Source organism: Paenibacillus cremeus (assembly GCF_007786445.1).
Classification (GTDB): Bacteria; Bacillota; Bacilli; order Paenibacillales; family NBRC-103111; genus Paenibacillus_G; species Paenibacillus_G cremeus.
Window position 1 is genome coordinate 1 of sequence record NZ_VNJI01000005.1, and the last position, 225,114, is coordinate 225,114.

The following is a 225,114-nucleotide window of genomic DNA, read 5'->3' on the forward strand; positions in this document are numbered from 1 at the left end:
TCCCATATCCTGTGCCTGATGATATTCGTGTTCCTCGGGTCGGAAGTTTGCCTCCAGCTTCCTTCAGATTCCACCTTGCAATGGACACCCTTGCTCTTGGCTAGTGGTTGGCAACTACAAGCCTCCACAGCGGACTTTCACCGCCTAGTTAATCGCCATGCGTGGCGCACATAAAAAAGACCTGTTCATCGCTGAACAGGTCGATCATTTTTAAGTTTGGAGAAGGGATTTGGAGCTAAGTGTTATTCCGCTGGTTCTGAGGCTTCCGACTCGCTGGCCGGTTCTTCGTCCGGAGCTTCTTCATCTTCTTCCTCTTCTTCGGCTTCGTCTACAGGTTCATCCTCTGCATCGGCTTCGGGTTCATCCGTGGCTTCTTCAACGATCTCTTCTACTTCCTCTTCAGGCGATTCGCTTGCGACAATTTCTTCTTCGACCAACAATTCGTCTTTTTCAAATTCTTCTCCCATAGCAATCCCTCCAATTTACACTTAGTTATTCTAAGTGTGATACTAATTTATGATCGCTGGAGCGCAATTAGTATCGCTGTGGGACGAGCATGCTCACTATTTTTTATGGAGGAATGAGCGCGCCAAAAAGCACGTCGACTACCGACATCGGAATCATCCGCTGTAACGGCTGCGACAGCGAATCGCCTGTGAACCTACGAATCTATCAATGCCGCGCAGATCGCATTATGGAAGAGCGCCCGTAAGCGAACGACCGATTTTTCCCTGCCTAGATGCACCCGATTCGTCAGCAGCACGACCGTCAGCCGGTGGAGCGGATCGATATAAAGACTGGTTCCGGTGAACCCGGTATGCCCGTAGCTGGTTTGGGACAAGAGATCGCCGGAGGCATCGAACTTGTCGCCCTTCAGCACCCAGCCGAGCCCCCGCTTGCCGCTGGCGAATCCCGGAGTTTGCAACGAGGTCGCAAGCTGAACGGATGCTGCGGACAGCAGTCTGCGCCCTTTGAGCTTGCCGCCGCCCAGCCATAAGGCCGCATAACGCGACAAATCGCGAGCAGTCGAGAACAGGCCGGCGTGGCCGCAGACGCCTCCCATCGCATGAGCGTTCTCATCGTGGACGATGCCCCAGCGGGGGCCGCTCTCGCTTGGATACCGCTCCGTGGCTGCGATTCGCGGCTTCAGCGCAGTCGGCGGGCAGAACCTGCTGTCGATCATCCCTAGCGGCTCAAACACCCTGCTCCTGGCTGCCTCCTCCAGCGGTTCATCAAACAGGAGCGCCGCCAGATGCCCTAGCACGATATAGCCCAAGTCACTGTAGACCACCTGGGTTTCTGGCTCGTAGTCCAGCGGTTTGCGGAGGATGGCATCCAGCATCTGCTCCTTGCTCCACCCTCGCGAATGCAGCTGAGGGATTGAAATTAATCCTGACGTATGGCTGAGTAAGTGGCGAATGGAAACGGATGCTTTGCCTTGCTCGGCGAATTCCGGAAGAAAGTGGTGGACGTGATCGTCCAGGCGCAAGCGCCCTTCTTCAAGCAGCATCAAAATGAGCGGCAGCGTGACGACGACCTTAGTCAGCGATGCGCAGTCGTAGATCGTGTCCGGCGCCGCTGGATGGGGATCCTTCTCACCGAGAACCGCTTCACCCACGGCATGCTCGAACCATGCGCCATTGCGTCCCACGGATACGACAGCCCCAGGGATTTCGCCGGTCTTCACTTCCCGTGCCACGACCTCCAGCGCCAAGCGAAGCCGGTCGGCATCCATCCCCATTTGCGAAGCGGCTTCCTCCATCTCCGTTGACATCGCTAATTAGCCCCCTTGCCGGTTCAACCATTGAAACGGCGTCGTATCGAAGAACAGATTCGGGTTCGCCGGTATATTGTTGGCCCAGAACGTAAAGTGCAGATGCGGGCCTGTGGAAAATCCGGTTGTACCCACTAAACCGATGATATCGCCCTTTTTCACCCGATCTCCCGTCTTCACACGAAGCTCCGACAGATGCGCATATTGGGAGAACAAGCCCATGCCATGATCGATATAAATCGAGTTGCCCGTCAAGTACAGACTATCCGCAAGCGCCACCACCCCGTCATTCGTCGCCTTAATCGGCGTCCCTTCCTTGGCCGCCAAATCGAGCGCCAAATGCGAGCTGTCGAACTTGCCGTTCACATACCGGGTATACCCGTACGGTGTTGTTAGAATGCCTTGGATCGGGGCGATAAACGCGGATTGGAATAGAAACTCCGGCTCCGGCTTGCTGCGCGCGGCATCGATCCGGACCTGATCGGCTTGAATGCGCTTCGTATCCTGCTTCATGGCTTCCATCTGCTGCGTCACCTGGAGATATTGGGTTTCGAACTTCTTGCTCTGAATCTTCAGTGTCTGATCGCCGATCGGATAGTTTCCGGGCTTCACCCCAAGCGAGATCGGAAGGTAGGCAAAATACCCTGCGCCAAACGGCTTCAGCGGATACGACTGTCCCTGCCAAGTCACCTCGCCCGGCTGGTCATGACGCACCAGAACCACATCCCCAGGGCTAGCCGTCGCCGGAAATAAAGTCCAATGGGCCGCCATCACCGCTTTGGCCGCATCCGCCGACGCGTAGAAGCCCGCTTCCTTCTTCACCTGCGCTTGCCGTTGCTTCGCTTCCTGCAGCGCTTGCATGACACTTGCAGTCACTTCCGCCTGCCAAGTGCGTCCGCCATCCACCGTTACCACTAAGGGACTGCCCAGCTCCGCGCCGCCCTCCAAGCTCGCCCACCCGATCCGATCCGTGAGAAATTGCCACTGCTTCACTGGGTATTCCTTGACTCCGACTTGGACCCGATAGCTTTCCTTATCCTCGCGCGTCGTTCCGCCCCACGTTTCAATGTCCGAACCTCGCTCCTCCGTAGTGGTTCCACTGGACGATGCCGCCTCCTGCCAATGTGCACCGCCGTCAGTCGTCACCAGCATGCCGTCCGCATACCGAATCCTGCCGTGATCGAAATCGGTCATCCGAAAATCTAGTAGCTCCCGAGGGGCCGGGGCCGCAACCGTTACCGCCTGTGCCTGCACTGGTGGCCGCACCACTGACGCTGCTTGCTCCTGCCGCTGTTCATAGAGGATGATACCAAGGCATACCGCGGCCAGCACCGACCCGCCGAGGATATAGCTTAACCGTTTGGCCCATCTGCGCGGCATCTGTTGCGAGTCCATCTTCCAGCCCTCCAGTAAGGGTGATTGTTTTTCTAACGTACGATTGCTTTACGCCTCAGCCACATGCTCCTGGCAGAACGCATTCACCATGGCCAGCTCCTCGTCCTCCAGCTCAAAGTCCAAGTAGCGATCCGCCTGTTTATCGAAAATCTCATATTTTACAATCCCTTGACGGCTTTCCTCCACGCCATACACTACCCGGATATACAGCCCAGTCTCCGAAAATAATTCATCGTCCTCCGGCACTTCAATATCCAGCAGCAGCTCGTAACGCTTCCCCGGGATGATCCCGAACGGGTCCTTCACCAGTTCAACGCTATACTCGGTAATATTCATTATGTACTCATCCTTTCAGCCTCTCTGTGCTTTATTATACAAAAAAATGCGAGGTATCCAAACACCTGCGCACTTGATATTTTCGTATGGCCTAACTCCGAGTGGGATAAAATAGAATCGGTTCAAGTTGGAACTGATATCGGAGAAGCCACGTTAGCAGTTCCAACAAAGTTGACAACTTGTATCGATGAAGCCTAAGATAGCAGTTCAGCAATTTTTAGAGCTACGATATCAGTTGCAACAGGGAGGTGTATCCAATGAGTGTACAACAAGACGAAGCCATCAAGCCGGAGGTAAAGCCCACCGTCATTTGGAAGTGTAAGGACGCGGAATGCAAAGCATGGGTCCGCGAGGAGTATGCGACGAACGAGTACCCGGAGTGCCCGCTCTGCAAAGGTCCGACGATTCGCAGCTTCAAGCATTTGCCCGCTGTCCCCAAAGCGAAAAAACCGCCTCGAACCAAAAAAAAATGATGCCAAGCCGGACTGTCTTTGGCAGTCTGGCGCTTCAATGAATTTCCTCCGGCGAACGGAGAAACGTCTATCATATTTTCGCTTCCGAACGATATACTTAAATTACTCTCAAAATTCGGAGGTGTCTTGGTGATGAAACTGCGTATCAGCAATCTCCATTTGAACCGAAAAAAAAGTGAACGGATTCTGCAGAGACTCTTCATAAGCGGCACGAATCCGAGGTGGGGACGTTCGCGCTGTATGCATCAAAAACCGAAAGCGATTACATAAATTCCATCCTACTCCTGAGCGATCGGCAGCCTCGATGGAATAAAGATGTACGCGCACTTCATATACATTTCAGCTGGCGTCCCGCCTCCATTGAAGCGGGTGAACGCCAGCCTTTTTTTGACTTTTATTCGAGCTCAAGCTTCGCAAATTTCCGTTTGCCGAGCTGGATAATATCGCCCTGGCTCAGCGTAACCCGCGCGTTCGGATCGGTTATTTTCTGCTCGTTCAGCTTCACCGCTCCCTGAGCGATACTGCGTCTCGCCTCTCCGTTGGAAGCCTGAAAGCCGATGGCCACGAGCAGCTTGATCAACGGAATCGTTCCGTCGTCCTGCAGTTCGCCGCGCCCCATCCTCACGGCTTGGATCGTATCCGGCAGCGCGCGTTTTTGGAACACATCGACAAAATACTGCTCCGCCGCAACTGCCGCCTCCTCCCCATGGTACATGCGGACGTAGACTCTGGCGAGATTCATTTTGGCATCGCGCGGATGCACTGTCCCTGCCGTCAGCCCCCGCTCCAGCTCCTGCAGCTCCTCCGTCGTAATCAGAGTGGTCAGCTCGTAGTATTTGAGCATCAGGTGGTCGGGGATCGACATCGTTTTGCCAAATATCTCATTCGGGGCTTCGTCAATGCCGATGTAGTTGCCCAGGCTCTTGCTCATCTTATTCGTGCCGTCGAGCCCTTCCAAGAGCGGCAGAAGCATGGCTACCTGCCCGTCTTCAGTGCCATACGAGCCTTGCAACGTGCGCCCCATCAAAATGTTGAACGTTTGATCCGTGCCGCCCAGCTCAATGTCGCTGGCCAGCTCCACCGAATCGTATCCCTGCATGAGCGGGTAAAAAAATTCATGAATATGAATCGGCTGGCCTCCCGCATACCGCTTGGCAAAATCGTCCCGCTCCAGCATGCGTGCCACCGTCAGCTTCCCCGCGAGCTGCAGCACATCGCTGAAGTTCATGCGGTTTAGCCAAGTGGAGTTAAAGAAAAATCGCGTCCGCTGAGGATCCAGCACCTTGTACAGCTGTCTCTGGTAGGTTTCGGCATTGCGCCGCACATCCTCCTCGGTCAGCTGCTTTCGCGTCTCCGATTTACCTGTCGGGTCGCCGATGCGTCCGGTAAAATCGCCGATAATCAGCTGCACCTCATGGCCCAAGTCCTGGAATTGACGCAGCTTTTGCAGCACTACCGTATGCCCGATATGGATATCCGGCGCGGACGGATCCAGGCCCAGCTTCACTTTGAGCGGCGTTCCGGTGGCGACGGAATACGCCAGCTTGCCCCTCAATGCATCCGCCGGTACAATTTGCGCTGTGCCCCGGCAGACGATGCTCATTTGACGTTCCACCTCGCGCTGCTGCTGTTCATTTAGTTCTTCCCATCGCACCATCTTTTTTACCTCCTTGTTGCAACTTTTATGGGGGTGCAATTAGACCATAAAAGTTGTCAACTGTTGGAAAATGTATTGAAATGCAAAAAAACAACCCACTCAGCCCCCGGAAAGGGACGAGAAGGTTGTCTCGCGGTACCACCCTAATTAAAGAAAGTCGCTGCAAGTCCATTTGGGTGGACTCGAGCCTTTCTTTCACTTCTTTGCATAACGGCTCCGATCGGATGCCGGGCTCAGATTGGGCTGAGCCTGCTCAGGACTGTACTTCGGGCGAAATGCCTGCACCGGTTCGCACCACCCACCGGCTCTCTGTTTGTGCACATCGGCATTTCCCTTACTGCGGCTTCAAGATCAAGGAGCTTGAGCCATGTCCATCATCGCTTGGTCGATATAAATTTAAAGATGATTAAACCATAGTCTTAATTATCTGTCAATTCCCAAAAAAAGCTCAGGCGCCGCGTCACCAAGCTGACTGTGCACGAAACATGGCGGCATAAGCGCCCTCGGCATGCAATAGGCTGTCGTGCGTGCCTTCTTCGGCAATCGCTCCGTCCTGCAGCACCACGATGCGATCCGCGAACCGCGCCCAGCCCAGCGCCACCGCCAGCACGATCAACGGGCGCCGTTCCAGCTGAAACAAGATCCTCGCCGCCCCAATGAAACCTTTGAAATAGCTGACGATCGTCCATCCTCCTCCCAACACACATCTCATTTGCCTCATCCAACCTCCCCCAAACGAAAAACCCCCAGCGCTGCCATTGGCATACACCGGGGTGTAAACCAATCGCAACGGCTGAGGGCGGATGATTCGCCGAGCCTATACTTTTGCCTTATGGAATATAAATCGTAGTTACCGTAGAACCGCTGAGCGTCAAGACCACTTGCTGGTTCGCCACCAGTTTCGACACATCTCCATAAATCGTTACGCTGCTCGAAACGCTGTAGGAAGCCAGCTGAGTACCGCCGCCCGAGATCACTTGATTGAGGTTGATCGTGGCGATTTTGCCTTGGTTGTTCAGCGCGAGGCTGCTGATGGTGCCGGAAACCGTGCCGTTTTGGTTCGTGTTTGTGCTCGTCACTTCAATGAAAATCACGCTGCCATTGTAGGAGCGAATGTTAAGCACGTCTCCCGGTTGCAGCGAAGCAAGGTTAGACTGTGCACCGTAGCGGAAAACAAACGCATTGGCATTCAGCGTCAGCGTCTGCACCTGATTGCCGCTCAAGATCGACAAGGTGTTGCTGTTCGTCGTGGAGAGGAAGCTGCCACTCGTTTGCGTAATCGCTGGAAGCGGAGAACCGCCGCCACCGGCCAGCTGCGTTACTTCACCGTAGAGCACCGCATTGTTGTAATAATGCAGCGTAACCACATCGCCGACCTGCAGCGCAGCTGCTCCGGTCTGTACGCCGCCACGGTAGATGAACGCGTTCGGGTTCAGCGTCAAGCTGACATTTTGGCTGCCGTTGTTGATTACTACAGTGTTGCCATTGGCCAGCGACGCTACGGTCCCTGTAATATCGCCAGTCGCTGTGGTAGGCGTGGTAGCCATTTGCGTAACCTCAGCCACGGCGACGGTGTTGTTATACGCATATACCGTCATCACATCGCCGACCTGGAGGGACGATGCGCTTACTTGAACGCCACCGCGGTAAATAAAGGCGTTGCTGTTCAGCGACAAGCTGACCAGCTGTCCACCGGATGTCAATGTCATCGCACCGCCGCTGATCGGAGTAGTTAACGTGCCCGTTACTTGTCGGCTAAACGTAGGCTGTGTTCCCGTGGTGCCAGCCGGCTGCGTTACCTCTACATAAACGATCGCGTTGTTGTACGCACGAGTGCTGATCACATCGCCCACTTGCAATGCGGAAGCGTTAATTTGACCGCCGTTGCGGTAAATGAGTGCGTTCGAAGCGAGCGGCAGGCTGAGCGATTGACCATTGCTGCTGATTGCCAGCGTACTGCTTGTCACTGGGGAGATTAATACACCCGTGTTCACAGTGGACGGCAGTGTAGGCGTTGGATTGGTCGGATACGTAGGCGTACCGTTGTAGGACGTCACTTCAGCATACAGAACCTCATTGTTGTAAGTACGGAGCTTCACGACATCGCCGGTTTGCAATGCCGTTGGGCTTACTCGGGCCCCTCCCCGGAATACAAAGACATCTGGATCGAGCGCATAGCTGATCGTTTGTCCGCCTTGGCTAACCGTCAGCGTATTGTTCACCACCGGGCCTGTAACGGTACCTGTGATCAAGAAATCACTGCTGTTGCCCAGCTGATCCCCAGCTCGGTCTAACAACGCTGCGATTTGAGCGCGAGTCACCGGTTGATTCGGCCGGAACGTATTGTCCTCGAAGCCGTTGATCAGCCCTTTTTGCGTGGCAACGGCGACGTAGCCTACAGCACCGGCAGGGATTTTACTGCTATCCGCGAACGTAAGCTTGGCGTTCATTTGTGCTTCGGCCTCGTTTTGCAGCTTGAGCGCCTTCACCAGGAGCGTCGTCGCCCACAGGCGGTCGGCCGGTGTGTTCGGGTTGACCATGGTCTCGGATTCACCGAACAGATCGTTTTTCAGTGCAATGGAGACATAGCCAACCGCCCAAGAAGGCACTTGATTGGCATCTTTAAAATTTAACTGCGTTTGCATTTCCGTAGTGGATTCCGCTTGGTCCCGGAGTCCCATGAGACGTACGGCTGCCGTGATCGCTTCGATCCGGGTGACGGTGTTCTGCGGACGGAACGAGCCGTCGGAGTACCCTTCAAAAATACGTCTGGAAGCGAGGTCAGCGATATACCGCAATGCCCATTCCATATCTTTGCTCTGTATATCCCGGTAGTTAAACTGAATCTTCTGGCCATGCCAGCCGTTATTTCCGTTTTTGCCATTGTTGCTGTGCGACTCTTTTCGGTCATCGTTCCGGTCGTTGTCCTTGGCGAACGCGCTTGTGCCAGCACCCAGCATCATAGCTAAGGCGAGACTGGATACCAATACTTTTTTGGGCAAATGTTTCATGCGGAAACTCCCCCTACACGAGTATGAATTATTAAGATGAATAACTGCTAACTATAAACAATAAATACATTCGCGGCCAGACCAAAATTTGGGGGGGAGGAAAAAAAATAAAAAAATAGCCCGTCCGCCAACCGGCAGTCAGACTATGGCGCAGCTTGTCCACCTTTGTCCTATTATCTGAAGTCCCGTCTATACAGTCCAAGCGGTGAAGCTGTTCCAGCTGCTCTTCGAGCCTTATTTTTGCTTCCAAAACGGCTCACCTTCCGTTATGATGATGAAAAAAAGGAGGCTTCGCGAACGATGGAGATTCGATTGCGCGGACATCATTTACTGTGCCTGCTCGGCTTTCGGGGCATGGGCTATTCGGCCGCTTTTTCAGCGAATATGACGCGGGTGTACAACGAACTGCGCGAGTCGCCGGAAACGACGATTGCCTTGGTCCAAGGCCCGGACGATTTATGTACCTGTTTCCCCGCGGATGGGCAGTATCACTGCGAGAACCGATCGGTTGCGAAGCATGACGAAGAGGTGATCCGGCGGCTCGGCTTGGAGACGGGCACGCGAGTGCCGTGGTCGACGGTGCTGGAGAGAGTCCGTGCGGCGATCGCACCGGAGGATATCAACGTGCTTTGTGTGACGTGTCAGTGGCGCTCCTACGGTGTGTGTGAGGCCGGGGTTCGCACCATCCGGCAAGGAGAAGGGCTTCCCCCTCTCCCCTAGCCTTCCAGCCAAGCAAGCCTTATTCAAACAGCTCCGGCAAGTTCAGCTCCGCCCTGCTGCATATTCCTTCCTGCAGGGCCTGCTGGCGAAGCACCAAATACAGCTCGGCTTTTGTCGAATACACGTACGGCAGGACAAACAAAATTCCGATCCCAAGCGCTAACGCACCTAGTAAGTACCAGCCGATGAAGGACAGATCCAGCACAAACATCCGCCACTTATGACCACGCGTCATCCGGTTGCTCAGCTCAACGGCGCGCTTTGTTCCAATCCCGGGATTTTCCGCCAAAATGAAGGGTACCATGCTGTATGCGTAATATTTGACGTACCCTGGGATAATGAGCAGCAGGAACCACAAGAAGTTCAGAAAGTCCTTCCAAATCATTCCCTTGACGACTGCTTTGTAATGTCCTCGGGCGAAGCCGTGCCCCAAATGGTTCATGTTCACGTCTTCCTGAGCGGCCTGCTTGAAATACTGCTGACCTCCCACCGCCAGCGGACTGAGCACAAAAATGCGAAAGGCCACCACCGCCAGAGCAACCACAATCCCCACGAAGATAGCCACAGCCGCAATAGCGATCATTGCCGGACCCCAATCCCCGCTCCATTCGTGCCCGAGCCCAGGCGTAGAGATCGTAGCTCCGCTGTGCTGCCTCCCATTGCTTGAATTCAAGGCACAGCTCGGAAGCCCCTCGCCTGTAATCGCAAGCAGCAGGCTCACCAGAAACGCCTTCCAATACGAGGTGCTTAGCACCGACTTGGCTCTTGCTTTTAGTTCCGCACGCGTCCACATCTTGAATGATAATCCCCTTTTTCACTTGAAAATGTCACTTTTCTTCCAACCGTATGCCAAAATATTGCCGTAAAGCCTCATGAAACGCTTCTTTCGACTCCGGCGTGAAAGCTTGCACCCCCGCGGGAGAGAAGATCCGGACTTCATCTCCGGCGATCGAGTTGCGGCCTTCCGCCGTACGAATCGCTACCATAGGTCTACGCGTAAAAATCGAATCGGTTGCATTCTCGCACCAATAAGTAGCCATGATATAATCCTTCGGCAGCTGCGGCTCCTCGGTGAACGAATAGATTCGGCTCCATTCGCCGTGCTTCAGCTCACACAGCAGCCAGCCGAAATACGGATCGCGCTCCATCCGGTAGCGTTCCTCCCCTTGCTGGACCTCCTCCAGCTCCACCAGCGGAATCGGGCGGCGTGGAACAATGCCTCCCACCCCTACATCACAAAGGTAGCTCCCTCCCTCTGCTTCCACCTTCAGCACCTGATGGCGGCGCTTCGGAGGCGTATTCTGCTCATCTCGCCAAAATCTGGCCATATAATCCGTGACCGAGTAACCCAGCTCGCGCAGCAGCCACCCGAACAAGGCGTTCAGCTCAAAGCAGTAGCCTCCACGGCGCCTGGTGACGATTTTATTGAGAAGGTCCGGGATCTCCAGCGACAGCGGGATGCGCTCCAGAATGTCCAAATTCTCATAAGGGACGGAGTGAAGATGGCGTTCCTGCAAATCGGCTAGCAAGCGGGCGCTGCCATCGAGCGGGCCGGCGTATCCGATCCGGTCGAGATACGCGCGTACTTCAGGCTTGACTTGAACGGTGCTGCTGTCCATTATGCTATCGACTCCTTTTTCGCTCATACGTGATTTCACTATTTCAAGTTTATTCGTGACTCCACTCCTTTTTCCCTCCCGTTGGCAGAGACTTTAATGCGTCCGTATTAGGCACCTGCCCTCTCGAATCTATAATTGATTGCGCTTACTTCTAAAAATGAGTACGGTGTCCTAATGCACTTTGGCACGCCGATTCATATGATATAGTACAAAACCTCCAAGGGGGTGAGATAAATGACTTTCACGCTTACGGGTTGGATGCTTTACTCGATGCTGATCATGCTTGGCCTTATGGGACTTGATATGCTGTTCAGCTTGTTCAAATCCCTTAAATCCGGATCTTTCTCCTTCAGCTTTATGCTTGGCTACCTGCAAGATATGCTCTTTTACTTCTTCCCAATGTTCCTGATCTCTAACATGATGTCCCTTGATCCGACAGGTTGGTTCATGATGATTTTCTACTACCTCGGTGCACTAGGAGTTGCTCTCAAATATTTGTCCGATTTGAAAAATAAAATGTAATCGAATTCGAAGTCGCCTCCTGGAGTTCACCATCCGAGCTCAGGGGGCGATTTTTTATGTTGTTTTTCGTCTATTAATAGAAGCCCGGTTGTCCCATCTAAAAGCGGTATTAATTTATACCTTAAGCCTACATAAATTTTTACTGAAGACTAGACTTACCTCATTAACAAAATCCCATCAGATTGCGAGTGATGCAAAATGGCGGTGAAGGTTTGTGCCAATTGTAATGAGAAAGTCGATGAGAACGCTTTTATTTGTAAATTTTGCGGGGCTGTCCATCGTGGAACAGGTGAAGAGCTGGCGGTAACGGCAAACGAAAAGCATTCCAGAAAGGGCGAAATTTCGTTTATCGTCGCATTAATTGTGCTTGTGATCCTAGCCATCGTGCTCATGATCAAGCAATAGCGGGCCTCTATCCGTCTTGACATTGCAGCCTTGTCAGGTATAATAATTAGAAAATTGCAATAATTGGATCGATGATTGGGACAGTAATTTTTGGCAAAAGTCGCAGCGAGCCGGGACAGTGCAAGCCGGTACGGAGTCAAGAATGAAGCGGACCCAGGAGATGGCCTTCCGAATTTGCCATTGGCATTGTAGGGAGTCCCGGTGAAAGCCGTTAACCTTACGAGTGGTTAAACTTCGGTTTAACAACAAGAGTGGTACCGCGAATGCATAAGCCTTCGTCTCTTTTTTAAGGAGACGGGGGCTTTTTTATTTTTTCAGAGGAGGAATTCCAATGTTAAGTCAATGGTTAGTAAAGCATATTCAAAATGCGGTACAAAGCTTGCTGGACGAGCTCGGTGCTGCGGAGGCCCCCGCCTTGAAAGTCCGCGTGGAGCAGCCGGCCCTTATGGCGCATGGCGATTATTCCGCCAGTATTGCTATGCAGCTGGCTAAGGTGCTTCGTAAACCGCCGCAGATGATTGCCGGGCAGCTGATGGCGAAGCTGGAGGAAAATGAAGCGGTCAAGCAGCTCGTTCTGCGGATGGAGGTCGCTCCTCCGGGCTACATCAATTTGTTTATCGACTGGACTCGCTGGGCACAGGGGGCGTTTGACGCCGATGCTGCTGATGATGCTGATGCTGGACAAGCGTCTACTCGCGCCAAGGTCGTAATCGAGCATACCTCCATCAACCCGAACAAATCGGCCCATATCGGGCATTTAAGAAACTCCTGCATTGGTGACGCCTTGGTACGCATAATGAAGCGCACCGGTTATTCCGTCGAGGTCCACAATTACATTGACGACTTGGGCAATCAATTGGCGGATACGGTGGTCGGGATGCTGCATAATCCGATACAGGAGACGCATATGCGCTTTGGTGATTTTTGCTGGGATGTTTATGCGGCGATCAATCGGGCCTACGAGTCGGAGCCGAAGCTGGTAGAGCATCGGACTGAAGTACTGCATGCGCTGGAGGAAGGACATTCGAATCTTGCGTGGATGGGCACGCTGGTTGCCGAGCGGATTGTGCGGGAGCATGTGGAGGAAATGAAGCAGTTCGGCATCGACTATGATTTGCTTGTCTGGGAGAGCAACATTGTCCGCGAGGGCTTCTGGGCGTCAGCTTTTGAGTTGCTGCGTCAGACTCCCCTGTTCACCCTGGAAACCGAGGGAAAATTGGCCGGCTGCTGGGTGCTGAAGCAGCGTATGGAACCGCAGGAGCCGGGCACCGATTCGGAGGAAGCTCCAGCTGAGCATAGTGCAGATAAGGTGCTGGTCCGTTCCAATGGCATTTTAACGTATACGGCCAAGGATATCGCATACCACCTTTGGAAATTCGGACTGCTGGACAAAGACTTTCTCTACGCTCCGTTCAGCGATGGAATATGGACCTCGAAGGCGCAGGGGACGAGGCAGGCTTTCGGCCGCGCCGATGTCGTCATCAACGTCATCGACTATCGGCAGCAGTACCCGCAAGCGATGGTGAAGCAGGCGCTGGAGGCGCTGGGCTTTGAGAAGCAAGCGGAGCAGCTGCGCCATGTGAGCTACGGCGTCGTCTCGCTAAGTCCGGCCGCCGCCCGTGAGCTCGGGATCGATACCTCCGACGGCAAGGCGTCGTACGCGATGTCCGGCCGTCAAGGGATCGGCATCAAGGTTTCGCAATTGCTCGACCTGATGGAGGGTGTCATTGAACAGAAGCGTTCGGATAAAAGCGGGCTGTCCAGCCGCAGCATAGCTGCCGCCGCGATCCGTTACTACCTGCTGCGCTTCAACTTGCAGACTGAAGTGGTGTTCGATCTGCAGCAGGCCACGGAAATTTCCGGCAATACAGGGGTCTATTTGCTCTATGCTTATGCCCGAACGGTCAGTCTGCTGCAAAAGGCGGAGCGCGAGCTGGGCCTGGTTCCGGCTATTCCAGAGCAGCTGCCTGCGATGGAAGCGCCCGAATATGCGCTGCTGAGGCATATCGCCAATTGGCCGGATGTGCTGGATGCCGCCGCGCAAGACCTGGCTCCTAGCGTCATTTGCAGCTATGCTTATGAGCTGGCTACGCTGTTTAGCAATTTTTATGCCGCCTGCCCAATCCTGAAGGCCGAGGATGAGACGAAGCAAGCGTTCCGGATCTGGCTTTCTGCTAAGATGAATGCTGCGCTTGGCGACGCGCTTCAGGTGCTGGGGCTGCCTACGCCACAGCGGATGTAGCTTCGATATTGGCTTTGGCTTTGCGCGCCAAGGCATGATAAAATGACGGAATGTCGGTTGTCGACAATTAGCATACGCTACTTTCATAGGCAGGAGATACGACGAATGGCTTTGAACCGCAGGCTGGTAACCGATCAAGACTTTCAAGAAGCGATGGACCGACAGCTCAGTGTACGGGTCTTTCAAGATGATCATATCGTCGATTCCGGCGGGATCATCATCCGCTTTACCGATGACCTCATTGTCGTGCAATCGAGGGTCAGCGACGTTGCGTATCATCAGCGGAACGCATGCGAATTTTTCGAGATGAAAAAGCAGCGATAACATGAAGCAGCTCCCCATATTCCGGGTCGATCGTCCGGTGCTGGGGAGCTGCTTCGTTTATTTGAACAAGGCGACGAATACGTCGATTTCGTTGTTCGCCTGCTCCGGCTTGTACCGCTCGTCCCATATCTCGAAGTCAAAACCATCCGGACAGCGCTCGCTCTGCTGCATCCATGGGCCGTACAACAGGTCATAGGTGCGTCCGAGCTCGGATTCGAGTCCGCTATGCGTCATCTTTACATACTGCTTCTCGGGGAGCGTTCGGGCAGACATCCCCTCCGGCGGCGTTGTCCCCTCCGGCACCACGTACCCGATGACCTGCGTAAAAGCATCCACGTGCGGGTTGAAGCCTTTCTTCTTCGGGTACACCTGGATCAAGTAGACGTGATCGTTCAAGCGAGACGGAAGCTCGCCGGTGCGATCTTGCAGCGTACGATGGGCGCTTTTGCCCAGCTGCTGCTCGATGATTTCGTTCAGGTTCGCTTCATAGCTAATGCCAACGACAGTGAAGGAAGGCAGCGTTACGACCATAGGTTGAATAGTGGCAGACATGAGGATTCCTCCTAAAAGTATGGATGATTGACGAAACAGCAAAGGCCGCCGGTTAGGCAGCCTTGACTTTATGAACAGTACCAATTTTGGAAAGTCCACCCATATTTTATTTTAACGCGACATGCAGCACCCTGTAAATTAAAACCTCACCCATGAAACGATTTCCAGAATCCCCCATCGACGGCGATCATATTCATAATTTCAGTAAACGGAATCGTAAACGTCGGGAAGCCTGCGGCATACGGCGCAATATCATACGGGGCAAAATAAAGATGCAGCGCATGCTCCGTCACATAAAACGGCTGATCCGGCTTAATCCCCTTATAGGTATCCGGAAAAACGTAGGAATACTGCGGATCCGTCTTAATTTGCTTGCCCACAATCTCGCTGAGCACCGCCACATAATTGCTGCCAGGCTTAAACAAGTCCTTCAGCTCATAAAAGCGGCCGTCCACCAAATCCACATGCGCGTATACCTTGCTAGGCATCCCATGCGCAGCGCCAAACGGGAAATTGTAGCCGGTCATCTGCAGGACGAGCAGCTCCTTTTTAAAAAAGCTCACCTCAAAATCGCCGTTGTAGCTATAGCTGAGCTGCACATTGCCCGGAATCGGTTTGACCTGGGACAGCTCTTTGAGCCTCGAGTTGACTCTTTGCTGCGCCGCCAGATCCCGCATCCCCTCCACCTGCGGAAAATAAACCAAATAATCCTTGTTCGGCTTATATTTATCTTCCTTCACGCGATACTGGGCATTCAGCGGAATGACCGTGTTCTGCTGCCAGACGATGGCGCCGTTGCGGGTCAAATAGGACTGCCGCATATCGACATTGGCTTGAATGAGCGAATCCTGCAGAGTTAGCGTGCCGTTGCCGTTCACTCGCGGATACCCTGGGGCCGGCTGGCCGCTGAGGTCGATGAAAAACGTCTGCCGCTGGTCGCTGGCGGAAGCGAGCCCTTTTTTATATTCGGAGACGTCGTGATATTTAAAATCAGTCAGCAGCTTCCCGTCCAAATCCGCGATAGCAAACATGGAGCCCATCCACGGCTGCTCTTCATTGATCGCTTTGCCGATCGCTAGCCGCTTCTCTCCGAGCTGCCGGATGTCGTTGTACTCCGGCTTCACAATGGTTTTGCCCAGCGCGTCAATGACGCCATATTGGGCTTTAAAGCCGTCGGACGTATTCACCACGGCCCGCCCCTCTTGAAATGGCAGCGCGAACACATAGGCCGGCTGAATCACGATTTTGCCCTGTTCATCGATGTAGCCGTACTTGCCGTTAGGCTCCTGCTGGAAGGACAGCCTACCGTCACTTAGCGGGCCAACGCTCGCATAGGGATACGAAGCCAGCCGCTGGCCGTCTGGTCCGATGAGCGCATAGTCGCGATCTTTGATTTTGACGACCGCCTTCTCGTGGTTGAAGTCAGCTGCCTCCTCAAACTGTGCCGGGATGACCTCTCTGCCCTGCGCGTCCAGATAGCCGTATAGGCTCTTGCCACCCGTACCCTGGACATTGAACATCGCCCGGCCATCATGCATGGACGAAATGTAGCTGTAGGCCTTCCTTGTCACGATGCGCCCCGCTTCATCCATCAGCTTAAAGCCCTCATGATCCGACACGACCGCACGGCCTTCCGAGAACGGATTGATCGACTCATAGATCGGCTGCACAGCGTACCGCCCGGCGGAATTGATCAGCCCGTTACGACCATGAGCAACAACTACGGCCAGCCCATTCTCTTGAAAATCAAACGCATACTCGTACTGCGGGTGAATCGTCAGCATCCCTTTATTGTTGATATAGCCCCACTCCACACCGTTCGTCGTTTTGACCGAAGCAGGGAATGCCTCAACGACACGGTGTGCCAGCGGCGAGAACAGCGGATGCACCGCACCGGCTGATCTAAAGCTCCCGTCCCGCCACTGCAGCACCTCCACGCGGTACGTCCCCGGTGACTCCTGCCTCCACAGCGCCAGCTCCGCCTGACTTTCGTCGCCTCTCCGTTCCGTTGCATGCATCACCTCGAGGTAGCTGAACGGCATCAGCTCCTCGGGCGCAACATCTCGAAAGCCTTCCATCGTCAGATCGTAGACCGACAGCCTGGAGCTCAGAGAGCCCTGCTGCCAGCCCGCGATGAGGCTGCTTCGACCGCCGGTGACCACCGGAGCCGCTGTCAATACATGGATATTAACGCTATCAGGAGGCGCCTCCCCATCGAACACGGGTGCCCAGCCGTACCCATGATACTTCAGCACAAAAAACCGCAGATTCTCTCCTAAACGATACACTGCGGACAGCTCCTGCACGCCGTCACCATCCAAATCCGCCGCACAAATCGCCGCATACTCCCGATTCGATTGATGAAGCGGCTCCAGCTGCCCCCCATACGGTAAATGCGCTAAGATTAGCTGGACAATTTGCTCTTCGTTCGCCATAGCTCATTCCCACCCCTAACAAAAAAATGACCGCCGTCCCCGCCGGCAGTCGCAGTCCTTATTGTTTGCCTTCCGCGGCTAGCAGCAGCTGTTTGCGCCGATCCGCAATGACACCGAGCAGTACGACAATGAACGCGAGGCCCGCCGGTACGATATAGTGCCCTGCCGGGAAGACCTCCTCCATCCAATCCCCCAACGCTTGATCGCCGGTCAGCATTTCCCCCGACGTATACCCCAGCAGCCCGGATCCCAGCGTAATAATAATGGGAAACCGGTTCATGAGACGCATCAGCAGCTGACTGCCCCAAATGATGAGCGGAATGCTAATGGCAAGCCCCAGCACGATAAGCGACAGCTTCCCGTTTGCCGCACCGGCCATCGCCAGCACATTGTCCAGACTCATGATCAGATCGGCAAAAATGATCGTCTTCAGCGCATCGAGCATGCTCGTTCCGGATGGCACATGCTCCTCTTTCCCGTTGCCCTTCAGCAGCTTGATCGCAATGTAAAATAGCAGCACCCCGCCGGCCGCCTGCACAAATGGAATTTGCAATAAGGACACGGCGATGAAGGTGAGAACAACCCGAAGGCCGATCGCGCCAAAGCTTCCCCAGAAAACGGCTCTTTTCTGCTGCTGAACAGGCAAATTCCGGCACGCCAGAGCAATGACAATCGCGTTATCGCCGCTGAGCACCAGATTGATCAGGATCAGCTTCATTAAGCCGATGAACAGCTCCCCTGCCACGCGCACTCACCCCTTCAATACCATCAATATATTAGGCGAATAACGCTTTCATACCATTTTCGATTAGAGACAAGAAAAAGCCGCGGAAGCCGCAGCTAACAATTCAGCGTTTGGACGGATGCCGAGCATTCATTTTTCATGTACAATAGAGGTATAGAGAGTTAAGCGAGCATTCGAGGTGACATGAAATGGACCGGGAGATCACGACCACCCCTGTAGAATTGACCACAGCCCAGCCTTCTGCGCCTACTGCGCCGATCGTTGGAATTGAAGAATCGCTCCCGCAGCAGCTCAAGGTATGCGCCTACTGCTTGGAGCCAAGACCGCTGACCGAATTCATCCGCCGAACGGGGAGGAAAGCCGGCAAAGCGTCGCGCCGCGGGGCATGCCGAACCTGCCGCAAGCTGCGGAAGGAAGCGTCCATCATGAATGGCGCCGATGGCGCATCTTCGGAAGACGAATCGGTGACGGCTGAGCCTGCCGCCTTACTGCCCATTGCTGGGGCCCGGTGTGTACGAAGAATACCAAGACCGATTCCTGCTCCGCCTCCCCCGCCCAAGGGATTGGATTTATCGGAGCTAAAGGCGACTCGCCAAGGCATCGTCCGGATGCGCGGCCGCACGGACAAAGGCCGTAGGTGGCTGCAGGAGACGGACCTCGAGACCGCAGCTACGCTTGTCCGGGAGTTCGCTGCTGTTGTCGTCAATCGGCACACGATCCGCCGCATTTACAGCAATAAGATGTTTAAACAGTACATTTTGAGTCGGGATGAGTACACTTGTTATTTTTGCGGCGAATATGGCGATACGATCGATCATTTGCTGCCCCGCGCCAAAGGCGGCCACACGACACCTCTTAATTGCGTGTGCGCCTGCAGCCTGTGCAATCAGAGCAAAGCGGATCGCAGCCTGGAGGAATTTATGATTTCGAAGAAGGATTAACAGCCGAGGCGGGGTCAAACTTCCAGTTTGCGCATGATCTCCGCCATCTTGAGCTCAATATAATATTGCGGATCGAATACCTTAATAAACCCATACTGCAGCTCCTGCCGCTTCGTTTCCGCGAGCATCACGCAGACTCTGGCCAGACCTTCAATGAGGCTCATCTGCTGAGGATGATCGTTATGATGCTTTAAGGTGAACTCGATGATCTGCTCGCATTGTTTATCCAGTGCTTGAAGAAACTCGGCATCGTACCCTTTGGATTTCATCGTCATCGATCTCCTTTGATGGGACATGGATTTGATTACAGCATATTCACGTTCGAAGCAATTCATGAAAATACCAGCTTTTCCAGAATTGTAACCGCTTCCGAAGTCGGCCCGGAGTATGCTATCCTATGGGGAGAAGCTAGATGAAGGGTTGTGCAAGCACATGGGGGAGAAGCTCTCTTTTATGGAGCGATACAAAAAGGATCATCAACACCCAGTCAACAAATTTACACATGCCATCGGCATTCCAATGATCGTGCTCTCGCTGCCGCTCCTGATTTGGAGCTGGAGGTGGGCGCTCTTTTTGTTTGTTCTCGGGTGGATTTTCCAGTTCATCGGTCATTATTTTGAGGGGAACCCGCCATCGTTTCTGAAAAATCCGGTGTTCCTGCTCATCGGTCCTTGGTGGATCGTAAAAAGGCTGTGGTCTGCGCTCAGCGGCAAGCCGATGAGTTAGCGTTAGCTTTCATCGCCTGCTGCCATACTTGCCATTTGCTGTAGTGCTGTTGGAGGCGGCCCCTCCTCCAGTCGCTGGCGAATCAAGTCGGCACTGGCTTCCGGAGGGAGCACCGAGGTATCAACCTCCAAATCATAAATGCCGGGCTGGTGGACAAGCTCCTGCCACAAACGGACCGGCTTCGGTACCTCGCCCTCCGCAGTATAGCCTGCCTGCCAAGTAGCCAATCGCCGTTCCATAACGACATCCAGGGGGCACCGTACGCCCACAAATAAACCAGGCAAGCCACTCAATAAATCGATCCACGCCTAAGTACATCCATACCCCATCGAACCGATTTTGAATCGCCTCCGCAATGCTGGACTTCCCCGATCTAGGTGTACCGTTGAGAATGACGATTTTTCCAATCTGCTTTGCTTCCTGCAGCCGCTTTCTCCTTTGCTAGCACAATTTCGCATATTTTCTCACCAATGTATATCTATGATACCTCATCTGTTATAAAATGGTAGTGGTTACTTTTAACGGTGGATCTCAACCGGAAAGGAGCAGGTCATGCACTTCGTCACGCGGGAAAAACCGTCTCCGGGCAGACCGTGGCTGCGTTTTTGGGCGCGGGCCATCGATGGAGCGCTCTGGGGCGTGCTGTTAACCCTCCTCCTCAGCAGCTTGTCTTTTGGCTCCGGGGATACGAATCAGACGCTCTTATTTAATGTTCTGCTGCTTGCGACTTGGATTTTCATCGAGGCCGGACTGCTGTCCACCGTAGGGACGACGCTTGGGAAATTTGTGCTGGGCATTGAAGTCACGAGCGCTCTCGGGCAAAAGTTAACGTACCGACAAGCGCTGAGGCGAAGCTTGCAGGTGTGGTGGCTGGGACAAGCCCTTGGCATCCCAATCATCATGTATGTGACGAATCTGGCAGCGTATCGGAAGCTGAGCCGTGACGGGGAAACCCGCTGGGATGCGCAGCTAGGGCTTCAGGTAACGCACCGACCGATTCGAGTAGTTGGCACGTCCGGCATTGTGCTCACTTTTGTTGCACTGTTTGTGTTCCGCATGGTAATCCACAACCATTAACCTTTGAAAAAGGAGGCTGCAGCACTTGAGCGCAATATCATTAGGCAACGTAACGGCTAGAGAAATGCGTCCCGAAGAATTGGAGCAGGGACTATCGATTCGCAACAGCATCTTCTCACCCATCACTGCGGAGGATTGGAAAATCGATGGCGATGTCAAGACGGCGGCCATTGCTTTTGACGGCGAGGAAGTGATCGGGTTCATCCCGCTGTACTTTAGGAACTTCCAGCTGGTGCCCGGCGTCCATGTAACCGCTGCCTTCGAAAATGCCGTGGGAACAAGCGAAGCTTGCCGCGGGCGCGGCGTCGGCAGCCAAATGATTGAAGCGGCCTGCCGGTTTCTGCCGAACCAGGCCGATGCCTTGTTTCTATATCGCGGCGATGAGCGGAGTGCCGGCTATCGGTTTTACACGAATACAGGACACTCCGATTTGCATTATGTTCGCAATTATACACGAGCAAATGATCTCCATGAGGCCGGTGGCGCACGGCTGGCTATGCCTCCGAATGTAATCATTTCAGAAGACACAGACACGATCCTTGCACGCCAAGATGAGCTTCTGCCGTTGTTTGAGGACACCTACGCCGCATTTGGCGGATTTCCTCAGCGCAGGCCCGGCTATTGGGCGCACGCGCTGCGTTCCACGATCTACGTCGCGCATCCGACGGAGTTTCACCTCGTGCAGCTCCAGGAGCAGGGCCGGCTGATCGGCTACGCCATCGTCGGGCGCAAACAGCGCGACGGCGAGCAGGGCCCGCTGCACGTGCTGGAGATCGCCGCGCTCGGCGGCAGCCTAGATCATGCTTCGCGTGTGCTCCAAGGCGTATGCGCCTTCTCAGAGCAGCGCGGCTCCGTCAGCACGATCATGCCGATCGGCTATGCGCATCCGTTCGCCCGGCTGCTGCCCGAGCTCGGGTTTCAAACCCAGCGCCGCTTCCACCAGGTCATGGCGCAGCTTTTCGATCCGCGTCAGCTGTTTGAGCGCGCCTGGCGTGACCGGCTCCGGCTGCCCGGCATCCGGCTGAACGTCTGGACGCCGAAGCGCGAGCTCACGCTGCTGGATGGCGAAGGTGAGGCACCGCAGACCGTGACGCTGGAGATGAAGGAAGACACGCTGACCGCCTGGCTGCTCGGCCGCATTGACCTGCTTGCGCGAATCCGGGAAGGGACGATCACGGTCTTGATCCAACCTCCTGCGAACCCTTCGGGGCTCGACGGCATCGACCGGATCTTGAGCGAAATCGCCCGCGCCATTCCCCATGCGGATTGGGTGTACCACCACTTGGACTATATTTGAGGGCTCGCATTCTTTTTTCAAACCGTAAACAAGCCTTCCCCGGTACAACATGCCGGAGAAGGCTTCTTTGCATCCTTTTTAATACTGCTCCTAGAGCAAGTTCGCCACTTTATTGTTCGACTTCGAATGGTACATCTGGTTGTCCGCTGATTGAAAGAGCGCTTCCAATGTTCTTCCGTCATTCGGATAAACCGCTTGTCCTATGGACAATGAAATATCAATCTTGATTTTCTGCGAGGTATGGTGCAGGTCCCGTTCAATCAGCTCCGGCAAAATGTAAGCATACATCTCATCCACAGCTGGAGCCACGACGATAAATTCGTCACCGCCCCAGCGGACAACGAGATCCTGCTTTCGGCTGTTATTCTTCAGTGCCTCCGCCACAAGCTGAATAATGCAATCGCCGGTTTCATGACCGTACGCATCGTTAATGCCTTTAAAATCATCGATATCGATCACAAAGAGGATCAGCTTGTCCGCTTTGCGATCCATCTTCTCCATCAGCGCCGGAAACCGTGTGTATATAAACCGTCGGTTATATACACCGGTCAGCACATCTTGTTCGGCATGAACCTTAGCTTCGTCGTACTTGCTTCCCAACCACCAAAAGATCGCTCCCAGCACGAGGATCGCCATCAGATCGATCAGCGTCATGCTTATTGTTGATGCCAAAGAATGAAAATACCATAGGAGCACATTGAACATGGCCATGGCCAGTCCGAGGAGTCTGCCTCTGCAACCCTTCATAACGATCATCTCTCGTTTCGCCGTTAGGATGTAGAAATAAAAAAGCTGCTGTTCCATGTCAGAACGCAGCCACTCCAATTACGTACCTCATCTGTGGCAACCCGGCGATCATAATTGTTCCCAATCTTAGACCCGTGGCTTTGCGTCACCATCTTTCGATGGATTTGCCTTTATCAATTTGTAGGTCGAATCTACCATTACTAAATACCTATTATATCATCATTTGGACATAATTTTAAGTTCTAAAAATAATTTAGTATATATACCAATTTTTGTCGATTTTCGTCGTCAGCCCCCGAACGCACAAAAAGAGCCGTCTCTCAAGTAGATGACCTACTTAAGGGACAGCCCCGTAAACTAATGTGGATTTATTCGGTTACTAACCCTACGGCTACTTCCTGGTGTGCGAACAGCTGCTCCAGTGCCTCCGCTGCGAGCGGTTTGCTGAATAAATAGCCCTGTGCTTCATCGCATTTGCGCTGCTGCAGAAACTTCAGCTGCTCCTTCGTTTCCACGCCCTCGGCAATCACCTGCAGCTTCATGCTCTGAGCCATGGCAATGATGGTCGAGGTAATCTCCTCATTGTCGGAATCATTTTTGATATCGAACAAGAATGACTTATCAATCTTGAGCGTATTGATCGGCAGCTTCTTGATATAGCTGAGCGACGAATATCCGGTGCCGAAGTCATCGATCGCGATGCGAATCCCTAAGCTTCTTAAGGCATTCAGCTTAGCAATAACATACTCCTCGTTATGCATCGCAATGCTCTCGGTAATTTCCAGCTCCAGCAAGGTCGGATCCAGACCCGTCTCTTTCAAAATCAATTGCACATTCTCAATAAAGTTTTTCTGCAAAAATTGGCGTGCCGACAGATTGACCGATACCTTCATCGGGTAATGTCCCTGTTTCTGCCATGTTACATTCTGCTCGCACGCTCTGCGCAGCACCCACTCGCCGATCGGAACGATCATGCCCGTCTCTTCGGCGATCGGAATAAACTCCATCGGAGAAATTAAGCCCATCTCCGGCTGATTCCAGCGCACCAGCGCCTCGTTCCCGGTAATCCGGCCCGTTCTCAGATCTATCTGAGGCTGATAGTGAAGCAAGATCTCGTTATTATCGAGCGCTGTACGCAGGCGTTTCTCCAGCTTCACACGCTTGGAAATCACTTCGTTCATTTCATAGGCAAAGAACTGGTAGTTGTTGCGCCCTTGCTCCTTCGCCCGGTACATGGCAATGTCCGCATTGTTGACCAGCGTTTCAGCAGCCTTCCCGTGCTCAGGGAATAAGCTGATGCCTAGCGATGGCGTAACGAACAGCTCGTTGCCTTCGCAAATAAACGGCTTGGACAATTTGGTCAAAATATTTTGTGCTACCTGTGCGACATCTTCTCTTGTCTGATGCAAAATTTCCAAAATAAACTCGTCGCCGCCGGTCCGCGACACGGTGCCATGGCCGGCAATTTCCTCCGAGATGCGCTCCGCCACCGCCTTGAGCAGCAGATCCCCTACGGAATGCCCGAACGTATCGTTCACGAACTTGAATCGATCCAAGTCTACAAAGATGACCGCGAAGCGGCTGGAGCCGTCATTGGATTCCAATCGGTCTTGAAGACTTGTAATAAACGAACGGCGATTCGGCAGCCCTGTAAGATAGTCGTGGTAAGCGTGATATTCGATTTCGGCATTTTTGTTCTTCAGCTCGGTCGTGTAGCTCTCCAGGTTATGTGACATGATGTTCACCTGGTTAGCCAGGAGGCCGAACTCGTCATTGCGGTTAATGCTGACCTTGGCGCCGAAATTGCCGTTCGCAATTTCGCCCACCTTCCTCAAAATCAAGTTCAGCGGTCGAACAATATACGTGGCGAGCACGAAACTGATCAAGAGCACCACCGTAATGACGATGAGGGAAATGATTAAATTGTTGTACAGCTGCTTGTTCAGCACGTTCTGTATAATGTTGTAATCATTCACAATGCCGATGACATACGGGGTTTCGCTGTTGATCGAGATAAAGCTTTTGAGCACCTTCTTGTTGTTCACCGTTGCGATATAGCTCACCAGCTTGCCGGTCTCCATCGCCTCGGTAATGCTGGCTAAATCCCGGTTTTTATCCTGGAATGTATATTTGCCGAATTGAATCTCTTGATTGACGTAATCGATGTACTTGACGCCTTCGATCTCCGTATAGATCGGCGGTTTGCCGAACGTCTTCGGGTTGAAACCGGTAATTTCCAGAATCGTGTCGTTATTCTTCTTGGTCTGCTCCAGGATGGACTCCGCACCGACTTGGTTTTTAAAGTTGATGATTTGTTCGTCACGCACATATGGGTTGATGATATAGTTGGTCGTTCCGTCGTAATAGTAGCCCCACTTATCGACATGATTAGGGTCGGTATAGGAGGTGTTCATCGGTCCGGACCAGTAATTTTTCAGCTTCTGCCCTTCCGAAATGCTCACGTTTCCTTTATCCAGCAGCTGGTTGAACGCGGTAAACCAATATTTCCAGTCCTTCGTGCTCATGTCGCGTTCTTTCGGATCTGACGATTTGACCCCTTTAATATCGTCACCCACCCGCGTCATCAAGGTGATGTGCGATACTCCGATCTTGTTGGCGACCTCCACCAAATCATCATTGGACACTTTGTTAATGTCCGGATCGAGCGCATATTGGGCCACAATGGCCGCTACGCGCAGCTTCTCCCCGATCAAGTCTTCGACATATTGGGCGCCGTATTGCGAGCGCTCAATCGAGGTGCCAATAATTTTGGCTAACACCTCGGTCTGCTTTTCCTGGTCCGTTCGCAGCAAATTTTCCGTAAAGTAATAGTTGACCACGTTGTTGACGATTAAGATCACAGTTACAACGAAGGAAAAGATTATCGATAATTTCTTTTTCAGGGACAAATAGATCATTCCTTTAGGGGTATAAATAGGATTGGATTGAAGCCGAGTTAAGCGAAGTATTCAAAAAAGTTTTTTTGCGTTTCCCATAATCCGATCTTGTGCAGCTTTGGCAGCGCAGGCTTCAGCATATCGCAAATGACCATCGCCATGACCTCCCCCGTAGGGTTGAGCTCTTTGAATTCCTCGGTGTCGAGATTCAGATGCTTGTGGTCAAACTTCGATATGACCAGCTCGTCCACAATCCGATCCAGCTCAGTCAAGCTCATCACAAGTCCGGTCACCGGATCAGGCTCCCCGGAAACGGTTACATCTATATAGTAGTTATGTCCGTGCCCATGGGGGTTATTGCATTTCCCAAATAATGCCTTATTTTCCTCCTCCGTAAGGTGATCGCTATGTAATCGATGCGCTGCGCAAAAATGATATTTACGTGTTAAGAACACCACGGAATCTCTCCCCTTCTCGGCTTGTAGCCAATGATCCTCCTGCACCCGAATCCGAAACAATTCACAGTTCTTCACTTGATGGTCCAGGCGGTTCCAAAAAAAGGACACCAAATTTTCGGCTGTGGGAACGTAATCCAAGAAATAGGGATGCTCTTTATTTAAAAATTTTCCGTCGATGTCATTCATCACTTGCTTGGTGGCATGATCAATATCTAGCACATTAATGACCACCCCGGACTTCGGGTCGATGTCACCGCGGATCGTGAGCTCTAAAGTATAGTCGTGCCCATGGCCGTTCGGATTGCTGCGGCTCGCGCCAAACACACGCTGATGCTCTTCTTCGCTCCAGCCTCGAACCTGGTAAGAACGCGCTGCTGAAAAGTGTATTTTTCGCGTAAGATACGCTTGTGCCATCTCCATCACCTTTCTGAAATCACATCATTTAGCAGCCGCTTTGCTCGATGCATCCGCATAATTCCACAATATATTACAAAGTAGAAATTGACAATATTAAAAACCTCAAGAATAGCTAAAGATAGGCCTTTGTGAGCAGGTCGTCTGTAACTTTTTTCCTATGTTAACAATTCTATCATCGACACTATTCAACGGTCAATTGAAAGAAATGGTAGTTTCATAGCGAAAAAAAGAAACCTCAGCGCACCGATTCGTGCCCGAGGTTTCCTTCATATCCTATTTATCGATGACAGCCAACACAGCGTCACTTACTTGAGTCAGCTCACTCACCTCAGCCGGTGTGAGGGATACTTTTGCGGCGTCCGCATTTTCCTTGAGGTGGGTCGGACTTTGCGTGCCTACGATCGCCGATGTCATCGCATCCCGGTGAAGCAGCCATGCAATCGCCAGCTGGGTCATCGTGCAGTCCTTCTGCTCTGCGATCTTCCTCATCAGGTCAATCAGCTGGGTTTCCGCTTCCAGGTGCTCCGGTAAGAACAATCTCCGCGTTTTTCGGAAATCGTCTTCCGCCAGCTTCTTGCCGCCAAAATGATAAGCGCCAGTCAAGATGCCTTTGGCAATGGAGCTGTAGCTCATGATCCCAATCTGGTTCTCCAGGCAGTAAGGCACAAGCTCCTTCTCAATCTCCCGGTGAAGCAGGCTGTACTCCGGCTGTATCACATCGATCTGTGCATATTGCGACGCTTCTTTCAGCTGCTCGAGTGAAAAATTCGATGCGCCGATTGCGCGGATTTTGCCTTCCTCTTTCAGCCGGTTGAACTCGCCCAGCGTCTCAGACACCGGAATTTCGTAGCTTGGCCAGTGGATGTAGTAAATATCGATATAGTCGGTCTTCAGGCGCTTCAAGCTGTTCTCCGCCGATTGGCGCACATCCGCCGGAGCGAGGTTCGCCCGGCTTACTTTCGTCGCGATCACGCAATCGCTGCGGCGTCCTGCGAGCGCTTGCCCAACAATCTCTTCGGAATGGCCGGAGCCATAGCCCTCAGCCGTATCGAACGTCGTGATGCCTTCGCTCAATGCCGCTTGCAGCGTACCGATGTTGTTGTCATCACTAGTGAATTCCCAGGGTCCCCCGCCAAGCTCCCAGCAGCCGAAGGTAACGGCGGAGATTTGAAGGCCTGATCGGCCTAATGTGTTGTATTTCATCGTTAGGTAGTCCTCCTTAGGCTATAACCATAAAATGGGCTGACGGATAGCGATATTGCGGCGCACTTCCGTATCCGTAGGATCCGGGTCCAGGCTCTTCCAGAGCTCGATGTACTCCGGTTTATTCAATGCCAGACCGGCGAACAACAGCGACGGCACCTTCGCGGGCCAGCCCTCGTCGTGCTCCACATCCGGCGGCAGCGGCCAAGAGGCTTTATCGATCAAGTACGGGAACAAGTAATCGAGCCCGCGGCCAATGCTGCGCCCATCGGGCAGCTCGAAGCCCCAAAGATCGTCATCCGGTGTAGACAAAATTTGGCACAGGTTAATCATATTATCCAGAACGAAAATGGAGTAGCCGTACGGCTTCGTCCGCCCCAGCTCGCGAGGAAATCCGCCGTCCAGCGCCATTTGGCCCAATAGGGTGGTTTTATAGCGCTCCCGGCAAAATTGCAGCATCTCCTCGTTCCCCGTAAACCGAGCGAAGGCCGCCGCCTGTACGAACCAGCACACCCCATGATTGTTGTCCGCGTTCATTTCTTCAATCCCGTTCGGATGCGTGCTCATCCATTCCAAATAATCTGCGAACCATGCTTTAAGCCCGACATAAACGTCCTCCGACATCGACGCCGAGCTTTTGATCGCATCAATCGCCACCGGCACGTCGATCAAATGCAGCGTATCGATAATGCCGATGCCGCGGCCCGCGCAAATGCCCGGAATCGCTTGAGCATACAGCAAATTCGGGTTCATCCGCGTGCGTTCATCCAGGAAAAACTCACGAAGGAGCTGTACCGCTTTCTCGGCGTAAGCTTCTTGCTTGGTCACCACATAGCCTGCGGCTAGATGCGCCACAAGCGTTCGCATGCTGCGTAGAAACCCACGGTGATAATAAAAATTTTCGGGATTGCTCTCGCCGTCCCTACGTATGTAAGGAAGTCCATCCGGCGTATCCGGGTTCGGCCACCAGTAATCGCCGTTGGAGTAAAAATCATGAGGCCCACCCTCGCTCATCGGCGCCACCGCATCTGTAATATGAATGGGGCTTGCCTTGAGCGATTCGTCGGCATGCTTAACAATCCACGAGCGGTCTATTAACGAGTTCAAATCAAGTTCTGTTGGGGCAGATCGAGCATCCATGTTCATTGGTCCGGATTCACTCCTTCTAGAGCTAGAATAGCTCTAGTGAACATTATAGCCTGAGCAGGTTAAGGAAAACTTGTGATTTTTTATGATTCGGTTGTCTTTTTCCGCTTCACGAGCCGATTTTCACTACGGTCCTGCCGCGTACTGTTCCTTTCAAAATCTCCTGAAGCTTGTCCGGCAAATCAGTGAGCGTGATCTCCTGTCCGATGCTCTCCAGCAGCTGCCGCGGCTTTAAGTCTCCCGCCAGCCTCTGCCAGATGACGCGCCGAACATCCGCCGGACAATATACCGAGTCGATCCCGAGCACATTGACTCCACGGAGAATAAACGGATACACCGTGGTCGGAACCTCGAACCCGCCCGTCAAGCCGCTGACCGCCACCGAGCCGCCATAGCGCAAGCTGCTTACAATGGAAGCCAGCGTCCTTCCGCCGACCGGATCTACCGCTCCTGCCCAGCGCTGCTGCTGCAACGGGGGAAGCTTCTCCGGTGTCAGCTCCGAACGGTCGATGATCTCTTGTGCACCGAGCTCACGTAAGTAATCATGCTCCGCTTGTTTTCCGGTGCTCGCGGCCACGTCGTAGCCAAGGCCGGCCAGCATGGCGATAGCCAAGCTCCCGACACCGCCGGAGGCGCCGGTGACCAGCACGCGGCCCTGATCAGGGCGCAGTCCGTTCTGCTCCAGCCTTAAGATCGACAGCGCAGCCGTAAAGCCGGCGGTGCCCAGCGCCATCGCTTCCTTCAAAGATAGTCCCTCCGGCAGCGGAATGAGCCAATCCGCCGGAACGCGGGCAAGCTCGCTGTAGCCGCCAGGATGCCCCGTGCCCAGCTCATAGCCTGTGGCAATCACCGGATCGCCGGCTTGGAATCGCGGATCGGACGACTGCTCGACCATCCCCGCCAAATCAATCCCCGGTACCATCGGATATGACTTCACAATCCGGTTGTCCGGGGACGCCGCCATCCCGTCCTTATAATTGACGCTGGAATAAGCGACGCGAACCGTTACTTCGCCTTGCGGCAAAGCTTGTTCCGTCAGCTCCCTTACTTCAGTGCTGAAGCCTTCCTCCGTCCGGTTCATGACCAATGCCCGATATGTACTCATCTGGAACTTCGAACCTCCTTGGATCCCTTTTGGGCGGACCCGTTGTGCTTTAGATTTTTAGATAACGTTCTTCAATCACACTCCGATGGTGTAGTTCATGTCCAGCAATAATATAGCCTAGAGACCGCGCGCTGACTTCGATGTTGTTCGCGGTCCCTTTGCGCAGCCACGCTTCATCTTGTATCCCCTGAAGCAAGCTTAGTGTCGCTTGGCGAACTACAGCAAGCTCGTCCACCAGCTCCGCTATTGTCCTCTGGTCGAATGACGCTCCCGCAACGAATGCCTCCTCGCTAAAGCCCGGCAAATTCGTCGTATCGCCCCGGGCGATCCGCAGCAAACGATAGCTCATAATGCGCTCCGTGTCGGCCATGTGGCCCAGCACTTCCTTCAAGCTCCACTTGCCTGGCGCATAACGAAAGCTTCCTCGTTCCTCGGTGATGCCTTCGAGCAGTGCGGTCGTTGCTTGGAGCTGTGAACGCAAAATGTCCGGTAAATTCCCATCCGGCACTAGTTCGACATATTGGCCGAAATACGATGCATATTCGCTTGGTTCAGGTCTCGACAGCCTGCTCATGAGCTCTCACTCGCTTTCCAATAATTGTATCCGATGCTTACCCGCTTTATTATACTTCATTTTGCTCACGAGAAGGTGTTGATTTTTTTCACCAGCGCATCCGTGCTTTTCTTTAAAGCCTCCAGCTCTTTCTGCATTTTCTGCAGGTCTTTGAACATCTGCTTCATGTCTTTATCGTCCGACAGCACCTTGATCCCGTGATTGAAATATTCTTTCATCCTGCGCTCACCCGTCCCTGCTCGATGGTTTTGCTCACAGCATACGGGCGAATACGCTTTTGTGCTTCCACCATTGTCCCGGCCGGCCAACATAATTTTCCTCCACTACGGACACCCTAACAATCGCAGGCTTTGCGAAAGGAGGAGAACCATATGCCGAATTCGGACTTGAACGGGGATACCGAAACTTTTGTGAAAAAGATTCAGGACAATCAGAAAAAAGCCGAGAAAAACAAGCGCACCCAAGGGGACGGCTTCACAGGGAAGCATTTGCCTAACAACCGCCATTAGCCTTATTTGTTAACCGAAAAAGCCTGCTCCCCAGCGATTGGAACTGGAGTGCAGGCTCTTTATTGGTTTAGCTTTGGTTGCGGTGATAGACCAGCGGATTGAGCGGACTTGCGGCCAGCTCTCCCGGCTTAACACCTGGCAGCCAGCGGTTCAAATCGTTGCTTCTCGCTTTGCTGTCCGGCTCCAAGGCGCGGACTCCATCTGCGAAATAGATGATCGTCATGACCTCACGCATCTGCTCCGTCGGATTCCCTGGTGCAGAGTGGAGTGTCCAGCCGGAATGGAAGGTTGCATCCCCGGCGGTGAGCGCACCGTAGTTGACGGTGTTCAGCCCTTTGGCCTCGATGTAGCTGCCGAGCGTCTTATGCGATTCATCGGAGATGAGCTCGCGGGTAATGTGACCATGGTGATGGGAGCCGTCGACGAAGGTCATCGAGCCCACCGCTTCGGATACCGGCACCAGCGGCATCCACATGGTGATCGTATTCCTCGTGTCGAGCGGCCAATAGATTTGATCTTGGTGCCACGGCGTATGGCCGCCACCGGGCTCCTTGAACAGCGCCTGATCGTGGTAAATTCGCACGCCGTCCACGCCCATCAGGTCAGCGGCGATTTTGGCGAAGCGGCGGGCCAGCACGAAGCGCTTGGCTTCCTCGCTCATTTCCCACAGGTTGCCGACCTGGATGAAGGCTTTGCCGTACGTGTCACGTTCATGCACCGGCTTGGTGTGATGATTGTGCTCTCTTACTAAATTTTCGAGCAGCGGCTCATAAATTTGAATTTCCTCCGGTGTAGCAACCCCACGCAGCACGAGGTGACCGCTCATTTGATAGGATGCGATCTGCTCCTGCGTTAAAGCGTATTCCTCATTCAGCTTCGGCAAAGCCTCCAATTGCAGCTCTTTGCTCATCCCCAGCACTCCTCTTAGCCCTCGATTAGATTCCATTAGATTTACCTTTTATATCTTCCATTATAACGAGAGCTGCAGCTGCAAGCTTTGTTCAGGCTTATCGTCTCGTTTGTCAAAAACAACTGTCTTTTTCGATTGAGCCATGCTACGATCAGATGAAAGGAATGGAAAAGGCAGGGAATTCGTCATGTATTTATCCGACTTACTGGAGCAAAGCCCGATGGTGCCGTATATCCGCGAAAGCAACTTTGCCGTACGATCGCCATGGATGATGCCGGAGCGTAGACTGCTCGACTATTTGCTAGTCTATATCCAAGAGGGGACATGCGTTTTTCGGATCGACGGTCACGATTATGAATTCACGAGTGGGGAATTTTGTCTAATTCAACCGAACAGCACAAACCTCTTAGAAGGTAGAACAAATACGATCACGCCGTTTGCGCATCTGGACATCTTTTATTCCCCCTTGCGGGAGCAAAGCTTTCCTACCCGCGCAGGGCAGCTGGATTTGACCGCATACCGCCATCTGATGCAGCCAAGGCTGAACGATCTGACCGGGATTGACATTCCCATCCGACTGGCTCCGAAGCGGCCGGTGCAATTCCGCGAAGCGTTCCTGAACATGGTGGAATGCTGGCAGCATCGCGATCCATTGCTTCAGCTCAAGGCACAGACGCTGGCCTCGGAGATTGTGCTTGCGATCCTGGAGGACCATACGAAGCCGCACGAGACCGTCCGGCTTGCGCCGCAATCGCTCAACTGGATCACCTCATTTTTCTCGTTTCACCTCTCGGAGCCGCTGTCCATTGCGGAGATGGCCCAGCGAGCAAATCTATCTCCTTCCCGCTTCAGCGCTGTGTTCAAGGCGCAATTCGGCGTCCCGCCGCACCAGTATTTGCTCGAGCTGCGCATTCGCCACGCCAAGGAGCTGCTGGAGACGACCGAGCTCCATCTGGAGGAGGTGGCGGGCTATTGCGGCTTTGCGGACATCCATCACTTCTCCAAAGCGTTCAAGGCCAAGACCGGTCAGAGCCCAGGCAGCTATCGCAGCAGGATGCGGGACACGAATGGGGGATAGGTGTCGAGCTGCATAAAAAAACGGCGATCTCAAACCAATTTGGTCTGGGATAGCCGTCAAACTTTAGCGCAAACGTGGTGTAATCTTCCCTTTCATACGGTAACGAGGGCGGCACTGGTACACCCAGATGCAGCCCGCCAGCCAGGAAGCGCCGATGACAAACCCACCGACGACATCACTTACATAATGGATTTGGAGCACAATGCCGCTTATCCCAGTGGCTGCCACCACCATCCCGAGTAGGAGCACAACGAGCAGCCGTCCGATCCCCGATCGGATCCGCCGCCACAAAAAATAGGCCAGCAGCCCGTATAAGCAAACCGAACTCATCGCATGACCGCTGGGAAAGCTGTAGCCCTCCGCATATACAAGATATGGTCCGGGAGGCCGGGGGCGATGGAAGCCCATTTTTAAGATCAGATTGAACACGAGCGAGCCGATAATCACCCCTGCCAGAAAAAGCCGCTCTTTCCAATACTGAACCAACGGATAGAGGATCAGCCATACCATAAACGAGAGGAGCAAAAAGGCGGCTTCGCTCCCGAACCAATTGAACAAAATCATGATGCTTCGCAGAAGGGAAGTAGCGTTATCCTGAAGCATGGCGGTGATGTCATGATCCGCGCCACGAACCTTTTTATTGGATAGAACAAGTACCATAACCATAAAAGCACCGGCACACAACAAGCTGACGAACAACGCGGGCGTCGGTCGGAATCTCCAAGGCATGGGTGCCCGCCTCCTTTTTCACAAGCACCGATTAAGTTGCCCCGAGTTGAACCCGCTCATGCACGCTCTCCAGTCTACTCGTGATCCCCTACTTTTTTCTTTAGCCGCTCCAGCTCCTGCTGCAGCTCTACAACCACCTCTGCATACTCCGGTGAGGCATAAACATTATGAAGCTCGCTAGGGTCCTGTGCCAGATCGAACAGCTCCCATTCCGGCGTCTTTGGCTCGTCAATGGAGCCGCTGGTGCCGAGCGCCTCGCCGTAGTAGTAAATGAGCTTGAAACGTTCCGTACGCACCCCGTAATGGGCATACACATTATGATGAGACAGGTGCATCCAATAGCGGTAATACATACTCGTCTGCCAGTCTTCAGGCGTTTCACCGGCAAAAAGCGGCCGCAAGCTGCTGCCCTGCATCGCTTCCGGAATTGGGATCCCAGCGAAGTCGAGGAACGTTGGGGCAAAATCCACATTGAGCGCCATCGAGCGCATCACCGTGCCGGCCTGAACCGCTCGCGGGTACCGGACCAGAAACGGCATGCGCAGCGACTCCTCATACATGAAGCGCTTGTCGTACCAGCCATGATCCCCGAGGAAAAAGCCTTGATCCGACGTGTACACGACGATCGTATCCTCAGCCAGTCCCTCTTCGTCCAAATAGTCGAGCAGTCGCCCGACGTTATCGTCGACCGAAGCGACGCAGCGCAAATAATCCTTGATGTAACGTTGATACTTCCAGCTCTTGAGTGCTTGGCCGGTTAGATGGGAGGGCGGCTCCATTTTCAGATCACGGGCGTTCAGGTCACTTTCGATTCGCATCTTCGCATCGGCGGCAGCGCGTGCTCGGTTGCTGTAATCGTCTTCGAACGTTTCCGGCTCAGGAATATCGACATCCTCGTACATGAGCGCATGCTTCTCATCGGGCTCCCATGGGCGGTGCGGCGCTTTGTGATGGCACATCAGCAGGAACGGCTTGTCGGGGTCGCGCTGTTTCAGCCAATCTAGGGAGAAATCCGTGATCAGATCGGTCACGTAGCCCTCATACTGCCGTTTGACCCCCATTTCGAGGAGCGTCGGGTTATGGTAATCCCCTTGACCTGGAAGTACGTTCCAGTAATCGAAGCCTGTGGGGTCGTAATGCCCGCCATGGCCCAGATGCCATTTGCCGATCATCGCCGTCTGATAGCCTTCTCGCTGTAGGATTTTTGGCATCGTTTCCTGCCGTCCGTCCAAATCGTCCGCCAACGTTTTGACCCCGTTCAGATGATTGTACAGCCCCGTCAAAATGACCGCACGGCTCGGCGCGCAAATGGAGTTCGTGCAAAAGCAGTTGTCAAACCGCATCCCGCCTTCGGCGATCCGGTCCAAGTTGGGCGTCATATTAATCCGGCTGCCATAGCAGCTGATCGCATGGGCAGCGTGGTCATCGCTCATAATGAACAAAATGTTAGGCCGTTTCGTCATCGCGGTCGCTCAGCTCCCTTCCCTCACTCATAGTCCTGCATCTTCGGGCTAAGACTGCTTTGCTTATTCGCAATCGCCCCCTCCGGCTTTAGAACTTTACCCTGCTGCAGCAGCGGATCGCCGGTTTCCTCCATCCAACGCGCCAACCGGTCTCTCAAATCCGTATAAACCGCCTGATACCGCTCGTTGTGGGCCAAGTTCACGCGCTCCACTGGATCCATGTATAGGTCAAACAGCTGCTCCTGCTCCCGCTGCTCTTCTAAAAAGCCGTGCTGGACTAGGAAGGACTTGCTCGGACCATCGTCGATATTGGCAGGCACCCACTGAGGCCGATCGTCGAAACGGCGAATCAGCTTATACCGCTCCGTCCGGATGCAGCGCATTGGCTCATAGGCGGCGTGGTAGGTGACTTCAGAGTAAATTTCATCGCGGATGCTTGCTGATTCCCCGGTCAGGAGCGGCACGATCGAACGGCCTTGAAGCCATTCCGGCTTCGGCAGCTGGGCCAGCTCGCACATCGTCGGGAACAGATCGAGCTGCGAAACGAGCGCGTCCACTACCTTGGGATGGGCACCGCTTATGCTTGCAGGAGGCTTGATGATCAGTGAAACGCCGATGCCGGTGTCATACAGCTGGCATTTCATTTTCGGGAAGGCGATCCCATGATCGGTTGTAAAAATGATCAGCGTCTCCCGCTCCGCCCCCGTCTCTTTCAGCGCATCCAGCACAATTCCGGCGCATTCGTCGATGTTCATCGCCGAGGTCATATAGGCGGCCATGTCGCGGCGATTGTCCGGCGTGTCTGCGAGCGGGAATGGAGGCATCACATACTCGGGGCGGACAGCGCTGTGGAGGGTGTCCGGAAACTCTCGATGGGTGCCGAACATGCCGAACGAGAGGAAGAACGGCCGATCCTTCGGGTGCCGGGAAATAAAGTCTGCCGCTCGCTCCGCATTCTGCCGATCCCACTCGTGATTTCGCTTGCCCTGCCGCTCGTGCAAAATGCGCTGGTATCCAAGCTCTTCATCCTGCTTCGCTTCATGCTGAATCCCGCTAAGCACCGTCTCGTAGCCGTGCCGGTTTAAGTGGGACACGAGGTGCTGATTCACGTCGTTCAGTCGGAAGCCTCTGTGAGCGAGCCCGATCATCCCGCACGAATGCGGCGCCATGCCCGTAAGCAGCGCGGAACGGCTCGGGGAGCACGTCGGCCCCGCATTATAGGCATGCCGAAACAGCACGCCTTCCTCGGCGAGCCGCATCAGATTCGGCGTGTCTACAGCGTACCCGTACGGCTGAATGAACCGGCCGGTGTCATGCGTGTGAATATACACAATGTTCATAGTAGTGCGCCTCCTAGGTTGACTTGAAACGTTGGATAGCTCTTCCAAGCTATTACAAGCCTACTGTAGCAAAGCGGCGCTTATGCCGTCCATAGTTAATAATTTGGCGCGACGTAGCAAAAGAAAAACCGGTCATCCAGTTGGATGCCGGTTGGTGTTGGAGCAGGGTGGCTGCTCCTGAATTATGGTGTAGCGCGGCTTTTCCGCTCTACACTCGCGCGCCCTATCGCGGCTTTGCCGCTTCAAGCGAATGCGTCGACTCCCTCACGATCAGCTCGGGCCGGTACACGACGTCGCTTCCGCGCCGCTCGGCTTGGCCTTCGATCAGGTCGAGCAGCAGTTCCGCTGCGGTGATGCCCAGCTCGGCCTTGGGATGGGAGATCGTCGTGAGCTTGATCTCGGTGGCCGTGGCCAAGAACGAGTCGTCGAAGCCGACGACAGACACATCGCCGGGCACGCGCAGCGCCGCTTGGCGGACCGCTTCAAACAAGCGCACCGCCAGCTGGTCATTGTAGCACACAAAGGCCGTCGGCCGTTCCTCGCCTTGAAGCAGCATAGCCGTCGCCGCAGCTTCCGGCGCGTGCTCCTTCGTCTCCGTCGTATAATGAACGACGGCCTCCGGCAGCAGGGGCACGCTGTGCTCCCGATGCGCCCTCATGAAGCCCTTAAGACGCTGGACGCCTTGCAGGTCATCCGTCTTGAAAAATCCGGCGATCCGGCGATGCCCCAGGTCGATCAAATGCTTTGTCGCGAGGTAGCCGCCTTGTTCATCGTCCACCTTGACGCTGGGGCAATCGAGCTCGGCGTACCGTTCATTGATCATCAAGTAAGGGATCTGCGAATAGTCGAGTGACAAATAGCAGTCCAGGTTCGGGTTCCCCTGCGCGCTCTTCGTCGGCTCGATAATAAGCCCTTGAATGGGACTCGACAGCAGCTGCTTCAGATTATCGCGTTCCTTCGCTTTCTCGTTATCCGTGCTGGACAGCAGCATCCGATAGCCGCGACGCCGCAGCACCGATTCTGTACCCCGGACAATTTCCGGAAAAATATAATCCGATATGTTGGTGGTCATGACGCCGATCGTCGGTACTTCCGTGCTCTTGCGCCCCGGGCCGTCGGCGACGAAGGTGCCGCTGCCCTGCCTTCGAGAAAGCCAGCCCTCCTGCACCAAGGCACCGATGCCCTGCCGGACCGTCTGTCGGCTCATCGCGGACAGCTCTGCGATTTCATGCTCCGTTGGCAGCTGATCCCCCGGCTTGAACTTCCCCGTATGGATCCACTCTAAAATTTGCTCTTTCAGCTGTTCATGCTTCGGTTTCAATTTCTTACTCAATGCCGCACCTCTGGAATATCGTTTTTGCTCATTTCACCATTATAGCTCAAAACGCCCAAAGATGTACGTACATCTTTAATCACGTCTGCGTCACATTTCGAGGAGCGTTTTTTACAAATGATTGGCTCGTTTTTTTCCATGGCTTCGCTGCAAGCCTATTGCTACAATACGGGTATTCGCAGCTTACGGAGGGATCATGTATGAGAATCGGTTGGTGCGCTTCGCTAAAAGACGCCGCATTGATTAAGCAAATTGGCTTTGATTTCATTGAACTGCCCCTGGCTCCATTTGGACTAGAAAACCCGGACACCTTTGCGGAAGCCAAGCGTGCAGTAGCAGCCAGCCCGCTGCCTACGTCAGCCTTCAATATTTTTTTTCCCGGTCAGCTCAAGATTGTCGGTCCTGACACGGATCCCGCCCGAATTCGTAATTACATCGCCCGTGCGGCTGAGCTATTAACCGCAGCCAAGGCAGAAATTATTGTGCTGGGCAGCGGCGGAGCTCGTAACGTGCCAGAAAATTGGGAGCGCTCTCATGCAGAAGATCAGCTGGTCCAAGTACTCAACTGGTGTGCAGACGAGCTTCGGGGCACGGGAGTTACGCTGGCCATCGAGCCGCTGAATCGAAAAGAATCCAACATCATCAACAGCGTAGCTGAAGGCGTGCATTTTGCTGAAGCGGTAAATCGGCCGGAAATTCGCGTGCTGGCGGACTTTTACCATATGGATGAGGACCAGGAGCCGCTGCAAGAGCTGCTCAAGCATCGGGATTGGCTGGCTCATATTCATCTGGCGGACACCGGCCGCAGACATCCGGGCTCCGGATCATACGATTACAATACGTTCTTCGGGTATTTGCAGGAGATCGGTTACGACGGTATGATTTCAGCGGAATGTAAGGTGGAGCAGCCGGAAGAGGATATGCGGAGCAGTCTTGCTTTTGCCCGTCCGTATTGGAAGGCCGTTTAAAAAATACGAATGAGCAGGTGTCCGACTCGAATCTTCGGAGCCTGCTCTTTTCAATTACTTGACCAGCCCATTGCGGAGCGCCGCCACCACGACCTGTGTACGATCCTCGCAGCCGAATTTTTGCAAAATCCGATGAACATGCGACTTCACAGTGCCCTCAGTAATCGTCAGCTTTTTGGCAATCTGGTCATTTCGAAGCCCGTAGGCCATCTGCTGCAGAATTTCCTGCTCCCGCTCCGTCAAAAGATCGAGCAGCGGCGAAGCCGTCCGTTCCCCCACAGCTGCTTTCTCTGAGCCGGTGTCCGTTGTCGTAATGACTTTAGTCAGTGCCCCCGCTGCTAAGCCGGTTTTGTACACAGCCTCACCGCGGGCTGCGGAACGAATCGCTCCGAGCATCTCTTCCACCTCGGCATCCTTCAGCAAATAGCCGACAGCTCCCGCCCGAATGCCTTGGTAGATATAGTCCAGATCATCAAAGGTGGTGAGGATGACAATCTTCGTCTCCGGCCGCAGCTTCATGATTTCCTGCGCCGCTTCAAGCCCGGTCATGTTCGGCATCTGTACATCCATCAGAATAACATGCGGATGGCATTCGAGCGCCTTCTCCACCGCTTCCCGCCCGTCCGACGCTTCCCCTACCAGTACCATATCGTCTTGCAGACCAATCATATAGCCAAAGCCTTGCCGGATCATCTTCTGATCATCCGCAAGCAGTACCTTAATCGACTCTCCTGTCGTCATAGGCATCATCGTCCCCCTCTTCCTGCTCAATAGCCGGTGCCGCGGGCAGCTCCGCAACAATTTCAAACCCGTGCGGCTCCCTGATTTTATAATGCAGCTGCCCCCCGCGTTCCTCTACCCGCTCTCTCATAACCTTCAATCCGAAGCCTTCACGGATGTGCCCGCTGGGAACCAGGCAGCCGTTATCTGCAACGCGTATGACCAGACTACTCAGCCCTTTGGTCAGTTGGACTTCCACAAACGTCGCTTGAGAATGGCGAATAATATTCGTAATCGCCTCCTGCAGCAGCCGGAACCAGAGGCCGCTCACCTCCGCATCCATCTCCTCATCGCTTACCTCCGTATGGAACGTATACCGTATGGAAGAAGATGCCTCCATGCGAGACAGCAGCGCCTTAAGCGGTATGATCCCTGAAGCGGAGTGGTCATCCGCCAGCGAATGCACGGAGTTGCGTATATCCGCTAGCCCCTGCCGGGCCACGGTCAGCATCGACTCGATCGACTGCTCCGCTTGCACGGGATCTTTTCGAACCATATAACGAAGCGCCTGGGTCTGTACGATAATCGAGGTCAGGCTGTGTCCCACTGCATCATGAATATCCCGGGCAATACGCGTCCGCTCCTCCAGCACTGCATTTTGCATTGCGGTGACGGAGGCTTCCTGCAGCTGGTCGTACGCTTCTTGAAGCTCCACCAAGTGCCGCTTGTTCAGCTCATACATCTCCATGCGCTGCCTGCGGCTTCGTATACCAAGAAACAAAACGATGGACAATAAGACGAAGGAAAGAACGCTGAACAGATCATCGCGGCCATAACGGATAAATAACAGTACGGTGACGAGCATCGCCGCCATCGCCGGAAAATACGATTTGGATGAAATCAATTGGACGGAGGTGGCAAATAGCAGCATTGCGGTAAAATACAACAGCTTCATCTCATGAAGCCAAAGCATGCCTGCGGCGGCTTCCCCCACGATAAAGAGCGCAGCAAGAAGCAGCCGGCGCCTGGTCCACCAAGCTTTAGGAAGCATCAGGACGACCAAATATGAGGCCCACACGGCGAGATTGAAAACGATTTTCGGCATCGGGCCGGTAAACATTTGATTCACGTGCATAAGAAAAAAAACAATGGCGCCCAACCCCAGCGATCGCCCCGACCATTGAGACTCTTTTAGCGCCACCATCTTGTCTCCCCCCGCCTGCAATGTAAGTTCATTGTAAATGGTTTGCCGTCCGTCTGCAAAATCCAACCCGCCCTCTATCTTAAGATAGAGATTACATTCTATCCCTAGTTAGTCGTGCTCCCTAAGCGAATCCGGTACACTTGTGGTATCGATTCGAAGTCATAACCAAAATTAGGGAGGCACTAACACTTATGCATCAACCGCAATCTTTGATTTATATTGTAGTGGGAATCTTTATTCTCTATCGCGTCTTTCTGCGTGTACGCCGCACGATCGGCTGGCAGCAGTTAAATCCCGGCAAAATGCAAGCCATGGCCGTTATATTCTCCATTGTAGGACTTATTTTTCTTGTGGAGGGCGGCGTATCCCCGATTAATCTGATCTCCGATGCGCTGGGCATTGCTGCAGGGGGTGCTCTGGCCTACTACGGCGCTATGATGACACAGCTGGAGCAGCGCGGAGACGGACGTTGGTACTATCGCCCGAACGTGTGGATCGGCAGTCTTGTGACGGTGTTATTTTTGGGGCGTCTGGGGTATCGCTTTTACACGATGTATACGATGTCTCAATCGGGTCATTCGATGGCCGGCGGGTTTAACAGCTTTACCGGTACCGCTAGCGTGTCGTGGACCACGGGGCTGATGTTGATCATGTTCGCTTACTACGTAGGCTACAATTTACTGCTGCTCCGCAAGAAAAAACACCAGCCGTCGTCCAGCGTCGGTATTCGATAAAGGGGCGACGCTCCCGCTTGTCCAAGGGTTGGAAATATGTTACAACTAGTGGGTAAGGAAAAATGGCTTAGGGAGGATTATGAAATGGCATTAACGTTCATGCAAATGGTGGCTGAAGCCCGCGAGAATGTACCAGGGGTCAGCTCCGCCGAAGCTCGTGAGAAAATCAATGCGAATCCGAACACCTTCGTTGTGGATGTACAGGATGCCGAGGCTGCAGGGGCATGCGGCTTAATTCCGAGCAGCAAAAATATTTCCCTCGGCATGCTGGCCATCCGAGCCGATCTGGAGCTGCCGGAGCATCTCCGGGATCCGGAATTGGCGGATCGTAACCGCCCAGTCCTCGTGACCTGCGGCGCTGGCGGGCAGGCTGCCCTTGGCGCATACCTGCTGAAAAAAATGGGCTTCACGGATGTAGCCTACATTCAAGGCGGCACTACTGCTTGGAAGAACGAAGGCTTCGAGGTCATAAAATAAGAAAAGCCCTGACCGAAGCCTATTCGAGGCTCAAAACTTATAAAGTCTAGTATTATAAAACAAAGGGGCTATCCCATGTGGGAGGCCCCTTTTTGCTATGTGCGATGAGGTTAGTTTGCTCGAATCTCGAGCAGCTCATACTGAATGATGCCCATGGGCGCGTTCACGTTGATTTTGTCGCCTACTTTTTTGCCAATCAGCTCTTTGCCTAACGGACTTTCGTACGAAATCTTGTTATCTGCGGCATCTGCTTCCGCTGGACCGACAATCCGGTACTCGATCTGCTCTGCAAATTCAATATCGTTAAGCAGCACCACCGAGCCGACGCTGACCTCGTTCAAGTTCATGTCTTTCATGTCCACAACTTTCGCCGTTTTCAGCATCCGCTCTAGTGTCAGAATGCGGGTTTCCATGAAAGCTTGATCATCTTTGGCTGAGTGGTACTCGCTGTTCTCTTTCAAATCGCCGTAGCTGATGGCCACCTTGAGCCGCTCCGCCAGCTCCTTGCGCTTGACCGTCTTGAGCTCGCGAAGCTCATCCTCAATCTTCTCCAAGCCCTCTTTCGTCAAAATCACTTCTTCATTGCTCACACGATCCACTCCCTACTTCTTTTTTTCTACTAGCATGCGGTCTGATCCATGTAATTTATACCAATTTTTTCGACGAAATTTCAGAACTATTCCATCCGCCTTATTTATACAGCACTTTCTCTACATTGTATTTGGCCTTAAATTTGTTTACGATGTAGGTTTCGTAAATTTCGCGCTCGACCGGATCTTCCACGGTATATACTTCGATTTTGGTGACCTCGTCGCGATGGTTTTTCATAGGGGATACCGTGTCTTCAAAATGCTTCTTGATTCTTGGCCGCAGCTTTCGGGCTTTGCCGATGAACAGCAGTTCATTCTTGGCGTTATAAAACATAAAGATGCCGCCACGTTCTCTTGTAATGAGATGGAAATCCGTAAAGCCGTATATATGACTCAGCTGGGGATCCTGTTGTTTGGTGATGGTCACATCCGGTGTGGGCATGGTAATCAGTATCAAGCTCGTTCACGTCCTCTTCGGTATATAGGATTACATACTACCATAATTTTCACCACAACGCACGGAACGAAGCAATCCCAGCTCTTCGAAGAGGTGGGATCGAGAATGGCTTTATAGCATTTTTTCCATACAGAGAAAAGGCAGCTTGCGCATCGGGAACTGCACCGTGCCAACCTCCCGGTACCCCGCCCGCTCATAGATAGCGACCGCACCCGGGTTGCCGGTATACACATCCAGCCGCACGCTCGTGCTGCCGGTGTGCTTAGCATGCTCCTCGGCAAATTGCAGCAGCCGCTTGCCCAGCCCTCGTCCTTGAAGGGCCGGATGAACCGCCAGCCGGTGAATGCATGAGGGTGCTCCATCGAGGTCTTCCCAGTGTAGCCCATTATATTGAGCGCTGAATTCCCGGTTGACCGCCACCGCAGCGATCAGCTCCGTACCTTGGCGGATCCCGTAAACGGTGCCTTGGCTCAAATCTTTGCCGATTACGAAGCCGTTCGGGTAAAACCAATCCCACTGCTTCACTCCGCCGCGCCGCAGCTCCGAGGTGACTGTGCGGTACAGCGACAGCAGCGCTTTTTTATCCTCGACGTTCAGCCGCTCAATTGGCATGGCGCAGCCCTTCCTTCAATGAAGCGTAGGCTTCATGGCATTGAATTTATCTCTCGAATGCCTGCGGTAAGCCACCGTCCATAGCACGGTCGCACCCACAAAGCCATACAGCACGAAATTGGTGAGCGCCAAATATTGCTCCGTCGACATATTGAACACCATAACGATCCGCACTGCAGCCTCCGAGGTGAGCGATATCCCCCACACGATGGTCATCAGCCTCATAACGAATCGGAAATACGGGTATTTCCAATTGACATCAAACTCATTATTGGCTACGAAGCGCTTGGCAAGAAAAAACATCAGCGGGCGGCGGAACAGCATCGAACCGAGGAACACGATCCCGACCGAGGCCGTAATGAGTGATTCGCGCACCAGCAAAATTTTTTCACTGCCACCCAGCATCACAAGCCCCAGGGTCAACAGGAACGTGAACAGCATCAGGGAGCCGAAGGCGTCGAATTTGCGGTTTTTGATCAGATGTACGATATTATCTACCAATGGGATCAGCGTTGCGATGGACAGCGCGGCAACCCCGCCCATGTAATCGGATAACCAGACATATAAAGCCCAAGGCACTACCCCATTAATAATCAGCGTAAACATAACATAAGTGCGCATTGACATCGTCAAACACTCCTTTGTTTGGTTAAATATTCCTGTCCTATGATAAAGCACGGGTCATGAAGCGAATTAATTCTTCGACGGTGACTTGCGAGTCCTGCTGCATTACCGTGCTTTGGACGCGAAGGCCGTACATGTAGGTGAGGAGCGAATCCGCCAGCTTATTACTGTCCGCTTCAGCCGGAATGAAGCCTGCTTTCTTGCCGACCTCGATCCAAGCTGAGCAGGTCTGGAGTGTAAATTCGTACACGTCCCTCACAATTTCGGCGACCTTGGGCTGATCCATCTGACCGAGCAGGTAGATGAAAATTTTATTCGTCACATTCGCATAGCTCGTTGCACGAATCATGCCTTCGGCAATCGACTGGAGCGGCTTCTGCAGTCCATAGGATTGCGGGTGGTTGACCGCTTGGCTGAAGCGCTCGTTGGCGATCTCGATCCGCGATTTCATAACCAGGCCGAGCAATTCGTCCTTGCCTGTAACGTAGTGATAGATGGCGCCTTTGGATAAGCCGGTGCGCTGGATGATATCCTGCATGGTCATTTGGCGGCAGCCTTTTTCATGGATCAGCGTCTCGACCGCGTCGAGTATCGCCTGGAAGCTGGATGAAGGATTGGTCATTGGTTCAGGGTCCCCTCTTTCATTTCATTGATCAGTGCCTTGACTCTATTGTCTAAGGCTCGCTTGGAAGCTGAATAAGACGACGATGATTCGGTAGAACATCGGGCTGCTCGAGCTAGCAAACCGACTGTCGGTTTGTCGATGGGTTCATCTTATCATACCGACCGTCGGTCTGTAAAGGGCACTTAGAAAAAATTTAAGCCCAGAACGACAGCGATCGGCTTCGATCGTATTGTTCCAGGCTTAATCGTTAGTTATACAGCATCTCGCTAGGCTCATCTAGGCGAATCGGCAGCTGACCGGACGCCTTCAGCGCTCCGAGCAGTACCTTGGCCGCGCTGCGCAGTGCCAGCGGAGAATTCTCGTAAGCTGCAACACAGGTGGATACGCCCGGGAAAGCGATCACATCCTTCGGGCTGCCCAAGGCGACGACGATAGGCTCGCAGCCGACCGCTTGAAGGGCTCGAACAAAAGCCCCTTGTTCGGCATCGCGATAGGCGTTCGAGGTCGCGATAATGACCTGTTCCCCGTATCGAACACTTCTAACCACCTCGGGTTGAAGAGCCGCAAGCTCCTTCTGCGCTACGACAAACTCGGTGACCTTGCAGCCGAGCTCCCGAAGACCTCTCCCGAGCGTCATCGGAACCTCCTGCATTCCGTGTGCATACAACGGCTCAGCGGCCGTCGTATCAACGGTGATCACATAGAGCGAGCCGTTCTTTGAAACCGGCAGCAGCCTTTTTTCATCGCGAGCTACTGTTATTGATACCTCACTGAGGCTCCGAGCCAAGGCTTGATGCTCGGCACAGCCGACAACCGAAGCTGCCTCTGCTTCCACGCCGTGCTCCACTCGTTTACGCTTGAGCTCCAGCAGGCACTGAACCGAGCGTTCGATGTGCTCCTCACTCAGACGTCCTTCGCGCACGGCTTGAACAATCGACTCGACCGCACGATGCCGGCCAGCCAGCCCATCGCTTACCCAAACGAGATCCGCGCCGGCTTCCACTGCCAGCAGCGCCGCTTGCTCCGTGTCGTTCTTCACCCTGCAGTCCGCCACCACGATACCATCGCAGCTGTATTTTTCACGGATCGATGCTGTCGACAGAACTTTCAAAAAGGTCGTCACACCAGCCTCTTGCCAGCCGCGAAGCAGTTGGTCAGCAACCGCACCTGTCTTGTCCACCCCATCCACGACCGGGGTTAGCTGCATGTTCATTCCCAGCGCCTTCAGCTCGCGACCATAAGCCACACCAGCTTCGTAAGCCGCCTCCACACGACCGCCAGCTGCAATCGCCATCGCTCCCGGCATTACGGTAACTCCGTAAGCCTCCTGAGCCAGAATCGCCTGCTGATCCAAAGCGATCCACAAAGATGCGGCCCCTACCTCCTGTGCTGCGTCTTGCAGCTCATAGCTTATAGCAGCCACCTGATCCGCATCAAGCGCGGAATTCCCATCAAAAATGACCCCGCTTAGCGATCGCTCCCGAATCAAACCGAGCAGCGCCTCCATAGACTCCGTTCCTTCAAATCTGCACATGACCATTTGAGCGACCTTTTGGTTTAGGGTCAGCTTCGTTCCATCTGTCATTTACGCATTGTCTCCCATCTTAAGCTAACATACTGCGCTTTTCATAGCGCTTGTCCACTCTCCTACCGACCCAAGAGCGCCTCCAACCTGTCTTTTATCCCATCGCTTCACGATATTTCAAAGTATGGAACCCCGTTCAATAGAGAGCATAGAGATCCATCATATACGAAAATGGGGCAAGATGACAATCCTTGTTTTCGCTCAGCGCAAAAAAAACACCGCCTATTTAAAGACGATGCTTTAGTGGTTATTGTTTCACTTGAATTGGTCGGCGTTCACGCGACTCTTCTACCGTCCCGCTAAACGAATGCGGAACGTATGATCAAACGGAGTGAGCAGGTTGACATGCAGCTCGTCACCAATCCGCTTCCCCTGGAACAGCAGATAGCCCATCATCGCGTGATTGTTGATCGAGCCAAGGCTGGACAGCTGCTCCGCAGCCAGATCGGCCATCGCCGCAAACACCGGGTCGCGATCAAGTGAAGCCATCAGCCGGTAGATGAGGAAGTACGGCGACAAATTCGCCCGTTGGGCCTCATGCCATGCGGGACGGGCTCCTTCTTAGGATTTGGACTGCATATATTTGCGGTAGTCCCCGGGGGTTACGCCGACGACCTTCTTGAACGTTCTGCCAAACGAGATCGCGTAGGTATAGCCCACCTTCTCCGAAATGTCGTTGATCGGCTCATCCGTCTCGAGCAGCAGCCGCTTCGCATGCTCCATCCGCAGATTGACGAGAAAATCAACGAACTTCATGCCGGTCATTTCTTTAAACAGCTGGCTGGCATATTTGCCGCTCAGATCGAAGGTGTCGCTGATTTGATTCAAGGATTAGCTCGCTGATTGCGGAGATGGAAATGAACAGGATGATGCTGACCGTGATGAACAGCATGGGAACATACGATAATAACAGCCGGTGATACCACGATTTTTTCACGCGCATCGCTCCCCTCTGTGGATCGGATAAAAAAAAACGGAGCCTCCGCTTCACGCGTCAGCTCCGCTTCCCTTACCCCCGAAGGCTTTCTCTTAGCTGCTTGGCCGCAGCAACGCTCTCATAGTAATCCGGGGTTCCGCTGAGCAGCCAATTGCGATGCCGTACCGCCGTTTCCTCCTGCTCTGGCTCGCCGTAGGTCCAGCTCTCTCCGATGCCAACTACGTAATCCTTCATCAGCATCAGAAGCGCGTTAGCCCATTGACGTGTTTCTCTCACCGTCGGAACGAGCGGATAATACTTATCGTACGCGGCGCGAATCAGCATATGCACCACTTCTTGGTACACCCCTGGAATGTCCGCTTCGTTTACTTTGCTCACAAGCTCCTCTGGCAGCTCTGCCTCATCGGTAGCCGCAAAGCTCTCGTACTCCTCCGGCGTCACGAAGCCCTGCTGCTTCGCCAGCCACAGCTTCATGCGATCCAGCGCAGGCTTATAGGCTGTCGGCACCGAAACGGTCAGCTCCGGCTTCGGATCGTCCAAGTCGATGACGAACGATTCGCCCATCTTGTAGATCTTCGCGTTTCCGCGCACCCCGAGCCAACGCAATGCGAGCAGTGCTTGTGTGCGCACCTTGCCGTCGAACTCTTCGTTGCGGCAGGCACGGCGCAGCAGCTTCTCGCTCCGCGGGTCCGGCAGCATGCAGAGCATGCGCACACCGGTCAGCACGGCGTCGGTATCTCCGCTTTCCATCCATTGTCTCACATGCTCATAGATCGCATCGAACGACTCCGTCGCAAGCCAATCCAGCTCGGTGCGGCGGGCCGCAATCTCGGCCAAGGACAGCATGCCTTGCGCACGCAGCGTTTCTTCGCCATGACGCTCCACCAGCTCTTGGTACGAGCGTACCAAATCGTCCGCCATTTCCAGCAGCGTTTCGCTGTCCTGACAGCCTTCGTGATTCGTCACAACCGAACGCACCCACTCGGAGAGCGCCAGCGGATTTTGCTGCCAGAACATCATTGCAAACGTAATCATATCCCGATCATAGGGGAGCTTGTCCTGCAGCGCGAACCGAGCCAGAATGGTTTGTGAATCGTGCTCCTTGCGCATTAAGCTATGGGAAAGCACCAGACCGTTCCACGCATTCGCGTTCTCTTGATCCTCGAGCAGTGCGCGGTAAAAGCAAAACGCCGCCGCACCGTAGGATTCTGCTTGCAAGTAATGACGGCCCATTGCGCCAAGGTCACCATATTGACTCATCTAAAGTTCAGCCCCCGTGATTTATATCGAATAAATGAAGATAGCCATAAGACCAGTATACCTTACATCGGGTAGGAATAAAAACCCTTTCATGCAAACTTTCTGGTTTTTGGAGCAAACCCATTCGTCTGCGCGTCTGGGGATGGGTGTGAGGCTCCAACCGTTCTTAAAATCGTTTAATTTGAATTGAATTAGCGGTATTTTTTACGATTTCAAAAACGGCCGCTATCGCTTTTCCGCCCCACATCCTCTCCGCAAAAAGAAGTTGCACTTGCAACTTCCCTGAACGTATACTAACTAGTAGCAAATGCAACTATCTGACCAGAGTGAGTGGAGGCACATGTCACATGCTTGACCCTAACAAAAACACGATCCCCCGATGGGTGTCGCTGCTTTACCGTTATAGCCAAATGTATATCGGTGACCGGCTCAAGCATTTTGATATCGGCCGGGGACAGCATATTTTTCTCAACTCGCTGTACAAGGAGGACGGGCTCACGCAGGAGGAGCTGTCCAGCTATTTGAAGATCGACAAGGGCACCACGGCCAAAGCGATCAAAAAATTGGAGCAGCAAGGCTACGTCACCCGCAAGCTTCGCGATGACGACAAGCGGTCGTACCACGTATTCCTGACGGCGAAGGCGCTGGAAATTCGCGAGGATGTCCGCGCGGTGCTCGTCGAATGGCGAAACATCCTCAGCCAGGGCTTCACCGAAGAGGAGAAGCAGCAAGCTCAGCTTCTGCTTGAGCGAATGGGAACCAACGCCGCACACTATATTGACACGCAAAAAGATCAGGCAGGTGTTTGTGATGAATCTCCGCATGGCCGGTGAACGGCTCATTAATAATCATTTTCACGCTTTAACCCACAAAAACTATCGCTACTTTTGGCTCGGGCAGTGTGTATCGCTGATCGGCACCTGGATGCAGACCATCGGACAATCCTGGCTCGTACTCACGCTAACCGGAAACCCATTTTTGCTCGGGCTGGTGGGGACGATGCAATTTTTGCCGGTCACGTGCTTCTCGCTGTTCGCCGGAGTCATGATCGATAAATTCCCGAAAAAGCGCATCCTGCTTTGCACCCAAGCCTTCTCCATGCTGCTCGCCTTGACCTTATCCGTCCTCGTATTCACGAATAAGATTCAGTATGGGCATGTGCTGGTCTTCGCCTTTTTGCTCGGGTTAACGAACACCATTGATATGCCGACTCGGCAATCGTTTAACGTCGAGATTGTAGGAAAAGAGGATCTCATGAATGCCATCGCGCTCAACTCGATGACCTTTAACGCAGCGCGGATTATCGGGCCTTCGATCGGCGCGGCCATGATGGCCTACTTCGGTGCGGGCTGGTGCTTTTTGCTGAACGGGCTTAGCTTCATCGCGGTGCTGTACGGCCTGATAAGGACGCAGCCGACGGCTTACGTAAGACCTAAGAAAGACGCCAGCATCTTGAATGAAATCAAAGACGGCATTCGGTACATCGCGAGTGACCGCGTCCTTTCGCAGACCTTGCTGCTCGTGACCGTGATTGGCACGCTGGCCTTTAACTTTAGCGTCCTCATTCCGACCTTTACGAGGGATGTACTGCATCTGCAGGAGAGAACCTACGGTGCAATGATGTCCTGCCTGGGTGTCGGCTCCCTGATCGGGGCACTGCTGACCTCCATTCGAAGCAAAAAAGGGCCAAAGCTGGCCGTCAGCATGATCTGCTCCATTGTGATCTCGTTTATTTTGTGCCTGAACGGGCTCTCCGGGTCCCCCTATACACTTGGCTTGGCGCTTGCGGCTACGGGCTTTTTCAATATTACGTTCTCGACGAACTCCAACTCGCTGCTGCAAATGCATGCTAAGGATGAGTACAGGGCACGGGTAATGAGCGTCTATGCCTTGGTATTCGCCGGCTCCACACCGGTCGGAAACCTGTTCACAGGCTATGTGGCGAGCAAATTCGGAGCAAATGGAGCGTATATTTGGTGCGGGGTGCTGTGTTTCGTGGCGAGTGTGCTAATCCTGGCGATCTATCGCGGAAGTGGCAAACACAAACAGACCTCGGTGGAATCCACCTCCTAAAATACAAAAATCCTCGAGCCCCATCAAGGCTTCGAGGATTTTTTTCGCTATTCCCGCCAATACTCTCTATGCGGATACCGGTGTGTAGACGGCGCAACGGTTTCCGTCAGCGCAAACTCTCCCGTCGGAGCATACATAAACGGCTCCTTATCCTGCACGTAGTCGGCTTCCGCCCGGCGCTTCAGGCAATCCAGCAGCACCTGCTGCTTTAAGCTGAGGTACTCGCGCGTGTGCGGCCCGAACTCGGCTTCGATCTCGCCCGGCCGGAATTCGTAGTACACCGTGCGGCGAAGCGCATTGCCATCCCCGCTCGGCGAGCCGTGCAGCACCTCGATATCGTGAAAAATGACATCGCCCGCTTCCAGCGGCACCGGAATCGCATCCGATGTATCGAAGCCTTCGCGTCTGCACCTCTCGATCGCTTCCGCTCTAGTCCACCGATTCGACCCTGGAATGACCCAGAGACAGCTCTTCAGGTCGGACGGATCGAGATAAAAGTCCACGTTGAAAATCGGGCGCGGGTCCGTGCAGCCTTCCGGCTTTTCCGCATCGCGGTGCCAAGGAACGATAATGCCCTCATCCGGCATCTTAAGCACCATCGAATCCCAGGTTGGAATAAAGTTCGGACCCTGCAGCTTTTCCACCGACCGTAGAATGAACGGATGGCCGAGCAGCACCTTGTTCGGATCGCTTTTATCAATGACATATTCGACCCGCCGGAACACCTGCGTCCCGCTCTTCGTCCCCTTCCCGTACATATAATCGGGATCGTCGTTTTGGCCGGCCATGCCGAGTTCGACCTGCTGCATCATTTCGGCTTGAATCCGTGCCAGCTCTTCTCCTTCCAGCACATGGCTGACGACCAGAAATCCGTTGTCCAGAAAAAACTGCGCCTGCTCGTCCGTGATGCAGTCCTGCGTGCGGGCGTCCACCTTGGGAATGTGAAATGTATCCACGATCCAGTCAGCTCCTTCTCCGTTGTATTGCGCTTTCAAGCTAATTATACTTCGTGAACATTTCGATGTATTTAGCCTCAACCTGCAATTTTGTATCCGAAATCACTGCCCTATTTTCACACAAATATGGTAAGCTGGATTGTAGCATCCCATCCCCCAAAAAGAGGTGCCAAGCTTTATGGAGCGTCCAAACATCGTCATGCTGCATCCCGATGAAACGATTCCACATATGCGGGATTATTATTTTCCTCCCTATATCACATTGGCTCACCTGTTTAATGCCCCGGCCGACTGGGCCATCCGTGACCGCACGCTAAAGCAATTCGCACTGCAGTACGTTGTCAAAGGTCTGGCGATTTACACCGTTGAGGGCCACCCGTACGAAACAAAAACTGGCGACCTCCTGTTCCATCGCCCCAATGAGCTGCACTCCATCGAAACGGTCGAAAGCCACCCGTACGTCTGCATTTCGCTGGTGTTCCACTACGGCTCATCTCCCTTCCCGATCGAGCAGCTGATGAAGGGTGCGCATGCCCTGGGCAATTTTAACAACCACCCCATCGAGCAAAAGCTCCACCAGCTCCTCGTCCACTACCGGCAGCCCGGCTTGCTTCACCAAACGCTGTGTCAAGGATTGCTGTCGCAGATTCTGGCAGAGGCCGCAGCCTGGAACGATGAATTCGGCACCCCATCCGACATGCAGCTTCAGAACAAAGCCAAGCTCGTGCTCGTGAAAAACTACATCATAAACCACTACGCTGAAGGACTGGACTACTACGCGCTGGAAACGATTTCGGGCCTAAGCCAAAACTATATCATTGTGCTGTTTCGCAAAACGTTCGGCATGACGCCGACGGAGTACTTGACCCAGGTGCGCATCAACAAAGCGAAGGAGCTCGCCGTGCAAACGAACATGTCGGTCAGCGAGATCGCCCGCGAGGTCGGCTACGCCAACGTTCATGCCTTCGGCAAAATGTTCAAGAAGAAGACCGGCACCAGCATTACCCAATTTTGCTCGACATTGATTTTATAGAAAAAAGACCTCGCACCATTGTGCAAGGCCTTGCGTACTTATTAATCACTAAGGCTGAACCACATTGCTTTCATGCACCCATTTATATCCAAGCCAGGTATCGATTCGATAAAATTCCCCTCTTTTTTCCACCGCCTTAACGGTCTGTGCGGCTAAATATCCTACAACGGCCGAGCAAGCGTCCGGCTGCTCATACAACGGTGTATCCGGGCTCACCTGAAGAGATCTCGGTTCAGCCCCTGCATCCCCTACTTCAACGATCGGCATCGTTGGATAGAGCACACCTCTTAAATCAAAATCCCATTGCGGGTAGGTGATATTCACGCCCCCTTTGGCCAACTCTAGCCGGACGCCATCGCCGTCCTTCAGATCCGGCAAGAGGACCGTCGCCTTTTCGTTTTTGGTCACTGAACGGTACATCTCGCTGGAGCCATCCGGCTTCGCGGGAACGACACTGAAGGATTGGGAGCTGCTGGACCAGTACAAATAGGCGGAGTGAGGATCGCCGTTGTTCTCGTAGAATGTCACTACCTCTAAATCATATGTTTTTCCAGCCTCCAAATCGACACTGGCTTGCATTTTCGGCTGGCACGAATCTATAAGCTTTTTCCCGTTCAGATATATCTGCGTCCTGCATTCCCCATCGTATATGAACGTGTATTTTTCTGAAAATTGCGGCTCAATTTTACCTGTAATTCGATAATATCCATTCGAATCCCCTGATGTACCGAGCGTTTTATTGAATCCGAAGGAACCACTGGTACCGGTCGCAACCGGATTGGTTAAATTGGCATCAAAGTGTTGATATCTGCGTACCGTTACAGCTCCCGTTTCCCGTGCAGGATAGGCCCCCCAGCTGATCTTCACATTACCGTCTACATTCGGGGTAAAGGTGAGCGCCGGCCCGTTCTTCGTTTTCTGCAGCTGAACATCGCCAAGGAGCGGGCCCTCTTCAGCCTCTTGAACCACAAGGAAACGCGGATAATCGGCGGTCGGAGCCTTGACTGTTATCGTACTGCCGGTAGAGCTTACGATCTCGACTTTGTTCTTGCTGTTATGGATTGGATCGAATGCATAGACGCTCGCCCCTACACCATTGACGTTGGAGAGCGTGATTTCAAAATCTTGATCAGGCATCTCATATCTTGCGGGATCAAGCTCATCCTTGGATGCGTCCCAGGCGTGCGTTAGATTGCGCGTCACGACATAATAACCGATGGCAAATTGATTCGCTGCAAGCTGGTATGGCAGGATGGCCAAGTCCTCGGCCTGATACCGTGCCGGATGTGCGTCGGTGCCGTCACCGTTATACACAATTCTCGGCTTATATTCCAAAATGCGGTCGACATTGAGCTTTCTAGGGTTGGCAATTGACTCGCCGGCTTTCATGAATTGAACCAGGTTCGTAATGGACTGGATTTCAGGACCCACCTTCGATTTGGCTGAGCTGTCCAGCAGGTAGCCATTGCTTTCCAAGGCAGAGAAGAATGCGTCCGGTACAATGCCGAATTCCAAATCTCCCCCGTTTATCGCGTAGGGGAACGTATGGGCAAAGCCTTTGTGCTGAAAAAAGACATAGGAGCGCAGCAGCGCCTTGGTTTCCAAGCTGTGCATCAGCTGAACCAGTTGAGGATTCGTAGGCTGAATCCCTTTTTGCTGCACGAGCTTACCAGCGAAAACGCCCCGGTGATAATTCGTTTCCGACATCCACAGCTGCGCTTCTTTACCGCCCCCTATGCTGGCATATCGGTAATGATCTGCAAACGGCCCTGGAAATGGCTGTGCTTCTCTGGCAAATTCCGTCTGATATGAATAAAACCAATATTCTGGAAAAGAGTTAATCTGCGTAGGAACATAGGGATCGCTTGCGCCGAGCGCGTTCACCGTCGGATATTGTTGAACTGTCGATGAGGATATGACTGAACCGTTTTGATCAAACCCGGTATAATAATGCTTGCTAAGCCCATCCTGATTTTTCCACACCGTCGCTCCATCATCCCAAGGCCGTTGATTGGAGAAACCGCTAATTACTTGGACTCCGGGGAGCTGATGCTCCGGGTTTTTGATATAGTTGGCCGTAAGGGGCAAAATGACCTCCGCACCGGTCTTCACATTCGTTCCTTCGGTATAAGAAAGGTCCGCGGAAAATTTCAGCGGCGGATTATAGTAATTGTTGATATCCAAAAACTGTGATCCGAACGAGTATTCATTCCATACTTCCACGTCAAAGCCTGCATCGGCCTGCCCCTTTGTTCCAAGCCTCCGGGCTACAAAATCAGACACCGTCGCTACATAGTTGAGCCATCCATCGATTGTTTCCTGTGCAGCACCGTTCTTCGTGCCATCCGAGAACTGTACGCCAGAGAACGGACGGTATTTTAAACGGATCAGGTTCTGGCTGCCGGAACGTAAATCCGCCTTTAACGCATCCGATAAAATGCATTGCCCTGTAGCGGCATCGACCGCCGTAATGATGGGATACATAGATTGATACTCCTGTCCCTGAAGCCCCGTATATCCAGGCACAATGCCGGACACGTCGCTTACATAGATGGCCCTGTCTCCAGCTTTGGCTTGCTGCTTCAGGGAGACCGGCACCATTTTATACGGAACCGGGAGACCGGCATTGGCATTGAGCAAGATCAATGGCCGGATATGATGGTTTTTAAACGCGTTCAAAATGGTCGTTAACTGGGCGTCGGCGTTGGTATTCAGCTTGCTTTCGTCATCAAAAGAGATTTCCTTCCACGGAATTTCCAAGCGGGCCGAGGTGATCCCTGCATCCTGCAACACTTGCGCCGTTGCCTCCGCAGCTTCAGGTTTAATCGTGTTGTTGAAATTGATTCCAAGGGAGTTAATTAGACTGGGGGCATCCCGAGTATCCATGTAGCTTCTCCAGGGTGCCGCATAGAAGCTGCGGACCCCGAATGGAACATTTTGCTCGCTCCAATCCGTGTAATTGCCCGGCAGTGGCCGTGAAGCAGTGACGCCGTCCCATGTACCAATCCGGTTCAAATCCTCTTGAACGGAAGCCGCACTCACATGGCCGCCGGCCAACAGCACCAAACTTAATCCCAAGCTTACTACGCGTTTACTGACTTGATGTAGTCTCAATATTCTGTCCTCCAGTTATTTTTATGAATTGCTAAAAAAGATAATTGAACTTTCTTGATACATTTAGTATCATAATAACAGTTCTCTTCGAGTAGGGGAATCATCTTATATGCAAATTCATTAATAAAGACAACTATTTTCTAGAAATAAAGGCCTCATCTTAGATTAGATGCTCGACAAAATGAAACATTTTGTATCACTCAGTACAGTCCTAGCCAACGTCGGACGATTCAGAGGGCTTATTTGCTTCATTACCCACTTAGGAGGTCATTCTTATGTTTACCTTAATCAATAAAATCAAGCTTACTCGAAAACAGCTTATTCTATTCCTACTGCTTTCCATTTTTGTAAAGCTCGCCATTACATTTACTACCAAAGGTTTTCAAGGTGATCTGGATTTTTGGCGGCTTTGGATGGAGGATCTCGGAGCCTATCAGCTTGGAGGCATTTACACGCATGACGACTCGGTCAATTATCCTCCCATGTTTTTAACGGTGCTATGGGTTTTCCATACGTTCGTTAAACACGTTACGATCTATTCCGTAAAGCTTCCTGTGTTAATATTTGACCTGCTTGCTGTGCTGCTTATGATGTATGTGTTCCGCAAATTAAAGCTAACGGATTCGCAGCATCGCAAGCTCATCCTCTATTTATTGTTTAGTCCGGTGCTGCTATTTATTTCCTCCGTATGGGGGCAGATTGATTTTGTCCATAGCGCATTGATGTGCCTTGCCATTATTGCCTTACCTTATCTTCCGTTCGGTTCAGGACTCCTGTTTGCGCTGGCACTCCTGACCAAGCTGCAGGCTATCGTCATTGCGCCCGTGTTTGCCCTGTTTCTGCTGCAGCAGCTAAGGCAATCCAACGTCCGCTGCGTTTGGAGCTATATCTCAGGCTTCCTTCTCCCATGGCTATTGTTCTCTGTATATTTCATCCTCAACTTTTCATTTGTAGCGTTTATCCAGCATTCGTATATGTCTGCCGTCGGCTACTTTCCCTATGTCAGCTTATACGCTATGAACATCTGGTTCCATGTGTTCGGCGTTGCCCCTGAAACCCTAGATACGCAGTACATGCTTCCACATTTGACCTATAGAGCGTTCGGTTTCGGTCTTCTGGCCTTATTTACAGCTTACAGCATTTACTACCTGACCTCCTTTAAGCAGTATAGTTTAAACACACTTCTCAAAAGTGGATTGATTTTATCCTTTTCCTTTTATATGCTGCCGACGGAGATCCATGACAGATATATTATCCCTTCCGTCGTACTGCTGGTGATGGTTGCCTTCTTTGAACGAAAGCGGGTCTGGTTTGTGCTCATGCTTGGCTTGGACCTGGCTTCACTCGTCGGCATAGCCATTTTTTTAAAGCATACCAAATATCCTTGGCTCGATCAGCTCGGTACGAAGGTTCCCTATGTTTTTATCGCCATGTTCGTTACCGTCATAATTATTACCTGGAACGAGCTGCATGCAGAAAAACGCAAGCTGATGCCTTCGGACGATGCTGTGATCATAGCGCACAATTAATAACTTCCCCGGTGGGGACGAAAAAAGGAGTGACCCTGCATGAAGGAGCGATATACTCAATTGGACGCCCTTCGGGGATTGGCAGCTCTCAGCGTCATGTTTATGCATTTTTTCCCGGTCGGCTTTAGCCCCATGTTCGATACACTAGAGAAGGCATACTCACCCTTCAGTATTTTTTTCAAGGGACGAGAAGCCGTTGACTTTTTCTTTATTCTTAGCGGCTTAGTTCTCTCCTTGCCGTTCTTGGAGCATAGCACACCGTCCTACCCGGCCTATCTGATCAAACGATTTTTCCGTATTTATGTCCCTTATCTAATATCGCTTTTCATTATTCTCCTATCGTTTTCTCCCCAAGTGACGCCAAGCGTCGTATGGGCACATTTTTGGGGTCTCGGTAATTTCGACACCCGAGGTATTAACGGCGTTTATTGGTCTTTAGTTCATGAAATGCGGATTTCGCTCATTTTCCCATTTCTTGTTCTGCTGCTCCGAAACGTTAAATTTATTTACATCCTTCTAGTCTGCTTTTCCTTGTTTGCTCTTGGACGGCTGAATGTTACTCTACAGTGGGAAGCCTCCAAAAGTGTTCTTGTCGACACTAGCTTTACTGCCAGTTTGTATTATATTTCAATGTTCCTGTACGGTATGCTGATTGCAAGACATAAGCAGCATATGATCCAGATGTATCGAAAGCAAAGCAAAAAAATAAAGCTTGTCCTCCTGATTGCCAGCTATATTTGCTACAACTACGCCATCAACGCTATTACCTTTCTGCTAAAGCTTGGAGTTTTGAGGCAGTTTGATTTATTGACGCGAGATCAGCTCGTCATCCTTGGTGTATGCGGGTTTATCGTGATCGCATTGGCCTCACCAACCGTTAGCTGATTGCTTCAAACGAGCATTCCTGTGTTTATCGGCAATGTTTCTTTCAGCTTATATTTATACCACGGCATTATATATAAGGAGCTAGAGCACGCCTTGGCCAGACGCCTTTCAGAAACTGTGCTGGCGGTGATCTCAGTCGCAGTTTCTATTGCTGCAGCTTACTTAGGGTGGGTGCTGATCGAAAAGCCTTTCATGAGCATCGGTAAAAACGTCACGGCAAGACTTACGAGATTCCACCAGCAGTTGAAACAAAAGCAGCTGCATACTTAAATTGGAGTGAGCGAATACGAAAGACCTTACCCAAGGTGTTGGGTAAGGTCTTTCGTTAAATGCAAGCTTATCTCATGAATGCGCCACCGTTGATTTCAACCGATTCGCCTGTAATAAAAGAAGCGTAGGAAGAAGCAAAGAATGCTGCAACTCCGGCTACATCCTGCGGAACACCGCCTCGAGCGAGAGGGATGCCTGCGATGGTTGCTTTTTTGCCTGCCTCCGACGTGAAGGTCGAGTGGAATTTCGTCTCTTCGATAAAGCCTGGGGAAATCGTGTTAACACGAATGTTATGCGGTGCGAGCTCTTTAGCCAAGCTCTTGGACAAGGTCAAGATCGCGCCTTTGGATGCTGCATAGATGCCGGAGCCTGGGCCGCCGCCGTTATGCGCTGCCAGCGAGCTCAAGTTGATGATCGAGCCTTCGCCTTTTGCTTTCATGCCAGGAATGACGGCTTTGGTTACGAATACCGTAGACGTAAGGTTTACATCGATTACTTTCTTGTAAAGATCCATTGTCATTTCTTCAATCGAACGGCGCTCCACGAGGTTCCCTGCATTATTTACCAAAATATCGATGCCTGTACCAAATGCTGCCTCCGATTGCTCTACCAGCGTCTGGATTTGCTCCAGATCGGTCACATCCGCTTGAAGAATTACGGCTTCGCCGCCTGCATTGCGAATTACGCCAGCCGTTTCTTCTGCACCGTCACGGTTGCTAAGATAATGAACGATTACCTTCGCTCCGCATTCTGCCAGCTCGATCGCGATGGCTCTCCCGATGCCGCCGCTCGATCCTGTTACCAAAGCTACTTTACCAGTCAAATTAACGTTCATGTCCCCGTTCCCCCATCAATTAGAATTAGATATGATTAGATTAGTGCATTACTTCTTTCGTTCGCTGCTGCATGAAACGGATGACCCGGCAAAAAGACCAACGGTCCGAGCCGCTCCTCGCCATCCTTCACCCACTTGGCTTCGCCGCGCCGCTTCATGTTCACCCGGCTGCACTCCGGCAGCTGCAGTCGCAAGGACGCGAGCTGAAGCGAGACGTACTCCTCCGGAATTTCTCCGTCGATCTGCTCCCACTTCCACAAGTATGGATTGTCGAGATATGGAAGGACGAATTCAATCGCGGATTGAAAGCTGATTCCATTCGCGGTCCGGTAATGCCATAAGTCCTCGCCCTGAAGATGAGCGATTTCACAGAGTAACGCCGCCCCGTCCAGTTGAAACAGCGTATAGTGGAAGGAACGGGTGCGTTCCAGCTCCTTCGGCAGGCTGCCGTCCGGCTGAATCTGCTCCGGTACGATCACGTGCTTAAAATGGTCAAAAGCCAGCTGCAGCTTCTCTTTATTGCCGGTGTAAGCTGCGTAGGCAGCCACATGCGTCGTCCACCAAACCGCGTGATTCCCGCTTGAACGGCTTTCATCCAAACCGATCTTGCTCGTTGTCAGCCACTCCAGCATTTGTGATAGCCACTCGCGCATGCCAGTCAACACGTCGTCCCATTCAGAAGATAGCTCCTCCATGAAGCCTAGCGCATGCACGATCCGGTCTACCTGACGAAGCATAATAATTCCTGCCGCCCGCCCGTTACAAATACCGCGAATCGCTTCGCCATACTCCACATGCGGATTCATCCGCGTCTCTGGATCCACGAACCAGATGCGGAGCAGCTCGGCGGCACGAGTCGTGTAGCGCTTCTCATCCAAGTAATAGCCGGCGGTGCAAAGCGTTAGTACCGTACCAGACAGCTCATCAATCGATGACCGGTGTCCCATGAACCGGTCATGCCGGGTGATGCCGTCTTTGCGAATATACGGTCCATCCGGGTTCTCCGGGTCCGGCCACCAGTATGGCGCTTCGCTGACGTAATCGTGCGGGTCGCCGCTTGGCGCGACGGCTCCGAAGGAGGTGACGCTCCATGGACCGCGCTGCAGCGCTTCATCCGCTTTTTCCTGCAGATCGCGGCGAATGATACGCCATACTCCATCGGCCTTCGCGACCTTGAGCTTGACACTGCGCACAAAATCCGGATCAACAAAAACAAATCCCATAAGGCCCTCCGATCTACAGCACTCCCATATCGATTTTGAAACAAAAGCTTGCTATACTTAGCTGTACCTTATAAAATTAACACATGAAACGCACATAATCAAACATTTTCGAACGACATTAATTAAATTTTATTCTGAGGTGAACCTTGTGCTCCCAGAAATTAGGCATGCCAAAATCATTGAAACCCTAAATAATGAAGGCTCCGTGAAAGTTTCGGAAATCAGCAAGCAGCTCCAGGTTACGGAAAAAACGATCCGCGAAGACCTGGAAAAGCTGGAGTCTCGCGGCATTTTGAAGCGCGTGCATGGCGGAGCGGTCGTCGTCGAGCATGACGATTCGATGCTTCCGATTCTGAAGCGTCGCGTACGGCAGCGGCAGGAAAAGGAAGTGATCGCTGCGGAAGCCTATAAGCTGATCGAGGACGGTCAAATCGTACTGCTCGACGCGGGCTCCACCACGCTGGAGCTGGCCGCATTGCTGCAGCACCGGACGCTGACCGTAGTCACCAATGATACGAAGATCGCTGCGCTGCTCGCGGAGAGCAACCAGATCGAGCTGTGTGTGCTGGGCGGGTATCGGCGAAAAGGAACGTACACGATCATTGGGCCAAGCGCCATGCAGATGATGGACGAGCTGAATATCGATATCGCGTTTCTGGGCTGCACCGGCGTGGATTTGGAGCGTGGACTGTCGATTTTTCACCGGGAAGAGGCCGAGCTGAAAAAACGGATGATGAAAGCGTCCCGAACCGTGGCGCTCCTTGCAGACCACTCTAAGTTCGATCGGACGGCGTTGGTTTCTTTTGCCGGACTGGAAGAGATCGATGTGCTGGTGACGGATGAGGCTACGAGCAGTACGCTGCTGGAGCAGATCGGCGCCATGGGCGTTCAAGTGGTCCGAGCGGAGTAGGCTTGGGTGAACAGGGTCTGCTGCCGTTTGCGGGGCGTATGGCGAATATATATTTCCGCACATTAAGGGTGAATAGCGTGGGATTTGAGGCTGAAGACGCGGGAATGAGAAGCGGGAGCAAAAGCGATGCCGCCTAAAGTATAGGCGACGCGCGGGGCGCAAAGCGGATAAGCCGCGTTGCAGATATTCACTTATTTACAAGGTTCAAGTAAATTTCTAATTATTAATTATTCGAAATTTACTTTTCATCATCTGACCGATGATATTATTGTCGGCGGCAAGCTCGCGTACAAGAATGGCGCGATTCAGGTGCCGGACGCCCCAGGACTTGGCGTGGAGCTGGACCGCGACAAGCTGGACCAATACGCGCAGCCATAAAAACACCAATCCCCCCGTTCGAAGAGAAGCTCTTCGGACGGGGGGATTGGTTGTGGAGACGCTCGCCCCTATGCTAATGCGTTCGTTCGATGCTAGCTCCGCTGCCTACCACGCTTTTGCCAGCCTCCGTCCACAGTACGACATCCAGCGAGTTGATCTGGTCCACGGCCATCATCAGCTTCCCTTGATCCGTCACCTTCAGATTGAAGCTGAGCAGGATCGTCGGTTTCGCATTCGAACCTTCGCCGGCCTCCGGTTCGGGAATCATCTTCACATTGACGATCTGAATCCCCTGCTCGCCGAATTTGGAAGCGATCGTGCCGAGCACCCCTGGATAGTCGAGCGCTTTGACCGACACGTCGTGGCTCCGGCGGTGGCGCAGCAAATGCTTCTCCCATTTATTCAGCAGCAGCAAGCTGATCAGCACCATCAGCGTGGCGTAGAACGCCGCAAACAAAAATCCCGCTCCCACGCATAGCCCGATGGCGGCAACGACCCACACCGAGGCGGCGGTCGTCAGCCCGCTGATCACCGATCCGTTGCGTAAAATGGCGCCGGCTCCGAGAAAACCGATTCCGCTGATGACTTGAGCGGCCAATCGCGCCGGGTCAATCCGCACGTTCGGCTCATTGACAAATTCGGAAAATCCGTAAATCGACAGCAGCATAATCGTAGCTGAGCCGAGACAAACCAAGATATGGGTCCGGAACCCGGCGGCATGGTTGCTCCATTCCCGTTCAAGTCCAATCAACCCGCCAAGCACGGCGGCAATCAGCATTCGGAGCAGCAGCTCGCCGTGCGAAATATACCATAACCCCGATACTCCGGTCATGCTGTCCACCTCCCCTTAATGTTCGAAATAAATCGGATTGGTAAAGCCAATCATTGTACGCGCCCCGTGAAAGACGCCGTAAAGCTCCCCGCGAATCCAAGCTAACCCCTGGGTTTTGAGCGGACACACCACCTTCGGAAGCGCTTGGGACAGCTCGCAGCTCATTAAAGTGCCCAGGTTGCTCGTAATCCGCAGCTCCACCTCTGGCTTCTGAAGCTCCCATAAGCCTTCTCGAACGGAAAAATCGACGGAAAGCTCAAGCTGTACCGTAGGTGCGGCCGCCTGCGTCTCTATCACCTCGCCAATGCCGGCAAGTGGTGCGCTGCTATCCGAGCGAATGGAGATCAGCGGCAGCGGTCCCATCGAGATAGCGGCAGCCCCCCGCCCAAGTGCGGCCAGCGCGGCTCCAGCCAGCGGTCCCGGCATCGTCTCCTCAGCCGGAATCGCGAGGAACGTGGCCGCAATCGGCTCCGCCGGCGGCTCTGCCACATGCCAGTCTCTGCCGCAAGTAGCGGAAATCCGGTGCCCCTGATTCAGCAGCTCCGTCCAAAATGCAAACGCCCGCTCGTTGTTCCTCCGAATCGAAGGGAACAATCCCGACCATACTTCAATATAGTCAACTTGCGCCCAATCGGACACTTCAAATTCCCAAAAACAGCCCGTACACATCGGACTTCCGACACGGAACGGATGCGCAACGCCCACAAGGCCGCCCTGCCGATGAACCCCTTCAATGCCTCGATGAATATGAAACGGACTCAGATTCCGCCAGTCTACGTAGTCCTGAATGCCCAGCGTCACCATATGACCGAAGAAGGTCGTCCACTCCAGCCCCCGAATCACCTCAACTCCAGTCTGCTCCACCACGCGCTCCCGGTCCGCCAGCCCGGTCATCGTGTTATGGTCAGTTAGCGCGACACCGGCCAAACCTAGCTCCTTTGCGCCTTCCGCGAGCTCCAATAGCGACTGCTTGCCATCACTATGAAACGTATGTGTATGCAGCTCAAACGGCAGCCATCTCATTCTCGATTCACTCATAGCTCAGCGTTCGCCTCCTTCCCATGCATGAAGCTTGTAGCGGCACTCCTCCGTAACAACGCAGTGCAAATTGATCATAATGCGCAGCTGTCCGCGCGGAAAGACGCCAGGAATTAGCCCGGGCGATGCTTCTTCTTCACTTATGATCAAATGCTGTACCGGGTCATGCCGGTGTCCCGCGCCTCGGAAGCCGTTCTCGTCATCAAACGAGAGGGTCAGCAAATTTTTCAAAGGCAAATAGCTGCGCCAATTCTCCTTATAGGACGCCAGGTGCTCGGGCTGGATATAGCTCCCAAGCGCTTCATCGATCAGCTGCTTCGCTTTCGCTTCGTCTGCCAGATCTTTCGGAGCATAGGCGAATTCAATATGCAGCTCGCGAACCGGGTGATTCAAATGAATCGTATAGGTGATATGGCTTTTGGAACAGCTGGGTGTTACGATGCCTACTGCTTGGAGCAGTGTGTTCATGACGAATCCTCCCCGCCAAACGATTATAATTGTAACCGCTAACATAAATACGCTGATAAAAAACGAATCTTGCATTATACCAGTGCTAATGATATAGTTAAACCGGTTTAATGCTAGAAATAGGTTAAGCGGTTAACCTACATAACAATATGAACATTATGCTGATTAATCCGTACGCTGTCAACCGCTTTTTTTCCTATATTTATCCTGACTTAGCCTAGCATTAATCGTTATTTACCCCAACTTCTTACTAGCCTATGTTGGACCGTTTCAAAATAGTATGGCAGTCAAATTGATTTTCCAAAGCCTACTGCATTCCCACTGTTTTTAAGCGGCATTAGGGTAAGCACTTAACCTACCCGTTTAGGTATGAGAGGAGATTAAGACACAATGAAAAGACTACTGGTACAGGGCGTACAGCTTCCGTGTTCGCAGATGATTATGGGCTCGGATTATTTCAAAACCGTCAATCAAGCACATGTGAACAGCATGCTCGACGCTTACGCGGACATGGGCGGCAATACGATCGATACCGCTCACGGCTACGGCGAGGGTGAAAGCGAGCGGGCGATCGGAGCGTGGCTCCGCTCACGTAATAACCGGGAGCGCGTGCTCATCCTGACCAAAGGCGCGCACCATGACGAGAACGGCCCGCGGGTAAACCCGCAAGCGATCACGAGCGATTTGACCGAAAGCTTGGAGCGGCTGCAGACCAACTACGTTGACTTCTATGCGCTTCACCGCGATGACCCGAACGTGCCGGTGGAGCCGATCATCGATATCTTAAACGAGCATATCGCCGCGGGAAAAATCCGTGCCATCGGCGGCTCGAACTGGACGCATCAGCGCCTGCAGGAAGCTAACGAGTACGCAGCGCGCCAAGGCCTCCAAGGGTTTACGTTCAGCAGCACGAACCTCAGCTTAGCCAAACCGAACATCCCCCGCTGGCCGGGCTGTGTCTCGGCAGACGAAGCGACCTGCGCTTGGCATCAGCGGCACGAATTTCCGCTATTCTCCTGGTCATCGCTCGCTGGCGGGTTCATGACCGGACGGTATTCTCCCGACAATACCGACAATGAGGAGATGATGCGTGTCTACTACAACGACCGCAACTGGAAGCGCATCGAACATGCGAACCAATTGGCGGCGGAGAAAGGCGTCACGCTGGCGCAAATTTCGCTGGCTTATGTATTTAACCAATCGTTCCCTACGTGCGCGATTGTGGCCGCTCATACGCACGCGGAGCTTCAAGCGAACCGTGTGGCAGCGGAGTTGACACTGACGGAGCAAGAAGTGCGCTGGCTAGACCTGAGCAACGAGTAGAGATAACAAAACCGCCCTTCACACCATGGCATGAATGGGCGGTTTTTAACTCCATCTAACATCACACATACTTCAACGTACATAAGCTGGTGGCGATCCCGCCTGCACTAATCGTAACGATTGAGAGCAGCAGCGTTTCGCGTGACAGCAGCAATCCCCCCAGACTAACAATAATCCCGTCCAGAAGAAAAATGAGAATGCCCACGTTGATCGGCACCAGCTTGGACAAAAATTGCGCGAGCAAATCCGTCCCGCCGGTGCTCGTTTCAAATCGCAGCATAATGCCGATGCCCGTACCTATCAGAACGCCTCCCAGCGCGGAGCTGGTAAACGGCGCGAGCTCTACGTAATAAACGAAGTAATAATGATACGGCTCAAGCAAATCGATGATTAGCGATGAAATCCATAGCCCGTGTAAGCTGTTGTACAAAATGTCGCGGTAATACATCCAAGCCAGCACAAAAATGGGAATACTGCACAAAAACATCACTAGCCCCACCTTCGTACCGAACAAATAATTGATGATTAATGCGATACCGATCAATCCACCATCCAGCACTCTGAACGGCATGAGGAAAAAATTGATGCCGATCGAAATGAGCAGGCTTCCCGCGACAATAGCTGTAATTTTGGGCAACGGTGGCAATTCAATCATCTCCTGGCGGCAGCATAGCCTGTCACCATGATGTATATGCTTCAACCAGTGATAAATTTCCATAAAATTCCCTTAAACAAAAAGACCCACCCAGGTCTTGGACCCAGATGGGATTCAACAGCGGACCAGCACCGGCTTCAGGTCTTCGATCATTTGCTGCAGCTGCTTGGACGATTGCTCATACATTTGCTTGGCCTCTGCATTCTTGGTCGTCAGCCCGAACAGCTCGATATCCGCTTCGATTTTTTTCAGTTGCGCGAACAGTGTCGCCCGCTGCTGAGACTCGGAGACCTGCAGCTGATCATCATAAAGATCGACATACAGCTCGCCGAAGCCATTGACCTGCCCGAAAAAGACGTTTTCCACCGTAACCCCGAGCTTCTGCAATTCCTCATACAGCCATTCCCGGCTGAGGCCCATGGTGGCCAGCGGCTCATCCATAATGTTGCCATCCTCAATTACCGCTTGCGGCTCGATTTCCGGTCCAACCTTGATCCCCAGATGCGCGGCCGTCAGGGGCTGGTGCTCCCGCTTCAGCAGGATATTGATCTCTCCGCTCGGCTCGATGATGGCGAATTCCACGTCGGCCACCTTGAACACACTCTTTTTTCTTAGCTTGCTCATGAGCTCGGTGGTCGTCAGCCGTTCCTTTTTCACGTTGTCCTCGAGGATCTTGCCTTCCTTGATCAGCACGGTTGCGGTACTGTCAATGAGATTGCGCATCTTGATGCTTTTCATCTGTAAAAATTCGATTCCGAGCGAAACGAGCACCCAGACCGACAAGGCGATCAAGCCTAAATACCAGGCATATTCAACATCGAGCGAGATGGATGCCGCCAAATTGCCGATGGAAATGCCGGTAATATACTCGAAGGGCGAAAGCTGCGTAATTTGCCGTTTTCCCAGCAGCCTAGTCATCGCAAACAACGCTAATACACCGAACAAGGTTCGTAGCACAACCTCTAACCAATCCGGCATGGTCTACCGCCTCCTTTTCCGAATGGTATTGGGATGCAGCTGCAACCAAATTATGTGCATTTTGCACGTTTTTTACTCATTTTTTTAGGAGATAATGCGCTTAATCCCCGGAATCCGCTGCATGTCATGGCGCTTAATGGTGTTGGTGGATAACAGGGAAATCGTATACACGACGAGCGATACCAGAATGCACCCAATCACCGACCACAAGAGCGGATAGTGCGCCTGCTGCCCATACACATACGCGCTCTGCCCCACCAAGACCGTGACCACCAGGCAAAAGCTGACCTTCAGCCAGCTGCGCAGATCGAAGGAAAAGCCGATCACCTTGGATACCGCGAGCAAGTTGAGCAGCGTTAACAGGGCAACGCCAAAATTAAAGCCCCAGATCACCCCATGAATGCCCATCTGCATCCCCAGGATAAACATCATCGTCCCTTCTACCAGCGTGGACGCGATAAAGTTCCGCATCACCGTGTTGATCTTCCCCAAGCCCAGCAGTACCGCGTGCAGCGGGGGCTCGAAATAATGCAGCAAAAACACCGGCGCCAACAGCTTCAAGAACGTTCCAGCTTCGGGATTGTGGTATACAACTGTCGTTAACGGGATCGCCCAGACATATAAAATGAGCGTACATGGGGCGCCGATAATGAGTGCGATCCGTATGGCTTGATCCAGCCGCTCATGAATGAGCCGCCGGTTATTCTGGGCGTTCGCCTCACTGATCGCCGGAATCAGCGCGGTCGATAACGAGCTCATGATAAAGCCGGGAAACACGAGCAAAGGAAACGCATAGCCGGCCAAGAGGCCGTATTGCTTGGTCGCGATCACGGTACTGATGCCTGCGATCGCCAGGCTCTTGGTGATCATCATCGGCTCGATCGCCCGGTAGATGGAGTGAATAAAGCCATTGCCTGTCGTCGGCAGGCCGATCTGCAGCAGCTCGGACAGCGTCTCCTTCTCCTCTCTTAGCCGTGACGACATCGCTTGCCGAAGCAGGCCGCTGCGCCGCTTGTAAATTTTCAGCGAGAGCAGCAAATACAACAGTCCTGCCCCTTCCCCAATGACCGAGGCGATCATCGCCCCGGCCGCCGCATACTCGAGACCGTAAGGCAGCAGCGTCTGAACCAGTGCGGTGATAAGAATAATCCGAATCACCTGCTCAATGACGTCGGACAGCGCCAAGGGCTTCATATTTTGCTTCCCGCGAAAATATCCCTTGATGACCGAGGACACCGCGACCAGCGGAGCAATCGGAGTAATCGCCAGCATCGCATAATAAGCCCGCGGGTCGGTTAATATCCAAGATCCGATCAGCTTCGAGCCCAGCAGCACGATCAAGGTTAAGCTGATGCTCATCGTTCCTGTAATGGTCAGCGAGACGAACAGGATGCGCTTGACCTTGGCCCGGTCCCCGTGCGCTTCCGCTTCCGCCACCAGCTTGGAGATCGCCACCGGCAGCCCCAGGCTGGTTAACGTGACGATCACCGGAACCAGCGGATGCGCCATCATGAGGAGCCCGATCCCCTCGGGTCCTAAATATCTGGCCAGCACAATGCTGTTGACAAACCCGAGCATGCGGGTAATAAAAGCCGCGATCGTTAAAATGACGGTGCCACGAACAAACGAAGACGTCGAATTCATTGCTTCTGAGCCTCCTTTGTTGCAACTGCAATAGAAGATTCAGCTATAACAGCTGTCAACTTGATGCGTGTGATGGGACGGCATAATTATAAATGTATGATGGACAACCGCGGCTGATTACCTACGTTTTGGACAACGACAAAAAAACCGGCTCTCTCACGGGAGAACCGGCTTCAGTTATGCTTTACGAGATTAGAACTTGTTCAACGTCTCCGTCAGAACAGGAACGATCTGCGATTTGCGGGATACGACGCCTTTCAGCACCGCTTTGTTATCGGACAAAATCACGTTGTAAGCCTTCTCTACAGCGTTGCTCACACGGCCAAGAGCAATGGCGATCGAGTCATTGTTCAAAATATCCGTTACAACGAATACGAACAGATCCAGACCCTTCTCGTTAATGATCGTGTTGAGTGCTGCTTCAAGCTCCGCCTGGCGGGAAATGACATCGTTCGTATCCACCGCGTTCACTTGTGCGATCTCGACTTTGTAGCTGCCCATTTGGAACTCTTTAGCATCCAAGGAGATCAGCTGTGCAATCGTCTTGTCGCTCAAATCCGCGCCAGCTTTCAGCATGGCCAGACCGTATTCTTCGGCATTCACGCCGGCGATCTCCGCCAGTTCACGAGCAGCCGCTACGTCTTCAGGCGTGCAGGTTGGCGACTTGAACAGAAGCGAATCGGAAATGATTGCGGAAAGCATAAGACCAGCGGTTTGTGGAGCGACAGCCACGTTGTTTTCTTTAAACAATTTATTTAAAATGGTGGCGGTGCAGCCAACCGGCTCCGCGCGGTAGTACAGCGGATGACTGGTCTCAAAGTTCGCAATGCGGTGGTGGTCGATAACCTCGGTTACACGCACCTTCTCGATATCGCTGGCGCTTTGTTGACGCTCGTTGTGGTCAACGAGAATGACTTGGCTGGCTTCGTTCGCTACCGTCTCAACCAAGCGAGGCGCAGCGGCCTTGAACTGATCCAGTGCGTATTGAGTTTCACCGTTGACGCTGCCGAGGCGAACCGCTTCTACGTTTACGCCCAATTTAGCTTTCAAATCTGCGTACGCAAGTGCCGAGCAAATCGAATCGGTGTCCGGATTTTTATGCCCGAAAATCAAAGTTTTTTCCATGGGTAGACTCCTCTGTCTTTAGAATGGTTATGTATATGATAATATAATACTCCATAACCCGATTATAGCGCAAAACACCCTTATTCCAACCCCTTTACAGAGATTTATCTCGAAAATTGAAAAGGCTGCAGCTCAATGGCCTCAGCCACCCTGCAGCCTCCCGTTTGACTCCCGGTTCCCTCAAGCCTCGATACTAAAAATGACAAGCGGATTCCATTCCGCCTGGTTTTTCATAAACTCCGAACGATCCGTAACCGTATACTCATTCGTAGCAGGAAAATGAATTACGTAGTACGACGTATTGTTTTCTCGGAACAATTTCTTCGCCATATCGATTGCATATTGCTTCGTCATCGTCGCTCATTCCCCCTATTTTGGCCTATACTTTTCCAGCAAAATGAATTATAGCATTGTCCCCTATCGCTGTCGATGGCAGATCAATAATGCCACCACAACCAAGGTGGACGACTTGCCCTGGTCTACCCGGCTAAACTCGGTGCAGCTTGCGGTAGGCGGAAGGCACCGTTCCCATGCGGCTGCGGAAGACGCGGCTTAAGTAGAAGCCGTTCTCGTAGCCGCACCGCTGAGCGATCGCTTCGAGCGTCAGCGTCGTCTCCTCCAGCAGGCGGCAGGCGCGGCTGATCCGCAGCTCCGTAACGTAGGCGGAAGGCGTATGTCCGTATGCTGCCCGGAATTTCCGCGTGAGCTGCACTGGGCTCAGCCCCAGCGCAGCGGATAGCTCGCTCATGGCAAACGGCTCAAACGCGTGAGCGAGCAGCCAAAGGCGGGCTTGGTGCATGAGCGGATCCGCTCCCTCCCGCGCTTCATCCTGCTGCAGGCTGCGTTCCAGCTCCGCCGAAAGCAACAGGTCATTGAGCAGATGCCGCATCGGCCCAGATGCCGGATCGTGCAGCCCCACTCTGCTCATGCTGCGCAAGTACCGATACGTGGAAGCGAGGCGCTCCGTATCGGCGATCGTTATTTTTCCCGTCCATCGCTTCGCCTCCTCCTCCCCCGGCTCGATCTCCCATATGAATTGGACAAAATGAAATGTGAGCGGCGTCAACGTTCTCCGATGAAATGCTGTGTGCGGTGGACATACCACCAGATCAGCGAAGCCCGCGTCCCCTTCTTCCCTGCCGATTTTGTAGGTGAATCGACCGCTCTCCACGGCAAACATGGTCCAATACCCGCTCGTATCCTGCTCCAGCTGAAACTGCTCCTTTTGGTGCCAATACACATATGCCCTCGGGTCGACCGACCGGCTGCTCCGCATGCTTTGCCTGCCCCCTCATTTCGTCCGATTATTCGTGAAATAAAGTATAAGTCTTATCGTAATACGATGCATGTTCTTTGCCAAGGGGAAGCCGTATGATGAAATCAAGGATATTTATAGATGCTCAAAAGGAGTGTGTTTAAGCCCTCATGAAAAATGAACTTGTCAAAGCGGATGTTACGGTTGTTGGCGGTGGACTGGCCGGCGTATGTGCGGCCATTGCAGCGGCTCGGCTCGGGCAGACCGTATCGCTGATCAACAACCGGCCGGTGCTCGGCGGCAATTCCAGCAGTGAAGTGCGGGTGTGGGTATGCGGTGCAACCGGTCACGGCATTCACCGCTATGCGCGGGAAACCGGCATCATGGGCGAGCTGTTTATCGAAAATCAGTACCGCAATATGGACGGCAACCCGTATTTTTGGGATATGGTCGTGCATGAAGCAGTGCGAGCTGAGCCGAACATTCAGGTGTTTCTGAATACGGACGTGCATGAGGTGGAAGCCGACGGGACGGAGGACGATCGGACGATTCGTTCCGTGACCGGCTGGATGATGGCGTCGGAGCGGCGCATTCGCTTTGAAAGTCCGATTTTTCTCGATTGCACCGGTGATGGACTGGTCGGCTTCCTGGCTGGGGCCAAGCATCGGATCGGGCGGGAAGCACGCGAGGAGTACAACGAAGAATGGGCTCCGCTCGTCGCAGACGATATTACGCTCGGAAGCACATTGCTTTTCTACACGAAAAATGTAGGTCATCCGGTTCGGTACATCCCTCCGAGCTTTGCCAAGGACATTACGAAAACTACGATTCCGGAGCGCCGGATCATTCGCAGCGGCGATAATGGATGCGCTTACTGGTGGATCGAGTGGGGCGGCGAGCTGGATACGGTGCACGACAATGAGCGAATCCGGGATGAGCTGTGGTCCGTTATCTACGGGATTTGGGATTATATCAAAAATTCCGGCAAGTTCGATGCTGAACATATGACGCTGGAATGGGTCGGCTCCATCCCCGGCAAGCGGGAATACCGGCGTTTCGTCGGCGATTATGTGCTGAACCAGAACGATATTCTGGCGCAGCGCGAGTTTGAAGACCGCGTCGCTTTCGGCGGCTGGTCGATTGACCTGCATCCGCCGCAAGGCGTGTATTCGACCGAGGCCGGCTCCAAGCATTTGCATATGGACGGCAACTACCATATCCCTTTCCGTTCGCTATATTCCGCGAACGTGAACAATATGCTGATGGCCGGCCGTGACATCAGCGCTTCGCACGTCGCGTTCGGCACGACGCGGGTTATGGCCACCTGCGCCGTCATCGGCGAGGCAGCCGGAACCGGTGCGGCGCTGTGCGCGAGCAAGGGCGTATCCCCGCGAGAGCTTTATCTGCAGCACCTCGGGGAGCTGCAGCAGACACTGCTGCGGCAGGATGCTTCGATCATCGGGCTGCGCAACCAGGATCCGGCCGATTTGGCGCTAAGCGCGCGGGCCACCGCGTCCAGCACGCGCTCTCGGCTCGCCGTGGAGCGCACAGCCAAGATCGTCCCGCTGGACGCGGACCTCGGGCTGCTGGTGCCGGTCTCGCCAGCGCTGAACGGCGTGGAGCTGCTCGTCGATGCGTATGCGGACACCGAGCTGACCGTCGAGCTGTGGAGCACCGGCCGGGCGGAGAACTACGTTCCGAAGGAACGGATCGCGGCCGCCACCGCCTCCGTGCCGCGGGCCGGGCTGCAGTGGGTGAAGCTGGATTTGGCCTGGCAGCCGGAACGTGCGCAAAATGCGTTTCTCGTCCTTCAAGCGAACGACGCGCTGGCTCTGCATTTTGACGATCATACGACCACTGGGGTATTGGCGTTTCGAAAAGGCGCCAAGCCTGTCGTCTCCGCAAGCCTCGAGGATCATCAGCCGGATCAGCCGGTCGTGCAGTGGAGCATGCGCCCGTTTGTGCGGATGACCCCCTGCTTCCGCTTGACAGCGCCGACTGAAGCTTATGCGCCAGCTCAAGCCATCGACGGCTACATTCGTCCTTATGGCGGGCCGCATCTTTGGTCATCCGCGCCGATTCGCTCCGGCGAACTCGAATGGCTGGAGCTGCGCTGGGATCAGCCAGTGACCTTGCAGTCGATCCATTTGACCTTCAACGATGATGTGAACGAAGATTTGATCAATCTGCATCATCACATTACCCCGTTTGAGGCTATCCCGGATCTGGTCAAGGACTACCGGATCGAAGGCTTCACGAACGGCGAGTGGCGCACGCTGACCGAAGGACGCGACAATCACAAGCGCAAGCAGGTTCACCGGTTGGCCTTGGCTGTGACGACGGATCGCCTGCGCGTTATCGTCGAAGCCACCAATGGGAGCCCGTTTGCGGAAATTATTGAGGTACGCGTGTACGCATAAGCAAAAAGGGTGTCACACCAAAGCCGGTTTCTTGGCTGTGAGTGACACCCTTTTCTAGTTTGATACCGTTTCACCAGCTTGGCTGCACGACCAGCCGTCCTTTCACGGGATCCAGCGTATAGTCCGCAGGTGGACCGTGTAAGGATGGCATCCTGCGGTGTCAAGGTAACCTCCGTTGGATCTAAGGAATTGGCCTTGGTGGCCTGCAGCCTTGCGCAGTGACTGGCCCAGGCTGCAGGACGGCTTTTCCGCTTTGCACGCCTCGCGCAGCGTCTGGCTCGCCCTGCAGCGCGGCTTTTCCGCTCTGCACGCCTCGCAGCACCCTCGGGCTCGCCCTACAGCGCGGCTTTCCCGCTTCGCACGCCTCGCGCACCCTCGGGCTCGCCCTCAGCGCGGCTTTCCCGCTCTGCACGCCTCGCGCAGCCTCAGTCTCGCTCTGCAGCGCGGCTTTTCCGCTTTGCACGCCTCGCGCAGCCTCAGCCTCGCCCTGCAGCGCGGCTTTCCCGCTTTGCACGCCTCGCGCAGCGTCTGGCTCGCCCTGCAGCGCGGCTTTCCCGCTTTGCACGCCTCGCGCAGCCTCAGCCTCGCCCTGCAGCGCTGCTTTCCCGCTTTGCACGCCTCGCGCAGCCTCGGGCTCGCCCTGCAGCGCGGCTTTTCCGCTTTGCGCGCCTCGCGCAGCCGACAGCGCACCCTATTCCGCCGGCAGCTGCATCCAATCCCGGTGCTTGCGCCGGTATTCCTGCGGGGTGAGGCCGATCACCTTCTTGAACACGCGGCTAAAATAGTTCGCGTCCTCGTAGCCCAGCGCATGAGCGATCTCGGACACGTGCTCGCTAGTGGCAGCCAGGCGGCGCATGGCCAGCTTCGCTTTGAGCGCGTGCCAATACTGCAGCGGGGCCATGCCCGTGTCGCGCAGAAACAGCTTGCGCAGGTGCGACTCGCTGGTGCCCACGGCCTCCGCCAGCTGCTTCACCGAAGGCTGCGCCGCCGGGCGCTGCGACATATGCGCGATCGCATCCGCCACGCGCGGGTCGCTGCCCCCGTCCGCCGAGCGCGCATCCAGCGCGGGAGCGCGACGTGCGGCCATCAAGCCGAGCAGCCGCAGCAGCCCCGCCTGCATCAGCAGCGGCTTGCCGGCGGAGTCGGCGTCGTCGTCCGCCAGCATGAGGCGCAGCACCGCCGCCAGCTCAGCGGTATCCCCGCCATAGCGCAGGGGAAGCCGCAGCGACGCAGGCCAGCGCCCACCGCGCTCGAGCGGAGCCGCCGTCTCATAATTGAGGCTGATCAGCTGAAGCGAGGCCGATTGAGCCCGGCAGCTCAATAAAGTGCCCGGCGGAAAAAACAAGAGCTCGCCCGCCCCACACGGAAGAGCTTCCGGCTCCCCAGCTCCTCCACGCAGTGACAGTGACTCCTCCGCAGCCGCAGCCTCCAGCGTTAACGCCCCCTCTTCGATCAGCCAAATGACGGCATGCTCCAGCACGCGACGATCGATCCGCCAAGTATGAGGCAAATCATACTGCTTAATATGCAAAAACCGAAGCTGCATCGCTTCGGTTATACGTCCTGCTAACGGGAGCATCGCAACCTACCCTTTCAGCCCACTGCTTGCGAACCCTTCGACGAACCATTTTTGACAGACGCTGACGACAATCAGCACAGGGACCAGCCCCGACACGGAGGCGGCCATCGACAGCACATAGTTCGTACCGAACTCCTCCACGTAATTGGTAAGTCCCAGCGGGATCGTATACAAGTGCTTATCTCGCAGAAAAATCAGCGGTCCCTCATACTCATTCCAGTGCCAAGTGAACGACAGAATAAGCAGCGTCACGATCGCCGGCTTGGTCAGCGGCAGACTGATCTGCCAAAACATCCGCCAGAACCCCGCCCCATCGACTCGAGCCGCTTCCAGCAGCTCTCCTGGCAAAGTCAAGAAAAACTGGCGCATGAGAAACGTGCCGAACACCGTAAATATCCCCGGCAAAATAAGCGACCAATGCGTATTGATCAGCTTCATTGAATCAAACAAAATGAAGCGAGGCAGCAGCAGCACCTGTCCTGGGATCATCATAGTCGATAAGTAAAGCAGAAATAAGCCGTTGCGTCCCCGGAAATTCAGCTTGGCAAACGCGAATCCCGCCATTGCGCTCGTAAACAGGTTGCCGACGACGGTGATCCCGGTGATTTTGATCGAATTGAAATAATAAATATAGAACGGATTCGTGCCGGTCCACACCTTCTTGTAATTTTCCCAATGAAACTGGGCCGGGATCCACTCAATCGGGTATTTGAAGACGTCGCCGTTTACCTTAAACGAAGTGGAAAGCATCCACAAATACGGGATAATCATCAGCACGGCAATGCAAGCCATCACGACGGTCACAAAGATTTTGCCTGCGATGTGCCAGTGATTCGAGCGCCGGCGCGCCACCACCTGGGCTGGAATATCGGTTTTCATAGCGGATTGCATGCTGCTCTCTCCCCCCTGTTAGAAATGCTGCTGCCAGCGCTTTTGCCCCTGCCACTGGATGAGCGTGATGACGAAGATGATGGCAAATAAGACCCAAGAAACGGTTGCCGCATAGCCCATTTTGTAAAAACGGAACGCCAGCAAATAAATATGATACGACAGCACCATCGTCGAATCGACCGGACCGCCCTGCGTCATAACCGCCACCGGACCGAACACCTGGAAGGACCAAATAATGAGCGTGACCATGATCAGGAACGTGGTCGGAGTCAGCAGCGGGATCGTAATCTGCAGCAGCTGGCGCACTTTCGAGGCCCCGTCGATCTCGGCGGACTCGTACAGCTCTCTTGAAATATTTTGCAGGCCGGCCAAGTACAGAATCATCGCATAGCCGATCGTGACCCAGACCGACATGATAATAATGGCGTACAGCGCCGAATTCGGGCTGGCCAGCCATCCCGGAGGATCGGTCATCCCGAGGCTGCGCAGAAACTGGTTGATCGGGCCCGTACGGTTGTTGTACATAATGCTCCAGATGATGGAAACAGCCACTAGACTGCTCACATACGGGAGAAAAATCATCGTGCGCAGCAGGTTGCGGAAGTACACATATTTATTCAGCACCACCGCGAGCAGGAGGCCGATCAGCATCGACGCCGGAACGCTGACCACGGTGAAGATGGTGTTATTTTTCAGCGATTTGATAAACTTCGGATCGTCTCCCAGCGCCTTGAAATTGTCCAGCCCTACCCAGTGGATGCCGGCGAAGCCCTTCAAATACTCCCAGTCCACGAACACGAGGTACAAGCTGAACAAGATGGGGAGAAGCACAAAAATCAAATACCCAGCAAAATTGGGCAGAATGAACAAATACCCGGCTACATGCTCTTTGAAGCGCGCGTTGTGCCATAACTGCTTCATTCGCATCCGTCTCCTTTACCTCAGGTTCCCTCTACTGTATCAATTGTCCCGCACCGGTAACATAGATACAGCTTGACGGTTTCTGCATGATTCTTGAAAAAAACAAAACCCCCGAACTCCGCCAGGCAGGCGGAACGGGGGCCGGGACTTACTTCTTCGCGTTCTTAATCGCGGTGTCGGCTCTGGATTTCATCGATTCCTGCGTTTTATCGATGTTTTGCGCGCCCAGCAAATATTTTTCCATCTCTTCCTTGTAAATCGTGCTCAGCTCGGTAGGTGCCGGCACGTTATACGACGTCGGATACGTGTAGGAGCCGGAGAGCAGCGCTTGCAGCGACGCCTTGTCGATCAGCTTATCGGAATCACCGATGAGGATTTGTGCGATTTTGGCTTGGTCGGCTTTCTTATTCGTCGGAATCCGGCCGCCAGGCACCATCGCCATGTTGCCTTCCTTCAGGTACCAATCCATGAATTTCATGGCTGCATCCTTGTTCGCACTGTTCTTGTTGATCGACATGTAGTCGCCCATACCACCGCCCACGTTGACATTCCCTCCGGCTTTATACTGCGGAATCGGAGCAAAAACGATCTGGAAGTCATGCGGGAAGTTCTGCGTATCTTTGATATAGCGAATCAAATAAATTTGCGAGGCCAGCATCGCCGCTTTTCCGGTGAGCAGCTCGTTCTGGTACGTCAGCTTGCCTGCAACCGCTTCCGAATATTTCACCATCACACCGGCGTCTTCGAGGCTCTTTTGCAGCTCCAGCCCTTTTTTCAGCGCAGGGGAGTTGAAATTTGACGCGCCGTCGGCCGTAATGATCGAATCGAGCGGTTTATCCGTCGCCAGCACCTGCAAGCCAAAGTTGCCCAGCTGCGGATCGTGGAACGTTCCTTTGCGATCCCCTTTGTTTAGCTTCTTAGCTAATGCGGCAAAATCATCCCACGTCCAGGCGGTCGGAAGCTTCTCGCCTACCTCGTCGAGCGCTTTCTTATTGATCAGCACACCGCCCACGTTCTTGTTAGCCGGCAAATAGTAAAACTTGCCGTCCGGGAACTTGCGGATATTCGAGGTGCCGATAATGCCATCCACATCAAAATTGACCTTGGCGATCAATTCATCCAGCGGTGCCACCATGCCGGCCTGCACGCGCTTGTTAATTTTCTCATCACTGTAGCTCATGAAAATATCCGGGGCATCGGAGTTCGAAAGCAGCGCGGTTTCCAGCTTCAGATTACCCGGATCATCGTTGACGAACCGTGTGTATTCCACCTTGACGAGCGGGTTCGCTTTGTTCCAAGCGTCGACCGCGTCCTGCGGACCGCTTTCGGGCGGTACGCCGCCCCAGAATTTAAGGGTAATCGGCTTCTGCTCTGCCGGTTTTGGTGTGTCTGCAGGCTTCGGCGTGTCGGCGGGCTTTGCGGTATCGGCTGGTTTGGCTGGTGCTGGCGGATTGGTGGAGCCACCGCAGCCGCTGAGCGTCATGGCTGCAGCCAGAACGATTCCTGTCGCGCTGATCCAGGCTTTTTTCATTGGTCCATCCCCTTTTCGGCTAATGATTAAAGCAATCTTTATCTTAAGAAGATCACCTTCATCGTAGGCAATTTCACCGAAAATCACTACAGCGCTATCTTGGCAAAATCTTCATATTTCTTGACAGTTAGGACTTCCCCAGCACCAGCTTGCGGAATTCCGTCGGGTACATGCCTTCCATTTGTTTAAAGCTTCTGGAAAAATGATTCGGATCGCCATAGCCGACCTTCCCGGATACCTCGTAGATTTTGATCTCCGGGTCCTTGAGCAGCTCCCGCGCCTTTTTCATGCGCATTCGGGTAATATAGTCCGTAATTGTTTCGCCCGTTTCTTTCTTGAACAGGATGCTCAAGTAATTTTCCGTAAAGCCGATCTCCGCCGCCAGCTCCGAAACCTTCAGCGAGAGATGAAGCCGCTCCTGAATGCGGGCCACGACGGTTTGGACCTCGCTGCGCCAGCGCCCCCGGCCATGCCGCTTGAGGTATTCCAGGAAGACGGGAATCCAGCCGCTGAACCAGTCGCGCAGCTGCACCAGCGTTTCCGCCTGCCGGATGACGTGGTACGGATAACGGCCGTCGTGCAGCGTGACCGCGTAAATATCCGCCCCTTCAGCCTTCAGGCAGCGGGCGAAGCAGTCCGCCAGCCGGATCCATCGCTCGCGAAGTACCACTGGGGGTACATTCATAGCTACCAAGCTGTCTTCCACCCAATCGTCCAGCAAACGCCGCATCCCCGCTTCATCCTTCTCTTCGATCAAACGATTCCATTGCGCTTCATCCAGCTGCATGCTCTCGCTGGAAGCAGCTTTGTACTCGGGTAACGCTTCGCGCTGCATGATCCGGCTGTCGCCTGTCCTGTAAAACAGATGCTCCAACGCCTCCCGCGCTTCCATATAAGCGTAATGCAGTCGGTACATTCCGTTGTTGGAACGGGACACCCCGAAGCTGAGCGACAGCTTGAGGAAGGTCCCTACCGCTCGCTCCATCTCCTCCAGCATAGGCAGCACAGGCGCTTCCTTCATGACGGCAAACATCCCGTGATCTAAGGGGGTCAGCTCGCCAGCGCCGTATTTTTTCATAATTTCGGTCAGCACATTCGCCACGGTAAATTGGAGCAGCCGCTCGCTTTGGAACCGGTTGGCAGCAAGCAAACGCTCATAGGCATCGATCCGAATGAGCGTCACGGTCAGTTCGGCTTGAAGCGTCGGCACGCCGAATTCGCTCAGCCACTCCTCCGTCTCCCTGCGCGTAGCCGGATGCAGCAGCAGCTCCCGCAGCCGCTTTTCCTTGACCTCCCGTCCGTACCGGTTCACCTTGGATTCCAGCTGGGTCATCTCCAGCCGTTTTTCCCGCTCGCCGAGCATTTTTTGCCGGACATCCCGCAGCTTCCGCATCAGCTCCTCCGGCTCGATCTCCAGCTTGATCATATATTCCGCCGCACCAAGCCGCAGGGCAGTTTGAACATACGCAAAGTCGCTATGGTTCGATAGGATGAACGTCTTGGTGTCCGGCCACCGTTCATGAATATGCTTCAGCAGCTCCAAGCCGTCCATATCGGGCATCCGAATGTCGGTCAGTACAATATCGCAGGGGGTTTGCTCCAGCATGGCCAGCGCTTCCTTGCCGGTCGCCGCTTCTCCGATAATCTCGAATTCGTCTCCTTGCAGTGGAATGATCGTTTTTAGTCCGATCCGTACGAGAATCTCATCATCCACAATCAACAAGCGCAGCATCGTTCTCCGACCTCCTTCGATACGGCAGCGTCACGGTGGCGAGCACGCCTCCTTCTTCCCGGTTGCCGAGTGAAACACCGTAACGGCTTCCGAATTCCAGCTTGATTCGTTCATTGACGTTGCGAATGCCGATCCCGCTAAACTTGGCATGCGGCTGATTCATTTTCTCCTCTACGCTGCGAATCGTCTCCTCGCCCATCCCGACTCCGTTGTCGCTGATTTGAAGCCTTAGCAGCTCCTCCTCCAGCTTGGCGGTAATCTCAATGTGCAGTGGGAAGCGGTTGCCGTGAATCAAGCTGTTCTCCACGATCGGCTGCAGTGTAAATCGGACGATCTCAGCATCCAGCAGCGCCTCGGGAACATCTACAGTCATCGTCACGTTGTCATGATAGCGAATTTCCTGCAGCGCCATGTACACCTGCAGGTAATTCAGCTCCTCCCGCAGACGGACGATCTCCTCCTTTTGCTGCATCGTATAATTGAGCAGCTTGCCGAGCTTGGTCAGCATCTCGCTGACATGCGTCGCTCCGGAGAGGATCGCCATCCACTTGATCGAGTTCATCGTATTGGTGAGAAAATGCGGATTGATCTGCGCCTGGAGCGCTTGAAATTGCGCCTTCTGCTTGCGCTGCTGCTCCTCGGACAGATGGGCGACCAGCTCCTGCAGCTGCTGCACCATCTTATTGAAATTGCGGCCCAGCATCGCGATTTCATCATTGCCCCGCACCTCGACCGTCGTGTTCAGTTCCCCTTTTCCGACCCGATTCATCGAACGTACCAGCGGAATGATCGGCCGTGTGAACCGGAACATCAATCCGATAAAAGCAACCGCAAACAGCGAGAACCAGAACAGCATGAGCAGCGTAGACTTATTCTTCGCCTGCTTCAGCCCCGAAGCAAAGGCTTGACTGCTAACGAGCTGCACGAGCTTCCAGCCCGGGCCGGTGAGGTCGGCCTCATTGACCAAGTAGTCCTCTTTGCCTATGGTGACACGCCGGATCCCGCTCTCATCTACCCGAATGGCTTCGGACAGTGCCTTGGCACCGCCCGTCCATGCCGAATCGCCGAGCAGAGGCTTATCTCCGTCCAGCAGCAGCATGTGCACACCGGACTGCGCCTGCCGCCGCAGCTCCTCTACCGGATAAAAATAATTGCTTACCGGTACACCGATCCAGAGCATCCCGTCGCCTCCCTGCCTTGCGGGGTTCATGACTCTCGCCATCACCAGCAGCGGATCCCCATCCTCGTCTTGTGCTTTATAGGGAACCATCCAGTTCGGGGAGCCTGCCAGCTTGGAGGTGCTATCAAACCAAGGCTCTTGATGCATCGTTCCATATGTGAGCTTGGACGTGCCTGCCCAGGAGGTGTGAATGTAGCCTCTATAGTCGTACAGCGCCAAGTAGGCGAAATTGTCGAGCAAGAGATCGCGGATGTTGGACATTTTGTTGATTAACGTAGTGTAGCTGTAAAAAGCGGGATACTCATTCGTCCAATCCGATGGGTCCCGCAAAAATTTGAGCGTTTCCTGATCGTTCATGATGAGGTTGGAGGCTTTCAATATGCGGACGGACAGCTCGTTCATCGCCGCCGCCTTGCGTTCCACGGAGGTCTGATTTGAGAAGTACAGCTGGGTCTCTACAATTTGCCGCGAGGAGGAATAGAAGCTGAAAACGATGAACAGTACGGGCGCAATGATGAGCAGAAGGAGCGATAGCAAAATTTTGCCTCGGAGTGATCTATACCATTGGATAACGGTCAGCATCGGATCCCCCTCATGGGTTGATATTGACATCGTAGCGGATTTTGTAAGCGCTGTCTATGTTATTAAAGCTTCAGGTGTACACCTTGAGAAAATCTTCCACCGCCAAACATGCCGTTCCGTCCGTTGCTTTTTGCCCTATAAAGTGCCTTATCGCAAAAAAAGAGACTGCCTAGGCAGCCTCTCACTCCTTTCGCCAAGCTTCTTCTCCTAATCGTTTCAACACAAGGGCTTGCTGGAAGCGGTCGGACAGCTCCTTCCCATTCACCGCACTCTGGATTGCATAGGACGGAGGGCCTAATTCGCAGACGAAGTAAAACGCCTCGTTTTCCTTGGCCTGCTTCCGCCATTGCTGCATCCCCGACCGCCACCAGCGTACAAAATGCCGTACCATCGGATGGTCACCGTTGTCTCCGATATCCACCTGCACCTGATGGCCGTTCGACACTCTGGCATGAATACTGGAAGCGCGCTCCAGCAGCGTATGAAAGTAGCTCTCCGTAGTCTCCGAAATCGGTTCGGAATCCATCGCCCCACCCACCACATAGTGGGAAAAATCGATCGACAGCCTCATACGCGGCAGCTGCTGAACATAATCGACCGTGCGCAGCAGATCCTGCGTAATCCTGCCTCGATGCGTCTCGATAAACAATGGAATCCCAACCGCTTCGGATTGCGTTATCAGCGAATTCAGGAAATCTACCGCTTCCGGGCCGACCGTGTATTGATCCTGCACCTGCGCATTGACGTACTGCACTCTGAAATCTTTTGCCTGCTTTAAAAATGAGGTGAGATCATCCCCCAGCTTAGGAAACGGGAACGCGTGCACTCCGAAGGAGAAGCCGTAGTCGTCCAGCAGCTTGCGCCAGCGGTCCGCCTCACTCGGCTCCGGCAGCCTGCCTAGAATTCCCGTGAAGCCCGCTTCCGCTAAGGCCTCGAACTTTTCCTCCGTCGTCCATTCCCGCGCCCCGTTCCCGACACCCGACATCGCCCACCACGACTGCTGCAGCTCCAGCTTCATCGCTTACTCCGCAGGCACGGTGCCGACGATGGCTTCGTTGCGCTTCAATGTATCTTCGCCGCATACCAGATAAGTCCGAATCCGCGTCGTATCGCCGCCCCATTCGTCCATTTTGAACTGTACCTCCGGTGTCGTATACCGAACGGAGAACGCTACGCGAGGAATGTTCGAGCTGTTGATCTCGGAGCCGTGGAACGTCGCTTCATTGAAAAACGCAATCTGTCCGGGCGACATCTCCAAATCGACGATCTTTGATTCATCGATCAGCTCCGCCGGCAGTCCTTCCTCAAACGCGGATTGCTGATCCCCGCTCGCCACATGCTTCACAACCGATCTGTGCGAACCCGGAATGACGCGCAGACAGCCATTTTCCCGGATGGACCACCCCAGACTCACCCAGGCCGTAGCATTGATCGCCGGCTCCATCGGCCAGTAGTTGATATCCTGATGCCAAGGAATATATTTGTTATTGTTCGGCTCCTTGTACCAGAAGTGCATCGCCCACAGGATGACGTTCTCCCCGAGAATTTGCTGCATCACGTTCACAATGCTAGGATTCGTGGCCAGCTCATACGCCCAGCGGTGTCTTTGATGCCATGCGGACATGTTGTGCTTCGTCGCTCCCGGCTCGAACTTGTCTTGACCGACCACCTCGAAAAACTTGTTATAGTACATATCCGCTTCCTGCAAGGTCAGTCCCTGTACAGGTCCGCTGTACCCTTCCTCTCTGTACTGCTCAATCGAAAATGCGCTGCCTTTTGTGATCATGCTTCCCGACCTCATTTCCTGTAATTCGGCCTCACTTGCTCGCCTTGTAAGCTTATTGTAGCGCGGTCCAGCCTAGGCAAACAGATCGAAGATCGATTAATGTTAGCACAAAACGATTATTTTGGAAGCGGTTAAAAACCAACGTGTTATTAGCGCAGCTCCTCCCTCACTTGGTTGAACCAAGAAGGAGTGCGGCGATGTCCTCATGCCCTTTCCGCTTAGCCCAGGTTAGCGGCTGCGTCCATGACTCCACATGAGCTGGATACGGATCGGCTCCCTGCTCGAGCAGAAACCGCACCATCTCCAGCTGTCCGAATTTCGCCGCCCAGCCGAGCGGTGTCGTCTCGTATTCCTTGTCCACCGCATGGATATTGGCACCGAACTCCAACAATAGCTGTGCGTAGGCCACTTGGCCGGACCAGGCTGCTTGATGCAGGTAGGTGACGCCCAGCCAGTTGGCCAGGTTCGGATTGGCACCCGATTCGAGCAGCAGCCGGACCATGTCCATGCCGGCATCGGTGGCATACCCCATGAAGTTATTGCAGTACCACGGCTCATTCAAGTCTGCCCCGCTGCGGATCAGCAGCTTGACGAGCTCCATATGTCCATAGCCGGCAGCCATGCAGAGCGGGCCAAAATCTCCGCCGTTGTTCATAAGCTCGGGCCTGGCATGGATCATTTCTCCGACCAAGTCGATTCTTCCCAAGCAGCAGGCGCTGTCGATCTGAACCGTTGCCCCGTGGGCATATAGCAGGTTCACCAATGCGTCGTGACGGTTGCGCATGCCGATGAACAGCGGTGAACCGCCTGCTTCCACCCCGGCGTTCGGATTCGCCCCGTGCTCCAGCAAAAGCTTTACAATCGCCTCGTGATTATCCTTCACGGCTGACCATAGGGCGCTTCCATGCGTAGCGCCCCGTTCTTCTGCGTTCGGGTCGGCCCCCCGCTCCAGCAGCAGCCTAACCGTGACGGTGTGCCCATGCTTGGCTGCATAGCCGATCGGCCGTTTGCCGGTGGCACCTGCAGCATTCACAAGCGACGGCTCGGCATCCAGCAGATCAGCCACCTGTTCGGTGTCCCCCAAAGCAGCTGCCGTCCAGATATCATATTCAGCTCCGCGAGCGATCAAGTAACCAACGAGAAACCACGGATTGCGCAGCACCTCCGGGCTCAAGTCACGATTGGCCCGATAAAAGTAGTCGCCGTCCAGCGCTAGCAGCAGCGGTGTTGCTCCATCCGCCCGCTTCGCCCCGATATCCGCCCCGCGCTCCAACAGCGCATCGATCAGCCACATTTGGCGGGTCATGACGGCCCAATGCATCGGCGTATTGCCGCGTTCATCACTCTCGTGCACGCGTTCCTCCGAGGCGTCCAGCTCACGCAGCACCGCCTCCTTACGGCGGCTTTTGATCAGCTCCGCAAGGCTCGAGCCCTCCGGTGAGGTGCGATACCGCTCCGCCAGATGCCGTGCCAGCAGGTCAGCAAGCGCTGCATAGCCCCGATCTTGAGCTTTGGTGACCAAATCGTCCTGCCAGCCCAGCATTTTCTCCGTCGCGTCTGCGCCATGCTCTAGCAAGAGCTGAACGGCATCCATATGTCCCGACCGGACGGCAAAATGAAGCGGAGTCACATACCCCCAGCTGGAGCCCGCCAGCTCCGGATCCTGGCGCAGCAGCTCCCGAAGCGCCGGAAGGTCGCCGCGATCGGCGCAGGCTATCGTTTCTTGTACAAGCCCATCTCTCATATCGATCGTTCCTTTCTCTGCGAGTTTAAACATACGAAAACACCCATAATCGAACCTAAATTTTTTACAAGCGAACCCAAAAAAACTTTTACCTTATTCTCAAGGTTCACTATATAATGGTAACATGTGGAAAGGAGGGACACCAAGAGGAGCATCGCTCACCAGACAGCGAAATTGCGCCGGGCACAAGCTTAGAATCAGGAGGTGAAGTTTGTTTCTGTAAGCGCTTAATCTTTCATTAAGGGAACTACGTTTGTTCTTTGGAAAGAGGGAGAATAACCCACCACGATGACATCTTGACTTCGCCTAGAACCAGTAAAGTTGACAACTGATATCGCAGAAAGCACGATAACCGTTGCAACAAAAGGGAGGATATGATGATGTTGCGTACCCAAACCAAACAAGCCAAACGAGGCTTGCGTTTCCTGCTTTGCGTTCTGATGATCTTCGCTTTATTCCCTGTCACTCCGATGTTTGCGGCCACGCTGTTCAGTGATGATTTTGAATCCTACTCGGCCTTCCCGCAAGGCAATTGGGTCAATGCGACCAGCAACGGGAACTGGGCTATTTCCCAAATTAGCACGAACCTGGCTAAACAAACCACTACAACCTCCACCGATTACATCATGACGAACGGCACCTCCACCTGGAACAACTACACGTACCAAGCCCGGATTCAAACCGGCTCCACCAGCGCCACTACCGGCCTTCTCGGTCGCTACACCGATAACAGCAACTACTACCTGCTCGCTCTGAACAATGGCAACGTCGTACTGAAGAAAAAAGTCGGCGGCACCACCACTACCCTGCAAAGCACCCCTTTTACTTTTACCACTTCGACCTTCTACACCCTGCAGCTTTCCTTGAACGGCTCGACGATCTCCGGTTCCGTCAACGGCGTACAGCAAGTTAGCGTAACCGATACCAGCCTGTCCACCGGTAAAATCGGAATTTATTCCACAGGCGCCGGCTGGTGGGACGATGTGCTCGTCAGCGACATTGCGGTAACCGATACACAAGCGCCTACTGCACCTACAGGGCTGACAGCCACTGCGACTTCCAGCAGCCAAATCAACCTGAGCTGGACCGCTTCCACGGACAACGTAGCCGTGACCGGCTATGATGTCTACCGAGGCTCCACGCTTGTCGGCTCTCCGACAGCCACTTCGTTCAGCGACACCGGACTGACGGCTTCCACGGCTTACAGCTACACGGTAAAAGCGAAGGATGCGGCAGCCAACGTGTCCGCAGCCAGCAACACGGCTACAGCGACAACGCAAGCGAGCGGCGGCGGTACCACAGTGACGGTTGCCAACTCTGGCTTTGAGAGCAGCTTCACCAGCTGGGCTACCAGCGGCTCAACCGCGATCTCTACGAGCGATTTCCACAGCGGCACCAAATCCGCCAAAATCTCCGCTTCGGGCTCGCAAGTATCGCAAACGATTACCGGTCTAACAGCTAATACCACCTATACGGTTAGCGCATGGATTCTCGGTCAAGGAATTATCGGGGCAAATACGTTCGGCGGCACTGAGGTTACCGTGAGCGGCAATTCCTCGACGTGGACGCAAATTTCCGTCTCCTTCACAACCGGCTCCACGAATACCAGTGCGGTCATTTTTGCACGCGGTACAACGTCTACTGACGTTCGATACGACGACTTCACCGTAACCGGAGGCAGCGGCGGCGGTTCGGATACGCAAGCGCCTACGGCTCCAACGGGCTTGACGGCTACAGCGGCTTCCAGCAGCCAAATCAACCTGAGCTGGACCGCTTCCACGGACAATGTCGGCGTAACCGGCTATGATGTGTATCGCGGCACGACGCTTGTCGGCTCTCCGACTAGCACCTCTTACAGCGATACCGGCTTAACGCCTTCGACGGCTTACAGCTATACCGTAAAAGCGAAAGACGCGGCCGGCAACGTTTCGGCTGCAAGCAACACGGCTACTGCAACGACACAAGCGTCGTCCGATACGCAAGCCCCTACGGCACCTACGGGCCTGACGGCTACAGCTGCATCCAGCACCCAAATCAACCTGAGCTGGACCGCTTCCACAGACAATGTTGGCGTGACAAATTATAACGTCTACCGCGGGGGTACACTGGTCGGTTCTCCGACAGGCACATCCTACAGCGATACGGGCTTGACACCTTCCACTGCTTACAGCTACACAGTTAAAGCCACCGATGCGGCAGGCAACCTCTCCACTGCCAGCAATACGGCGAATGCTACAACGCTGTCCGGTAGTGCACCAACGCTGCCTTCGCAAGTGCTGTATTTGAAAAACTGGAAGATTACACTGCCAATTCCTCAGGCTTCGGATCCAAATACACCAAAAGAAGTTTTCCAGCCTGAACTGGATACCTATTCCATCGATCCATGGTTCAAGGTTGCGCAAGACGCGGATGGCTATGCCGTCCAATTCCGTGCCAACCACGGCGCCGTATCGACCAGTGGCTCCAAAAATCCGCGAAGCGAGCTTCGCGAAATGGTCGACAACTACTCCGGCACCAGCTCGAGCAATAATATGTCCTGGGGCTCGAATGACGGCAAAACGCACACCATGTACATCAAGCAAAAGGTAACGCATTTGACCATTATTAAACCGCAAACGGTGGTCGGCCAAATCCATGACGCTAATGATGACATTACGGTGTTCCGTGTAGAAGGCAATAACCCCGGCGGCGTGTCTACAACAGCGAAAATTTACATTACGGACGGTAACAACACACACGGGTATTTGCTGGATTCCAACTATACTTTGGGAACGTTGTTCACGGTCAAAATCATTGTTTCGAACGGTGTCATCCACTACGAATACAATGGCCAATCCGTCCCTTACACGCAAACCAAGAGCTTCAGCGGTGCGTACTTCAAGATCGGGAACTACACGCAATCCAACGACTCCACTGCTCCTGGCGAAGATCCAAATGCCTATGCGGAAAACTGGGTCTATGACTACAGCGTAACGCATCAATAATACGATGAAGAGCCGTCACGGATTTAGTCCGTGGCGGCTTTTGCTTGGGGCTGCTCGGCAAACCATTCCCAGGCCGTTCCCAGATGCTCCGGCTTATGGGCGTCAGAGCCGTAAATGCAATCCACTCCCTGCTTCCTGCATGCAGCTAAGAACCATTCCGGCACATATGGCTCTCCACAGGTTTCAACCCGAAGACCTGCGGTATTCACATCGATTCCGACCTTTCCGTTCGCTAAGAGCGGAATGACCTTTGACAATCGGCTTTTAATCTGAGCTTCATCGATATCTGGCAAGGCGCGTTGGAATTTTCGGATCAGATTGATGTGGCCCATTCGGACGCGCATCGGCAGCTTAGCCGCCAAAGCAATAGCCTCTTCGACTTGGTTGAAGTACTCGTCTACCACCCGCTCCATCGTGCCGTAGTAAGTCAACAGATGCTCCCGAAAATCCTGCGGCGTATAATCAATGCATCGCGTGCCGCCTTTCCCGGGCAAATAATGGACCGAGTACACCACATCCTCCAGGTCGTTCTGCCAACGATCCACGATTTGTTCTGTAAACTCCCAGTTCCCCGGCAAATAATCCAGCTCCAGACCGACCGTCACCTCCAGCCTGCCTTGGTACTTCTGCTTCATCTCCTTAGCGTATTGAAAATATAGCGGCAGCTCCTCAGGCGGCATCGCCAGGCTCTCCATCAATATCGGGTCATCCACCCAGTCAACCGGCAAGGGCGGGTGCTCACTCATCGTATATCGCTCAAACCCCAGCGCAATCGCCCGATCGAGGTATAGCTCCTGTGGTGCACTACTGCCGTGATAACAAAATTTCGTGTGCGTGTGCCCGTCCCATTTCAATCCCATGCTTGGTCACCCTTTCAATTGGATCTTGACAATGGCTGTAGATTACCGATATATTCCACTTAAAACCACATAACCAGTCATCTTTAGTCATCATACCACAAAGGAAGAACACAATGTCCCTAACGTTTGAACACCGGAAGAAAATAATTGTAGACCTACTAATGAAGGAAGAAAAGGTTCAGGTTCACTCGCTCTCTGCGGAGCTTCACGTTTCCGCCGAAACCATCCGACGAGACTTGGACCGCCTGGAGAACGAAGGGGTATTAAGGAAGGTATACGGCGGAGCGGTCCGAGCTCGGATGGAAAGCGTGGAGCCCTCTTTTGCCCATCGGTCTAAGACCTTTGCCGAAGAAAAGGCTGCCATCGGTAAGCTCGCCGCCTCCCTCATCGAGCAAGGCGATACGATCCTGATTGATAACGGCACAACGACACTGGAGATCGTACGCCATCTTCAGGACCGGCCGGACGTGACGCTGCTTACCCACTCCGTGCCAGTGCTGCAGCTCGCTATGACGACTTTCAAGGGACGGATCCTTTTTATCGGAGGCGAGGTTGATGTAGAAACAGGTTCCGCGACAGGAACGATTGCCGAAAGCCTGCTGGACCAGTTCAAGGTACACAAGTCTTTTATTTCGGTGGGAGGGATCTCGCTCATCGACGGGATTAGCGATTATGACTTGAAGGAAGCACGCATTTCACGCAAAATGATCGAGCGCTCCGTAGAAACGATTGTGCTCGCGGATCACTCGAAGTTCGGTAAAACCACCTTCGCTGCTATTGCACCGCTGCATAAGGTATCCATGATCATCACCGACAGGAAGTGCCCTGAGGAATGGACACAGCACCTACAAGCGTCCGACATCGAGCTTTTAATCGCAGATCGGGAGGAATAACGATGAAACCAACCACACAGCTAAAGCTTTCATTTCGCGAGGATAACACACTGAAGATCGTGCAATTTACCGATATTCATTGGAAAAATACCGAGGAGGCCGACTTGCGAAGCCGTGCCTTGATGGAGCAGGTGCTGCAGGCGGAGAAGCCCGATCTGGTGGTGTTCACCGGCGATGTGATCTACACAGGGGGAGTGCGCCCTGGAGCCGAGCCATGTCGTGATCCATTGGCGTCGCTTGGAGAGGCGGTTGCGGTCGTGGAACAAAGCCAGACGCCTTGGGCGCTGGTCTTCGGCAACCATGATTCGGAGAACGGTGTTACTCGGGAGGAGCTGGCGGATGCGATCGGGGATCATAAGTATTCGCTGTTCGAGCAAGGCCCTGCTGACATCAGCGGCGTTGGAAACTACGTGATTCAGGTGACGGACGGTGAGGGTGCTGTAAAGGCGGCGCTTTATTTTCTCGACTCCGGCTGCGGGTCGCCTGTGCCGCATGTGAAGGGCTATGACTGGATCCGGCGCGACCAGATCGCTTGGTATGAGCAGCAGTCCCGCCAGCTTACAGCGAATCACGGCGTGCCGCTGCCCTCGCTCGCTTTTTTCCACATCCCGCTGCCGGAATATCAGGATATTTGGGAGCAAGGTGTATGCTATGGGCAAAAGTTCGAGGATGTCTGCTGCGCGCGCGTGAATTCCGGCCTGTTCGCAGCGATGGTCGAGATGGGCGATGTGATGGGCACGTTCGTCGGCCACGATCATGTCAACGATTACTGGGGAGAGATGCACGGCATCCGGCTCTGTTACGGGCGCGCAACCGGCTACAACACTTATGGTCGAGAGGGCTTTCCGCGCGGGGCACGAGTGATTCGTATGTACGCAGGCGAGCGGCGTTTTGATACGTGGCTGCGTCTGGACGATGGCTCTGTCGTGATGGAGCAGCCGAAGCAAGAAGCTGAGTTAAAATAAGATTCGTGTGACAAATATCACTTTCTAACCAATCGAAGCATTATATACTCATATTACGGCATTAACCGATCAACCATTGAATGAGCGATTTGAAAGGGGCTGTAGTCATGGAGGAGAAAAATGTTAGCTTGTTAGGAAGAAATATCGTTGTACCTGAGAACCCGGTATCCCGCTTTTTATTTAGCGATACCCGTTCCGCATGGATTTGGCTGGTCATCCGGCTGTACGTTGGCTATGAGTGGCTCTCGGCGGGCTGGCACAAAATTACAGCTGACGTTTGGACCGGAGAAAAAGCGGGGTCCGCCTTGCAGAGCTTTGTCAAAGGCGCGATCACGAAAGCGGAAGCCGGCAAGGATGTCTCAGGCTGGTATGGCTCTTTCCTGGAAAATGCCGTTCTTCCGCATGCCAAGTTATTTTCGTACATCGTTTCCTATGGCGAGGTTCTAGTGGGGCTCGGTTTAATTTTAGGCTTATTGACGGGCATTGCGGCTTTTTTTGGCGGCTTTATGAATTCCAGCTACTTGTTTGCCGGAACGTTGAGCACAAACCCGGTGCTGCTGGTGCTGACAACCTGGCTGGTGCTGGCATGGAAAGTGGCCGGCTGGTATGGACTGGACCGGTGGGCGCTTCGATATTTAGGTACGCCTTGGAGAAGGCACGAATAGCTATTCTCAATATACTGTCATACCTTAGGAACTCTTGTTTAAGCGCTGCTATGCGTCCTAAACTGACTAGGCGTCATATGCGTATACTTTTGGAACATCCGAATCAGACTTCGTTCAGTGTAGCCGATTTGTTCGGCAATCTCTCTCGTGCTTAAGGTCGTGGTTGCCAACAGCCTCTGAGCTTCTTTAATTTTACAATCCAAAACATAATCCAGGAAATGGATGCCCATTTCTTTCTTAAACATTTTGCTCAAATGCGGAGGACTTATACCGACCAGCTCGGCACACTGGATCAGCGAGATGTCGTCATGCACGTGTTCTTGGATATACTGCGAAACCTTCTGAACGACCGTCCCCATCGGATTGGAAGCTTGAGATTCCATGCCATAATACGGAAAAATCGTGTGGATGAACCAATCGTAAACATCAGCGGTCGTCTTTCGCTCTTGCAATGAAGCTAGCAGGTCTTGATCGTATAATTGCGAAAACCCTTTTTTGATTAAGGATTTGCACATGGTGCTGAGCAGCAAGGAGTAACACTGAGAAATAATCGTATGCGATTTGGAAGAGCGCACGGCCACTAAGTATTCCTGCAGATTGTCCTTCGCTTCCTTTAAACGTCGGCCTTCGAGATGGTCCATCAGCATTTCTTCGATGTAAAACGGATAATGAAATGCAGCGTGCCTCTTCTGATTTTCAAGCTCCCGGTAGATAATGACCTGGTTTTGTTCTTCATAGAGCCGATATTGCAGCGCTTTAAAGGCTTCGCTGTGAGATGTGGAGATGCCCGATAAATCCGGATAAATCCCTCCGATCCCAATGCAAACATCCAATTTCAAATGGCTGCGGAAGGCATGAACGAGCTCGGAAGCAAAGCGGGACTCGGCCTTTCTCATCTCCTCTTCCGGCATGCTTCGGGGAAAGAAAACAATCGCGGACCCTAGTCCACTGCGGTTAATACACACCACTCCGTCGATGGACTCTTGCTTTTGCAGCACTTCGGTCATCACATTTTTCATGATAAAGGAGAGGATCGGTCCGTCATTTCGCTGAAACCGTGTTTCCTTATGCATATTCTCCAAATGGACGATCAAGACGGCAAACGCATGATTCTCATGCAGTCTTGCCAAATCAGGCTCCAGCTCTTCGATGGGCAGTGAACCTCGCTCGAATGAGCCTCTTTCCAGCAGGCGCAAATAGAAGCTTTCCTTAATCGTTGGCTCCCATTTTTGCATATAGCGGTTAATTTTTTGGGATTGTTCATTCAGGTAGATCCAGCTGTCTTGAATAAAGTGGAGATCATTCTCCGGTCGTGTGGCGGGAGGATGATTCTTATTCAGCTTCTCCCCCAATTCAACCAACTGTCGAATGGGACGGTAGGCTTTGAGACTGGCGAATACCGTGATAGCGATTCCTATATTAATAAAAAGCAGTATGGTCAAAATAATCGCCCAGCGAATCCAGCTCATGTGCTCGGCCACATCGGCCTCCGCAATTTTGGAGATATAGGTCCGGCCTAGCTCCGTTTTTCGAAAGCTGTAAAAATAACGGGCTCCCTTTCCATCTTCCATCATAAAGCTGTCTTTGGCCCTCTCAGATCGAATGATCGTTCGAATCGATGGATCATTCAAAATTCCTGTTTCATCCTGAAAATGCTTCCCCGTATGAACCAGGATGTGATTGGAGGAATCCAAAACGAGCATGGATTGCTTGGCGCTGTAAACGATCGGGCCTTCCAGATACTTCTGGATGAGATCTTTCTTTAATTTGGTGATCAGGAGCCCCCTGGTTGTTCGGGCGTTCGTCGGTGCGAGGAAGCGGACGCAGGCCAAGGTTTCCTCCATAAACGGCTGATTGATCAAAAGACACTGATCTTTAGGTTCGAAATGCATCAGAAAATCAAGCACAGGCCGCAAGCGATACATCTTTTTGATCACGAAGCCGTGTTCATTATTTAAAATATCCTCGGATACATCATCGTATAAAATCGTATCTTCGATAAAGTCATTGGAGCTATTGGCCACCTGCAGCAGCTTTAAAATCTCCAAATGAGCCAATATTTTTTCATTGGAATCGCTATCAAAAAAGGAGTTCCTAATCAGAGGATTCGTTGTCAGCTGCAGTGAGGTCCGCTCGACGGATCCGAAGATGCGCTCGAGTCTATCTTTGGCGTTGGATAAGGAAGAATCGGAAATTTGACCGGCCTCATTGACGGCGGCTTTCATCGACAGCTGATAATAAACGCCGCCGATCAACAAAACTGGAATGCATGCGGATAAACAGCCAAACCAGATAAAGCGGTAGAGGAAGGATTGACGATTGCTGACCTGCGAAATGCGCTTGTATAGAGAACTCACCCACGTGGCTATACTTATCCCTCCCTATAACAAACTATCCAATTATAGTTAATTATAAGCGCTAGGGACAAGGTCAACAACCGTTTTTATCCCTTAACCGATCCCAACATAACCCCTTTGGCAAAATGCCGCTGTAAAAATGGGTAGACAACCAGAATCGGCAGCATAGCCAGAACGACCGACGCGACGCGGATGGTTTCTTGAGGCAGCACTTGATCGTTCACCGCAGAATTGCCCGTCATATTCGAGCTGGCATCCAAAACCAGCGTTTTTACCAGTACCTGCAAGGTCCACTTATTCGTGTCCGTCAGATAAAGCACAGCATTGAAGTAGGTGTTCCAGTGCGCGATGGCAAAAAATAAGGTGAACGCAGCAATAGCGGGCATGGAGAGCGGCAGGATAATCCGGAAAAATACCCCCAGGTCCGTACAGCCGTCCATTTTGGCAGACTCTTTGAGCTCCGTTGGGATGGACTCCAAGAAGCTTTTGACCACAATTAAGCTCCACGCGTTGGTCAGTACGGGCCAGATCAACGCTCCGAACGTATTCAGCAACCCTAATTGCTTCACCAGCAAATAATTCGGAATAATTCCGGGATTAAAGACCAAGGTGACAATTACCATGCTCATGATGGCATTGCGATAGGGCATTTGTTTTTCCGTTAATCCATAGGCCATCGTAAAGGTGAAGATTAGATTCAATAACGTCCCGACTACGGTAAGGAAGGTTGTATTTTTAAAAGCGGATAAGAAGCTGGGCGTCGACATGATGTAGGCGTACGACTCTAGTGACCATTTTGCAGGCCATATATTAAACTGGAACGGCACGTACACGTCTTTATCCGTCAAGGAGACGATGACTAAGTAAAGGATCGGGAAGGCAGACATGACTGAAATCAGCGTAAGCGCCCCATAGTTGAGATAGTCGAATAGCGTCAATCGCTTGCTTTGCACAAAGCTCATGCCAAATCCTCCCTTCTAGTATATTCCCTCATGCCCGAGTTTCTTGACAACGAAATTGGAAATCATCACCAGGATAATTCCGACGATGCCTTTAAACATGCCCACGGCTACGCCGACACTCGTCTGTCCGCTAAGAATCCCCTGCTGATAGGCATAAGTGTCGAACACATCCCCGACCTTTAACACTAATGGATTGATCATCAGCAGCACCTGCTCGAAGCTGACGTCCGCGATTTGTCCCAAACGAAGAATAAGCAAAATCAAGATGGTCGGGCGGATCGCCGGTAAAGTGATATGCCAGATTTGCTTCATCCGGCCGGCTCCGTCAATCACAGCCGCTTCATAGCGCGAAGGATCGACGCCGGCAATGGCAGCTAAGAAGATGATGGTTCCCCATCCGGTATCTTTCCAAATGTTTTGTGCGGTCAACAGCCCCCAAAAATAATTCGGCTCCTGCAAAAACGCTATCGGCTCAAGGCCTGCCCCGCGGATCGCCTTATTCACCAGCCCGACATCCGTGGAAAGCAAAAAGAACGTCAAGCTGGCCACGATAACCCAAGATAAGAAGTGGGGCATATAGACAATGGACTGGTTGATACGTTTAAACACCTCGTGCCGCACTTCATTCAGCATGATGGATAGAACGATGGGAAGCGGAAATAAAAAGACAATGCTGAACAGATTGATGAAGAACGTATTGCGAAGCAGGATGTAGAAATGCTCGTACTCAAATAAATCGATGAAATGCTTAAACCCTACCCACTTGCTGTGGAGAACCCCGAGCATGGGCGAATAGTTCTGAAAGGCAGCGATTAACCCCCAGAAGGGCACCATTTTAAAGATTAAAAAATATAAAAAGCCGGGAAGCACTAATAGATACATATACCGGTACTGCACCATTCGCTTCCACTTGGCAGATTTACGGCTGCTTGCAACGGCCGCTGCTGCCGTAATGGCGGCCTGACCCGTAGGCTTCATGTAAACACTCCTTCCATACTGATTCCCTTTCTTGATGGACCGGGCCATCATGGATATGGATTGACAGCCCGGTGTATTTACATGTTAATTGCCGAACAAGGACTTATAGTTGTCGCCGAATTCCTTGTATGATTGGGCGAATTCCTTTTTCGCTCTCAGCTGATCAATATACGCTTTGTACTGGTCCATCGTAATTTTGCCAATGATTGCCTGGGTTCTCATGGTGGTGAATTCGCCCGAGTATTTCGGCCATTGGGTCACCCAAGTAGGCGAATTTATGACCGTGTACGGATCGATTTTGGCCACGGCCTGTACAGCCTTGACCTTTTCCCGGTTCCTCAGGTTCACTTCGGTCGGAGCCAGCGGGCTGTCCGTTTTAGACCAAGGATCCAGCTTCATAACAAACGGCTCGATGGTCGTGTTGTTGATTTCTTTCTTCCCTTGATCCGTCATGATTTTGGCACCGTTTTCAACTTTGTGGTGAATGCCTTCTTGGCCGTAGGTTATATAGTCGGTGATTTCCGCACTCGCGATTTTTTCATAGTATTGCAAAATTTTCTCCGCTTTGTCCTTGGGTACGGTTTTTGGTATAAACTGCCCGCCATAGAAGCCAGGTGTGAGGATCGCGGTGCTTCCGCTCGGACCGGTCAAATAAGGGACGTAATCGACAATGGCCCCGGGCGCCAGCTTCTTGGACCCTTGCTCCAAGCGATATTGATGCCATGCATTTTTTCTGTAGAACACAGCCAAGCCGGATTCGAACATGCTGTAATATTGGGAATCCTTCATCACAGCGAATTCCTGCGACATGAGGCCCATCGAGTAAGCCTTTCGGAACCAATCCACCAAATTCGTATAAGCCGTCGTCAGCTCTTTAGGATACAAGCCACCGTCTTTCGTATACTCCGGAGTCCCTCCGCCAAAAGCCATATGGAAGGAATCATCGAATTCCAAGCCGATGGTATCCTTTTTACCGCTGCCGCTTGGATCGCTGTCAATAATCTTTTTTAGACTGGTCAGCAGCTCATCCATCGTTTTGGGCATCGGGAGACCCACTTTATCGAGCAGATCCTTACGGATCATTTCTACGGAGTTGATCGGCGGTCTCGTCCGGGGCAGTCCGTAGATTTTCCCGTTGTAACGCATGAGCTTCCACGCGCTCTCCGGAACGTTATTTTTCAAGTTCGGATATTTGCTGAAGTCCCCCAGGAGCTCTCCAAGCTCCCAGAACATCCCTTTATTGATGGCGTCCACTACGTTGGGGTCCGTCACTTCTGTGATCGTGAGCACCTCAGGGATATTTCCCGATGCCATCACAATATTGACTTTATTCATGTAATCGTTGATCGGTACCCAGTCGATATCGAGGTGTGTATTCGTCCGCTGCTCCAAGCCGGTCCAGAACGCACTGTTCATATCGGGCGGCTCGGTTTGAAGGGAGGACATGACTTTGATCGTCAGTTTTTTATCCTGACCGCTATCTGTTGTGGTTGCCTGCCCAGAGCTGCAGCCGGCCAATATCGCTGTACCTGCGGTCAGTATGCCAAGAGTACTCAGAGCCGTGGAACGAAGTCCCTTTCTCATGGTAAGTCCCCTCCATTTTAGATGTAGACAATGACCTTCTCTTCTTCCACTTTGACGGTGTAGGTTTCAACGCTTTTCTCTTCCTCCACCGTTTCCACAGCCACCTCGTAGGTTTTGACCAGACATTTATGAGGATCATAGATCGATTTGCCCGTTAGGATATCGAATTCCCAGCCATGCCAAGGGCATCTTACAACCTCGCCTTCTTTACCATACAGGTATTCGCCTGGTGCAGACGGCAGGGTCATGCCGGTTACCCTCCCAACACACAACGGAGCGCTTTGATGCGGGCAGCTGTTCTTGAGTGCATAGAATTCGCCGTTGACATTGAAAACCCCTACCGACCGGCCCTCAAGAGCAACGATTTTATTGGAGCCCACCGGAAGATCCTTTACTTTACAAATCTCATGCCGCATGCTGCATTCCCCTCCATGAATTACAATTTATATAATTCCTTAGCATTTTCATAAAAAATACGTCTTCTCAAGTTTTTCGGCATTTTAGGGAAGGCAAATTTAGGTGAATCAAAATCCCAATGCGGATAATCACTGGCAAACATTAGAATGTGCTCTGCATCCATCATTTCCAACACCTGAAGCAGATGCTGATCGTTGTCCGGCCGCTCTAGCGGCTGTGAGGACAGCCGTACGTGATCCCTGAGGTATTCGCTCGGCTTGCGTTTTACCCAAGGCACTTCGTAGCGCAGCGCCTTGTATTCCGCATCAAGCCTCCACATCAACGCTGGAAGCCACGATACTCCGCCTTCCGTTAAGACCACTTTCATATTAGGGAATCTCTCAAACACACCTTCCGTAATGAAGCTGACCAAATGAGCTTGGAAGCCCAAAGATAAGCAGGTATGCCATTCAATATAGTGCGTCGGATAACCTGGAGTAGGCTGCTGATTGATCCCCATGCCATCCGTTCCTGGGTGGATAGCCAGTGGCAGCCCATATTTATTGCATGCTTCGTAAATCGGATAATACTGGCGTTGGCCAAACGGAGCGCGAGCACCCGAATCGGTCATCACCTGCACAAAATGAGGGTGGCCGGCCCAGCGTTCAATTTCTTTGGCGGCCGCTTGCGGGTCCTGATGCGCAATCGTTATGGAGCCTTTAAACACGCCGTCGTGGTTATATTTACTAAGCCAAGTATCCGCCAGCCAGTCGTTAAAGGCTGCAGCCACTGCTGTTGCATAGTCCGGGTCCGGATGCAAATTACAGAAAGCTCTTGGAAGCAATATGGCATGCGCCTCGTCATATTCCTCAATCAATTGCTTGCGCAGAAACTCCGGATCCGAGCCTGTCGGTCCGCCGCCGGGAGGCTTGGCATCTAAGCGGGCGCCATGCAGCGGGTTTCCGTAAAAACCGCGTCCTCCACCGTTGTACCGGTCCTTCCACGGCTGCGCCATGTACGAGCGGATTTCTTCAATGCTTTTTGGCGACGGATGGACGTCGCAATCGATAATGGGACTTCTTGACAAACTGTCCACTTCCTCTCAGGTTTCTTGGTCCTGCCTTCAGCATTAGAGTAATTGAAGCTGGCGGCCTCTGATAGTGATAATCCTTATGCTGAGAAATTTTTGTCATGGAATCCTTGAATTAGCTGGGCAAAATCAACCTTAGGAAATAAACGTCATGCGGAAATTTTCGTCCGATTAACCAAAATTAAGCGTTTTCATTTGCCCTTTGAAAGTCGTCTACCGCACGACCGCATGCCGCTACGTTCGCCAGCTTCATCTCCGAATACTTGCGGGAGAGCACCACACCGTCAGCGCCGGCCTCAAGCGCTGCAGTAACCGCCTCATACACGTCCTCCTGCCGGGTCAGTGATTCCCCCTTGTCCGTAGGAATGTCGACATCGATGCCGGGAATGATTAGCGTGGCGTTCCCTTCACTTCGTACCGCGTTGATGGCTCTTTGCGTTTCCTTCCGCACATAGTCGGCCGACCACCTGCGGTTATGCATCTCGTCCCATGGGCCTTCATCAATATCCAGAAAACGCGAAATGAGCTTTACCCCATCCCCTGGAGGCGCATCCTTGAAAATCGTCTTGTGAATCGCTTCAATAAAATTGGCATACCGCGGTCCAGCGCAATTGTTGTATACCACCAGCTTAATAAAATCGCTGTAGTGACTCATGGCGGCCAAATCCTGCGTAGCCCGATGGAACGGAGAGAACGAATGGAGATGGTACACGTGCCAGCCCACCTGAACCTCGGGCCGGATCGCTTTCACCATGCCATAGACCTCGCGGAAAAACTGCTGCTGCCCCTCATGCCACAGCGATTCCCAGGCTAGTAACTCCGGGTATTGAAGCAATAAACGCCAGAAGGTCACAAAATAGCCATCGTTCGGGCGCTGATTCTTGCGGGCGCTTAGGATAAACTTCTCCAGCTCAAGGAAGCCTTGTCTCGCACGTTCGACTTGAATGCCTTTCTCTCTCGCTCTGGAGCGGCAATGCTCACAAAAGCAAGTCATCTCTCCCGTAGCCCACCGTCCTCCGAGCATATTTCCTAAGGGGCCTTGACGCTCCGATCCCCAAGCTACGCCATCAACCTCATAGGATTTGATGTAATCTTCAATCAAGCCAAAGTGCCAGTTCCGATAATCCGGATGGTTAAAGCAGGGACGCTTTGCTTTGCGGCCTCTCGCATCGATCTCCAGCACCTGAGCGAAATTCGGGATTCGCCGGGACTGTTCAATCGCCCCTTTTTTCCCTGCGCTTTCCTCGATCCAGGAATAGACCTTCATCCCCCTTCGGTGAGCAGCAGGTACGACCTCCGCCATCATATCCCAATCACCATGATCTCTGGACTGGAAATCGTCGGCTTGTACAAACGTATTTCGATAATACTCCGGATGTCCTGTACCGAAATTGCCGCCCACATAATTCAGGTCGTATTCCTGCGTACCATGATCTGCCAATGGAAAACCGGGAAACGGTCTCCCGCCGGTCCCTCGCGTATACGTAAAATTGGCCAGGAAAAGCGTATTGACCTTCCCTTTTTCTTGTAAGGCATCCAAAACCGCTTCCGTACCTTCATCGGCAAACGAAACTGCCCCCACCTGCATCGCAATCATTTTATCCTGCATACATACATCCCTCCGGGTACTTGGTATTGTTATTTCGGCGTCTCAAATGGGAAATCCAGGGGTTTGCCTGACCTAACCTCCTTCTTAAAGCCATCTTAGGAAATAAGCCGCGCACCTTAAAGTGATAATACTTACCCAGAGAAATATTTGTCATGCCCCGACCGTCACAACGGGATTTACCCACCAACAAGAAAAAAAACGTCACTAGAACAGTGACGTTAAATGTTAAAAAATTAAATTTCAGTGGAGGACTGACATCCAGTGTGCCAGCGAACGGAATCGTCCTTATGTGCTTCAGTCCATTCGAATCAAATTTGAATCAGCACTTTCCCTGCCTCGAGCTTCACAGGGTACGTTTGCAGATTGATGCAGACCGGCGGGCGCTTGGCCGCTCCGGTGGGGATATCGAACCGCCCGTTATGCTTGGGACATTCGATGACCGAGCCCATCACGAGGCCATCCGACAGATGCACTTTCTGATGGGTGCAGAACCCTTCCGACGCATAGTAGCTGCCATCCGCCGTTCGGTAGATCGCAAACGACTGATCCCCGTGGTCGAAACGGATGACATCCTCCACCTCAATATCCTCTGCTGCGCAAGCTTCAATCCAAGTTCCAGGACTCATGCTTTTCACTCCATCCACAGCTGATTCGTGAATCGAATTTCTTCTCCCGCAGTGATCCCCCGAACTCCCGTCTGCTCGTGCTCGTAAGGCAGATTGAACGCATCCGTCAGGCAGGTATAGGGCTCGATCGAAAAAGCCGACGCCCAGCTTGGACGGAACAAGAGCGCAAAGGAGAAGATCGGATCGGTCTGGTAGGCGATGGTATACCCTTGATTTTTCAGCGCCATGCGGCATATACGATTGCCACGCTCGTCATCCTGAAGCTCCAGCATCGTGCATTTGAGCTCAGGGTAATTCGAAATACTCGCCCCTTTTCCGCTCACCTGTGCGCTGAAGTCCGTCACCGACGGCATGCCTGTTACGAACGATTTACTCATCACCGGCCATTCACAGGCTGCAGGCGCCGTCAGCACAATCTCCTCATCCCCAAAGGGAAGCGGAAAGTACGGATGGAACCCGTACGCAAACGGCGCATCGTCATCGCCCTCATTGCGAATGACGCCGCTCAGCTTCAGCCGTCCTTCGAACAAACGATAGGTCAGCGTAAACGACAGCCGGTGAGGGAAATAGGCCAGCATCTCCGGATGATCGGCAAAAGCAAATCGGCTGGTCACGAAGGCGCCCTGCTCCTCCGTCACCCCGAATTCGATTACCTCCCACGGCTTGGACGCTATCTCGCCATGTAGATGATGATCCGGCGGCTCATTCAAAGGCAGCTGGTACGTTCTACCTTGAAAGGTAAAGGTGCCGTTCTTCACCCGATTGGGAGGGAACAGGATCGGCGTGCCGTACTGATAACAGACGGGGGCTTGCTTAAGCGAAATCAAGCTTTCGGGAGACTGAATCAGGCTGCGCCCGCCGCATTCAAAACGAAACAGATTATAGCCCACCTCCGGGATCAGCTCCGCAATCGCATCGCTGCCGCTATCCGTTAGCACCACGGTAGTGAATCCCTCATTTGTGCTCAGACTTGCCCCATATCGTCCCATCGCGCTGCTCGTTCCTCCTCTTTGGAGTCTGTCCGACGGACTGGAATATGCGAATAGGCATTCGCAGTAAGCACTTCGTCGGACAGACTCTTAAGTCGGCATAGCTCAACTTCCGATCTGAAGACCGAAGGTTGAGCTATCCGCTTTCATTTCCTTAAATTCTTACTATTTCCACCTCGAAAGCTCCTTTTCCTTCCGAAACGCCCCTTAATTCACAATCACATTTCTTTTCCGGATTACGACCCACGATGGCACAGAAGTCCACATCGGCACGAGCGACACTATTCATAGTATGTGAACATTTTTATAATATCGACTCTTCCAGAGGTGTTGTTGCAGGTAGCTGCATTTTTCCGGACCTCTTCGGCGTTTCTCATCCCGATCAAAGCGACATCGACATGCGGATTGGAAAGCACGAATTGAATTAAAGCCTCCGTATAATCAAACTGGTTTTCCGGATGAACCATCGCCATCCATCGTTGAAAAACGCCTGAAGTAAAGGCTCGCATCACGGCAATGCCAAGACCGGCCTTTTCCGCCTCAAGGATGCTTCCAAAAGGTCGGTTCGGATCATACGCATGCTGCATGAGGACGTTATAACAGATTTGCATGATATCGAATTGCCCGCACTGGATGAAATCATAAACGGCCCGGTTCGAATCCTCACTGGTGAAGCCGATAAAACGGACCAAGCCTTCCTCCTTCAGTCGAATCAATTGCTCCAACACGCCGCCGTGAAGAACCTGCTGCACATGTTGATCCGTATAGCTGGTGCCATGAAGCTGAAAAAAATCCAGCCGATCGGTCTGGAGGCGCTCCAGGCTTTGCTCCAGGGATCGGCGCAGGTCATCCGGGGGGCAGATTTTGGACTTGCTGGCCAGAAACACCGAGTCGCGGCTCCCCTTTAACGCGTAGCCGATCAGCTCTTCGCTTTTGCCATTGCCATATCCGGCCGCCGTATCGAAATAATTAATGCCGGCTTCCAGTGCGGCGTCGATGGCTGCGATAATATGGCTTTGATTCTCCGGCAGATCCGGATCGTACTCTCTCAAATAATTTCGCAATCCCGCCGGGGCACCGCCGAAGCCGATCCGACTTACACGCACTCCTGTTTTCCCGAATTCCGCATATTCCATTATGATCACACTCCCTTTGGTGAATAGCAAAGAGGCAAGGAATCCCCCCTGCCTCAGGCTATTATTGTTTACTTTTGCGCCAGTCGATTTTTATACTCTACATTGATTTCTTCTATGATCTTTTGGTAGTTTGGATCCTTTTTGAGCGAGTCGATAAATTTGTCCCAATCGTCCATCGAGATTTTTCCGATGATCGCTTGCGTTTTCATATCGGAAAATTTCTTCGTATAGTCGGCACCCATCTTCAGCTCCGTGTTAGATACCAGACCAATCGCCGGGTCTCCGACCGAAATCTTCGATCGATCTTCTGCAATTTTCATGTTTCGTTGATAAATCTCTTTTGGCATGCCAGCCGCGTACTGCCACAAATCTACTACCGGCGTACTGAACATTTTTCCCCAAGTGGCTGTTCCTACGCTATCGGCGACGGCTTTATCATTGGACACTTTAATCCCATCCGTAACGGTATAATGAACATCTTTAATCCCATACAGCGTCAGATCCAGCCCATCGCCGCCGGAGCCGTAATTGACGAATTTTAAAATGGCTTTCATTTTGTCTTCCGGAACCGATTTCGGAATCGCTAATACCCCATTCATCCCTGTGCCTTGGGACACATACGGCTTGCCGCCCGGTTTGGCTGCTAAGGAGACCATCGGCGTCCATTCGACCTTCGGATTTTTCTTCCACTGATCCATGGTATATCGGAACAGCGCCTCCGGCGTTTCATTGGTGATCCCGGCTCTGCCGCTTGTTGCGAGCTCCCAGTATTGATTTTCCTTCAGCACCGGAAAGTCCTGCGGGATTAAGCCTTCCTGGAACAGCTTCCGCTGATAGACGATGGATTCCCTCATTTCCGGCTCCAGATACATATTCACCAGCTTGCCGTCGACCGCTTTCCATTTGCCCACGGTCCCCAAAAACACTTCGTCGATGACTCCCGCTCCACGCATCGTATAGCCAATCGTGTCCTTCATGCCATCCGGCGCATTGTCCTTAAACGCTTTCATGACCGTATAAAGCTCATCCATATTGGTCGGCATCTTGAGTCCCAGCTTATCCAGCCAGTCTTTACGAATATCGAAAAATCCGCCTCCGTCTAAGGGCCGTCCGGCAGGAACAGCAAAGTTTTTGCCGTCGATCTTCGTATTTTGCCACGTTTGCGCTTTAATGGCGGCCAGGTTCGGATAATCCTTGATATAAGGCGTAATGTCCCAGAAGGCCCCCTGCTTCACCATTTGGCGGAATAATGGCGTGGTGATGCTCGGAATTTTGATCAAATCGGGAATATCGCCTGCAGCTAGTGCCACATTGACCCGGTCTGCGTAATCGGCGCCTGGAATCCATTGCACCGTCAGCTTCGTATTGGTCCGTTTCTCGAATTCCTTCTGAACGGGATTATCAGCACCAGGAGGCTGGGCAATGGTGAAATCGCTAATGACGCGGATCTCGGTAGGCTTAGCAGGTGCTTTGGCCTCCCCTGTTGCAGGCGCCGCACCGTCCTTCGCTGGAGCGGAAGGGGTCGACGAGGAGCAGGCCGCAGCAAGAGAAGAGAATGCGACCATCGTGGATAATACGAGTAGCGCTTTCGGCATGTGTTTCATGGATTACTCATCTCCTCATGGAATGGAATGATTTCGTCTCAACGGTTCAAAGCCCAGCCGCTTTCTCTTACTTGGCGTTCATAAAAGGCTTCATCGACATGGAGGCCAAAGCCTGGAGTCGAAGGCACCGAGATTTTCCCGTCTTGAACCCGGTAGCCTGAAGTGTCAATGCCCGGAATTTGCGCGGGGTCCCATTCAACTAACAAAAACCCTTCGATGGCAGGATACACTTGAGCCGAAGCATAGTTTCCATAGAAGCCGCCGTAATTGTGCGGAGCTGCCTTTACCCCGGATTTTGCCAGCCGCTTGGCTAATTTCAGCCAATTCACGATTCCGTAGTCCCTCAAATCATATTGAATCGCATCAATCAACCCCTGCTCCGCCCACTCCACAATCGGTCTAGCTGCCTGTCCTTCACCGTCTGTGATCATCACGTTCAGATTCTCCTTGGCCATCCATTCCTTCAGATTGCGGTAAAGACGATCATCCTCGTGGAAAGCCTCCTCGACCCACAGCAGATTGGATTGCGCCGTTTCTCTAAGCACATGCTTGGTCAGGTTCAAGTTGTACCCATTGTTGGCGTCAATAGCAAGGTTACATTCGGGGCCGACAACCGCTCTAATTCCGTTCACGATCGCAATATCTCGTTTCGTGCCTTCCATTAAGTCCATGTGCATGGCTCCACGGCCGACTTTGATTTTGAAGTTGCGGAACCCTTCGTTATAGCCTTCCATCGCTTCTTCCTGAAGGAGGGCAACCGCCGCTTCCTCCGAGCTCAGATGCAAATCGTCAAAGTACAGCGACGTATCGTAACAAGGCACCTGTAGTGGAGAAGAGAACTTCTTTTGGCTTAAAAGCTCATATACGGGGATCTCCCTGACTTTGGCCAACCAGTCAAACAGCGGGAATTGAATGCTTTGGAAGCGATCGTCAATCCACTGCTCTTCGCTGAAAATTTCACTCACCGTTGCCCCGAGCATCGCTTCGGCCGCTTCACGAGACACGCGAGACCAGCTGTACCCTGTAATCCCCCCAATCGTGATTCGAACGAGTGGAAAGCTGACTTCCTTCCCGTGAACGCCCAGCCTAGCATTGCATCCGGCCAGCCTTCTCCGTTCCCCTTTCATGATCACCTGTTCGATTTTCTCAATACGCCATGTTTTTTCCAGATCGGCAAAGTTTGTCATTTCACAAGTCTCCTCTTCAAAATATATTCATTGATTAAGCTCCGCCGGATCAGCATTCGCTGCCTCTTAACCTTTAACAGAGCCTAACATAACACCCTTGGTAAAATGCTTCTGCAAAAACGGATAGACCAGCATGATGGGAAGTGTAGAAATGACGACGGCAGCCATCTTAATGGTTTGCGTGGGCAGCTGCTTATCGGATGCCATCTCTACCGCTGACGCGCCCCCAACCGCCGTGTCTGAATCAATCAGCATGTTGCGCAGAACAATCTGTAAAGGCACTTTGGTAAAATCGTTAATGTACAGCACCGCATTAAAGAACGTATTCCAATACGCCACGGCGTAAAATAATCCGAAGGCGGCCAGCGATGCGGCGGAAAGCGGCAAAATGACCCGGAAAAAGATGCTTAGATCATTACATCCGTCAATCATGGCGGCTTCCTCCAGCTCGACTGGAATGCTGTCAAAGAAGCTTTTCATCAAGATGACATACCAGCCGCTCGTGATTACGGGGACAATCAATGCCCATACGCTGTTAATCATTCCAAAATCACGGACGAGCAGATAAACGGGAATAATGCCCGGATTAAACAAAATCGAAAACATCACCAGGATGAGCATCGTTCTTCTTCCACGCAGCCTTTTACGGGAGAGGCCAAAGGAGAAGGCCGATGTGACCATGAGGCTTAACACAGTTCCCATGGTGGCCAGAAAGGCACTAACCCCGGTGGCACGCATGAACGCCGAAGTGGAAAGCAAATATTGATAAGCGCCTATGCTCCACTTGCTCGGAAAAAGAACGAAGCCGTATTTCTCGATGTACTCTCTGGGCTCCGTAAAGGAAACCACAAATACATAGTACAAGGGGAACAGCGTAACCACTCCAATGACCACTAAGACAAGGATATTGATCCAACCAAAGATGCGGTCCCCAAGGCTTTCTCGCATTGGCCTTACCTCCTTATTAATAAACGCCCTCTTCACCGAAGCGCTTAGCCAGCCAGTTGGAGCCTACTACAAGCACGAGACCGATCACCGACTTAAACAAACCGGCTGCCGTCGTATAGCTGAACTGTCCTTGCTGAATCCCGTTGCGATAAACATATGTCTCAAACACATCGGAAACATTCGCCACCGCGCCGTTAGTCATTAGAAATACTTGTTCAAAGCCCACATCCATAATATGGCCCAACCGCAGAATTAAAAGAATAACGATGACGTTTCGGATCCCTGGGAGCGTAATATGCCAGATTTGCCGGATGCGAGTCGCGCCATCGATCCTGGCTGCTTCATACAGCTGCGTGTCGATGCCGGTCATGGCGGCGAGGAATATAATCGTTCCCCATCCGGTGTCCTTCCATATATTTTGACCGGTGAGCATGCCCCAGAAATATTTTTCATTCGTCAAAAAATCAATTTTCGAAAATCCTGCGTACTGGAGAAGCATGTTGATGATCCCATTCGACTGAGAAAGCAGTAAGAACGTAATCCCCGCAATAATGACCCACGATAAGAAATGGGGCAGGTAAACAATCGATTGAATCGTCCGCTTAAAATATTTGTTGCTCACTTCATTCATACAAAGCGACAGTAGGATCGGCAGCGGAAAGAAAAAGACTAGGCTGAGCAGGCTGATCATCATCGTATTGCGGAACAGAAGTAGGAAATCAGGATTGTTAAAAAACCGTTCAAAATTTTCGAGTCCTACCCAAGCGCTTTTAAATACTCCCATATAAGGTGAATACTCTTGAAAGGCAATGATTAAGCCCCACATCGGGTAATATTTGAAAATTAGAAAATACAGGAGTCCGGGCAAAACCAGTAAGTATAAATACTTGTCCCGGTTCATTTCGGACCAAAACGAAGCTTTGGACTTCCTTTGCGCAAGGGGCTTTCGCTTTATGTTTGTCGCTTGAGCTTCCATGTACCACCCTCCCTGATACGTAGTGAGTTGCTGATAGCCATAATGTAAAGCATGGGCAAAGGAGGTACAATGATAACAAATTATTGCTATCGCATGGCATAATTTCCGGCCATCGTCTTTTTTTGCAATGAATAAAAAAAGCCCTTCAGATCGTCAGAAGAGCTTCTTTCATGGCTATTAGGTATGCTTTTCCCGATATTGTCTGGGAGTCAGACTCTCATATTTTTTAAACATCCGGATCAGGTAGGACGGCTGATAATGCAGCTGATCGGCAATATCATTGATTTTCAAATCGGTTGTCACGAGCAGCTCTTTGCATTTCTCCAGCCTTAAACGAACCATCATATCGATAAAATTGATGCCGTTAATCTGCTTGAACGCTTTACTAAGCTTGGAGGGGCTGATCTGAAACTGATCGGCATACATTTCGAGCGAGACATCGTGGAAAACGTCCTTCTGCATTTGCACCAATAGATCATCAATCATTTCTTTTAAATTGGCGTCATAAGCGATGGTTAAGGTTCGGACAAAAGGACGGATCAGTTGATATTGGAACCACTCCACGATTTGGTCCGGCTCCGATAGCTGCATTAACTGCTCATATAAATGTACACCTTCATATAAAGTGAACAAGTTCACATCATGCTTCACGATCGCATCGTGAATCGAGCCGAGCAGCTTCATCATGCCTTGGTGAACCATCAACTCAGCGTTGTTGTTGCTTTGCAGCTCCAGCATAAATTTCTTGATCAGTTGAGCCGCCTCTTCTTCCAGTCCCATGCTGACGGTATGCACAATTTCTCTTTCCAGCTCGGATGGATACTGATTTTGCTTCGTGCTCGGGAGCAGGTATTGATTCATATCCAGCATTTGATTCGAAGTATGATGATCACGGAACCGCAGTGCTTTTCGAGTCTGCTCCAAAATCTTAGGCATTTCCACGATCGAATCGGATATTTTGCTGGTAACAATGGTCACCTTGAGGCGCAGCACATTATTCACCGCCACGATATAGTCATGGGCCAGCTTATTCAACATCGCTGCGATCTCCTCCTTGGAGTGAGTCGGGTCCAAAACCAGAAAAACGCCAATAGACAAGTCCTGAAAATTTGTTACATGAACCATATTTAATTTTTCGGAGCAGAGCTCTGTAATAATATTCGAAGCAGCGAAGCTGACCAGCTGATCGTCCCGCTCCGAAAATTTCCCGCCTAATTCGGTCATCCCATGGAGCTGAGCGACCATAATAGCAAACTTCTTTTGCTCTATGTCCCAGTCAAACTGCTTCATTTTCTGAACCAGCTCGGATTCCGTGTGGGTGTACAAGTGACCCTGCAAAAATTGCAGCAGAAAGCTCTCCCGAAGCATGGGCGTTGACTGCTTGAGCTTGATGGAAAGCTCCTGCTGTTGTTGAAGCTGCAGCTTCCATTGATGCTCGATATAGGTCACCTCGTCCTTGTCGCTCGACCGGCCAGTTCTGGAGCCTTCAAAAAGGCTCTTTAATCGTTGTATGGGATCGTAAATTTTGTTAGATGCAAACCAAGATAGCAATAACCCCAGGGTTAATCCCAGCACGCTGATCCACACGATAAGGCTCGACAAGGATCTCACAGGGGCGATGATTTGCGATACAGGTGTAGCGGTGACCACCGTCCATTTGCTGCCCAGCTTCGAAATTTTTCCATAGGAGACGTTATAGCTCTTATGGTCCCATTCAAATTTGAACCTATTTTCATTCGCATTGTCTGCATTGATCCGGTTTTTTAGCGTGTCCTTCAGCGTCTGCTGATCTTTCGTGCCCTCATCGCTTGAAGAGGTGGTTAAATCGTCGCCATTCTCATTAAAAAGGAAAGCCACGCCTTCGCCCGAAACGAGCTTTTGGACCATGGTATTTAATTTCTTTTGATCCAAATAAATAATGTACATTCCAAAGGAGCCATACATTTGTCCCCCTGGGAGCTTAATAATGATCGCTTTATTTTGCGAATCCGGCTTATTTATTTTTTTCAGCGCATAATTCCAATAGATCGTTCGCTCGTTATCCAACAATGAATTTAATAAGTTGAGGTCGTCTTCTGTTCGGATGGTTTGAAACCCCACCTCGTCACCCATAATTTTATTCGTACCGCGCAAGTACAAACTCACGCTATTAATCAGAGAGTTGGATTCCGTGATTAGAGAAAACGTTTTCATAATATCGTTGGTGACTTGGAAATCCTGAACGAAATCCAGCTGCTTCAGTGTCTCATCCATGCTCCGGTCGAAAGCAAGCCGCACAACTGAATGCTCCAGATTTGAAAGATAATCATTCATTTGCTGGATCGATGAATTCAATTGATTCTGATGCGCCTTGTTTACTTCGGTTTCGATCCGATCGGTTCCGATATAGTAAATAATGACCCCTATAAAGGCAATGGGGATGCAAGTAATCAGGAGCACCAGCCCTAAATTTTTCCAATAAATCGCGCCTCTGCTTTTACTTACTAGCCTACTCATCTGCATCTCATCACGCCCATCGCTAAAATAAGTAGAAAGTTGGACTGCCCGCGAGCTTATATAGGGTAAATTCTATATATATTATATAATGGAAAAATTTAATATAGTAGCCCCTTTGACGTTTTTTAATTAAAAAGAGCACTTGAAGATTGGCATCGGCATCGAAACCATCTCCAAGTGCATCCCTTTATTACATTCGAGAGTACTTACCAAAACAACTCCCCATGACCCAGCAACCGGGAAAGACCTTCTACAAAATAATAGTCTCCGTAGATCAGAGGAACATCAATGTTTTTGCCTTCTGGGAAATGGCTTGTACCGTGCAAGATCAAGCCTTCTTCCGATTCCGACTCCCAGGCGCCGTAGTTGGTAAATAACGAGTGCAGGATTCGCTCGCCAGCTCGACGGTACAGAGCTGAGCCCTCTCCGCCCAGCTGCTCGTCTAGCAGCAACAGACCACATGCAGCAATAGCGCCGGCAGAAGAATCACGATAGGCCGGAATCCCCTCAGGCAATCGAAAATCCCAATGCGGGACGTAATCTTCCGGCAGGTTGGCGATAAAAAAGTTGGCTGCGCGCTTAGCGGCATCCAAATACTCCGGATCTCCCGTATGGAGATGACTAAGTGTCATCCCATAGATCGCCCATGCAGTACCGCGTGACCATGCGGATTCTGGCGCAAACCCCTGGCCACCGTTCACTTCAAGCTTTTCTCCTGTCTGCGGATCGAAAATGACAATATGATTGACCGAGCCGTCCGGGCGGATAAAATGCTCGACCGCCATATCCGCATGCCGGATAGCGATATGCTTATATCGAGGATCTCCGGTGATTTCAGAAGCCCAATGAAGCAGCGGTAAATTCATCATACAATCGATAATGGCCCAGCCGGAATTATCCTCTCCTTCACACCACGGGTTCCATGCACGGATATAATTTCCGTTCACGTTAAACCGAGCTGCAAGGAGGTTCGCTGCGAGCAAGCCTCGACGCTTCGAGTCCTCCGCACCTAACAGCTTATAACGGGCCACACTCGTAAGGGTCCACATAAAGCCAATATCATGATCCAGCTTATAGTAGTCACTGATAACCTGATCAAGCTGCTGCTCGCAGGATTCAGCCAGCTGCTTAAAGGACTCGTCTTTGGATTCCCGGTACAACAGCCACAGTAATCCCGGCCAAAAGCCTGCGGTCCACCAGCTGGCGGGCTCAAGCTTGTAAACCCCATCCACACTTGCATGCGGAAAGCGGTCTCCTATCCGTTGACTTGTTTCGCTTACCTTTTGCATGGTTTTTTCCCAGGCTTGCTGAGCCCAGTCTTTTTCAAAATCCATCTTGTTCAACACTCCTCCATTGTAACGGGATTGCACTAAACAGATACTTATACATGCTTCCATTATAAAAATTTGCAGCAATCAAACCATAACACTATTTTGATTTATTCATCGGTTATTTTGACCAAAATTAAACGGCCTCAGTCCAATAGAAATTAGGACCAAGGCCGAACGTTTCGAAGCCTGCTCATCTGGAATCCTTATTAGACCCGCCTGTGTACTTGCGAAGAATCAAAATAATACTAGCTACACCGATCAGAAAGCCTAGCATAATGCCGACGACCAGCCAAATCGGCTGTCCGCCCTGCCACTTGCTGATGAGATTTCCGAGCCAGTAGCCGGCCAGCATACAAACCACGAGATCGGCGCCGATGGCGGTGACTAGAGCTACTGCTTGCCAAGGGTTGTCTTTGGAGCTTTGTCCTCTCATAAGCATCCCCCTCATCCCATATTCCATTGATATTAGGAGAATATGCGGCCATGCTCGGCTCTAGTCCATCTGTTGTGACGGAGGACGGCAGTGAATTCGTGTACCGTTAGTTTGAACGGTGGATGCCCGCCTGGCGAATCGCCTGGATGGCGGCTGGATTGTCGAGCGCCGACAGATCACCGGGAGCTTCGCCCAGATAAGCGGCGCGGATCACTCGGCGCATCACCTTGCCGTTTCGTGTTTTGGGCAGCGCGTCAACGAAATGAATGGCTTTCGGCTTTAAAGCCTTTCCGAGCTGCTGTGCGGCCCATTCCACCAATTGCGCCACCAGTCCCTCGGCAACGGAAGAAGCGGAGATATCTATGCTCGGGACGACGAAGCATACCGCCGCTTCCCCTTTGATTGCGTCCGGGACCCCGATGGTGGCGGCTTCGATCACGCTTGGATGCCCCACCAGCACCGTCTCCATCTCCGCAGGGCCAAGCCGCTTGCCGGCTATGTTCAGAGTATCGTCGGACCGGCCCGTAATGTACCAGAAGCCGTCATCACTGACGGTCACCCAATCGCCATGAACCCAAATATCCTGCCATCGGGACCAATACGCTGCTTCGTAGCGCTCCGGCTCCTGCCAGAATCCACTGGCCATTCCGACCCACGGCGCTTTCAGCACCAATTCGCCTACATCTCCGCGGATGGGCTTCCCTTCATGGTCGAGCACATCAGCATACATCCCTGGGATTGGCGTGTTAAACCCGACCGGAGCAATCGGCTTCAGCAGCACATTGCCAAGGATGCCGCCCGAAATTTCCGTGCCTCCGGAGTAATTGAAGATAGGGACTTGCTCTTTCCCCACCTGTTGGAACAGCCACAGCCAAGGCTCCAGATTCCACGGCTCCCCCGTCGATCCAATGACCCGGAGTGCCGACAGATCGCAACCCTGAAAGCCGCTCTCGCCATGCTGCATCAAAACGCGAATCAGTGTAGGGGAAATGCCAAGATGCGTGACCTGGTGCTGATGCGCCAGGCGCCAGATCCGATCGGGCCCCGGATAATCCGGCGAGCCTTCATAAAGCAGCATCGTACCGGCATTCAGCAGCGCGGCGAATACGAGAAACGGTCCCATCATCCAGCCCATGTCGGTGACCCAAAGCATGACGTCCCCCGGCCGAAAATCCATTGCATATCCAGCATCGAACGCCGCCTTGATCGGAAATCCGCTATGCGTATGAACGATGCCTTTCGGCGCGCCCGTCGTACCGGACGTATACAGCAGCATGAGCGGATCGCCGCTGTCCATCGCTTCTGCTTGCAGATTTGCCGCTGCATTCGCATCGACCGTTAGCGCCGTCCATTCCACATCCCGCCCATTTTGCCAAGGAATATCGACTCCCAATCGGCGTACTACAACTACCTTCTCCACAGCTGCGGCGGACTGCAAAGCCTTGTCGGCTTCCTCCTTCATCCGGATCACGCTTCCGCGACGGTAAAATCCATCCGCCGTAATGACCATTTTGGCATCCGATGCCTTCATGCGCCCCGCCAACGCTGGTGCCGCATAACCCGAATAAACGGGGGTAAAAATAGCTCCCAGCTTAGCCACCGCTAGCATGGAAATCACCGTCTCCGGAAGCATCGGCATATAGATGACCACCCGGTCGCCTTTGGCAATGCCTAGCTTTCGAAGCCCATTCGCTGCGCGGTTTACTTGCCCGGCCAGCTCCTCATACGTGCAGCAGCTGACCTCGCCGTTCTCCCCCACCCAACGAATGGCGTCACGCCGCGCAATGACCTCGTCGCCGAGCCATTTTTCCAAGGCAGTATAGGCAATGTTCAATTGCCCGCCCTTAAACCACGAGGGCCACCCAATGCCTGCCGACAGATCGACCACTCGATCGTAGCCCCGAAACCACGCGATGCCCATATCCTGCACGACGGCGTTCCAGAACCAATCGATGTCCGTGATCGACTTTTTGTAAAAGGCATCATAATCGTCGTAGCCGAACTTCTGCATGAATCGAAAGAGGCGTGTTTTCTCGATGTACGCTTGCTCCGGGTGCCAAACCGCTTTGGTCTGCATGTTAGCTCATCTCCTCTTCGGCATCCATGCGTTAAGCCCAGCTGTAAGCGTAATCATGATCCTCGATGGCATGAGCCTGCTTGACTACCCGTAAGGGGCGGAACGTGTCGATCATTACTGCAAGTTCCTGGGTATGCTTTTTTCCGATGCTCTCTTCGACTTTTCCTGGATGTGGCCCATGGGGTATGCCTGACGGGTGAAGCGTAATCGAGCCTTCTTCAATCCCTCTGCGGCTTCCAAAATTGCCGTCTACATAGTAAAGAACCTCGTCACTATCCACGTTGCTGTGATAATAAGGGGCCGGGATCGACTGCGGGTGGTAGTCCAACAACCTGGGACAAAACGAACACACCACAAAATTGCTGCCCTCGAACGTCTGGTGAATAGGCGGAGGCATATGGACACGTCCGGTAATCGGTTCAAAATCGCCAATATTAAAAATCCAAGGATACAAATACCCATCCCACCCGACCACATCCAGCGGATGATGATTGAGCACATGGGAGTGCATTTGGCTGCCTTTTTTCGTTCGAACCTCATGCTTCCCCTGTACGGTGTACGTTTCAAGCTTCTCCGGCACACGAAGATCGCGTTCGCAATACGGACTATGCTCGAGCAATTGGCCATGCTCATTCCGATAGCGCTTTGGGGTCGTGATCCAGCTGCTGGTCTCCAGAAACAGGAGCGTTGTCCTCCCGGAATTAGGAACCAAACGGTAAATCGTCCCAACCGGCAGCACAATATAATCGCCTGGCTTGTAGGGGAGGGTGCCGAATATCGTTTCGAGCTTGCCTGAGCCATGATGGACGAACAGCAGCTCATCTCCGTTCGCATTGCGGAAATAATAGTTCATGGGCTCCGTTGGAGTCATGACACCGATCAGCAGATCTTCATTGCCGAGCAAATACTGCCTCCCGGTAATCGCGTCACCCGTTCCCTGATATTGATTGGTGCGAAAATGACGGTGCCGAAGCGCCCCCTTGTCTTCATACTCCGGTTCGCAATCGTTGAGCAGCTGTACTTGGAGCAGCTCGGTAGGCGCGTGGTGATGATACAGAATCGATTGGATACCGGAAAAGCCCTTCGTCCCCATGACCTGCTCACGGTACAGCTGGCCGTCCGGTTTGTGAAATTGAGTATGCCGTTTAGCTGGTATTTGTCCCAAGCGATGATAAAAGGACATCTTCATTTTCCCCCTTCAATGGCGTTCCTTAACACACCAAGTCCGGTAATCTCCAGCTGCACAACGTCCCCAGGCTCCAGCCACCTGTGAACCTTTTCCGTCAGCTCCAGAATGCACCCTGTCCCCACCGTCCCGGAACCGATCACATCCCCCGGATGCAAAACCGCATCTTCCGACGCGCGCTCAATCATTTGTCCAAACGTATAATAAATGTCATGAAAATTGCCCTGCGAAAGCACCCGTCCATTGACCGCTGCCGTCATGGCTAGCCGATATCTGTCCCCGCAGCAATATGGCTTGAGCTCATCTTTAGTGACCAGATAAGGACCAATCGAGGTGGCAAAATCTTTCCCCTTAGCCGGTCCCAGACCGATTTTCACTTCGTGCCGCTGGATGTCTCTCGCGCTCCAATCATTCATAATGCAGTAGCCAAAGATATAATCGTCTGCTTCATCCGCCTTAATATTGCTGCCTTTCTTGCCAATAACGCAGGCGATTTCCAGCTCATAATCAAGCCACTGACACTTCGCAGGCCTCTTCACAGGCTCATCCGGTCCCACAATACAATGCGAATTGGAAAAATAAAACGCCGGAACCTCGTACCATTCCGGAATCATTTCCAGGCCTCTTTGGGCACGCGCCGTTTTCACATGCTGTTCAAAAGCGTAAAAGTCGCGCACGCTGCTTGGCTTGGGGAGAGGGGCGCACAAACGGACCTCGGACAAGGGGTACACCGCATCGGCTTCCGGCTCCAAGTGCTGCAACCGCAAGGCGAGAGGCAGATAGCGCTCGGATTGCTGCAAAAAATCGATCATAGTATTCGGCAGCACGCCGCTGCTCATCACATCCATGTCGATGACCCGATCTCCATCAAGCCAGCCAGCGCACTGCTCTCCCGTTTTCGTAACAAAGGTAACGAACTTCATCCGCCGCCCCTCCCTTGGATCGCCCTATTTTTTTCGCTCCAACTCGAACGTATCGGCAACCGCTCGTGTAAAAGCCTGCCCCGCCAGTCTTCCAATCGGCTGCAGCTTGGCGGTATTGATTTTCCCGTTCTCGTATAATGCATCGTTGACGTGCACGCACACGACCTGACCAATGACCAGACTGCCGGCCCCTGGCTGCTCACCGAACGAGATGATTTGATGCAGCGTGCACTCCAAATGGACATCGCACTCCAGCACGGATGGCGGATCGACGCATTCGCTCTTCCTTTTGGTCAGACCGACCTGCTCGAATTCGTCCACATCCGGCGGATATTCGATCGCACAATCGTTCATCTGTTCTGCGAGCTTCTCGCCGACAATGTTGATCACAAACTGCTGTGTAGCTTCGATATTCGCGAGTGTATCCTTTTTCGCCCCGTCGGTTCCCCGAATCATTGGAGCAAAGCAAACCATCATCGGCTCCGCGCAGATGCCCGTAAAAAAGCTAAACGGCGCGAGATTGCAGCGTCCATGTCCATCCACGGTGGATACAAAAGCAATCGGCCTCGGAACAATCGAGCCAATCAGCAGCTTATAGGCCTCTCTCCATTCCAATGCGGCAGGATCGATGTTCATTCGGATCGAATCCCCTTTTTTTAGAGATTTCCTCTGCGTGCCTGCTCCCGCTCAATCGATTCAAACAGAGCCTTGAAGTTGCCCTCGCCGAATCCGACCGCGCCTTTGCGCTGAATAATTTCCATAAACAACGTCGGACGGTCTACGATCGGCTTCGTAAAAATTTGCAGCAAATACCCCTCGTCATCCCGGTCAACCAAAATGTTCAGCTCCCGCAGCTTGGCAAGATCCTCGTCGATCGTCCCGATGCGTTCCGTCAGCATCTCATAATAGCTGTCCGGGGTGCTCAAGAAATCAATGCCGTTCTCCTGAAGCTGGGTTACCGTGGAGATAATGTCATTGGTTAAAATCGCAATATGCTGTACGCCGGCGCCTTGGTTGAAGTCCAGATATTCTTGGATTTGCGATTTCCGCTTTCCCTGCGCAGGCTCGTTGATCGGAAACTTGATTCGCCCGCCGCTCGTCATCACCTTCGACATTAGGGCGGAATACTCCGTGGATATATCCTCATCGTCAAAATGGATCATTTGTTTAAAGCCCATCACCTGCTCGTAATACCGGACCCATTCTTCCATCCGCTCTACATTGCCTACCACGTGGTCAAAACCGATTAATCCAACGGCTTGGTGAGGGATTTGCAGCTCGCACGGCTCATATTTGGGTAAAAACAGCCCCTTATACCCGCTGCGGTCGATTAACGTATGAATCGTATCCCCATAGGTGCCGATCGCCGCCATCTTCACCGTTCCATTCGAATCGGTCACTTCTCTCGGCTCCATTATAGCGACTCCACCGCGGGAAACCGCTTCGTTATACGACTTTTCCACATCGTCGACACGCAGCGCAATATCCTTGACTCCGTCCCCATGCTTTTTCACAAACTCCGCGATGGGATGATCCGGTGCCAACGCGCCGGATACGACGATTCGAGCTCGATTTTGTTCGAGCACATAGGAGGCCTTGCCGGTTTCCCCCGTCTCCAGCCCGGCATACGCGATGGGTCGAAACCCAAAGCCTTGGCTGAGAAAATGCGCTGCCTGCTTCGCGTTACCGACGTACAACTCGATAAACTCTATGTCCGTCACCGGAAAAAAATCAGCGGCATGCCGCCCAATTCGTCTTCGTTTACTCATGCTGACTCACCTCTAATACCTACTATATTCAGCATGGCGGGAAACTGTCGAAAAATTCCAATATTCCAATTTACCGCGGCAAACTTGTACTTCCAAAATGAAAAAGCCCTTGAGCTCAAGGACTTTGTCGACACTAAAATATGCGAGGCGATGCTTATTCGTTGCTGTTAACGCTCATCCGGTTCGATTGGTTCTTGTGGCTTATCATGACAATCAAAGCAGATTAAGGTTTTATCATCTAATACTACACCGTTAATAAATCCATCATTGCAGAAGATCTGTTTCTTGCATGCCTTACAATTTCCAACGAATTCCTGCATACCATTCCACCCCGCAATTTGTAACTAGCCGGCATATTCAGGTTCGTTTGTACTGATGGTCGCTCCTGGCAACAGAACCCCTATACAGGTTCCTTCTCCTACTTTACTGGTGATGTTCAGCTTCCCATTCTGACTTTCGATAATTTTTTTGCTGATCAAAAATCCTAAGCCTGTCCCGTTTTCCTTCGTGGTATAAAACGGCTGACCGAGCTTGGTCAATGCTTCTTCCGAAATGCCGCAGCCCTCATCTTGAATGCAGATTACGATCCAATCGGGCTCTGTTCTTGTTACGTCAATCGAGATCACGCCGTCGCTGCCCATCGACTCCATCGCATTCTTGATAAAATTGATAAAGACTTGCTTTAACTGATTTTCGTCACATTGGATCATCATTTCATGATGTTCAAATCGTGCGATGAACTGAACATTTTTCATGATCGCCTGGGATTCAAGCAGGGTGATTACTTGCTCAATGATGATCCTTACATCCCGATACTGACTTTGCATAATCTGCGGCTTGGCGAGCATTAATAGCTCCGTGACAATTTGTTCAATTCGGTTAATTTCCGAACCGATTACGCTAAAATACGGAGGCGTTTCAGTCAATCGCCGTTCCAGCAGCTGAACCAGCCCTTTAATTGCCGTTAAAGGGTTGCGAATTTCGTGGGCAACACCCGCTGCGAGTTGACCCGCAAGCGATAGTTTTTCCGAGTTCATCATCAGCTGCTCCGTGTTTTTGCGTTCGGTGATATCTCGCCCGACGCCGAGCACCTTTTCGATCTCGCCTCGCTCATTTCGGATGGCCTTGACCGTGGATTCAAACCAAATATATCGACCGTCTTTATGTCTCGCCCGAAACGTAAACACGCCGTGATCCGAATGCTGAAATATATTCATTGCGTTCGCGATGTCTTCCTTATGCCAATAGTGGTACGTTGAAGTTCCAATGACTTCGTCCGGTTCATACCCAAGCAAGGAACGAATCGATGGAGAGACATACTGAGTGATCCCATCCGGCGTCGCGTAGGAGATCAAATCCTGCGCATGTTCAGAAATGAGCTCATACAGGTCTTCGTGATAGCGCAGCTGCGCTGTCGCTTGTTTTAGCTCCGTGATATCCCTAACAATGCTATAGACACCAACAATCTCGCGATCCACAATGATGGGAATATAGGTAAAACTGCCGTATAGGATGTGCCCTTCTTTCGTGCAGATTCGGTTCTCGAAGCTTTGCGCCTCTCCTTTTACAGCACGTTGAAACGCGGCGTGACTCTTTGCAAGGTCATCAGGGAATGTAATATCATGATAGGTCATGGATATCAGTTCGCCTTTATCGTATCCGGTCAATGCTGCAAAAGCCGGATTAAATGCTGTGAACCGTCCTTGAAGGTCTTTTTCGACAACGGCGTTAGGATTATGTTGAAAAAGCGATCGGAAGCGTTCTTGTTTTTCAAGAAGTGCTCGCTGGATGCTCCGGTATTCCGTTATATCCTTTGCCATTCCATGCACACCGATAACTTTTCCATCTACGATAATCGGTACATAGGTAATGCGCAATAATAGCTCATGCCCCTGTTTATGAATAATCGTACTTTCATACTCCGGCGTATCCCCATTCAACGCAAATTGAAAGTGAGACCTGCTTTTCTCCGGGATCCTATGCAGCGAGTAGGGAGTCAGCTGCTGCAATTCACTTCTCGTATATCCTGTCACTTTTTCGCAGGCTGCATTCGCATCAACAATGTTCCCTTGAAGTGAAATTGTAGCCACAAGGTCTGGGTGGTTTTCGTACAACGATCGGTAATGCCGACTGCTATCAACGCGGTTTTCCATGTCCGTCTTCTCCGCATTCAGGATGTTTCTTCTACTGTACCACAAATTAGATCAGGTGTTTAACCTTTTAATTAATGGAAAAAACAGGGAAACCACCAAAAGCAGCAGCTACACGCACAAAAAAAAGGCCAGCACCGGGTCAAAACCCAGTACCAGCCTGCCCACGAACAAATCACTAACAACGAATCTCCGCCTTCAGCCTCGCCGCAATGTCCGGGTGCGCTTCCGCGACGTTGTCGTTCTCCCATGGATCGTCTCGGAGATGGTAAAGCCGATCCGGGCGGTCCCGCTCCACAATCAGCTTCCACTCCCCGTCCGAGGCCATGCGCCATGCGCTCGGATGCTGCGGGCCTTCGTCCAGCCCCGACACCTGCACCTCGCGCAAAGCGCTGGCTTCGCCGGTCAGCACGGGCCTCAGCGACAGCGAATCCTCCGCTTCCGCCATCGGAGTGACTCCGGCCAAGTCAAGGATCGTGCTCGCCAGATCCTGCAGCTCCACCAGCGCCTCGCTGTACTCGCCCTTGCCAATCCCCGGTCCGCTGATCACCAGCGGAATATGGACGGAGCCCCGTTCCGGCTTGCACTTGCCGAACTTATCAAAGTCGCCGAGCATATCGCCATGGTCCGATGAGTAGATGATCACCGTATTGTCGAGCTCCCCGCGCAGTCTGATTTCATTCAGCAGCAGCCCGATGCTGCGGTCGATGTTCTCCAGCATAGCAGCGTAATTTTGCCGGATGCTGTTGGCCACGGCCGGCTCCACGCTGCACTGATTCGGATACGGGAACGACTCGTTCTCCCATGCGGCCTTCATCCGGTGCGTAATATCAAACGGCTCATGCGGACACACAAAGTTGACCATGAGGAGCCAAGGCTGATCCTCAGGGAAGCCGCGCAGCATCTGGATACCGTTGCGGGTCACCCAGTTGTCGCAATACGCCTCGTCCGGCAGGTCCGTCGCATGCGTCTTTTTGCCGCGCTCCGCCATATCCTTCAAATGAATGTCGGCCAGCCCCTGATCGTAAAGGTACTTCATATAAGGATCCTTCGGCTCGGTCGCCCCCGAGAGGACCGCATCGATTTTGCCGGCATTGTCGATTCCATCCGTAAAACCAAGCGTGCCCAGATCCTCGATCCAGCCGTCAAGCCCCCACCAGCGCGTCGCCTTGTGCAGGTCGAACTTGCCTACGCCTCCCACCCGATAGCCCGACTCCTTCAAGCAGGAGTAGAAGGTCCGGCGGGACAGCGGATAATCGACGTGATTGCCGGTGACGCCGATTTGGTTATACCGCAAACCGGCGGCAAGGCAGGCCCGGGCTGGTGCGCAAAGCGGCGAAGGCGTGACCGCCTTTGTGAACGTAACGCCCTGCTGCATCAACGCCTCCATATGCGGCATACGAATTGACAGCGGCTCCATGCCAAGCTCCGCCATCACCGACGGCGCATACGGCATCCAATCCCCGCGATGCGTGTCCGGGAACAAGAACAAAATATTGGGACGCCTCATGATCAGCTCACCTTTCTAAGACTTCAGTCCTCTTATGGATGTATACGCTGCAAAATCGGATCCTGAACCCGGAGCTGCCAGCGGATCAATTCTTTGTCCAATTGGCTCAATTGCGCTTGTGTCTCGGGGTCCTCGGCTAAGCTGCGCGTCTCCCACGGATCGCCCTGCAAATCAAACAGCTGCGTCCGATCCGTGCCCACCTCGCCCGAGCGATAATAGCGAATCAGCTTCCAGCGCCCGTCGCTTACCATCCGCTGAGCCAGCTTATACGCGGAAAATACGCTCTCCCGCACGACCGAGAACGAGTTCTCCAGTAACGGCACGAGACTGCTGCCTTCTACCGTATCGGGACATGCGGTGCCGATCAATTCACACAGCGTTGGATAAATATCCATCTGGTGCCCGAGCCCGCTGACCTGCATCCCCCTCGGCAAGCCAGGACCCTGCATCAAGAGCGGAATATGAATACTATGCTCATACAAGTTTTGCTTGCCGAGCAGTCCATGCTGTCCAAGCGCAATTCCATGATCGGCGGTGTACACCACAATCGTATGATCCAGCTGTCCGCTGGCTTCCAGTGCCTCCATGATCCGGCCGATTTGCGCGTCCATATGTGTAATCATGCTGTAGTACTCCGCCAGCTGCTGCTGAATTTCCTCCGGCTTGCGCGGAAGCGAGGCTAATTGCTCGTCACGAACGTGCAGCTCCCCGTTATCGAACGGATGCTCCGGCATGAAATTGTCAGGCAGCGGAATCTGCTCAGGTGGATACAGGTCCAAAAAAGACGGCGGAGGCGTTCTCGGATCATGCGGTGCAGTGAAGGCCAAATAAAGAAAAAACGGCTCATCCTGCTCCTGCCCCTTTTCACCCTCACCCTCGATAATTTTAATCGCCGAATCCGCAAACAGCTCGGACGAAAACGCTTTGCTCGGATAAGCCGCTTCCGCCGGATACACTCCGCTCGGGTCAAAATCGTGAATCGGCAGCCCGATATGATCGCCCATGCCGCCGAAGAATATACTCGCTCCGCCCGTGAAGCTTCTCGCAAAGCTCTCGGCTCCGTTGTGCCATTTGCCGATGCCGTAGGTCCGATAGCCATCACGCCGCAAGGCCTCCGGCAGCGTCGTCAGCTCCGGGTTGAGCTTCCACAGCTCGCGGTTTTCCGTCTCCTTCAGCGTAACCTCACGGTCGGACACCGTCGCTTTAAACACATTGGCCCCTGTCATGAGACTGGCCCGGCTAGGCACGCAGAGTGCAGCCGTTTGCCCACCCATCGTATAAATTGATTTAAACAGCACGCCATCCACTGCTAGCCGATCCAGCGCCGGTGTCTGTACATCGGGATTCCCATACGCACCAAGGCTGTCGAACCGGTGATCGTCGGCGATCAGGAATACGATATTCGGCTTTTTGTTCGCGGAATGCTTCATGTTAACCTCCTGGCCTACTTGATGGCGCCGCTGGTGAGGCCGCGCTGCATATATTTTTGGCCGAAAATGTACAAAATGACGATCGGAATCGTGATCAGCACCAACGCAGCAAACACCTTGTGATAATCCGAGGTATACTCTTTAATGAAGAACTTGGGCGCCATCGTCACCGTCAGCATCGCTTCCTTATTAATAAACACGAGCGGAAACAAATACTGGTTCCAAGAGTTCAGAAACGCCAGAATGCCAACCGTCGTGAGCACCGGCACTGCCAAGGGCAGGATGACATTAACAAATTTGCCCCAGGCGCCTGACCCATCCATTTCCGCCGCCTCCAGCAGCTCGTTAGGAATTTCATCAAATGCATTGCGGGCGATCAAAAGCGAGAAAGGGATGACCATCGCCACCTCCGGTCCGACCAGCGACATATACGTATTGATCCAATGAAACGTCTTAATCGTCTGGAAGAGCGGAACGAGCATCGCCACCGGCGGAATCATCAGTCCGATCAAGCAGATCGCAAATACCGAGGCATCCCCGGGAAATTTCAGCTTGCTGAACCCGTAAGCGGCCAGCGAGACCGTGATGAGCAGCAGCACAACGACCGAGGTCGAAACGATAAAGCTGTTCATCAAAAATCGCGGAAACTGCTTCAAGCTAAGCACATCCCCATAATTGGCCCCTCCGTCACCCTCCAGCGAATAGGACACCAGATACACCATCGGAACGACCCAGATGATGGCCAGGAGGAGGAGAGCTACATTCATCGTAATCTTTTCAGACCGCTGCAACCTACCGAACATCCCTCTACCTCCTAAGCTTGTTATACACGCGAAGTTGAAAAGCTGTATACCCGAAAGCAATCAGCAGCAGCACAACCGATACCGACCCGCTGTACCCCGTTCTATATTTCAACAAAGATTCGCGGAACAAATAAGTGGAGATCAGCTCTGTTGCCCCTCCCGGGCCGCCCTCCGTCATAATCCAAACTAAGTCGAATACCTTCAGCGCGAAAATAATCCCCAGAATCAGTAAAGTTACATGCGTGCCGCTGAGCATCGGAAAAATAATATGGCGAAACTGCTTCATCACATTGGCGCCATCGATTTTGGAAGCCTCAAAAATTTCCTGATCAATATTCAGCAAGCTGGTGTAATAGATGAGCATATAAAAGCCCGCATTGGCAAAAATGTACACCGCTGCAATCGCATTCAAAGCCATCGACGGCTCGGACAGCCAGGTGTGTGTCAGGCTCTGGGCGCCTACCCATCTGAGCAGCGTGTTGAGCAAGCCGAAGTTCGGCTCGTAAATCCCTGAGAACGTCGTTCCGATCGTGACCACCGCAATGACATGCGGCAGAAAGAAGATCGACTTAAACAAGCCGCTAGCCGCCCACACCCCATTGAGCAGTACGGCCAGCACTAAGCCAAGTGCCATAGACAACGGAATCGTAACGATCAAAAAATGAAACGTATGCCCCAGCGCATCATAGAAATTCGGGTCCTTCAACAAGCTGACGTAGTTATCCAGTCCGATAAAGGCTTTATCCCCAATGCCCGACCATTCGAAAAATCCGATGTAAATATTATAAAAAATACCGAAAAACGTGAAAACGGAAACAAAAATGAGAAGAGGAAGAGAAAAGAACAATCCGGTGAATCGGTTTCGTTTCTTTTTCAGTCCGGCAATCGACTTGTTCGTGTTCGTAATAGCAACCTCCACTGGATTCCACCCCGCAGGCGACATAGTAGGAAGAAAAAAAACGAACCTCCGCCCCGCAGCTTCCGGAACAGCCCTGCCGACCGCGGCGATGGGACAGAGGTTCGATGAACAGTCAACTTTACTCTTAAGCTGGTTAGCGCTTCACGGCATCCGAAGCTTTCTGCACCTCAGCCATGGCTTGCTCTGGCGTTGCCGTTCCGCTCGCGACCTTCTGCAGGTTCGTGAAAAGCGCTAGCTCGATGGACGCATTGTCGAGGAAACGGATTCCGCCAACGTCCTTCGACAGCTCGTTTAAGATTACATCCACCGATTGCTTCTCAAGGTCAGACTTGAGCAGAGACTTATCCATCGACAGCCCTTCTTTGACCGGGAGGAATTGCAGTGACTTGCTCAAGATCGTCTGGTAGTCGCCCGTAGCCATGAACTCCACAAACTTCCAAGCAGCATCTTTGTTCTTGGAATCCTTGCTGATGCCAAGCGGCACGTCGCCGTTGATCAGCACACTCGTCTTGCCCCCGGCGATCGTCGGCATCGGCACGAGCCCGAAGGTCCTGTCGCCGATTTTCAGTCCGTCTTTATTGGCGACATCGGTCATGATCCATGCTCCAACGAGAATCATGGGCAGCTGGCGCTTTTGCAGGTACATTTCGCGCAAATCCGGGTCGAATTTGGTGGTCAGGTTCCCGTCTTGGAAAATATGATCCGTGTAGAACGCCTTAAACGCATTCGTCGCTTGAATAAACTGCGGATCGGTGAACTTCGCTTTCCCCGCATCGGCATCATACAGCTTTCCGGGAGCGATCTGATTTACCAGGGTATAGAACACATCCGTCACCGTTGCGCTCTTCCCGCCGGCAAAGCCAACGCGTGGTACGATGTTGGGCAGCTTCGCGTCCTCGAACTTCTTCACCGCTTGCTTGAGATCCTCGTAAGTTTTGGGCGGCTCAGCTCCTACCTTCTTAAACAAATCCACGTCATAGGAAAGGAATGGCGTAACAGCGACGCCAGTCGGGATCGTGCGGTAGCCGGCTTTTTTGGACGCATCCATCGCCGTGCTCTTGAACGACTTCTCCCAGTCCTTGCCAAGCGACTTCTCCGCAAGAGGAGCCAGCGGCTCGAGAATCGACGTATAGTTTTTAATCATCGGCCCGTTCGTGAAAGCCATGACATCCGGTACTTCTCCGCCCTGAATGGCGACTTGAATCTTCTTCTCATAGTCCGCCGAAGGGGTGCGCACGTAGTTTACTTTAATTTTCGGATACTTGGCGTTAAAGGCTTTGATCAGATCCTGCCAAACATTATCTTCAGGCGACCACGACCAGAAAGAAATTTCCCCAGCGATCTCTTCCGGCTTTGCTGTCTTCTCATTCGATGGTGTCGGACTTGTGCCTGTAGTTTGCGAGCCGCCGCATGCGGAAAGCACCAGCGATCCGGCAAGCAGCACACTCATTAGTCTCATCTTCTTCATTATAAACACCCCTTTTATGAATGCTGAAGCGTTTTCAACGCCTTTGTATATTTAGTATATACTTCATACAAATAAAAAGGAACATAAATTTATTTTCGTAAAAAGGTTCTTATTTTATAAGACACTCCTTTTGACATACGGTTTATTATTGTATAATATTCATACTAAATCATCCATTTTGCACAAAAGTAAGGTTGTGAATACGATGCATCCTAACGGCCCACTCGGCAACTTTGACCTGGTGAAAAAAATTAATATGGAGCATACGATCAGCACGATTCTGAACTACCGCCCCCTCTCCCGTGCCAAGATCGCAACGCTAACCGGCTTGAATAAGATGACCGTATCCAGCTGTGTGGACTTGTTTCTTCAAAAAGGGCTGGTCTTTGAGCTAGGGACGACGGGTACCTCGCGGGGACGCCCTCCTGTGCTGGTCGATATTCATGAACAGGCGGGTGTCTGTGTTGGCGTCGATGTGGAGATCAACCAGTTCACCGTGCTCGTCACCGATCTGCTCGGCAAACGCCTGGAGAGCATGGGTATTCCCATGGAAAGCAAGGATCCCTATCATTTCGTTGACTCGGTCTCGCACATCTTCGCCGATTTGGCCGCTGCTCATGCTCATCGTCCCTTAGGAATCATCGGTGCGGGTATTGTCATTCCGGCCTATTACAATACCCAGACCAACGGGGTGGAATACAACGCGAATCTGAAGGAGTGGAACGATTTCCCACTTGCAGATGAGCTGTGTCGGAAAAATCCGTCGCTGCCGATCTACATTAATCCGGCTCCGTATGCCGGGGCGATGGGAGAGGTGCATTTTGGCGGCGTTGCTTCGAAAACGGTGGAGCATCTGGTCTATGTGACCAGCTCTTGGGGTTTATCCGTCGGTGTCTACAACAAAGGCGAGCTATTCACCGGAGCTACTGGAACTGCCGGTCGGCTGGGGCACTCCACCATTCATATGAATGGGAAAAAATGCACCTGTGGCAGCCGGGGCTGCTGGGAGATGTACGCTTCCGTGAAGGCGCTATACGATTTGCTGGAGACGACGCCGCAGCAGCTGCCGTTCATCGACATCGTAGCGGGCATGACCAACGGGGACGCCAAGTACACGAGCGCGGTGCACGAGCTCGGGCATTACCATGGCATCGGCCTCGCCAATGTCATCAACGCGTACAATCCGCGCGTCATCTGTATCGGCGGACTGCTGGCGCTGCTTGGACCGACGCTGGTCAACTCGATCTGGAACACGCTGAGTGAGATGATTCCAGCGCGGTTCCTGCGGCATGTGGAGATTTACTGCTCAGAGCTCGGCGAGCTCGGTGTCGCTCACGGCGGCGTGTCCATGGTGCTGCGCCAGCTGCCGGCCACGATGATTCGGTATGCGCTGCAGGAGTAGGCGGGGGTTGGATTTTTAAAATTAAGAAAAAGTACTCGCGCCAACTAGGGCCAGAGCTGCAACGCGGAGAATCCGCGTTCGAGCGAAACGACATCGTCCGAATCGGCCTGCAGCGCAGTTTTTCCTCCTTCGAGCACCCCAGCGCCGCCCATATCAGCCTGCAAAGTGGATTTTCCATAACCTAACCTTACCAAAAACGAAAAGGGGTGGAAGGCTGCTCCCACCCCGAAACTTATAAATTAGGTTAAAAAAGGATAGAGACTCAGAAAAATATCTGAATCTCTATCCTTTTTTACTGGTTTATCCGGTCGCGAGGATATGTTGGAATCTGTTTTTTTGCGGTCATCCCGGCTGCGTTTGGCGTCCCCCTTGAAAAACAACATCCTGCTTCCGAAGCTCCGCGTGCAGCTCGCCGATGGAGATGTCGCGGATCTTGCTCCTCTCTTCCAAGGCTAGGGCCGCCGCAATGCCCGCCGCTTGCCCCAGCGCGTAGCAGGTAGCCTGCACCCGCATTGAGGACATCGCCACATGCGTCGCCGAAATGGAGCGTCCCGCCACCAGCAGGTTATCGAGCTCATCCGGTACCATGCAGCGGTACGGGATGTCGTAGCCGTCTACCTTTCGCTCATCGGTTGTTTTTTTGCCGTCGGGGCTGTGGATGTCGATCTCGTAATTCGTCTGCGCCACCACATCCTCGAACCGGCGTCCTTCCACAACATCCTGCTCCGTCAACGTGTACAGACCCTGGATTTGGTTCGTCTCCCTCACGCCCACCTGACCGGCTACATGGGAGAGCACATACGTCTCGAACCCGTTGCGCTGCAAATAGTTGACGATGGAAAACACCTGTCTCAGCGCTTCCGTCTCAGCAAAATTCACATCCTCGATCTTCGCCCCGTTCCCCTTGACCCGGGTCATGTTAACGAGCAGCGTGCCCTCCTTGTTCCGCTCCCAGTAGAGCCGCCGCCCTTGCGGCAAATCCGATACCTGCTCATAGTAATAGCAGCCCTCGGGCAGCATCGGCGTCACAGGCTTCCCCGTATTTTGCATCATAAACATCAGCGTCATCGGCTGTGTCAAACCGTCTTCCTCCCGGCCCGAAGTGTACGGCACTCCGGCATCCATGGCCACCCTGGCATCACCGGTGCAGTCAATAAACTGCTCCGCCTCGAAGGCGCGAAGCCCCTCCCGGGTAGACGCGATGATAGCTTTCAAGCGGCGGCCTTCTTTGACCGTGCCGACAAATTCGGTATGGTAGCACACGTGGACCTTTTCTTTTTTCATCTTCTCGTTCAAGTAATGCCGCAGCTGAAAAGGAGAATACTGCGGTGCGATGGAGACGTCGTGCTGCTCCGGCAAATATTCGCTCAATACCTCGGCGATCATCTCGCGGTAAATCCCGGTCACATTGCCGATGGGCATAAAAATGCTCACGTTGCCCAGGGTCCCCATGCCGCCCAGCTGACCCGATCGTTCGAGCAAAATAACCTTTTTGCCGCGTCTCGACGCGCTGATCGCCGCTGCCGTACCGGCCGGACCTCCGCCGATCACCACCATATCCGCAGCTGCGTACGCTTCTACTTTGCGCTGAAACTCATAGCTTGTTGATGTACTCATTCGTTTATTCGCATCCTTCCTTGATTAAAGTCAGATTGATCGGTTAATTTACCCCTTGGACGCTCCAGCCTCTGCCTCTGCCTCCGCCTTGGCCCACGCCTCGAACAGCTTCGCCCGCTCTGCCATATCCAGCTCAGCGACCTCGCGCACGTAATCCAAGTCTTCGCCAAACAGCTCGGGCGTCCATTTTCGCCCAAACCAAAGGCGGCATGCGTCACTTCATCGGCCCAGTCGTAATCCTGGAAGCGCTCCATCAGCGGATGCTTCGCCACATCCCGGCAAAACTCGTACTCGCCGACCTTGCCGGGGCGCTTCATCGCTTTGTCCTCGAAGCCGATGCTCAGCAGCGCGTACCGCTGCGCCGGCAGCTTCGGGATGAGCGGATCGTAGCCGCCTACATATTGCCGCAGCGCCATCCAATCGATGCCCTCCGCCTCCAGCGCCGCTTGCCCGAACAGCGCGTGCCGCACTTCGTCCCACAGATGCCGGGCCAAATCCTGGTAAAACTCCCACGGCATCTGCTTCTGGTCATAAATGACGCTCGCCAAATTTTCCACGGCGGACATTTCTTCCTGGCGGCTCTTCATCATCATGCAGAGCCGGATATGATCGGGAACATCCGACAGGCTCGGGATGGAGGTGCGTCCCAGAGCGGCGGGGCCCATCCGCTTCGAATCCCGCACGGCGTGCTTCGGCATCTCATACGGCTTGCCGGACCGCCACCGCGCAGGCAGCTGCGTACGGACGCCCTGCTCGCCAGTGATCCCCCCTGCCGCCGCCAAGTAATCGGCGATATGCGCCTCGAATTCGGCGGCCAGCTCCAGCGGTTCGCCATCCTGCTGAAGCTCGGCGATCATGCGCTCGCCCCATTCGATTTGCTCGCGCAGCTCCATGCACAAGACCTTCAAAATGCGGATCGTCGGGTAATCGACCAGCTGCTGCGTCTCGGCCATGTGCAGCGTGTACGCTTCCAGCAGCGCGGGCTTCACAACGCGGTAAATGCCCGCCAGCAGCTCCATATCCGTCTCGGCATGGATCAGATCCTCGAACAGCAGCGCTAGCGTAACATTCGGCTCCTTGAGCAGCTGGGTCGGCGGGGTGCGCAGCTCTAGGATCCGGCGCCGCAGCGCACCTACGGCCTCCGCATCCTCATAGAGATGCCTGCCGAGCGCCGCCTTCAGATGCCAGTTCGCTCGGGCCGGCAGCTGGGCAGCCTCGCAGCGAAACAGCTGCTCGTGAATGTACCTGAATCTGCGCAGCACCTTCGAATTGATCTCTACACTGAATTTTCCGGTGCTGTACGGATTCGAAATCCCTGTGAACGCGATCATGCCATGCGCCTCCTGAATTGGTTAGTGTCACTCCGCCCACACACCTCAATAGCCTTTGCCGTACCGGATCGGCCCCCGCCAAGCGAAAGGATTGGCTGCCTTGACCTGGCGTTCCTCGCGCAGCGGCTTATCGGTGGCTCGCAGCCCAGTGGTCGCATTATCGTCGTCCCGCCAAGCAGGAAACCGCTCACGCAGCTGGTGCCTGCATTCGTTCAGCATCGCTCCGCACTCAGGTCGTGTATCTGCAGCGAGATTGTGCAGCTCCAACGGATCCTGCTCCAAGTTAAACAACTGCTCAAAGCCTCCGTCGACGTAGTACAAATACTTCCACTTCACGTTCGCCGCCATGAACAAACCATCTCGCTCCTCCACGTAGCCAAACAGCCAGCGCTCCTCAAGCTCGCTCTCGTCCATGCGCAGCAGGCTGCACCCATCGCGTTCAGACTGCTCCTCCTCCGACCACACCCCCGCCAGATCCAGCAGGGTCGGGTAAATATCCGCCAGCTGTGCTCCGCGCTCGAACACGCGTCCTGCAGCATACGCCGGATATCGGGCTTGAAGGAATGCTTTAGGAATGCGCAAAATGAACGGCACCCCAGCAGACGGCTCGTAGAACGCGGTTTTGTGAAACAAGCCGTGATCGCCCAGCATCTCGCCATGATCCGAGGTAAACAGGATGATCGTATCCTGGGCTATCCCTTGGCTGTTCAGCTCGCCGAGCAGCCGGCCCAGCTCGTAGTCAATATGCGTGATCTGCGCGTAATAATGCTTGCGCGCCGCCTGCACGACAGCTTCAGGCAGCTGATCCAGCTTCCGGCTCCAGCGGACATTCGTGATCCAGCGAGGCACCTTGTCTTCAGCATCACGAGACCAATCGCCGACGGACGGCTTCGGAATGTCGATGCCGTCATACAGCCGGACATACGATTCCGGCGGGTCAAACGGTGGATGCGGCGTCTCGAAGCTGGTCCACATGAAGAACGGCGCATGCGGATCCCGTTGACGCAGGAAATCAATCGACTCGTTCACGATCCAGTGCGTCTGCGTGTATTGCACGGGCGTCGAGGCGAAGGCCGGGTACACCTCGTTCCCGCCCAAGCCGTGCCCGCGGTACATCCCGGCATAGGGCGTGCCTTCCAGCCAGTTGACGTAGTCCTCGGGCAGCAGCCGCATCCGTTCAAAGCCGTACCGCGCCCGGGCCGGGGTAAAATGCATTTTACCGGCGGCATGCGTCTGGTAGCCTGCGGCGGTCAGCCTCCCGGGCAAGGTGCGGTGGCTCGCTTCCGGAAACGGCTTTGCCGTTTCGCTCATATTCGCCAGTCCATGACGATCTGCGCTCAAGCCCGTCATAATCGTGGTGCGCGCCGGGATGCAGATCGGGCAATCGCTGTACGCGCGACGGAACCGGATGCCTTCGGCCGCCAATTGATCCAGGTGCGGGGTCATGACCGGATGCCCGGCCCCGACCATGCCGAGACAGTCCCAGCGCTGCTGGTCGGTCGTGATCAAGAGGATGTTCGGATGTGTCAACACAAAGCTCCCTCCGTGCTCAACTAACAAGGGGAAGCTTTCGCCTCCCCATCGTAGTCCTGCTTATTTTTTCAGTTTGGAGTACCAATCATTGATTTCCTTCGCACTGGCGTCTCCGCCGGACGCTTTATACTTAGCCATGAACGCGTCCAGGCTGCTCATCGGATCGGCCCCCACGATGAACTTCACGGTTTGGTCGTTCACGAGCGTGTTCAGCGCGCCGTTGTTTTTCGAATAGTCCGCGAGGTACGGGCTCTTGCCCAAAACATCCGGGAAGCGGCTGTTCGCCGGCTGCTTCACATTCAAGAACTCCCATGCCTCGAACAAACGAGGGTCTTTGCGGACGCGCGCTTGCCAGTAGGTCGGATAATTTTTCTCGTCGACGCCCATCAAGTAGTTGTTCGCCTGATTCCGTTCGTCGGTGAAGATCGGCAAAATCGGGGTGTAAGCGTTGTCTTTGAAGGTGTAGTGCTTCCCTTCCTCTCCAATCGCCATCAGCTTGAACGTATCTTTATCCAGCTTCGCATTCATCCACTTGATCGCGTCCTCGGCGTGCTTTGACGCCTTCGGAATGTACGTGATCCGGTCGAAGCCGGCGCCCGCTGAAAGCCCCATTTTTCCGTCTTTGCCTTTCAGCGCAGGAACGGATACCATCTTCGCGTCCGGCTGCACTTTTTTCAGCGCATCGGCAACCGTCGGTACATCGGCCCAGTGAAGTACGATGACGCCGGCTTTCCCGCTCGAGAACTTCTCCTTCATGTTCGCGTCCTTATTGACGGCGAACTCTTTATCCAACAGTCCTTGCTTGAACAAATCGGCCGTAAACGCCAGATAGTCCTTGTAGGCCGGGTCGAGCGGACGAGGCACCAGCTTGCCGCCGACATCGTTCCAGCTGTTCATGAGGCCAAAGGTGCCCGCAATGTTATCGATGAATGGGGAATCCCCTTTGATCGTCAGCGGTACATTTTGAGCTCCGTTGCCGCCTGGATCCTTCTCTTTAAACGCTTTCAAAACCGCTACGAACTCATCCAGCGTCGTAGGCACCTTAAGCCCAAGCTTGTCAAGCCAATCCTGTCGGATCATCAGATCATTACCGACAAACTCCAGCGTTTTCGTCGGGATCGCGTACAGCTTGCCATCGACTTTGGCCGCATCCAGTGATTCCTGTGAAATCGCTGCTTTAATGTTCGGCCCGAATTTATCGATCAGCGGACCGAGATCAACAAGGGCGCCACGCTTCGCGTAATCGGAATAGAGCGCCTTGAAGTCACTGGAGCCGACCGTCGTAATCGCATCGTACGCTTCGCCGGAAGCGATCAGCAGGTTCAGCTTATCCTCCGGCTTGTCTTGAGGCAGCATGTCGTACTGAACCTTGTAGCCGGTTTTATCCTCGAGCACCTTGGCGACCGGATACGTGTTGTAATCGTCTTTTTGCCAAATCTGCAGCGCTCTTAAGGCCGGTTTCGGTGCATTCGATGCCGCCGGAGCCGGTGTAGCTGAGCCTGTCGGAGCAGCCGTACTGCCGCCTGTGTTGGCCGGTTTCGTATCCGTCGAGCTGCCGCATGCGGCCGCTGTGACAGCTAACGAGGTAATGAGCGATAAAGCGAGAATGGAGCGTGGTGTTCGATTCACTTTAAACCCTCCCCTAATTGGTCTAATTTAACCATCTATTCATCAAACGCCCGGACGAACCGGCTGCGTTAATGAGCAACCTTACCCTTTGACCGAGCCAATCAACACACCTTTGATAAAATGCTTCTGCAAATACGGGTACACCAGCAGGATTGGAATGGTGGATGCGATGACCGTGGCGGCGCGAACGCCCTCCGGCGAAATGTTCATCAAGTCATCTGCGCTGCGGTTCATGCCTGCGGTGACGGAGTTCGCGTCCATGACGATATCCCGCAAGTACAGCTGCAGCGGCTTGAGCTGCGGCGAGTTGATGTACAGCATCGGATTGAAAAAATCGTTCCAGTAATACACCGCGTAGAACAGCGAGATCGTCGCAATCACTGGGCCGCAAAGCGGAAGAATGATCCGAAACAGCACTGTAAAGTTGCGTGCGCCGTCCATTTTCGCCGATTCCTCCAGACTGTCCGGCAAGCTCTCATAGTAGCTCTTAATGACCAGCAGGTTGAACACGCTGATTAACGCGGGCAGCACGAGCGACCAAAGGCTGTTGATCAGACCGAGCTGACGGATCAGCAGATAATTCGGGATAATGCCTCCGTTAAAAAGCATCGTGAAAACGAACAGCAGCATGATCGTGGAAATCCCCGGCAAATGCCGCTTCGACAGCGGGTAAGCGGTTACAGCCGTGAGCAAAATGGACAGCAGCGTCCCTCCCACCGTCACCCCTACCGATACCAGGAATGACCGAATAAACTGGCCGGACGTGACGACGAATTTCATCGTCTCCAGCTGGAACCCGACCGGGAAGAGCCCAACCTTGCCTGCCACAACCGCCCATTCCTCACTGACCGCCTTCGACAGCACATTCAGAAACGGAAGCAGCGTCGAGACCGCCATCAGAAAGAGCGAAACATATATGATCGTATCTAAGGTGATGTCACCGAGTGTTCTTTTTCGCATGCTTGCATTCTCCTTTACACAAGCTCAAGCTACCAGATGCTTCGCTTCACCAGCTTCTTGCTGAGCAAATTTCCACTCACGATGAGCAGGAAGCCGACGACCGAGTTGAACAGGCCGACTGCGGTGCTGAAGCTGTAGTCCATTTTTCCAAGACCGACACGGTACACGAAGGTTCCGATGACGTCGCCGGTTTCATACACGACAGGGTTATACAGGGTCAAAATCTGCTCCGTACCCGCCTCCAGCAAATTCCCGATCCGCAAAATAAACATGAGCACGATCGTCGGCGCGATCCCCGGCAGTGTAATATGAATCATTTGCTTGATGCGTCCTGCCCCGTCAATGGAGGCCGCCTCATACTGATCTTGGTCGATGCCCGCGATGGCGGCGATGAAAATGATCGCGTTCCAGCCAATTTCCTTCCACCCCGCCGTGAAGACGACGATGCTGCGGAACCAAGCGTTGTCGATCAGAAAGGAGATCGGCTTTCCTCCCAGCGCCACGATGAACTCGTTGAGCAAGCCGCCCGTAGGGGATAGAATGTTGACGAACAGTCCGGCGATGATGACCCAGGACAGAAAATGCGGCAAGTAGATGATCGTTTGGATCGTCCGTTTGAACCACATTTTGGCGACCTCGTTCAGAAGCAGCGCGATAAGGATTGGAATCGGGAACAGCAGGATGATTTTGTACAAACTGATCAAAAGCGTATTGCGGAACACCTGCATAAACTCGTCCGATTGAAACAGCTTCTGAAACTGCTCGAAGCCCACCCAAGGACTGCCAGACACCCCATCGAAAATGTTAAAATCCTGAAATGCGATCACAATGCCATACATCGGTGTGTATTTGAAAATAAGCAGAAATAATAATCCGGGAATCAGCAGCAAGTAAAGGTCAATGTTGCCACGAAACAGTCTCCAGCGGTGTCCTTTTACTTTTTTGGCGGCTGCCGTTTGTACGGTTGGTTCTGCTTTGCCCGTATCCGCTGCCGTTGTGCTCATCTTTCTCGCCTCCAGCCATGCCCTTAATGTTGTGTCTTTATTATAAAAGGAATGCCGAATCCGCTTGTAGGAGGTAAAGCTTCAATTTCTGGTGCTTTTCTATAGAGTCTGTAGAAAAAGACCACCTTAACCGGTGGTCCCCTTGTCATCGTTAGGCTTGGCCTTGGAAATCGCTTTCAAACGTACAGTCACCGTGGTGCCTGCGCCCGGCTCGGATTGAATGCTAAGGCCATAGGCGATGCCGGAATACAGCGCAATCCGCTCGTTGACGTTATATAGTCCGTAAGAGCTGCCCGATCCATCAGCTCGCATTTCGGAGGATGGGGGCTCGCTGAGCAGCCGCTTGGCCCGCTCCTCTTCCATCCCGATGCCGTCATCCGACACCGTCAGCACCAGATCGTCTCCGGCCTTCAGCGCTACGATCCGGATCGTCCCGCGTTTGCTTTTCGACTTGCGGATGCCGTGCAGCAGCGCATTTTCCACGATCGGCTGCAGCGTCAGCTTGGGCATGATGAACGCGCCGAGCTCGGTTTCGGACTCTACCACATACTCGAAGGAGCCTGGAAAACGGCTGTGCTGAATCTCCAGATACACACGGGCTAAATTAAGTTCGTCATCCACACTCACTAGGTCACGGCCTTTGTTCAAGCTGAGACGGAAATATTTGGCGAGGGCATCGATCATTTGGCTGATGTCGTTCGCTCCCCGGCCGATGGCGATCCAATTGATCGTATCGAGCGTGTTGTACAAAAAGTGCGGATTAATCTGCGCCTGCAGCGCCCGCAGCTCGGCCTCGCGCTCCTGCACCCGGGCAAGGTAGGTCTGCTCTACGAGCGTTCGCACCCGATGAATGAGCCGATCCACGCTCCGCTCCAGCAAGCTGAAATCACCGTCACCAGACGGAGGAAGCTCATCGAGCCCTTCTGCGCCCTCCCTGCGGATGATTCCAATGACCTGCTGAACGCGACGATTCATCCCTCGGACGATAAAGGCCAGCAGCACGAACACTAGGACGATAAACAGACCGAAAAACGCCAGCAGCGTAACAACACCGGAATACTGGCTCATCTTAACCGCTCTTTGCGAAATACTTGAAGCTTGCACCTCCGCGACCATTTTCCAGCCGGTCACCGGAATCGGCGTGCTCACCACGTACTCAGCCTCGTTGTTCAGCGTAACTTTTTGCACCTTATCCTCTTTGTTCATGATCGCATCCAGCACCTCGGGCTTTACCTGCGCGCCGATCTGCTTTTTGTCCAGATGCGCAATGATCGTGCCGGTCCCATCCACCAAATACACCGGATTCTGCTTCGAAATGTCCAGGTCGGCCAAAATGTTGGTGACCGTTTTCTCCGACACGTCGATCATCAGCACGCCTGAGATTTGGTCGTAATCCTTCGGGTCCCGCAGCATGCGCGCGCACGACAAGATATACGCCTCGCCATAGTCGATAAAATTTTCGTTGTACACGCCGGTCCACACCATGCCGCCGTTCGCCTGCACGATCCGGTCAAACCAAGGTCTGGCTCTCAAGCTGTCCAAGCTAAAAAAGTTAATCCGCTCATTGGCATACAGCTTCGACTTATCCACAAATAACCTGACTCGAAACACATCCGAGTTAGTCTGCACCGATTCCACCAAGTACCGCAAGTCTTTGACGATATCCAGCTGCAGGCCAATCGGCTCTTCCTCCGTCCGATCGCTGTTTAGATATTGGAAAATTCTCGGATTCATGAAGGCCGAGTTGCTGATGTCCTGCACATGCTCGATCCGGTACGTCAGGTTGCTGCCCGCCTGCTTCAGCGTCTGCTGCATCGTGCGGGTGACCTCCTCCTCCAGAATCGAGGTGGAGCGGACATAGTAGGAGTACAGCAGCACCGTGGCGGGAACCACGATCAAGAGGGCGTAGGTCAGCAGCCATTTGCGCGGAATGCTGAATCTGCGGCTCATCCGTTTGGCGAAGTTGAGGCTCGGTCTAGCGATCGTAGTTAAGGGGGGCATCGCCCGTCACCATCCTATGCATAGTGCTCGCGGTATACGCTCGGCGTAAGACCGGTCACCTTTTTGAACAGCTTGCTGAAGTAGATCGGATCAGCATACCCGACGGCGTAGCAAATATCGTAAAATTTGTTGCGCGGATCGCTGAGCAGCTCTTTCGCTTTTTCGATGCGGATGTGGGTCAAGTATTCGTTAACCGTGCGGCCGGTTTCCTGCTTGAACAGAAGGCTGACATAGGTGTCGGTTAAGTAAACCTCTTTGCCAATTTCCGCAACCGTCAGCTCGTTGTCCGCATACCGCCGCTCGATGATCGCCCGAACCCGCTCAACCAGATTGTTCGCCTTCCCGCTTCGCTTCTCTTGAATAGCCTCGCAGACTTGGGTTAAATGCTGCGCTACCAGCTGTTTGAGCTCTCCGATCGTCTCCAGCTTGAACAGCCGCTCCCTTTGCTGCGCTTCCTCTTCTTCGAACTCGGCTGACTGCAAATTGAGCTCCAGCAGCAGCTGCCCCGCGATCAGCAAAATTTGCAGACACACATTGCGCGCATATTTAAATCCATCACGGCGGTTGCGGGACAGCCCCTCGAACAGCTCCTCCAGCGCCGCTTGGAGCGGCCCCTCTTCGGCCGTTTTCAAAATTGACGCCAGCCGCTCGCTGCGGGCATGATCAAACCGGCTGTAGCTCTCCTCCTCCTGCTCGAGGCTGTCCATCGTAATGATGCGGTTTTTGCCCAAAAACCATTTCCGACCCGCCGCTTCGCGAGCATGCGCGTACGAATGCACCAGCCCCGGCAGCCGGGACACGCGTTGGCCGATGCCGATGGTGACGCTCATTTTGAGCCAATTTTGCAGGTTCTCCCGAATATCCCCGGCCAGCGTGAACAGCCGCTCCTCCAGATCGGCTTCCTGATCGAGTGTATGCGCATGGATGATCCCGACAAATTCGCCGCTCTGCTGCTCCAAGGCGTAGCCGCCCAAATAGCGGTCGATCAGCTCCTGAACGACGTTCAGCACGGCGTATGAGAGCAGCTGCCGATCTCGCTCCGAGCGGTTCTCCATCACCTCGGCGTAGCTGTCGATCGACACGACGATGACCCAGTAGGCCGCAGCCTCCGGCAGGCGCAGCTCCAGAAACTCAAGCCGGTCCCGAATCCGGTCCGGCTGGGGCACCCCGTCGCGCAGCAGCGACATGAGGAACTTCTCCCGCAGCAGCGGCATGCTCTCCTTCAGCTTGGACTGCATGTCCTGTGTCAGCAGCCGTTCCCGCTTCTCCGCCTCCAGCACGGTGATGACCCGTTCCACTACAGCTTTCAGCTCCTGCAGGTTGACCGGCTTAAAAATATAATCCACCGCACTGACCTGCAGCGCGGATTTCAAATAATCGGCGTCATCATGCCCGCTGACGAACACGATCTTGATCTCGGGAAAGCGCTCGCGGATTTCCTTCGACAGCGTAATGCCGTCCATGTTCGGCATCCGCACGTCCGTCAGGACGATGTCGGGCTTGCTGTGCCCGAGCAAATCGAGCGCCACATCCCCGTCGTCAGCCTCATCCATAATCTCAATGCCAAACGCGCTCCAGTCAAAATAATTGCGCAGCCCGAACCTCACCGTCGGCTCGTCGTCTACGATCAGCAGTTTGTACATATGCCTGTCCCTCCCCGTCTACATACCTATCATTATAAGGGCAAACGGTGACGTGCGGGAAAAATAAAAGCACTTACTTTTCCATAAAAGTAAGTGCTGGGAACGTTGGCCTGAATCCGCTTGAGCGCGTCGATACCGATCTGCTTCGTCTTTTCCTCGTTGACGCGAGAGGACGTTACGTAAGAAAACGCTCCGAAAAAAAATAGTGGAATAATCGTCGAAATCAGCATCATGACGGATAGCTTGCCCTGCAGCGATTTGTTTAGCATCAGTTTCATCTTGACCTCCGCTCGGCTCAACGCAGCTTACCCAGCACGCTGGTCTGTGTGTTCTGCAGCTTTTGCGCCAGAGTCTCCGGGCTACCGCCCTTCATCAGCTCCTGCAGACCGTCGCTGAGCGTCTCCACTGCCGCTGTCGTCAGCTGGGTCTCATAGGACGGCAGCAGCGTCACTTGTTTCGTCAGTTCATGCAGCTCAACAAACAGAGGATGCGCGTGGGAGCGGTCCACTTCCATCCTGTCCAGTCATGCCATATCCTTAAAGATACCGTCTTGTGTCCGTTATCCGCATATCCCGGTACCGACGGCTCCGGTGTCGGGGCAGCCGAGCAGCCGGGAACGAGGAGGCACAGCATTATACCGGTAAGCGGAAGACGGGTGCGCCACCGGCACACAAGTTCCATTAATTAGCCACTCCCTTCTCTTATCAATTCTGGCCGGGTACAGACCCATCAGGGCCACGATGTTCAGGATTTGCGCTCTATTTTCTCCACGATTTCCAGTAGCGTCCGATCCCCTCCTACATTCCCCGGAAAAATGATGTAAGGAATACCGCTGAACTTGGCTTCGTCCCCGGTAAGCCATACCGGTATGCCTGCTGCCGCTTGGCCAAGCACGCGTGCCTTGCGGATACCAAGGCCCTTGGTCGCCACATCACTTGAAGTAATACCTCCTTTTGCAATAATAAACTTCGGAATGACCTCAAGCGATCGCACCACTTCAACTAGCGATTCGGATACCGTCTGGCTGATCTTGAAGTTGTCGACTTTCGTTTCCCCGGTGATCAGCTCACGGCTGCTGTATACAACCACATTTCGGCCTTCGGCCAGTTGCTGATTTGCCTCCGCTATGACACGCTCTAGCTCCTGCATGCGGCCCTTCGGATCTAAAATGTGCTCCACCTGGATTTCCAGACCTACGATCCCCGGCATAGTCAGCAAATGCTCAAGCTGGCGCGTTGTCTTCTGCACATAAGAGCCCACGACAACGATTCCGCCATGTCCTTCTTGTCCTCTCGCTATTAGTCTCTCATGACCTAAGAAGGCTTGGTCGGAAATTCCGGCATACGATTTCACGAATGACGCTGCCGTGCGAAAAATAAACGACTTGCCCTGCTCCTCTGCCTGCAGCAAAGCTAGCGAGACCACGTCCATATCCTCGTACAAGAGCACATTGACAATAATCGGCACGTTATTTGCGGCTTCGAGCAATGCTTCCTTAACCGCTTCCGGTCCCTTACGAATCTGCTCAAGCGAAATAACAAGGCACTCTAGCGCATGGCTGCGTCCCTCGGTCTTCTCTTCAACCCACTTTGTTAAATCTCCGTTCGAATAACCAAATACCTTATCCTTAGCGAATTCCGTCTCATGTACGGGAACAAAGTGTTCATTCTCGATCATGTAGTGGATATTGTCGTACGTCACTCGTCCTGCTTCGAAAAAGGCGGGAATAATGAGGTGTCCGTCGTAGCCTCGACCACTTAAGCGCCTCACTTCTTCCGACAGCGTATCGATTTCGAGCGGATAATACCCTCGAAGCGTGGAGTCGCTTCGGCTGATCAATGTAAAGGACCTGCCGCTCTCATCAGCTACCGTGTGTACGTTGCAGGCGATCTCTCGGTTGATCCGCTCAGCGGCTTTTGCATCAAGCCCTCGTGTATTTGTAAGAATATAAAAGAGGGATTCAGGAGCATCGAACGCTTCGCGCAGCAGCTCTTGGTCCCATCGGGTCAGGACATCAATGTCATGGACCGTCTGCACACCCGTCGGATCATCATCCAAAACAATAATCTTTCGGCCCCTGGCATCGTTAATCCGCTTGATTTCATTTTTTATGTTGGATTCTATATTCATCAGCTCACCTCATTTCCTGACCTGTACCCCTGCAAGCTTTTCAAAATACTGCACGATGCCTCCATGATCTTCAGAAGCTTTACCGTCGACTTTGAGCGCATGAAAAATTTCCAGAAGCTGACTGCTAAGCGGGAGCGGTACCCCGATATCATGAGCGGTTTCCATGACGTTCGTCATGTCCTTCAGGTTAATATCGATGCGACCTCCGGGCACGAAGTTCCTCTCCAGAATAAGCGGCACTTTGGCGTCCAGCACAGCGCTGCCGGCAAGCCCGCCTCGGATGGCCTGATACATCTTCTCAACGCTGATTCCCGCTTTGGCTGCAAAGACGAGTGCTTCCGACATCGCAGCGATATTTAGGTTGACGATGATCTGGTTCGCCAGCTTTGCCGTCGTTCCCGAACCATTAGTACCGATCAGCGTAACGTCTTTACCGAGTACGCGCAAAATGTCGAAAACGCTTTCAAAAATACTCTGACTTCCACCGGCCATAATCGCCAGAGTCCCGTCGATAGCCTTTGGCTCGCCCCCGCTAACGGGTGCGTCCAGCATATGAAGCCCCGCTTCACTTACGGTTTCAGACAACTCTTTTGATATCACTGGCGAGATCGAGCTCATATCAATAATGATGGTGCCTTTGGATGCCCCCTCCAATATGCCGTTCTTACCCGTAATGACTTCATTAACATGCTGTGAATTGGGCAGCATCGTGAAAATAATAGTACTGTTCTCTGCCACTTCCTTCGGCGACGCGGCCGCCCGGGCTCCAGCAGCCTCAAGAGTAGAAACAGCATCTGGATTAATATCAAATACACACAGCGGGTATCCGGCTTTCATTAAGTTTAATGACATCGGCCGGCCCATAATACCCAATCCAATAAACCCGATTTTCTTTTTCATACTGCAATCCCTCCAAATGATGTAACAGTATCTTATTTCAATCAATATTGTACACAATGATTTTTATTTTGTATACAATTCACATCAATCCGTGTACGATATCACTATAAGCTCATTTTTGAATCAGGTTGTTAAGAACCGATGTTTCCATTAAAGTAAACGGTGGAGGTGTGTGACATGCAGTACAATACTAAATCCCGTTCAGCATATCAACAATCCTATGAAGTGCTGCGTGACATGATCTTGAAAGGCGAAATCGCGCAAGGAACCAAGCTGGTTGAGGAGAAGCTCGCAGCCGATTTGGGCGTCAGCCGAACGCCGATCCGTGAATCCATACGCAAGCTTGAGCAAGAGGGACTCATCGTCAATAAGCGAGTAGTGAGTCTATCGGAGACCGATTTACGAAATACCTTTGAATTGAGAAAGCTTCTGGAGGGATACGCGGTGCGAAGCGCAGCAGCTTACTTGTCCGACAAAGCGCTGCTCTCACTGGAGCGTTGTGTGGAGATTGGACAGTCCGGCACAAAGGACGAAATTATGGAGGCCAATAAGGAATTTCACGAAATCATCATGTGTTCCACCAACAATCCGCTCATGATCGATTTGTTCGAACGAATGCAATCTGTAATTTATCTATTCAGACAAACGGTCGTGTATTTTAACCGCCCATTTCTCATAGAAGAACATCATCGCATCTGCGAAGCAATCAAAGCGCACGACGGCGATACGGCAGAGAGGCTGATGAAAGAACACCTCCAAGCCGATCTCGATTTTTACGTGCATTTGAACCGTCATTCGTGACCAGGCCATCCCAGTGACCGGACCTCGGCTGGAGAATAGGCTCATCCGGGCGCTTCTACGGTCCCTTGACCAACTGCGAGACGGCGAGTCCAATGCGCTGGTTGGCCCGGGCTTGGAGGGGACGTATCGCCGCATTGTGTATGGTCGGTTGTGCGTCATGGCCCATACAACGGATTCTCCCCCAGCGGCATAGGCGCCCCCACCGCTTCTCGCCATTGCAGCATGAGCACATGCAGCTCCCGCGTCTTCTCCGGCAGCGCTGAGGCCTGATTGACCCGCTCCCCGATATCCGTCTCCAGATTGTAAAGCTCCAATCGGCCATCCTCGAAAAATTCAATTAGCTTCCATGCCTTATGGCGCAGCGCAGCTCCTGGTGCCACGCACATCGGTACGCGGAGTGTACAGGCCGATCGTGCGCAATTCGGGCAGGCGTAAGCGCTGGGAAACACCATCCCGGATGCCGCCAGCCGGTCGATGTTGGGGGTCTCATAGTAGGTGCTGCCCATGAAGCCGACATCCTTTCACCCCATATCGTCGATCAGCATGAGGATAATATTCGGTTTACGGCGATACGGATCCGTCATGAGCAAAGCTCCCCTCCTCCACAAAAATCGGACTCGCATACATAAAGCCGCCGTCACGCTGCAGCGCACGCAGATAAAAATGAGTCGAGCGCCGAAACGTCCCCAACGGAACCTGCAGCTCCACGTGCGGTGATGAAGACGAAGACGCCCATACGGTCTGCCCTTCTGAAATGATTTCGATCGACTGCAACGGGGTTTCCGCCTCGATTTCAATTGCTGCAGTCAGCTCTTCCCCTGCCGCAATTCTAAGCACACCGCCCATCAGAACACCGTTAAGCTCAAACCAGACAATCGCCCTCGTATCGCACACCGCCCATGTATGGCGATTCCAAAGCGTTTGAAACAAGCTATCCCGCTCCACCCGCTCCGTCCATACGCCTGTCAGGATTACGCTTTTGCGCTCCTGATAGATGACCCGCCCTGGCCATCCTACATGATTATCCGTTCCGCCGGTAAAACCTAACCGATGCCCCGTTCGCAAGGCGTCCTGCACCGATGCGGATTGATTGTGCACCAAGCCCCGCCAGGCGTCCGTGTAGTCATTTTTCTCCTGATTGCCGCGGTTTTGCACGATTTCGACCAGACGCCGGTAGTCGCGTGGCTCCATCCAGTTGTACTGGTACCATGCGGGAACGCCGTCCTTTTTCAGCGTGGCCACGCTATTCGTATGATGGGGGACCGCCAAAAAGCTCTTAAACCCGTCGTCCAAAGCATCCAGCTGATTCGTAGACGTCTCCAAATCGCCCGGCTTAAAGCCTGCCGAACCGCCGCACACCGCCGCATGATCCGCCATTGTAAAATAGTAGTTTTCATGCCCGCGGTTCGTGGAATTTTCCCAGCCATAAAAAACAGCGAAGCTGTCATCCGCATTAAACGCATCGATCGCGCGCACCGTCCGCTCCCACTCCGACAGCTCCGGACTATGATCGCTGGGAGCGGCGAAATTCATGTTCAGCGCATCGCGCGCGCTGGTTAATGCCTCGGTCATCGGCCGTCCCCCGTCCGCCCCCCCGGCCTCCTCCGTGTGCCAATGAATATCACCGAACGCCGGAAGCAAGCCCTGCTTGGCCTGCGCAAGCACCGGGTTGCCGATCACCACCAGATTATCCCCGTCGACCACGCCGTTCGCAATATTTTCGTCCAATGACAAATCGTCCATCCGGATGTTGACGGTCACTTTTTCCAGCTTCTTGGGAGCGTCCAACAAAAGGATCCGCGATGAGGTCATGAGCGCGAAAGCCGTCTCACTCATCCAAGTCCATGAAACCGTCACAGCCTGGGCAAAAGAAGACGGATTCCCGTACCGATCCTCGGGAACCATACACGTCCGAACCTTGCCATCGACCCCAGGCACCGGATGCGAATACACCGAAAAACGCTCCACCGGCCCAGCCTGCACCGTGAGCCTGCAGCCTTCCCCCGCCTCCTTCAGCAGAGGTCCCCCCGCTTCAGCGGATTTATCCGCCCAAGCCGAATTCGGCTCGCGAATCCAGACGAACAAGTCCAAATCCATACCGGCGAACAGCGACGGAGTAGCTAAGAGCTGAATCGCCACCGGCTCCCCCTTGGGCACCATCTGCAGCAATCGTGCGCGCAGCACAATCCGCTGCTTACGATTCTGGAACACGTCAGGCCCCGCTTTGCTAATATGCGGACTGAACAGCACCTCTGATCGCTCCATGTCGATCCGGTGCATTTTCCATTCATAATGCTGCCGGAAATTGCCGGCTCGCAATTCCACCTCGGTGCCGGGGATGTAGTTTTTCTCCGGCAGCCACACCAGTTCATATGCAAACTGCCTGTGCATCGAGCAATGGGCGTGAGCATCTTTTGTAATCCGTAGCGCCATGGTACCATTCCTCCAAACCCAATCGGCTAGTTGCGATACCTATCTCCTTCGGGATGGTGCCGCCCGCCAACTCAGATTTTTTCTTCTCCATCTTTCCCTGATTTACATACATATGCTGTCCGTCTTGAATTGAGAATCCGGTCGCCTTCAATCGAGCCCGTGATCATCTGAACTCACCGCTTGATGGTGCGTTTCCGGATGTAGTTCAAGCTGAACCTCGCCCACAAAAAAGAGAACCGCTTATACGCGATCCTCCTTTTGAGTAACTACCAGTACGGGTTCACTCCTCCGCTGCGCTCCAGATCGATTCGCCCGTCCCGGTCGTACGCATGCGCATGCCAGCCGCCGTTGATCGTATTGATCGGCTTGCGCGCCTTCACGGTCCGATCAAGGAGCTGACGCAGCAGCTCACTGGCGATCCCCGCACAAGCTGGATCGTCGATCCGATTGTTCAGCTCCCAAGGGTCGTCGTCCAGCGAATACAACTCATCCTTTTGTTCCGGATGCAGGTTCGCTACATATCTCCAAGAGCGGGTCGCCAGCGCCTTCCGGTAGGCATTTTCGGTGAAGGCACTCTCACGAATAGTCTGCTCCATATCGATCCCCTGCAAATGACGTGCGAAGCTAAACCCTTGCACCGTGTTCGGAATCGGCAAACCCGCCAGCTCGCACAGGGTAGGGAACACATCGACGGACTCGACGATCCCTTGGCTCACCGCCCCTCTGGCCCCTGACATCCCGGCCGGAAGCCGCACGATGAGCGGCACCCGCGTTATGGCGCGGTAGCTGATCCCGCCCTTCTTCTCGATCAACCCGTGCTCGCCGGCGTAATCGCCATGATCCGAGCAGTAGACGATGATCGTGTTCTCCAGCTCCCCGCTCCGCTCGAGCTCCGCCAAAATGAGCCCGATGCCGTAATCTACCTGGCTCACCAGGCCATAGTAGGCACTGATCAGCTTGCGCAGCTGACCCTCAGTCAGCTCCTTGCGTTTAGCCTGCACTTCCGGCTTTTCCGTCGTTGCCGTCGGTGGCAGATCAATCGACGCCGCAGGATACATGGACGCGAACGGCTCGGACGGCGTGTACGGCTGGTGCGGACGCGAGAAGCTGACCCACGCGAGCCAAGGCGCGCTGCTACTGCCTCGGTCACGTGGCTCCCCCTCGTTGCGGAGAAACCGCACCGTTTGCTTTGCCAGCGCCACCTCGCAGCTGTGCGCAAGCGGCAGCGTCGAGGCTTCGCCGTCCCGGTGGCCCGTGAAGCCCCGGTTGTCATTGAGCTCGTACAGCCCGGCGCCTTCGAGATATTTGGGATGCTCGATAAATTCATCATAGATGAATTGGCAGTCCGGCTCAATCCAATACCGCGGGGTATGCAGCTTGCCCAGTGCGCCGGTCCGGTAGCCCTGCTCCTTGAAATACGAGAATAGGCTCGTCATCCGGGCCTCCGGCTGCGGGCCGTAAAGCCCGTAATAGCCATGCGTCGACGGATACAGCCCGGATAAATACGAGACGCGGCTCGGCGTGCAGATCGGATTATTCGCATACGCATGCTCGAATCGCACCCCTTCCGAAGCCAGTCGATCCAAATGGGGCATCTTCACCTGCGAATGCCCGGCGCACGAAAGGCACCGGGCATTATGCTGGTCGCTGAACAAAAACAGTACGTTCGGCTTCGTCATGGAGCCAAGTCCTCCTATTTTTTCCTAGAGTCGTACGCCGTCTGATACACCTGCAAATACCGCTTCAAATTCATGCCGTCCAGCGTCTTCAAATAATTGTCCCAATCGGTGGCAATATTCGCATCGCCGGTAATAAAACGGGACATCATTTCGTTCACGTAATCGCCAATCGTTTTCTCCAGATCCGCGATTTCCGCCGCCTGCTCGCTAGTGAAAAACAATGGCTGCAGGATGTTCTCCGTCTTCACCTGATAAGGATCATATTTGTCCTTCGTCTCCTGGAACAAAATCGTTTCCTGACTCATGGTGCCTTTGTCGATCGCTTCACCAAGCCGCAGATCATTCGGGCGGTATGAAGGTCCCGTTTGCGCCCAGTGAATATTTTGCACCTGCCCAAAGTTGGCCAGCCGCTTCCAGATCGCCGGCTTCCCGTTGATGCCGATCTCCTCGGGCTTCGCCCAGCGCCATTCCTGATCGGGCCGGCCGAAGACGGAATCGAGCGTCACCTCGCGGTTATACATTGCATCCGCCCAGCGGAAAATCGCCTCCGGATGCTTGCTTTTATTCGTGATGATGAACGTGCCGCCGGCGAGACCCCACGGATTCGGCGCGGTAATTTGCTTGCCGCTCGGTCCTTTTAACGGCGGGACGGCTACGTACTCGAGCCATCGGTTGCTTTTACCAAAAAACTGGGTAAACACACCCATCGTCAACGCCGTCGCCGACCCGAGAATCGGCACATCGGGGCTTTCGCCCATTTGCTTGAGCTGGTTCGCATCCTGCGTGAACGTTTGCGGCGCGATTAGCTTTTCGGCGTACAGGCGATGCAGGTAGATCAACCCTTCCTTCCATTCCGGCTTGTTGAAGGTGACTTCGACCTTGCCATTGTTCAGGAACAGATGCGTTTTATCGTTATACAGGAACGCATTCATCAAAAACTCGTCAATCTTCGTCGTAATCGCGCCAGCGTATGGAATTTCGTCAGCCTTCCCGTTGCCGTTCGGATCCTTCTCCTTGAACGCCTTCAGCACTTGATAAAACTCCTCGGTCGTCGTCGGCATCTTCAGTCCGAGCTTGTCGAGCCACGGCTTGTAGATCCACATTTTTTGCGGCATCGAGCAGTGATAGCACTGATTGACCTGCGGCAGGCTGTAGATTTTTCCGCTGGGGGCGGTGATTAAGTCCTTGACGTAGGGATTTTCCTGAAACATCTTTTTCGTCTCGACGCCGTACTTGTCGATATAATTGTTCAGCGCGAGAAACACGCCCTGATCGCCATAAATCAGCTGCTGGGCAGGCGACACGCCGAAGCCCATAATCACGTCCGGGTAATCGCCGCTGGACAGCACCAGATTCAGCTTCTCCTGCGCTGCATTTTCCGGCACGATCTCCCAATCCACCTTGATGTTTGTTTTCGCCTCCAGCGTTTTGGTAAACCAGTTCGTAGCGAAATCCTCGACCAGGGCATTCGCCTTCACCATCACCTTAATCGTGATCGGCTCCTTGACGATGGGAAACGTGCCGCCCGGCGTGACGTCCTCCGTACTAACGGCGGCCTTAGGCGGTTCCTTCGCAGGCCCTGGATCGTTGCCCATGCACCCTGTAACCAACAATGCTAGCGATGCTGCAACCGCTGCGCTTTGATATGTTTTTGTTCTCACGAAAGCCCTCCCCTAGTGTTCAACCTTTAAGTGACCCGATCAGCATCCCCTTGACAAAATGCCGCTGCACAAACGGATACACGATTAGCACCGGTACCGTCGCCACAACGATCAGGGAATACTTCAACAGCTCGCGCAGCCCTTCCCGCTTGGCCGCATCCTCCACATCCATCAGCATCGAGGCGACGACACTGTTTTGAATGAGAATGTCCCTGAGGACCAATTGGAGCGGATACAGCTGCTGGCTTTTTAAATACAAGAGCGCGTTGAAAAACTGATTCCAATGCCCCACCGCATAAAATAGCGTAATAACCGCCAAAATCGGACCGGACAGCGGCAGCACCACACGCCCGAAAAACTGAAAATCGTTACACCCGTCCAGCTGGGCAGCTTCGAGCAGTTCATCCGGAATTGTCGTTTGGAAATACGTTCGCGTAATAATCATCATATTCCACACCATCAGCGCCCCAGGCAGCAGTATCGCCCAGCGCGTATTCAATAGGCCCAGGTCCTTCACCAGCAAATACGAGGGAATAAGGCCCCCGGCAAACATCAGCGTAAATACGAACAGGAACATATAGGCGTTGCGGCCGAATAAATCTTTGCGCGATAAGGGATACGCCGCCAGCACCGTCATCACGACATTGATCGCCGTCCCCACTAGGAGTGAAAGAACCGGCTAAAATGCTTTAATCCGACCCAGGGGCTTCCCCAGATGCCTTTGGTCACTACAAAATCTTTAAATGCAATCTGCGCTCCATACATGGGTACATACTTAAACATGACTTATGCAGTTCGAGGTAATCCTTGGTAAATGTCTGGTTTTGGAGTAGCCCAAAGAAGCATCAAATAATGCTCCGGCCAAAATAGTTCAATGAGTCTTGCAAATTGCTGCACTTGTGTGTCACAATCTATAGAGATTCGCTGAATGCCCTTGTGGTTGTTTACGCGGACCTGACAACGAGTGTGGAAGAGGCCACGAACCATTTCGCCGTGGGTGTAGCCTTCATCATCACTCGTTTTTTCTTTGTTCAGTTCAAAGAGTGCGACCGCTAATAAGGTTTCTGCGGCAAACAATAGCTCGAAATGGGCGTGGTGGTGCGCCTCGGATTCAGAATGGCATTTCTCAAAAGCCAATTCCTGTTTTGCAGCGCGAAAGAACACTTCGATGCGCCAGCGCTTGGCATAGGTTTTCACCACGTCTTTCGGAACATCGTAGCGATTGCTAATCAACAAATATGCGCCTTTGTAAGTGGCCGGATCTTCTTCTTGTTCCGCTTGAATCGAGTCTGATTCCGTAAACTCATCTTCCTTCAATCGCATGGCAACAACAGCGGCAACCTGAACATAGCGTTGCTTGGTCACTTGTTTTCCTTTCCGGTTGACCGTTGTGTACGGACGCTTCATGTAGATGCCCGGTATCGAAATGGAACTGAGGCCGGATGTTGCTTGACGTGCCAGTTGCTTAAAGACTTCACGGATCAGCATGACCGGAGTCAGCGGCACGTAACGTTCCCGGCGGGTGCCAGGTTCGATGACTTTACGGAACAAAGCCGTGTTGCGCTTGGCCTTGGTGACCCAATCAAAGTTATTCTCTTCTAGGAACGAGAAGAAATGCTTGCACAGGTACCAGCGATCCATGGCTACCCACAATCGGCTCGAAACGGATTCACGCAGCATGAGCAGCATCTGCTTGGCTAAATCGATTTTGGTAAGACCTTCTCCTTTCGTTTCGGGCTTGTGCCAGATCCGGTAAAACAACGGATACTCCAATCCACTTTTCAGAACGGCCTGTAAGACCACCAGATTCGTTGCCCAAACATAGACTTTGGTGGAGTGGTCATAAAGCCAACTCAGAAACGGAAGCTTTTTGGCAAAAGGATGTGCGCTATGGGTGTCATCGAGATTCACGACATCCCCATTGGCAAGCGCAGTCAAAGGATCTTGCTGCAAGCGCGCGACACGTTTTTTTCCGAATGTCGTCCAAGCGAAGCCCTTTGTAAAGAAGCGACTTAAGGTGTACTGCGCAAGTTTCCAAGGCTGGAACATCGCCTTGAGCAAAGCATCTTTGTCGGCCAACTGCGCCATCTGAACGACGGAGGGGCAATTGGAAACGAGACCGACAACATAGAGGAAGCAAATTAACCATGAAGGAGTACCATTGCGTTTCATAATACCGGATTGAGTAAGCAGCAGAGAGAAGTCAAATCGATCCCATAATCTCTTCAGAATGGGTGCCCCGGCACATTCGCTGTGATTCAATGGTTTAAACTTCGGTTTTTGCAACGCTGACATTGGGAAATCACCTATAATCTTGAAGATATACCCGTTTTAAAAGGTATCCTTTGCGATTATTGGGGTGTTTCTGAAAAGTCAAGTGGTTTCTATGGATTTCGAGTAAATTTTTATGAAACTTATGCATTTACCATCAATTGGGATGAACTGCATAAGTCATGACTTAAACATAATGATGTAAATTACCGGAAGCAGAAGCAGCAAATGCAGCCTCCAGCCCTTGCGAAGGTGGCGGATCACCGTCATTCGGGTCTTCATGCTCCGGAGCTCCGGATCCGATACCGCATCTCCACATCACCTCATTATCGCAGGAATCAAGTCAAGGGGGCGCTCCCTACGATCAGCTTACCGCGTGCGGCTGGTGCCGTAAATTTGGCATCGCTTACATTCGTGTGCACATTCTTAGAATGACAATCGCCTTTTTCTTGGATCCGTTGGCGTCATCTTAGAATATTATTCCGGGGCGCTGCGATAGGCGGTCGCATTGATGCCGTTATGTTTCTTGAACGCGCGGCAAAACGTGTTGGACGAGTTGTATCCGACCTTCGTCGCCACCTCGTGGATCGGGATCGTCGTCTCACGCAGTAGCTGCTCTGCTTGCCTCATCCGCAGCTTGAGCAAATAATCAGAGAAGGTCGTGCCGGACTGCTCTTTGAAAAATTGCGATAAATAGTTCTCGGAAATATGGAAACGCTCCGCGGCATCGGCTACTCCGAAGCTGCTGCGGACATACGAGGCTTCCATGTAGGCGACGATTTTGTCGTAGAGCTGGCGGTTGTGGCTTTTTTTCGTGGTGCGGACGGAGTCGCAAAGCATGCCGTAGTGATCCACGATCGTGCGGAAGCATCGCTCCGCTTCGTCGGACGTTTCTACGGCGGGAAGCGCCCTCCGGTCCAGCGGGGCGGACATTTCGTCGGTGAGCTTGACCAGGCCTCCCCAAGCTTCGTAGAGGAATAAACGCAGCTTGTCTAGCGGCAGTCGGCGCTCCTGGGTATTGCGCTCATACAGCTCCTGCAGCAGGCGGACGACCTCCGCTTTGTCCCCCGTTTTCGCCAGGTTCCTCAATTGCTGAGCGATCGGAATCGGAAAATAATACCCGTCGCTCGCGGCGGGAAGCTGACCGTACCAGTAGAGCTGGGCTCCACCGCTCCGGCTTTGGGCGTTCAAGGCGAGGCAGGCCTCCTCGAACGAGCGGCGAGCGTCCAGCAGTTCGTTCACCATGCTGCCGACGCCGATGATCGGCACCAGGTGGTATTCTTGGCGGAGATGCTCGCTTAGCAGCGTGAGGAGCTGCTGAAGCTCGTCGGTGGCGGATTCGGACAAGTTCAAGCTCGTCAAGAAGGCGATTTTGCCCTTGGACATTTCGTACAAATAAGCGCGACCAGCGATCGCTTCGGATGCCGCTTCCATCAGCATGATGCTGTAGGTATCGACGTCGCTGCTGCTTATGTGGCTAATGCTCTTGCTGGACTGGGGCTGAAGCGTTTGAAGAGTTTGAAGCGTCTGAAGGACGAACACCGCATACCTATGCGCTTGGTAGTCCATGCCCGTATGCTTGAACAGCGCAAACATTTCCCTGGGACTGGCATAGTCCCCTTTAAACAGCTTGCCGAGCACCGCCGACCGCAGCAGCGGCAGCTGGCTCTGCATGTTCGATTTCAGTTCTTCGTTATGAATCATTAAAGTGGATAATGTGTCTTGTATCAAATCGTACACATCCGCGGGCTTCCCATTATCCGCCCCCAACCGCTCACCGATGATCGCTACCAGCTTTCGCACCGGACGGCTGTTGTGATACGCCAGCAACGAAGAGATGAGCAGCGCCGCCAAGAGGCCCAGCGTGATCACGGCCCACGTGATGCGCTTGATGTAATTCACTTTTTCGAGCACCACATGCGTGGGCTGGGCTGCGACATACTTCCACCCGTTGTACTCGGAGGTCGTGTAGGTGATCATCATCCGCTGTCCGCGCATCATTTTCTCGACCACGCCGCTGTTCCGATCCCAATCTAAGGGCGCCGCGGGCGGAACGCTCCCGTCCGACGAAATGCTGCTGATGATCGCTCCTGTCTCATCCGCAATATAAGCCCAGCCGCCTTCGGACATGTTGAAGCCGCTAAGCAGCTTTTGGATTTCCGAATTTTGAATCAGCACCAGGATCGCGCCCTTCTGGGCAATCGGGTAGCCGAGCGAATGCACGTGAGTCACCATCATGTAGGGCTTGCCCTCCAGCGTGACGGCTTGCGCAGGCCAATAGTCGTGATGATGATATGTATTCATGATGCCGTTCGCCCACTGCCTGTAATTCAACTGGTTGTAGCTCAAGATTTTGCCGTAAAACTCCCCCATCTCATAAATGGAGCTGGACGACATCACAATCCCGCTGTTCTTGAACAGCAAGTAGTAGCGGTAAATAAAGCTGTTGGACATGCTGTAGTTAATCACATTTTTCTGCGTGTCGAGGATGCGGTACGTATTGGCCCCTTCGAAGGGGTCCCGCAGCTGCATGAACAGATTCACCTTCGGATCGGTCGTCACCTGCTGCACGATCGTATCGATCTCACCAAGCCGGCGGCTGAGCGCCTGCTTCGTCTGCTCCAGCAGCGACATGTTGCTGTTCACGACCTCCGCTTCCAGCAGGGATACGGTTTTATAGTAGGCAAAGAACCCGATAAACAGCGGAATCAGCATCACCAGCATGTACGGAAGCAGGAACCGGATGACAATGCCCGGCTTGCCTGCTCGATGGATCGCTGCACGCGCTATACCGCATTCCCCCTCGTGAAAGCGTCTACTTCCATTATTATAAATATTAGCTTTGCGGATAAACGATACCTTGGCAGACCATCCCCTAAATAAAGAGAGCAATATGTACCCTATTTAAACCAGATCAAGATAGGAAATATTAAGCGTTCTATTCAAGAAAACAAAGAAGCCCCCTTATTCTTTGGGGGCTTCTCTTCTGCATTTTGATGTTTTGATTAATCCCTAATCAGTTCTTCATTTGCAAGTAGATAATATTCCTCTTGATCCGCCGCGTACACTAAAATACGTCCTTCTGTATCGGTGATCATGTTGGTTACATCGATTGGCGTGAGCGTTTTCAATTGGTATGTTCTTGTATGTATCACGTGGTATTTCATCTAAATACTCCCTTTAATGACGTTTCTTTTATCATATTGGGATTATTATTAGATGGCTAGATGTTAATATTGGAAAAGGACCTCGTCACCTACGACAACGAGTTCGATGCTTGTCCTCCTCCAGAAAAAAGCCCGTTGGTAACCAATCATTCAATGATGTCATAAAATAAATTCAACATGGGCGGGAGGTCTTTTACCATGCATGACAGTGGTCCGTTAGTTGGCATTCAAACTGAGAAGCTGCTTGAAGTCATCCAAAAGAGTGCCGTGTTGTTAAAGCTTTATGAATCGTTAATAATGAAGGCCCCTACCGAGGCCGATAAGAAAAAGCTACAGCAAATGCATGCGGAGAGCTCCAAAGCCCTATCAGATTCAGCCTCATTGTACACGAAATTAACCGGAAGTCCGCCAACTCTTTTACCCGTAACCGTACCGTTTTTTTCAAAATATGTCGACGGGATCGAAATGGCCATCCTTTATAATATTTACATTTCTAGGCTGTATGTGCTATTGATGTCTACGGTCGTACCCGATTTGTTAAGTTTAGTTTTAAGAATCTCTTCGGAAAAAAACGCTCAAGCCGCAAATTTAAATTTTATATATGCAGCTCATTTAGGCGGTAAAGAAGAATTAATTCATTTATAAGCAGGTGGTCTTCAAGTGAATCATTGCGGAACAATCTATGGCGTCTCTTTAGAAACACTACAAGAACAGGCTAAGCTGCTCCTTGAAATCAACGGATATTACGATCAACTGATTGGCATGGCCCCCGACCAGGAACAATCAGATCTTTTAAAGCGGCTGATCACTGAAAATACCGTTAACATTAACAGAATCCGTCAGTTGTATCTTGCTATTTCTTGTAACGAGTTACAAATCCCACCTGTAAAACCACCCCATGTAACAGATTACTTAGAAGGTCTGAGTAAAGTAAGATCGCTGGAGGTGGATATTCTCCCCAAGTTTGTAAAAATGTATCTAGGAGCTCCAAACATCTACTATACGAATGAGTTTACAAGTATCAGGAGCATTATTGCTTTTCTCGCAGCTACCCCCTTTCTGCATGGATCTTTGCTGCAATACTTGATTACTAAAAATTTGTTCCCAAACGGGGGTGAAAATCGATATGACCCCATGCGGCAAAATGCTGGGAATTACTCCAGAACAAATCATTGAAAACTTGAAGTCGGTTATGGAATCCCAGAAGCATAATGAAAGGCTGCTTGCTTTAACTAAAGATCCCAGGCAGGCAGACATTATAAAGTCATTAATTCAGGATAACCAAATAAACATTGATACATTAAAAGATTTATACAGGCAAATGACATGCGATCCGCTAGTGCTTCCCTCCACGGCCGAACCGACATTTACAAGCTATTTGGAAGGAATTAAACTGGCGATTATGCAGAAAGTTAAACAATTCGATCGTTTGTTGTACCTCTACTACACCACTACCTCGGAAACCATCCAAAAGGTTATCCTTTTTCAAGCATCTTTAATCTTAGTTCATTTGAGATACCTGGATTATCTGCTTGTTAAAAACTCAAGCCAGTTATCTACGAACTCGGCACTTGCATGATTGGAATTTATTTTTCCCCTGTCCTTGTTTCTCCAACTGAGATTGCCTTGTACTGCCACAAAACCTTTTGGATTTCTTCCGACTGAGTTTGCCTGCATTGTATGATGGCAACCACTTCCGGTTTGGGATTACCGGGAGAGCGGGCTGTTTTTTGTTTATTACGCTTAACGAATACCACTCCTCCAAAACCTATCCCAAAACCTAAAATGGCATAAAGCAACCCCCAAATGATTGGGCCTAATTTGAATACAAAACCAACGCTTGCCCCAATCACACCGAAAGCTGTGGCCAGAGCCATGCCAACTTCAAACGCCCGGGAATTTCGCTCCTCGGATTTGAATATGATTTGTCTTGGATCTAGTGGATAGAGCTTCATCGGTATGACAAGAATTTCACTGTGTTCAACACCCATTTTTTCCAAAACGGCTAATGCTTCTTCCAGTTCCAAGGTTTGTTCAAATGTGCTGACTAGTAGCATATTCTCCTCCCGCTGAAGAGAAAATGCGGATATTCTCTCCCTTATAGCGTTCTTCAAAATATTGCTTTTGTTCAACCATGAACAGATGGTTTTGGTCAATGGCTAAAGTGTATCCGTAATAAACCGAACCCCCGAGGACCGATGGCATATATAACAACCACTGCGCGTTTAACACGGCAATCGATTCTTCGAAGCGTCCGAAAAACAGCAAAAATATCGAATCGTAAAAATTCGACATTGAGGCAAAGATCCACCACCAAACGATGTTATAAATCCCAAGTGCGACTTTTTGGTTGTACAATAGCCCCAGTCCGGGAAAAGCCAATGACCAAAATGCCCCCATGATTGGGTTTTTTCTTTCTAGGTACTGAATCTCCACTGGATGAATGACCACTGGCTTGATTCGGGCATTTTCAAGCTCCGCCAAATGACTAACCCGGTTGTTTGTGAGTGTGGAGCGATAAGAGTTCCATAAAGTGAAAATATATACCACTAAATACCCATACATCCAACGGGGCTGCAGGGTTGCTTTTGCCATATCAAAACGGCCGCAAAACGAATACACCATTGCTTCGTTAAAGTGACTGAACAAATTAATAAAAACCTCTGCTAACGTGAGCAGAATGCCTCGTGCGTATTGACCTTGTAAAACTTTTCCGAAGCCGGAAAAGGAGGCAGCCCACCACAAAGCTAAATAGGGACTCCGCCTCCAAATATAAGTGATACCGTCAGCACTGTGGAGCAAGCGCGGCCTTCTTGGTGTGTTGTCATTTTTCAAAAAGAATGGCCTCCAAATCATTACACTTTATTATTATTATCTAATTTTATCCAGTATTTATTCATTCGGCCACCGAATCACCCAGCCTCATTTCGCGGAATAACCTGAAGTAATTAGTTCGATGGAGGAATGAGTAATGCACTCATACTATGGTAATATCACGAAATGTGAATCTATACCCGTGGAGTTTCCGCTTCAATATCAACCGGGCCAGCCGGGGATTGAATCGCTTATGATTCCAAGACCGGTTTCGGAAAATCCCCAACACTTGGGGACGGGGAAATTACAAAATAAAGTAGCTATCATTACGGGGGGAGACAGCGGAATCGGACGCGCCGTCGCCTATTTGTTTGCCAAAGAAGGCGCAGACATCGCCATCGTTTACCTGAATGAGCATAGTGATGCTATGGAAACGATGGAGCGCATTCAGCAGCTGGGCCGCAGATGCTTGACGTTCGCCGGGGATATAGGCATCGAATCGTTTTGTCGACAGGTCGTCCAACAGACTTTATCCGAATTCGGCCGAATCGATACTTTAATTAATAACGCAGGAGAACTTCATGTTCTGTTAAACTTTGAGCAATTGTCTGCAGAACAGCTGGAGCGTACATTCAGAACTAATGTTTTTTCTTATGTATATTTTGCAAAAGCGGTCGTCCCTTATATGAAAGCCGGAAGTACCATTATCAATACGAGCTCGATTGCGGCCTTCGAAGGCTTCCCCGGATTTGTCGATTATTCCGCTTCCAAAGGGGCCGTTTCCGCGTTCACCCGCGCCTTAGCGGTATCTCTGATCTATAAGGGCATCCGGGTGAATGCCGTTGCTCCGGGTACCGTTTGGACCCCTCTAACCGCTTCGTCGTATCCTCCCGAGGTCTATCAAACCTATGGCAGCATAACTTTGGTCAAACGAACCGCCCAGCCTGTAGAAATCGCTCCGGCCTATTTGTACTTGGCTTCCAGCGATTCTACCTATGTGGTCGGTCAAACGATTCATGTCAACGGAGGCGCGTATTTCGGACAATGACATAGAAGCCTCCTTTTTAAAAAAATAGACTGTTGAGAAGTCTCAACAGTCTGAGAGCTGCCTAATGGCAGCTCTTTCACATCTTACAACCTGCTAATCGCGAGAAACCGTCCGTAAGCGTCGTTCCATACGTTCGCTTGTTCCGGCTCATAGCCCGCTACCGGGAACGATTCCCGAATCGCGCGCCGCGCTTCCCAAATATCCTTGAACTCGCCCGACGCCATCCATTGCACGGCGAGGTTGCCAAGTGCACTGCCTTCCGCGGGTCCAGCCCATACCGGCTTGCCAATGGCGTTGGCAGTCCATTGGCACAGCAAGGTGTTGTGGATGCCTCCTCCCACCATATGCAGACCGTCGAACGCTTTGCCGGACAGCTCCTCGGTCAGCTCGAGCACGTAGCGATATTTCAAAGCCAAGCTCTCCATAATGCTGCGGACAATACCGCCCGCATCCTCTGGAGGGGTCTGGCCGGTGCGCTTAGCATACTCGCGGATTCGCGAAGGCATATCTCCCGGATGCAGGAACGTCGGATCGTCCGGATCAAACAGCATGGCAAAAGGCTGAGCAGCTTCCGCAAGCTTTACCAATTCAGAGAACGAATACGTCACGCCCGCCTTCTCCCACTCGCGCCGGCTCTCCTGCAAAATCCACAATCCCATGATGTTCTTGAGCAGACGATACGTCCCTGCTACTCCGCCTTCATTGGTAAAATTGTACTTTTGAGCCGCCTCGTTAATGACCGGCTGGTCAACCTCCGTACCTAACAGCGACCACGTTCCGCAGCTCAGGTAAGCAAACGAGCGATCCAGTGCCGGCACCGCGGCTACGGCCGAGCCGGTATCATGCTCGGCTACAGCGTAGACCGGAATGGCGCCGATGCCCAGCTCCTCCATCACCGAGGCCCGAATTCGGCCTGCCGCAGCCCCTGGTTGAAGCACCTGGCCGAACCAGCTCTCAGAGAGACCCAGCTTGCGAATCAGCTCCGCGTCCCATCCGCCGCTCAGCGGGTTATACAGCTGCGTCGTCGTCGCATTGGAAAACTCGTTGTACATTTCCCCGGTCAAGAAATAACGGAGCAAGTCCGGAATCATGAGAAACTTCGCATCCGGCTGCAGCCGCTGAGAATTCGCCTGCTTCAGGGCATACAGCTGGAAAATCGTATTAAACGGAAGAAACTGAATGCCCGTGCGAGCAAACACTTCAGCTGCCGGCACGTCCTTGAACAGCTTCTCCATCATATCGTCCGTATGGCGGTCACGGTAATGATACGGGTTGCCGAGCAGCTCACCGTCTGCGCCGATCATGCCGAAGTCGACGGCCCAGGAATCGATGCCGATGCTGGCCGGTTCGATTCCTGCATGCTTGGCTTTCAGCAGCCCCTGCTTAATCTCATGGTACAGCCGGAGAATATCCCAGTGCAGGCGGTCTCCGACCGGCACGGGATCGTTCGGAAACCGGTGCAGCTCTTCCGTTTCGATCCGGCTGCCGTTCAGCCGGCCCAGAATCGCCCGGCCGCTGCTCGCCCCGAGATCGAATGCAATGATTTGCGACAAAGTGAAAACCTCCTCGGAAAGTGGATTGACATGAACGAGATATTGCCGGTTAGGTGGTGGTTAACCAACACTTAACCGGCAACGAATGAGCCTTAACCGCGCTTGGTCAGCACTTCCCGCTCGTATTGCTTCACTTGTGCAATCCACTCTTCGCGAACCGGAACGCCTTGCTTAGCGCAATAGTAGTCCCAAATCGCTCCGAACGGATATGTTTTGAACTCTTCGGTCAGCGCCAGGCGCGTCGTGTAGTCGCCTTCCAGTTCCGCTTGCTTCAGTGCATCTACCGGTTCGAGCATCGCTTTCAGCAGCGCTTTGATCGTGTTGCGGGTACCGATGACCCAAGCCGCTACACGGTTGATACTAGCATCAAAGAAGTCTAGACCAATGTGTGTCGTGCCAAGCAGATCATGACGAACCAGCTCGCGGCCGATGTCGATCAGCTCGTCGTCGAGCACAACTACGTGATCGCTGTCCCAACGCATAGGGCGGCTCACGTGAAGCAGAATGCCGTCCGAGAACAGTGCCAGCGAAGACAGCTTGTTGGAAATCACTTCTGTCGGATGGAAATGGCCGGCATCCAGACAGATCAGCTTGTTATTTTGAATGCCATAGCCCATATAAAATTCATGGGAGCCGACTACGTAGGCTTCCGAGCCAAGGCCGAACAGCTTGCTTTCGACCGCGTCCAGGTTGTGAGCCGGGTTAAGCGGCTCTTCGAACACTTCGTCCAGCGATTCCTTGAGGCGCTTGCGCGGCGCCATCCGGTCCACCGGCGTATCCTTGAAGCCATCCGGAACCCAAACGTTCGTTACGCACGTTTGGCCGAGCTGCTCTCCGAAGTAAGCGCCGATTTTACGCGAAGCCTTGCAGTGGTCGATCCAGAACTTGCGAATTTCCGGATCCGGATGGCTCAGCGTGAAGCCGTCCTTGGAATTCTCATGAGAGAAGCAGGTCGGGTTGAAATCCAGCCCGAGACCTTGCTCCTTCGCCCAGTTGACCCAGCCTTGAAAATGCTTTGGCTCCAGCTGATCCAGCTCGACCTTCTCGTTCGTGTCGGCATAGATCGCATGCAGGTTGACCTTGTGCTTACCCGGGATCAAGGCGAATGCCTTCTCCAAGTCCGCGCGAAGCTCATCCGGTGTGCGAGCCGCACCCGGATAAGAACCGGTGACAGAAATGCCCCCGGTCAGCTCCTGGTCGCGGTTCAAAAATCCGCGCACGTCATCGCCTTGCCAGCAGTGCATGGAAATTTTAATCTGCGCCAGCTTCTCCAGCGCTTTGTCTACATCGATGCCGTACTGGGCATATTGCTGCTTAGCAGCTTCATAATTGAGTTCGATATTGGACTGGGTCATGGTGATGCCCCCTCCTTGGATTTTAACTAATAGTATATGAATAAGTTCGTCTTAGCGGGTGAATGCTGCCGGTACGCCGCCGTCGATCGTGAGCATGCAGCCGGTCGTTTTATCCGATTTGGAAGAAGCGAAGAAAGCAACGCCCTCTGCGATATCGCGCGGATAAATGTTAACGAGCAGCGTAGTACGCTTGCGGTAGTATTCTTCCAGCTGATCCGGTTCAATACCGTAGGCCGCTGCGCGCTCATTGCGCCAGTTGCCGTTCCAGATCGCAGAGCCTTGAAGAATGGCGTCAGGAAGGATCGTGTTCACGCGGATGCCGAACTCGCCGCCTTCTGCTGCGATGCAGCGTGCAAGGTGTGCTTCCAGCGCTTTGGCTGCACTGTACGCGCTCGCGCTCTTGCCAGCGTAGACGGAGTTCTTGGAGCCGATGAACACCATGTTTCCGCCGATGCCTTGCTGCTTCATAATTTTGAACGCCTCGCGCGCTACCAGGAAGTAGCCTGTACCAAGCACGTTCATGTTCAGGTTCCATTCTTTCAGCGACGTTTGGTCAAACGGACTGGAAGTGGCAAGACCTGCATTGTTGACGATGATATCCACGCCGCCGTAGTTCAATATAGCTTCGGCGTAAGCCGATAGAATAGCGGCTTCGTCCGTTACGTCCATTTTAACCGCCAGCGCACGGTGGGCACCGTACTTCTCATTGATATCGGCAGCTACCTTCTGAGCGCCTTCCAAGTTCAGGTCAGCCAGAACGACATGTGCGCCTTCGGATACGAGGCGGCGAGCCGTCTCACTACCGATACCGCCAGCGCCACCGGTGATCAGAGCCACCTTGCGGGAGAACTCAGCTTCTGCAGGAGCCAAAGACAGCTTGTAAAGCTCAAGCGGCCAGTACTCCACATTGTAAGACTCGTTCTCGCTGAGCGATACGAATTGACCCAGCGCCGTTGCGCCGCGCATTACTGCGATCGCGCGATGGTACAATGCACCGCTGACTTGCGACAATGCCCAGCTCTTGCCCGTGTTGATCATACCAACGCCTGGAATCAGGATGACGCGAGGAGCAGCTTCGAACATGACGTCGCCCTCGTTCTTGTTACGCTCGAAGTATGCTTTATACTGCTCTTTATATGCAGCTACGCCTTCTGCGAGCTTGGCTTTCAAGCCTTCAACATCGTCAGCGTTCGGTGTCCAGTCGATGAAGAGAGGAACAACCTTTGTATGCACCAGGTGGTCAGGGCATGCTGCGCCAACCTGGGACAGCTTCGGCGAATCGATCCCGCCAACAAACGCGAGCACATCCGCTTGGTCGTCGAAGGACAGAATCGCTTTCTTAGCGTCGGATACCGCACCGCGGATCGTCGGCATGACTTGCGATGCGATGCTGCGGCGGACTTCTTCAGGCAATGCTGCATGCTTGCGGCCGCCGAACAGGCGCTCTTCGTTCACGCGAGCTTCGATGAAGGCTTCCGCTTCGTTGATGATTTTGATTGTTTGCGCGTAGCAAGCTTCGGAAGTTTCTCCCCATGTTACCAGACCATGCTTCTCCATCAGAACGAGTTCTGCTTTTGGATTCGCCAGAACGCCTTCTGCGATCATTTTGGACAAGGTGAAGCCAGGACGTACATAAGGAACCCAGACGAAACGGTCGCCGTAAATTTCCTTCGCAAGTGCTTTACCGTTATCTGCGCAGCAAAGGCTGATGATCGCATCCGGATGCGTATGGTCTACATGCTTGAATGGAAGAAACGCGTGAAGCAGCGTTTCAATCGATGCCCGCGGATGCTTAGCGTCGATCATCGTGTGGCCGAGGTAAGCAACCATTTCTTCATCCGTCATGGATTCGCGCTCAAACAGCGGACGAATATCTTCCATGCGAAGACCTGTGAAGTTGCCGGCTTTCATCGAACCGAGGTCGGAGCCGCTGCCTTTAACGTACATGACTTCAACATCGCGGCCGCGGAAATCCTGCACAACCGTCTTAGTCGATGTATTGCCGCCAAAGATGTTGCAGACACGGCGATCCGCGCCGATAATATTAGAACGATAAACGAGCTGATCCAGTCCGTTTTGCAGTTGATCCGCTTTTGAAGAATCCCAAAGACTTTGTACCATTGTTTTGTTTACCTCCGATTTATTTTGTTTCTGTCTGTTTTTGATGATACCACATCTGTTTGAATTTGAATATACAAATCCCAAAAAAACAAACCTTTATATTCGCCCGTTTAACCTTGGATCGATTTTGCTTCTTTTAACAGCACCGGAGTCGCTGCATTCGTGAAATTGTTGCCCTCCAGGGTGCAATCCTTCGAATCCACCTCATCCAGCAGCAAAAACACACTGGTTCCCGGCAGCGCCTTCGTACGTTCGATGCAAAGACCCTGCACGCGCTTCAATTCCATCACGCTTAACTGCTCCTGCGCCGGCAAGCCCTTAAAGCCTCGGATGTGCAAATCCTCCAGCTGCTCGCCGTACAGTGCGTTCGACCAGTTGGCATTGCGCTCCTCAGCCCACTTCACTTCCACGTCGCTAAGCGTAACGTCTTTGGCGTTCCGCAGGAAAATCGCCGGGATATGGTGCGGGAACACCCCGCGCGGCGATGGCTGGGTGTCGAAGACGCCTCCTGGGTAGCCGCTTTTCACACGCATGGTCATTTTCACATTGCTCAGCGAAATGCCCTCCAGCTTCTGCTCCTCGAAGCCCTCCAAATAAATGCAGCCCTCCGATTCGATCAGCAGCTGGTCAAAACGAATGTTCCGGATCGTTCCGGGTGCCACGGCATTCGGAGTGTTTCTCCGTTCGGCCGTCATAAAGATCGGCTCGGACTTACCCCACCAGCGCAGCGTACGCTTGATTTCGTCTTCGTTGCTGAACAATCTCGTTTCGATGATCAAGTTGGAGAACAGCATGTTTTCCATCGTCGCCCCGTCACGAACCCAAATCCCCACACCACGGTTGGAGTTGCGAATTACGCAGTTGGTCACAACGATATTGCGGATGTCGGCGTGCGTTTCCGTACCGATTTTGATGGCGGAATCATGCGATTGCAGAGTGCAGTTAGTGACCGTGATGTTCTCGCAGCCTCCGTACCGCTCGGCTCCGTACTTGGTTGTTTTGATGACAATGCAGTCGTCACCCGTTTCAATATGGCAGTTCGAGATATGGACATCCTTGCAGCTGTCCGGATCGATCCCGTCGTTATTCGGCCCGCGCACCTGTCCGAGAATTTTCACGCCGTCCACGGTTACCTGATTGCAACCTGTCATATGCATGCCCCAAGAGGAAGCCTGGTACAAGGTCACATCGCGAAAAACAACATTCGTGCAGCCCTCAAAATCCATCATCTTCGGACGGAAGCCGCCCAAAGGCTGCAGTACATAGTCGCTAACGCCGTCCTCCGGCTCTAGAAATTGCGAGCCTCTGCCGTCAATCGTTCCAAGCCCGGTAATGGCAATGTTCTTGGCATGTCTAGCGCAAACCAGCGCCTGGCTGCCCTGTCCCTCGCTAAGCTCCAGCCCTTCCGCGCCCTCCGGAGCGGTGAAATCCGACTCTTTCATGCTGCTGACGATGCGCGCCGCCGGGGTCAGGTGCAGCTCGACGTACGAACGGAGCATGATCGTGCCGGAGACGTAATTTCCTTTCGGGACGACCACCGTGCCCCCGCCTTGCGCTGCGCAGTGATCGATGGCATTTTGAATGGCTGCCGTATTCACCGTCACGCCATCGTCTACCGCTCCGAATTCCACAATATTTACGATCATGACTCATTCTCCTTATGTTGTACCAATGATGGGTTCAAATCTCCGATATAATAGGCGAAAACGGGCTCGATCTGCTTGAAATACAAGTACCCGTCATCCTCCCAAGGCTGAAAATGCAAATCCATCCGCGAGTCGGCCCAGTTCTCCGGCGTGCCTTTTGTGCTTAAACGTCCCGGAACGACCGGTGGCTCCATCACCTTCGGAAACTCCTGATAGCCGAACAGCAAATTTTCGTGCATCGCGATGATCTCATACTTTTCGCCTGGGAACGCCCGCTCCTCCTGCAGCTGGTAATGATAATAAATGTAGCTGCTCATCATCTCCGGCTTCAATTGGGCAACACGCCCCGCCCGCTTCTCGACCGGCTGCTTTCTCAGCCAATGCTCCTTGCTCGCCGGTTCGTTAAAATGGAAGACGTCGATCATGCGAATCCATTTGCGCGGCTCCGCTTGTCCAGGCCAGTCGGTCAAAAAGGGCATCGCTGCCCCAGCAACCTCATCAGGTGCGATCTCGCGCTCCATGGTCTCATAATAGAGAAACAAGCTGTTTCTCCATATAAAAGCCGCCGCGGTCATCAGCTCCCCCTGCTCTACGAGCCGAAGGGCCTGTTCGCTCTCTTGAAGCGCTTGAATGCCTGCCTCTTGCTGCCCCTTGCTCCATACGCCCCGGTAAATCCATCTTTGGATCATTTGGCTGCTGCCTCCTTGATCGTCTCGAACACCGGCAGCTCCACATCGACGCAGTTCACCTGCTCTAGCTGAGCCGGATCTGCGGTACGAACGATCACCTGATTCATTTTCCAATCCCGCGCATGCGAGATAAAACCGGCCTGCTCTACCGTCATCTCGATGTTCGAGAACCGGATGCCTTCGATCGGCTGCTCCGGATACGCCTCCACCTCAAACGCTTTCGAAGGCAGCGCGTGCCCTCTTAAGCCGCTAGCGTCAGCATGATCCAAGCTGTGAACCGTAACGTCCGAAATGTCGATATTGCGAAAATGAGGAATTCCAAGGGAAGGCGGCTCGACCTGCTCCGCCATCGTTTTCCAATGCTCGGGTACATCACCTGTATAGCCTTCCGGAATTTGCGCGTAGCTATAACTAGGATTCCAGTTGAGTAAGAAACTGAACGGGTTTCTAACCTTCGTCATGCGCATGGAGCGGACGCGAATGTTCTCGATCAATCCGCCCCGGGTGCGGGCCGATTTTAGCCGGAACCCGTTTTCCGTACCGTGAGCGGTAATGTCGTGAATCTCCACGTTCCGAACGCCGCCCGACGTTTCACTGCCGATCGTAATGCCGCCGCCTCGGCCCATCTCGCAATGGCGGATAATGATATTTTCGCAAGGACGATTCACTCTCAAGCCGTCGGCATCCCGTCCCGCCTTGATGCAGAAATTATCGTCGTTGCAGTCCACGTAACACCGCTCGACCACGACATTCGTAGAGGAATCGATATCGATCCCGTCCGTGCTCGGCCCTTCATTGCGTTCAATCCGCAGGTCGCTGACCGTCACTTGATCCGAGTAGCATATATGCACATTCCAAAACGGGGACCGCAGGAACGTCAATCCGCTGATCGCGGTATGGGAGGAGTCGGATGCCAGCAGCAGGCGGGGCCGTTTGCAATCATAGTCCACTGCCCAGCGAAGACCTTGAGCCGTGTACGTTTTTCGCATGCCGCCGAGACGGTCCGTACCCCAATACTTGTGCCACCAATACTCGCCTTGACCGTCGACGATCCCTTCGCCGACGATCTTGACGTGACTTTGACCCATCACATTCAAAAGCGCACTGTGCCATTCCATCTCAATGCCTGCTACCCGCGTCCAGATCGAAGGATACGCCTCTTCACTTACGATGGCCCGGAGCATAGCCCCCTCGCCGATCTCCAGCTCGACATGCGATTTTAAGAATAAGGCCCCTGATAAATAAATGCCGCTGGATAAAATGACGCGTCCGCCGCCATTAGCCGCCGCTTCCTCGATGGCCGTCTGGATTGCCTCCGTACATACGGTTTTTCCGTCGCCTTTGGCACCAAAGTGCTCTACGGGGTAGACGCTTCGTTGATTGTCGCTCATTGGGCCGTCCCCGCTTTCAAAAACTGCTGCAAGCAGCGAACCTCCACGCCGGCCATCATCACGATGCCGATACCATGCGTATCGTTCAAGAGCCATGGCAGCTCATCCCGGTAATAACGCCCGGAGAAGGAGTAGCCGGAGCCACGACATACGCCGAAAATGTTGCCGCCTTTATCGATGCTGATCTTGGTCATGCCTTCCCAACCCTTGAGCACCGCCTGCACATAAGCATCCGGCTCCGTCAGCCAGCCATTACGGATCCCCTTGGTAAACGCATAAATGAACATCGAGGTGCACGACGTTTCTTCGTACGACTCTGGATCAATAAGAACTTGGTGCCAAAGCCCGTTCGTGCCTTGCAGACGCAAGTAGCCCGCACAAAGCTCGCGGTAAAACGCAAGCAGCGTCTCGCGATGCTCATGCGTCTCCGGAAATGCGCCAAGCAGCTCAGCCAGCGAGAACAGCACCCAGCCGTTGCCCCGGCCCCATGGCATCTCGGTAGGACGGTCCGTTTTAAAATCGTACACGTGCGACATGATCTGCAGCTCTGGCATATATAAGTAGTCTTTATATAGAAGGATTTGGTTAGCCGCATCGTTAATATACGACGGATCCCCCGTCAGCGCCGAGTATCGGCATAGGAACGGTACGCTCATGTACAAATCGTCGCACCACAGCGTGTCCTTCATGAAGTCGACGCTGCCACGAACGCGATACAACGCACCGTTCGGCAGACGATCCTGCACCCGCGTGATATAGTCGGCGATCCGGGCAGCCACGGTTTCAGCCCCCTCGATCGAGCCATGCGCGAGCGCCGCCAGCATCGTGGCGCCAAATGAGCCGCAGTCGTCCAGACTGTCGATGAGTGCCAGCTGGTTGTTGACGCCGGCTGCGCCGTACTGCTTGCCGTCCCACAGCGAATAGGCGTCGAAGGAAGCGCTTTGCTCTACATGGCGCAGGACATAATCGATATAGTCCCGTCGTTCGAGTGCTGCTCCCGTTTGCATTAGCCCGTACAGCGTCACGCCCAGCGGATAGTTCCACTTGGCGAACAGCGTGTTCTCCAAATAAGGGCGAACCCATGTGTTTGGAAGATCCGCTCTCCAGTACGTGCCCTCACGGCCATCCTCATGCACCAGGTTCAGCTGAGCCAGCTGATCCAAGCTTGGAATCTGCTTCTCCTCGAAGGAGCCCAGATAGAGCCAATGATCCTTCAGTCCCTCGACGGCAAAAGGCGCTCTGATCGTGTACGCACCATGAGCATCGGCTGATAATGGCGCCAACGTAAATCCCCATGCGTTTGCTTGGTGCGTGCATGTCGAATATACAACCACGTCGTTGTCGCCAAAAACAAACGGCAAATCAATTTCCGCTTCGCCGTTACCCATAGCCGAGTACACTGCTTGACCGTTCACATGGAGCGTCAAGGCACCATCATGATGAACCAGCCAGCGGCTTGCTCCTTCGGCAGGCGTAGGCCGCGTTTGATTGACCTTCGTCCACGCGATCGCCGTCCGTCCTGCTTCCGCACCGTACAATCGAGAAAAAACGCCGCTTTGCAGCTCGGCAGCACTCCAGCTAAGCTCTGGCAGCCAGCGGACGATCCCGCCCGACTCCTGCAGCCCTTCCGCCAGCAGGTGCTCGATTCCCACGGTCGTCGGCTCGGAATAAACCCAGCCCTCTTGTCCATCCCGCTCTGGGGTCGGGGAAATGAAGTGAAGCGGAAAGTTTTTATACGAGCCCGTGCCGAAAATCCCGCCGCAGCCGTTCGCCGTTTTCTCGAACTGGAGCACAAATTCGTTCCAGCCTTTATTCATATGGCCGCGGAACATGTTTTTGCGATCCGGCGCCACCTCATCGGAAATATTGGAGGTGAATGCCCGCTGCCTGTTGATGTACACGTGCACCGGACTCAAGCAGCTAACGCCGAGGTTCAGCTCGGTCGGCTGATCGCTCCACAGCTTGCCCCAAGCATAAACGAAGCTGCCGTTTGGAATGTGGTCCCATTTTTCCTGAAAATTCATGATATACCGGTAATCGTGCAATCTTGCAAAGCCGCCGCGGCTGTGCAGCCGGTACACAAATGGATGCGGCGGATTGGCGCCGATATAGCGCTGGGCTATCGTTTCCAGGGTCCCCTCTACATCGTGCTGACACTTCTTAAATACAGATTCATTCGGATCAAAATATCCCATGGCTCGTCGCTTCCTCCCTCTCAATGTAAAAGAACTCCCACACCTGTTGCGAACTGGTGCGGGAGCCGGTTATTGCCCTGTTTATTTAGCGGCCGTACGCTTCTTGTAGGCGTCCGTCATCTCTTGGGTCATTTTCACGACATTCGGGTCCGCTTTCATCTTGTTCACAAAGTCATCCCACTGGGCCAGCGAGTCTTTGCCCAGCATGACTTTAACTTTCTCATCCAGCACTTTCTTCTGCATTTCAGGCAGGTATTGCATGGCCGTTGGAGAGTACAGTCCGATGCTGATATCCGCCGAGCTGGTTTTCGCACGCTCGTCCTGGATCTTTTTGTAGAGCTCTTGCGTGTCCTTCTGGAAGAAGTTTTTCACCGTGCTCGCATATGGATCTGCTACATAAACGATTTGGTTGAAATCTGGACCGCCGTCATCGGACAGCTTCTTGGAGTCAACGACCTTCACGCCGTCCTTCACAACATAATCTACGCCTTCAAAACCATACTGTTGGATCGCGAAGACATCGTCGTTCATCCAGGTGTCGATCATCTTCAGGATGCGCTTCATTTTGTCTTCCTTCACGGTCTTCGGAATCGCCAGAACGCCTGCGAAGCCTGGACCCTTAGGGTTGTAACCATTAATATTCGTCGCTGGATAGAAATCGGTCTCTTTGACGTTCGGATCGATTTTCTTCAGGTCATTCAGGTAATCGGCGTTCGTCCCCGTTTTATCAACCAAAGTACCGGCTTTACCCTGCTTCACGATATCTTTAACTTGGCTGGTCTTCATGGAAGCAAAATCTTCCGGAATCAGCTTTTCATTGTACAGCTTCGTCATAAATTCAAGCGCTTTGTGCTCTTCCGGCAGGAAGGATTTGAACACCAGCTGGTCGCCGGTCCATTTCCAATCGCCGTTGGCGCCTGCGAACATGTTCTCGACTTGTCCCAATGGATCGGAAGCTTTGTCGCCGTTCGTCGCATTAATGGAGAAGCCGATCGTGTCTTTTTTGCCATTCTTGTCCGGATCGTTCTCCGTCATCGACTTAATCGTCGTGTACAGCTCATCCGTCGTTGTTGGTACCTTCAGACCCAGGTTGTCCAGCCAGTCTTTACGGAAAATAAAGAAGGTGTCGCCTTCCGTTGGGCGCGGACGAGGAATGGAATAGTTTTTGCCGTCTTCCATCTTGGTCAGATCCCAAGCGGTCTTAGAAATTTTGCTGTTCAAGTTCGGGTAATCTTTAATGTAGCTCGACAGATCCCAGAACGCGCCTTGCTGCACCATACCGCGGAATACCGACGTGAATGGGTCCGGGATATAAACGAGATCCGGGATATCGCCGGAAGCCAGCGTCACGTTCAGCTTATCTGGATAGCTGTTCGCGGATACCCATTGGATGTTCATTTTAGAGTTGGTTGCTTTTTCGATGGCCTGTTTGATGGCGTTATCATTGGCCGGAGGGTTCGCGCTGAGCAGGATCGTCATGATGCTGACGTCGAGCGGCGCATTGCTGGAACCTGCGGATGCCGCCGTATTGCTGTCGGACTTCGTCGTCCCGCACGCAGTCAAAGCAGAAGCCGCGATCACGGTAGCTGTTAGACTTAGCAGCGCTTTCTTCTTGACGTTGAAGGTCATTACTATACATCCCCTTATGAATGGTTAATCGGTGTTGACCGTGATTCACATCGTACCGAATGCGGATGTTCCCGACAACCAAACTTTCTTGCAATCGGCAAAATTCGACATTTATCCTTTGTTGCACAGTATGTAATCCTTGCACATCCTTGCACAAACTATGAAAAACCGCCCGGTTGATGCGCCGGACGGCCGAGTAGGAGTGTTTGCAGTAGCACTTACGTATGAGCTTTTTAAGGGATGGGTATGGGGTTCCACCGCTGTTGAAATCGTATGCTTTTGAATTGAATTAGCGGTAATCATACGATTTCAAAGGCGGCCGCTCCGCTCTCCACCCCACACCCATTCCCTTTTAGCACCTGCGAGCGGCCTTCGACTTTCACAAGCTACCTCGCTAATAACACCCATTCCAAGCACAATAAATGTGGTTACAATCGCTCAACGCGCCAAAACTGCGATTTTACGCACAACATTTGTGCTTAGCTCCCGCCGATGCTCCCTCCAACACCCGCTGCAAAAATGTGCAAGGCCGGTTAATCCCGCTGAAACATCTCTCGATACTGGCTCGGGGAGACGCCCTCGGCCTTTTTGAAGATGCGGTTGAAATACGTCTGTTGGTAGCCGACCTCATCGGCGATCTCGTTGATTTTCATCGACGTGGTCCGCAGCAGCTCTTTTGCATGCCCAATCCGCAGGTTGGTCAAATAATCGATAAAATTAATCCCGGTCACCTGCTTAATCGCACGGCTAAGTGTATAGGGGGTCAATTCAAAATGATCGGCGCACGATTCCAGCGAGAGGTTGGTGCCGTAATGCTGCTGGATGAAGAGCAGGACGTTCTCCACGACTTGCTTGATCCGGAAGTCCGCCTTCCCTGCTACCTCTTGAATGTAAGCGCCGACGACACGCGTCTCCAGCCAGCGCTGCATTTCGTCCGGCTCGTTCAGCTGGCTGAGCTCCTGGAACAAATTCGCTCCGCCGAACATGCTGATCGGGTTGATCCCCGACTGCAGCATGGCATGCTGGACGCTGCCGACGAGCTGGTAAATGCCTTGCTGGAGGATCACCTTTTTGACTCCGCTGGCCGTCAGCTCTTGGATAAATTGATGAACGAGCGGAGCGGCCTCCTCCTGAGAGCCCGTCCGAACGGCATGAATGATTTCTTTTTCCAACAGGAACGGATACGGAAATTCCAGATGCGTCGACGTGCGGCTCAGCTGAGACACATCGATCAACGTGCTGGTCGAGCTGAAATCGCGATAATTGAGCAGCTGCCTCGACTCCTCGAACAAATACGGCACGCGATGCAGCTGGGTCGTCGTATTTCCCATCACCACTACCGCCTGCAGCTTCAAAATGTGCTCGATGATCCGCATCAGCTCCTCACCGAACGCGCGAAGCTCCTCTTTGCATTCCTCCTGGCTCCATTCCACCGGCAGCGTCAAAAACAGGCCTAACGACAGATCGTGAAAATTCAGCGCTTCACACGGCAAGCACCGATTGTCGCCCAGCTCCTTGGCGATATTGCCTACAGCAAAGGCGACCAGCTCCTCATCCCCTTGCGTAAACCGGGCATCTGCCCCGTTCATGCCGCGAACTTGAACGAACAACGCCGCGATTTGCTTGCCCTGGATGTCGAGCCCGAACTGCTTGATTCGCTCATGCGCTTCGGTCTCGGTAAGCGAGAACAAATACCCCTGCACGAGCTGCATCAGGAAGCCTTCCCGCATCATGGGCTGCTGCAGGTCCAGGCGGCTTTTTAGATGCTCGCTTTCCTTCGTAAGCGTGTCCCATTTCATCTCGATCCATTCGAGCTCATCCTTGTGATCGCCCCGGCTGATCTCCCCGCTCACCTTTCGGTATAATCGTCCGAGCGGAGAGTAAATCCGAACTGAGCCGAACCAGGCCAGCGCAACCGCGAGCAGCAAGCCCCCGAAGCTCACGAGCAGAATCACCTTGGAAATGAGCAGAACCGGCGACGTAATACTGGACAGCGGAGCTGCGGACAAGATCACCCACGGGATGCCGAGACGGAAGAATTGACTGACCGACACCGAGTAAACTTCCTTATCATAGGAAAAAAGAAACGACTCGCCCGAGGCTCCCCGGCTACGGTACGCTTTCTCTACCGCGGAATCGAACGCCGTCTTCGAGCCATTGGAGGAAATATCCCACTTGCTGTCGCCGCTGAGCAGCAGCGTGGAGCCTTCGCTTAACGAGTTGACGCTCTTGAGCTGCTCCTCCAGTCGATGCTTATTCAGCGTAGCCATCAATAACCCGTACGGCTCGCCGAGCCCGCCGGGCAGCTTATTAATCAGCGACAGCGTCGTTCCGCCGCTGACATCCTTCGGTCCGGGCATTCCGGCGGCATCCATCCAAAAGATCGACTTCTCCCGCTTCATCATGTCCAAATATTGCTGCCTACTAGCCGCGTCATTCTGAAATTTGTACCCGTCTTTATTGATCATGACCGGACGGGGCACCGCCAAATACAGCTCCGCCTTGTCGATCAATGGACTGGAGCCCTCGATCACCAGCAGCGTCTGATACAGCGCCTGAACCTCATTATAATCGCTTGCAAAATTTAACTCCCGCAGCTTCGCTCCTAGGTTGGGATCGAACGCCCAATGCGAGAAGACCAGCTCTAGATTGGCAAACTGCGCCTCCAGATTTTTACTCTGCTGTACCACCTTGTTCTGCTGCTGACGCTGCAGCTCCGTCTCCACTTTCCCCGTGACCGTCCAATACGTGACCAGACCCATCACAATGCCGGGCAGGGAGGCGATAAGCATAATCATAACCAAGCTGTTCCGATAAAAGCTGCCCTTACGGCGAATCAACGTAAATCACCTTCCATGCAAACTTAGCGTTCCGTACATTATAACTTAACAGCAAAACGATTTCGATGGAAGCATCCAACGAAATCGTCATTGTGCCTTGCTTTAACCTTTGACCGAGCCCGCCATGGAGCCCTTGGCAAAGTGTTTTTGCAGGAAAGGATATACTAAGAGAATCGGAATGGTCGCCACGACCACCGCAGCCATCTTCAGCGTTTCCGCCGGAGGTGCAGCGACGAACGCGTCTTGTCCGAGATCGCTGTTTTGAGCGTTCTGGAGCATATTTTGCAGCAGCACTTGAATCGGCCATTTTTGCGCATCGTTCAAGTACAGCAGCGCAGTGAAGTAGGAATTCCAGTAGCCCACCGCATAGAACAAGCCGAACGCCGCCAAGGAAGGAAGCGACAGTGGCAGGATAATCCGGAAAAACGTCGTGATATCGTTGCACCCGTCAATCGAAGCCGCTTCCTCGAGCTCAGCTGGAATGCTGGCAAAGAAGCTTCGCATCAAGATAACATTCCAGCCGCTCGCAAGCGCCGGAAGAATCAAGGACCAAGTGTTGTTTACCAAATGCATATCACGTACAAGCAAGTAGTTCGGGATAATGCCCGGGCTGAATAAAATCGTCAATAGAATCGCGAGCGAAAATATTTTCCGCCCCGGGAGCCGCTTCCGCGATACGGCATAGGCCAGTGCAGCGGTGACGACCAAGCTTAGCAATGTCCCGACCAGCGCCAGATACGTGCTGTTGCCGATGGAGCGAATGAACGCTTTGGTCCCTAGCAAGTATTCATAGGAAGCGAGTGACCAATGCTTCGGAAACAGGATGAACTTACTTTGCAAATACTCAATCGGATCCGTGAAGGAAACGACAAAGACATAGTAAATCGGGAAAAACGTCAGCAGGGCGACGAGGCCCAGAATCGTTATATTTACAGCGTCAAAAACGCGGTCGCTGGCACTCTTTTTCATTCCATTACCCTCCTATGTCGTAACTGTTATCGTGGTTTCATCGAAAGCAGTTATCAACTTTAATAAACGCCTTCTTCGCCCATCTTCTTAGCCAATTTGTTCGAGACCACGACCAGGATCAGACCGACCACCGACTTGAACAGCCCCGCCGCGGTACTGTAGCTGAATTGACCTTGCTTAATCCCCACGGTATATACATACGTATCGAACACTTCAGCCACTTGAGAAACGGCACCGTTGTACATCAGGAAAATTTGCTCGAAGCCCACGTCCATCATATGGCCGAGACGAAGAATGAGCAGCACGACAATAACACTGCGGATCGCTGGAAGCGTAACGTGCCAAATTTGGCGCAAACGCCCTGCACCGTCCATCCGAGCCGCTTCGTACAGCCCCGGGTCAACGCTCGCAATGGCTGCCAGGAAAAGAATCGTTCCCCAACCGGCTTCCTTCCAGATCGACTGTACGGTCACCATGAGCCAGAAGCTGTCCGGATTCGTCAAAACATCGATTTTCGTGCCGCCGAACGCTTCAATCACTTTGTTTACGAGCCCGTCCCCTTTGGCAAACAAGAGAAACGTCAGACCCGCAATAATAACCCAAGATAAGAAGTGCGGCATGTAAATGACCGTTTGAATCATTTTCTTATACAGCTCGCTGCGCAGCTCATTCAAGAAGACGGCCACCACGATCGGCAGTGGGAAAAACAGCACCAGGTTCAGCACGTTAATCCCCATCGTATTGCGGAACAGCATCATGAAATCCGGATTCGAGAAAAAGCGCACGAAATGGTCAAACCCGACCCATGGACTGCCAAGAACACCCTTGAACGGGGAATAGTTTTGAAACGCGATCACAACGCCCACCATCGGTACATATTTGAAGATGAGGAAAAATAGTAAGCCCGGCAGCGCCAAGAGGTATAGGTATCTGTTTTTAATAATCTCTTTCATAAGCGTGTTACGCTTGGCCTTTGGCACCGACGTAGAAGCCGGTCTTCTGGACTGGAGCGCCGCTGGTGTATCTGCTTGCTGCATAGCCATAGATGCTTCTCCTTTCATAGTTAAACTTCAATAACCTTGTGTTCCTTATAGTCAAAATATTTGCCTTCCAAAAGTCCGATCAGCGTGCCGGTTACTCGAACCTCGAGCTCGTTAGAATCATCTTTCAAATCCGCCGTACGGCCTTCCCACACATAAGGGGACCACGCACGAACGCCCAGCGACTCGCCGTTGACGCGAACTTCTACCAAGTCATGAACGTCCCAATCCAGGAACGAAATTGCGTATCGCTCTGCCAAGTCCGTTTTATTCACATGGAACGGGCGAGTGAAGGCATGCGTGCCTGCAAAATAGGGATAGCCGGCATAGAAACGATCTGTATTCAGCGTACCGATTGTTTCTGGAGCAGCCGAGAGCATCGGAGCCGGTGCTTTATCAGCGTCCAGCTGAACCGCAAACGAGCCGTACAAATAAAGGGCGTCGACAATGCCTTCCCAATCCGCTTGCACCAGCACCTCAACGGCCAGCTCATTCCAGCCCTCAAGCAAGGAGGCCCGCACATCACAGAGCAGATTGGAATTATCGTACACGATCCGCGGCTGCAAATCGGTTTTCGTATAGCTATGGCTATTGATCGAGAGCTTCCAATCTCCCAAGATGGCCGAGTTGTCCATCAATAGCTCGCAATGCGTCGGCAGCTTGTCTACATAAAAGAGTGCCTGATAGCGGCATGGAATCGGATACGCGACCTTCATCTGCTTCGGCGTTCCGAAAATTTGCTTGAATGACACCGGCAGCTTCTGGCTTTCGGCCAGGTCTGCGCATTGATCGATGAAGGTTTTGGCTTGCACCCACTCGCCATCCCCCTGCTCCTCGCCCATGGACAAACGGAAATGCTCCAAGCGGAGGGCATTCGGCGTCAGTGCCTTCATGCTCCATGGCCCTTCGGCAGGCAGGTCGATGCGCGTGGCCGCCCGCTTGGTTTCCGGGCTGGAAACGGCTTGTCTGCTCAGCTTAATCATCCGGGAGCCGTAGGCGGCAAACGGAAGCTCAAGCGTTATATAGCCTTCCGCGCATTCGATCGGAAGTCGTTCGGTGCTTCCCGTTTCCAGGTTAAGCAGCTCCGCTTCCACCGTTTCATCCAGCTCCACGTCCGGCCAAATGACCGAAGGATTCGCGACAATGCGCGTATCCCACGCTTCACCCTCTTGGTTGCTGACAAAAATGACGTATTCCCGCTCCGAAACATAGCGGCCTTGCTGCAGAAACGCCCGGCTCTCTTGCCCGAAATCCAGCGTCACCGCACGCTCCAGCACCTCGTCCAGCACGCTTCCCAGGCTGCCCAGCGACATTTGCGCCGAAACATCGCTGCCGCTGCCGCCCTGACGGGGAATGAAGTATGCCGCTTGCTCGCCTTTGAAGGCTCCTGTGCTTGCGAAAGTTTGCTGCTGCTCACCCTGCCAATAGTAGCTGTCCGGCGGCTTCGGCAGGCCGAACACCTCTACTACCTCTGTAGGCGCCGTGTTGCCTACGGAAATGCTCTCGCTCGGCAGCAGCCCGTAGCTGATCACCGTGCCTCCGGCCGCCAGGAACCGCTTGACGGCTTCCCACGCGTTCTGCTCCAGGTTGGCGATCGGCGGGAGCAGGACCACAGAGTAGGCCGCCTGGCCGATGACCAGCTTGCCGTTCTCCACCACAGCTTCCGCAAGCAGCTCCGGATCGAGGTGATCGTAATCTCTGCGCGTCTGCAGCAGATGAACTCCAAGGGAACGCCAGTCGTCCTTCAGCTGCTCGAGCTTCGCTTTTTCCTGCGGGTCCGAGCCGCCGTAATCGAAGTGGTGCAGCGGGTTCCCCATATGCGTCCAGAACGTCGTCGTCGGATCAATCATCGCGATGCGAATGTCCGCACTGCCCTGCGTCATCATATAGCTGATCCGACCCGTATAATCGCCCAGCTGGCGAAAATGCGGCCAGTATGGATTCTGATAAAATTGCGATGGCGGCGCATCATGCTGCGTCAGCCCGTCCACGGTGTAAAAGAAAGCGTGGAACGTATACAAGTTCGTCCCGAGCGCCGCCATCCGGTCGATCATCCATTTGGCGTCCTGCAGGTTCATCGACCAGCCTACGCTATGGAAGCATTCGTCCACGTTGCGTTTGCGCCCCAGTTGGCGGGCAATCGAGCTGGTCATCTTCGGGTTGTCCCGGAAGCTGCACGCATATCGCTTCAAAATCCATTCGAGACTGCGGCCCAGCTTCTCATGGGCGCTGTCGCCTCCAGGGATGTGGCTGAAGCGCTGGGTCGTCATCCGAATGGACGGCACTTCCGCCAAATACTGCAAGCCATGCGCTTCGCACCAGTCGTACACCTGCTTATGGTAGGACTGCGTCAGCAGCTCGTGGAGCGCTTGGTAATAGTCGTACCGGATGCGCGCGGCGTCGTTGTAATCGGGGTTCGACAGCGCCGGCAAATGCTCCGTGATCGAATAGCCGTAGCGCTCTTGGAAATACGCTTCCAGTCGAGGCGTCCATGGCATCGAACCGAGCAGGCCGATCTCATCCGTGAACATTCCTTTCACCGTCTTGCCGAATTCATCGCCGATATGCCTTGCGTAACGCTCATGTGTCAGCTTGATGAACGTGGCCATCGCTTCCTTGTGGCAAGGATCGACGAACGTCCCGTAATACTTGAAATCCTCGATTTCCTTCTCCTGATAAACGATAATCTCCCACTCGTCGCTGCTAACCGGCGCTTGCCAATTCAGCTGAAATACCGTCCGGTAGGTGAAGAACCGCTTCTGGTTATAGGTCGTTAAGCCCGTCTTTTGAAATATCGGATCCGCCTGCAGGTTGCCGATCGCCTCTCGAAGATCCATCGCTTGCTCCCACAGCCGCTCTCCCGCTTGAACCGGCACAGCCTTGGCATACAGCACCTTGGCCCAGGCAAGCTCCTGCTCGACCTTCGTCCCGCCGTTTACCCGCGAAATGTGCTTCACCAGCGTCTGATGCTTGGCGTCCGGATGCAGCAGCGTCACCTCTCCGCCGGCAATGCCGCTCGGATACGGGTATTCGTCGTAAAGCCATACCTCCATGCTTCGCTGCTTAGCTGCCTGGATGGCTACCTTGACCTTCTCGAACCACGCGTCCGACAAGTAAGGCACCTTCAGCCCCTGCCGCGGGCAGATGAAGAAACCGCCTACCCCTTTGAGATCCATCTCTTCAATCTGCCGCTCAATCTCTGAGTCACTCATGTCCCCATTCCAAAACCAAAACGGCTGAATTCTATATTCCGCATCTGGATTGTTAAATTGTGCAATATCCAAGCTTAACCCTCCCTGTCTGTTCCCTGATGTTACTCCAATTTATGCGCGGGAGGTTTTGCAGGCAAGAATCAATTCTTGCACCTCCCCTTGCAGGGGGATTATCACTTTGTTGCGGCCTTAGATATTGTTGCAATGCCTTGTATATCAAGGGCTCGCGCAATTTTTCCGACACAATGTAAAAAACCGTCCGAAAGAGGCTTCGGACGGTATACGTGTGTTGAACGGATTAAAGAAACGCCGCTTGCAAGTCGGCCTGGCTGCGATACACATGATTTCTGCCGCTATTTTTCGCGCTGTACAATGCTTTGTCGCAAGCAGCGTAGAGCGTCTCCAGCTGCGTATGCTCATCAGGAGCAACGGTGAGCACACCCATACTGATGGAGTATTTAACCGGCAGCCCGCGGGTGTTCGCATCAAGCAGTGCTTGCCGGATTTGTTCTGCGATCAGGGTAGACTCGGCTTCATCCGCCCCCGGCAGCAGAATGCCGAATTCATCGCCCCCGTAACGAACGAGCAGATCGCTATCGCTAAGCAATCTCTGGATTCTCGCCGTCAGATCCTGCAGCACTTGATCCCCAACCGTGTGACCATAAGTATCGTTAATCGCTTTGAAAAAGTCTATATCGAACAGCATATAAGAAACCGGCTTGCGCTTCTTTGCGCACTCTTGAAGAGCCTGTTTCGCTTTGGAAGTGAACGTGATCCGGTTGAACGTGCCGGTTAGTCCATCATAGCTCGCCAGCCGGATCAGCTCCTGGTCGGATTTTTCCTTTAACAACAGGACAAAGCCTGCATTACCCAAAATCATCACAATATAAAGCGATAACGATACCATAGACTGATAAAAGGCCGGGGAATACGTGCCCCACCCATGCTGGGAAAAGACAGCTGCGGCCCCCCTCGACAAAGAGACGGCGATTACAAACAGATACAAGTAGCCCATCATTCTCATCAGCAAGGTGACCGATTTCCCCAGAATCATCCGATATAAGGGAAGAATGAGCAACGCCGTTACAAAGGAAACGTAGGCAACCCGAACGCTTTCTTTATTATTAAGAAGGAGAATCAGTTGAAAGCCGAGAATAGCGGCAGCAGTGAGAATAAAATAAATCCTTGGGGTTCTCGGCCGGAGCTTATTTTGAAGACTCAAAAGTGCTATGACTTCTAAAGATGCGCCAATAAACAGCATGGAGTTTGGGAACGAAAGCGATAGAAAGCCGGGCTCATCTCCACGAAAGGCCTGGAACAACCATGTTGCGGCCTGCGCGCATTTAGATAACAAGAAGGCTTTGATCGTCATATCCCTGGTAAAGCCGCGCCAATAAACGCTAATCAGGATGAGTGTAAACAGATGCCCGATCCCAAGGGAGATTAGGAACGTTTTCGGATCTAGAAGCAAATTCATTAAAGTGCCCACCGTCTTCTTAGGAGTGTCCAATTGCATTGAGTATAACAAAAAAATTGACTAAATGTTGACTATTTTTTTCATTCAATCCCCTTCCGCTTTGCAAATGCCAAATTTCTCTTTCATGGAATTGTCAAGATTCATAATCGCCCAATATCTTTATTTATCTCCGAATAGCTTTGAATCCTTGGTTTGTAAAATCGCACTGTGGTCTGCTACTCTTTTAACGTACCAAAAAGACACTATCAAGTGAAGGAAATTACATGCATGCTTAAGCAAAGAGTACGGCTAACGGAGATTCAGCAATTTTTGCTTCGAAATGTATCCATTATAGTGTTCGGCCTGTTCATCAATCAAATGCTGCAAACGGTGGGCAGTATGATTTTGGCGCGGGTGCTGGACGATCCTGCCAAGTTCGGTCAAGTGAATTTGCTGCTGCAAATTTTCGGCATGACTGCGTTGTTCCTCAATGTCGGCTTCAACGGCGCGCTGATCTACTCCTTCTCCAGAGAGCCCGTGGCGGCCATCCAAACCAAGTTTCGCGTCGCTCTGATCGGGAGTCTCGTCTACGGGATTCTGTTTGTCATATTGTTTTCCGCCTTTTCACCACTGCTAGCTAAGTCGTACCAGATGCCGGAACTGACAATGGCGCTGATTCTCGGCTCGATTATGATGATTTTTAACTCCATGGTCAATGTGGGCGTCGCTGCCTTTTCCGGGAACCGCGATTTCGGCAATCAAGCGTTCTTAATGGTCGTCACGACCACATTCTCGACAACCGGGACGATCCTTGGTGTTATCCTGCCTTTTGGACATCTCAGCCTCTTGGCCAATGTTTCGCTTTGGATGGGGATCGGAACGCTGCTGACGGCTTTTTTTATTTGCTGGAAGGTTGAACGTGTGCATAAGCCGCAATGGTTCGGGCGTCTTCCCTGGTCAGATGTTCGAGACATGCTCGCGTATGGCGTGCCCTCTTGGGCAGGGAACATCGCCAAGGCGTTCCAGCAGCCCTTCCTGGTGATGATGGTTGGTTCCACCTCGGTCGTCGCCGTCGGATATTTGGCTAACGGGTTTCGCATCACCGGGTTTATCGGCATTATCACATGGGCGTTCATGATCGTGGCGTTCCCGTTCGTGGCGGAAAGCGCCAATAATCTGGAAGAAAGCCGGAAGCGCGGCACCAGCTGTGTGCGGTACAACAATCTTTTTTTGTATCCGCTGACGGCGCTGATTTGTCTTTATCCGGATCAAATCAATGGATTCTTGTTCGGAACCAGCTACAAAAGCGCAGATTCGGGCATGTACATCCGCGTGATGGCGCTCGGCATCTTTTTCTCCTCGGTGGGACGTCTGGGCGGCACCATCCTGGCAGGCATCGGCAAAACGAAGGCCAACTTCTGGGTGATGATTGTAGCCGGGATCTTCGTCGTGCTCATTGTGCCTTTTATTACGGCTCAAAGCCCTGTCCTTTCCGTATGGATTTATACCGGGGGCTGGGCCGTTTCGGCGCTGTCGATGATCGGATTTTTCTACTACGAACGGTTCACGCTGGATTGGTGGAAAGCATTCGGAGAGCCTTTGCTTCCTACGCTCCTCATGATGGCAGTGATAGAGGTAGGCCGACTGACGGGGGCTTGGTATCCTGTGTTCATCATTGCTGGCTTGCTGTGTGCGGTAGTACTCACGATCGTGATTGAGTTCCGCCAAAAGGATGATGCAAAAACAGGGCCGGGTGCTGTCCGGTCAGCTTAAATAAAAAAAGCCCTTGTCACTGTGTGAAGCTTCCGCAGCGATGAGGGCTTTCGTTTTTCTTTCACTTGATTAAGGCTAAAAACTCATCTCGTTTATGCGCAAGCCGCTCAAATTCGCCCTTGAAGCTGGAGGTCATCGTGAGCGCGCTGGATTTTTTCACGCCTCTTCCGCACATACACATATGCCTCGCCTCCACCACAACCGCGGCCGCCAAAGGCTCCAGCACCTCCTCCAACGCTTCCACGATCTGCGAGGTCAGGCGCTCCTGAACCTGAAACCGTTTGGCGTACCCTTCCACCATGCGGGCGATTTTGGACAATCCTGTAATATGTTTATTGGGAATGTATCCTACATGCACGACACCAAAGAACGGTGAAAAATGATGCTCGCACATTGAGTGAAATTCGATGTTTTTCACGATGATTAATTCGCGGTAAGGGATGTCAAAGGTACGCTCTAGGTAGGCTTTCGGGTCAAGTTGGTAGCCTTCGGTCAGCTCCAGGAACGCTTTTAACACTCTTGTGGGGGTCTCTTGCAGCCCGTCGCGCTCAGGATCATCGCCGCAGAGCGTAATTAACGATTGGATGGCGCCATTAAATTTATCGGCTGCTTCTTGCAGTGCATTGGGAGCTATATTCTGCAAATGGGGGAATTGTCTACAAAGGGCACCTAGCTGTTCGTCTGTCATCCCTTCATCTCCTTTGGATCTGCAAGGCGGAAGCGGCAGCAGCCATCGCCGTTTTGAAAGCTTTGCTCTCTGGTCACCTTGCAGTTCAGTAATTGCGTAAGCACACTGATCGTGACATTGCAGAGCGCCGGACGCTGGATCGCGACGTTATGAAATGGGCAGTTCCGCTCAATGAAGTAAAAGGTATCGTCCTCCTGCTCTACTTCCATAAACGCATCTTCCTGCGAGTAAAAATGCTTTAATGCGTTCAACCGATCGCTCTTCGATAGTCCTTCTAATCTCGGTCTCCAGGACGCTACTCTCGCTTCGATCATCGCTTGAAGTACTTGCTGAAGCGCTGTTTCACCGAGCTGATGTCCTATCACGTCCAATAGTTCAACGGTAAGCTGGTCGTATTTTTTATCAAACAGATGCTCGCCCGCCGCGGTTAACCGATACTGGATTTCGGGTCGGCCGACGCCACTGCTTCTGATGCTGCTTCGGCTGATCCATCCCTCGAGCTCCAATTGCTTCAGGTGCTGACGAACGGCTTCGGCGCTGATCTCAAGTACGGCGGCCAATTTGCCCATGGAGGATGACCCGCGAGTCTTAAGGGTTTGTACGATGGTTCGGCGCGGCTCCGGTATATGATCAATGCGAAAACTCATATTATCCCTCCCGGATCGTTCGATGTATGTATATGCTGCGGCAGCGGAGTTGTTCAAGTATATGATTGGAAAATTTGATTTATTCGATTGGTGGTATTGGTGGTATTGGTGGTACCGGAAAACCAACTGTGATATGATTTTTTTGATAAAAATACGGGTTTTGAGGGGAGCTGGAGTTCATGATCGTCACACTCGTTGAGGTGTACGTCATTGCCGAGCATGTAGAGGCGTTTATCGCGGCCACGGTGGAAAATCATCAGGGGTCGGTGCAGGAGCCGGGGAACCTGCGCTTTGATATTTTGCAGCATCGGGATGACCCAACCTGCTTTACGCTGTATGAGGCCTATGAATCGGAGGACGCTGCGGCGAAGCATAAGGAAACTCCTCATTATTTAAAATGGCGTGAGACGGTCGCACCGTGGATGGCGAAGCCCAGAGTAGGTGTTCCGCATCGGGTTGTCGCTCCAACGGAGAGAGCGCAATGGTGAATGTGAATGAGGGCTTGAACCCGTTTCAGTTCGCCGGAACGCCGGTGATTCAGTTTGGCAGCGGTATGCTTCGCAAGCTGGTGGATGTGCTGCCTTCGGGGGCGCAACGGATTTTGTTCGTGATGGGCAGCTTTCAGCGAACGAATGCGGACGCTTGGGAGCAGGTCGCAGCCGCGCTGTCCTCGAAGCAGATCGGGTACGAGATCGCCTTGATCCATCACGAGCCCACTGTGGACTGGGTGGATCAAGTAGTTGAGAGGCATCGATTAGGAGGAATCGATGCCGTTGTCGCTATCGGCGGCGGCAGTGCCATGGACGCGGGCAAAGCCGTGTCGGCGATGCTGTGCACCGAGCCGGGGGATACGGTGCTCCACTATCTGGAGGGCACGCCAGGGTATCGCGCGCACAGCGGCCGCAAGGTGCCTTTTGTCGCGATCCCGACCACGTCAGGCACCGGCAGCGAAATGACGAAGAATGCCGTCATTGCGATTACGGACAGCTTCAAACGGTCGATCCGGCATGACCGGTTTATCCCGGATGCGGCGATTCTCGATCCGCTGCTGACGATCAGCTGCCCGGCATCCGTGAAAGCGGCCAGCGGGTTCGATGCACTGACGCAGTTGATTGAATCCTACGTCTCGACGAAAGCTTCGCCGCTGACAGACGCCTTGGCGCTCTCCGGCATCGAAGCAGCCGCGCGGAGCTTGCTGCCAATATGCACCGATGCATCGGACGATGCGGCGCTCCACGAGCAGATGGCCTACGCCTCAATGCTCTCCGGCATTACACTGGCCCATGCGGGCCTCGGGCTCGTTCACGGGCTCGCCGGTCCGCTCGGCGGCTTGTTCCCGGTTCCGCACGGCGTCATCTGCGCGACGTTGATCGCCGAAGTGACGAAACGGAACCTGGAGCAGCTGCAGGAGCAGCAGGCCGATGAGGCGGCTGGGCACGGCTGGGCCAAATACGCCAAGGTCGGCGCGATCCTCACCGGTCACTCGGAGCAGGATGTGCAGGGCTGCTGCGCGCGCTTGGTAGCGTATCTCGAGACGCTCACGGAGCAGCTGCGCATCCCCCGCCTAGGCGATTATGGCGTGACCGCCGACAACCTTGACGCCGTGCTCGACGCCAGCGATAACAAGATGAGCCCGGTCACGCTTGATCGCACCGTGATGCGGGAGATTTTAGTGGCTCGGATATAGCGGGTAGAAAATAGCTGCTCCGAAAGCAACGAATCTCGGCACGGAACACTTGCAACTAATCCCGGCACGTACTGACTTCCGGAGCCAATAGTTGCTTCAAGAGCAGCTATTTCCGCCATTCCGCGCACATAGCCGAGCGACCCGCATATTAGCTGCTCCAAAGGCAACTAATCCCAGCACGTCCTGCCTTTCAGCACCAATAGCTGCTTCAAGAGCAGCTATTGCACCACGTGCCGCATAGCTCATCCCCCGCAAATCTTCGCTCACTAACTAGCTGATCTTTTTATCATTTTCCGCAAGCTGAGCTTTGCGTGTCTGAATACAACGGTTAAGGAGCCCGGCTATAATCTCAAGCTGCTCAATACTAGCCACTTTTAAAAAATACCGGATCATTCTTCGAGTTTGAAGATGATGAAAAAGTTCATTTCGCATGTCGGAACCATCCTATCTTTTAAACTGGAATATTTATACCGTATCACATGATACAAATCGTATCACCAATTTCAGAGATTGACAAGTCCTGTTCTCTATTAAGTTTAGATAACAAAAAGCTTGCAAGCCCACAAAGCATCCCTGCCCTGCGACTTGCAAGCTATTCATACATCGCGCCAGCCCCGCTACTCTACAACCCCATAATATAACGATTTAAATAATCATTGCGGAACTTGCCTTCGGGATCATAGCGAAGCAGCAGCTGTTGAAACTCCGGCAGCTTCTCGTAAAGCGATTGCAGACGGCTGTACGGCATCGTAAACAGCTTCGCCCAGTGTGGACGCGCTTGGAACGGCGCCAGCTTCTCCTCGATCAACGGCAGCACCTGCTGAACCGCTTCCCAGTTCGCTTTCCAGGTAAAATGAATGCCCACCGAATCCTGCTGGTAACACGGGCTCATCCATAATTCGTCGGCAGCAATCGTGCGAACCTCGGAAACATGCAGCAGCGGTGAAATCTGCTCACTAAGCTCACTTAATGCGCTCAACGCCTCAAAAGCCGCGGACCGCGGCACAAAATACTCGCTCTGCAGCTCTTCCCCGGCGCTCGGCATGAAATCCATGCGAAAATGCGGCAGCCGCTCGTGCGATGGCCCAGGAATCCCCAGCTGCTCACTGCAATTTTCTGCCGTGACGCCAGTGACCGGATGTCGACGCTCCGTCGCCAAAGCCGCACCATAAAACACCTGCTCCGGCTCCACACCAGCACTACCCTCCGTAATCACATGCTTCCGCCAAACCTGGTTAATCGTCGAGTCCTTCCAATCCGTGAACAAGCTGACACTATAAGCACTGGAGGAGATCGCGTCAAAATGCTCCTTCAGCTCCGCCAGCGGCAAGTTGTCATAGACATATTGCTGCATCTGGCTTGCTGGGACAATGTCCAAGGTCAGCTTCGTGACTACACCGAGCCCCCCTAGTCCAACCACAGTGCCGGCAAAAATTCCTTCCTCATCCTGCTCGCGCGAAAATACGACGGTTTCTCCGTTCGCTTGAACGATTTCCATCGCCTGAACGGCTGTGGACAAATTCCCGTTCCGATCCCCTGATCCGTGCGTAGCCGTAGCAACCGCGCCCGCGACAGTGATGTGCGGAAGGGACGCCAAATTATGCAGCGCATAGCCGTGGCGGTGAAGGTACTGGCCGAGCTCCCCATACCGGATCCCGCCTTCCACCGTTACCTTATTATGTGTAGGATCTAAGGCAATTACTCGGTTCAGCTTTTGCAGTGAGATCAGACTTTCGGTGCAGTCGGCGATGCCATTAAACGAGTGGCGCGTGCCCAGCACCTTGATTCGCCCTCTGCGTGCAACCAACTCTTGAACTTGTCCGATTGTTTCGGGGACATGGAGCTCCGAAGCACTATACTTGTAGTTCCCTGCCCAGTTGCGATGATTTTCCACACGGATGCACTCCTTGAGAAGTGAATTTGGATAAAAATCCCTACCTCCAAGGATACCCCTCATGTACTAAAATGTCGAGAACAACCCGATCAACAGACAGGCCCATACAGAATAGAATGGCGTGAACAGATGAATTTATTAATTTTATTGTCTTTACAAGATCCTCCGCATAGATTAATATTATAATAATTCCTATAAACTAACTATGATTTAAATTGAGGTGTTTGTCACATGAGTTTGAGCATTGTGGCCATGGGTTTGCTAGTGGGCTTTCTCGTGGGTCTTACCGGAGTAGGAGGCGCATCCTTGCTGACGCCGATCTTAGTGATCATTGGCGTGAATCCTTCGATTGCTGTCGGGACGGACCTTATGTATAATTCGATAACCAAATTGTTCGGCACGATTCAACATTGGCGGCAAAAGACGATCGATTTCCGGCTTACGAAGCTGCTTGCTCTCGGGAGCATTCCGGGCGCCGTCGTTTCCATCCTCTTACTGCACTCGTTCGATTCCTTGTATCATAACCAAGAAAAAATTATTAAACACGGCCTAGGCTATGTGCTCATCATCGTGGCCGTCACAACGTTAGCCAAAGCGATCTTCGATAACAAAATCAAACCGAACCGCTGGCAGCTGAAATCGCTGGAGGAGAAGAAAGCGCTGACGATCACGCTCGGCGCCATCCTTGGCTTTATTGTCGGTCTGACCTCTATCGGCTCCGGCTCCTTATTTGCGTTGGCTATGCTTTATTTTTTCCGGATGAGCGCGTCGCAAATTGTGGGTACGGATATCGCACACGCTTTTCTGCTGGTAACCGCGGCCGGTGCACTCCACGCGAGCTTGGGCAACGTGGATTATATGCTCGCATTGAATCTTCTGATCGGGTCCGTTCCGGGTGTACTCCTCGGCAGTACGCTATCCGCGAAGGCCCCTACTAAGCTGCTCCGCACGATCATCGCCAGTCTGGTTTTCATCAGCGGTTTGAAAATGATTTAATTCAATACAAAAAGGCTTTCCCATCCATATCCAGTTGGGAGAGCCTTTTTGCAGTTTTTAAAGTCCGTCCTACAGACGCTCGGACCATTCCTCTTTGTTGCTCCAGTCCTTCGCCTTCCAGCGGAGCACGTCGGGATTGACCATGTGCATAATTTCTCTGAAAAACTCCACCATCTCCGGCTCGGTCATCGGCTTGAAATTTTTGGCGACGCGGAGGTTGTTCTCCAGCTGCTCCATCGATTCCATCCCGATGATCGCGGTCGAGATGGGCAGCGACCACGTATAGCGCAGCGCCTTCTCGTACCATTGGGCCAAGCGGCCCAGCCCGATCACCTTCATCCCGATGATGCCGAGGCCCTTCTCATTAGCCTTCGGCAAAAACTCATGCGCGAAGCTGTAAATAAAATGATCCGCCGCCGATAACGCCACCAGCGCGGTGTCAAACGGGAACCGCTCGATCGCCTCCAACTGAACGCTCGGATTCGTGTGACCGCTCAAGCTGATATGCTTGATGATGCCCTGCTCCTTCGCTTCGATCAGCGCCTTCAACGCGCCGTCCTTGGCGAAGCACTGCTCGAGCTGCTCGAACGTGCGGACATCGTGCAGACGCCACTCCTCCACATGATCGGTCTGCAGCCGCTTTAAGCTCGCTTCAAGAGAACGCCAGGAGCCGTCCCGCGTGCGGTCGATCGTCTTAGTGACGAGCCAGACCTGGTCTCGGCGGCTGCCGAACGCTTTTCCCAACCGCTCTTCGGACTGGCCCTTAGAGTAAATCGGAGCCGTATCGAAATAAGTAATCCCTTCGTCAATGGCGCGGTTCACAATCTGAATCGCTTCATCCTCGGTACAGTTATGCTCGTCCACGATGCGCTGGGCCCCGAAGCTCAGGATCGGAAACTCTTGCCCTGTGCGGCCAAATTTACGTTTTTCCATGACGGCCTCCTAATTGTTCGTAAGTTGATAAACACTCTTCAGCTTCTATTATACCCCAAGGTTATCCAATTTTGCATACGTTCCTGCGCACTAAAAGCTAAAAAAATCTCCGCAGCAGCCACATACAGACAACGCCGACCACGACCGTTAGCATCAGGCTCCGGGTGAGGATCGCAACGGCAAACGTAACCGCTGCGGCCACCAGCTCTCCTTTGTTCGCGAGCAGCTGAAAGCCCTCTCCCCCGTGCGAAGCAAACAGCTCCTGTCCGACCAGCGCAGCCATGATGGTGATCGGTACATACGAAAGAAAGCGAAGCAGCCACGTCGGAAGCTGCAGCCTGCTCAGCAGCATCAGAGGTGCCACCCGCGGGACCACCGTCACAGCCGCCGACCCGAGAATGAGCAGGAAGATCGTCCATCTTATTTCCACCGCTCACTCAGCCCCCCTACCGCCGCAGCCAGCACGGCCGCCAAAATGACCGCAAGACTGCCCGCTCCAAGCTGACCGAGGACGATCACCAGCACAACGGCCAAGCCGCCTACTAGCACGTCTTTGCGTACCTTTTTCCGACTAGCCATCTGAAGCACCAGCAAGCCGATAAACATTGCCGTCAGCGCAAAATCCAGCCCATAAGCCGTCGGACTCGTAATCCATTGGCCTAGAAACGCTCCCGCCACATTCGCAGCAATCCAGTTGAGATAGGCGATCACATTCAACCCGTGCATCCACGGCAGTGAAAGCCTGCTTTTTCCTTCTGCTTCACCTGAAGCCACACCGAACGATTCGTCCGTTAAGAGAATTCCGACCAAAAAATTGTTCACCGGCGTCAAATGCCGAAAATACGGCGAGAGCGCGGCGCTGAGCAATAGATGACGGAGGTTCACAAAGAAAATCGTAAAGATGATGGCAATAAACGAATGACTCGCCGAAATCATGCCTGCAAAAATAAACTGAGCCGAGCCCGCATACAGCAAAATCGACAGCAAGGCGATCTCCAGTATGGACAGCCCGGCCGTCTGCTCCACCACGCCAGCCGCAAACCCGATGCTCAAATAGCCTAACAGGGTGGGAATCCCGGCTTTGACGCCTTCTTTGAAAGATTTTTCCCGTTCATTCGCATGTAAAAGCAGTTCTAGTTGCACGTTCATCTACTCCATTGTTGTAATGTGCCTTTCCAGCATGCCGAGTGGCATCCTTTTAGTTTACCATCGCTAAGCAGGCCTCCTCAACCCTCAGTTCTGATTCCTAAACAAATCTATATATATCTATTGAAATTCAAATTGTGATCATGGGGGTCAATCAAATGGGGTTTCGAAACCGTAAGATCGCTATTCCTGCTTTAGCCGCTCTACTCCTCTTCTCTTCAGTCGGCATCGCTTCTGCCGATCCACCGCTTCAAGAGGCGCACCCACCCATACATATGAAAAATAACGGGGCGACGCCGACTTACAAAAACGGCTTTTCGCCCGCCCAGATCAAAAAAGCCTACGGCATGGATAAGCTGGAGGCCAAATACACCGGGGAGAATCAAACGATCGCGATCGTCGATGCCTATGGCAGCCCTACTATCGAAAATGATCTGCAGGTGTTCAATACCCAGTTTGGTCTTCCTGCAGCCAGCTTGACGATCGCCTATCCGCAAGGCAAGCCGAAGAAACCAGATGCCGGCTGGGCGCTCGAAACCTCGCTGGACGTAGAATGGGCGCATGCACTGGCCCCTAAGGCGAAAATACTATTGGTCGTCGCTAAATCGGCAGCACTAACCGATCTAATCGATGCGATCGATTATGCCACTTTAAACGGTGCGCAGGTGGTGTCGAACAGCTGGGGAGGCTCCGAATTCTCATCCGAGGCAATGTATGATGCACACTTTCAGCATGCGGGAGTCGTGTACGTCGCATCCTCCGGAGATGATGGCGCTGGAATGTCCTGGCCGGCTTCGTCGCCTCACGTGCTTTCCGTCGGAGGAACGACGCTGAAAACAGGTCCGGATGGCAGCTATGTTAGCGAGAGCGGCTGGTCCGGCTCCGGAGGCGGGGTAAGCGCATACGAAGCTCGGCCAGCCTACGAAAATAATTGGAGCGGCATCGTAGGCACCCATCGAGGCGGTCCGGACGTGGCATGGAATGCAGATCCGAATTCGGGGGTAGCGGTCTATGACAGCACTCAGTTAAACGGGCAAAAAGGATGGTTTCAAGTCGGGGGAACGAGCTTTGGGGCGCCGTGCTGGGCGGCACTCATTGCGCTGGCCAACAATGGACGCTCGTCTTCCTTGACAAGCGCCACTGCCATCGCTAGCTTATATACCCTGGCAGGACTAACCGCCTCCCCGGGTTATAATGGAAACTATCAAGATATTGTTAGCGGTAATAACGGGACGTTTAATGCTCAGGCGGGATTCGATTTGGTTACAGGCATCGGCACACCCCAAGCCCAAGCATTAATTCCGGCACTATCGATATCGCCGTAATCCGGTTAGACGAGCTGCGGGGGCGGCTCCTTCAAGCGTTTATCCACCTGAGCTTCATCGGCGCCTATAAACGACAGGGAAATGCTCCCCTTGCAGCAGCTCTCCCGGCGATACGGTAACATAGGGCAGCATGACATGATTTTTCTCAGGCTCATAACGGGTATGAGCCGGCATGTAGTGGACGGCAATCGCCCTGCGCTTGTGCTCCGATTTATTGTGCGGACTCCCATGCCACGTGAGGCAGTGATGATAGCCGACCTGTCCCTTCTTAATTTCAAAGGGTACGGCATGAATGTCTGCTCTCTCTGGGAGCAGCTCCGGCTGTTTATGATAGGGCATGAATTGATCGTCGCTCGTCAAATACTTTTGCTGGTTGCCCCACTTATGGCTTCCCGGCACCATCCACATGCACCCGTTCTCGATCGTGGCGTCGTCCAAAGCGACCCAAGCGCTGATCAAGTCGGCAGGCTGGATGATCGGCCAAGCCGGATGGTCCTGATGCCACGGCGTTGGTCCCCCGGTTACCGGAGGCTTGTACTGGATCTGGTCATGCCTGATGCGCAGCGTATCCGTACGGCAAAGCTGGGCGACGTCTTCACATATAACCGGGTTTTGCGCATGCCGGAAAAAGGAATCGCTAGCCATCCAAATATTCACAATCTGCACGACCTTCTCACTGGAGGACATGCTCACTCCGTACTCGGATGGTTTTTCCCGCATGTTGCGGTTTAAGACCGGCTTCCGGAGCGTTTCCCCGGCCATCACCTGATCCAGCTCCTCCCTAAGCTTCTCCACCTCTTCCTCGCTTAAGACTATTCCGCCTTTAATAAAGCCCTGTTCATCAAACTGCTTTACTTGAGCTTCAGTTAACATGGGGTCTCCTCCTTCAGATCAACGCGCTGGGCCCGCTGCAATGTTTGTTCAAATCACTGGAATACCATCAGCATATCACCCGGGCAAGAGAAGCGCGTTGCACGAACTCCAGCAGAATTTATCTTTTTCACAGGAATCCACTTGGCTTTGTAGAAGTAATGTAAAAAAAGGTATTCGTAAAGGGGTGGGGTGCAGAATGCTGTTCTTATCCCAGCTGCAGCCACGCGTTAATTTCGCCAATTATGTTCGTTCGACTGGATCCTGGGGACCTAGAACGATTCCGGATCATCAAATCATTTTTGTCATCAGCGGAAGCGCAGAATTGACGCTGGGCGTGCATTCGTATGTCATGGAAGCCGGGGATTGCGTTTATTACGGGAACGACAGCCCCCATCAAATTGTCAGCTCCAAGACAGAAGGCATTGCGTTTTACAGCATCCATTTCAGCTGGAACGAGGGGGCGGATTCTCCTTTTCCCGTACTCCCTCATCTGGGGCTTAGGAATTGCTCCGAGGACATGCTTCAAATTCCCCCCTTACCATCTAAAGTAAACGTCGAAAACTACGGAGAAGTGCTGCTTCCTCATCATGTGAGCTGTCCGGAGGCCAGGAATTTGTTCGCTGAGATTGTCCAGGAGTACAAGCAGGAAGAGCCCGGCTATCTGGCTCACATCGGTAGTCTGCTGAAACAAATTATGGTATTGATCGTTCGCAAAGCGGTGAATGGGCGAGCAACCTTATCGCAGAGAAAAAAGATTGAGCCGGCGCTGAAGGCTATTTTGGAGCAGCCTCTTGAGGCCTGGACGACGCCATGGCTTGCTTCGTTATGCGGCTATCATCCCACTTACTTTGCGGAGCAATTTAAGCTTGTCACAGGGTATTCCCCGAACCGGTACCTGAATATGGAAAAAATTCGCACCGCCAAACGGCATTTGACGAATGGCGCTGGATCCATTGGAAGCATTGCGGAGCTGCTGGGTTTTGCAAATATCCACTATTTCAGCCGATGGTTCAAGCTGGCCACAGGCCTTACTCCAAGCGAATACAGGGGCAAAAATCCGTTGTAATGTTGTAGTGCAAGCAAAAAGAGAAGCAAGAGCTTTACGCTCATTGCTCCTCTTATTGAAACCCATCAAGCTATTAGCCTTGCTCACGCAGCACATAGTACGGCTGATTGGACAAGTCGGCCGCGAGGCCCGGTGCAAGCCACACATCGCCGCTCTCATTGCTCAGCTCGAACAGATAGCCGATCGGGAACGAAGAATCCGTATACGCCCCCGGAATGACCGCCGAATAATGTCCGCTCGTATCCGTATGCAACATCGGCACGCTCTGGTACGCTTCCGCCTGATTCGCATGCCGGTACAGCAGCGTAACCTGCGTGCCGGCTCCAGGCCCGGCCACGGTTACCTTCACCTTCACCGGCTCTCCTCGGCGGAACACCTCCGGCGACTCGTGCATGACGGCTGGCCGTTCCCGCTTCACTGAAGCCGAGCTGGCCGACGCCGTCTCCTCGAACGGCTTCTGAGCGCTGCCGTCATCACTCGCGATCGCGTTTCGGTACACCTGCTCCATCGCCTCGATATCCTTCACGATGCCTGGGAGCCGGTCGGACCAATGGCCTTTCATGAACGGCTTATATCCGAACGTAATGTCGTCGCGGTAGACGTCCTTCGTCACGGCGACAATGCGCTCCCATGCGGAATGGGCCGTACGATAGCTGGCAAGCGCCTGCTGTACGAGCTCCGGATGGCCGAGCCGCTCGAACAGAGCATACTGTACGCCGGCGCGCAGCTTATGCGCAAAGAAGTGACCGATGCCGGCCTGCACGGCGATGTCGACGGACCAGCGTCGGAACTCTGCATCCGCTTGAGCCACCGATTGAGCAGCCGCCAGATGCCGGTCTGCGGTCTCAGCCAGCGCTTCCAGCCGGTCAGCAACCTCCAGCGGCGTTATCTTGCCCCGCAGCTTGCCCTGCAGCAAATCGTCCGCATATTCATAGATTGAATAGAAGATCGCTGTATCCAACGGACTCACCGCTCCGAACGAATGCGGCTCCGGCGTATCGAAGTCCGTTTCAGCAGGACCGCTGCGCACGATAGCGAGGTTGTTATACATCTCCGGCCAAAAATAATTGTTCGACGCGGAAGGCAAATGTGCGGTCGTGATCAGCAGCAGAATCCGGCTGGCATGGGCGAGCGCCTGCTCGCAATCCGGTGCGGCCGCCTGGAACTGGTGCTTCAAGTAACGCTGCCACTCGCCCGCTTCAGCGTCCGGATTGTACATCAGCCGGCCCCAGACGCGGTAGGTGTACAAATATTTCTCCCAGCCTTGACCGCCAATCTGCAGCGACTCATCCTTGTACAGCTCGCGTCCGCCTTGGGAGCCGCTGGTCTTCCGCGCCTTGAAGGACATCGGCTCGCACAGCTCTACGCCGAGGCTGCCGCAGAAGCTGCCGCTGCGCCCATATCCGGCGGCAATGGCCGGATCGCCCCACAGCAGCACCCGCTGCGTCCCGGGCCAAATGCGATGGAGAACGCCGGTGCGGCGGTTTTCGCTCAAATAATCTGCATAGCCGTAGCGCGTAAAGCGGCGATAGGTTTGGGTTACGCCCATGAGCTCGGCGCGCTCCGTCGTCGCCACAGGCAGCTCCTTGGTGCGGATCGCAGCCTGATGATACGGCAAGCCCATATGCTCCGCCCAAAACTTCGGCGACACAATAACTGGCATCCCGGTGCCGAGGGCGACCTCAAGCATTTGGGCGTCGACGCCCTTCGGATGCATGTCGATCTCGACCGTGCGTCCGCACGCGGTGATCCCTTGCATGACCTCGTTCCAGAACACATGGGATGGCTCCGGAATCCCGCCTTCATAGTGGGTGCGGATCGTCAAGCCGTCAATATCCGGGCAAGCCTTGAGCAAGCACTCCAGCGCATCGCGGCAGTACGCCGCATGATTCGAGCTGTTCACGCCCACAACCACGTGCTGCTCATTGGGACTGTCCAGCATCTCATAAGCATGATTCCACAGCCCCAGCTGAAAATGAATCCCTCTACGCTTCGCCTCACTGCTTGCAAAACGGAGCATTTCCAGGTTCCGCTCCTGCTCTCCTTCTTCCAAAGCTAACACCCGTACATCATGCCCTGGCACTGAGACAAAATATGGATACGCAAAGCCAAAGTAGTTGTCACGCACATTCGGATCATGACCATAGTCATAAGAAATTCCGAGCGTCAGATGCAGCCGGTTAAACCGGTGCGTCGCCAGCTCCGTCAAATACGACTCCCAGAAGCTTTTATCGTAATACCAAGGCTTATCCTCGATCTCACTGCAAAAGGAGCGGCTGATACTGCGAATCGGATTGGCCGGCGTTCCGCTGTACGAGCCGATCTCCGTCAGCGCTGCGATCGGAGCATCGCTGCATTGCACCCGGTCCGCGAGCTCGAGCAGCCCATAGATGAGGCCGCGGGCATCCGTCCCGATGACATTGATTTCGTCCGGCACGCTTAGAATGACGAACGATTCGGCCTCTGCGGCCAAAGCACTGCCGGTTGCCCGCAGCGCATCCTGCGCTTCTTTGGAGGAAGCGCCCAGCACGTTCAGGCGCAGCCCTTCTTCAGAAGAACCTTCGCTAACCGCGATATCTCTTTTTTCCAGCACGCTAGATAAATGAGAAATTGCCCAAGTCACCTGCTCACTGGAAGCCAGCGCATCGTTCGAGGCTCGCACCACGTTTACTTTAATCTCGTTAGCGGTTGTCATAGCGTTTCGCACACCTCTTTTTGGATGAATGGAGTTAGAATTAAACAGCCAGTCCTTGCTCTTTCAGCCACACCTTCAAAGGCACATCCCCGTCGGTCGGCGTATAGTATCCGTTGCAGTTCAGGCCATCTCCGAGCATTTGGCGTCGGATCGGGTTTGATTGTTCCAGCAGCTCTTCCACCATCGTCATGTCGTCCTTGCGGCGGATCCAACGGTAGCCGTAGCCGTAGAACAGCACCTTGCGGGTAATATCCGACCAGTTCGTGCTGGCTGCATGCCATAGGCGGCGGTCAAAGAACACGGCCGTACCCGGCTTTACGCAAACCGGAATCGCGCCCTCCGGCTGCCCCATGCCATTGTCAGACAGAGACATCGTATCTTGGAGGTGACTGTTCGGCACAATCCAGAAATTGCCCCGTCCGGGCTCGGCGAGATCGGATAGGAAGTAAGCAACCTTGAGCGACAGTCGAGGGCGCGGATGCGTTTCCATCTCCAGGTTGGCGCGACCGCTGTCCTGATGCCAGCCGAACGTTTTATCGCTCTGCTCCTGCCCCGAAGGAGGGGTGACGATCAGGTGGGTGTGGTACATGTAGATGTTCCAGCCGAGCAGACCCCATACTTTGGGCAGCACCTTCTCGTAATCGACCAGATCGAGAAACATCTGATGATCCTTGACGAAATCGGTGTAAAACATCGCCTTCTGCGGGTCCTGGCCTTCACTGAGCTTGCGCGCATGGATGCGGTCGACTTCGACGGTCAGCGCTTGAACCTGCTCGGGAGAAAGCACATTTTCCAAAATGAGATACCCGGTCTGATTAAACGTGTTACGTTCCTCTTCCGTTAAGCTGTACTGCAAGCACGATTCATTCATTGGATTGGCCTCCCGAATTGGTTCATTTGGTTTATTTATAATAGCTGTAAGCTTTGGCAAACTCTTGATAAGCCTTCTTGAATTCCGGCATGCTGTTTAATTTGGCGACGTACGCTTTGTACTCATCCATCGAGATTTGCCCGACGATCGCCTTCGTCATCATCGCTTTCCACTCATCGGTGTATTTCGGCCATACATTCACCCACGAATCCGAGATCAGCCAGGTAAAAATGTTATACACGCCGAGCTTCTCGTAATCGGCCACTTCTTTTCGCTTATTCTCGATGTACTCCTTAGGCGCTCCCGGATTGTCGACCTTGCCCCACTTCACATAAGCGAAGACGCCGGCGCCAAGGCTGGTCGTATTGACTTCCTTCACCGACAGGTCCGTAGGCACCTTCTCCCCGTTGACGACCTTGTAGTGAACGCCTTCCACACCGCTGTAGCCAAAATCCGTGATCTCCTGGGAGGCTGTGGCGTCGAAGTATTTGAGCATTTGCTTCATTTTCGCTTCAGGCACCTTTTTCGAGATAAAAATCCCGCCGTTGACCCCTGTCGACAAATCCGCTGCGTAGCCGCCCGGTCCTTTGAGCGGAGGCGTAGCGACAATTTTGGCGTTCGGCTGCACTTTCTTGGCCTGCAATTCAAAATCATAATGATAACGCGTGCTTCGGATATAGGTCGCCGCTTTGCCGGTGCCGATCGCTTCCTCCATCTGCGTGCGCTTCATCGTCATGAATTCCTTCGGCAGGCTGCCGTCCGAATACAGCCCTCGCAGCCATTCGACCATGGAGGTGTACTCGTTCGTGAGCTCATGCCAAATGAGGCCCTTATCGCTGTCATAGTGCGGAGCGAAAGCCCCAAAACCCGCCTCAAACGGACTGACGCCTTCGTTAATTCCGACGATCCCCATCGTGTCCTTTTGCCCGTTGCCGTCCGGGTCGCCGTTCACAATCGCTTTTAGCGCGGCACGGTATTCATCCAGCGTGGTCGGCACCGGAAGGTTCAGCTTATCCAGCCAGTCCTTGCGGATGTTGACCGTGTTGTCGATGAGCGAGCGGGAGCGCGGCAGGGCGTAAATTTTTCCGTCGACGGAAAGGAATTTCTGCCAACCCGGAGGCGTGTTGTTCTTCAAGTTCGGATACTGGCTCAGGTCGCCCAAGTAAGGAGTCAAATCCCAAAACGCACCTTGGCGGACCGCATTGATCATCGAGACGGTGAGGCCTTGGTTCGGGTAAGCGATTACTTCCGGAAGATCCCCGGAGGCGAGCACCAGGTCAAGCTTCGTAATGACGTCACCCGAAGGCACCCAGTTCGCGTCAAGCTTGACGTTCAGCCGCTTCTGCCATTCCGACCAAAACGCGTTGTTCATATCAGGCATCTCATTGTACAGACCGCCAAAGATTTGAATCGTCAGCGGCTTCCCGTCACTTGCTGCGGCAGTGCTCGACTTATCTTGACCCGCCGCCGCACCTCCAGTACCCACAGTACCGCCAGCACTGCCAGTACCACCCGTACTGCCGGCGCCCGAGCAGCCGCTAACCGCCAACGCCAGCGCACAGCTTAGCGCGACCGACATATTCGTTTTTGTCCGCCAGTTCCATCGTGAGCTCAAGTTCAAGCTGTTCTCCCCCTCGAATGTAGTGAGATAGTGAAATTGTTACTCCAGAATGAGCAGTTCATGATCTGTGATCGAGTCGATCCGAACGGTAACTTTAGAACCTCTAATCTCAGGGACCACCTGCTGACCGGATACTTTGCATTGCACGCTTGCCGGCACGAAATCATCCATTTGGATGGAGATCGTGATCTGGCCTACCGGGTAATGCTCCTCTAAATAGCCCGGATCTTGGTTAGCGCCGCTAAGATTGAGCACATGCACAATGAACCGGTCATCCTGACGGTACAGCTTGCAATCCAGGTAGCCCGGGCCTTCCACCTGCATCGGCAGCACATCCGCCGCCGCCCACTTGACCGCGTTAGCAAGCAGATCGCCTTGATCCGGCAGGTGGGTACGGCCATAGCAGCGATCGACGTCCCCGGCCAAATACACAATACGGCCACCTGATGCGTGTTCTCCCGCTAGCAGGACCGGGATATCGGTCTCCCGCTCGCGCACCCAGCTGAATTCCGGCGGATAGATCGGATAGGACGGAATGTACGTGGCCAGCGGCTTCAACTGCTCGCCGGCTTGCACCCGATGGAGATATCCGCCGAACGGGAGAATATCGGTTTTCTCGAAGCCTGCCAAGATCGGATGGCGCTCCTCCTCAGACGGGAGTCTGAAATAATTGTGCGCTTCATAATACGCCCAGTTCGAGGACTGCTTGCCCACGGCTCCGACCGTTTCGTTCAAATGGCGCAGGCCGATGGCCGCTTCCAGCGGGAATTCGCTGCGCTTCTCCCCCCACTCGTCGAGCGTCGCTGTCGCACCGGTCAACACCAAGCTGCCTCCGGACTCGACGAACCGGCGCACGGACTCGCACTGCCCATCGGTCATGGCTGCCAGATCCGGCAGAATCAGCACATCCAGGTGATGAGCCTCTCGGTCGATATGATCCGCGTGAACCGGGATGAACGGAATTCGGGCCCGCGTGAGCGCTTGCACAAACCCATGCCACGGCAGCGCCACCTTCTCGTCGGCGTCCTCCCGACCGTAGAATTCGGTATTTTCCTGGCTCCAGATAAGGCCTACGCTCGCCACTGGCAGACGGTTGTACAGATACATCTCATTCTCCTCATGCCACTGCATGACCGGCGGCGCATTGTCGTATTGGCGCCGATCCTCCTGCACCGCTCCTACGTGGTGGTACCAAGGGGATATCCCTCCAGCCATCCCTTCCAGCATCCACAGCCTCGTCTCCTTCGGAGGCATGCTGCCTTGGCGGAACGCCCGGACGCCGCGAATATAATTCGCCATGCTCTCCGGGATGATCGCGTCCCAGCCGGCCACCCCATGCAGCAGCTGGCCGTTGAGGCTGTTTTGCTCGAAGCCGTTGAGGCTGTCCCTCGACTGGTGGTCGCACATGACGATTCGGGAGCGCTCGCCGACCTCCTTCAGATCGCAGAAGGAGGCATGCGTCTTGACCGGATTCGCGTTGACCATTCCAAGCCATAGGCAATCGGCACCGCCGTACTGCGCGGTGATTTGATTGAACAAATCCCAGTTTTCGATACGGCAGCTGTAGCTCCACTTGATCCACTGGCGGTACGCCGGATCGTTCCAGTCGGAAGCCTTGGGCAGCTCCAAGCCTGAGGCTGCTTTGAACTTGCTCCGGCAATGCTCACAGTGGCAAATCGTATTGCGGCCAACCCCGGTCCAGCTGTTATCGGTAAAGCCGTCCGGACCGTACTTGACTATAATTTCTTTGAGCACCTCCGGGATGTACTCCTTGTAGTAATCGCTGTTAATGCACGAAAAGTATCGTCCATCCGCGGTTAGCGGCTTGCCCTCAGCGTTCACCACAAACCAGTCGGGATGCGCGTCATAAAATGCTTGAGTCGCCCGGTTAATGTCCATGCGAGCCAGGACGGCCAGGCCTTCGCTTCGGGCCTCCGTGACCCATTCCCCGAACAAGTCGCGCTCTCCCAGCCCCTCCGCCCGATACTGCAGCTCCAATGAGCTTGGGTAGTAGGCGACGATGCCCCCCGCATTGATGATGACACCCTGAACCCGGGTCTCGCGCCAATACTGCTTCCACCAAGCCATATCACAGCTAACGGGGTCCATCTCCGTCAGATTCGTCTGGCCCCAGCGGAACGTCCGCCGGTACCACGGCAAGCTAGTGCTATTGCTGTCGTTTGCCATCCCAGAAGCATCTCCTTTTAGTTCATGCTGTTGTTGTATCGGCGAGCGAGCTCCACATCCCGGCGCACGTCCTCCAAGTAAAACGGATAACCGAAGGTGCGTTTCACCCGAGCCATAAAATAAGGCTTATTATGCAGGCTCCAGTAATAGCCCAGCTTCTCCCAGTGGGCCACCGCTTGCTCCAGTGCCGCCACCGCCTTGTCCTTATGCGCCGCACGACCGCTCAGCTCGAACCGGTTCAGCTCCAGCGCAGCGGTAAACTTGCACGCGTAATACCGGCCCATTTCCACATATGCTCGCAGATCATACAGCGTACATTCCGCATGGCCTCCCCGCAGCTCGCCCAGCTCATCCTCCAGCCGGTCCGCCATCCGCTCAGTTTCCGCCGAAGCCTCCTGCAAAATGCGCAGGATGTCGGCCGGATTTTCGCCGTAAGCAGCTAACGCTTCCTTCAAGCCACCCTCTGCCTCCGCTAGTGCATACTCACGGATCGACATGACCCCTACGCCAGGCATCGCTTTCCCGTGAACGAAATCGACCACTGTTTTGAAGCCGCTGACCTGCGACAAGCAGCTTTCCGCGTGCCATTGGAAGTCGTAATCAATCCAGAACAGCCGGTTGACGGCGGGAATGATGCGGGACGCCTGCTGCAGCGCATCGACAAAATCAGGCGCATGTGCCGGACCGTAATGCTCCCTGAGCAAGTAAGGCCATACCGCAGCTTCCGTATCGGGATTGTACGCGAGTCGTCCCCACAGCTGGAATTGGTACAGATGCCGCTCGAAATCGTAGGTCCAGGTTTTGTGCCCATAATCCGCATGCTGGAAATCCCGTCCCCACAAGTAGCCGTCCGAGCCCCAGTAAAAGCCTTTGATATACGGCTTCAGCATGCCTTTTACGTAGTCGCGCACATAGGCAGGGTCGCCCCAGCGATGCGAGAACACGTCGTCATTGCGGACGGTATACAGCACCTGCGTCGTCTCGAGGTCAATGCCCTCCCACGCCTGCCACAGCTTCTCAAATTGCGGCTCAGGGTGCGAATAGCAGTGAGCGTTGGAGTACTTCCAGCTAATATAAAATTGGCTCGGATCAAACAGAGGCTGCACCATGTCCTTGATCTCTTTGCCCGCATTTTGCATGTTTGTCCGGTGGATAAAAGGAATATCCCGCCCGGACTGCTTGATCGCTTCAACATAAGTTTCAATAATCCATTGCTCCCGCTCGTAGCCGCTGCCGTCCATCCATTCGCTCGCCGATGTGCCAAGCCCCTTCAGCTCCGGATAAGTGATCAGGATTTGCAGCACCATTTCGCGGATATAGTCGCGGACGATCTCCGATTGACCGCGGAAGCGATTGAGCGGCAGCCCCACCCGATGGATCAGATCATCATACATATTGCCGTGATCGCCGACGATCTCAGGCAGCCCCAGCCCGCGCGCCGCCTCCGGGATGAGACGAATATTCCACGTGAATAGGAAAATATCGATGCCGCGGTTCGCCGCATGCCGGAACAGCTCCCTGAACATCCGGATGTTGCGGTCGATCTCCACATCGCTGAACGGATTGGCCGCCCGGAACTTCGGAGACACGACCATCAGATGGTACGGATGCTCCGACCAGAGGCTCAAACAGTTGTACCGGTTCAGCGCCAGCATATCGATGTACGATTTCCAGAACTCAATGTCCATGCACGTTTGCTCGTTTAGAACGAACGGATCGCCCGAATCGAACGGTGCGTACGGCAGGTTGTATTTGATCCCTCGAATGCCAAGCGCGGGCTTCTGAGTCAGCAGCTCCCCATCGTTCAAATCCGCGCCGCGTCCCAGCCGCTCAGCCCACTCCAAGCAGCCGTACATGACGCCTCTCGAGTCTGAGCCCTCGATCCGGATCACGCCGCCTGTGCGAGTGATGCCAAACGCTTGGTCGTCGTACTTCTGCTTTTGTCCTCTCGGGGTCGATAGCTTGCTAATGACGATCCCCGTGGACGGGTCGAGCGCCGTGCCCTGCTGGGCGAATTGTTCTATGTAATAAACATCGTTTCTTTCCAAGCTCTTCTTGATTTGATCGACTCCGAAACGAATTACCTCATCCTTATGGTCAAAAATCAGCTTCAACGCTTTTTCCTCCTACACATGCAATATGATCCAGCCGTCCTCCACCGTCACCGGGTAGGTGTCAATGCGCACTTCCTCTTCTTCCGGAGCTTCTACCGCAACCGCTGCCGCTGACGTCCCCTGCTCTACAGTCACGTCATACGTTTTGACCAAGCACTTGTGCGGATCGTAGATCGACTTGCCGTTCGTCAGATCGAACTCCCAGCCATGCCACGGGCAGCGCAAAATCTCCCCCTCGCGCCCGTACTTGTACTCTCCCGGCGGCGCGGTCAGCGTCATGCCGGTAACACGGCCCTTGCACAGAGGCGCCCCTTGATGGGGGCACGCGTTGCGCAAGGCGTAATACGTCCCGTTCACATTAAACACGCCGATGGAGCGGTTTTCTACGAGGACGATTTTGCGTTCGCCTGGGGGCAGCTCGGTCACTCTTCCAACTACATGCGTGGACATTTCGACGTTCCTCCTCTTTGCATCTGCATCTGGATGTTACAGTCCGTACAGCTCTCTTGCATTGTCCGAGAAAATGCGGTTATAGAGCTCCTCTGGAAGCCGCGGGAATGCCCGGGTCGGCGAGTCGAAATCCCAGTGCGGATAGTCGCTGGCAAACATCAGGACATGCTTCGCATCCATCATCTCCAGCACCTGCAGCAAATGCGCATCGTTATCCGGGCGCTCCAGCGGCTGTGAGGTCAGCCTGACATGATCGCGCAAATATTCACTCGGCCGCTTCGTCAGCCACGGCACCTCGTAGCGAAGCCCCTTATACTCTGCGTCCAAACGCCACATTAACGCCGGAAGCCAGGAAACCCCGCCCTCGACCATCACCACCTTGAAGCCGGGGAACCGTTCGAACACGCCCTCGGTAATAAAGCTGACCAAATGCGCTTGGAAGCTCAGCGACAAACAGGTGTGCCACTCGATGTAATGCGTCGGATAGCCCGGCGACGGCTGTGCGTTGATGCCCATACCGTCCGTGCCCGGATGAATCGCAAAAGGGAAATTGCCCCGCTCACAGGCTTCATAGATCGGATAATACTGCCGCTGTCCGAACGGCGCGCGCGCGCCGGAATCCGTCATCACCTGCACAAAATGCGGGTGCCCGGCCCATCGGTCGATCTCTTTGGCGGCTGCCGCAGGATCCTGGTGCGCGATCGTGATCGAGCCTTTGAACACGCCGTCCTTGTTGTATTTGTCCAGCCAAGTATCGGCCAGCCAGTCGTTGTAAGCCGCCGCAATCGCCGTCGCGTAATCGGGGTCGGGGTGCATGTTGCAGAACGCCCTCGGCAGCAGAATCGCATGGTCGATGCCGTATTCATTAATTAACTGCTCCCGCAAAAACTCAGGGTCGGTTCCCGGCCCCCCGCCGCCCGGCGGCTTGGCATCCAAGCGGCTGCCATGCACCGGATTTTCGTAAAAGCCCCGTCCCATCGGCTTCAGCCGGTCCCGCCAGGGCTCCTTCATATAGCGCTTCAGCTCATCCATCGTTTTCGGATACACGTGTACGTCACAGTCGATAATCCCTCGTTTTCCCACGGGGCACCTCCACGAAAGTAAATAGTACAGGGGGCTGGGCCAGCACTAGCCTTTGATCGAGCCCAGCATAACCCCTTTGGCAAAATGCTTCTGCAAAAACGGATACACGGCCAAAATCGGCGCCATCGCCAGCATGATCGAGGCCATGCGGATCGTCTCCTGAGGCACGATGCGGTCATCGCCGCCCGCGCCCGCTGTCCCGACCCCAGTGGAATCCGAATCGATAACCAGCGTTTTGACGAGCACCTGCAGCGTCCATTTTTTGGAGTCGGATAAATAAATGAGTGCGTTGAAGTAGGTGTTCCAATACTGCACGGCGAAAAATAGCGTAAAGGCTGCGATCGCCGGCATGGACAGCGGAATGATGATGCGCAGGAACACCCCGATGTCGGAACAGCCGTCAATATGAGCAGAATCCTCCAGCTCCGACGGGAGCGATTCTAGAAAGCTTTTGATGACTATGAGGCTCCAAGCGCTCGTTAAGCTCGGCCAAATCAGCGACCAGTGCGAGTTGAGCAGGCCCAGCGATTTGATCAGAATGTAGCTCGGCAGGATGCCCGCATTGAACACGAGAGTAAAGACAACGGCGCTGAGCATGATCGAGCGGCCGGGCATCGTTTTTTTCGTTAAGGTGTAGGCAAAGGTGAAGGAGGTGACGATGCTGAGCACCGTACCGATGATGGTGATGAACACGGTGCTTTTCAGGGCGTTCAGGAAGCTGTTCGTCGATAAAATATATTTATAGGCGGCCAGCGACCATTGATCCGGAAACAGGTAAAATTTGAGCGGAATATACGCCTTCGGGTCCGTGAACGACACGCTGAAAACGTAAATGAACGGGAACACGCATGCCAGCGAGATCAGCAGCAGCAGCGAGTAATTGACGTAATCGAAAACGGTGAGCTTTTTGGAGGTGACTAAACTCATGCTCTTTCCCCCTTTCCTAGTAAATGCCGTCGTGGCCCAGTTTTTTGACGATATAGTTCGACGTAAGCACGAGCACCAGGCCGACTACGCCCTTGAACATGCCGACGGTGACCCCAACGCTCACTTGACCCTTGAGAATCCCGATCGTATACGCATACGTATCGAACACTTCCGCCACGGAGTTGACGAGCGGATTGGTCATCAGGAGCACCTGCTCGAAGCCGACGTCCGCCATATGGCCTAACCGGAGAATCAGCAAAATGATGATTGTCGGACGAATCGCCGGCAGCGTGATGTGCCAGATTTGCCGCCATCTGCTGGCTCCATCCACCACAGCCGCTTCATACCGCTGCGGGTCGACCCCGGCCATCGCCGCGAGGAAAATGATCGTACCCCAGCCGGCTTCCTTCCACATGTTTTGCGCGGTGAGCAGCCCCCAGAAATAGTTCGGGTTGGATAGAAACGCGATCCGCTCATGCCCCGCCCCGGCGATCAGCTTATTGATAATGCCAACGTCGGAGGAGAGGATGAAGAAGGTCATGCTCGCAACTACCACCCAGGATAAGAAGTGGGGCAAGTACACGATGGACTGGTTGACCCGTTTGAACGTTTCGTGCCTCACCTCGTTGAGCATCAGCGCAAGGAAAATCGGCAGCGGGAACATGAAAATCAGAGCGATAATATTAATGGCAAACGTGTTGCGGAGCATGACATAAAATTTGGTGTCAGAGAACAGCTCGGTGAAGTTTTTGAGCCCGATCCACTCGCTCCCCATGACGCCGACGTACGGGTTGTATTTCAGGAAGGCGATGATCAGCCCCCACATTGGAACGAATTTGAACAGGATGAAAAAGATGATGCCCGGCAGCGCAAGCAAATACATGTACTTATGCTGCAAAATACGCATCCAAAGCCGCGAGCCGGTTTTCGCTTTGCTGCTTGGTTGGATGAGCGCTGTGGTTTCCGTAGTCTCCATGCTGGCCAGCTCCTCTCTATGTGAATTCGAATTCGTCGATATTCGTGTTCGGGTCTGTATTCGAGTGAAAATCGTAGGTATAGCAAATCCGGTACAGGCGCATAATGTCCTCGGCGTCCGGGATTTTGGGGTGATTCGCCGGGCTTCCGCTGACAATGGCGTCCGCTGCCATTTTCTCCAGCACCGCCTCAAACCGCTGCTGGTCGATGCCCCACCGCTGCAGGTTCGGGATCTGCATCTGTACGCACCACCACTTGATTTGCCGGATGACGGTGTCCGCCCACGCTTCCTCGGAAAGCCCGGATGAAAGCAGGTCGGGCCGCATTGCTCGGCCGATCTCCGCCAGCCGGTTCACGGTTTCCGCTTGGCTGTATTCCAGCACCGCGGGCAGCAGCATCGCATTGGAGATGCCGTGCGGGACGTGAAACAGCGCGCCGATCGGTCTGGACATGCCGTGCACCAAGGCCACGGAAGCGTTGGAGAAGGCGGCTCCCGCCAGCATGGCGCCGGTGATCATTTGCGCGCGGGCCTGCACGTCGGAGCCATCGCGATAAGCCGTGAGCAGATTCGCGGAGATGAGCTTCACCGCGCTGAGCGCCAGCGCGTCCGTGACCGGATGCGCCTTGCGCGACAGGTACGCCTCCACCGCGTGGGACAGCGCGTCGATCCCTGTCGCCGCCGTCACGTGCGGTGGGCAGGACAGCGTCAGCAGCGGATCGACCAGCGCGACGCGGGGCAGCAGCTCCGGCTGGGCGATCATCATCTTCTCGTCGGTCCGCGTATCGGTGATGACGGTCACCTTCGTGACCTCCGAGCCGGTTCCTGCGGTCGTCGGGATCGCAATGAGCGGTAGCGGGGCGTTGGCAAAGCGCTTCTTGCGGTAGTCGCCGATGAAGCCGTCGTTGCGGCTCATCACCGCGATCGCCTTCGCCGTATCGAGGCAGCTGCCGCCGCCGATCGCGATGATCAGATCGCAGGTGTGCTCCGCGCATTGGGCGAGGCCCTCGTCGACATAGCTGTGTGTCGGCTCCGATAGCACGCCTGCGTATACGCTGCTGTCGATCGACGCTGATTTTAGAAGCTGGACGCATCGGTCGGCAACTCCGCTTTGAAGCATCACCTGGTCGGTGACGATCAGCGCTTTGGAGCCGTAAGCTGCCGCCAGAGCGCCCAGCTCCAGCAGCGCATCGGGGCCGTAGACCACTTTTTCGGGCAGCAGTAGCTGATGAACTTGCATTGGGTTCATGAATCCTCTCTCCTTATTAAAGCTCCGAAATTCGGTACTCGGCCTTCTCCAGCCATTCCGGCCGGATCGTTACGCCCCAGCCCGGTTCGTCCGGGATGTCTACCTTACCGTCCCGAACCTTCAGCTGGGAGGTAAAGAGCTGCTCGGTCCAGGCATCCGATTCGACTGTGAATTCCATATAGCGCCCTGCGTTGGGGATGGCCGCTACCATATGCATGGTGAACACGGTCACCATCGAGAGATTGGCCGCATGCGGCGTGCAGGTCATGCCGACCGCCTCCGCCATGCGTGCCACCTCGAGCGCCCGGCTCAAGCCGCCGATATAGCAAATGTCCGGCTGGACGATATCGACAGCGTGCATCGAGATCATCCGCTGAAACTGAACCAGGTCGGTATCCTGCTCCCCGCCGGTTACATTCAAGGACAGCGCATCGGTCACTTGCTTGGTCCATTCCAGCTGCGGATACGGGCACGGCTCCTCGTAGTGGACTACGCCTTGCTGCTCCAGCATTCGGCCCACTTCAATCGCGCGGGCCGGCGTGAAGCCGCTGTTCGCGTCGACGTACAGCAGCGTATCGTCGCCTAGCGCCTGGCGTACCGCCGGCACAATGCTCTCCGTCCGCCCCGGATACACGTCCACATCATTGCCGAAGTTGCTTCCGATGCGGAACTTGAAGGCGCGGAAGCCGTGCTCGTCCTGCAGCCGCTTCAGCCGCTCGGCCTCCGCCTCCGGCCGGATATCCCGCCGCATGCTGGAGCCGTACACCTCGACAGCTCTCCGCTGGCCGCCGAGCAGCTCGCAGACCGGCTTACCGAGCCGCTTGCCTTTCAAGTCCCAGAGGGCGGTGTCCAGCCCTCCGACCGCCCGGCATACGTAGGAGCCGGGGAATTTGTGCTCGGCGGTGACAATGGCCTCCGCCAGGCCGGCGATGTTATCCGCGTCCGCGCCCAGCGCGTGATGCGCCAGCTGCTGATGCAGCACCAGCGCGGAGATGTTGGCGTGGTACGGGGCCATCTGGCCGATCCCCTCGTAGCCATCGTCGGTTTTCACTCGCACCACACAGATCTGGCGTGTGGTGAAGGTTTCGATGCTTTTGATTTTCATTCGCGAAGCCGCCTCCATTGGATTGATGCTTTTTTTGCGGTGGTCTGAATCAATCGGGCCCACCGCATGCTTCGTGCCGCTAACGAATCGTAATGCGCCTATGTGTCTACCCCAACCGCACAATGACCGCATCACGCCCGGGGACCCTTACCTGCACCTGCGCCGCATTCCCATCGCCGCTAGCCTGCACCGCCTGCGCGTCGCCCCAATATACCCCGCCCGGCTGCCGCTCGCCCCACGCCGGGGACAGCGTCACCTCCGCCACGGCCTCTTCCCGGCCGTGATTGAGCACCCACAAAAACAAGCTGCCGCCGGGATGCTCGCTCAGCCGTACCGCCAAGCGGCTGCTGTCGCCGGCAGCGGATACGCATGCCTGCGGCTGGATGCCCGCCCAGCGGGCGACCTCCGCGAAGTACGCCCGATTCCCCGCGTCGTGCGTCCGATAGTACGCTTCCGACGGGAAGGTGCCGACGAGCAGCGTTCGTCCCTTACCGTAAGTATGCTCCATCACCGCAGCACCCGAGCGACCATCTGCGTACTCGCCTTGCGCCTGCCCTCCATTGGCCCCTGCCGCATACGCCTGTACATACACCCCACCGCGAACGGTCAAGCCGTTATAGCAAAAGCGCACATCGCCTAGAATGTCCGGCATAAACTCAACGCTGCTCTCCTGCGCCCCAAACACCGCATCCAACCCGAGATTCGGCTGCTGAGCTCCGACCCTTCCCCGATCGCCGAAGTAGGCCGGGCAGCCCTCGCTGATCAGTACGCCGCCTCGCTCCACCCACTTCGCAATCGCCTCTGCATGCGACCGCAGCGTCATAATGGGATAAGGCCAGTACAGCACCCGATACCGGTTGATCTGGTCAATATGCACCCAATCCGCTTGGATATGGTTGTCGAAAAAGCCTTGATAAGCCCCCCACATCGAGTGGCTGTAAGCCTCGCCTCGCCCCTCGCGGTTCAGCAAATAATCGAACGACTGCGCCTCCGGGGTGACCAGGATGCCGATGTCCCCCTGCACCGGTGCCGCCTCGAGCAGCTCCTGCTGCTCCGGCGCGTTCGCCCATCGAGCCAGCGCGCTGGCCATCCTCGAGCGATCCGTCCGCGAGCCGTCCATCCCGTAGGCGCCGAACGCGCCGAACAGCGGCCCGTCCAGCAGCGGTCGCCAGCGCGGGAACAGCAGCCCTCTCGCCCCTCCGGCGAAGGAGGTCAGCTGCCAGAGCCGGAGGTCCTCCGGCTCCGTCACACGCCCGTCCTCACGCGGACGGCCGAGCACCTGCGGCTGCAGCCACAGCGGGCCGCCCTGCGCCTCCGCGTGCCAGAACGGCTTGCCGCCGGAGGCCGCACGCGTCAAGTCGACCGCGTGCCACTGCTTCCAGGGCTCGCTGCCCTTGCGCGAGGCGACCCAGGTGAAGCCGTACACCTCGACCTTCGAGGCGGCCAGCCAATCGTCCGCTCCCATCGAAGCCATCACATTCATGCTGCCGGCAATCCCATGAGCGGTAATCAAGTTACCGGAGGAGTCTAGGCTCCGGATCAAATCAATCCGCCACTGCATCTGCCGATAAAAATTGTCCTTCTTGAACTCCAGCCAATCCAGGCACTCCGGATACGGCTCGAGCTGCGCTGGAGGCTGCACCTGCTCCCAGCTGGAATAGCTGTATCGATTCCAGGCGACACCCAGCTCGCGCAAGCTGCCATACTTCTCTTGCAGCCACTCGCGGAACTTCCTCTTCGTATGGTCGCAATAGCAGACATGCGGCGAATAGTTGCACTCGTTCCACACATCGTACCCGGCCATCGCCGGATGGTCCTTGTACCGGAGCACCAGCTCCGTCAAAAACCGGCCAGCCAGCCGCTGAGCGTCAGGGCAGTCCAAGCACAGCACGCCCGACGATCCGTCGCCGAAGCCACCTGTGGCGCTGCTGACACCCATGCGGGAATTCAGCCTGGAGCCGTCCGCCCGCATGTAAACCGCTTCCGGATAGTCGTGCACGGCCCATTCCGGCACCGACGTGATCATCTCTGCGATGATCGTCTTCATCCCCTGCTGCGCTGCAAGATCCATTTGACGGTCGTAGTCCGACCAGTCGAACTCGCCAGGGGCCATTTCAATCGCTCCCCACATAAACCAGTGACGAAACAGGTTCATCCCGTCTTCCCGCGCCACCGCATAATCTCGTTCCCAGTCCTCCCGGGGAGGATTGGATTTGCGAAAATAGACCGCGCCATAGGGCAATTGCGGCAAATGTTTCATCCGTGCTTCCACCTTTCCGAGCTTAAGAAAAAGCGACTTGCCGCCAAAGGTTAATCGAACCTGCCCGGAAAGTCGCCACACGAAAGTTAGCGTTTACATTTTGAATTGTATGCCTTGCGCAGACGGCAGAAAAGAGACAATTCTTTTCCCCTGCTGCAGCGCCATTTCAGCGGCCTGACGGCTCTCTGCAAGCGGTCAATTTCCGTCCTGCAGGTCAAAATCCGTCCGTTTTACCTATGCTTCGACCGAAAAACACTAGGCGAGGTTTGCGTGAGCCGCTGAAAAATCCGGTTCAAATTGCGCTCTGAATAGCCGATCGCCGTAGCGATCTCGCTGACGGATTGATCCGTCTCGGTCAGCAGCTTTTTGGCCTCCTCCAGCTTGCATTCCACGACATAGTCAAGAAAATTCATGCCGGTTTCCTTCTTAAACAGCCGGCTTAAATACGACGCGCTCATGCCCACCATGTCCGCACACTGTACCAAGGAGACATCGCTGGTGCTATTTTCCTTAATGTGCTTGCAGATCAACTGAATCACGGACTGGCTCGAGGCCGTACGACCGCTCTCCGTCAGCCATTGGTACAGCGGGAACAGCGTCTCCACAAACCAGTCGTAGATGTCCTTGCTCGTCGTCTTGTTTTTCAGCTGTCCGAATACATTGTGCTCCAAGATATCAAGAAGGCTGCCGCCCTGCTTTTCCAAAGAAGTGATGATCGACGAAAGCAGCATATGATAGCTCTGGTAAATGAACACATACGATTCGGACTCGCGCAGCACATCGGCGAACTCCGATAAATAACGGGCCGCGCTTTCCATTTCGCCGGCTTCGAGCGTATTCAGAATGCTCTGCTCCAGCTGCTTCGGATACCGAAGGGGCAATGGCTTCTTGGTATGCTCCAAATCCTCGATAAACAGAACATGGTCGGTTTCCTTGTACATCCGGTACTGCAGCGCAGTATCCGCCTCCTTGTACGACACTGGAACGTCCGCCACATGCGCATAATACCGCCCGATGCCCACCGAAACGTCGATCTTCAGCACATTTTTCAGCGAAGCGCATACCGATTGTGCATACTTCAGCGTCTGCTGCAGCAGCGCCGACTGCTCCTTCCCTTGAGCAAAATGCATCAGCACCACCCCCCGGCCTTGATATGGCATTACATACCCGCGAAGCGCCGAATCCATCTGCAGCATTTCTTGCATCACGTTGGCGATCACAAACGCAATCACGCCTTTCTCCTCGGGAAGAAACCGCGTGTCCTTCGTAATGTTTTCGGCCTCCGCCACCAGCACCACATACGTCGCGCGGACCGGGATGCCGTACGCCTCGCAATCCTCGACCAGCGCCTCCTGCCGGACATAATCGCCGCCCAGCAGCTGCTGCAGACATTTTTCCCTTAGCGTCGGCTCGATTTTTTCCATATAGCTTCCTAGTTTCTCCGTCTCCTGATTTAGAAAATCAAGGCAGGCCTTAATGTAATCAAATTCGTTCTCCTTCGACGGAATCCGGCCGACGTTCAGCCCCTTGCTGTGGTTGATCAGCTGCTCGATCGGGTTATAGGCCCGTTTCGTGTTAAAGTAAGTGAGCAGAACACCCAGTACGATAAAAAAGAACAAAATCAGCAGCGTCATGCCGCGAATCCAATTCAGCTGATTGGTGATCTGCTGCTCCGAGATGACCGTGATGTAGGTACGGCCAAACACATTTTTCATATAGAGGAAATGCGCTTTCTCCCCGTCCAGCCCTTGTGCATAAAAATTATCGGTGCCTTTATCCGACGCCCGAATTTGTTGAATCGCCGGCAGACTGAGAAGCATGGAGCTTAATTCGGCTCTTTCGCTCGTCTTGGTGTCGAACAGCTTCTGGTAGTTTGTAATAAGCAAATCCTGGCCTTGGCTGGATTGATCACTTACGTTAGACTTGGTGACCAATCCAGCCGTCGGCAGTATTAGGGTATCCGTCTGCAAAAAATTACTGACCGCCGACATCTCGATTTCAAAGGCCAAAATCCCCTGCGGCTTCCCCCCGCTAACGACAGGCAGCATGCGGGCAAACGTAATAAAACCGTCCTTTTGGCTAATCGGCATATAGGCCCACTGGGAGAGCTGGACGTTCGCGAGCAGGCGGTCGATATCATTTTTATACTTATACGACTCTTTCGCAATCGCGCCATATCGGTTCGAGAGCACTAGATCTTCTGCGGTATTGTAAAAATAGATCTCGTCAATAAAGCCATTGCTGTTCTTCAGCAGCGCGATCCGATCCAGCAATTGCTGATGCCACACCAGCGTATTGTCCATCGGGCCTTTGGTGAAAAAATCGGACACAATGGGGTCTATGGCTAACTGAAGCGACTGCTGCTCAATCCCTTGCAAAATCCGCTCCGCACGATCCTTCATGGACACGAGAGAGGCTTGGGACTGATTGATAATCTCTTGGTTCACCCGGTTCATCGAAAATTGGTAGTATACCGCGCAAGCAAGAATGATCGGAATACACACGGAAATACAGCCGAGCCAAATTAGCCGGTACAAGTATTTGCCTCCTTGCGCCGGCTTCGCACCCAGGTGACGCAGCCTCGTTCGCATCCAGTTGACCATAGCACCCTCCTAAAAGCTGAACATCCAAATTCGTTAGCTATTTTTGTCTGCTCGCCGCCCGTTCCTCCGGTGTTTCCCACTGCTGGGCGTACTCGCTTTTTTCCCATTCTTCGAGGTTCATGAGTCCCAGACCCATCCCATACCCCGCTTCGCTCGTATAGGTGTTGACCATGAAGGCCAGCCACTTGCCATCCGGGCTGACATTGGAATTGCTCGTTCTCCATGGCACCCGGTCAAAAAAACGCGTCATCCGCACCCGCCGTCCCGACCCGTCCAGCTTCAGCTTCCACAGATCGATCGGCGGATATTGGTTCTCGAAGTCGCAGGACGACTCTAAACAAATATGTTCCCCATCCGGAAAAATGCCCTCGCACTCATTATGCGTCAGCTCCTCGTTAATGTACGTGCGTACATCCAAGGTCTTCAAATCGATCCCGCGGACGATCGTTTTCCAATTGTCCGGCGTCCGGAACGGGCTGCCGATATATTCGGCCATGATGACCTCCGTATCGTTGTGGCGAAAATCCTGCGGCTCCGGATGACGGCCTCGGACATTGCGGTAAATAACCCGGTCCTCGCCCAGCTCCGGTCCATTCTCACCGTAGACGATCTCCGTCACATGGCATTCGCAGTCCTGTGTCGTGCCGATGCTCGGGTCATGGCCGCCGTGCATGGTATACGTGATGCGGTTCGCGATGGTGGACACGCCGGCCCCCTCCGAAATTTTGCGGCCCAGCGGCTTAGGCGGACGGCTGGCGTCTTTGTCCATGACCCACAGCTCCGATTCCAGATGGCGGCTCGTATGCCGATCCTTGAACACCTTCGGGCCAATCAACAAGTAATCTCCGTTGGCCAGAAACAACACACGGAGAAAAGAGTGGTATTCGCCGTTGTTCTTGGTCAGATTGCGCACTTCTCGGGTCTCTAGGTCGATTTCGCACACATCACCGTAATTTTTATCGATAAACGCGATGCGCTTGCCGTCCGGCGACCAATAAGGGCGCTCGCCATAGTCCAACAGCTTCTCGTGAAAGGGTGGCGGATTATCCAGTACGTGTTCCCCTTGGAATGGCTGATTATCAACATTGTAAATCGGCATAAGGCTTTCCCTCCATGTTAAGTTCGATTTCGACTTTGTCGAGTCCTTTGTCAAAAAAACACTAGTTTTGGCACATGCCTGCGCCTTAAGTATGAAAAGGGCGGTCCGCCATCGGCCGAATGAACGGTCGACGGTGTGCAGCCGCCCCTGGTGCCTTACTTATTTTTTATCGCCAAAATATTCCTTATAGTTCTTCGCGAACTCCTGATAAGCCTTCTTGAAGTCCGCGCTGCTGTTCAACTTCTCTACATAGGCCTTGTATTCGTCCATCGAGACTTGACCGACGATCGCCTTAGTGACCATCGACTGCCAATCCTTCTCATATTTCGGCCAGATGTTTACCCACGTATCGGATGAAATAATCCCGAACACATTGAGCTTGCCGACCTGCGCGAACACTTCGGTTTCCTTCAGCTTCGCATCGTTGTACGCCTTCGGAGCCGCAGGGTTCATGACCTTCATCTTGTTGTTGAACGCCAGCGCAAACACCTGGTTAGCATTGGTCGTCACCTGCTTCACGCCGAGATCCGTCAGCACCGGCTGTCCGTCGACCACTTTGTGGTGAACGCCCTCTATACCAAAGTAGTTAAAATCCGTATACTCCATTGTAGTTGTTTTTTCCATGTAATCGAGGATCTGACGTACCTTCGCCTCCGGCACCTTCTTCGAAATGTACATCGCTCCGAAGAACGGCGTCGCCAGCTGGACGCTCACCCCGCCTGGACCTTTCATCGGTGGCAGCGTAATGACGTTCGCCCCCGGCTGAACCTTCTTGATGTCCTGCTCCCAAGAGTAGTCGCGCCAGATATTACGCACATACGAAGCGGCTTTGCCGGTGGCAAACAGCTCCTCCGCCTGCGTTTTCTTGATCGCGGAGAACTCCTTGGCGAGTACACCGTCGGCATACAGCTTGCGGAGCCAGGCTACCATGTCGGCGTATTGCGGAGTCATCGTTTCTTTAATTAGGCCGCCGTCTTTATCGAATTGGGGGTCGAGTCCGCCAAAGGCAGCGAGCAGCGAGCCGTCACCGTCCGCCAGCAGGAAGCCGTGGCCCAGCAGACCGATCGTATCGTTCTTGCCGTTCCCGTCCGGATCGCTGTCAACGATCTTTTTCAGTGCGGCGGCATATTCATCCATCGTCTTCGGAATCGGGATATTCAGCTTATCCAGCCAGTCCTTGCGCATCTTGATCCCCAAGTCGATCAGCGGGCGGTTGCGCGGAATGCCGTAAATTTTGCCGTCCACCTTCATATAATTCCAAACGTTGCCTTCACTGTTCTTTTTCAAATTCGGGTATTTGCTGAAGTCACCGAGGATGGGAGACAGGTCCCAGAACGCGCCTTGCTTAATCGCATTAATCAAAGTTGGGCGAGTAGTAGACTGAGCGACAATTACTTCCGGCAGGTTGCCGGACGCCAGCACAAGGTCAAACTTCGTATCGTAGTCACCCGAAGGGATCCACTCCACGTCCAGCTTCGAATTCGTCCGCTTCTGCCATTCCGACCAGTACTCATCGTTCATGTTAGGCACATCGGCAAACGACGGCACCATCATTTGCATCTTTAGCGGCTCTGCCGGCTTCGCAGCCTCCGCTGGCTTCTGGTCCGCCGGCTTTTGGTCTGCCGGCTTCGGATTCGTGTTCGTTCCGGTAGCCGCCGGCTGCCCTCCTCCTGAACACCCTGCCACCAAGCCCACCGCGAGGACGGATGCCATCAGCCCACCCCAACGCTTCTGTCTTCCAGCCATCATCTTAACCTCCCCCGTTGCAACCGTTTTAGCGAGTTGGCGCTGTCAGTTGTCAACTATGATTATTGTTGGAACAACGTTTACGGTAACGCTTTCATTTTAGGATGTCCCCTATCGGCAAGAAAGTGACAGTTTATGCTGAGGCTAGTCTGCAGCCCAGGCAGATCAAATTTTGTCTCTCGGGATATAAAATGTCCGATGCTGCTTGGAGCAGGGTCAGACGGGGCAAAATTAGGCTTCCGTCCTTAAATGCTCGACAGATCGGCCTGCTTTTTACCTCCATTGAACAGTTCTTTTCGGGCAAGCCTTCCAACTCGACTGAAAACGACCGTTCACGACGAATTCTATTGAATATAGTGCCATTATCGGAGGTTGTGCTGGAGCATGAAATTTGTAACAGATACCCGCTTAAAGCAGCTAGAGGATTTAGTCCAATCGATACCTGACGTAAAGGAACGAGCTTTTGCACTGCATCTGCTCAATTCCATTCGATCCGATATCGACGATAACTATGCGGAGATTCAACGACCCATCAGTTTACCCGGATTGAGCTCCAAGCCGCGAAAAAGGCCCAACTAACGCTCGTGATGCATAGCTTCTCTTATCGCATGACCTGGACAGTCCCCTCATAAGCTTGTAATAAAGGGGATGAACGCGATGCTGAATTCCATGGAGAAGCGTTTAGTTTCAAGGTTTATTAAAAAACGCGGCACTCAGGTGCTAAACATCATTAAATCAGCCGATGAGAAAATCGTTGTGCACTATACGACGCGGACTGAAGAATCGGAGTACCTGCATATGTATGCCGATATTATTAAAAACCGCAGGCTGATCCGTCCCCCCCTCCCCCTTGGAATCCATTGCATTTTGAAAAATAAGGATGAAATTTGGCTTGGCCGATTGGACGTGTATCACCATCAGATTAATAAGGGCTATGGGACCATATTAGTGAAGGAATTAATCCAATTCGCCCAGGAGCATGGATACAAAACCATTTCGGGCTATATGTCGGCTGGCGAGAGTGCGGAGCATAGGAGCCGATTGCGCCATTTTTACAGCAAGTTAGGGTTCGAGCTTCAAGATGCTTCAAATTTCTCCATGCATCTGCATACTCCCGTAGTTGCACCCGAATAGGACAATTGAGACGCTCATATACTTCATTAAGTTGACAACTTTCATCAAGTTGCAACAAGGAGGGAGTAGCATGAGATTCACCGTGCAATATATACCTCTGGATCAAATTCAACCAGGCGGCCCCGTCCCCCTGACGGAGCGCATAAAAAAATTAAAGTCCTATTTATGGGACTGCATGCATTTGATAGCGGTTCGAAGAAACAGGAAAGACGGAAGCTATACGATTCTAAGCGGGCATGAGCGTTATCTTTTCCTTCGGGACCATACGAAAAAACAATATGCTCCTTGCATTGTGGATGAAACGAAAGCGTTGTCAGAGCTTGAAGCCCTCCTAGCCCACATGCTTAGAGGGAAGGAACGCATCCTGGAACAACCGAACCCTCTGAAGCTGCGCTTGCTGCCCACCAGTTGGGTCATCCTCAGGATGTTCTTGCGGCAGGAACCCCGATTTTCCCGGCTATCCCGGCGGCAGCAGATGAAGGTCATACTTCTCGCCATTCGGAATAAACGAACCGTCGTGAAAGCAATGAGAGCCAAGGTGGATGAGATGCTCATAAAGTAGTTGCTCGACCGAGTCAAAAAAAACGCACCAGGGCTAATCAAGAAGATACATTCTCCCGCTTGGAGGGTCTGGCAAAAAACTGCGTTCCGCGCTTCGGCAGCATTTCCGTCGCCACCATCACGCCAAAAATAATCAGTACCGAGCCCCCAATCTGCGGCCACGTCACAGGCGTCCCGAGCAGCGCAAAGCCGACGATCATCGCTACGAAGGGCTGCAGGTTTAAAAAGATCGCCGCTTTGGCTGCACCGATCTCTTTGATTTGCCGGTTCCAGAGCAGTCCGCATACCCCTTGCATCATTAGTGCGGTCGCAATAGCCAGCAGCCACGCCCAAAGCGGTACCCGCCATATGCCGCTAACCTGCTCCACCATCGAAGCGGCTATGATCTGCATCCCACAGCCGATGACAGTCGAGTACATGGTGGCGCTGATCGGATCGACGCGCTCAATCAGCTTCCGCATCATGATAATGGAAACAGAAAAGGTCAGCATTGCAATGAAAATCAGCCACATGCCGGCAGTAATCTGGAACGGCTTACCAATGCCCACCACGCAATAGACCCCCAGCACAGCAATGATGGCTCCTGCCGCTACCCGTTTGGTCAACGGCTCCCTAAGGAATAACGATGCCAGAATGGCGGTGGTGATCGGGGCAAGAGACAAGATTAGCGAGGCTGTCGTTCCGTCCACGGTTTTCATCCCGGTGAAAAAAGCGGTTTGATTCGCTAGCGTCCCGATAAAACCCAGCGGAATTAACAGCATCCAGTCCGCCCTCTGCAGACGAACGGAATTTTTGGAAAACCAGGCATAGCCAATAAGGAAAAATGAGGTAAAGGTAAGCCGGATCGCCGAGAGAAGCATTGGCGAAAACTGTTTTACCAAAATCGCCCCGAACACAAAGTTGCTGCCCCAGAACAAAATACACACGGAGAGCAGCACATACGATTTCATTTTCATCTGGTGGTACCTTCCTTCTCGTTCATGATGTACTAAGCACCAAAGTCCTATTTTCCAGTTTATTTCAATCCAGTCAAAGGTTCAATATACAAAATTATACTCTTTAGGTCCGATCGAAGAATAAAAAAACTGCACCTGGGCGGTGCAGCTCGAGCGGTCAGTCAGTAAACCTATTTAGAAGCCTTTCTCCAGATCCCAGCTCATAAAGTTTTGAGTCGGCCCGTAATTAGCGTCGAAGCCATAAGCATCCATGTGAACCTTACCGCTTTCGTATACTTTCACAGTGACCCAAGCGTAATTTCGGTCGATCGGGTTACTCGTTGGTTTTTTCGCTTCAAATGGGGAGCCGCCGGAGCCGACGACCACCTGATAAGCCTTGCCGTTATTGGGCTGACTAATATTAGTAATATGCTCATGGCCGCTAAAATAAGTGGCGTTATTGTCCTGGATAATTTTCCAGAAGGCATTCGCATGCTCCATATCCGCATCGAGGCCGCTTACTTTCGCCGTTTCATCAAAATAATATGTATATGCAAGCTTATGGCCAAAAACAAAGGAATGCTTCATTCCTCGCGCTTTCGCCGCCTCCAAATCCTTCGTAAGCCACTCAATCGGTGCGTGAGTATCATACCCTGTTGGATCCGTGTTCAATATAGCGAAATGCGAACCGCGGTAATCAAAAGAGTAGCTTAACTGCTTCTGACTCGTGGTTATATGATCCATCCCGATCTGTGGGTAATTGTTTGGGTCCCAGCCAGCAACTTGATCACCAAGAATCTGTGAGAAGCGCTTCTCGTCGACGATAATGTCTCCCATGTTGTCTCGCCAGGTCTTTTCATTAGCTTCCGTCGCTGCCTTGACGGTGGTGCCCTTAGCGTCCTTATAGTTGTCTTGAACCTCGTGATTGCCAGGAACGGGGAAAACATATGTGCCATGCTCAAAGGCAGTACCGACCATACCACGCCAAAACGCATATTCCCGGTTCAAAATACTTACGTCGGAGTTCGGTGTATAGCCCATAATCATATCACCATTAAAAAACAGCATCTTAGATTTCTGACTGCCCATTTCATCCATCATACGGGTTAACACCTTGCTATTAACGAGCCATTTCTGATCTTGGGCAGAAGCGTCCTGGACCGTGTCATCGATACGGCAATCACCGACGGTAGAGAAGGTAAATAACAGCTGGTCCGAATTTTTCATTGCATCCTGAATTTGTTTGACAGTAGCGGTCGATACAAAGGTTTGGCCATTGGCGAGATAAGGAGCTTTATCCAGCTTAACCGCTTGGCCCTTCAAACTGACATCCGTAGAGCCGAGCTTAAGCTGCACCTTTTCGCCGCCGATATCAACGGTAATTTGTTGGGTCGCAGCGGACCAGTCCAGCGTGCCGTTCAAGCCTTCGACAGCTGCGCGAAGTGTAACATCGCCACTATCTGCAGCATAAGCGGAGGGCGACACGGCGGTCATGAGTAAGGCTCCGAGGACCGTTAGTTCAGTCAAGACTTTTAGATTTTTCTTCATACGTGGTTTCACTCCTAGATTCAATGGTACAATTCCTCCAAAGTGTATAGTGGAAATGTAAAGAGTGATGCCGCTTTTTTTAAAGAAAATATTAAGATTTTTCCTACCTTGACCATATCGTGGATCCAAAAGCAATAAGCAAATGGCAAAAGGAGACCCTTAATTAGCAGCGGCGGCTCCTATGCGTGGCCTTCTTTTAGCTCCTGCTTGAGATAGGCATAAAGCCTTTGATTTGCCCTTTGGAGCGGATAGGCCGACGCCTTGCATAATATTCCAGAGGTCATGTGGATTAGGCTTCCGCTGATCTCTCTGTTCACTGTACCCTTCGATTCCGGATCTACCATAATTTTAGGGACCAAGGCGACACCCAGCCCGCTCTCCACATAAAATTTCAACGCCGTCATGCTCCCGACCTCCATCGTGTCGAGGGTGACGCTGCCTTTTTCCTGCAGCACCATCTCCAGCTTTCTGCGGTAGGGACAAGTCGCTGAGGTGATCAGCAGACGATAGCCTTGTAAATCTTCCGGCTCGATCCTCTCCCTTAGCGATAGTGGATGATTCCCGGGCAGCAGCGCCACGAACTCCTCCTGAAACAGCGGCTCAAAATAAAGCTCCGTGCCCATGCCGAGTTCAGGTGCCGTACAAAGCGCCATGTCCACCTCTCCTTTTAGAATGCGCTCGCTTAGGACGGGAGTGTTCGAGATTTCCACGGCGATTCGAATATTCGGGTACATAGACATAAATGTCTTCAGGATTCCAGGCAAACGGTAGCTAGCCGTGGGCTCCGTTACCCCCAAGCGCAAATGCCCCGCTTCACCCGATTTTAGATCCGTTATGTTGGTCTGAAGCTGCTCCATCTGTTTCACGATTTGGATGCTCTGGTCGTACAACAGCCTCCCGGCCTCCGTCAAGCCGATTTCCTTCCCCCGCTCCAGCAGTTGAACGCCGAGCTCCGACTCCAGCTTTTGGATTTGCATCGTGACGGTTGACTGCACATAGTTCATATCTTGCGCTGCGCGATTAAAGCTCCCGTATTTCACGATTTGCTGAAAGGTTTTTAACGTTTTGAGATCCATGATCCATCCATCCCCCAGACACGACACGATTCAATTATTTTGAACTCAGACTTCATTTAATTCAATTATACAAATCAGTCAAGGCCCAATACAATAAGATCATCAACAAAAACCAGAGGAGTGGAAACGCAATGGATTTAAAGGATAAAGCAGCTTTGGTTACAGGAGGCGGTACGGGGATTGGCAGGGCAGCCAGTTTGGCGCTGGCGAAAAAAGGAGCTGTGGTGATCGCGAACTATTCACGCTCTGCGGCCGATGCGGAGGAAACGGTGCGTCTGATCCATTCCGAGGGAGGACGGGCGATCGCCATCCAAGCGGACGTGTCGCAGGAGCAAGAGGTGCGTGCCATGGTGGACGCTGCAGTGCAGCATTTTGGCACGGTCGATCTGCTGGTGAATAATGCGAGTATTACCCGGCATATTCCAATGGAGGATTTGGAGTCGGTCACGGGGGACATATGGGATGCGTTGTTCGATGTGAATGTGAAGGGGATGTTTTACTGTGCGCGAGCTGTTGCACCCTACATGAAGAAGCAGCAGCAAGGCGCGATCATCAATCTTGGCAGCATCGCGGGACAAACCGGATTAGGCTCCTCGCTGCCCTACGCCGTGTCCAAAGCCGCTGTCCACGGACTGACCAAATCGCTGGCCCGGGCGCTTGCTCCCGATATTCGAGTGAACTGCATCGTGCCTGGCGCGGTCGCCACCCGTTGGTGGGAAGGGAGAGAAGAGCAAATGAACCTCCTTGCTCCCCATCTTCCCTTGCAGCGCATCTCGACACCGGAAGATATCGCAGCCATGATTAATGCCACCCTGGAGCAGGAAGCCATGACCGGGCAAATCATCACTGTGGATTGCGGTCAGACGTTGTGACGCTGTCCATGTTCCATTCTCCAAGCTTCTCATTCAGCATAGCCTTGGTCACATTCGTCATCATGGACGGTTCGAATTCCAGCCCTTGCTGCATGATTTGAATGGACTGATCTATTTCTCCGAGCTCACGCAGCGTCAATCCGTAATAATAAAAGGCTTCTGCAAACGTTGGCTTTTGCTCCATCAGCTTTTCATAGATTTCCTTCGCTTCCTGATGGCGGCCAAGCAGGTAGTACGTATAAGCCAGGTTATCGAGGATCGTTTTGTCTGAGTCATTATATTCGTAGGCCTCTAGATTAAAGCTCAGGGCCCGATCGAGATCACCGCTCATGACATAGAACATCCCCAAATTGCCATAGCCAATCGAATTTTTGAAGTCGGAGAAGACCGCCTCCATCAATTTAAGCGCTTGCTCTTGCTGTCCGAGCAGCCACAAAGCCAGGGAGTAGTTGATCTTCGCGTTCATTTCCTCCGTACGAGGCAGCTTCAGCTTCATCATCTCCGTCAGGAGCTGCTCCGCCTCCCGGACTTGTCCGTTCTTCAGCAGGACAAAGGCTTGCGAGATCGCATACGACGGCTTCTTGCTCGCACCGTAAGCTTTGCCAAAATGCTCCGCCGCACCTGCAAAGTCCTTTTTAGCAAACAGAGAGTTTGCCTTATAAATCCACATATTGATGCGCAGCTTAAAAGCTAAATAAACGAGTAACGCGGCAATCGCCGCCATGCCATACCATTTCCCGATCCGAAACAATACCAGGATAACAACAATCGGAATAACTACCTTAAGCAGCGGTTTGATCCAAGTCTTCATTTCAACGAAGCTCCTTTATACGCGTTCTAATTTGCGAAATGGTTCAGGCGGCAGCTCCACCCGGATCGGGTCCCGGGGGGCAACCTCTCCCCCTGTCAGCACTATAGCCATAATTCCAGCCTTTCGGATTAGATTTCCGTCCTCGTCGTGATCCAGAACCGCATTTAGCAGTCCGGACTGGAAATTGTCAATTTGTGCACATGGATTGCGAAGTCCCGTGATTTCGATAGCGGCTGTGTTACCGATATACAGCTTGGTGCCTGTCGGCAATTCCAGTAGATGGATCCCGCGTGTGGTAATGTTCTCGCCCAGCTGCCCAGGACCGACGTTAAAACCAGCATCGTGCAGCTCATCGAACAACTCGGAATGGATTAAATGAACTTGACGAAGGTTAGGTTGATCCGGGTTTTGTGCAACGCGTGAACGATGCTTCACGGCTTTTCCCATATGCGCGTCGCCTTCCACTCCCAGTCCTGCAAGCAGTGTTATGACGTCGAGCGTTTCTTTACTAAAGCTATGGGCTGCACTACGGCTAACCGAAACCACTTCTCCAGCTTGAAACAGAAGGTTATTTACCATTGACAACCCCTCACTTCGATAAAAGTATCCTATCCAAATCATAAGCGTAGAGCTTGGAAGTTGCAACGTTCATAGGGTGCAAAAAAAAACTACGGAAGTACAATTAACTAACAGGATATTCCAATGCCTCTGTCGAAATAATTAACAGCTATTTTGACGGAGGTTTTCTTATGCCCTTGCCCAAAAATCGAATTGTTCCTGAGAAAAAAATCTACTATCGTGCGGAAATCGAAAATTGTCCAGATTGCGGACGAAAGCTGAAACGCCATCACACTGCATGGAAGAAAAATGTTGCTACGCTTCAAGGTGTCATTCAGGTC

Annotated in this window: 195 protein-coding genes, 3 pseudogenes, 1 riboswitch and 1 other annotated feature; of the genes and pseudogenes, 45 read left to right on the forward strand and 153 right to left on the reverse strand. The window is 53.2% G+C overall.

From position 1 onward, the window contains the following. Nucleotides 1-242 precede the first annotated feature (242 nt). From FPZ49_RS05100 to FPZ49_RS05115, 4 genes are all read right to left on the reverse strand, one after another. Nucleotides 243-467: a hypothetical protein gene (locus tag FPZ49_RS05100; RefSeq protein WP_144844179.1), complete on the reverse strand. Its 225-nt coding sequence runs from the start codon at nt 465-467 to the stop codon at nt 243-245. Nucleotides 468-661: 194 nt separating this feature from the next. After that, nucleotides 662-1,774, reverse strand: a complete 1,113-nt coding sequence (locus FPZ49_RS05105) for a serine hydrolase domain-containing protein (protein ID WP_261381256.1) — start codon at nt 1,772-1,774, stop codon at nt 662-664. Nucleotides 1,775-1,780: 6 nt separating this feature from the next. Further along, nucleotides 1,781-3,169: a M23 family metallopeptidase gene (locus tag FPZ49_RS05110; RefSeq protein WP_144844182.1), complete on the reverse strand. Its 1,389-nt coding sequence runs from the start codon at nt 3,167-3,169 to the stop codon at nt 1,781-1,783. Nucleotides 3,170-3,217: 48 nt separating this feature from the next. After that, the gene (locus FPZ49_RS05115; protein WP_144844185.1) at nt 3,218-3,508 is read right to left on the reverse strand and encodes a DUF6509 family protein; all 291 of its coding nucleotides are present in this window, start codon (nt 3,506-3,508) and stop codon (nt 3,218-3,220) included. A 254-nt stretch (nt 3,509-3,762) separates the two neighbouring features. Here FPZ49_RS05115 and FPZ49_RS05120 point away from each other — a divergent pair, with 254 nt between their 5' ends. Then, nucleotides 3,763-3,978 (forward strand): cold-inducible protein YdjO-related protein, encoded by a 216-nt coding sequence (locus FPZ49_RS05120; protein WP_144844188.1) that lies wholly within the window; start codon nt 3,763-3,765, stop codon nt 3,976-3,978. Between the two features lie 394 nt (nt 3,979-4,372). Here the strand turns inward: FPZ49_RS05120 and tyrS are convergent, their stop codons facing one another. The 3 genes from tyrS to FPZ49_RS05135 form a co-directional block, all read right to left on the reverse strand. Then, nucleotides 4,373-5,632 carry a tyrosine--tRNA ligase gene (gene tyrS, locus FPZ49_RS05125; protein ID WP_186445646.1) on the reverse strand — a complete coding sequence of 420 codons (1,260 nt, stop codon included), beginning with the start codon at nt 5,630-5,632 and terminating at the stop codon, nt 4,373-4,375. Between the two features lie 463 nt (nt 5,633-6,095). Beyond that, complete coding sequence (locus FPZ49_RS05130; RefSeq protein ID WP_144844193.1) at nt 6,096-6,347, reverse strand: hypothetical protein; 252 nt, start codon at nt 6,345-6,347, stop codon at nt 6,096-6,098. A 118-nt stretch (nt 6,348-6,465) separates the two neighbouring features. Next, the gene (locus tag FPZ49_RS05135) at nt 6,466-8,646 is read right to left on the reverse strand and encodes an S-layer homology domain-containing protein (RefSeq protein WP_144844196.1); all 2,181 of its coding nucleotides are present in this window, start codon (nt 8,644-8,646) and stop codon (nt 6,466-6,468) included. 300 nt (nt 8,647-8,946) lie between these two features. On the opposite strand from FPZ49_RS05135, the gene FPZ49_RS05140 reads away from it, so the two are divergent. Then, nucleotides 8,947-9,366, forward strand: a complete 420-nt coding sequence (locus FPZ49_RS05140; protein WP_144844199.1) for a DUF1284 domain-containing protein — start codon at nt 8,947-8,949, stop codon at nt 9,364-9,366. 19 nt (nt 9,367-9,385) lie between these two features. On the opposite strand, the gene FPZ49_RS05145 is transcribed toward FPZ49_RS05140, so the two are convergent. Both FPZ49_RS05145 and FPZ49_RS05150 read right to left on the reverse strand, forming a co-directional pair. Beyond that, nucleotides 9,386-10,159 carry a DUF975 family protein gene (locus tag FPZ49_RS05145; RefSeq protein ID WP_144844202.1) on the reverse strand — a complete coding sequence of 258 codons (774 nt, stop codon included), beginning with the start codon at nt 10,157-10,159 and terminating at the stop codon, nt 9,386-9,388. A 34-nt stretch (nt 10,160-10,193) separates the two neighbouring features. Beyond that, nucleotides 10,194-10,985, reverse strand: a complete 792-nt coding sequence (locus FPZ49_RS05150) for an arylamine N-acetyltransferase family protein (RefSeq protein ID WP_144844205.1) — start codon at nt 10,983-10,985, stop codon at nt 10,194-10,196. Nucleotides 10,986-11,219: 234 nt separating this feature from the next. Between FPZ49_RS05150 and FPZ49_RS05155 the strand changes: the two genes are divergently transcribed. The 4 genes from FPZ49_RS05155 (at nt 11,220) to FPZ49_RS05170 (ending at nt 14,478) form a co-directional block, all read left to right on the forward strand. Continuing rightward, nucleotides 11,220-11,507 carry a hypothetical protein gene (locus tag FPZ49_RS05155; protein WP_144844208.1) on the forward strand — a complete coding sequence of 96 codons (288 nt, stop codon included), beginning with the start codon at nt 11,220-11,222 and terminating at the stop codon, nt 11,505-11,507. 198 nt (nt 11,508-11,705) lie between these two features. Beyond that, nucleotides 11,706-11,912 carry a hypothetical protein gene (locus tag FPZ49_RS05160; RefSeq protein ID WP_144844211.1) on the forward strand — a complete coding sequence of 69 codons (207 nt, stop codon included), beginning with the start codon at nt 11,706-11,708 and terminating at the stop codon, nt 11,910-11,912. 62 nt (nt 11,913-11,974) lie between these two features. Next, nucleotides 11,975-12,198, forward strand: a binding site (T-box leader). A 45-nt stretch (nt 12,199-12,243) separates the two neighbouring features. Further along, nucleotides 12,244-14,154, forward strand: coding sequence for an arginine--tRNA ligase (locus tag FPZ49_RS05165; RefSeq protein WP_144844214.1), 1,911 nt, complete (start codon nt 12,244-12,246; stop codon nt 14,152-14,154). Between the two features lie 105 nt (nt 14,155-14,259). Then, entirely contained in the window at nt 14,260-14,478 is a 219-nt protein-coding gene (locus FPZ49_RS05170; RefSeq protein WP_144844217.1) for a hypothetical protein, read from the forward strand. Between the two features lie 57 nt (nt 14,479-14,535). Here FPZ49_RS05170 and FPZ49_RS05175 read toward each other — a convergent pair whose 3' ends face one another. The 3 genes from FPZ49_RS05175 to FPZ49_RS05185 all read right to left on the reverse strand — a co-directional run bounded on the left by FPZ49_RS05175 (nt 14,536) and on the right by FPZ49_RS05185 (nt 18,210). Next, nucleotides 14,536-15,030, reverse strand: a complete 495-nt coding sequence (locus FPZ49_RS05175) for a GyrI-like domain-containing protein (protein ID WP_144844220.1) — start codon at nt 15,028-15,030, stop codon at nt 14,536-14,538. 146 nt (nt 15,031-15,176) lie between these two features. After that, complete coding sequence (locus FPZ49_RS05180; protein ID WP_144844223.1) at nt 15,177-17,465, reverse strand: WG repeat-containing protein; 2,289 nt, start codon at nt 17,463-17,465, stop codon at nt 15,177-15,179. Between the two features lie 58 nt (nt 17,466-17,523). Beyond that, nucleotides 17,524-18,210, reverse strand: a complete 687-nt coding sequence (locus FPZ49_RS05185; RefSeq protein WP_391563805.1) for a TerC family protein — start codon at nt 18,208-18,210, stop codon at nt 17,524-17,526. 188 nt (nt 18,211-18,398) lie between these two features. Between FPZ49_RS05185 and FPZ49_RS05190 the strand changes: the two genes are divergently transcribed. Next, complete coding sequence (locus tag FPZ49_RS05190) at nt 18,399-19,151, forward strand: HNH endonuclease (RefSeq protein ID WP_144844226.1); 753 nt, start codon at nt 18,399-18,401, stop codon at nt 19,149-19,151. Nucleotides 19,152-19,165: 14 nt separating this feature from the next. Here FPZ49_RS05190 and FPZ49_RS05195 read toward each other — a convergent pair whose 3' ends face one another. Continuing rightward, entirely contained in the window at nt 19,166-19,420 is a 255-nt protein-coding gene (locus FPZ49_RS05195) for a hypothetical protein (RefSeq protein WP_144844229.1), read from the reverse strand. Nucleotides 19,421-19,604: 184 nt separating this feature from the next. Here FPZ49_RS05195 and FPZ49_RS05200 point away from each other — a divergent pair, with 184 nt between their 5' ends. Next, nucleotides 19,605-19,877 (forward strand): DUF962 domain-containing protein, encoded by a 273-nt coding sequence (locus FPZ49_RS05200; protein WP_261381258.1) that lies wholly within the window; start codon nt 19,605-19,607, stop codon nt 19,875-19,877. Between the two features lie 2 nt (nt 19,878-19,879). Here FPZ49_RS05200 and FPZ49_RS36655 read toward each other — a convergent pair whose 3' ends face one another. Together FPZ49_RS36655 and FPZ49_RS37425 are read right to left on the reverse strand one after the other, a co-directional pair. Next, on the reverse strand, nt 19,880-20,116 hold the full coding sequence (locus tag FPZ49_RS36655; protein WP_261381259.1) for a phosphotransferase-like protein: 237 nt from the start codon (nt 20,114-20,116) through the stop codon (nt 19,880-19,882). Continuing rightward, nucleotides 20,010-20,303: a phosphotransferase-like protein gene (locus FPZ49_RS37425; protein WP_391563807.1), complete on the reverse strand. Its 294-nt coding sequence runs from the start codon at nt 20,301-20,303 to the stop codon at nt 20,010-20,012. Before FPZ49_RS37425 ends, FPZ49_RS36655 begins: the two co-directional genes overlap by 107 nt. Nucleotides 20,304-20,429: 126 nt before the next feature. Here FPZ49_RS37425 and FPZ49_RS05210 point away from each other — a divergent pair, with 126 nt between their 5' ends. Both FPZ49_RS05210 and FPZ49_RS05215 read left to right on the forward strand, forming a co-directional pair. Beyond that, entirely contained in the window at nt 20,430-20,954 is a 525-nt protein-coding gene (locus tag FPZ49_RS05210; RefSeq protein ID WP_144844235.1) for an RDD family protein, read from the forward strand. Nucleotides 20,955-20,979: 25 nt separating this feature from the next. Next, nucleotides 20,980-22,251 carry a GNAT family N-acetyltransferase gene (locus tag FPZ49_RS05215; protein ID WP_144844238.1) on the forward strand — a complete coding sequence of 424 codons (1,272 nt, stop codon included), beginning with the start codon at nt 20,980-20,982 and terminating at the stop codon, nt 22,249-22,251. A 90-nt stretch (nt 22,252-22,341) separates the two neighbouring features. Here FPZ49_RS05215 and FPZ49_RS05220 read toward each other — a convergent pair whose 3' ends face one another. The 8 genes from FPZ49_RS05220 to FPZ49_RS05255 all read right to left on the reverse strand — a co-directional run bounded on the left by FPZ49_RS05220 (nt 22,342) and on the right by FPZ49_RS05255 (nt 31,109). Continuing rightward, nucleotides 22,342-23,055, reverse strand: a complete 714-nt coding sequence (locus FPZ49_RS05220) for a GGDEF domain-containing protein (protein WP_144844241.1) — start codon at nt 23,053-23,055, stop codon at nt 22,342-22,344. A 35-nt stretch (nt 23,056-23,090) separates the two neighbouring features. Next, nucleotides 23,091-23,177: riboswitch (cyclic di-GMP riboswitch) on the reverse strand. 189 nt (nt 23,178-23,366) lie between these two features. Next, complete coding sequence (locus tag FPZ49_RS05225; RefSeq protein ID WP_261381260.1) at nt 23,367-25,916, reverse strand: EAL domain-containing protein; 2,550 nt, start codon at nt 25,914-25,916, stop codon at nt 23,367-23,369. Between the two features lie 38 nt (nt 25,917-25,954). Continuing rightward, entirely contained in the window at nt 25,955-26,767 is an 813-nt protein-coding gene (locus tag FPZ49_RS05230; protein ID WP_144844244.1) for a 6-carboxytetrahydropterin synthase, read from the reverse strand. Between the two features lie 276 nt (nt 26,768-27,043). Continuing rightward, nucleotides 27,044-27,973: an aldo/keto reductase gene (locus FPZ49_RS05235; RefSeq protein ID WP_144844247.1), complete on the reverse strand. Its 930-nt coding sequence runs from the start codon at nt 27,971-27,973 to the stop codon at nt 27,044-27,046. Nucleotides 27,974-27,994: 21 nt separating this feature from the next. Beyond that, the gene (locus FPZ49_RS05240) at nt 27,995-29,119 is read right to left on the reverse strand and encodes an alginate lyase family protein (RefSeq protein WP_261381261.1); all 1,125 of its coding nucleotides are present in this window, start codon (nt 29,117-29,119) and stop codon (nt 27,995-27,997) included. 109 nt (nt 29,120-29,228) lie between these two features. Beyond that, nucleotides 29,229-30,224 carry an NADPH:quinone oxidoreductase family protein gene (locus tag FPZ49_RS05245; protein WP_144844250.1) on the reverse strand — a complete coding sequence of 332 codons (996 nt, stop codon included), beginning with the start codon at nt 30,222-30,224 and terminating at the stop codon, nt 29,229-29,231. Nucleotides 30,225-30,273: 49 nt separating this feature from the next. After that, a complete protein-coding gene (locus FPZ49_RS05250; RefSeq protein WP_144844253.1) occupies nt 30,274-30,798 on the reverse strand; it encodes a DinB family protein in 525 nt (174 codons plus the stop codon). Between the two features lie 65 nt (nt 30,799-30,863). After that, the gene (locus tag FPZ49_RS05255; RefSeq protein ID WP_144844256.1) at nt 30,864-31,109 is read right to left on the reverse strand and encodes a hypothetical protein; all 246 of its coding nucleotides are present in this window, start codon (nt 31,107-31,109) and stop codon (nt 30,864-30,866) included. Nucleotides 31,110-31,169: 60 nt separating this feature from the next. Here FPZ49_RS05255 and FPZ49_RS05260 point away from each other — a divergent pair, with 60 nt between their 5' ends. Next, nucleotides 31,170-31,307, forward strand: a complete 138-nt coding sequence (locus FPZ49_RS05260) for a DUF4023 family protein (protein WP_144844258.1) — start codon at nt 31,170-31,172, stop codon at nt 31,305-31,307. 67 nt (nt 31,308-31,374) lie between these two features. Here FPZ49_RS05260 and FPZ49_RS05265 read toward each other — a convergent pair whose 3' ends face one another. Further along, the gene (locus FPZ49_RS05265; protein WP_144844261.1) at nt 31,375-32,217 is read right to left on the reverse strand and encodes a phytanoyl-CoA dioxygenase family protein; all 843 of its coding nucleotides are present in this window, start codon (nt 32,215-32,217) and stop codon (nt 31,375-31,377) included. A gap of 187 nt (nt 32,218-32,404) precedes the next feature. Between FPZ49_RS05265 and FPZ49_RS05270 the strand changes: the two genes are divergently transcribed. Further along, the gene (locus FPZ49_RS05270; RefSeq protein WP_144844264.1) at nt 32,405-33,295 is read left to right on the forward strand and encodes an AraC family transcriptional regulator; all 891 of its coding nucleotides are present in this window, start codon (nt 32,405-32,407) and stop codon (nt 33,293-33,295) included. Nucleotides 33,296-33,358: 63 nt separating this feature from the next. Here FPZ49_RS05270 and FPZ49_RS05275 read toward each other — a convergent pair whose 3' ends face one another. The 4 genes from FPZ49_RS05275 to FPZ49_RS05290 all read right to left on the reverse strand — a co-directional run bounded on the left by FPZ49_RS05275 (nt 33,359) and on the right by FPZ49_RS05290 (nt 38,160). Further along, nucleotides 33,359-34,024, reverse strand: coding sequence for a phosphatase PAP2 family protein (locus FPZ49_RS05275; protein WP_144844267.1), 666 nt, complete (start codon nt 34,022-34,024; stop codon nt 33,359-33,361). Nucleotides 34,025-34,098: 74 nt separating this feature from the next. Beyond that, nucleotides 34,099-35,487, reverse strand: coding sequence for a sulfatase family protein (locus tag FPZ49_RS05280; RefSeq protein ID WP_144844271.1), 1,389 nt, complete (start codon nt 35,485-35,487; stop codon nt 34,099-34,101). A 23-nt stretch (nt 35,488-35,510) separates the two neighbouring features. Next, nucleotides 35,511-36,827: a sulfatase family protein gene (locus FPZ49_RS05285; RefSeq protein ID WP_144844274.1), complete on the reverse strand. Its 1,317-nt coding sequence runs from the start codon at nt 36,825-36,827 to the stop codon at nt 35,511-35,513. A gap of 223 nt (nt 36,828-37,050) precedes the next feature. Further along, entirely contained in the window at nt 37,051-38,160 is a 1,110-nt protein-coding gene (locus FPZ49_RS05290) for a GntR family transcriptional regulator (RefSeq protein ID WP_144844277.1), read from the reverse strand. Nucleotides 38,161-38,360: 200 nt separating this feature from the next. On the opposite strand from FPZ49_RS05290, the gene FPZ49_RS05295 reads away from it, so the two are divergent. Then, nucleotides 38,361-39,128 carry a sugar phosphate isomerase/epimerase family protein gene (locus tag FPZ49_RS05295; protein WP_186445626.1) on the forward strand — a complete coding sequence of 256 codons (768 nt, stop codon included), beginning with the start codon at nt 38,361-38,363 and terminating at the stop codon, nt 39,126-39,128. A 54-nt stretch (nt 39,129-39,182) separates the two neighbouring features. Here FPZ49_RS05295 and FPZ49_RS05300 read toward each other — a convergent pair whose 3' ends face one another. Beyond that, nucleotides 39,183-39,869 (reverse strand): response regulator, encoded by a 687-nt coding sequence (locus FPZ49_RS05300; protein ID WP_144844282.1) that lies wholly within the window; start codon nt 39,867-39,869, stop codon nt 39,183-39,185. Continuing rightward, entirely contained in the window at nt 39,847-41,052 is a 1,206-nt protein-coding gene (locus FPZ49_RS05305) for a sensor histidine kinase (protein ID WP_144844285.1), read from the reverse strand. Before FPZ49_RS05305 ends, FPZ49_RS05300 begins: the two co-directional genes overlap by 23 nt. A gap of 191 nt (nt 41,053-41,243) precedes the next feature. Between FPZ49_RS05305 and FPZ49_RS05310 the strand changes: the two genes are divergently transcribed. Both FPZ49_RS05310 and FPZ49_RS05315 read left to right on the forward strand, forming a co-directional pair. Further along, nucleotides 41,244-41,786: a hypothetical protein gene (locus FPZ49_RS05310; RefSeq protein ID WP_144844288.1), complete on the forward strand. Its 543-nt coding sequence runs from the start codon at nt 41,244-41,246 to the stop codon at nt 41,784-41,786. Between the two features lie 84 nt (nt 41,787-41,870). Next, nucleotides 41,871-42,263 carry a rhodanese-like domain-containing protein gene (locus FPZ49_RS05315; protein ID WP_144844290.1) on the forward strand — a complete coding sequence of 131 codons (393 nt, stop codon included), beginning with the start codon at nt 41,871-41,873 and terminating at the stop codon, nt 42,261-42,263. 110 nt (nt 42,264-42,373) lie between these two features. On the opposite strand, the gene greA is transcribed toward FPZ49_RS05315, so the two are convergent. From greA to FPZ49_RS05360, 9 genes and pseudogenes are all read right to left on the reverse strand, one after another. After that, a complete protein-coding gene (greA, locus tag FPZ49_RS05320; RefSeq protein WP_144844292.1) occupies nt 42,374-42,853 on the reverse strand; it encodes a transcription elongation factor GreA in 480 nt (159 codons plus the stop codon). A 100-nt stretch (nt 42,854-42,953) separates the two neighbouring features. After that, nucleotides 42,954-43,310 carry a nucleotide excision repair endonuclease gene (locus FPZ49_RS05325; protein WP_186445627.1) on the reverse strand — a complete coding sequence of 119 codons (357 nt, stop codon included), beginning with the start codon at nt 43,308-43,310 and terminating at the stop codon, nt 42,954-42,956. A gap of 111 nt (nt 43,311-43,421) precedes the next feature. Next, nucleotides 43,422-43,922, reverse strand: coding sequence for a GNAT family N-acetyltransferase (locus FPZ49_RS05330; RefSeq protein ID WP_144844294.1), 501 nt, complete (start codon nt 43,920-43,922; stop codon nt 43,422-43,424). Between the two features lie 15 nt (nt 43,923-43,937). Continuing rightward, entirely contained in the window at nt 43,938-44,549 is a 612-nt protein-coding gene (locus tag FPZ49_RS05335; protein WP_144844296.1) for a VC0807 family protein, read from the reverse strand. A gap of 37 nt (nt 44,550-44,586) precedes the next feature. Then, nucleotides 44,587-45,168, reverse strand: coding sequence for a TetR/AcrR family transcriptional regulator (locus tag FPZ49_RS05340; RefSeq protein WP_144844298.1), 582 nt, complete (start codon nt 45,166-45,168; stop codon nt 44,587-44,589). 250 nt (nt 45,169-45,418) lie between these two features. Next, nucleotides 45,419-46,756 (reverse strand): glycoside hydrolase family 3 N-terminal domain-containing protein, encoded by a 1,338-nt coding sequence (locus FPZ49_RS05345; RefSeq protein WP_144844300.1) that lies wholly within the window; start codon nt 46,754-46,756, stop codon nt 45,419-45,421. Between the two features lie 288 nt (nt 46,757-47,044). After that, nucleotides 47,045-47,275 (reverse strand): hypothetical protein, encoded by a 231-nt coding sequence (locus FPZ49_RS05350; protein ID WP_144844302.1) that lies wholly within the window; start codon nt 47,273-47,275, stop codon nt 47,045-47,047. A gap of 42 nt (nt 47,276-47,317) precedes the next feature. Continuing rightward, nucleotides 47,318-47,587, reverse strand: a pseudogene (locus tag FPZ49_RS05355) (helix-turn-helix domain-containing protein); the annotation flags it as partial. Between the two features lie 178 nt (nt 47,588-47,765). Further along, complete coding sequence (locus FPZ49_RS05360) at nt 47,766-48,953, reverse strand: HEAT repeat domain-containing protein (protein ID WP_144844304.1); 1,188 nt, start codon at nt 48,951-48,953, stop codon at nt 47,766-47,768. A gap of 347 nt (nt 48,954-49,300) precedes the next feature. On the opposite strand from FPZ49_RS05360, the gene FPZ49_RS05365 reads away from it, so the two are divergent. Both FPZ49_RS05365 and FPZ49_RS05370 read left to right on the forward strand, forming a co-directional pair. Continuing rightward, a complete protein-coding gene (locus tag FPZ49_RS05365; protein WP_144844306.1) occupies nt 49,301-49,786 on the forward strand; it encodes a MarR family winged helix-turn-helix transcriptional regulator in 486 nt (161 codons plus the stop codon). Next, entirely contained in the window at nt 49,764-51,026 is a 1,263-nt protein-coding gene (locus tag FPZ49_RS05370; protein WP_261381262.1) for an MFS transporter, read from the forward strand. The genes FPZ49_RS05365 and FPZ49_RS05370 overlap by 23 nt, the downstream gene beginning before the upstream one ends. A gap of 47 nt (nt 51,027-51,073) precedes the next feature. On the opposite strand, the gene FPZ49_RS05375 is transcribed toward FPZ49_RS05370, so the two are convergent. Further along, complete coding sequence (locus FPZ49_RS05375) at nt 51,074-51,982, reverse strand: phytanoyl-CoA dioxygenase family protein (RefSeq protein ID WP_261381263.1); 909 nt, start codon at nt 51,980-51,982, stop codon at nt 51,074-51,076. A gap of 178 nt (nt 51,983-52,160) precedes the next feature. On the opposite strand from FPZ49_RS05375, the gene FPZ49_RS05380 reads away from it, so the two are divergent. Next, entirely contained in the window at nt 52,161-53,015 is an 855-nt protein-coding gene (locus FPZ49_RS05380; protein ID WP_261381264.1) for a helix-turn-helix domain-containing protein, read from the forward strand. A 48-nt stretch (nt 53,016-53,063) separates the two neighbouring features. Here FPZ49_RS05380 and FPZ49_RS05385 read toward each other — a convergent pair whose 3' ends face one another. Then, nucleotides 53,064-56,129 (reverse strand): PA14 domain-containing protein, encoded by a 3,066-nt coding sequence (locus FPZ49_RS05385; protein WP_144844308.1) that lies wholly within the window; start codon nt 56,127-56,129, stop codon nt 53,064-53,066. A gap of 275 nt (nt 56,130-56,404) precedes the next feature. Here FPZ49_RS05385 and FPZ49_RS05390 point away from each other — a divergent pair, with 275 nt between their 5' ends. The 3 genes from FPZ49_RS05390 (at nt 56,405) to FPZ49_RS35365 (ending at nt 58,813) form a co-directional block, all read left to right on the forward strand. After that, on the forward strand, nt 56,405-57,658 hold the full coding sequence (locus FPZ49_RS05390) for a hypothetical protein (protein WP_144844310.1): 1,254 nt from the start codon (nt 56,405-56,407) through the stop codon (nt 57,656-57,658). A gap of 39 nt (nt 57,659-57,697) precedes the next feature. Continuing rightward, nucleotides 57,698-58,543 (forward strand): acyltransferase family protein, encoded by an 846-nt coding sequence (locus tag FPZ49_RS05395; protein ID WP_144844312.1) that lies wholly within the window; start codon nt 57,698-57,700, stop codon nt 58,541-58,543. A gap of 93 nt (nt 58,544-58,636) precedes the next feature. Then, on the forward strand, nt 58,637-58,813 hold the full coding sequence (locus FPZ49_RS35365; RefSeq protein ID WP_222429873.1) for a hypothetical protein: 177 nt from the start codon (nt 58,637-58,639) through the stop codon (nt 58,811-58,813). A 67-nt stretch (nt 58,814-58,880) separates the two neighbouring features. On the opposite strand, the gene FPZ49_RS05400 is transcribed toward FPZ49_RS35365, so the two are convergent. Further along, entirely contained in the window at nt 58,881-59,648 is a 768-nt protein-coding gene (locus FPZ49_RS05400; protein ID WP_144844314.1) for an SDR family NAD(P)-dependent oxidoreductase, read from the reverse strand. Nucleotides 59,649-59,683: 35 nt separating this feature from the next. Further along, the gene (locus FPZ49_RS05405; RefSeq protein WP_144844316.1) at nt 59,684-60,871 is read right to left on the reverse strand and encodes an alginate lyase family protein; all 1,188 of its coding nucleotides are present in this window, start codon (nt 60,869-60,871) and stop codon (nt 59,684-59,686) included. A 148-nt stretch (nt 60,872-61,019) separates the two neighbouring features. On the opposite strand from FPZ49_RS05405, the gene FPZ49_RS05410 reads away from it, so the two are divergent. Further along, nucleotides 61,020-61,781 carry a DeoR/GlpR family DNA-binding transcription regulator gene (locus tag FPZ49_RS05410; protein ID WP_186445631.1) on the forward strand — a complete coding sequence of 254 codons (762 nt, stop codon included), beginning with the start codon at nt 61,020-61,022 and terminating at the stop codon, nt 61,779-61,781. 177 nt (nt 61,782-61,958) lie between these two features. Further along, entirely contained in the window at nt 61,959-62,159 is a 201-nt protein-coding gene (locus FPZ49_RS05415; RefSeq protein ID WP_144844320.1) for an enolase C-terminal domain-like protein, read from the forward strand. 73 nt (nt 62,160-62,232) lie between these two features. On the opposite strand, the gene FPZ49_RS05420 is transcribed toward FPZ49_RS05415, so the two are convergent. From FPZ49_RS05420 to FPZ49_RS05430, 3 genes are read right to left on the reverse strand one after another with little or no spacing between them, the layout of a single operon-like run. Further along, nucleotides 62,233-62,991, reverse strand: a complete 759-nt coding sequence (locus FPZ49_RS05420; RefSeq protein WP_144844322.1) for an MgtC/SapB family protein — start codon at nt 62,989-62,991, stop codon at nt 62,233-62,235. Between the two features lie 15 nt (nt 62,992-63,006). Continuing rightward, nucleotides 63,007-64,029: a CehA/McbA family metallohydrolase gene (locus FPZ49_RS05425; RefSeq protein WP_261381267.1), complete on the reverse strand. Its 1,023-nt coding sequence runs from the start codon at nt 64,027-64,029 to the stop codon at nt 63,007-63,009. 3 nt (nt 64,030-64,032) lie between these two features. Next, a complete protein-coding gene (locus FPZ49_RS05430) occupies nt 64,033-64,497 on the reverse strand; it encodes a hypothetical protein (RefSeq protein WP_144844324.1) in 465 nt (154 codons plus the stop codon). 390 nt (nt 64,498-64,887) lie between these two features. Between FPZ49_RS05430 and FPZ49_RS05435 the strand changes: the two genes are divergently transcribed. Beyond that, nucleotides 64,888-65,820, forward strand: a complete 933-nt coding sequence (locus tag FPZ49_RS05435; protein WP_144844327.1) for an aldo/keto reductase — start codon at nt 64,888-64,890, stop codon at nt 65,818-65,820. Between the two features lie 61 nt (nt 65,821-65,881). Here the strand turns inward: FPZ49_RS05435 and FPZ49_RS05440 are convergent, their stop codons facing one another. From FPZ49_RS05440 to FPZ49_RS05460, 6 genes are all read right to left on the reverse strand, one after another. Then, nucleotides 65,882-66,475: a YitT family protein gene (locus FPZ49_RS05440; RefSeq protein ID WP_186445632.1), complete on the reverse strand. Its 594-nt coding sequence runs from the start codon at nt 66,473-66,475 to the stop codon at nt 65,882-65,884. Nucleotides 66,476-66,589: 114 nt separating this feature from the next. Then, nucleotides 66,590-67,453 (reverse strand): DUF421 domain-containing protein, encoded by an 864-nt coding sequence (locus FPZ49_RS05445; RefSeq protein WP_144844330.1) that lies wholly within the window; start codon nt 67,451-67,453, stop codon nt 66,590-66,592. 84 nt (nt 67,454-67,537) lie between these two features. Then, nucleotides 67,538-69,097: a stage V sporulation protein B gene (gene spoVB, locus FPZ49_RS05450; RefSeq protein ID WP_144844332.1), complete on the reverse strand. Its 1,560-nt coding sequence runs from the start codon at nt 69,095-69,097 to the stop codon at nt 67,538-67,540. A 192-nt stretch (nt 69,098-69,289) separates the two neighbouring features. Beyond that, complete coding sequence (locus FPZ49_RS05455; protein WP_144844334.1) at nt 69,290-70,222, reverse strand: manganese-dependent inorganic pyrophosphatase; 933 nt, start codon at nt 70,220-70,222, stop codon at nt 69,290-69,292. 180 nt (nt 70,223-70,402) lie between these two features. Continuing rightward, a complete protein-coding gene (locus FPZ49_RS35370) occupies nt 70,403-70,576 on the reverse strand; it encodes a hypothetical protein (RefSeq protein WP_186445633.1) in 174 nt (57 codons plus the stop codon). A gap of 133 nt (nt 70,577-70,709) precedes the next feature. Continuing rightward, nucleotides 70,710-71,498, reverse strand: coding sequence for a helix-turn-helix domain-containing protein (locus FPZ49_RS05460; RefSeq protein WP_144844336.1), 789 nt, complete (start codon nt 71,496-71,498; stop codon nt 70,710-70,712). Nucleotides 71,499-71,647: 149 nt separating this feature from the next. Between FPZ49_RS05460 and FPZ49_RS05465 the strand changes: the two genes are divergently transcribed. Then, nucleotides 71,648-73,897 carry an FAD-dependent oxidoreductase gene (locus tag FPZ49_RS05465; RefSeq protein WP_144844338.1) on the forward strand — a complete coding sequence of 750 codons (2,250 nt, stop codon included), beginning with the start codon at nt 71,648-71,650 and terminating at the stop codon, nt 73,895-73,897. 181 nt (nt 73,898-74,078) lie between these two features. On the opposite strand, the gene FPZ49_RS05470 is transcribed toward FPZ49_RS05465, so the two are convergent. The 10 genes from FPZ49_RS05470 to FPZ49_RS05515 form a co-directional block, all read right to left on the reverse strand. Then, nucleotides 74,079-74,513, reverse strand: coding sequence for a hypothetical protein (locus tag FPZ49_RS05470; protein WP_144844340.1), 435 nt, complete (start codon nt 74,511-74,513; stop codon nt 74,079-74,081). 75 nt (nt 74,514-74,588) lie between these two features. After that, complete coding sequence (locus FPZ49_RS05475; RefSeq protein ID WP_144844342.1) at nt 74,589-75,476, reverse strand: helix-turn-helix domain-containing protein; 888 nt, start codon at nt 75,474-75,476, stop codon at nt 74,589-74,591. A gap of 6 nt (nt 75,477-75,482) precedes the next feature. After that, on the reverse strand, nt 75,483-76,367 hold the full coding sequence (locus FPZ49_RS05480; protein ID WP_144844344.1) for a carbohydrate ABC transporter permease: 885 nt from the start codon (nt 76,365-76,367) through the stop codon (nt 75,483-75,485). 18 nt (nt 76,368-76,385) lie between these two features. Further along, nucleotides 76,386-77,288: a carbohydrate ABC transporter permease gene (locus tag FPZ49_RS05485; RefSeq protein WP_144844346.1), complete on the reverse strand. Its 903-nt coding sequence runs from the start codon at nt 77,286-77,288 to the stop codon at nt 76,386-76,388. Between the two features lie 148 nt (nt 77,289-77,436). After that, nucleotides 77,437-78,819: an ABC transporter substrate-binding protein gene (locus tag FPZ49_RS05490; protein ID WP_144844348.1), complete on the reverse strand. Its 1,383-nt coding sequence runs from the start codon at nt 78,817-78,819 to the stop codon at nt 77,437-77,439. A 127-nt stretch (nt 78,820-78,946) separates the two neighbouring features. Then, complete coding sequence (locus FPZ49_RS05495) at nt 78,947-80,551, reverse strand: response regulator (RefSeq protein ID WP_144844350.1); 1,605 nt, start codon at nt 80,549-80,551, stop codon at nt 78,947-78,949. Further along, entirely contained in the window at nt 80,526-82,313 is a 1,788-nt protein-coding gene (locus FPZ49_RS05500) for a cache domain-containing sensor histidine kinase (RefSeq protein ID WP_186445635.1), read from the reverse strand. The genes FPZ49_RS05495 and FPZ49_RS05500 overlap by 26 nt, the downstream gene beginning before the upstream one ends. Before the next feature lie 181 nt (nt 82,314-82,494). After that, nucleotides 82,495-83,331 (reverse strand): sugar phosphate isomerase/epimerase family protein, encoded by an 837-nt coding sequence (locus tag FPZ49_RS05505; protein WP_144844354.1) that lies wholly within the window; start codon nt 83,329-83,331, stop codon nt 82,495-82,497. Between the two features lie 3 nt (nt 83,332-83,334). After that, nucleotides 83,335-84,099, reverse strand: a complete 765-nt coding sequence (locus FPZ49_RS05510) for a phytanoyl-CoA dioxygenase family protein (protein ID WP_186445636.1) — start codon at nt 84,097-84,099, stop codon at nt 83,335-83,337. A gap of 166 nt (nt 84,100-84,265) precedes the next feature. After that, nucleotides 84,266-85,876, reverse strand: a complete 1,611-nt coding sequence (locus FPZ49_RS05515; protein WP_144844358.1) for an ankyrin repeat domain-containing protein — start codon at nt 85,874-85,876, stop codon at nt 84,266-84,268. Between the two features lie 347 nt (nt 85,877-86,223). Between FPZ49_RS05515 and FPZ49_RS36660 the strand changes: the two genes are divergently transcribed. Further along, nucleotides 86,224-88,827: a polysaccharide lyase family 7 protein gene (locus FPZ49_RS36660; RefSeq protein WP_261381268.1), complete on the forward strand. Its 2,604-nt coding sequence runs from the start codon at nt 86,224-86,226 to the stop codon at nt 88,825-88,827. A gap of 23 nt (nt 88,828-88,850) precedes the next feature. On the opposite strand, the gene hisJ is transcribed toward FPZ49_RS36660, so the two are convergent. Next, a complete protein-coding gene (hisJ, locus tag FPZ49_RS05535) occupies nt 88,851-89,687 on the reverse strand; it encodes a histidinol-phosphatase HisJ (RefSeq protein WP_144844360.1) in 837 nt (278 codons plus the stop codon). A gap of 113 nt (nt 89,688-89,800) precedes the next feature. Here hisJ and FPZ49_RS05540 point away from each other — a divergent pair, with 113 nt between their 5' ends. From FPZ49_RS05540 to FPZ49_RS05550, 3 genes are all read left to right on the forward strand, one after another. Continuing rightward, nucleotides 89,801-90,580 (forward strand): DeoR/GlpR family DNA-binding transcription regulator, encoded by a 780-nt coding sequence (locus FPZ49_RS05540; protein ID WP_144844362.1) that lies wholly within the window; start codon nt 89,801-89,803, stop codon nt 90,578-90,580. 2 nt (nt 90,581-90,582) lie between these two features. Next, nucleotides 90,583-91,545 (forward strand): metallophosphoesterase family protein, encoded by a 963-nt coding sequence (locus tag FPZ49_RS05545; RefSeq protein WP_144844364.1) that lies wholly within the window; start codon nt 90,583-90,585, stop codon nt 91,543-91,545. A gap of 107 nt (nt 91,546-91,652) precedes the next feature. Beyond that, nucleotides 91,653-92,210 carry a DoxX family membrane protein gene (locus FPZ49_RS05550; RefSeq protein WP_144844366.1) on the forward strand — a complete coding sequence of 186 codons (558 nt, stop codon included), beginning with the start codon at nt 91,653-91,655 and terminating at the stop codon, nt 92,208-92,210. Between the two features lie 38 nt (nt 92,211-92,248). Here the strand turns inward: FPZ49_RS05550 and FPZ49_RS05555 are convergent, their stop codons facing one another. The 28 genes from FPZ49_RS05555 to FPZ49_RS05690 form a co-directional block, all read right to left on the reverse strand. Then, nucleotides 92,249-94,567 carry a helix-turn-helix domain-containing protein gene (locus tag FPZ49_RS05555; protein WP_144844368.1) on the reverse strand — a complete coding sequence of 773 codons (2,319 nt, stop codon included), beginning with the start codon at nt 94,565-94,567 and terminating at the stop codon, nt 92,249-92,251. An 86-nt stretch (nt 94,568-94,653) separates the two neighbouring features. Then, complete coding sequence (locus tag FPZ49_RS05560; RefSeq protein ID WP_144844370.1) at nt 94,654-95,529, reverse strand: carbohydrate ABC transporter permease; 876 nt, start codon at nt 95,527-95,529, stop codon at nt 94,654-94,656. A gap of 15 nt (nt 95,530-95,544) precedes the next feature. Further along, nucleotides 95,545-96,507: an ABC transporter permease gene (locus FPZ49_RS05565; protein WP_261381269.1), complete on the reverse strand. Its 963-nt coding sequence runs from the start codon at nt 96,505-96,507 to the stop codon at nt 95,545-95,547. A gap of 84 nt (nt 96,508-96,591) precedes the next feature. Beyond that, a complete protein-coding gene (locus tag FPZ49_RS05570) occupies nt 96,592-98,091 on the reverse strand; it encodes an extracellular solute-binding protein (protein WP_144844372.1) in 1,500 nt (499 codons plus the stop codon). Between the two features lie 17 nt (nt 98,092-98,108). After that, on the reverse strand, nt 98,109-98,507 hold the full coding sequence (locus tag FPZ49_RS05575; RefSeq protein WP_144844374.1) for a Rieske (2Fe-2S) protein: 399 nt from the start codon (nt 98,505-98,507) through the stop codon (nt 98,109-98,111). Nucleotides 98,508-98,527: 20 nt separating this feature from the next. Beyond that, entirely contained in the window at nt 98,528-99,583 is a 1,056-nt protein-coding gene (locus tag FPZ49_RS05580) for an amidohydrolase family protein (protein ID WP_261381270.1), read from the reverse strand. 175 nt (nt 99,584-99,758) lie between these two features. Next, on the reverse strand, nt 99,759-101,186 hold the full coding sequence (locus tag FPZ49_RS05585; RefSeq protein ID WP_144844377.1) for a hypothetical protein: 1,428 nt from the start codon (nt 101,184-101,186) through the stop codon (nt 99,759-99,761). Nucleotides 101,187-101,494: 308 nt separating this feature from the next. Further along, nucleotides 101,495-101,812: a MocE family 2Fe-2S type ferredoxin gene (locus tag FPZ49_RS05590; RefSeq protein ID WP_144844379.1), complete on the reverse strand. Its 318-nt coding sequence runs from the start codon at nt 101,810-101,812 to the stop codon at nt 101,495-101,497. A 5-nt stretch (nt 101,813-101,817) separates the two neighbouring features. Further along, complete coding sequence (locus FPZ49_RS05595; protein WP_144844381.1) at nt 101,818-102,801, reverse strand: aldose 1-epimerase; 984 nt, start codon at nt 102,799-102,801, stop codon at nt 101,818-101,820. A 281-nt stretch (nt 102,802-103,082) separates the two neighbouring features. Beyond that, entirely contained in the window at nt 103,083-103,937 is an 855-nt protein-coding gene (locus tag FPZ49_RS05600; protein WP_144844383.1) for an aldo/keto reductase, read from the reverse strand. A gap of 68 nt (nt 103,938-104,005) precedes the next feature. Beyond that, the gene (locus FPZ49_RS05605; protein ID WP_144844385.1) at nt 104,006-105,541 is read right to left on the reverse strand and encodes an extracellular solute-binding protein; all 1,536 of its coding nucleotides are present in this window, start codon (nt 105,539-105,541) and stop codon (nt 104,006-104,008) included. Nucleotides 105,542-105,579: 38 nt separating this feature from the next. Beyond that, nucleotides 105,580-106,728, reverse strand: a complete 1,149-nt coding sequence (locus FPZ49_RS05610; protein WP_144844387.1) for an enolase C-terminal domain-like protein — start codon at nt 106,726-106,728, stop codon at nt 105,580-105,582. Between the two features lie 66 nt (nt 106,729-106,794). Continuing rightward, a complete protein-coding gene (locus FPZ49_RS05615; protein ID WP_144844389.1) occupies nt 106,795-107,676 on the reverse strand; it encodes a carbohydrate ABC transporter permease in 882 nt (293 codons plus the stop codon). 16 nt (nt 107,677-107,692) lie between these two features. Beyond that, nucleotides 107,693-108,577 (reverse strand): ABC transporter permease, encoded by an 885-nt coding sequence (locus tag FPZ49_RS05620; RefSeq protein WP_144844578.1) that lies wholly within the window; start codon nt 108,575-108,577, stop codon nt 107,693-107,695. Nucleotides 108,578-108,829: 252 nt separating this feature from the next. Then, complete coding sequence (locus FPZ49_RS05625) at nt 108,830-111,148, reverse strand: helix-turn-helix domain-containing protein (RefSeq protein WP_186445637.1); 2,319 nt, start codon at nt 111,146-111,148, stop codon at nt 108,830-108,832. 206 nt (nt 111,149-111,354) lie between these two features. After that, complete coding sequence (locus FPZ49_RS05630) at nt 111,355-112,482, reverse strand: glycoside hydrolase family 88 protein (RefSeq protein ID WP_144844393.1); 1,128 nt, start codon at nt 112,480-112,482, stop codon at nt 111,355-111,357. Nucleotides 112,483-112,669: 187 nt separating this feature from the next. Continuing rightward, entirely contained in the window at nt 112,670-112,912 is a 243-nt protein-coding gene (locus tag FPZ49_RS05635; RefSeq protein WP_144844395.1) for an AtpZ/AtpI family protein, read from the reverse strand. A 106-nt stretch (nt 112,913-113,018) separates the two neighbouring features. Continuing rightward, nucleotides 113,019-114,989, reverse strand: a complete 1,971-nt coding sequence (locus FPZ49_RS05640) for an AMP-binding protein (RefSeq protein WP_144844396.1) — start codon at nt 114,987-114,989, stop codon at nt 113,019-113,021. Nucleotides 114,990-115,020: 31 nt separating this feature from the next. After that, on the reverse strand, nt 115,021-116,172 hold the full coding sequence (locus FPZ49_RS05645; protein ID WP_391563806.1) for a homogentisate 1,2-dioxygenase: 1,152 nt from the start codon (nt 116,170-116,172) through the stop codon (nt 115,021-115,023). 2 nt (nt 116,173-116,174) lie between these two features. Further along, on the reverse strand, nt 116,175-117,098 hold the full coding sequence (locus tag FPZ49_RS05650) for a fumarylacetoacetate hydrolase family protein (RefSeq protein ID WP_144844400.1): 924 nt from the start codon (nt 117,096-117,098) through the stop codon (nt 116,175-116,177). Nucleotides 117,099-117,122: 24 nt separating this feature from the next. Further along, nucleotides 117,123-117,734: a flavin reductase family protein gene (locus tag FPZ49_RS05655; RefSeq protein ID WP_144844402.1), complete on the reverse strand. Its 612-nt coding sequence runs from the start codon at nt 117,732-117,734 to the stop codon at nt 117,123-117,125. Nucleotides 117,735-117,754: 20 nt separating this feature from the next. After that, on the reverse strand, nt 117,755-118,867 hold the full coding sequence (hppD, locus tag FPZ49_RS05660; protein ID WP_144844404.1) for a 4-hydroxyphenylpyruvate dioxygenase: 1,113 nt from the start codon (nt 118,865-118,867) through the stop codon (nt 117,755-117,757). Nucleotides 118,868-119,211: 344 nt separating this feature from the next. Further along, nucleotides 119,212-121,020 carry a PAS domain-containing sensor histidine kinase gene (locus FPZ49_RS05665; RefSeq protein WP_144844406.1) on the reverse strand — a complete coding sequence of 603 codons (1,809 nt, stop codon included), beginning with the start codon at nt 121,018-121,020 and terminating at the stop codon, nt 119,212-119,214. Between the two features lie 175 nt (nt 121,021-121,195). Further along, nucleotides 121,196-122,527 carry a sulfatase family protein gene (locus FPZ49_RS05670; protein ID WP_144844408.1) on the reverse strand — a complete coding sequence of 444 codons (1,332 nt, stop codon included), beginning with the start codon at nt 122,525-122,527 and terminating at the stop codon, nt 121,196-121,198. Nucleotides 122,528-122,559: 32 nt separating this feature from the next. Next, nucleotides 122,560-123,957 carry a sulfatase-like hydrolase/transferase gene (locus tag FPZ49_RS05675; protein ID WP_144844410.1) on the reverse strand — a complete coding sequence of 466 codons (1,398 nt, stop codon included), beginning with the start codon at nt 123,955-123,957 and terminating at the stop codon, nt 122,560-122,562. Between the two features lie 14 nt (nt 123,958-123,971). Then, nucleotides 123,972-124,760 carry a carbohydrate ABC transporter permease gene (locus tag FPZ49_RS05680; RefSeq protein ID WP_144844412.1) on the reverse strand — a complete coding sequence of 263 codons (789 nt, stop codon included), beginning with the start codon at nt 124,758-124,760 and terminating at the stop codon, nt 123,972-123,974. A gap of 4 nt (nt 124,761-124,764) precedes the next feature. Continuing rightward, a complete protein-coding gene (locus FPZ49_RS05685; protein WP_144844414.1) occupies nt 124,765-125,679 on the reverse strand; it encodes a carbohydrate ABC transporter permease in 915 nt (304 codons plus the stop codon). Nucleotides 125,680-125,812: 133 nt separating this feature from the next. Then, on the reverse strand, nt 125,813-127,147 hold the full coding sequence (locus tag FPZ49_RS05690) for an ABC transporter substrate-binding protein (RefSeq protein WP_144844416.1): 1,335 nt from the start codon (nt 127,145-127,147) through the stop codon (nt 125,813-125,815). A 205-nt stretch (nt 127,148-127,352) separates the two neighbouring features. Between FPZ49_RS05690 and FPZ49_RS05695 the strand changes: the two genes are divergently transcribed. Beyond that, nucleotides 127,353-128,549 carry an ROK family protein gene (locus FPZ49_RS05695; RefSeq protein ID WP_144844418.1) on the forward strand — a complete coding sequence of 399 codons (1,197 nt, stop codon included), beginning with the start codon at nt 127,353-127,355 and terminating at the stop codon, nt 128,547-128,549. Between the two features lie 342 nt (nt 128,550-128,891). On the opposite strand, the gene FPZ49_RS05700 is transcribed toward FPZ49_RS05695, so the two are convergent. The 12 genes from FPZ49_RS05700 to garR form a co-directional block, all read right to left on the reverse strand. Further along, nucleotides 128,892-130,166: an FAD-dependent oxidoreductase gene (locus FPZ49_RS05700; protein ID WP_144844420.1), complete on the reverse strand. Its 1,275-nt coding sequence runs from the start codon at nt 130,164-130,166 to the stop codon at nt 128,892-128,894. Then, entirely contained in the window at nt 130,163-131,497 is a 1,335-nt protein-coding gene (locus tag FPZ49_RS05705) for a hypothetical protein (RefSeq protein ID WP_144844422.1), read from the reverse strand. The genes FPZ49_RS05700 and FPZ49_RS05705 overlap by 4 nt, the downstream gene beginning before the upstream one ends. Nucleotides 131,498-131,542: 45 nt before the next feature. Then, entirely contained in the window at nt 131,543-133,030 is a 1,488-nt protein-coding gene (locus tag FPZ49_RS05710) for a sulfatase-like hydrolase/transferase (RefSeq protein WP_222429874.1), read from the reverse strand. A 60-nt stretch (nt 133,031-133,090) separates the two neighbouring features. Next, a complete protein-coding gene (locus tag FPZ49_RS05715) occupies nt 133,091-134,659 on the reverse strand; it encodes an extracellular solute-binding protein (protein WP_261381272.1) in 1,569 nt (522 codons plus the stop codon). Between the two features lie 81 nt (nt 134,660-134,740). Then, nucleotides 134,741-135,619: a carbohydrate ABC transporter permease gene (locus tag FPZ49_RS05720; RefSeq protein ID WP_144844426.1), complete on the reverse strand. Its 879-nt coding sequence runs from the start codon at nt 135,617-135,619 to the stop codon at nt 134,741-134,743. Between the two features lie 29 nt (nt 135,620-135,648). Continuing rightward, nucleotides 135,649-136,623, reverse strand: coding sequence for an ABC transporter permease (locus tag FPZ49_RS05725; RefSeq protein WP_144844428.1), 975 nt, complete (start codon nt 136,621-136,623; stop codon nt 135,649-135,651). A gap of 126 nt (nt 136,624-136,749) precedes the next feature. Further along, nucleotides 136,750-138,624 carry a cache domain-containing sensor histidine kinase gene (locus FPZ49_RS05730; RefSeq protein ID WP_144844430.1) on the reverse strand — a complete coding sequence of 625 codons (1,875 nt, stop codon included), beginning with the start codon at nt 138,622-138,624 and terminating at the stop codon, nt 136,750-136,752. Between the two features lie 14 nt (nt 138,625-138,638). After that, nucleotides 138,639-140,267: a response regulator gene (locus FPZ49_RS05735; protein ID WP_144844432.1), complete on the reverse strand. Its 1,629-nt coding sequence runs from the start codon at nt 140,265-140,267 to the stop codon at nt 138,639-138,641. 32 nt (nt 140,268-140,299) lie between these two features. After that, nucleotides 140,300-140,545, reverse strand: coding sequence for a hypothetical protein (locus FPZ49_RS05740; RefSeq protein ID WP_144844434.1), 246 nt, complete (start codon nt 140,543-140,545; stop codon nt 140,300-140,302). 17 nt (nt 140,546-140,562) lie between these two features. After that, nucleotides 140,563-140,781, reverse strand: a complete 219-nt coding sequence (locus tag FPZ49_RS05745) for a hypothetical protein (protein ID WP_144844436.1) — start codon at nt 140,779-140,781, stop codon at nt 140,563-140,565. 230 nt (nt 140,782-141,011) lie between these two features. Further along, on the reverse strand, nt 141,012-142,397 hold the full coding sequence (locus tag FPZ49_RS05750; protein WP_144844438.1) for a four-carbon acid sugar kinase family protein: 1,386 nt from the start codon (nt 142,395-142,397) through the stop codon (nt 141,012-141,014). Nucleotides 142,398-142,406: 9 nt separating this feature from the next. Next, a complete protein-coding gene (garR, locus tag FPZ49_RS05755) occupies nt 142,407-143,297 on the reverse strand; it encodes a 2-hydroxy-3-oxopropionate reductase (protein ID WP_144844440.1) in 891 nt (296 codons plus the stop codon). A 177-nt stretch (nt 143,298-143,474) separates the two neighbouring features. On the opposite strand from garR, the gene FPZ49_RS05760 reads away from it, so the two are divergent. Further along, on the forward strand, nt 143,475-144,098 hold the full coding sequence (locus FPZ49_RS05760; RefSeq protein WP_144844442.1) for a GntR family transcriptional regulator: 624 nt from the start codon (nt 143,475-143,477) through the stop codon (nt 144,096-144,098). A gap of 155 nt (nt 144,099-144,253) precedes the next feature. On the opposite strand, the gene FPZ49_RS05765 is transcribed toward FPZ49_RS05760, so the two are convergent. The 8 genes and pseudogenes from FPZ49_RS05765 to FPZ49_RS05800 all read right to left on the reverse strand — a co-directional run bounded on the left by FPZ49_RS05765 (nt 144,254) and on the right by FPZ49_RS05800 (nt 155,034). Continuing rightward, nucleotides 144,254-144,604: a hypothetical protein gene (locus FPZ49_RS05765; RefSeq protein WP_144844444.1), complete on the reverse strand. Its 351-nt coding sequence runs from the start codon at nt 144,602-144,604 to the stop codon at nt 144,254-144,256. Nucleotides 144,605-144,659: 55 nt separating this feature from the next. Then, nucleotides 144,660-146,531 carry a hypothetical protein gene (locus FPZ49_RS05770; protein ID WP_144844446.1) on the reverse strand — a complete coding sequence of 624 codons (1,872 nt, stop codon included), beginning with the start codon at nt 146,529-146,531 and terminating at the stop codon, nt 144,660-144,662. 266 nt (nt 146,532-146,797) lie between these two features. Next, nucleotides 146,798-148,210 (reverse strand): sulfatase family protein, encoded by a 1,413-nt coding sequence (locus FPZ49_RS05775; RefSeq protein ID WP_144844448.1) that lies wholly within the window; start codon nt 148,208-148,210, stop codon nt 146,798-146,800. A 14-nt stretch (nt 148,211-148,224) separates the two neighbouring features. After that, nucleotides 148,225-149,871: an ABC transporter substrate-binding protein gene (locus tag FPZ49_RS05780; RefSeq protein WP_261381277.1), complete on the reverse strand. Its 1,647-nt coding sequence runs from the start codon at nt 149,869-149,871 to the stop codon at nt 148,225-148,227. A 19-nt stretch (nt 149,872-149,890) separates the two neighbouring features. Beyond that, a pseudogene (locus FPZ49_RS05785) lies at nt 149,891-150,535 on the reverse strand (carbohydrate ABC transporter permease); the annotation flags it as partial. Further along, a pseudogene (locus FPZ49_RS36665) lies at nt 150,535-150,654 on the reverse strand (sugar ABC transporter permease); the annotation flags it as partial. The pseudogenes FPZ49_RS05785 and FPZ49_RS36665, both read right to left, overlap by 1 nt. A gap of 3 nt (nt 150,655-150,657) precedes the next feature. Continuing rightward, nucleotides 150,658-152,166, reverse strand: a complete 1,509-nt coding sequence (locus tag FPZ49_RS36670; protein ID WP_261381279.1) for a transposase — start codon at nt 152,164-152,166, stop codon at nt 150,658-150,660. Between the two features lie 453 nt (nt 152,167-152,619). After that, entirely contained in the window at nt 152,620-155,034 is a 2,415-nt protein-coding gene (locus FPZ49_RS05800; protein ID WP_144844450.1) for a helix-turn-helix domain-containing protein, read from the reverse strand. A 473-nt stretch (nt 155,035-155,507) separates the two neighbouring features. Here FPZ49_RS05800 and FPZ49_RS05805 point away from each other — a divergent pair, with 473 nt between their 5' ends. Genes FPZ49_RS05805 through FPZ49_RS05815 form a run of 3 tightly spaced genes read left to right on the forward strand, consistent with a single transcriptional unit; the run spans nt 155,508 to nt 156,888 of the window. After that, nucleotides 155,508-155,954 (forward strand): hypothetical protein, encoded by a 447-nt coding sequence (locus FPZ49_RS05805; protein ID WP_144844452.1) that lies wholly within the window; start codon nt 155,508-155,510, stop codon nt 155,952-155,954. Between the two features lie 15 nt (nt 155,955-155,969). Next, on the forward strand, nt 155,970-156,485 hold the full coding sequence (locus tag FPZ49_RS05810) for a hypothetical protein (protein WP_144844454.1): 516 nt from the start codon (nt 155,970-155,972) through the stop codon (nt 156,483-156,485). Further along, entirely contained in the window at nt 156,436-156,888 is a 453-nt protein-coding gene (locus FPZ49_RS05815) for a hypothetical protein (protein ID WP_144844455.1), read from the forward strand. The genes FPZ49_RS05810 and FPZ49_RS05815 overlap by 50 nt, the downstream gene beginning before the upstream one ends. 7 nt (nt 156,889-156,895) lie before the next feature. Here FPZ49_RS05815 and FPZ49_RS05820 read toward each other — a convergent pair whose 3' ends face one another. Then, the gene (locus tag FPZ49_RS05820; RefSeq protein WP_144844457.1) at nt 156,896-157,366 is read right to left on the reverse strand and encodes a hypothetical protein; all 471 of its coding nucleotides are present in this window, start codon (nt 157,364-157,366) and stop codon (nt 156,896-156,898) included. Beyond that, nucleotides 157,344-158,144: a hypothetical protein gene (locus tag FPZ49_RS05825; RefSeq protein ID WP_261381280.1), complete on the reverse strand. Its 801-nt coding sequence runs from the start codon at nt 158,142-158,144 to the stop codon at nt 157,344-157,346. The genes FPZ49_RS05820 and FPZ49_RS05825 overlap by 23 nt, the downstream gene beginning before the upstream one ends. Nucleotides 158,145-158,280: 136 nt before the next feature. On the opposite strand from FPZ49_RS05825, the gene FPZ49_RS05830 reads away from it, so the two are divergent. Then, nucleotides 158,281-159,171: an SDR family oxidoreductase gene (locus tag FPZ49_RS05830; protein ID WP_144844459.1), complete on the forward strand. Its 891-nt coding sequence runs from the start codon at nt 158,281-158,283 to the stop codon at nt 159,169-159,171. Between the two features lie 83 nt (nt 159,172-159,254). Here the strand turns inward: FPZ49_RS05830 and FPZ49_RS05835 are convergent, their stop codons facing one another. The 13 genes from FPZ49_RS05835 to FPZ49_RS05895 form a co-directional block, all read right to left on the reverse strand. After that, a complete protein-coding gene (locus FPZ49_RS05835) occupies nt 159,255-160,724 on the reverse strand; it encodes a rhamnulokinase (RefSeq protein WP_144844461.1) in 1,470 nt (489 codons plus the stop codon). A gap of 92 nt (nt 160,725-160,816) precedes the next feature. Further along, on the reverse strand, nt 160,817-162,079 hold the full coding sequence (gene rhaA / locus FPZ49_RS05840) for an L-rhamnose isomerase (RefSeq protein WP_144844463.1): 1,263 nt from the start codon (nt 162,077-162,079) through the stop codon (nt 160,817-160,819). Nucleotides 162,080-162,130: 51 nt separating this feature from the next. Further along, nucleotides 162,131-164,245, reverse strand: coding sequence for a bifunctional aldolase/short-chain dehydrogenase (locus FPZ49_RS05845; RefSeq protein ID WP_261381288.1), 2,115 nt, complete (start codon nt 164,243-164,245; stop codon nt 162,131-162,133). 65 nt (nt 164,246-164,310) lie between these two features. Next, nucleotides 164,311-165,846 (reverse strand): glycoside hydrolase family 28 protein, encoded by a 1,536-nt coding sequence (locus FPZ49_RS05850; RefSeq protein WP_144844467.1) that lies wholly within the window; start codon nt 165,844-165,846, stop codon nt 164,311-164,313. Beyond that, the gene (locus FPZ49_RS05855) at nt 165,843-166,535 is read right to left on the reverse strand and encodes a hypothetical protein (RefSeq protein WP_144844469.1); all 693 of its coding nucleotides are present in this window, start codon (nt 166,533-166,535) and stop codon (nt 165,843-165,845) included. Before FPZ49_RS05855 ends, FPZ49_RS05850 begins: the two co-directional genes overlap by 4 nt. After that, nucleotides 166,532-167,926, reverse strand: coding sequence for a glycoside hydrolase family 28 protein (locus FPZ49_RS05860; protein ID WP_144844471.1), 1,395 nt, complete (start codon nt 167,924-167,926; stop codon nt 166,532-166,534). The genes FPZ49_RS05855 and FPZ49_RS05860 overlap by 4 nt, the downstream gene beginning before the upstream one ends. Continuing rightward, entirely contained in the window at nt 167,923-170,121 is a 2,199-nt protein-coding gene (locus FPZ49_RS05865; protein ID WP_144844473.1) for a glycoside hydrolase family 88/105 protein, read from the reverse strand. Before FPZ49_RS05865 ends, FPZ49_RS05860 begins: the two co-directional genes overlap by 4 nt. An 81-nt stretch (nt 170,122-170,202) precedes the next feature. After that, nucleotides 170,203-171,750: an extracellular solute-binding protein gene (locus tag FPZ49_RS05870; protein WP_144844475.1), complete on the reverse strand. Its 1,548-nt coding sequence runs from the start codon at nt 171,748-171,750 to the stop codon at nt 170,203-170,205. A 533-nt stretch (nt 171,751-172,283) separates the two neighbouring features. Next, nucleotides 172,284-174,590 carry an AraC family transcriptional regulator gene (locus FPZ49_RS05875; protein ID WP_144844477.1) on the reverse strand — a complete coding sequence of 769 codons (2,307 nt, stop codon included), beginning with the start codon at nt 174,588-174,590 and terminating at the stop codon, nt 172,284-172,286. A 102-nt stretch (nt 174,591-174,692) separates the two neighbouring features. Next, a complete protein-coding gene (locus FPZ49_RS05880) occupies nt 174,693-175,559 on the reverse strand; it encodes a carbohydrate ABC transporter permease (protein WP_144844479.1) in 867 nt (288 codons plus the stop codon). A 59-nt stretch (nt 175,560-175,618) separates the two neighbouring features. Further along, nucleotides 175,619-176,512, reverse strand: coding sequence for an ABC transporter permease (locus FPZ49_RS05885; RefSeq protein ID WP_391563808.1), 894 nt, complete (start codon nt 176,510-176,512; stop codon nt 175,619-175,621). Nucleotides 176,513-176,622: 110 nt separating this feature from the next. Beyond that, nucleotides 176,623-179,883 carry a glycosyl hydrolase gene (locus FPZ49_RS05890; RefSeq protein WP_144844483.1) on the reverse strand — a complete coding sequence of 1,087 codons (3,261 nt, stop codon included), beginning with the start codon at nt 179,881-179,883 and terminating at the stop codon, nt 176,623-176,625. A gap of 226 nt (nt 179,884-180,109) precedes the next feature. After that, the gene (locus FPZ49_RS05895) at nt 180,110-181,288 is read right to left on the reverse strand and encodes a GGDEF domain-containing protein (protein WP_186445643.1); all 1,179 of its coding nucleotides are present in this window, start codon (nt 181,286-181,288) and stop codon (nt 180,110-180,112) included. Nucleotides 181,289-181,555: 267 nt separating this feature from the next. Between FPZ49_RS05895 and FPZ49_RS05900 the strand changes: the two genes are divergently transcribed. Beyond that, the gene (locus FPZ49_RS05900; RefSeq protein ID WP_144844487.1) at nt 181,556-183,040 is read left to right on the forward strand and encodes an oligosaccharide flippase family protein; all 1,485 of its coding nucleotides are present in this window, start codon (nt 181,556-181,558) and stop codon (nt 183,038-183,040) included. 61 nt (nt 183,041-183,101) lie between these two features. On the opposite strand, the gene folE is transcribed toward FPZ49_RS05900, so the two are convergent. Further along, nucleotides 183,102-183,728 (reverse strand): GTP cyclohydrolase I FolE, encoded by a 627-nt coding sequence (gene folE / locus FPZ49_RS05905; protein ID WP_144844489.1) that lies wholly within the window; start codon nt 183,726-183,728, stop codon nt 183,102-183,104. Then, on the reverse strand, nt 183,725-184,375 hold the full coding sequence (locus tag FPZ49_RS05910; RefSeq protein WP_144844491.1) for a helix-turn-helix transcriptional regulator: 651 nt from the start codon (nt 184,373-184,375) through the stop codon (nt 183,725-183,727). Before FPZ49_RS05910 ends, folE begins: the two co-directional genes overlap by 4 nt. Before the next feature lie 179 nt (nt 184,376-184,554). Between FPZ49_RS05910 and FPZ49_RS05915 the strand changes: the two genes are divergently transcribed. Next, complete coding sequence (locus FPZ49_RS05915) at nt 184,555-184,863, forward strand: antibiotic biosynthesis monooxygenase (protein WP_144844493.1); 309 nt, start codon at nt 184,555-184,557, stop codon at nt 184,861-184,863. After that, entirely contained in the window at nt 184,857-186,062 is a 1,206-nt protein-coding gene (locus FPZ49_RS05920) for an iron-containing alcohol dehydrogenase (RefSeq protein WP_144844495.1), read from the forward strand. Before FPZ49_RS05915 ends, FPZ49_RS05920 begins: the two co-directional genes overlap by 7 nt. Nucleotides 186,063-186,684: 622 nt before the next feature. Here the strand turns inward: FPZ49_RS05920 and FPZ49_RS05925 are convergent. Next, nucleotides 186,685-187,956: an FAD-binding protein gene (locus FPZ49_RS05925; RefSeq protein WP_144844497.1), complete on the reverse strand. Its 1,272-nt coding sequence runs from the start codon at nt 187,954-187,956 to the stop codon at nt 186,685-186,687. A gap of 231 nt (nt 187,957-188,187) precedes the next feature. Between FPZ49_RS05925 and FPZ49_RS05930 the strand changes: the two genes are divergently transcribed. Continuing rightward, complete coding sequence (locus FPZ49_RS05930; protein WP_144844499.1) at nt 188,188-188,952, forward strand: sulfite exporter TauE/SafE family protein; 765 nt, start codon at nt 188,188-188,190, stop codon at nt 188,950-188,952. Between the two features lie 69 nt (nt 188,953-189,021). Here the strand turns inward: FPZ49_RS05930 and FPZ49_RS05935 are convergent, their stop codons facing one another. The 3 genes from FPZ49_RS05935 to FPZ49_RS05945 all read right to left on the reverse strand — a co-directional run bounded on the left by FPZ49_RS05935 (nt 189,022) and on the right by FPZ49_RS05945 (nt 191,034). Further along, nucleotides 189,022-189,885 (reverse strand): aldo/keto reductase, encoded by an 864-nt coding sequence (locus FPZ49_RS05935; RefSeq protein WP_144844501.1) that lies wholly within the window; start codon nt 189,883-189,885, stop codon nt 189,022-189,024. A 97-nt stretch (nt 189,886-189,982) separates the two neighbouring features. Then, nucleotides 189,983-190,315, reverse strand: coding sequence for an AzlD domain-containing protein (locus FPZ49_RS05940; protein ID WP_144844503.1), 333 nt, complete (start codon nt 190,313-190,315; stop codon nt 189,983-189,985). Next, nucleotides 190,306-191,034 (reverse strand): AzlC family ABC transporter permease, encoded by a 729-nt coding sequence (locus tag FPZ49_RS05945; protein WP_144844505.1) that lies wholly within the window; start codon nt 191,032-191,034, stop codon nt 190,306-190,308. The genes FPZ49_RS05940 and FPZ49_RS05945 overlap by 10 nt, the downstream gene beginning before the upstream one ends. Nucleotides 191,035-191,189: 155 nt before the next feature. On the opposite strand from FPZ49_RS05945, the gene FPZ49_RS05950 reads away from it, so the two are divergent. Continuing rightward, a complete protein-coding gene (locus FPZ49_RS05950) occupies nt 191,190-192,356 on the forward strand; it encodes a S53 family peptidase (RefSeq protein ID WP_144844507.1) in 1,167 nt (388 codons plus the stop codon). 54 nt (nt 192,357-192,410) lie between these two features. Here the strand turns inward: FPZ49_RS05950 and FPZ49_RS05955 are convergent, their stop codons facing one another. Further along, complete coding sequence (locus FPZ49_RS05955) at nt 192,411-193,229, reverse strand: phytanoyl-CoA dioxygenase family protein (protein ID WP_144844509.1); 819 nt, start codon at nt 193,227-193,229, stop codon at nt 192,411-192,413. Between the two features lie 196 nt (nt 193,230-193,425). Between FPZ49_RS05955 and FPZ49_RS05960 the strand changes: the two genes are divergently transcribed. Continuing rightward, entirely contained in the window at nt 193,426-194,295 is an 870-nt protein-coding gene (locus FPZ49_RS05960) for an AraC family transcriptional regulator (protein ID WP_186445644.1), read from the forward strand. Between the two features lie 73 nt (nt 194,296-194,368). On the opposite strand, the gene FPZ49_RS05965 is transcribed toward FPZ49_RS05960, so the two are convergent. The 15 genes from FPZ49_RS05965 to FPZ49_RS06035 all read right to left on the reverse strand — a co-directional run bounded on the left by FPZ49_RS05965 (nt 194,369) and on the right by FPZ49_RS06035 (nt 217,281). Continuing rightward, a complete protein-coding gene (locus FPZ49_RS05965) occupies nt 194,369-196,990 on the reverse strand; it encodes a hypothetical protein (protein WP_144844513.1) in 2,622 nt (873 codons plus the stop codon). A 40-nt stretch (nt 196,991-197,030) separates the two neighbouring features. Further along, complete coding sequence (locus FPZ49_RS05970) at nt 197,031-197,861, reverse strand: phytanoyl-CoA dioxygenase family protein (RefSeq protein ID WP_144844515.1); 831 nt, start codon at nt 197,859-197,861, stop codon at nt 197,031-197,033. A gap of 31 nt (nt 197,862-197,892) precedes the next feature. Next, the gene (locus FPZ49_RS05975) at nt 197,893-199,482 is read right to left on the reverse strand and encodes an extracellular solute-binding protein (protein ID WP_144844517.1); all 1,590 of its coding nucleotides are present in this window, start codon (nt 199,480-199,482) and stop codon (nt 197,893-197,895) included. A gap of 39 nt (nt 199,483-199,521) precedes the next feature. Continuing rightward, nucleotides 199,522-201,669 carry an alpha-amylase family protein gene (locus FPZ49_RS05980; RefSeq protein ID WP_144844519.1) on the reverse strand — a complete coding sequence of 716 codons (2,148 nt, stop codon included), beginning with the start codon at nt 201,667-201,669 and terminating at the stop codon, nt 199,522-199,524. Between the two features lie 17 nt (nt 201,670-201,686). Then, entirely contained in the window at nt 201,687-203,783 is a 2,097-nt protein-coding gene (locus tag FPZ49_RS05985) for a hypothetical protein (protein WP_144844520.1), read from the reverse strand. A gap of 12 nt (nt 203,784-203,795) precedes the next feature. Further along, the gene (locus FPZ49_RS05990) at nt 203,796-204,233 is read right to left on the reverse strand and encodes a Rieske (2Fe-2S) protein (protein WP_144844522.1); all 438 of its coding nucleotides are present in this window, start codon (nt 204,231-204,233) and stop codon (nt 203,796-203,798) included. 36 nt (nt 204,234-204,269) lie between these two features. Next, on the reverse strand, nt 204,270-205,316 hold the full coding sequence (locus FPZ49_RS05995; protein WP_144844524.1) for an amidohydrolase family protein: 1,047 nt from the start codon (nt 205,314-205,316) through the stop codon (nt 204,270-204,272). Nucleotides 205,317-205,361: 45 nt separating this feature from the next. Then, nucleotides 205,362-206,243: a carbohydrate ABC transporter permease gene (locus FPZ49_RS06000; RefSeq protein ID WP_144844526.1), complete on the reverse strand. Its 882-nt coding sequence runs from the start codon at nt 206,241-206,243 to the stop codon at nt 205,362-205,364. A gap of 16 nt (nt 206,244-206,259) precedes the next feature. Further along, nucleotides 206,260-207,219 carry an ABC transporter permease gene (locus tag FPZ49_RS06005; protein ID WP_144844528.1) on the reverse strand — a complete coding sequence of 320 codons (960 nt, stop codon included), beginning with the start codon at nt 207,217-207,219 and terminating at the stop codon, nt 206,260-206,262. 16 nt (nt 207,220-207,235) lie between these two features. Next, the gene (locus FPZ49_RS06010) at nt 207,236-208,456 is read right to left on the reverse strand and encodes an iron-containing alcohol dehydrogenase (protein WP_144844590.1); all 1,221 of its coding nucleotides are present in this window, start codon (nt 208,454-208,456) and stop codon (nt 207,236-207,238) included. A 25-nt stretch (nt 208,457-208,481) separates the two neighbouring features. Continuing rightward, complete coding sequence (locus FPZ49_RS06015; RefSeq protein ID WP_144844530.1) at nt 208,482-209,570, reverse strand: mandelate racemase/muconate lactonizing enzyme family protein; 1,089 nt, start codon at nt 209,568-209,570, stop codon at nt 208,482-208,484. Between the two features lie 106 nt (nt 209,571-209,676). After that, complete coding sequence (locus FPZ49_RS06020) at nt 209,677-211,830, reverse strand: beta-galactosidase (protein WP_144844532.1); 2,154 nt, start codon at nt 211,828-211,830, stop codon at nt 209,677-209,679. Between the two features lie 230 nt (nt 211,831-212,060). Further along, nucleotides 212,061-214,433, reverse strand: coding sequence for a helix-turn-helix domain-containing protein (locus tag FPZ49_RS06025; RefSeq protein WP_144844535.1), 2,373 nt, complete (start codon nt 214,431-214,433; stop codon nt 212,061-212,063). Nucleotides 214,434-214,470: 37 nt separating this feature from the next. Further along, the gene (locus FPZ49_RS06030) at nt 214,471-215,532 is read right to left on the reverse strand and encodes a PD40 domain-containing protein (protein WP_144844537.1); all 1,062 of its coding nucleotides are present in this window, start codon (nt 215,530-215,532) and stop codon (nt 214,471-214,473) included. Nucleotides 215,533-215,691: 159 nt separating this feature from the next. Then, nucleotides 215,692-217,281, reverse strand: a complete 1,590-nt coding sequence (locus FPZ49_RS06035) for an extracellular solute-binding protein (RefSeq protein ID WP_261381285.1) — start codon at nt 217,279-217,281, stop codon at nt 215,692-215,694. 381 nt (nt 217,282-217,662) lie between these two features. Between FPZ49_RS06035 and FPZ49_RS06040 the strand changes: the two genes are divergently transcribed. The 3 genes from FPZ49_RS06040 to FPZ49_RS06050 all read left to right on the forward strand — a co-directional run bounded on the left by FPZ49_RS06040 (nt 217,663) and on the right by FPZ49_RS06050 (nt 218,974). Next, complete coding sequence (locus FPZ49_RS06040; protein ID WP_144844539.1) at nt 217,663-217,857, forward strand: hypothetical protein; 195 nt, start codon at nt 217,663-217,665, stop codon at nt 217,855-217,857. A gap of 78 nt (nt 217,858-217,935) precedes the next feature. Further along, nucleotides 217,936-218,412 (forward strand): GNAT family N-acetyltransferase, encoded by a 477-nt coding sequence (locus tag FPZ49_RS06045; RefSeq protein ID WP_186445645.1) that lies wholly within the window; start codon nt 217,936-217,938, stop codon nt 218,410-218,412. A 70-nt stretch (nt 218,413-218,482) separates the two neighbouring features. Then, complete coding sequence (locus tag FPZ49_RS06050; protein ID WP_144844543.1) at nt 218,483-218,974, forward strand: hypothetical protein; 492 nt, start codon at nt 218,483-218,485, stop codon at nt 218,972-218,974. Nucleotides 218,975-219,011: 37 nt separating this feature from the next. Here FPZ49_RS06050 and FPZ49_RS06055 read toward each other — a convergent pair whose 3' ends face one another. The 3 genes from FPZ49_RS06055 to FPZ49_RS06065 all read right to left on the reverse strand — a co-directional run bounded on the left by FPZ49_RS06055 (nt 219,012) and on the right by FPZ49_RS06065 (nt 222,532). Continuing rightward, the gene (locus FPZ49_RS06055; RefSeq protein WP_261381287.1) at nt 219,012-219,929 is read right to left on the reverse strand and encodes a DMT family transporter; all 918 of its coding nucleotides are present in this window, start codon (nt 219,927-219,929) and stop codon (nt 219,012-219,014) included. Between the two features lie 174 nt (nt 219,930-220,103). Beyond that, the gene (locus FPZ49_RS06060; protein WP_144844545.1) at nt 220,104-221,456 is read right to left on the reverse strand and encodes a stalk domain-containing protein; all 1,353 of its coding nucleotides are present in this window, start codon (nt 221,454-221,456) and stop codon (nt 220,104-220,106) included. Nucleotides 221,457-221,635: 179 nt separating this feature from the next. Beyond that, nucleotides 221,636-222,532 (reverse strand): LysR family transcriptional regulator, encoded by an 897-nt coding sequence (locus FPZ49_RS06065; RefSeq protein WP_144844547.1) that lies wholly within the window; start codon nt 222,530-222,532, stop codon nt 221,636-221,638. A gap of 131 nt (nt 222,533-222,663) precedes the next feature. Between FPZ49_RS06065 and FPZ49_RS06070 the strand changes: the two genes are divergently transcribed. Further along, on the forward strand, nt 222,664-223,404 hold the full coding sequence (locus FPZ49_RS06070) for an SDR family NAD(P)-dependent oxidoreductase (RefSeq protein WP_144844549.1): 741 nt from the start codon (nt 222,664-222,666) through the stop codon (nt 223,402-223,404). Here the strand turns inward: FPZ49_RS06070 and FPZ49_RS06075 are convergent. Next, on the reverse strand, nt 223,376-224,215 hold the full coding sequence (locus FPZ49_RS06075; RefSeq protein ID WP_144844552.1) for a tetratricopeptide repeat protein: 840 nt from the start codon (nt 224,213-224,215) through the stop codon (nt 223,376-223,378). The genes FPZ49_RS06070 and FPZ49_RS06075 overlap by 29 nt on opposite strands. Before the next feature lie 15 nt (nt 224,216-224,230). Beyond that, entirely contained in the window at nt 224,231-224,794 is a 564-nt protein-coding gene (locus FPZ49_RS06080; RefSeq protein ID WP_144844554.1) for an MOSC domain-containing protein, read from the reverse strand. Nucleotides 224,795-225,114 lie beyond the last annotated feature (320 nt).

What these genes read in the sequence shown, in the direction of transcription:
- FPZ49_RS05850 (WP_144844467.1), bottom strand. Translation starts at nt 165,846, where the DNA reads ATGATCGTAAATATTGTGGAATTCGGAGCGGTAGACGATGGCGTGACG.
- FPZ49_RS05735 (WP_144844432.1), bottom strand. Translation starts at nt 140,267, where the DNA reads ATGTACAAACTGCTGATCGTAGACGACGAGCCGACGGTGAGGTTCGGG.
- FPZ49_RS05690 (WP_144844416.1), bottom strand. Translation starts at nt 127,147, where the DNA reads ATGAAGAAGATGAGACTAATGAGTGTGCTGCTTGCCGGATCGCTGGTG.
- FPZ49_RS05970 (WP_144844515.1), bottom strand. Translation starts at nt 197,861, where the DNA reads ATGAATGAATCGTGCTTGCAGTACAGCTTAACGGAAGAGGAACGTAAC.
- FPZ49_RS05855 (WP_144844469.1), bottom strand. Translation starts at nt 166,535, where the DNA reads ATGATCCAAAGATGGATTTACCGGGGCGTATGGAGCAAGGGGCAGCAA.
- FPZ49_RS05595 (WP_144844381.1), bottom strand. Translation starts at nt 102,801, where the DNA reads ATGGGACGATATGGGGCAAGTCTGAGCACAAATGAGGGATTCACTACC.
- FPZ49_RS05570 (WP_144844372.1), bottom strand. Translation starts at nt 98,091, where the DNA reads ATGAGAAAGGGACTTCGTTCCACGGCTCTGAGTACTCTTGGCATACTG.
- FPZ49_RS06010 (WP_144844590.1), bottom strand. Translation starts at nt 208,456, where the DNA reads ATGCAAGTTCATCAGCTACTGCTGCCCGAAAAAGTGGTCTACGGCCCC.
- FPZ49_RS05510 (WP_186445636.1), bottom strand. Translation starts at nt 84,099, where the DNA reads ATGATCACAAAAGGCAGCGCATTTTCGATTGAGCAGTACAGAGAGGAA.
- FPZ49_RS05670 (WP_144844408.1), bottom strand. Translation starts at nt 122,527, where the DNA reads ATGAGGCGTCCCAATATTTTGTTCTTGTTCCCGGACACGCATCGCGGG.
- FPZ49_RS05475 (WP_144844342.1), bottom strand. Translation starts at nt 75,476, where the DNA reads ATGCTCCCGTTAGCAGGACGTATAACCGAAGCGATGCAGCTTCGGTTT.
- FPZ49_RS05120 (WP_144844188.1), top strand. Translation starts at nt 3,763, where the DNA reads ATGAGTGTACAACAAGACGAAGCCATCAAGCCGGAGGTAAAGCCCACC.
- FPZ49_RS05210 (WP_144844235.1), top strand. Translation starts at nt 20,430, where the DNA reads ATGCACTTCGTCACGCGGGAAAAACCGTCTCCGGGCAGACCGTGGCTG.
- FPZ49_RS06025 (WP_144844535.1), bottom strand. Translation starts at nt 214,433, where the DNA reads ATGGTCAACTGGATGCGAACGAGGCTGCGTCACCTGGGTGCGAAGCCG.
- FPZ49_RS05665 (WP_144844406.1), bottom strand. Translation starts at nt 121,020, where the DNA reads ATGGAAAACCGCGTTGATAGCAGTCGGCATTACCGATCGTTGTACGAA.
- FPZ49_RS05160 (WP_144844211.1), top strand. Translation starts at nt 11,706, where the DNA reads ATGGCGGTGAAGGTTTGTGCCAATTGTAATGAGAAAGTCGATGAGAAC.
- FPZ49_RS05240 (WP_261381261.1), bottom strand. Translation starts at nt 29,119, where the DNA reads ATGAACATGGATGCTCGATCTGCCCCAACAGAACTTGATTTGAACTCG.
- FPZ49_RS05680 (WP_144844412.1), bottom strand. Translation starts at nt 124,760, where the DNA reads ATGTTCGGTAGGTTGCAGCGGTCTGAAAAGATTACGATGAATGTAGCT.
- FPZ49_RS05605 (WP_144844385.1), bottom strand. Translation starts at nt 105,541, where the DNA reads ATGAAACACATGCCGAAAGCGCTACTCGTATTATCCACGATGGTCGCA.
- FPZ49_RS05245 (WP_144844250.1), bottom strand. Translation starts at nt 30,224, where the DNA reads ATGAGTACATATCGGGCATTGGTCATGAACCGGACGGAGGAAGGCTTC.
- FPZ49_RS05635 (WP_144844395.1), bottom strand. Translation starts at nt 112,912, where the DNA reads ATGAGAGGACAAAGCTCCAAAGACAACCCTTGGCAAGCAGTAGCTCTA.
- FPZ49_RS05380 (WP_261381264.1), top strand. Translation starts at nt 52,161, where the DNA reads ATGGAGCGTCCAAACATCGTCATGCTGCATCCCGATGAAACGATTCCA.
- FPZ49_RS36670 (WP_261381279.1), bottom strand. Translation starts at nt 152,166, where the DNA reads ATGTCAGCGTTGCAAAAACCGAAGTTTAAACCATTGAATCACAGCGAA.
- FPZ49_RS05655 (WP_144844402.1), bottom strand. Translation starts at nt 117,734, where the DNA reads ATGAACATCGATCCTGCCGCATTGGAATGGAGAGAGGCCTATAAGCTG.
- FPZ49_RS06035 (WP_261381285.1), bottom strand. Translation starts at nt 217,281, where the DNA reads ATGATGGCTGGAAGACAGAAGCGTTGGGGTGGGCTGATGGCATCCGTC.
- FPZ49_RS05200 (WP_261381258.1), top strand. Translation starts at nt 19,605, where the DNA reads ATGGAGCGATACAAAAAGGATCATCAACACCCAGTCAACAAATTTACA.
- FPZ49_RS05610 (WP_144844387.1), bottom strand. Translation starts at nt 106,728, where the DNA reads ATGACAAACTTTGCCGATCTGGAAAAAACATGGCGTATTGAGAAAATC.
- FPZ49_RS05565 (WP_261381269.1), bottom strand. Translation starts at nt 96,507, where the DNA reads ATGAAGCCTACGGGTCAGGCCGCCATTACGGCAGCAGCGGCCGTTGCA.
- FPZ49_RS05405 (WP_144844316.1), bottom strand. Translation starts at nt 60,871, where the DNA reads ATGGGATTTGTTTTTGTTGATCCGGATTTTGTGCGCAGTGTCAAGCTC.
- FPZ49_RS05135 (WP_144844196.1), bottom strand. Translation starts at nt 8,646, where the DNA reads ATGAAACATTTGCCCAAAAAAGTATTGGTATCCAGTCTCGCCTTAGCT.
- FPZ49_RS05865 (WP_144844473.1), bottom strand. Translation starts at nt 170,121, where the DNA reads ATGGGATATTTTGATCCGAATGAATCTGTATTTAAGAAGTGTCAGCAC.
- FPZ49_RS05935 (WP_144844501.1), bottom strand. Translation starts at nt 189,885, where the DNA reads ATGGAAAAACGTAAATTTGGCCGCACAGGGCAAGAGTTTCCGATCCTG.
- FPZ49_RS06040 (WP_144844539.1), top strand. Translation starts at nt 217,663, where the DNA reads ATGAAATTTGTAACAGATACCCGCTTAAAGCAGCTAGAGGATTTAGTC.
- FPZ49_RS05310 (WP_144844288.1), top strand. Translation starts at nt 41,244, where the DNA reads ATGCATCAACCGCAATCTTTGATTTATATTGTAGTGGGAATCTTTATT.
- FPZ49_RS36655 (WP_261381259.1), bottom strand. Translation starts at nt 20,116, where the DNA reads ATGGAACGGCGATTGGCTACTTGGCAGGCAGGCTATACTGCGGAGGGC.
- FPZ49_RS05705 (WP_144844422.1), bottom strand. Translation starts at nt 131,497, where the DNA reads ATGATCGCGTTCACAGGGATTTCGAATCCGTACAGCACCGGAAAATTC.
- FPZ49_RS05340 (WP_144844298.1), bottom strand. Translation starts at nt 45,168, where the DNA reads ATGACCAATCCTTCATCCAGCTTCCAGGCGATACTCGACGCGGTCGAG.
- FPZ49_RS05720 (WP_144844426.1), bottom strand. Translation starts at nt 135,619, where the DNA reads ATGCGAAAAAGAACACTCGGTGACATCACCTTAGATACGATCATATAT.
- FPZ49_RS05425 (WP_261381267.1), bottom strand. Translation starts at nt 64,029, where the DNA reads ATGAGTGAATCGAGAATGAGATGGCTGCCGTTTGAGCTGCATACACAT.
- FPZ49_RS05100 (WP_144844179.1), bottom strand. Translation starts at nt 467, where the DNA reads ATGGGAGAAGAATTTGAAAAAGACGAATTGTTGGTCGAAGAAGAAATT.
- FPZ49_RS05295 (WP_186445626.1), top strand. Translation starts at nt 38,361, where the DNA reads ATGAGAATCGGTTGGTGCGCTTCGCTAAAAGACGCCGCATTGATTAAG.
- FPZ49_RS05430 (WP_144844324.1), bottom strand. Translation starts at nt 64,497, where the DNA reads ATGAACACACTGCTCCAAGCAGTAGGCATCGTAACACCCAGCTGTTCC.
- FPZ49_RS05485 (WP_144844346.1), bottom strand. Translation starts at nt 77,288, where the DNA reads ATGAAGCAGTTATGGCACAACGCGCGCTTCAAAGAGCATGTAGCCGGG.
- FPZ49_RS06050 (WP_144844543.1), top strand. Translation starts at nt 218,483, where the DNA reads ATGAGATTCACCGTGCAATATATACCTCTGGATCAAATTCAACCAGGC.
- FPZ49_RS05145 (WP_144844202.1), bottom strand. Translation starts at nt 10,159, where the DNA reads ATGTGGACGCGTGCGGAACTAAAAGCAAGAGCCAAGTCGGTGCTAAGC.
- FPZ49_RS36660 (WP_261381268.1), top strand. Translation starts at nt 86,224, where the DNA reads ATGTTGCGTACCCAAACCAAACAAGCCAAACGAGGCTTGCGTTTCCTG.
- FPZ49_RS05370 (WP_261381262.1), top strand. Translation starts at nt 49,764, where the DNA reads ATGAATCTCCGCATGGCCGGTGAACGGCTCATTAATAATCATTTTCAC.
- FPZ49_RS05445 (WP_144844330.1), bottom strand. Translation starts at nt 67,453, where the DNA reads ATGCCGGATTGGTTAGAGGTTGTGCTACGAACCTTGTTCGGTGTATTA.
- FPZ49_RS05600 (WP_144844383.1), bottom strand. Translation starts at nt 103,937, where the DNA reads ATGGAATATGCGGAATTCGGGAAAACAGGAGTGCGTGTAAGTCGGATC.
- FPZ49_RS05365 (WP_144844306.1), top strand. Translation starts at nt 49,301, where the DNA reads ATGCTTGACCCTAACAAAAACACGATCCCCCGATGGGTGTCGCTGCTT.
- FPZ49_RS05815 (WP_144844455.1), top strand. Translation starts at nt 156,436, where the DNA reads ATGACCCCATGCGGCAAAATGCTGGGAATTACTCCAGAACAAATCATT.
- hisJ (WP_144844360.1), bottom strand. Translation starts at nt 89,687, where the DNA reads ATGGGATTGAAATGGGACGGGCACACGCACACGAAATTTTGTTATCAC.
- FPZ49_RS05460 (WP_144844336.1), bottom strand. Translation starts at nt 71,498, where the DNA reads ATGCGGAGCAGCCGGTCGGTCGACCCGAGGGCATATGTGTATTGGCAC.
- FPZ49_RS05500 (WP_186445635.1), bottom strand. Translation starts at nt 82,313, where the DNA reads ATGCTGACCGTTATCCAATGGTATAGATCACTCCGAGGCAAAATTTTG.
- FPZ49_RS05880 (WP_144844479.1), bottom strand. Translation starts at nt 175,559, where the DNA reads ATGAAAAAGAGTGCCAGCGACCGCGTTTTTGACGCTGTAAATATAACG.
- FPZ49_RS05175 (WP_144844220.1), bottom strand. Translation starts at nt 15,030, where the DNA reads ATGTCTGCCACTATTCAACCTATGGTCGTAACGCTGCCTTCCTTCACT.
- FPZ49_RS05270 (WP_144844264.1), top strand. Translation starts at nt 32,405, where the DNA reads ATGTATTTATCCGACTTACTGGAGCAAAGCCCGATGGTGCCGTATATC.
- FPZ49_RS05960 (WP_186445644.1), top strand. Translation starts at nt 193,426, where the DNA reads ATGCTGTTCTTATCCCAGCTGCAGCCACGCGTTAATTTCGCCAATTAT.
- FPZ49_RS05515 (WP_144844358.1), bottom strand. Translation starts at nt 85,876, where the DNA reads ATGTTTAAACTCGCAGAGAAAGGAACGATCGATATGAGAGATGGGCTT.
- FPZ49_RS06055 (WP_261381287.1), bottom strand. Translation starts at nt 219,929, where the DNA reads ATGAAAATGAAATCGTATGTGCTGCTCTCCGTGTGTATTTTGTTCTGG.
- FPZ49_RS05190 (WP_144844226.1), top strand. Translation starts at nt 18,399, where the DNA reads ATGGACCGGGAGATCACGACCACCCCTGTAGAATTGACCACAGCCCAG.
- FPZ49_RS06005 (WP_144844528.1), bottom strand. Translation starts at nt 207,219, where the DNA reads ATGGAGACTACGGAAACCACAGCGCTCATCCAACCAAGCAGCAAAGCG.
- FPZ49_RS05910 (WP_144844491.1), bottom strand. Translation starts at nt 184,375, where the DNA reads ATGAGTTTTCGCATTGATCATATACCGGAGCCGCGCCGAACCATCGTA.
- FPZ49_RS05540 (WP_144844362.1), top strand. Translation starts at nt 89,801, where the DNA reads ATGTCCCTAACGTTTGAACACCGGAAGAAAATAATTGTAGACCTACTA.
- FPZ49_RS05165 (WP_144844214.1), top strand. Translation starts at nt 12,244, where the DNA reads ATGTTAAGTCAATGGTTAGTAAAGCATATTCAAAATGCGGTACAAAGC.
- FPZ49_RS05285 (WP_144844274.1), bottom strand. Translation starts at nt 36,827, where the DNA reads ATGAACATTGTGTATATTCACACGCATGACACCGGCCGGTTCATTCAG.
- FPZ49_RS05465 (WP_144844338.1), top strand. Translation starts at nt 71,648, where the DNA reads ATGAAAAATGAACTTGTCAAAGCGGATGTTACGGTTGTTGGCGGTGGA.
- FPZ49_RS05625 (WP_186445637.1), bottom strand. Translation starts at nt 111,148, where the DNA reads ATGAGTAGGCTAGTAAGTAAAAGCAGAGGCGCGATTTATTGGAAAAAT.
- FPZ49_RS05615 (WP_144844389.1), bottom strand. Translation starts at nt 107,676, where the DNA reads ATGCGAGAAAGCCTTGGGGACCGCATCTTTGGTTGGATCAATATCCTT.
- FPZ49_RS06045 (WP_186445645.1), top strand. Translation starts at nt 217,936, where the DNA reads ATGCTGAATTCCATGGAGAAGCGTTTAGTTTCAAGGTTTATTAAAAAA.
- FPZ49_RS05830 (WP_144844459.1), top strand. Translation starts at nt 158,281, where the DNA reads ATGCACTCATACTATGGTAATATCACGAAATGTGAATCTATACCCGTG.
- FPZ49_RS06070 (WP_144844549.1), top strand. Translation starts at nt 222,664, where the DNA reads ATGGATTTAAAGGATAAAGCAGCTTTGGTTACAGGAGGCGGTACGGGG.
- FPZ49_RS05750 (WP_144844438.1), bottom strand. Translation starts at nt 142,397, where the DNA reads ATGAATATAGAATCCAACATAAAAAATGAAATCAAGCGGATTAACGAT.
- FPZ49_RS05300 (WP_144844282.1), bottom strand. Translation starts at nt 39,869, where the DNA reads ATGACGACAGGAGAGTCGATTAAGGTACTGCTTGCGGATGATCAGAAG.
- FPZ49_RS05640 (WP_144844396.1), bottom strand. Translation starts at nt 114,989, where the DNA reads ATGCAGACCAAAGCGGTTTGGCACCCGGAGCAAGCGTACATCGAGAAA.
- FPZ49_RS05730 (WP_144844430.1), bottom strand. Translation starts at nt 138,624, where the DNA reads ATGCCCCCCTTAACTACGATCGCTAGACCGAGCCTCAACTTCGCCAAA.
- FPZ49_RS05675 (WP_144844410.1), bottom strand. Translation starts at nt 123,957, where the DNA reads ATGAAGCATTCCGCGAACAAAAAGCCGAATATCGTATTCCTGATCGCC.
- FPZ49_RS05110 (WP_144844182.1), bottom strand. Translation starts at nt 3,169, where the DNA reads ATGGACTCGCAACAGATGCCGCGCAGATGGGCCAAACGGTTAAGCTAT.
- FPZ49_RS06060 (WP_144844545.1), bottom strand. Translation starts at nt 221,456, where the DNA reads ATGAAGAAAAATCTAAAAGTCTTGACTGAACTAACGGTCCTCGGAGCC.
- FPZ49_RS05885 (WP_391563808.1), bottom strand. Translation starts at nt 176,512, where the DNA reads ATGAAAGAGATTATTAAAAACAGATACCTATACCTCTTGGCGCTGCCG.
- FPZ49_RS05695 (WP_144844418.1), top strand. Translation starts at nt 127,353, where the DNA reads ATGCATCCTAACGGCCCACTCGGCAACTTTGACCTGGTGAAAAAAATT.
- FPZ49_RS05870 (WP_144844475.1), bottom strand. Translation starts at nt 171,750, where the DNA reads ATGACCTTCAACGTCAAGAAGAAAGCGCTGCTAAGTCTAACAGCTACC.
- FPZ49_RS06080 (WP_144844554.1), bottom strand. Translation starts at nt 224,794, where the DNA reads ATGGTAAATAACCTTCTGTTTCAAGCTGGAGAAGTGGTTTCGGTTAGC.
- FPZ49_RS06030 (WP_144844537.1), bottom strand. Translation starts at nt 215,532, where the DNA reads ATGCCGATTTACAATGTTGATAATCAGCCATTCCAAGGGGAACACGTA.
- FPZ49_RS05900 (WP_144844487.1), top strand. Translation starts at nt 181,556, where the DNA reads ATGCTTAAGCAAAGAGTACGGCTAACGGAGATTCAGCAATTTTTGCTT.
- FPZ49_RS06020 (WP_144844532.1), bottom strand. Translation starts at nt 211,830, where the DNA reads ATGAAACATTTGCCGCAATTGCCCTATGGCGCGGTCTATTTTCGCAAA.
- FPZ49_RS05820 (WP_144844457.1), bottom strand. Translation starts at nt 157,366, where the DNA reads ATGCTACTAGTCAGCACATTTGAACAAACCTTGGAACTGGAAGAAGCA.
- FPZ49_RS05745 (WP_144844436.1), bottom strand. Translation starts at nt 140,781, where the DNA reads ATGGAAGTGGACCGCTCCCACGCGCATCCTCTGTTTGTTGAGCTGCAT.
- FPZ49_RS05945 (WP_144844505.1), bottom strand. Translation starts at nt 191,034, where the DNA reads ATGAACGTGCAACTAGAACTGCTTTTACATGCGAATGAACGGGAAAAA.
- FPZ49_RS05305 (WP_144844285.1), bottom strand. Translation starts at nt 41,052, where the DNA reads ATGGTGGCGCTAAAAGAGTCTCAATGGTCGGGGCGATCGCTGGGGTTG.
- FPZ49_RS05150 (WP_144844205.1), bottom strand. Translation starts at nt 10,985, where the DNA reads ATGGACAGCAGCACCGTTCAAGTCAAGCCTGAAGTACGCGCGTATCTC.
- FPZ49_RS05545 (WP_144844364.1), top strand. Translation starts at nt 90,583, where the DNA reads ATGAAACCAACCACACAGCTAAAGCTTTCATTTCGCGAGGATAACACA.
- FPZ49_RS05955 (WP_144844509.1), bottom strand. Translation starts at nt 193,229, where the DNA reads ATGTTAACTGAAGCTCAAGTAAAGCAGTTTGATGAACAGGGCTTTATT.
- FPZ49_RS05505 (WP_144844354.1), bottom strand. Translation starts at nt 83,331, where the DNA reads ATGAAGCTGGAGCTGCAGCAGTCGTGGTGGGCGATGTCGGGTGTCGGG.
- FPZ49_RS05455 (WP_144844334.1), bottom strand. Translation starts at nt 70,222, where the DNA reads ATGGAAAAAACTTTGATTTTCGGGCATAAAAATCCGGACACCGATTCG.
- FPZ49_RS05335 (WP_144844296.1), bottom strand. Translation starts at nt 44,549, where the DNA reads ATGTCAATGCGCACTTATGTTATGTTTACGCTGATTATTAATGGGGTA.
- FPZ49_RS05400 (WP_144844314.1), bottom strand. Translation starts at nt 59,648, where the DNA reads ATGAACGTTAATTTGACTGGTAAAGTAGCTTTGGTAACAGGATCGAGC.
- FPZ49_RS35370 (WP_186445633.1), bottom strand. Translation starts at nt 70,576, where the DNA reads ATGACGAAGCAATATGCAATCGATATGGCGAAGAAATTGTTCCGAGAA.
- folE (WP_144844489.1), bottom strand. Translation starts at nt 183,728, where the DNA reads ATGACAGACGAACAGCTAGGTGCCCTTTGTAGACAATTCCCCCATTTG.
- FPZ49_RS05765 (WP_144844444.1), bottom strand. Translation starts at nt 144,604, where the DNA reads ATGGGCAGCACCTACTATGAGACCCCCAACATCGACCGGCTGGCGGCA.
- FPZ49_RS05630 (WP_144844393.1), bottom strand. Translation starts at nt 112,482, where the DNA reads ATGGATTTTGAAAAAGACTGGGCTCAGCAAGCCTGGGAAAAAACCATG.
- FPZ49_RS05250 (WP_144844253.1), bottom strand. Translation starts at nt 30,798, where the DNA reads ATGAGCAGGCTGTCGAGACCTGAACCAAGCGAATATGCATCGTATTTC.
- FPZ49_RS05860 (WP_144844471.1), bottom strand. Translation starts at nt 167,926, where the DNA reads ATGAGCGACAATCAACGAAGCGTCTACCCCGTAGAGCACTTTGGTGCC.
- FPZ49_RS05420 (WP_144844322.1), bottom strand. Translation starts at nt 62,991, where the DNA reads ATGACCGGAGTATCGGGGTTATGGTATATTTCGCACGGCGAGCTGCTG.
- FPZ49_RS05360 (WP_144844304.1), bottom strand. Translation starts at nt 48,953, where the DNA reads ATGAGTCAATATGGTGACCTTGGCGCAATGGGCCGTCATTACTTGCAA.
- FPZ49_RS05225 (WP_261381260.1), bottom strand. Translation starts at nt 25,916, where the DNA reads ATGATCTATTTGTCCCTGAAAAAGAAATTATCGATAATCTTTTCCTTC.
- FPZ49_RS05275 (WP_144844267.1), bottom strand. Translation starts at nt 34,024, where the DNA reads ATGCCTTGGAGATTCCGACCGACGCCCGCGTTGTTCGTCAGCTTGTTG.
- FPZ49_RS05585 (WP_144844377.1), bottom strand. Translation starts at nt 101,186, where the DNA reads ATGCAGGATAAAATGATTGCGATGCAGGTGGGGGCAGTTTCGTTTGCC.
- FPZ49_RS05725 (WP_144844428.1), bottom strand. Translation starts at nt 136,623, where the DNA reads ATGAGCACAACGGCAGCGGATACGGGCAAAGCAGAACCAACCGTACAA.
- FPZ49_RS05920 (WP_144844495.1), top strand. Translation starts at nt 184,857, where the DNA reads ATGGTGAATGTGAATGAGGGCTTGAACCCGTTTCAGTTCGCCGGAACG.
- FPZ49_RS05180 (WP_144844223.1), bottom strand. Translation starts at nt 17,465, where the DNA reads ATGGCGAACGAAGAGCAAATTGTCCAGCTAATCTTAGCGCATTTACCG.
- FPZ49_RS06075 (WP_144844552.1), bottom strand. Translation starts at nt 224,215, where the DNA reads ATGAAGACTTGGATCAAACCGCTGCTTAAGGTAGTTATTCCGATTGTT.
- hppD (WP_144844404.1), bottom strand. Translation starts at nt 118,867, where the DNA reads ATGAGTAAACGAAGACGAATTGGGCGGCATGCCGCTGATTTTTTTCCG.
- FPZ49_RS05330 (WP_144844294.1), bottom strand. Translation starts at nt 43,922, where the DNA reads ATGCCAATTGAGCGGCTGAACGTCGAGGATAAAAAAGCGCTGCTGTCG.
- FPZ49_RS05480 (WP_144844344.1), bottom strand. Translation starts at nt 76,367, where the DNA reads ATGCAATCCGCTATGAAAACCGATATTCCAGCCCAGGTGGTGGCGCGC.
- FPZ49_RS05700 (WP_144844420.1), bottom strand. Translation starts at nt 130,166, where the DNA reads ATGAGTACATCAACAAGCTATGAGTTTCAGCGCAAAGTAGAAGCGTAC.
- FPZ49_RS05560 (WP_144844370.1), bottom strand. Translation starts at nt 95,529, where the DNA reads ATGAGCTTTGTGCAAAGCAAGCGATTGACGCTATTCGACTATCTCAAC.
- FPZ49_RS05280 (WP_144844271.1), bottom strand. Translation starts at nt 35,487, where the DNA reads ATGACGAAACGGCCTAACATTTTGTTCATTATGAGCGATGACCACGCT.
- FPZ49_RS05620 (WP_144844578.1), bottom strand. Translation starts at nt 108,577, where the DNA reads ATGAACCGGGACAAGTATTTATACTTACTGGTTTTGCCCGGACTCCTG.
- FPZ49_RS05255 (WP_144844256.1), bottom strand. Translation starts at nt 31,109, where the DNA reads ATGTTGGCCGGCCGGGACAATGGTGGAAGCACAAAAGCGTATTCGCCC.
- rhaA (WP_144844463.1), bottom strand. Translation starts at nt 162,079, where the DNA reads ATGACCCAGTCCAATATCGAACTCAATTATGAAGCTGCTAAGCAGCAA.
- FPZ49_RS05435 (WP_144844327.1), top strand. Translation starts at nt 64,888, where the DNA reads ATGAAAAGACTACTGGTACAGGGCGTACAGCTTCCGTGTTCGCAGATG.
- FPZ49_RS05965 (WP_144844513.1), bottom strand. Translation starts at nt 196,990, where the DNA reads ATGACAACCGCTAACGAGATTAAAGTAAACGTGGTGCGAGCCTCGAAC.
- FPZ49_RS05265 (WP_144844261.1), bottom strand. Translation starts at nt 32,217, where the DNA reads ATGAGCAAAGAGCTGCAATTGGAGGCTTTGCCGAAGCTGAATGAGGAA.
- FPZ49_RS05990 (WP_144844522.1), bottom strand. Translation starts at nt 204,233, where the DNA reads ATGTCCACGCATGTAGTTGGAAGAGTGACCGAGCTGCCCCCAGGCGAA.
- FPZ49_RS05395 (WP_144844312.1), top strand. Translation starts at nt 57,698, where the DNA reads ATGAAGGAGCGATATACTCAATTGGACGCCCTTCGGGGATTGGCAGCT.
- FPZ49_RS05770 (WP_144844446.1), bottom strand. Translation starts at nt 146,531, where the DNA reads ATGGCGCTACGGATTACAAAAGATGCTCACGCCCATTGCTCGATGCAC.
- FPZ49_RS05155 (WP_144844208.1), top strand. Translation starts at nt 11,220, where the DNA reads ATGACTTTCACGCTTACGGGTTGGATGCTTTACTCGATGCTGATCATG.
- FPZ49_RS05345 (WP_144844300.1), bottom strand. Translation starts at nt 46,756, where the DNA reads ATGACAGATGGAACGAAGCTGACCCTAAACCAAAAGGTCGCTCAAATG.
- FPZ49_RS06000 (WP_144844526.1), bottom strand. Translation starts at nt 206,243, where the DNA reads ATGAGTTTAGTCACCTCCAAAAAGCTCACCGTTTTCGATTACGTCAAT.
- FPZ49_RS05490 (WP_144844348.1), bottom strand. Translation starts at nt 78,819, where the DNA reads ATGAAAAAAGCCTGGATCAGCGCGACAGGAATCGTTCTGGCTGCAGCC.
- FPZ49_RS05775 (WP_144844448.1), bottom strand. Translation starts at nt 148,210, where the DNA reads ATGACGAAGCCGAACGTACTGTTTTTGTTCAGCGACCAGCATAATGCC.
- FPZ49_RS05235 (WP_144844247.1), bottom strand. Translation starts at nt 27,973, where the DNA reads ATGAAATACAACACATTAGGCCGATCAGGCCTTCAAATCTCCGCCGTT.
- FPZ49_RS05895 (WP_186445643.1), bottom strand. Translation starts at nt 181,288, where the DNA reads ATGAATTTGCTTCTAGATCCGAAAACGTTCCTAATCTCCCTTGGGATC.
- FPZ49_RS05260 (WP_144844258.1), top strand. Translation starts at nt 31,170, where the DNA reads ATGCCGAATTCGGACTTGAACGGGGATACCGAAACTTTTGTGAAAAAG.
- FPZ49_RS05980 (WP_144844519.1), bottom strand. Translation starts at nt 201,669, where the DNA reads ATGGCAAACGACAGCAATAGCACTAGCTTGCCGTGGTACCGGCGGACG.
- FPZ49_RS05740 (WP_144844434.1), bottom strand. Translation starts at nt 140,545, where the DNA reads ATGAAACTGATGCTAAACAAATCGCTGCAGGGCAAGCTATCCGTCATG.
- FPZ49_RS05650 (WP_144844400.1), bottom strand. Translation starts at nt 117,098, where the DNA reads ATGAAGTTCGTTACCTTTGTTACGAAAACGGGAGAGCAGTGCGCTGGC.
- FPZ49_RS05915 (WP_144844493.1), top strand. Translation starts at nt 184,555, where the DNA reads ATGATCGTCACACTCGTTGAGGTGTACGTCATTGCCGAGCATGTAGAG.
- spoVB (WP_144844332.1), bottom strand. Translation starts at nt 69,097, where the DNA reads ATGAATTCGACGTCTTCGTTTGTTCGTGGCACCGTCATTTTAACGATC.
- FPZ49_RS05105 (WP_261381256.1), bottom strand. Translation starts at nt 1,774, where the DNA reads ATGTCAACGGAGATGGAGGAAGCCGCTTCGCAAATGGGGATGGATGCC.
- FPZ49_RS05575 (WP_144844374.1), bottom strand. Translation starts at nt 98,507, where the DNA reads ATGCGGCATGAGATTTGTAAAGTAAAGGATCTTCCGGTGGGCTCCAAT.
- FPZ49_RS05230 (WP_144844244.1), bottom strand. Translation starts at nt 26,767, where the DNA reads ATGGCACAAGCGTATCTTACGCGAAAAATACACTTTTCAGCAGCGCGT.
- FPZ49_RS05170 (WP_144844217.1), top strand. Translation starts at nt 14,260, where the DNA reads ATGGCTTTGAACCGCAGGCTGGTAACCGATCAAGACTTTCAAGAAGCG.
- FPZ49_RS05760 (WP_144844442.1), top strand. Translation starts at nt 143,475, where the DNA reads ATGCAGTACAATACTAAATCCCGTTCAGCATATCAACAATCCTATGAA.
- FPZ49_RS05645 (WP_391563806.1), bottom strand. Translation starts at nt 116,172, where the DNA reads ATGTCCTTTTATCATCGCTTGGGACAAATACCAGCTAAACGGCATACT.
- FPZ49_RS05140 (WP_144844199.1), top strand. Translation starts at nt 8,947, where the DNA reads ATGGAGATTCGATTGCGCGGACATCATTTACTGTGCCTGCTCGGCTTT.
- FPZ49_RS05805 (WP_144844452.1), top strand. Translation starts at nt 155,508, where the DNA reads ATGCATGACAGTGGTCCGTTAGTTGGCATTCAAACTGAGAAGCTGCTT.
- FPZ49_RS05195 (WP_144844229.1), bottom strand. Translation starts at nt 19,420, where the DNA reads ATGAAATCCAAAGGGTACGATGCCGAGTTTCTTCAAGCACTGGATAAA.
- FPZ49_RS05315 (WP_144844290.1), top strand. Translation starts at nt 41,871, where the DNA reads ATGGCATTAACGTTCATGCAAATGGTGGCTGAAGCCCGCGAGAATGTA.
- garR (WP_144844440.1), bottom strand. Translation starts at nt 143,297, where the DNA reads ATGAAAAAGAAAATCGGGTTTATTGGATTGGGTATTATGGGCCGGCCG.
- FPZ49_RS05220 (WP_144844241.1), bottom strand. Translation starts at nt 23,055, where the DNA reads ATGGAACAGCAGCTTTTTTATTTCTACATCCTAACGGCGAAACGAGAG.
- FPZ49_RS05950 (WP_144844507.1), top strand. Translation starts at nt 191,190, where the DNA reads ATGGGGTTTCGAAACCGTAAGATCGCTATTCCTGCTTTAGCCGCTCTA.
- FPZ49_RS06015 (WP_144844530.1), bottom strand. Translation starts at nt 209,570, where the DNA reads ATGAAAATCAAAAGCATCGAAACCTTCACCACACGCCAGATCTGTGTG.
- FPZ49_RS05930 (WP_144844499.1), top strand. Translation starts at nt 188,188, where the DNA reads ATGAGTTTGAGCATTGTGGCCATGGGTTTGCTAGTGGGCTTTCTCGTG.
- FPZ49_RS05440 (WP_186445632.1), bottom strand. Translation starts at nt 66,475, where the DNA reads ATGATTGAATTGCCACCGTTGCCCAAAATTACAGCTATTGTCGCGGGA.
- FPZ49_RS05130 (WP_144844193.1), bottom strand. Translation starts at nt 6,347, where the DNA reads ATGAGATGTGTGTTGGGAGGAGGATGGACGATCGTCAGCTATTTCAAA.
- FPZ49_RS06065 (WP_144844547.1), bottom strand. Translation starts at nt 222,532, where the DNA reads ATGGATCTCAAAACGTTAAAAACCTTTCAGCAAATCGTGAAATACGGG.
- FPZ49_RS05590 (WP_144844379.1), bottom strand. Translation starts at nt 101,812, where the DNA reads ATGAGTCCTGGAACTTGGATTGAAGCTTGCGCAGCAGAGGATATTGAG.
- FPZ49_RS05390 (WP_144844310.1), top strand. Translation starts at nt 56,405, where the DNA reads ATGTTTACCTTAATCAATAAAATCAAGCTTACTCGAAAACAGCTTATT.
- FPZ49_RS05495 (WP_144844350.1), bottom strand. Translation starts at nt 80,551, where the DNA reads ATGCTGCGCTTGTTGATTGTGGATGATGAGATTCTCGTACGGATCGGA.
- FPZ49_RS05550 (WP_144844366.1), top strand. Translation starts at nt 91,653, where the DNA reads ATGGAGGAGAAAAATGTTAGCTTGTTAGGAAGAAATATCGTTGTACCT.